Source organism: Sphingomonas sp. JUb134, from assembly GCF_004341505.2.
In the GTDB taxonomy this organism is placed as follows: Bacteria; Pseudomonadota; Alphaproteobacteria; order Sphingomonadales; family Sphingomonadaceae; genus Sphingomonas.
Map to the genome: position 1 here is coordinate 2952719 of NZ_SLYP02000001.1, position 224601 is coordinate 3177319.

At 68.4% G+C, this 224601-nt stretch carries 211 protein-coding genes, 4 tRNA genes, 2 other RNA genes and 7 pseudogenes (1 of these 224 running past the window's edge); 116 read left to right on the forward strand and 108 right to left on the reverse strand.

Annotation, left to right across the window (positions count from 1 at the left end):
- The 6 genes from EDF69_RS13835 to EDF69_RS13855 form a co-directional block, all read right to left on the reverse strand.
- Positions 1-1566 carry the 5' portion of a heme lyase CcmF/NrfE family subunit gene (locus tag EDF69_RS13835; RefSeq protein ID WP_132882150.1) on the reverse strand. 390 nt of this gene lie to the left of the window's left edge, so only the first 1566 of its 1956 coding nucleotides appear in the window; its start codon is at positions 1564-1566; its stop codon lies beyond the left edge, outside the window.
- Positions 1563-1997 carry a cytochrome c maturation protein CcmE gene (gene ccmE, locus EDF69_RS13840; RefSeq protein WP_129340402.1) on the reverse strand — a complete coding sequence of 145 codons (435 nt, stop codon included), beginning with the start codon at positions 1995-1997 and terminating at the stop codon, positions 1563-1565. The genes EDF69_RS13835 and ccmE overlap by 4 nt, the downstream gene beginning before the upstream one ends.
- Positions 1994-2122, reverse strand: a complete 129-nt coding sequence (locus EDF69_RS19825) for a hypothetical protein (protein ID WP_267495222.1) — start codon at positions 2120-2122, stop codon at positions 1994-1996. Before EDF69_RS19825 ends, ccmE begins: the two co-directional genes overlap by 4 nt.
- Positions 2119-2844, reverse strand: a complete 726-nt coding sequence (ccmC, locus tag EDF69_RS13845; RefSeq protein WP_132882149.1) for a heme ABC transporter permease CcmC — start codon at positions 2842-2844, stop codon at positions 2119-2121. Before ccmC ends, EDF69_RS19825 begins: the two co-directional genes overlap by 4 nt.
- Before the next feature lie 232 nt (positions 2845-3076).
- On the reverse strand, positions 3077-4123 hold the full coding sequence (locus EDF69_RS13850; protein ID WP_132882148.1) for a Glu/Leu/Phe/Val dehydrogenase dimerization domain-containing protein: 1047 nt from the start codon (positions 4121-4123) through the stop codon (positions 3077-3079).
- Positions 4124-4154: 31 nt separating this feature from the next.
- Positions 4155-4231: transfer RNA gene (locus EDF69_RS13855), tRNA-His, on the reverse strand.
- 134 nt (positions 4232-4365) lie between these two features.
- On the opposite strand from EDF69_RS13855, the gene EDF69_RS13860 reads away from it, so the two are divergent.
- Positions 4366-5031, forward strand: coding sequence for a prolyl hydroxylase family protein (locus tag EDF69_RS13860; protein ID WP_132882147.1), 666 nt, complete (start codon positions 4366-4368; stop codon positions 5029-5031).
- A 28-nt stretch (positions 5032-5059) separates the two neighbouring features.
- On the opposite strand, the gene EDF69_RS13865 is transcribed toward EDF69_RS13860, so the two are convergent.
- The 4 genes from EDF69_RS13865 to EDF69_RS13880 all read right to left on the reverse strand — a co-directional run bounded on the left by EDF69_RS13865 (position 5060) and on the right by EDF69_RS13880 (position 9928).
- Positions 5060-5230, reverse strand: coding sequence for a hypothetical protein (locus EDF69_RS13865; protein ID WP_165889953.1), 171 nt, complete (start codon positions 5228-5230; stop codon positions 5060-5062).
- On the reverse strand, positions 5220-5387 hold the full coding sequence (locus EDF69_RS13870) for a hypothetical protein (protein WP_164521292.1): 168 nt from the start codon (positions 5385-5387) through the stop codon (positions 5220-5222). Before EDF69_RS13870 ends, EDF69_RS13865 begins: the two co-directional genes overlap by 11 nt.
- Positions 5388-5599: 212 nt before the next feature.
- Positions 5600-8278: a TonB-dependent receptor domain-containing protein gene (locus EDF69_RS13875; protein WP_132882146.1), complete on the reverse strand. Its 2679-nt coding sequence runs from the start codon at positions 8276-8278 to the stop codon at positions 5600-5602.
- Between the two features lie 69 nt (positions 8279-8347).
- Positions 8348-9928, reverse strand: a complete 1581-nt coding sequence (locus EDF69_RS13880) for a hypothetical protein (RefSeq protein ID WP_204991388.1) — start codon at positions 9926-9928, stop codon at positions 8348-8350.
- A gap of 222 nt (positions 9929-10150) precedes the next feature.
- Here EDF69_RS13880 and EDF69_RS13885 point away from each other — a divergent pair, with 222 nt between their 5' ends.
- Positions 10151-10672, forward strand: coding sequence for a c-type cytochrome (locus EDF69_RS13885; protein ID WP_239555499.1), 522 nt, complete (start codon positions 10151-10153; stop codon positions 10670-10672).
- Between the two features lie 305 nt (positions 10673-10977).
- Entirely contained in the window at positions 10978-13758 is a 2781-nt protein-coding gene (locus EDF69_RS13890) for a TonB-dependent receptor (protein WP_132882145.1), read from the forward strand.
- Positions 13759-13807: 49 nt separating this feature from the next.
- On the opposite strand, the gene EDF69_RS13895 is transcribed toward EDF69_RS13890, so the two are convergent.
- The gene (locus EDF69_RS13895) at positions 13808-14203 is read right to left on the reverse strand and encodes a glycine zipper 2TM domain-containing protein (RefSeq protein WP_239555501.1); all 396 of its coding nucleotides are present in this window, start codon (positions 14201-14203) and stop codon (positions 13808-13810) included.
- Positions 14204-14591: 388 nt separating this feature from the next.
- On the opposite strand from EDF69_RS13895, the gene EDF69_RS13900 reads away from it, so the two are divergent.
- Positions 14592-15776 carry a PQQ-dependent sugar dehydrogenase gene (locus tag EDF69_RS13900; protein ID WP_132882144.1) on the forward strand — a complete coding sequence of 395 codons (1185 nt, stop codon included), beginning with the start codon at positions 14592-14594 and terminating at the stop codon, positions 15774-15776.
- 82 nt (positions 15777-15858) lie between these two features.
- On the opposite strand, the gene EDF69_RS13905 is transcribed toward EDF69_RS13900, so the two are convergent.
- From EDF69_RS13905 to lon, 3 genes are all read right to left on the reverse strand, one after another.
- A tRNA-Val gene (locus tag EDF69_RS13905) sits at positions 15859-15933 on the reverse strand.
- Positions 15934-16022: 89 nt separating this feature from the next.
- On the reverse strand, positions 16023-16295 hold the full coding sequence (locus EDF69_RS13910) for an HU family DNA-binding protein (RefSeq protein ID WP_125962450.1): 273 nt from the start codon (positions 16293-16295) through the stop codon (positions 16023-16025).
- 210 nt (positions 16296-16505) lie between these two features.
- Complete coding sequence (gene lon, locus EDF69_RS13915) at positions 16506-18902, reverse strand: endopeptidase La (protein ID WP_132882143.1); 2397 nt, start codon at positions 18900-18902, stop codon at positions 16506-16508.
- Between the two features lie 138 nt (positions 18903-19040).
- Here lon and EDF69_RS13920 point away from each other — a divergent pair, with 138 nt between their 5' ends.
- Positions 19041-20747: a M1 family metallopeptidase gene (locus EDF69_RS13920; protein ID WP_132882142.1), complete on the forward strand. Its 1707-nt coding sequence runs from the start codon at positions 19041-19043 to the stop codon at positions 20745-20747.
- 4 nt (positions 20748-20751) lie between these two features.
- On the opposite strand, the gene EDF69_RS13925 is transcribed toward EDF69_RS13920, so the two are convergent.
- Complete coding sequence (locus tag EDF69_RS13925; protein WP_132882141.1) at positions 20752-22731, reverse strand: EAL domain-containing protein; 1980 nt, start codon at positions 22729-22731, stop codon at positions 20752-20754.
- Between the two features lie 82 nt (positions 22732-22813).
- Here EDF69_RS13925 and moaA point away from each other — a divergent pair, with 82 nt between their 5' ends.
- The 4 genes from moaA to EDF69_RS13945 all read left to right on the forward strand — a co-directional run bounded on the left by moaA (position 22814) and on the right by EDF69_RS13945 (position 25749).
- A complete protein-coding gene (gene moaA, locus EDF69_RS13930) occupies positions 22814-23812 on the forward strand; it encodes a GTP 3',8-cyclase MoaA (RefSeq protein ID WP_132882140.1) in 999 nt (332 codons plus the stop codon).
- Positions 23809-24585: an NAD kinase gene (locus EDF69_RS13935; RefSeq protein ID WP_125962455.1), complete on the forward strand. Its 777-nt coding sequence runs from the start codon at positions 23809-23811 to the stop codon at positions 24583-24585. The genes moaA and EDF69_RS13935 overlap by 4 nt, the downstream gene beginning before the upstream one ends.
- Positions 24586-24708: 123 nt before the next feature.
- Positions 24709-24783, forward strand: a tRNA-Asn gene (locus EDF69_RS13940).
- Positions 24784-25161: 378 nt separating this feature from the next.
- A complete protein-coding gene (locus EDF69_RS13945) occupies positions 25162-25749 on the forward strand; it encodes a CC0125/CC1285 family lipoprotein (protein WP_239555504.1) in 588 nt (195 codons plus the stop codon).
- Positions 25750-25890: 141 nt separating this feature from the next.
- On the opposite strand, the gene secA is transcribed toward EDF69_RS13945, so the two are convergent.
- Both secA and EDF69_RS13955 read right to left on the reverse strand, forming a co-directional pair.
- The gene (gene secA / locus EDF69_RS13950) at positions 25891-28632 is read right to left on the reverse strand and encodes a preprotein translocase subunit SecA (protein WP_132882139.1); all 2742 of its coding nucleotides are present in this window, start codon (positions 28630-28632) and stop codon (positions 25891-25893) included.
- Between the two features lie 117 nt (positions 28633-28749).
- On the reverse strand, positions 28750-29022 hold the full coding sequence (locus EDF69_RS13955) for a hypothetical protein (RefSeq protein WP_132882138.1): 273 nt from the start codon (positions 29020-29022) through the stop codon (positions 28750-28752).
- Positions 29023-29203: 181 nt separating this feature from the next.
- Between EDF69_RS13955 and argJ the strand changes: the two genes are divergently transcribed.
- Positions 29204-30433 carry a bifunctional glutamate N-acetyltransferase/amino-acid acetyltransferase ArgJ gene (gene argJ / locus EDF69_RS13960; RefSeq protein ID WP_132882137.1) on the forward strand — a complete coding sequence of 410 codons (1230 nt, stop codon included), beginning with the start codon at positions 29204-29206 and terminating at the stop codon, positions 30431-30433.
- Positions 30434-30437: 4 nt separating this feature from the next.
- Positions 30438-31235, forward strand: coding sequence for an inositol monophosphatase family protein (locus EDF69_RS13965; RefSeq protein WP_132882136.1), 798 nt, complete (start codon positions 30438-30440; stop codon positions 31233-31235).
- A gap of 33 nt (positions 31236-31268) precedes the next feature.
- Here EDF69_RS13965 and trxA read toward each other — a convergent pair whose 3' ends face one another.
- The 9 genes from trxA to EDF69_RS14010 form a co-directional block, all read right to left on the reverse strand.
- Positions 31269-31589 carry a thioredoxin TrxA gene (gene trxA / locus EDF69_RS13970; RefSeq protein WP_125959739.1) on the reverse strand — a complete coding sequence of 107 codons (321 nt, stop codon included), beginning with the start codon at positions 31587-31589 and terminating at the stop codon, positions 31269-31271.
- Positions 31590-31640: 51 nt separating this feature from the next.
- The gene (gene addA, locus EDF69_RS13975) at positions 31641-35084 is read right to left on the reverse strand and encodes a double-strand break repair helicase AddA (RefSeq protein ID WP_132882135.1); all 3444 of its coding nucleotides are present in this window, start codon (positions 35082-35084) and stop codon (positions 31641-31643) included.
- Complete coding sequence (gene addB, locus EDF69_RS13980) at positions 35071-38040, reverse strand: double-strand break repair protein AddB (RefSeq protein ID WP_132882134.1); 2970 nt, start codon at positions 38038-38040, stop codon at positions 35071-35073. The genes addA and addB overlap by 14 nt, the downstream gene beginning before the upstream one ends.
- Complete coding sequence (locus tag EDF69_RS13985; RefSeq protein ID WP_125959742.1) at positions 38033-38794, reverse strand: nucleotidyltransferase family protein; 762 nt, start codon at positions 38792-38794, stop codon at positions 38033-38035. Before EDF69_RS13985 ends, addB begins: the two co-directional genes overlap by 8 nt.
- Positions 38791-39774 (reverse strand): aminoglycoside phosphotransferase family protein, encoded by a 984-nt coding sequence (locus EDF69_RS13990; protein WP_132882133.1) that lies wholly within the window; start codon positions 39772-39774, stop codon positions 38791-38793. Before EDF69_RS13990 ends, EDF69_RS13985 begins: the two co-directional genes overlap by 4 nt.
- Positions 39759-40211 (reverse strand): tRNA (adenosine(37)-N6)-threonylcarbamoyltransferase complex ATPase subunit type 1 TsaE, encoded by a 453-nt coding sequence (tsaE, locus tag EDF69_RS13995; RefSeq protein ID WP_132882132.1) that lies wholly within the window; start codon positions 40209-40211, stop codon positions 39759-39761. The genes EDF69_RS13990 and tsaE overlap by 16 nt, the downstream gene beginning before the upstream one ends.
- The gene (locus tag EDF69_RS14000; RefSeq protein ID WP_132882131.1) at positions 40208-42553 is read right to left on the reverse strand and encodes a sensor histidine kinase; all 2346 of its coding nucleotides are present in this window, start codon (positions 42551-42553) and stop codon (positions 40208-40210) included. The genes tsaE and EDF69_RS14000 overlap by 4 nt, the downstream gene beginning before the upstream one ends.
- A 182-nt stretch (positions 42554-42735) precedes the next feature.
- Positions 42736-44178 carry an adenosylhomocysteinase gene (ahcY, locus tag EDF69_RS14005; RefSeq protein ID WP_132882291.1) on the reverse strand — a complete coding sequence of 481 codons (1443 nt, stop codon included), beginning with the start codon at positions 44176-44178 and terminating at the stop codon, positions 42736-42738.
- A 104-nt stretch (positions 44179-44282) separates the two neighbouring features.
- Complete coding sequence (locus EDF69_RS14010; protein ID WP_132882130.1) at positions 44283-44843, reverse strand: YqgE/AlgH family protein; 561 nt, start codon at positions 44841-44843, stop codon at positions 44283-44285.
- Between the two features lie 110 nt (positions 44844-44953).
- Here EDF69_RS14010 and EDF69_RS14015 point away from each other — a divergent pair, with 110 nt between their 5' ends.
- The 3 genes from EDF69_RS14015 to EDF69_RS14025 all read left to right on the forward strand — a co-directional run bounded on the left by EDF69_RS14015 (position 44954) and on the right by EDF69_RS14025 (position 47505).
- Positions 44954-45436 carry a peroxiredoxin gene (locus EDF69_RS14015; protein WP_132882129.1) on the forward strand — a complete coding sequence of 161 codons (483 nt, stop codon included), beginning with the start codon at positions 44954-44956 and terminating at the stop codon, positions 45434-45436.
- Positions 45437-45572: 136 nt separating this feature from the next.
- Entirely contained in the window at positions 45573-45947 is a 375-nt protein-coding gene (locus EDF69_RS14020; protein ID WP_132882128.1) for a hypothetical protein, read from the forward strand.
- A 121-nt stretch (positions 45948-46068) separates the two neighbouring features.
- Positions 46069-47505, forward strand: coding sequence for an AMP nucleosidase (locus tag EDF69_RS14025; protein WP_125959749.1), 1437 nt, complete (start codon positions 46069-46071; stop codon positions 47503-47505).
- 71 nt (positions 47506-47576) lie between these two features.
- Here the strand turns inward: EDF69_RS14025 and EDF69_RS14030 are convergent, their stop codons facing one another.
- From EDF69_RS14030 to EDF69_RS14040, 3 genes are read right to left on the reverse strand one after another with little or no spacing between them, the layout of a single operon-like run.
- Positions 47577-49421 carry a M2 family metallopeptidase gene (locus tag EDF69_RS14030; RefSeq protein ID WP_132882127.1) on the reverse strand — a complete coding sequence of 615 codons (1845 nt, stop codon included), beginning with the start codon at positions 49419-49421 and terminating at the stop codon, positions 47577-47579.
- Positions 49422-49477: 56 nt separating this feature from the next.
- Positions 49478-50239: an alpha/beta fold hydrolase gene (locus EDF69_RS14035; RefSeq protein ID WP_132882126.1), complete on the reverse strand. Its 762-nt coding sequence runs from the start codon at positions 50237-50239 to the stop codon at positions 49478-49480.
- On the reverse strand, positions 50220-50663 hold the full coding sequence (locus tag EDF69_RS14040; protein WP_132882125.1) for a GFA family protein: 444 nt from the start codon (positions 50661-50663) through the stop codon (positions 50220-50222). The genes EDF69_RS14035 and EDF69_RS14040 overlap by 20 nt, the downstream gene beginning before the upstream one ends.
- A 120-nt stretch (positions 50664-50783) precedes the next feature.
- Here EDF69_RS14040 and EDF69_RS14045 point away from each other — a divergent pair, with 120 nt between their 5' ends.
- Together EDF69_RS14045 and EDF69_RS14050 are read left to right on the forward strand one after the other, a co-directional pair.
- Positions 50784-52451, forward strand: a complete 1668-nt coding sequence (locus EDF69_RS14045; RefSeq protein WP_132882124.1) for a M28 family metallopeptidase — start codon at positions 50784-50786, stop codon at positions 52449-52451.
- Positions 52452-52598: 147 nt separating this feature from the next.
- A complete protein-coding gene (locus tag EDF69_RS14050; RefSeq protein ID WP_125959754.1) occupies positions 52599-53225 on the forward strand; it encodes a YitT family protein in 627 nt (208 codons plus the stop codon).
- A 42-nt stretch (positions 53226-53267) separates the two neighbouring features.
- Here EDF69_RS14050 and EDF69_RS14055 read toward each other — a convergent pair whose 3' ends face one another.
- The 4 genes from EDF69_RS14055 to trmD all read right to left on the reverse strand — a co-directional run bounded on the left by EDF69_RS14055 (position 53268) and on the right by trmD (position 57938).
- Complete coding sequence (locus EDF69_RS14055) at positions 53268-54296, reverse strand: aspartate-semialdehyde dehydrogenase (protein WP_125959755.1); 1029 nt, start codon at positions 54294-54296, stop codon at positions 53268-53270.
- 64 nt (positions 54297-54360) lie between these two features.
- Positions 54361-56616 (reverse strand): S9 family peptidase, encoded by a 2256-nt coding sequence (locus EDF69_RS14060; RefSeq protein ID WP_425336678.1) that lies wholly within the window; start codon positions 56614-56616, stop codon positions 54361-54363.
- 202 nt (positions 56617-56818) lie between these two features.
- On the reverse strand, positions 56819-57205 hold the full coding sequence (rplS, locus tag EDF69_RS14065) for a 50S ribosomal protein L19 (RefSeq protein ID WP_125959757.1): 387 nt from the start codon (positions 57203-57205) through the stop codon (positions 56819-56821).
- A gap of 1 nt (position 57206) precedes the next feature.
- Complete coding sequence (gene trmD, locus EDF69_RS14070) at positions 57207-57938, reverse strand: tRNA (guanosine(37)-N1)-methyltransferase TrmD (RefSeq protein ID WP_132882122.1); 732 nt, start codon at positions 57936-57938, stop codon at positions 57207-57209.
- 28 nt (positions 57939-57966) lie between these two features.
- On the opposite strand from trmD, the gene EDF69_RS14075 reads away from it, so the two are divergent.
- Entirely contained in the window at positions 57967-58896 is a 930-nt protein-coding gene (locus EDF69_RS14075; protein WP_132882121.1) for an NAD(P)/FAD-dependent oxidoreductase, read from the forward strand.
- Here EDF69_RS14075 and EDF69_RS14080 read toward each other — a convergent pair.
- The 6 genes from EDF69_RS14080 to ffh all read right to left on the reverse strand — a co-directional run bounded on the left by EDF69_RS14080 (position 58893) and on the right by ffh (position 64537).
- On the reverse strand, positions 58893-60155 hold the full coding sequence (locus EDF69_RS14080) for a sulfotransferase family protein (RefSeq protein ID WP_132882120.1): 1263 nt from the start codon (positions 60153-60155) through the stop codon (positions 58893-58895). The genes EDF69_RS14075 and EDF69_RS14080 overlap by 4 nt on opposite strands.
- Positions 60156-60275: 120 nt before the next feature.
- Positions 60276-61766: a phospholipid carrier-dependent glycosyltransferase gene (locus EDF69_RS14085; RefSeq protein ID WP_132882119.1), complete on the reverse strand. Its 1491-nt coding sequence runs from the start codon at positions 61764-61766 to the stop codon at positions 60276-60278.
- An 87-nt stretch (positions 61767-61853) separates the two neighbouring features.
- The gene (gene rimM / locus EDF69_RS14090) at positions 61854-62345 is read right to left on the reverse strand and encodes a ribosome maturation factor RimM (protein ID WP_165889950.1); all 492 of its coding nucleotides are present in this window, start codon (positions 62343-62345) and stop codon (positions 61854-61856) included.
- A 1-nt stretch (position 62346) separates the two neighbouring features.
- Positions 62347-62496, reverse strand: a complete 150-nt coding sequence (locus EDF69_RS14095; RefSeq protein WP_165889952.1) for a hypothetical protein — start codon at positions 62494-62496, stop codon at positions 62347-62349.
- 74 nt (positions 62497-62570) lie between these two features.
- Complete coding sequence (gene rpsP, locus EDF69_RS14100; protein ID WP_204991389.1) at positions 62571-62954, reverse strand: 30S ribosomal protein S16; 384 nt, start codon at positions 62952-62954, stop codon at positions 62571-62573.
- 77 nt (positions 62955-63031) lie between these two features.
- A complete protein-coding gene (ffh, locus tag EDF69_RS14105) occupies positions 63032-64537 on the reverse strand; it encodes a signal recognition particle protein (RefSeq protein ID WP_132882117.1) in 1506 nt (501 codons plus the stop codon).
- 217 nt (positions 64538-64754) lie between these two features.
- Here ffh and EDF69_RS14110 point away from each other — a divergent pair, with 217 nt between their 5' ends.
- Entirely contained in the window at positions 64755-66410 is a 1656-nt protein-coding gene (locus EDF69_RS14110) for a putative bifunctional diguanylate cyclase/phosphodiesterase (protein WP_132882116.1), read from the forward strand.
- Here the strand turns inward: EDF69_RS14110 and EDF69_RS14115 are convergent.
- On the reverse strand, positions 66385-66963 hold the full coding sequence (locus EDF69_RS14115) for a DUF924 family protein (RefSeq protein ID WP_132882115.1): 579 nt from the start codon (positions 66961-66963) through the stop codon (positions 66385-66387). The genes EDF69_RS14110 and EDF69_RS14115 overlap by 26 nt on opposite strands.
- On the opposite strand from EDF69_RS14115, the gene mtaB reads away from it, so the two are divergent.
- The 3 genes from mtaB to EDF69_RS14130 are packed head-to-tail and all read left to right on the forward strand — an operon-like array spanning position 66962 to position 69776.
- A complete protein-coding gene (gene mtaB / locus EDF69_RS14120) occupies positions 66962-68209 on the forward strand; it encodes a tRNA (N(6)-L-threonylcarbamoyladenosine(37)-C(2))-methylthiotransferase MtaB (protein ID WP_132882114.1) in 1248 nt (415 codons plus the stop codon). The genes EDF69_RS14115 and mtaB overlap by 2 nt on opposite strands.
- Entirely contained in the window at positions 68206-69141 is a 936-nt protein-coding gene (ftsY, locus tag EDF69_RS14125) for a signal recognition particle-docking protein FtsY (RefSeq protein WP_125959767.1), read from the forward strand. Before mtaB ends, ftsY begins: the two co-directional genes overlap by 4 nt.
- Entirely contained in the window at positions 69138-69776 is a 639-nt protein-coding gene (locus EDF69_RS14130) for a septation protein A (RefSeq protein WP_132882113.1), read from the forward strand. Before ftsY ends, EDF69_RS14130 begins: the two co-directional genes overlap by 4 nt.
- Positions 69777-69842: 66 nt before the next feature.
- Here EDF69_RS14130 and EDF69_RS14135 read toward each other — a convergent pair whose 3' ends face one another.
- From EDF69_RS14135 to pspF, 5 genes are all read right to left on the reverse strand, one after another.
- Complete coding sequence (locus EDF69_RS14135; protein ID WP_164521197.1) at positions 69843-69980, reverse strand: hypothetical protein; 138 nt, start codon at positions 69978-69980, stop codon at positions 69843-69845.
- 8 nt (positions 69981-69988) lie between these two features.
- On the reverse strand, positions 69989-70177 hold the full coding sequence (locus EDF69_RS14140) for a hypothetical protein (RefSeq protein WP_125959769.1): 189 nt from the start codon (positions 70175-70177) through the stop codon (positions 69989-69991).
- Between the two features lie 61 nt (positions 70178-70238).
- The gene (locus tag EDF69_RS14145) at positions 70239-70451 is read right to left on the reverse strand and encodes a cold-shock protein (protein ID WP_125959770.1); all 213 of its coding nucleotides are present in this window, start codon (positions 70449-70451) and stop codon (positions 70239-70241) included.
- A 241-nt stretch (positions 70452-70692) separates the two neighbouring features.
- Positions 70693-71304 (reverse strand): superoxide dismutase, encoded by a 612-nt coding sequence (locus EDF69_RS14150; protein ID WP_132882112.1) that lies wholly within the window; start codon positions 71302-71304, stop codon positions 70693-70695.
- A 128-nt stretch (positions 71305-71432) separates the two neighbouring features.
- Positions 71433-72470, reverse strand: coding sequence for a phage shock protein operon transcriptional activator (gene pspF, locus EDF69_RS14155; RefSeq protein WP_132882111.1), 1038 nt, complete (start codon positions 72468-72470; stop codon positions 71433-71435).
- A gap of 171 nt (positions 72471-72641) precedes the next feature.
- Between pspF and EDF69_RS14160 the strand changes: the two genes are divergently transcribed.
- From EDF69_RS14160 to EDF69_RS14200, 9 genes are all read left to right on the forward strand, one after another.
- Complete coding sequence (locus EDF69_RS14160) at positions 72642-72788, forward strand: hypothetical protein (RefSeq protein ID WP_165889951.1); 147 nt, start codon at positions 72642-72644, stop codon at positions 72786-72788.
- A gap of 73 nt (positions 72789-72861) precedes the next feature.
- A complete protein-coding gene (gene pspA, locus EDF69_RS14165; protein WP_132882110.1) occupies positions 72862-73527 on the forward strand; it encodes a phage shock protein PspA in 666 nt (221 codons plus the stop codon).
- A gap of 1 nt (position 73528) precedes the next feature.
- On the forward strand, positions 73529-73798 hold the full coding sequence (gene pspB / locus EDF69_RS14170; protein ID WP_132882109.1) for an envelope stress response membrane protein PspB: 270 nt from the start codon (positions 73529-73531) through the stop codon (positions 73796-73798).
- Position 73799: 1 nt separating this feature from the next.
- Positions 73800-74180, forward strand: a complete 381-nt coding sequence (gene pspC / locus EDF69_RS14175) for an envelope stress response membrane protein PspC (RefSeq protein ID WP_132882108.1) — start codon at positions 73800-73802, stop codon at positions 74178-74180.
- Positions 74181-74213: 33 nt separating this feature from the next.
- Positions 74214-74504 carry a hypothetical protein gene (locus tag EDF69_RS14180; protein WP_132882107.1) on the forward strand — a complete coding sequence of 97 codons (291 nt, stop codon included), beginning with the start codon at positions 74214-74216 and terminating at the stop codon, positions 74502-74504.
- A gap of 22 nt (positions 74505-74526) precedes the next feature.
- Positions 74527-74853 (forward strand): hypothetical protein, encoded by a 327-nt coding sequence (locus tag EDF69_RS14185; RefSeq protein WP_132882106.1) that lies wholly within the window; start codon positions 74527-74529, stop codon positions 74851-74853.
- A gap of 10 nt (positions 74854-74863) precedes the next feature.
- The gene (locus EDF69_RS14190; RefSeq protein ID WP_132882105.1) at positions 74864-75130 is read left to right on the forward strand and encodes a hypothetical protein; all 267 of its coding nucleotides are present in this window, start codon (positions 74864-74866) and stop codon (positions 75128-75130) included.
- A 33-nt stretch (positions 75131-75163) separates the two neighbouring features.
- Positions 75164-75403 (forward strand): hypothetical protein, encoded by a 240-nt coding sequence (locus EDF69_RS14195; protein ID WP_125959779.1) that lies wholly within the window; start codon positions 75164-75166, stop codon positions 75401-75403.
- A gap of 52 nt (positions 75404-75455) precedes the next feature.
- Positions 75456-75866 (forward strand): SufE family protein, encoded by a 411-nt coding sequence (locus tag EDF69_RS14200; RefSeq protein ID WP_132882104.1) that lies wholly within the window; start codon positions 75456-75458, stop codon positions 75864-75866.
- A gap of 10 nt (positions 75867-75876) precedes the next feature.
- Here the strand turns inward: EDF69_RS14200 and EDF69_RS14205 are convergent, their stop codons facing one another.
- From EDF69_RS14205 to EDF69_RS14215, 3 genes are all read right to left on the reverse strand, one after another.
- Complete coding sequence (locus EDF69_RS14205) at positions 75877-76974, reverse strand: hypothetical protein (RefSeq protein ID WP_132882103.1); 1098 nt, start codon at positions 76972-76974, stop codon at positions 75877-75879.
- A gap of 80 nt (positions 76975-77054) precedes the next feature.
- On the reverse strand, positions 77055-77384 hold the full coding sequence (locus tag EDF69_RS14210; protein ID WP_125959782.1) for a (2Fe-2S) ferredoxin domain-containing protein: 330 nt from the start codon (positions 77382-77384) through the stop codon (positions 77055-77057).
- Entirely contained in the window at positions 77381-77917 is a 537-nt protein-coding gene (locus tag EDF69_RS14215) for a J domain-containing protein (RefSeq protein ID WP_125959783.1), read from the reverse strand. The genes EDF69_RS14210 and EDF69_RS14215 overlap by 4 nt, the downstream gene beginning before the upstream one ends.
- A 197-nt stretch (positions 77918-78114) precedes the next feature.
- Between EDF69_RS14215 and EDF69_RS14220 the strand changes: the two genes are divergently transcribed.
- Positions 78115-79653, forward strand: coding sequence for a SulP family inorganic anion transporter (locus EDF69_RS14220; RefSeq protein WP_339538543.1), 1539 nt, complete (start codon positions 78115-78117; stop codon positions 79651-79653).
- Complete coding sequence (locus EDF69_RS14225; protein ID WP_132882101.1) at positions 79650-80285, forward strand: carbonic anhydrase; 636 nt, start codon at positions 79650-79652, stop codon at positions 80283-80285. Before EDF69_RS14220 ends, EDF69_RS14225 begins: the two co-directional genes overlap by 4 nt.
- Before the next feature lie 163 nt (positions 80286-80448).
- On the opposite strand, the gene rnpB is transcribed toward EDF69_RS14225, so the two are convergent.
- The 7 genes from rnpB to EDF69_RS14260 all read right to left on the reverse strand — a co-directional run bounded on the left by rnpB (position 80449) and on the right by EDF69_RS14260 (position 86012).
- Positions 80449-80823: RNase P RNA component class A (gene rnpB, locus EDF69_RS14230), an RNA gene on the reverse strand.
- Positions 80824-80864: 41 nt separating this feature from the next.
- On the reverse strand, positions 80865-81554 hold the full coding sequence (locus EDF69_RS14235; RefSeq protein ID WP_132882100.1) for an N-acetylmuramoyl-L-alanine amidase: 690 nt from the start codon (positions 81552-81554) through the stop codon (positions 80865-80867).
- A 107-nt stretch (positions 81555-81661) separates the two neighbouring features.
- A complete protein-coding gene (locus EDF69_RS14240; RefSeq protein ID WP_125959933.1) occupies positions 81662-82027 on the reverse strand; it encodes a response regulator in 366 nt (121 codons plus the stop codon).
- Between the two features lie 50 nt (positions 82028-82077).
- Complete coding sequence (locus EDF69_RS14245) at positions 82078-82506, reverse strand: chemotaxis protein CheW (protein WP_132882099.1); 429 nt, start codon at positions 82504-82506, stop codon at positions 82078-82080.
- Positions 82503-84848, reverse strand: coding sequence for a chemotaxis protein CheA (locus EDF69_RS14250; RefSeq protein WP_132882098.1), 2346 nt, complete (start codon positions 84846-84848; stop codon positions 82503-82505). Before EDF69_RS14250 ends, EDF69_RS14245 begins: the two co-directional genes overlap by 4 nt.
- A 51-nt stretch (positions 84849-84899) precedes the next feature.
- The gene (locus EDF69_RS14255; protein ID WP_132882097.1) at positions 84900-85538 is read right to left on the reverse strand and encodes a histidine phosphotransferase family protein; all 639 of its coding nucleotides are present in this window, start codon (positions 85536-85538) and stop codon (positions 84900-84902) included.
- Positions 85539-85604: 66 nt separating this feature from the next.
- Positions 85605-86012 carry a Mov34/MPN/PAD-1 family protein gene (locus tag EDF69_RS14260; RefSeq protein ID WP_132882096.1) on the reverse strand — a complete coding sequence of 136 codons (408 nt, stop codon included), beginning with the start codon at positions 86010-86012 and terminating at the stop codon, positions 85605-85607.
- Positions 86013-86029: 17 nt separating this feature from the next.
- Between EDF69_RS14260 and EDF69_RS14265 the strand changes: the two genes are divergently transcribed.
- From EDF69_RS14265 to mtgA, 3 genes are all read left to right on the forward strand, one after another.
- Entirely contained in the window at positions 86030-86980 is a 951-nt protein-coding gene (locus EDF69_RS14265; protein WP_125959791.1) for an RluA family pseudouridine synthase, read from the forward strand.
- Between the two features lie 51 nt (positions 86981-87031).
- Positions 87032-87937 (forward strand): RNA polymerase sigma factor RpoH, encoded by a 906-nt coding sequence (gene rpoH, locus EDF69_RS14270; RefSeq protein WP_125959792.1) that lies wholly within the window; start codon positions 87032-87034, stop codon positions 87935-87937.
- Positions 87938-88029: 92 nt separating this feature from the next.
- Entirely contained in the window at positions 88030-88734 is a 705-nt protein-coding gene (mtgA, locus tag EDF69_RS14275) for a monofunctional biosynthetic peptidoglycan transglycosylase (protein ID WP_132882095.1), read from the forward strand.
- Positions 88735-88754: 20 nt separating this feature from the next.
- Here mtgA and EDF69_RS14280 read toward each other — a convergent pair whose 3' ends face one another.
- From EDF69_RS14280 to EDF69_RS14300, 5 genes are all read right to left on the reverse strand, one after another.
- Positions 88755-89027 (reverse strand): hypothetical protein, encoded by a 273-nt coding sequence (locus EDF69_RS14280; protein WP_132882094.1) that lies wholly within the window; start codon positions 89025-89027, stop codon positions 88755-88757.
- 85 nt (positions 89028-89112) lie between these two features.
- A complete protein-coding gene (locus tag EDF69_RS14285) occupies positions 89113-89436 on the reverse strand; it encodes a YbaB/EbfC family nucleoid-associated protein (protein WP_125959795.1) in 324 nt (107 codons plus the stop codon).
- Positions 89433-91115: a DNA polymerase III subunit gamma/tau gene (locus EDF69_RS14290; RefSeq protein WP_132882093.1), complete on the reverse strand. Its 1683-nt coding sequence runs from the start codon at positions 91113-91115 to the stop codon at positions 89433-89435. Before EDF69_RS14290 ends, EDF69_RS14285 begins: the two co-directional genes overlap by 4 nt.
- Positions 91116-91212: 97 nt before the next feature.
- Positions 91213-91310: signal recognition particle sRNA small type (ffs, locus tag EDF69_RS14295), an RNA gene on the reverse strand.
- 62 nt (positions 91311-91372) lie between these two features.
- Positions 91373-91822, reverse strand: a complete 450-nt coding sequence (locus EDF69_RS14300; protein WP_132882092.1) for a hypothetical protein — start codon at positions 91820-91822, stop codon at positions 91373-91375.
- Between the two features lie 197 nt (positions 91823-92019).
- Between EDF69_RS14300 and dcd the strand changes: the two genes are divergently transcribed.
- Positions 92020-92574 (forward strand): dCTP deaminase, encoded by a 555-nt coding sequence (gene dcd / locus EDF69_RS14305; protein WP_129340325.1) that lies wholly within the window; start codon positions 92020-92022, stop codon positions 92572-92574.
- A gap of 600 nt (positions 92575-93174) precedes the next feature.
- On the opposite strand, the gene EDF69_RS14310 is transcribed toward dcd, so the two are convergent.
- The 4 genes from EDF69_RS14310 to EDF69_RS14325 all read right to left on the reverse strand — a co-directional run bounded on the left by EDF69_RS14310 (position 93175) and on the right by EDF69_RS14325 (position 95749).
- On the reverse strand, positions 93175-93600 hold the full coding sequence (locus tag EDF69_RS14310) for an ExbD/TolR family protein (protein WP_132882091.1): 426 nt from the start codon (positions 93598-93600) through the stop codon (positions 93175-93177).
- 28 nt (positions 93601-93628) lie between these two features.
- The gene (locus EDF69_RS14315; RefSeq protein ID WP_125959800.1) at positions 93629-94108 is read right to left on the reverse strand and encodes an ExbD/TolR family protein; all 480 of its coding nucleotides are present in this window, start codon (positions 94106-94108) and stop codon (positions 93629-93631) included.
- 73 nt (positions 94109-94181) lie between these two features.
- Positions 94182-94988, reverse strand: coding sequence for a MotA/TolQ/ExbB proton channel family protein (locus EDF69_RS14320; RefSeq protein ID WP_125959801.1), 807 nt, complete (start codon positions 94986-94988; stop codon positions 94182-94184).
- 77 nt (positions 94989-95065) lie between these two features.
- Positions 95066-95749: an energy transducer TonB gene (locus EDF69_RS14325; RefSeq protein ID WP_125959802.1), complete on the reverse strand. Its 684-nt coding sequence runs from the start codon at positions 95747-95749 to the stop codon at positions 95066-95068.
- A 226-nt stretch (positions 95750-95975) separates the two neighbouring features.
- On the opposite strand from EDF69_RS14325, the gene EDF69_RS14330 reads away from it, so the two are divergent.
- Entirely contained in the window at positions 95976-96842 is an 867-nt protein-coding gene (locus EDF69_RS14330; protein ID WP_239555507.1) for a hypothetical protein, read from the forward strand.
- 21 nt (positions 96843-96863) lie between these two features.
- Here EDF69_RS14330 and EDF69_RS14335 read toward each other — a convergent pair whose 3' ends face one another.
- Together EDF69_RS14335 and EDF69_RS14340 are read right to left on the reverse strand one after the other, a co-directional pair.
- Positions 96864-97652 carry an SDR family oxidoreductase gene (locus EDF69_RS14335; protein WP_132882090.1) on the reverse strand — a complete coding sequence of 263 codons (789 nt, stop codon included), beginning with the start codon at positions 97650-97652 and terminating at the stop codon, positions 96864-96866.
- Positions 97649-98020, reverse strand: a complete 372-nt coding sequence (locus tag EDF69_RS14340; RefSeq protein ID WP_132882089.1) for a dihydroneopterin aldolase — start codon at positions 98018-98020, stop codon at positions 97649-97651. Before EDF69_RS14340 ends, EDF69_RS14335 begins: the two co-directional genes overlap by 4 nt.
- Positions 98021-98191: 171 nt before the next feature.
- Here EDF69_RS14340 and EDF69_RS14345 point away from each other — a divergent pair, with 171 nt between their 5' ends.
- The 4 genes from EDF69_RS14345 to EDF69_RS14360 are packed head-to-tail and all read left to right on the forward strand — an operon-like array spanning position 98192 to position 101115.
- Positions 98192-98707: a GNAT family N-acetyltransferase gene (locus EDF69_RS14345; RefSeq protein WP_132882088.1), complete on the forward strand. Its 516-nt coding sequence runs from the start codon at positions 98192-98194 to the stop codon at positions 98705-98707.
- A 52-nt stretch (positions 98708-98759) separates the two neighbouring features.
- The gene (locus tag EDF69_RS14350; RefSeq protein ID WP_132882087.1) at positions 98760-99329 is read left to right on the forward strand and encodes a DUF1285 domain-containing protein; all 570 of its coding nucleotides are present in this window, start codon (positions 98760-98762) and stop codon (positions 99327-99329) included.
- On the forward strand, positions 99326-99919 hold the full coding sequence (locus tag EDF69_RS14355) for a CoA pyrophosphatase (RefSeq protein WP_132882086.1): 594 nt from the start codon (positions 99326-99328) through the stop codon (positions 99917-99919). The genes EDF69_RS14350 and EDF69_RS14355 overlap by 4 nt, the downstream gene beginning before the upstream one ends.
- Positions 99907-101115 (forward strand): CCA tRNA nucleotidyltransferase, encoded by a 1209-nt coding sequence (locus EDF69_RS14360; protein WP_204991390.1) that lies wholly within the window; start codon positions 99907-99909, stop codon positions 101113-101115. The genes EDF69_RS14355 and EDF69_RS14360 overlap by 13 nt, the downstream gene beginning before the upstream one ends.
- Here the strand turns inward: EDF69_RS14360 and EDF69_RS14365 are convergent.
- Together EDF69_RS14365 and parC are read right to left on the reverse strand one after the other, a co-directional pair.
- Entirely contained in the window at positions 101088-102728 is a 1641-nt protein-coding gene (locus EDF69_RS14365; RefSeq protein ID WP_239555509.1) for a putative bifunctional diguanylate cyclase/phosphodiesterase, read from the reverse strand. The two genes, EDF69_RS14360 and EDF69_RS14365, sit on opposite strands and share 28 nt — an antisense overlap.
- Before the next feature lie 122 nt (positions 102729-102850).
- Positions 102851-105100, reverse strand: a complete 2250-nt coding sequence (gene parC, locus EDF69_RS14370) for a DNA topoisomerase IV subunit A (protein ID WP_132882084.1) — start codon at positions 105098-105100, stop codon at positions 102851-102853.
- A 205-nt stretch (positions 105101-105305) separates the two neighbouring features.
- On the opposite strand from parC, the gene purC reads away from it, so the two are divergent.
- From purC to purQ, 3 genes are all read left to right on the forward strand, one after another.
- Positions 105306-106085, forward strand: coding sequence for a phosphoribosylaminoimidazolesuccinocarboxamide synthase (gene purC, locus EDF69_RS14375; protein WP_132882083.1), 780 nt, complete (start codon positions 105306-105308; stop codon positions 106083-106085).
- Between the two features lie 87 nt (positions 106086-106172).
- Positions 106173-106415 carry a phosphoribosylformylglycinamidine synthase subunit PurS gene (gene purS, locus EDF69_RS14380; RefSeq protein ID WP_132882082.1) on the forward strand — a complete coding sequence of 81 codons (243 nt, stop codon included), beginning with the start codon at positions 106173-106175 and terminating at the stop codon, positions 106413-106415.
- Complete coding sequence (gene purQ, locus EDF69_RS14385; RefSeq protein WP_132882081.1) at positions 106412-107077, forward strand: phosphoribosylformylglycinamidine synthase subunit PurQ; 666 nt, start codon at positions 106412-106414, stop codon at positions 107075-107077. The genes purS and purQ overlap by 4 nt, the downstream gene beginning before the upstream one ends.
- A 16-nt stretch (positions 107078-107093) precedes the next feature.
- Here purQ and EDF69_RS14390 read toward each other — a convergent pair whose 3' ends face one another.
- The gene (locus EDF69_RS14390) at positions 107094-107816 is read right to left on the reverse strand and encodes a queuosine precursor transporter (protein WP_132882080.1); all 723 of its coding nucleotides are present in this window, start codon (positions 107814-107816) and stop codon (positions 107094-107096) included.
- 85 nt (positions 107817-107901) lie between these two features.
- Here EDF69_RS14390 and EDF69_RS14395 point away from each other — a divergent pair.
- Positions 107902-107978: transfer RNA gene (locus EDF69_RS14395), tRNA-Arg, on the forward strand.
- Between the two features lie 11 nt (positions 107979-107989).
- On the opposite strand, the gene EDF69_RS14400 is transcribed toward EDF69_RS14395, so the two are convergent.
- Together EDF69_RS14400 and ada are read right to left on the reverse strand one after the other, a co-directional pair.
- A complete protein-coding gene (locus EDF69_RS14400; RefSeq protein WP_132882079.1) occupies positions 107990-108574 on the reverse strand; it encodes an isochorismatase family protein in 585 nt (194 codons plus the stop codon).
- Between the two features lie 56 nt (positions 108575-108630).
- Positions 108631-109695, reverse strand: coding sequence for a bifunctional DNA-binding transcriptional regulator/O6-methylguanine-DNA methyltransferase Ada (gene ada, locus EDF69_RS14405; protein ID WP_132882078.1), 1065 nt, complete (start codon positions 109693-109695; stop codon positions 108631-108633).
- Positions 109696-109821: 126 nt separating this feature from the next.
- Between ada and EDF69_RS14410 the strand changes: the two genes are divergently transcribed.
- Both EDF69_RS14410 and EDF69_RS14415 read left to right on the forward strand, forming a co-directional pair.
- Complete coding sequence (locus tag EDF69_RS14410; RefSeq protein ID WP_132882077.1) at positions 109822-110856, forward strand: oxidoreductase; 1035 nt, start codon at positions 109822-109824, stop codon at positions 110854-110856.
- A gap of 123 nt (positions 110857-110979) precedes the next feature.
- Positions 110980-111318: pseudogene (locus EDF69_RS14415) on the forward strand (transposase); the annotation flags it as partial.
- Between the two features lie 240 nt (positions 111319-111558).
- Here the strand turns inward: EDF69_RS14415 and EDF69_RS14420 are convergent.
- Positions 111559-112584, reverse strand: coding sequence for an IS110 family transposase (locus EDF69_RS14420; RefSeq protein WP_132884636.1), 1026 nt, complete (start codon positions 112582-112584; stop codon positions 111559-111561).
- A gap of 50 nt (positions 112585-112634) precedes the next feature.
- Between EDF69_RS14420 and EDF69_RS14425 the strand changes: the two are divergent.
- Both EDF69_RS14425 and EDF69_RS14430 read left to right on the forward strand, forming a co-directional pair.
- Positions 112635-113090 (forward strand): annotated as a pseudogene (locus tag EDF69_RS14425) (IS5 family transposase); the annotation flags it as partial.
- A gap of 339 nt (positions 113091-113429) precedes the next feature.
- The gene (locus EDF69_RS14430; protein ID WP_132884256.1) at positions 113430-113942 is read left to right on the forward strand and encodes a MucR family transcriptional regulator; all 513 of its coding nucleotides are present in this window, start codon (positions 113430-113432) and stop codon (positions 113940-113942) included.
- 4 nt (positions 113943-113946) lie between these two features.
- Here EDF69_RS14430 and EDF69_RS14435 read toward each other — a convergent pair whose 3' ends face one another.
- Complete coding sequence (locus EDF69_RS14435) at positions 113947-114543, reverse strand: alpha-ketoglutarate-dependent dioxygenase AlkB (protein WP_132884257.1); 597 nt, start codon at positions 114541-114543, stop codon at positions 113947-113949.
- Between the two features lie 88 nt (positions 114544-114631).
- Here EDF69_RS14435 and EDF69_RS14440 point away from each other — a divergent pair, with 88 nt between their 5' ends.
- The 10 genes from EDF69_RS14440 to EDF69_RS14485 all read left to right on the forward strand — a co-directional run bounded on the left by EDF69_RS14440 (position 114632) and on the right by EDF69_RS14485 (position 128265).
- The gene (locus tag EDF69_RS14440) at positions 114632-115135 is read left to right on the forward strand and encodes a chemotaxis protein CheW (protein ID WP_132884258.1); all 504 of its coding nucleotides are present in this window, start codon (positions 114632-114634) and stop codon (positions 115133-115135) included.
- The gene (locus EDF69_RS14445; protein ID WP_204991391.1) at positions 115132-116568 is read left to right on the forward strand and encodes a CheR family methyltransferase; all 1437 of its coding nucleotides are present in this window, start codon (positions 115132-115134) and stop codon (positions 116566-116568) included. Before EDF69_RS14440 ends, EDF69_RS14445 begins: the two co-directional genes overlap by 4 nt.
- Complete coding sequence (locus EDF69_RS14450; RefSeq protein WP_132884259.1) at positions 116565-117101, forward strand: chemotaxis protein CheW; 537 nt, start codon at positions 116565-116567, stop codon at positions 117099-117101. Before EDF69_RS14445 ends, EDF69_RS14450 begins: the two co-directional genes overlap by 4 nt.
- Before the next feature lie 4 nt (positions 117102-117105).
- Entirely contained in the window at positions 117106-118761 is a 1656-nt protein-coding gene (locus EDF69_RS14455) for a methyl-accepting chemotaxis protein (RefSeq protein WP_132884260.1), read from the forward strand.
- Positions 118762-118771: 10 nt separating this feature from the next.
- Positions 118772-120787: a response regulator gene (locus tag EDF69_RS14460; protein WP_132884261.1), complete on the forward strand. Its 2016-nt coding sequence runs from the start codon at positions 118772-118774 to the stop codon at positions 120785-120787.
- 3 nt (positions 120788-120790) lie between these two features.
- Positions 120791-121834 carry a chemotaxis protein CheB gene (locus EDF69_RS14465; RefSeq protein WP_204991392.1) on the forward strand — a complete coding sequence of 348 codons (1044 nt, stop codon included), beginning with the start codon at positions 120791-120793 and terminating at the stop codon, positions 121832-121834.
- Positions 121831-123495, forward strand: a complete 1665-nt coding sequence (locus tag EDF69_RS14470) for an ATP-binding protein (RefSeq protein WP_132884262.1) — start codon at positions 121831-121833, stop codon at positions 123493-123495. The genes EDF69_RS14465 and EDF69_RS14470 overlap by 4 nt, the downstream gene beginning before the upstream one ends.
- Complete coding sequence (locus EDF69_RS14475; protein ID WP_132884263.1) at positions 123492-125306, forward strand: response regulator; 1815 nt, start codon at positions 123492-123494, stop codon at positions 125304-125306. The genes EDF69_RS14470 and EDF69_RS14475 overlap by 4 nt, the downstream gene beginning before the upstream one ends.
- Positions 125307-125447: 141 nt before the next feature.
- The gene (locus EDF69_RS14480) at positions 125448-126143 is read left to right on the forward strand and encodes a murein L,D-transpeptidase catalytic domain family protein (RefSeq protein WP_132884264.1); all 696 of its coding nucleotides are present in this window, start codon (positions 125448-125450) and stop codon (positions 126141-126143) included.
- A gap of 70 nt (positions 126144-126213) precedes the next feature.
- Complete coding sequence (locus EDF69_RS14485; protein ID WP_132884265.1) at positions 126214-128265, forward strand: NAD(+) synthase; 2052 nt, start codon at positions 126214-126216, stop codon at positions 128263-128265.
- A gap of 130 nt (positions 128266-128395) precedes the next feature.
- On the opposite strand, the gene EDF69_RS14490 is transcribed toward EDF69_RS14485, so the two are convergent.
- On the reverse strand, positions 128396-129253 hold the full coding sequence (locus EDF69_RS14490; protein ID WP_132884266.1) for an oxygenase MpaB family protein: 858 nt from the start codon (positions 129251-129253) through the stop codon (positions 128396-128398).
- Between the two features lie 142 nt (positions 129254-129395).
- Between EDF69_RS14490 and EDF69_RS14495 the strand changes: the two genes are divergently transcribed.
- From EDF69_RS14495 to EDF69_RS14530, 9 genes are all read left to right on the forward strand, one after another.
- Positions 129396-130508 (forward strand): S-(hydroxymethyl)glutathione dehydrogenase/class III alcohol dehydrogenase, encoded by a 1113-nt coding sequence (locus EDF69_RS14495; RefSeq protein ID WP_132884267.1) that lies wholly within the window; start codon positions 129396-129398, stop codon positions 130506-130508.
- A complete protein-coding gene (locus EDF69_RS14500) occupies positions 130508-130891 on the forward strand; it encodes a VOC family protein (protein WP_125959828.1) in 384 nt (127 codons plus the stop codon). The genes EDF69_RS14495 and EDF69_RS14500 overlap by 1 nt, the downstream gene beginning before the upstream one ends.
- 14 nt (positions 130892-130905) lie before the next feature.
- The gene (gene fghA, locus EDF69_RS14505; protein ID WP_132884268.1) at positions 130906-131745 is read left to right on the forward strand and encodes an S-formylglutathione hydrolase; all 840 of its coding nucleotides are present in this window, start codon (positions 130906-130908) and stop codon (positions 131743-131745) included.
- Between the two features lie 146 nt (positions 131746-131891).
- Positions 131892-133856 carry a CocE/NonD family hydrolase gene (locus EDF69_RS14510; RefSeq protein ID WP_132884269.1) on the forward strand — a complete coding sequence of 655 codons (1965 nt, stop codon included), beginning with the start codon at positions 131892-131894 and terminating at the stop codon, positions 133854-133856.
- Between the two features lie 143 nt (positions 133857-133999).
- A complete protein-coding gene (gene coxB / locus EDF69_RS14515; protein ID WP_132884270.1) occupies positions 134000-134980 on the forward strand; it encodes a cytochrome c oxidase subunit II in 981 nt (326 codons plus the stop codon).
- On the forward strand, positions 134977-137502 hold the full coding sequence (gene ctaD, locus EDF69_RS14520) for a cytochrome c oxidase subunit I (RefSeq protein ID WP_132884271.1): 2526 nt from the start codon (positions 134977-134979) through the stop codon (positions 137500-137502). The genes coxB and ctaD overlap by 4 nt, the downstream gene beginning before the upstream one ends.
- Positions 137499-137879, forward strand: coding sequence for a hypothetical protein (locus tag EDF69_RS19675; protein ID WP_239555511.1), 381 nt, complete (start codon positions 137499-137501; stop codon positions 137877-137879). Before ctaD ends, EDF69_RS19675 begins: the two co-directional genes overlap by 4 nt.
- The gene (locus EDF69_RS14525) at positions 137876-138481 is read left to right on the forward strand and encodes a cytochrome c oxidase assembly protein (RefSeq protein WP_339538560.1); all 606 of its coding nucleotides are present in this window, start codon (positions 137876-137878) and stop codon (positions 138479-138481) included. Before EDF69_RS19675 ends, EDF69_RS14525 begins: the two co-directional genes overlap by 4 nt.
- Positions 138478-139539, forward strand: coding sequence for a c-type cytochrome (locus tag EDF69_RS14530; protein ID WP_132884273.1), 1062 nt, complete (start codon positions 138478-138480; stop codon positions 139537-139539). Before EDF69_RS14525 ends, EDF69_RS14530 begins: the two co-directional genes overlap by 4 nt.
- A 30-nt stretch (positions 139540-139569) precedes the next feature.
- Here the strand turns inward: EDF69_RS14530 and ahpF are convergent, their stop codons facing one another.
- The 5 genes from ahpF to EDF69_RS14555 form a co-directional block, all read right to left on the reverse strand.
- Positions 139570-141147, reverse strand: a complete 1578-nt coding sequence (gene ahpF, locus EDF69_RS14535) for an alkyl hydroperoxide reductase subunit F (protein WP_132884274.1) — start codon at positions 141145-141147, stop codon at positions 139570-139572.
- Between the two features lie 170 nt (positions 141148-141317).
- A complete protein-coding gene (gene ahpC / locus EDF69_RS14540) occupies positions 141318-141881 on the reverse strand; it encodes an alkyl hydroperoxide reductase subunit C (RefSeq protein WP_125959837.1) in 564 nt (187 codons plus the stop codon).
- A gap of 136 nt (positions 141882-142017) precedes the next feature.
- Positions 142018-142812, reverse strand: coding sequence for a helix-turn-helix domain-containing protein (locus EDF69_RS14545; protein WP_204991393.1), 795 nt, complete (start codon positions 142810-142812; stop codon positions 142018-142020).
- A 161-nt stretch (positions 142813-142973) separates the two neighbouring features.
- Complete coding sequence (locus EDF69_RS14550) at positions 142974-143870, reverse strand: DUF4336 domain-containing protein (protein ID WP_132884275.1); 897 nt, start codon at positions 143868-143870, stop codon at positions 142974-142976.
- Between the two features lie 85 nt (positions 143871-143955).
- Positions 143956-144666: a FadR/GntR family transcriptional regulator gene (locus tag EDF69_RS14555; protein ID WP_339538567.1), complete on the reverse strand. Its 711-nt coding sequence runs from the start codon at positions 144664-144666 to the stop codon at positions 143956-143958.
- A gap of 176 nt (positions 144667-144842) precedes the next feature.
- Here EDF69_RS14555 and EDF69_RS14560 point away from each other — a divergent pair, with 176 nt between their 5' ends.
- From EDF69_RS14560 to EDF69_RS14595, 8 genes are all read left to right on the forward strand, one after another.
- Positions 144843-146003 carry an aldose epimerase family protein gene (locus EDF69_RS14560; protein ID WP_425336647.1) on the forward strand — a complete coding sequence of 387 codons (1161 nt, stop codon included), beginning with the start codon at positions 144843-144845 and terminating at the stop codon, positions 146001-146003.
- Between the two features lie 18 nt (positions 146004-146021).
- The gene (locus EDF69_RS14565) at positions 146022-147161 is read left to right on the forward strand and encodes a cellulase family glycosylhydrolase (protein ID WP_132884277.1); all 1140 of its coding nucleotides are present in this window, start codon (positions 146022-146024) and stop codon (positions 147159-147161) included.
- Positions 147162-147310: 149 nt separating this feature from the next.
- Complete coding sequence (locus tag EDF69_RS14570) at positions 147311-148036, forward strand: hypothetical protein (RefSeq protein WP_132884278.1); 726 nt, start codon at positions 147311-147313, stop codon at positions 148034-148036.
- A gap of 60 nt (positions 148037-148096) precedes the next feature.
- Positions 148097-148474 carry a fluoride efflux transporter CrcB gene (gene crcB, locus EDF69_RS14575; RefSeq protein WP_132884279.1) on the forward strand — a complete coding sequence of 126 codons (378 nt, stop codon included), beginning with the start codon at positions 148097-148099 and terminating at the stop codon, positions 148472-148474.
- Entirely contained in the window at positions 148471-149562 is a 1092-nt protein-coding gene (locus EDF69_RS14580) for an RluA family pseudouridine synthase (RefSeq protein ID WP_132884280.1), read from the forward strand. Before crcB ends, EDF69_RS14580 begins: the two co-directional genes overlap by 4 nt.
- Positions 149559-150245 carry an HAD-IA family hydrolase gene (locus EDF69_RS14585; protein WP_132884281.1) on the forward strand — a complete coding sequence of 229 codons (687 nt, stop codon included), beginning with the start codon at positions 149559-149561 and terminating at the stop codon, positions 150243-150245. The genes EDF69_RS14580 and EDF69_RS14585 overlap by 4 nt, the downstream gene beginning before the upstream one ends.
- Positions 150215-150457: a hypothetical protein gene (locus EDF69_RS14590; RefSeq protein ID WP_339538571.1), complete on the forward strand. Its 243-nt coding sequence runs from the start codon at positions 150215-150217 to the stop codon at positions 150455-150457. Before EDF69_RS14585 ends, EDF69_RS14590 begins: the two co-directional genes overlap by 31 nt.
- Positions 150454-151146, forward strand: a complete 693-nt coding sequence (locus EDF69_RS14595) for an ATP12 family chaperone protein (RefSeq protein ID WP_132884282.1) — start codon at positions 150454-150456, stop codon at positions 151144-151146. The genes EDF69_RS14590 and EDF69_RS14595 overlap by 4 nt, the downstream gene beginning before the upstream one ends.
- 113 nt (positions 151147-151259) lie before the next feature.
- Here the strand turns inward: EDF69_RS14595 and EDF69_RS14600 are convergent, their stop codons facing one another.
- On the reverse strand, positions 151260-152573 hold the full coding sequence (locus EDF69_RS14600; protein WP_132884283.1) for an MFS transporter: 1314 nt from the start codon (positions 152571-152573) through the stop codon (positions 151260-151262).
- Positions 152574-152655: 82 nt separating this feature from the next.
- Positions 152656-153306 (reverse strand): guanylate kinase, encoded by a 651-nt coding sequence (gene gmk, locus EDF69_RS14605; RefSeq protein WP_132884284.1) that lies wholly within the window; start codon positions 153304-153306, stop codon positions 152656-152658.
- A gap of 38 nt (positions 153307-153344) precedes the next feature.
- On the opposite strand from gmk, the gene EDF69_RS14610 reads away from it, so the two are divergent.
- Positions 153345-153932: a DUF2585 domain-containing protein gene (locus tag EDF69_RS14610; RefSeq protein WP_132884285.1), complete on the forward strand. Its 588-nt coding sequence runs from the start codon at positions 153345-153347 to the stop codon at positions 153930-153932.
- Positions 153933-153949: 17 nt separating this feature from the next.
- Here the strand turns inward: EDF69_RS14610 and EDF69_RS14615 are convergent, their stop codons facing one another.
- From EDF69_RS14615 to EDF69_RS14630, 4 genes are all read right to left on the reverse strand, one after another.
- Positions 153950-154147 (reverse strand): hypothetical protein, encoded by a 198-nt coding sequence (locus EDF69_RS14615; RefSeq protein WP_132884286.1) that lies wholly within the window; start codon positions 154145-154147, stop codon positions 153950-153952.
- On the reverse strand, positions 154144-154359 hold the full coding sequence (locus EDF69_RS14620) for a hypothetical protein (protein ID WP_125959852.1): 216 nt from the start codon (positions 154357-154359) through the stop codon (positions 154144-154146). The genes EDF69_RS14615 and EDF69_RS14620 overlap by 4 nt, the downstream gene beginning before the upstream one ends.
- Positions 154360-154583: 224 nt before the next feature.
- Complete coding sequence (gene fumC, locus EDF69_RS14625; protein WP_132884287.1) at positions 154584-155981, reverse strand: class II fumarate hydratase; 1398 nt, start codon at positions 155979-155981, stop codon at positions 154584-154586.
- 54 nt (positions 155982-156035) lie between these two features.
- Entirely contained in the window at positions 156036-156521 is a 486-nt protein-coding gene (locus EDF69_RS14630; RefSeq protein WP_132884288.1) for an SspB family protein, read from the reverse strand.
- Between the two features lie 80 nt (positions 156522-156601).
- On the opposite strand from EDF69_RS14630, the gene hisB reads away from it, so the two are divergent.
- The 9 genes from hisB to EDF69_RS14675 all read left to right on the forward strand — a co-directional run bounded on the left by hisB (position 156602) and on the right by EDF69_RS14675 (position 162431).
- Positions 156602-157189 (forward strand): imidazoleglycerol-phosphate dehydratase HisB, encoded by a 588-nt coding sequence (hisB, locus tag EDF69_RS14635; RefSeq protein WP_132884289.1) that lies wholly within the window; start codon positions 156602-156604, stop codon positions 157187-157189.
- Entirely contained in the window at positions 157186-157497 is a 312-nt protein-coding gene (locus EDF69_RS14640; protein ID WP_132884290.1) for a YciI family protein, read from the forward strand. Before hisB ends, EDF69_RS14640 begins: the two co-directional genes overlap by 4 nt.
- A complete protein-coding gene (gene hisH / locus EDF69_RS14645) occupies positions 157494-158096 on the forward strand; it encodes an imidazole glycerol phosphate synthase subunit HisH (protein WP_132884291.1) in 603 nt (200 codons plus the stop codon). The genes EDF69_RS14640 and hisH overlap by 4 nt, the downstream gene beginning before the upstream one ends.
- A complete protein-coding gene (gene hisA / locus EDF69_RS14650; RefSeq protein WP_132884292.1) occupies positions 158084-158821 on the forward strand; it encodes a 1-(5-phosphoribosyl)-5-[(5-phosphoribosylamino)methylideneamino]imidazole-4-carboxamide isomerase in 738 nt (245 codons plus the stop codon). The genes hisH and hisA overlap by 13 nt, the downstream gene beginning before the upstream one ends.
- On the forward strand, positions 158818-159585 hold the full coding sequence (gene hisF / locus EDF69_RS14655) for an imidazole glycerol phosphate synthase subunit HisF (RefSeq protein WP_132884293.1): 768 nt from the start codon (positions 158818-158820) through the stop codon (positions 159583-159585). Before hisA ends, hisF begins: the two co-directional genes overlap by 4 nt.
- A 284-nt stretch (positions 159586-159869) precedes the next feature.
- On the forward strand, positions 159870-160022 hold the full coding sequence (locus EDF69_RS14660) for a hypothetical protein (RefSeq protein WP_239434562.1): 153 nt from the start codon (positions 159870-159872) through the stop codon (positions 160020-160022).
- A 31-nt stretch (positions 160023-160053) separates the two neighbouring features.
- Positions 160054-160377, forward strand: a complete 324-nt coding sequence (locus tag EDF69_RS14665) for a phosphoribosyl-ATP diphosphatase (RefSeq protein WP_132884295.1) — start codon at positions 160054-160056, stop codon at positions 160375-160377.
- 17 nt (positions 160378-160394) lie between these two features.
- Positions 160395-160772 carry a histidine triad nucleotide-binding protein gene (locus EDF69_RS14670; RefSeq protein ID WP_132884296.1) on the forward strand — a complete coding sequence of 126 codons (378 nt, stop codon included), beginning with the start codon at positions 160395-160397 and terminating at the stop codon, positions 160770-160772.
- A 105-nt stretch (positions 160773-160877) separates the two neighbouring features.
- Complete coding sequence (locus tag EDF69_RS14675) at positions 160878-162431, forward strand: amino acid permease (RefSeq protein WP_132884297.1); 1554 nt, start codon at positions 160878-160880, stop codon at positions 162429-162431.
- A gap of 74 nt (positions 162432-162505) precedes the next feature.
- Here EDF69_RS14675 and EDF69_RS14680 read toward each other — a convergent pair whose 3' ends face one another.
- Positions 162506-163504, reverse strand: a complete 999-nt coding sequence (locus tag EDF69_RS14680) for an adenosine kinase (protein ID WP_125959863.1) — start codon at positions 163502-163504, stop codon at positions 162506-162508.
- A 103-nt stretch (positions 163505-163607) separates the two neighbouring features.
- Between EDF69_RS14680 and EDF69_RS14685 the strand changes: the two genes are divergently transcribed.
- Together EDF69_RS14685 and EDF69_RS14690 are read left to right on the forward strand one after the other, a co-directional pair.
- Complete coding sequence (locus tag EDF69_RS14685; protein WP_132884298.1) at positions 163608-164291, forward strand: EI24 domain-containing protein; 684 nt, start codon at positions 163608-163610, stop codon at positions 164289-164291.
- Positions 164288-164665 carry a hypothetical protein gene (locus EDF69_RS14690; protein WP_125959864.1) on the forward strand — a complete coding sequence of 126 codons (378 nt, stop codon included), beginning with the start codon at positions 164288-164290 and terminating at the stop codon, positions 164663-164665. Before EDF69_RS14685 ends, EDF69_RS14690 begins: the two co-directional genes overlap by 4 nt.
- Positions 164666-164673: 8 nt before the next feature.
- Here EDF69_RS14690 and queG read toward each other — a convergent pair whose 3' ends face one another.
- Positions 164674-165792 carry a tRNA epoxyqueuosine(34) reductase QueG gene (gene queG, locus EDF69_RS14695; protein ID WP_132884299.1) on the reverse strand — a complete coding sequence of 373 codons (1119 nt, stop codon included), beginning with the start codon at positions 165790-165792 and terminating at the stop codon, positions 164674-164676.
- Between the two features lie 121 nt (positions 165793-165913).
- Between queG and EDF69_RS14700 the strand changes: the two genes are divergently transcribed.
- The 3 genes from EDF69_RS14700 to msrB are packed head-to-tail and all read left to right on the forward strand — an operon-like array spanning position 165914 to position 168621.
- Positions 165914-166855 carry an ABC transporter ATP-binding protein gene (locus EDF69_RS14700; protein WP_132884300.1) on the forward strand — a complete coding sequence of 314 codons (942 nt, stop codon included), beginning with the start codon at positions 165914-165916 and terminating at the stop codon, positions 166853-166855.
- On the forward strand, positions 166852-168081 hold the full coding sequence (locus EDF69_RS14705; RefSeq protein WP_132884301.1) for an ABC transporter permease: 1230 nt from the start codon (positions 166852-166854) through the stop codon (positions 168079-168081). The genes EDF69_RS14700 and EDF69_RS14705 overlap by 4 nt, the downstream gene beginning before the upstream one ends.
- A 51-nt stretch (positions 168082-168132) precedes the next feature.
- Positions 168133-168621, forward strand: a complete 489-nt coding sequence (gene msrB / locus EDF69_RS14710; protein ID WP_132884302.1) for a peptide-methionine (R)-S-oxide reductase MsrB — start codon at positions 168133-168135, stop codon at positions 168619-168621.
- A gap of 83 nt (positions 168622-168704) precedes the next feature.
- On the opposite strand, the gene EDF69_RS14715 is transcribed toward msrB, so the two are convergent.
- Positions 168705-169247 carry a CHAP domain-containing protein gene (locus EDF69_RS14715; RefSeq protein ID WP_132884303.1) on the reverse strand — a complete coding sequence of 181 codons (543 nt, stop codon included), beginning with the start codon at positions 169245-169247 and terminating at the stop codon, positions 168705-168707.
- A gap of 283 nt (positions 169248-169530) precedes the next feature.
- On the opposite strand from EDF69_RS14715, the gene EDF69_RS14720 reads away from it, so the two are divergent.
- Positions 169531-169965, forward strand: a complete 435-nt coding sequence (locus EDF69_RS14720) for a hypothetical protein (protein WP_132884304.1) — start codon at positions 169531-169533, stop codon at positions 169963-169965.
- 148 nt (positions 169966-170113) lie between these two features.
- The gene (locus EDF69_RS14725; RefSeq protein ID WP_132884305.1) at positions 170114-170665 is read left to right on the forward strand and encodes a hypothetical protein; all 552 of its coding nucleotides are present in this window, start codon (positions 170114-170116) and stop codon (positions 170663-170665) included.
- Between the two features lie 9 nt (positions 170666-170674).
- Here the strand turns inward: EDF69_RS14725 and EDF69_RS14730 are convergent, their stop codons facing one another.
- Genes EDF69_RS14730 through EDF69_RS14740 form a run of 3 tightly spaced genes read right to left on the reverse strand, consistent with a single transcriptional unit; the run spans position 170675 to position 173341 of the window.
- Complete coding sequence (locus EDF69_RS14730; protein ID WP_339538579.1) at positions 170675-171832, reverse strand: winged helix-turn-helix domain-containing protein; 1158 nt, start codon at positions 171830-171832, stop codon at positions 170675-170677.
- Between the two features lie 40 nt (positions 171833-171872).
- A complete protein-coding gene (locus EDF69_RS14735) occupies positions 171873-172601 on the reverse strand; it encodes an extensin-like domain-containing protein (protein ID WP_132884307.1) in 729 nt (242 codons plus the stop codon).
- Positions 172598-173341 carry an NUDIX hydrolase gene (locus EDF69_RS14740; protein ID WP_132884315.1) on the reverse strand — a complete coding sequence of 248 codons (744 nt, stop codon included), beginning with the start codon at positions 173339-173341 and terminating at the stop codon, positions 172598-172600. Before EDF69_RS14740 ends, EDF69_RS14735 begins: the two co-directional genes overlap by 4 nt.
- Before the next feature lie 185 nt (positions 173342-173526).
- On the opposite strand from EDF69_RS14740, the gene EDF69_RS14745 reads away from it, so the two are divergent.
- On the forward strand, positions 173527-174528 hold the full coding sequence (locus EDF69_RS14745) for a polysaccharide pyruvyl transferase family protein (RefSeq protein WP_132884308.1): 1002 nt from the start codon (positions 173527-173529) through the stop codon (positions 174526-174528).
- A 36-nt stretch (positions 174529-174564) separates the two neighbouring features.
- Here EDF69_RS14745 and EDF69_RS14750 read toward each other — a convergent pair whose 3' ends face one another.
- On the reverse strand, positions 174565-177249 hold the full coding sequence (locus EDF69_RS14750) for a glycosyl hydrolase 115 family protein (protein WP_239555515.1): 2685 nt from the start codon (positions 177247-177249) through the stop codon (positions 174565-174567).
- A gap of 177 nt (positions 177250-177426) precedes the next feature.
- Between EDF69_RS14750 and EDF69_RS14755 the strand changes: the two genes are divergently transcribed.
- Positions 177427-177687 (forward strand): hypothetical protein, encoded by a 261-nt coding sequence (locus EDF69_RS14755; RefSeq protein WP_132884309.1) that lies wholly within the window; start codon positions 177427-177429, stop codon positions 177685-177687.
- 636 nt (positions 177688-178323) lie between these two features.
- Positions 178324-181359: a TonB-dependent receptor domain-containing protein gene (locus tag EDF69_RS14760; protein WP_204991394.1), complete on the forward strand. Its 3036-nt coding sequence runs from the start codon at positions 178324-178326 to the stop codon at positions 181357-181359.
- A gap of 260 nt (positions 181360-181619) precedes the next feature.
- On the opposite strand, the gene EDF69_RS14765 is transcribed toward EDF69_RS14760, so the two are convergent.
- On the reverse strand, positions 181620-182222 hold the full coding sequence (locus EDF69_RS14765; RefSeq protein ID WP_132884633.1) for a plasmid pRiA4b ORF-3 family protein: 603 nt from the start codon (positions 182220-182222) through the stop codon (positions 181620-181622).
- Positions 182219-183244 (reverse strand): annotated as a pseudogene (tnpC, locus tag EDF69_RS14770) (IS66 family transposase); the annotation flags it as partial. The pseudogene tnpC (EDF69_RS14770) and the gene EDF69_RS14765, both read right to left, overlap by 4 nt.
- Positions 183245-183286: 42 nt before the next feature.
- Between tnpC (EDF69_RS14770) and EDF69_RS14775 the strand changes: the two are divergent.
- The 5 genes and pseudogenes from EDF69_RS14775 to EDF69_RS14795 all read left to right on the forward strand — a co-directional run.
- Positions 183287-183529: a hypothetical protein gene (locus EDF69_RS14775; RefSeq protein ID WP_204991395.1), complete on the forward strand. Its 243-nt coding sequence runs from the start codon at positions 183287-183289 to the stop codon at positions 183527-183529.
- Positions 183530-183755: 226 nt separating this feature from the next.
- Positions 183756-183953, forward strand: a pseudogene (locus EDF69_RS14780) (IS1182 family transposase); the annotation flags it as partial.
- Positions 183954-184062: 109 nt separating this feature from the next.
- A complete protein-coding gene (gene istA, locus EDF69_RS14785; RefSeq protein WP_132884630.1) occupies positions 184063-185550 on the forward strand; it encodes an IS21 family transposase in 1488 nt (495 codons plus the stop codon).
- Positions 185551-185564: 14 nt separating this feature from the next.
- A complete protein-coding gene (gene istB / locus EDF69_RS14790) occupies positions 185565-186398 on the forward strand; it encodes an IS21-like element helper ATPase IstB (RefSeq protein WP_204991410.1) in 834 nt (277 codons plus the stop codon).
- A gap of 131 nt (positions 186399-186529) precedes the next feature.
- A pseudogene (locus tag EDF69_RS14795) lies at positions 186530-187057 on the forward strand (transposase); the annotation flags it as partial.
- Between the two features lie 35 nt (positions 187058-187092).
- Here EDF69_RS14795 and EDF69_RS14800 read toward each other — a convergent pair.
- Positions 187093-188292, reverse strand: coding sequence for an FAD-dependent oxidoreductase (locus tag EDF69_RS14800; protein WP_339538584.1), 1200 nt, complete (start codon positions 188290-188292; stop codon positions 187093-187095).
- Between EDF69_RS14800 and EDF69_RS19680 the strand changes: the two are divergent.
- Positions 188291-188587: pseudogene (locus EDF69_RS19680) on the forward strand (putative quinol monooxygenase); the annotation flags it as partial. The gene EDF69_RS14800 and the pseudogene EDF69_RS19680 sit on opposite strands and share 2 nt — an antisense overlap.
- A 95-nt stretch (positions 188588-188682) precedes the next feature.
- Here the strand turns inward: EDF69_RS19680 and EDF69_RS14810 are convergent.
- Positions 188683-190050, reverse strand: a complete 1368-nt coding sequence (locus EDF69_RS14810; protein WP_132884622.1) for an FAD-containing oxidoreductase — start codon at positions 190048-190050, stop codon at positions 188683-188685.
- A 287-nt stretch (positions 190051-190337) separates the two neighbouring features.
- On the opposite strand from EDF69_RS14810, the pseudogene EDF69_RS14815 reads away from it, so the two are divergent.
- A pseudogene (locus tag EDF69_RS14815) lies at positions 190338-191389 on the forward strand (IS3 family transposase); the annotation flags it as partial.
- A 124-nt stretch (positions 191390-191513) separates the two neighbouring features.
- Here EDF69_RS14815 and EDF69_RS14820 read toward each other — a convergent pair.
- The 7 genes from EDF69_RS14820 to EDF69_RS14850 all read right to left on the reverse strand — a co-directional run bounded on the left by EDF69_RS14820 (position 191514) and on the right by EDF69_RS14850 (position 202386).
- Positions 191514-192877 (reverse strand): IS3 family transposase gene (locus EDF69_RS14820; protein WP_425336651.1). Its coding sequence is split into 2 segments (ribosomal slippage): positions 191514-192527 and positions 192530-192877, totalling 1362 coding nucleotides; the frame shifts between segments, so codons are not numbered across the junction.
- A gap of 44 nt (positions 192878-192921) precedes the next feature.
- On the reverse strand, positions 192922-193458 hold the full coding sequence (locus tag EDF69_RS14825; protein ID WP_204991396.1) for an MFS transporter: 537 nt from the start codon (positions 193456-193458) through the stop codon (positions 192922-192924).
- Complete coding sequence (locus EDF69_RS14830; RefSeq protein ID WP_132884489.1) at positions 193422-196808, reverse strand: glycosyl hydrolase 2 galactose-binding domain-containing protein; 3387 nt, start codon at positions 196806-196808, stop codon at positions 193422-193424. Before EDF69_RS14830 ends, EDF69_RS14825 begins: the two co-directional genes overlap by 37 nt.
- A 62-nt stretch (positions 196809-196870) precedes the next feature.
- A complete protein-coding gene (locus EDF69_RS14835) occupies positions 196871-197830 on the reverse strand; it encodes an ROK family protein (RefSeq protein WP_132884488.1) in 960 nt (319 codons plus the stop codon).
- Between the two features lie 220 nt (positions 197831-198050).
- A complete protein-coding gene (locus EDF69_RS14840; protein WP_339538589.1) occupies positions 198051-198794 on the reverse strand; it encodes a polysaccharide deacetylase family protein in 744 nt (247 codons plus the stop codon).
- A gap of 20 nt (positions 198795-198814) precedes the next feature.
- Positions 198815-199924 carry an SGNH/GDSL hydrolase family protein gene (locus tag EDF69_RS14845; protein ID WP_132884486.1) on the reverse strand — a complete coding sequence of 370 codons (1110 nt, stop codon included), beginning with the start codon at positions 199922-199924 and terminating at the stop codon, positions 198815-198817.
- Complete coding sequence (locus EDF69_RS14850; protein WP_132884485.1) at positions 199921-202386, reverse strand: glycoside hydrolase family 3 protein; 2466 nt, start codon at positions 202384-202386, stop codon at positions 199921-199923. The genes EDF69_RS14845 and EDF69_RS14850 overlap by 4 nt, the downstream gene beginning before the upstream one ends.
- Before the next feature lie 111 nt (positions 202387-202497).
- Here EDF69_RS14850 and EDF69_RS14855 point away from each other — a divergent pair, with 111 nt between their 5' ends.
- From EDF69_RS14855 to EDF69_RS14870, 4 genes are read left to right on the forward strand one after another with little or no spacing between them, the layout of a single operon-like run.
- On the forward strand, positions 202498-203253 hold the full coding sequence (locus EDF69_RS14855; protein ID WP_132884484.1) for an SGNH/GDSL hydrolase family protein: 756 nt from the start codon (positions 202498-202500) through the stop codon (positions 203251-203253).
- Positions 203250-204725, forward strand: a complete 1476-nt coding sequence (locus EDF69_RS14860) for a carboxylesterase/lipase family protein (RefSeq protein ID WP_132884483.1) — start codon at positions 203250-203252, stop codon at positions 204723-204725. Before EDF69_RS14855 ends, EDF69_RS14860 begins: the two co-directional genes overlap by 4 nt.
- A gap of 35 nt (positions 204726-204760) precedes the next feature.
- A complete protein-coding gene (locus tag EDF69_RS14865) occupies positions 204761-205990 on the forward strand; it encodes a glycoside hydrolase family 27 protein (protein ID WP_132884482.1) in 1230 nt (409 codons plus the stop codon).
- Positions 205991-205992: 2 nt separating this feature from the next.
- Complete coding sequence (locus tag EDF69_RS14870) at positions 205993-207795, forward strand: glycoside hydrolase family 9 protein (protein WP_132884481.1); 1803 nt, start codon at positions 205993-205995, stop codon at positions 207793-207795.
- Positions 207796-207820: 25 nt separating this feature from the next.
- On the opposite strand, the gene EDF69_RS14875 is transcribed toward EDF69_RS14870, so the two are convergent.
- Together EDF69_RS14875 and EDF69_RS14880 are read right to left on the reverse strand one after the other, a co-directional pair.
- Positions 207821-208870, reverse strand: a complete 1050-nt coding sequence (locus EDF69_RS14875; RefSeq protein ID WP_339538592.1) for a glycosyl hydrolase — start codon at positions 208868-208870, stop codon at positions 207821-207823.
- A complete protein-coding gene (locus EDF69_RS14880; protein WP_132884480.1) occupies positions 208867-209424 on the reverse strand; it encodes a hypothetical protein in 558 nt (185 codons plus the stop codon). Before EDF69_RS14880 ends, EDF69_RS14875 begins: the two co-directional genes overlap by 4 nt.
- A gap of 123 nt (positions 209425-209547) precedes the next feature.
- On the opposite strand from EDF69_RS14880, the gene EDF69_RS14885 reads away from it, so the two are divergent.
- Positions 209548-210801, forward strand: a complete 1254-nt coding sequence (locus EDF69_RS14885) for an ROK family transcriptional regulator (RefSeq protein WP_132884479.1) — start codon at positions 209548-209550, stop codon at positions 210799-210801.
- 28 nt (positions 210802-210829) lie between these two features.
- A complete protein-coding gene (locus EDF69_RS14890; protein WP_132884478.1) occupies positions 210830-211195 on the forward strand; it encodes a hypothetical protein in 366 nt (121 codons plus the stop codon).
- Positions 211196-211198: 3 nt separating this feature from the next.
- Here EDF69_RS14890 and EDF69_RS14895 read toward each other — a convergent pair whose 3' ends face one another.
- Both EDF69_RS14895 and EDF69_RS14900 read right to left on the reverse strand, forming a co-directional pair.
- Positions 211199-212221, reverse strand: coding sequence for a cupin-like domain-containing protein (locus EDF69_RS14895; protein ID WP_132884477.1), 1023 nt, complete (start codon positions 212219-212221; stop codon positions 211199-211201).
- Between the two features lie 97 nt (positions 212222-212318).
- A complete protein-coding gene (locus EDF69_RS14900) occupies positions 212319-215819 on the reverse strand; it encodes a TonB-dependent receptor (protein ID WP_132884476.1) in 3501 nt (1166 codons plus the stop codon).
- A gap of 131 nt (positions 215820-215950) precedes the next feature.
- Between EDF69_RS14900 and EDF69_RS14905 the strand changes: the two genes are divergently transcribed.
- From EDF69_RS14905 to EDF69_RS14935, 7 genes are all read left to right on the forward strand, one after another.
- Positions 215951-217483, forward strand: a complete 1533-nt coding sequence (locus EDF69_RS14905; protein WP_132884475.1) for a tryptophan halogenase family protein — start codon at positions 215951-215953, stop codon at positions 217481-217483.
- On the forward strand, positions 217480-218922 hold the full coding sequence (locus tag EDF69_RS14910) for a tryptophan 7-halogenase (RefSeq protein ID WP_132884474.1): 1443 nt from the start codon (positions 217480-217482) through the stop codon (positions 218920-218922). The genes EDF69_RS14905 and EDF69_RS14910 overlap by 4 nt, the downstream gene beginning before the upstream one ends.
- Positions 218923-218924: 2 nt before the next feature.
- Positions 218925-220409 carry a tryptophan halogenase family protein gene (locus EDF69_RS14915; protein WP_132884473.1) on the forward strand — a complete coding sequence of 495 codons (1485 nt, stop codon included), beginning with the start codon at positions 218925-218927 and terminating at the stop codon, positions 220407-220409.
- A gap of 240 nt (positions 220410-220649) precedes the next feature.
- Positions 220650-221027, forward strand: a complete 378-nt coding sequence (tnpA, locus tag EDF69_RS14920; protein WP_339537905.1) for an IS66-like element accessory protein TnpA — start codon at positions 220650-220652, stop codon at positions 221025-221027.
- Positions 221024-221371, forward strand: a complete 348-nt coding sequence (gene tnpB, locus EDF69_RS14925; RefSeq protein ID WP_304537245.1) for an IS66 family insertion sequence element accessory protein TnpB — start codon at positions 221024-221026, stop codon at positions 221369-221371. The genes tnpA and tnpB overlap by 4 nt, the downstream gene beginning before the upstream one ends.
- Before the next feature lie 43 nt (positions 221372-221414).
- Positions 221415-222977, forward strand: a complete 1563-nt coding sequence (gene tnpC, locus EDF69_RS14930) for an IS66 family transposase (protein WP_425336666.1) — start codon at positions 221415-221417, stop codon at positions 222975-222977.
- On the forward strand, positions 222974-223576 hold the full coding sequence (locus tag EDF69_RS14935; RefSeq protein ID WP_132884633.1) for a plasmid pRiA4b ORF-3 family protein: 603 nt from the start codon (positions 222974-222976) through the stop codon (positions 223574-223576). Before tnpC (EDF69_RS14930) ends, EDF69_RS14935 begins: the two co-directional genes overlap by 4 nt.
- Before the next feature lie 454 nt (positions 223577-224030).
- Here the strand turns inward: EDF69_RS14935 and EDF69_RS14940 are convergent, their stop codons facing one another.
- Positions 224031-224408 carry a hypothetical protein gene (locus EDF69_RS14940; protein ID WP_132884642.1) on the reverse strand — a complete coding sequence of 126 codons (378 nt, stop codon included), beginning with the start codon at positions 224406-224408 and terminating at the stop codon, positions 224031-224033.
- Positions 224409-224601 lie beyond the last annotated feature (193 nt).

Genomic DNA, 224601 nt, shown 5'->3' on the forward strand with positions numbered 1-224601 from the left:
CTCCCCCACACCAGCGGCCACCAGCACCTCGCGGGTGAAGGCGCTCTCGCTCGCCATGCCGGCTAGGCTGACCGCGACTCCCAGGTGCGCAATCACCATGCCCCAGGTGAACAGCGGCGTGCGGCGCAGGTTGCGACCCCACAGCGGCGCCACACTCGCCACCGCAAGACCGGCGGACAGCGCCAGCCCGAGCAGCGAGAGCACGCCGGTCTCCGGCGCGAGCAGCAGCACCGCCACCAGCACTACCCCGGTCGCCATCGCCGGCACCAGCAGTCGCCGGCCGAGCGCCCGCGCGTCGTCGCGGCGCCAGCGCAGCAGCGGCCCGGCGGCGAGCGCCACCACCAGCAGCAGCGCGATCGGCCCCACGGTCTTGTTGAAGAAGGGCGGCCCGACCGAAAGCTGCACGTCCATCGCCTGCGCGACCAGTGGATAGAGCGTGCCGATCAGCACGATGCCCAGGATCACCGACAGCAGCAGGTTGTTGAGCACCAGCCCCGCCTCGCGGCTGATCGGCTCGAACGTTGCGCCCTGCCGCACCGTGCCGATGCGCAGGCCGAACAGCGTTAGCGCGCCGCCGATGTAGAGCACCAGCAGCGCCAGGATGAAGCTGCCGCGGCTGGGATCGACCGCAAAGGCATGGACGCTGGTGAGGATGCCGGAACGCACCAGGAAGGTGCCGACCATCGACATGGAGAAGGCGACCACCGCCAGCATCACCGTCCAGGCTCGCAGCCCGTCGCGGGTGGCGAGCACCGTCACCGAATGGAGCAGCGCGGTGGCGGCGAGCCACGGCATCAGCGAGGCATTCTCCACCGGGTCCCAGAACCACCAGCCACCCCAGCCGAGCTCATAATAAGCCCAGTAGCTGCCCGCGGTGATGCCGAGCGTCAGGAACACCCAGGCGCCGAGCACCCACGGCCGCATCGCGCGTGCGAACTGCGGGCCCACGTCGCGCGTCACCAGCGCGCCGATCGCAAAGGAGAACGCCACCGACAGGCCGACATAGCCGAAGTAGAGCGTCGGCGGATGGAACGCCAAGCCGGGATCCTGCAGTAGCGGGTTGAGCCCCATGCCTTCCGCCGGCGCGGGATCGAGCCGCGCGAAGGGGTTGGAGGCGATCAGCAGGAAGGCGAAGAAGCCGAGCGCGATCGCCGCCTGGCCGCCCAGCGTCGCCACCAGCGTGCGCGAGTCGAGGCGCTTCTCCAGCAGCGCGATCGCAGCACCCGCAAGCCCGAGCACCGTGACCCACAAGAGCATCGAGCCCTCATGGTTCCCCCAGGCCGCCGCTACCTTGTAGAGCATCGGCTTGGCCGAGTGGCTGTTCTGCGCGACCAGCAACACCGACAGGTCGGTACGGACGAACACCAGCACCAGCGCGCCAAAGGCGAAGGCGGTCAGCAGTCCCTGCACTACCGCAACCGGGCGAACGGCACCGATCAGCTCGGCGCCCCCCGCTCGCGCCGCTTCCGTGCGGGTCATTCGCAGCCCCAGCGTGGCCGCCACCAGCTGCAACAATGCCAGCGCGGCGGCGAGCCACAGCGCCGCGAGCCCGGCTTCGGCGATCATGGCTCCAGCGTCTCGCTCTTGTGCATCTTGCCCGCGACTTCGGGCGGCATGTAGCGCTCGTCGTGCTTGGCCAGCAGGTTGTCCGCGACGAAGCTGCCGTCGGGCCGGAAGCGCCCTTCGGCCACCACGCCGGAGTTCTCCTTGAACAGGTCGGGCGCGATGCCGCTGAACCGCACCGGCACCTGCGCGGCGCCGTCGGTGACGGTGAAGGCGATGGTCACCCCGTCCGGCTGGCGCTGGATCGATCCCGGCGCGACCATGCCGCCCAGCCGCACGGCGCGATCGACGGGCGGCGCGGCCTTGGCGACGTCCGAAGGCGCGTAGAAGAAGGCGGCTTCCCCCTGAAGGGCGGAGAGCGCGAGCCCGCTCGCGCCGAGGACGGCGGCGACGGCAAGCCCCACCAGGGTCAGGCGTTGATGCTTGGGCTTCACTTTTTCCTCTGGCGCTCGGCCTGGGCTTCGGCGCGTCGCATGGCGATCCAGGCAGCCGCGGCCATCGCCGCGGTACCGCCAAGGGTCAGCGCATAGGCGCCAATCACGAACGGCCAGGGGTTCATGCAGCCGCCATCCGGCGCATCCGCGCCTCGACCTTGATGCGCGCGAGATCGGCCCGCATCCGCATCAGCACGATCGCGACGAACAGCAGCGAGAAGCCGGCAAGCGTAAAGCCCAGCGGCCACAGGATCGCATTGTCGACGCTCGACTTGGTGAGCGTGATGCTCGGCCCCTGGTGCAGCGTGCGCCACCAGATGACGGAATAGCGGATGATGGGCAGCAGCGCGGTGCCGGCGATCCCGAACAGCGCCGGGATGCGCCCGTCGCCGTCGCGCTCGGCATCGGCGCGCGAAAGCGCCAGATAGGCGAGGTAGACGAAGAACAGCAGCAGCATCGACGTCAGCCGCCCGTCCCACTGCCACCAGGTGCCCCAGGTCGGGCGCCCCCAGATCGAGCCGGTGGCGAGGCACAGCCCGGCGAACACCGCACCCGGCAGCGCCACCGCCCGCGCGGCGATCGCCGCCAGCGGATGCCGCCAGACCAGATAGACGATGCTGGAGATCGCGATGCCGCTCCACCCGCCCATCCCCAGCCAGGCGGTGGGCACGTGGATGTAGAGGATGCGGACCGTCTCGCCCTGCAGATAGTCGGGCGGCGTCTGCGTCAGCCCCGCCCAGCTGCCGAACAGCAGCAACGCCGCGCCGAGCGCCAGCAGTACCGGCGTCAGCGGACGGGCGATCGACAGGAAGCGCGTCGGATTGGCAAAGGCGTGGAGGGTCGGCACGATCAGCCACAAGGATTAAGCGAAATTGCCCGGGGCGTCACCCCGAGCCTGCGCTTATTCGGCGATGACGCTTTCCACAACATTGCGCCGGGTCAAACTGGTGTGGCGGGAACCGCAGGTCCGCCATTTGCCGTCGTGCTGAGGAAGCTCGGCATCCAAGCGAAATCTCGGCAAAGGCCGCGGTCCGAGCCCGCGATCTCTCCAAGTTTGCCGGAAGACCGGCGGGCCGGCCTCAGCGCCCGATGCGGCGCTGTGCCAGGCGGTCCGCGACCTCGGCGTGCGAGGCGCCGGTGCGCTCCGCTTCGTCCCAGACCTCGACCAGTCGCTCCGGGATCTGGCCGATGCGCGCATCGACCTCGGCGCGGTCGCCCTGCCCCAGATACTCCAGCGCGACGTTGATGATGCCGCCCGCGTTGATGACATAATCGGGCGCATAGAGGATGCCGCGGCCGTGCAGGCGCGCGCCGTCCGCGTGGGTCGCCAACTGGTTGTTGGCGCCGCCTGCAACCGCCTTGCAGCGGAGCGCGTCGATCGTCGCTGCGTCCAGGATCGCACCCAGCGCGTTGGGGCTGACGATGTCGACCTCGCTGGTCAGCACTGCGTCGGGCGCCGCCACGGTCGCGCCATGGGCATCGGCGAAACGCTGCGCACGGGCTGCATCCACATCGGCAACCGTCAGCACGGCGCCATCGGCGGCGAGCATCTCGGCCAGCCGACCACCGACGCTGCCCAGGCCCTGGACCGCGACGCGAACGCCCTTCATGTCGCTGGCACCCAGTGCACGCCGGGCTGCGGCACGGACGCCCAGATACACGCCCCTGGCCGTGTAGGGCCCCGGATCGCCGCCGACGTTCTCGCCCTCGGCCGGAAGGCCGGACACGTAGCGAGTTGCCTTGGCGATCGCGGTCATGTCGGCTTCGGAAATGCCAACGTCCTCAGCCGTGATGTAGCGGCCGCCCAGCGACTCGACCGCGCGGCCGAACGCCTGGAGCATCTCCGGAGTCTTGGTACGTGCCGAATCGGCCAGCACCACGCCCTTGCCACCGCCCAGCGGCAGGCCGGCCATCGCGTTCTTGTAGCTCATGCCGCGCGACAGGCGCAGCGCGTCCGTGATCGCAGCAGCGCTGTCGGCATAGTGCCAAAAGCGCACCCCGCCGGCGGCCGGACCCAGCTTCGTGGAGTGAACCGCGACCACCGCCTGCAGGCCGGTTTCCCGATCCGAGAAGAGATGCACGCCTTCGTGATCGTCGAAATCGGGGAAGCCCCAGTCGGTCTGCACTGGCTGAATATCCGCGTGTCAGGGAAAGGAGTGGGGCGACCGACGGGACTTGAACCCGCAACTTCCGGCATCACAAGCCGGCGCTCTAACCAATTGAACTACGGTCGCCGCGAAGCCGGCCGCTTAGACGGGGTCGGCGAACTTCGTCAAGCGCGTGTCGCACATCAGGTGCAAAGAATGTCCCTGCCCCGTGGTCGCCTGCGGCTGGAAACGCGGCGCCGACTTTGGCAGGAGACACCCTCATGCAGACGCTGGCCTCCCCTTCGCTCGGCTCCGGCTTTCCGGCGGAACCGATCATCGCGCACATTCTCTCGCAATCGGGCGTCCAGCGGGTCCCCAGCCCAAAGCTCACGCTGTTCATGGTCCGCGACTTCCTGCCCCAGGAACTCTGCGCCGCGATGATCGCCCGGATCGACGCTCAGCGCCGGCCCTCCACCATCTCCGACTCCAACGGCGACGCGGCATTCCGCACCAGCGAGACCTGCGACCTCGACCGGTTCGATCCCGAGGTCGCCGAGGTGGAGGCGCGGATCCATCGCTTCTGCGGCATCGATCCGGCGCATGGGGAGCCGCTGCAGGGCCAGCGCTACGCCGTGGGCCAGGAGTTCAAGGCCCACACAGACTATTTCGAGCCGAGCGGCGTCGACTTCCAGCGATACTGCGGGGTGGCGGGAAACCGTACCTGGACGGTCATGCTCTACCTCAACGAGCCGGAGGCAGGCGGCGCGACGCGGTTCAAGGCGATCGACAAGATCGTCCAGCCCGAGACCGGCAAGCTGCTCGCCTGGAACAACAAGCGGCCGGACGGGTCGTGCAATCCGTCGACGATCCACCACGGCATGAAGGTGCGCGCGGGCACCAAATATGTGCTCACCAAATGGTTTCGGGAGCGCCCCTGGGGCTGGTGAGCCGCTTCCGAACCGGAACCGGCCGCCGTCAGTTCCGGAAAATCGGCGACAGCAGGCCGCGCGGCAGCAGCGACCCGGTGCCGCTGCGCCGCCGGAGCTGGTCCGCGTGCTGAGCGATCGCCTGAGCCTCCGCCAGCGACGGGGCGCCGAGCGCCTGGCGCTCCAGCTCTTCCGGGCTCGGGCCCTGCTTAGCGGCCATGGCCGGCGGGAAGCTCGCGGTTGTACACCCGGTCGAGATAATAGCCGGCGAGCAGATAGTGCGCCTTCACCGCGGCCGGATCCACCGCGCTCTGCGCCCGCTCCAGCTCGGTCTCCGCGCGCTTGTAGTAATACTGAAGGTCGTCTTCCCTCTGCATCGTACTCTCCATTGGCGGTGCCGGCGAACCGCACCCACCGCGCGAGTATGTCCCTCCTCAGCTCACGCGACACTCACCTGCGTTATATACTCCAGAAGTGCCCGCGAGTCCCTCTTCCATGCACGCGGTCGGTGGAGATTCGATGACAGCGACTGAGCCGGTTCTTGCCACTCACTTCCGGAGGTCGTTAGCGCTACTTCCGGCCCCGCCGATCAGAAGGTGATGCTCGCACCCAGCGAAAAGATGCGGCCGAGGCGATAGCTGTTGATGTCGACTCGCTGGCCTTCCGAGAAGGTCTGCGACTCGCGATAGCGGGTGCCGGTCAGGTTGCGGGCCTCCGCCTTCACCTCGATGGTCTTGCCAGCGACGACGATGCCCTGCCGGCCCACCACGTCCAGGCGGATGCCGGGACGCTCCACCAGGTCGGGAAGGCGCACGCCGCCGCCGCCGCCCACGGGACCGCGGTTGGTGACGCGATCACTCGCGTAGTTGAACAGCACCGTCAGCTGGGACAGCCGCTCGGTATCCTCGATGCCGAACTGCAGGTTCACCAGATGGTCCGACTGGCCCACCAGCGGCGCACCGTCCTGGAACAGTACGTTGGCCGGGCGGAGCACCGGCTCGGTACCCGACTGGAGCGGGCTTGCGATTAGGCTGTCGTCGGCTTTGATCTTGGAGTCGGTGTAGGTGTAGTTGGCGATCAGCACGAGCCGGCGGGTCGCGAAGAAATCCCCGCCGAGGCTGGCGAGCGGCACGTACTTCTGGAACTCGACCTCGCCGCCGAACAGCCGTGCGGACGGAGCGTTGGCAAAGCCCGTCTGGAGCGTGTCCGTGCCTGCGGGGAAGAACGCCACGGCCTCGATCGGATCGTCGATCTTCTTGTAGAAGCCGGCGAGCGAGAGCCGCTGGTCGCGCGCGAAATACCATTCGAAGCGGGCTTCGCCGTTGTAAAGCTGCGAGTCCTTCAGGAACACGTTGCCGAAGAACAGGCGGTCGCTCTCGAAATCCTGATAGAGCTGGGGCGCGAGTTCGCGGAACTGCGGCCGCGCGAGCGTCTTGGAGGCATGGAGCCGCAGCTGCATGTCCTCGGCGAAGTTCCAGGTGATCGTGGCGGCCGGCAGCCAGTAATCGTTGGCAAGCCGCGTGCCGGCAGCGCCGCCCGACGGCAGCACCTCTTCCACCGCATCCTCGTAGCGGACGCCCAGCGTACCGCGCAGGCCGTCCAGGACCTCCGCTTCGGCCTGTGCATAGCCGGCATGGACGCGCAGGCTCGCGCTATAGGCGGCTGCGCCCTGCCCCGTGGAGGTGTTGCGCAGATAGATGCCGTTGGTGAGCACCGTGTAGTCGGACAGCAGATAGTCCGGCCGTAGCTGCGAGATCACCGGATCGAGCGCGCCGTTGTTGGCGGCCGAATATTGGAAGGTGTAGCGCGTCGAGTCCCGGTCGGTGTCGTTGTACGCATAGCCCGCCGACAGAATGATCTCCCGCGCCGCGGGGACCTTCCAGCTGACGTTCGCCTGGCCGGACCACAGGTCCTCGTCGAGCTCGCTGAAGGCGACGCTGGCCGACTGGAGCCCGGATAGGTTGTTGGTGTAGCGCTCCAGCCCCTCGTTGTACTGGTAGGTGAAGGCGCGCTCGTACGGCGCGTTGCGCTGCGTGTTGGCATAGGCGCCGCGCAGGTCGAGCGAGACGTCGCCCAGCTTGAACTCGCCGACGACCTGGCTGTCGATCAGCTGCCGCTCGAACCAGTTGGTGTTCTGGGTGATGAAGGGATCGATGCCGTTGGGCAGCGTCCCGATGTTCGCGGTCGAGCCGCGCGACAGCCGTCCCTGCTTCAGCGTGTCGTGAACATAGAGGTTGGTGAAGCGGATGCGGTTCTCGCCGAACTCGGCGCCCAGCCCCAGCAACCCGTTCAGGATTGCGCGATTGTCGGTCAGCACGGTGTGGAAGTCGCGCAGCAGGATCGCGTCGGGGCTGTCGGTAACCTGCTGGGTCGCATCGCGGGTACGCCACGTGTTGCTGAAGCCCGCCGCCGCGATCACGCCGATGCGCGTCGCGCCGACGTCCTTGGCCGTGCCGAAGCTCATCTCGGCGGAATAGTTCGCCGGAAGCTGCGCATTCTCCTGAAGCAGCGTCGTCGGTGCGTTCGACATCTGGGTGAGTTGCGCCGGGGTCAGCGAGGTGCCGTCCGCACCTGCGCCGTTGACGAAGCCCGGCACGTCGCGCTCGCCGCTGTCGAAGCCGGTCCAGTCGTAGCGGCCGCCATCATAGACGTAGCCGAGTTCGCTGGTCGTGACCGTGTCGGCGCTGAGCGAGCCGCCGATCTGAAGGAAGGTCTCCTCGGGGACGGCGCGGGTGGTCAGGTTCACCACGCCGCCGCCGAACTCGCCGGGATAGTTCACGGAATAGCTCTTCTGCACCAGCGCAGAGGCGATGACGTTGGTGGGGAAGATGTCGAGCGGCACCACGCGGCGCAGCGGCTCGGGGCTGGGCAGCGGAGACCCGTTGAGCAGCGACGAAGAATAGCGGTCACCCAGACCACGGACATAGACGAAGCCGTTGCCCACGACCGAAAGGCCGGTCACCCGCTGCAGCGCGCCGGCGATGTCGCCTTCCCCGGTCCGCGCGATGTCGGCGGTGGAAAGGACGTTCACGACCTGCGGGGTCGCGCGGACTGCGTCGGGAATGTTGCGGCCGACCACCACGATCTCGCCGCCCATGTCCGCGCCCGGCGTCGACACGTCGACCTCCGGTTCGGCGGGCGCACCCGCGTCCGGGGAGACGGTGGTTCCGGCCGGCGGGGTCGCAGGCGTGGTGGTGGTCTGCGCCTGGACCGGCAGCGCCCAGGCTGTCGAGGCGAGCAGAGTGGTCAGGAACACGGTCTTCTTCATGGCTGCTGCCCCGGCGGTCTGGTCAGGAAATGTGGGGCGGAGGACGCGAACGTCCCCCGCCCATCGGTCTTAGTTGGGAAGCGCGGTGCAGCTGGCGCTGGTCGCGAATGCCGCCCGGTTCGAGCTGCAGGTCCAACCGCGGTACCAAGTGTCGTTCGCACCGTTCACCGCGCCGACGTAGCTGGTCTTCACCAGGAAGCTGGTGCCCGTCGGGTTGAGGGTGGAGGCGTCGAACGGCGTCGCCGAAAGCGCGGCACCGGCCGGGAAGTAGGTGTTGGACAGCAGGCCCGAACCATTCTCCAGGTTGTTCGTGCCGGCCGTGAACACCGCGCGCTGTTCGGCGCTGGTGACGGTGATGTTGTTGACGGTGGTCTCCGCATAGGGGTTCGCACAGCCGAACAGCACCGAGTCGAACATCGGCGGACCCTGATCCTCGAGCGCCGGGTTGGCCGGGCGGATCGTGGTCTTGCCGCTGGCATCGGCGCCCGCGACGATGTTCAGGCAGGCGACCGGGCTGACGACGATGCCGTTGACGAAGCGTGCGTCGGCACCACCGCGGATACGGATCGCCGCGTTCACGCCGCTCGACGTATGCACGAAGGTGAAGTTCGCGAGGTTGTAGCGCTGACGCGGCAGCACGTCCTCGTTGCCGTTGGAGTCGATCTCCGTCGCGTAGGTGTCGCTCTGCGTGTTGTTCGGCTTTTGGATCGCGAGCAGGAACTGGACGAAGCCCTGCCAACCCACATCGGTATCCAGGCCGTCGTCATCGGCGCCGGTCATCACCAGGTAGCGCAGGTTGGTGCGGCCGCCGAAGATCTCGATGCCGTCGTCCGAGCTGTTGTGCACCTGGACGTGGTCGATGGCGGTGCCCGAACCGGTGCCGCCCAGCGTCAGGCCCTGCAGCTCGTTGTTGGGGCTGATGATGGTGCCCGAGTAGCGGATCTGGACGTAGCGGATGGTGCCGCTGTTGTCGGTGGGCGTTGCGCCGCCGTACAGCGCGGTGCTGGTGCCTTCGACGACGTTCTCGCACTGCGCCGTACCCGGCGAGACCGTGGCGTTGCAGTTCGAGATCGGCGCACGGCCGGCGAGAATGATGCCGCCCCACAGGCCCTGCGTCTCGTCGGTCACTTCGCCGGTCAGGTTCTGCTGCGCGGTGAAGATGATCGGCTGGGTCTCGGTGCCCTCGGCAACCAGGCGCGAGCCGCGGTTGACCACCAGGAAGTCGTTGTCGCCGTCGGCCTTTGCATAGACGATCGCGCCCGGCGCGATGGTCAGCGTCGCGCTGACGCCGCCCGGTGCATTGCCTGCACCGCCGATGTCGACGCCCACGTCCACGCGGCCGTTCATCTCATAGGCGACGCCCGCGACCTTCGGCAGCGACAGCGCCGAGGTGATCTGCGACGGCAGGCGGCAGCTGCGATAGTTGCCGATGACGCCGACGTTGCTGGTGCCGGTCGGGCAGTCCGCGGCCGGCGTGCCGGGCGTCGGGGTCGGCGTGGGCTGAGGAGTCGGCGTCGGGGTCGGCGTTCCCGGGATCACTACGGTGCCTTCGCCAGGCGATGCCACACTCGAGGAACCGTCGCAGCCGGCCAGCGCCACCGCGGCGCAGCTCGTCAGCAGGATCAGGCTCATGCGCTTCAGGTCGGCCATGAAATCTCCGTTCCGGGAAAAACCCCGGGGCTTGCAGGACAGGCGCGACCGATCGGAGGACGTTCCCCCATCGGCCTCGGCGGCCCTCCTAGGCAGCGGAGGTGACACGTTGATGCGATTCCGGGGACAGCTCGGTGACAGGAACGTTACAGAAGCGTGACAAGCCGGACGGGCCGCCAGGGATCGCTCGCCACGCGCTTTGCGACTCCCTATGGCTGCGCAATGAGCGGTTCTCGTCGCACCGACAGCGCGCAGAAATGGCACACCGGAGAGCGCGGCCGGCGAGCCGCCGGTCGCCGCATGCTGCCCCGGTGGATCGCGATCGCCGTGCTCGTCGTTCCCGCCGCCTGTGACGGGTCCAGCAGCGATCCGCGCCGGGCGGACGCGCGATCCCGCGCACCTCTTGTCGAACGCCTCGCGCAAGCAGACGTCGCCCAGGGCAAGCGGCTGTTCCGCCAGTGCGCCGCCTGCCACACCGTTGCTCCGGGCGGCGGCGATCGTAACGGACCGAACCTGCACGGAGTCGTGGGGCGCCCGGTCGCCGCCGGCAGTCGCCGCTTCGGCTACACCGCAGCACTGGAGGCGATCGGCGGGACCTGGACGCCCGAGCGACTGGACGCCTGGCTCCAGAACCCACAGCGGTTCGCACCGGGCACTTCGATGATCTATGCAGGGATGCCGAACGGGGTCGACCGCGCCGACGTGATCGCGTTCCTGCGGCAACAGGGTGCGGCCGCGGACTGAGCGGCAGCAACAGCCCGGGCCGAAGAACCTGTTCGGCCGTTCTGCGCCCCCTTCTGATGCTCCCGGCCGACGCGCCTGAATGGGGCGCGCACGCTGCTTATCGCGCCGGCTGCTTCGGTTCTCAGGAAGCATCGCCCCAGACTTCGACGCCGTTCCGACGCTGGTAGACGACCTACCAGCCCGAGCCTGAGATCCCATATATAATAAGACAAGTATGCTTGAACCGGTGGCGGCAGCAGCGTAGTATCCGACAAGAACCGGCGGAGGCCCCTGACCGACACGCCGGGAGTTCAGGAGAGTGTTTCATGCGCAGGATTCCCGCGTTTACCGCGTCCGTGATCGCCCTTGCCATTGCTGGCCAGGCCCATGCCCAGGCGGCGCAGGAAGGGACCACGCCAGCCAACGGCCAGGATGGCGCCGCTGCAGGCACAGCCCAGTCGACGGCCGGCTCGCCCGCCGAGGCGCCGGACCAGGCCGGTGATGCGACTGCCGCCGACGATGGTTCCGAAATCGTCGTCACCGGTATCCGCGCCAGCCTCGCGCGCGCGGCCGAGATCAAGCGGACGGCAGCCCAGGTCGTGGACTCGATCGTCGCCCAGGACATCGGCAAGTTCCCCGATCCCACGACTGCCGCCGCGCTTCAGCGCGTGCCGGGCGTCCAGGTGACGGTGGGCGGCAACAACGAGATCCAGAACCCGCTGATCCGCGGCCTCGGCGACATTCTCACCACGCTCGACGGACGTGAAATCTTCACGTCCGATGGACGCACCTTCGCTTTCCAGGATCTGCCGGCCGAGGCGATCGCGCGGCTGGACGTCTATAAGTCGAACACCGCGAACCTGATCGAGGGTGGTGTCGCCGGCACCATCGACCTGCGCCTCAACAAGCCGTTCAACTATACCGAGCCGACGATCGCGATCAGCGGCAAGCTCAACTATCCGTCCAACGTGGAGAAGCTGGGGCCGCAGGTGAGCTTCCTTGCCACCGACCGCTGGGACACCAGCATCGGCGAGATCGGGGCGCTGCTCAACGTCTCCTGGTACGACATCCCGTTCAACCGCCCGTACAACTATGTGGCGGAGCGGCGCGCCGGCAGCGGCAGCAGCGAAGGCATTCTGCTGCCGATCTCGACGGGCGGCCTCAACGAATACGGCCGCTACCAGCGCCCCCAGGCCAACGGCTCGATCCAGTGGCAGGCGACGCCCAGCCTCGAGATCTACATCGACGGCCTGTATTCGGCCTACCGCAGCAAGTTCTCGACCGGCTTCTACGAATATCGGCTGGGGACGGCGGAGAGCGTCTCCAACATCGTGCGCAGCGACAACTGCTTTACGGCAAACGTCGGGCCGGACGGCTTCAACCCGAACGCCACCACCGACCCCACGCAGATCACGCAGCAGCAGCTGTGCGGCTTCACCTCCGCGACGTTCAACAACCTGGAGGCGTTCAGCTCCACCCAGGCGCACAACAATCGCACCGACACCTGGCTCGCGGCAGGCGGCTTCCGCTTCGACCGCGACCGGCTGAAGGCGAACGTCGACGTCAGCTACGAACGTTCGATCGTCAACAACGAGAACTTCATCGTCGACATCGGCAAGCGGGTGCCGGAGGCGACGCTCGCACTGGTGAATGACGATCAGACCGCGACGATCACCGCCCCGGGCAACCCCATGGCGGATGCACGCGGCCTCACCTTCATCAACGCCCTGTTCCAGGATTATGTGCGCTCCAGCGGCGGCCTGTTCGCGGTCAAGGGTGATGCGACGTACGAGACCGACACGATCCTGAAGACGATCGAGGTCGGCGCCCGCTATGCCGATCGCAGCGCCCGCTTCCAGCAGGTCCAGCTGGGCGTTGCACCGCCGGGCGGCTCGTTCGCGACGCCGATCACGGCGATCGACCTGCCGCTGGAGCGCGCACCGGGCATTCCGCAGATCAACAACGGAGCCCCCTTCCTGCTCCCCTCCCGCGACTATCTGCTGTCGGATTCCGGCCAGGCCACGATCCGGGACTTCTTCGGCGCGCCGGATGGCCAGCCTGCATTCGACCCCACGCGTGAGTTCAACGTCGGGGAGAATAGCTACGCCGGCTATGTCCAGGCAGGGTACGAAGTGCCGTTCGGCAGCGGCCCAGTGGTTCTCGATGGCAAGCTCGGCGTCCGGTACACGCGCACGGACCGGGACATCACCGGCACCGGCGTCGTCAGCGGCTCGCCGGTGACGACCACCAGTTCGAACAGCGACACCGATTGGCTGCCCAACGCCAGCGCGCGACTGCAGCTTGGCGGCGGGCTCCAGCTACGCGCTACCTACGCACGCACCATCGCGCGGCCGAGCTTCGCGTCGCTCAACCCGGGTCTCAACTACATCGTCTCGACCAACCCGAACATCCGCAACAGCGGCTCCGGCGGCAACCCGGACCTGCGCCCGCAGAAGTCGGACAGCTTCGACGCCACGTTCGAATATTATTGGAACGACGGGTATTTCGCGATCGCCGGCTACTACCGCGACATCAGCGATCGCGTCGTCAACGGCGTGACGGCCGAAGAGATCGACGGCATCGTCTACAACATCTCGCGCCCCCGCAATGTCGGCAGCGCCAAGCTGAAGGGCATCGAGGTCAGCGCTCAGACCTTCTTCTCGTTTCTGCCGGGCGACCTTGCCGGCTTCGGCGCCTTCGGCAACTTCACCCTCGCCGATTCCAAGATCGGGGGCGATGATCCGCTGGCAGGCTACACACTGCAGGGCGTGTCGAAGTATAACTTCAACGCCGGCCTGCTGTACGATCGCAACGGCATCTCGGCCCGCGTGGTCTACACCTATCGCTCGAAGTATTTCGACGAGGACCGCTCGGGCGCGGGCGACGTCCGGCCGGTGGGCACGGAGACCTGGCTGAACTACGTCCGGCCGAACGGCCGCCTCGACTTCAGCCTGGGCTACGACATCAACAAGAACGTTACCCTGACGGTCGAGGGCAGCAACATCCTGCGGTCCCGCTATCGCAGCTACATCGACCAGGACTTCCTGTGGCGCGATACGCGCACCGACGACAGCCTCTATGCTGTCGGGGTGCGCACGCGCTTCTGATGAGGGAAACTCCGGCGCGCGAGCCTGTCGCGCGCCGGAAGCCTTTTGCTTAGTCGCACTCGACGCTGTTGCGGTCGATCGCGCGTCCGCCCAGCGCACCCGCGCCCGCACCCAGGATGGTGCCGAGCGTCTTCGAACCGCCCGGGGCGATGATGTTCCCGAGCACGCCGCCCGCCAGGCCACCGATGATGGTCCCTTCGGTGCCGTCGTCACGCTTGCAGTAGTAGCGGCCGTCATTGCCCCGATAGATCCGGTCGTTTTCGGACAGGCGCCGTCGGCGCTCGCCCTCACGGCGGCGATCATCCCCGCGGCGGTAGTCCGACTGGCCATAGCCGTTCTGGCTGTTGTAGCCGGGACGGCCATAGTCGTCCCCCATGCAGGCGCCCAACGGCAATGCGCAGGCCATGCCCACGGCGATCTTCAAGAGGGTGGTGTTCAAGATCATGCTCCCTTTCCTCGGGGAAAATACCCAGGCGCGGCAGGGGATCTTACTCGGTCCGCCACCGCGTCTTCCCTGGCTAACCCCCAGCGCCCGGCTTTGGTTCATCGCGACGCGATGAGCCGAACCGCGGGCGACACCTACCCCTCGATGAACAGTGCCCGGACCTTCCCCGAAACGAACCTGAGCCGAAGATCGGAGGGCGTGCAGGACGCCAACCGCTCGCGCGCATCACCTTTTGCGCAAGAATGGAGCCGGGCAGCGCAGTCCACGGGATAGTCCAGGGCGTGAAATTGTTCGGCAGCAACAAGATACCGGCGAACGCTCATTGCATCGGGGAGCGAGAGGTGCGCTAATCCAGCCAAGCGGGTGATCGCCGATGGGGCAGCACAAGATGCGGGCAAGTTCGTTTCTCTGGGCCTTCTTGGCGGTGAGCCTGGCGGGGTGCGGTGGTGATGATGGCGGAGAGAGCGGTTCGCCACCCCCGGTCGCGACCCCCACCCCTTCGCCGACACCGACTCCCACGCCGACCCCCTCCCCGACTCCCGAGCCGGTCGTCGCCGTCGACCAACGGGTGGTAGCCACCTTCGACAACCCGTGGGCCATGGTGTTTCTTCCGGACGGCCGCATGCTCGTGACGGAAAAGCCCGGGCGCCTGCAACTCGTCACCCAATCCGGCGCCAAGACTGCGGTCGCAAACGTGCCGTCCGTGCGGTTTGCCGGACAGCTGGGCTTGCAGGACGTCGTCCTCGATCCCGGCTACGCCTCGAACCATCGCATCTGGATCACCTATGCGGAGGCAGCTTCGGGCGGGGAACAGCTCGCGGTCGCGCGTGCGACACTCACCCTGTCCGGAACACCGCGCCTGGAGGATGTCGTGGTGATCTGGCGGGCAACCCCAGCGACGACGGGCGGGCAGCTGGGCGGGCGGCTCGCCTTCGCCCCGGACGGCCGATACCTGTTCATCAGCACGGGCGAGCGCCAGCAAGGAGCGCCCGCACAGGACATGACGGGAACCCTCGGCAAGATCGTCCGGATCAATCTCGACGGCACCCCAGCCGCCGGAAACCCCTTCTCATCCACAGCCGATGCCCGCCCCGAGATCTGGAGTCTTGGCCACCGCAACCCCTATGGGCTGGTGTTCGCCGCGGACGGACGGCTGTTCGAATCCGAGATGGGTCCTGCCGGTGGAGACGAGTTCAACCTGATCGCCGCGGGCAAGAACTATGGCTGGCCGCGCGTGTCCGAAGGGGACAATTACGACGGAACCTCGATTCCCCGGCATTCCACGAACAGCGCCTACACAGCGCCGCTGGTCAGCTGGTCGCCGGTGATCGCGCCGGGCGGAATGATCCAGTATCGCGGCTCGGCCTTTGCAGGCTGGACCGGCGACTTCCTGCTTGCCGGCCTGGTGCAGCAGGGCCTGGTGCGCGTCCGTGTGACCGGCGATCGCGCCAGCGAAGTGGCGCGGATCGGCCTTGGCGCGCGCACCCGCGAGGTGGAGGAAGGGCCCGGCGGATCGCTCTGGATCCTGCGCGACGGCGACAATGGCGCGCTGGTCGAGCTCACGCCCCGATAAGCAGGAGACGAGCCACGAAAACCACAACGCCGCCCGGCCTCTTCAGCGGATGCTGGAGCGGCCGGACGGCGCGGGTTCGATATGGTGGGCGCGGCTGGGATTGAACCAGCGACCCCTGCGGTGTGAACACAGTGCTCTACCACTGAGCTACGCGCCCGTGCGCCTTGCGGCGAAACCGGGAAGCGGGCCTTTAGGCGGTGGAAACCGGGCTGTCCAGCCCCCTCGCCTGAAAAACCCGCTGGTCGATCAGTTGACCGAATCCTTCAGGCCCTTGCCTGCCTTGAACTTGGGCTGCGAGGATGCCTTGATCGTCATCGGCTCGCCGGTGCGCGGGTTGCGGCCGGTCGATGCCTTACGCTTGCTGACCGAGAAGGTCCCGAAACCCACCAGACGCACCTCGTCGCCCTTCTTGAGCGCGGCCGAGATCGACTCGAACACCGCCTCGACCGCCTTCGTCGCATCACCGCGGCCCAGTCCCGAAAGATCGGCGACCTGACCAATCAGCTCCTGCTTGTTCATTCGTTCTAACCCCTTTTTGTCGTTGGGGAGCAGGGCACGCGATCGGCCGATCCGCCCCCCCGGCAGCCGGGGCAGTTAATGCGCCTCTCCCCGGCCCTGTCAAAGCAATTCGCCTGCACTTTGCCCCGGACATGCGCCATCCAGCCGCACCGGCCCCGGGCTGCTGCGGACGGTCGCTGCCGCCGCCGCAGCCCGGGTCGAGGCCGGGACCTAGTGGTGGCGCACCTCGCCGATGCCCGGCACCGCGGTCGGCGGCTGCACCGCCAGTTCGTCGGCGTCGGTCCAGTCGATCGCCTCCAGCGGGCCGGTGAGCGCCAGGCGCAGCACCTCGTCGACGTGGCTGATCGGCACGATCTCCAGCCCCTCGCGGATGTTCGCAGGCAGGTCCGCCAGGTCCTTCTCGTTCTCCTGGGGGATCAGCACGGTGGTGATGCCGCCGCGCATCGCCGCGAGCAGCTTTTCCTTCAGGCCACCGATCGGCAGCACGCGGCCGCGCAGCGTCACCTCGCCGGTCATCGCCACCTCGCGCCGCACCGGCACGCCCGTCAGCGTCGACACGATCGAGGTGACTAGGCCGATACCTGCCGACGGACCGTCCTTGGGCACCGCCCCCTCGGGCAGGTGGACGTGGACGTCCTTGCGATGGAACAGGCTCGGCTTGATGCCATAGGTCGGGGCGCGCGCCTTCACGAAGCTCATCGCCGCCTCGACCGACTCCTTCATCACGTCGCCGAGCTTGCCGGTCGTCTTGATCGCACCCTTGCCCGGCACGGTCACGGACTCGATGGTGAGCAGCTCGCCGCCCACCTCGGTCCAGGCGAGGCCGGTGACGGCACCGATCTGGTGCTCCTCCTCGCCCACGCCAAAGCGATACTTCCGCACGCCCGCGAACTCGTGGAGGTTCTCCGGCGTCACGGTCACGCTCTCGGCCTTGCCTTCCAGGATGCGGCGCAGCGCCTTGCGGGCGAGCTTCGCGATCTCACGCTCCAGCGTGCGGACGCCGGCTTCCCGCGTATAGTAGCGGATCAGGTCGCGCAGGCCTTCGTTGGTGAGCGCGAACTCTCCTTCCTTCAGCCCGTGCGCGTCGATCTGCTTGGCGATCAGGTGGCGCTCGGCGATCTCGACCTTCTCGTCCTCGGTATAGCCCTCCAGCCGGATGATCTCCATGCGGTCGAGCAGCGGCTGCGGCAGGTTGAGCGAGTTCGCCGTGCACACGAACATCACGTCCGACAGATCGATATCGATCTCGAGATAATGGTCGCTGAACTTCGCGTTCTGCTCCGGATCGAGCACTTCCAGCAGTGCCGAGGCGGGATCGCCACGGAAATCCTGGCCAAGCTTGTCGATCTCGTCGAGCAGGAACAGCGGATTGCTCGCGCCTGCCTTGCGCAGATTGGTGACGATCTTGCCCGGCAGCGAGCCGATGTAGGTACGCCGGTGGCCGCGGATCTCGGCCTCGTCGCGCACGCCACCCAGCGACTGGCGGATGAACTCGCGCCCCGTCGCCTTGGCGATCGACTTGCCGAGCGAGGTTTTGCCGACGCCGGGCGGGCCGACGAGGCACAGGATCGGCCCCTTGAGCTTGTTGGTGCGCGCCTGGACCGCGAGATACTCGACGATCCGGTCCTTGACCTTCTCCAGCGCATAATGGTCCTGGTCGAGCACGGCCTGTGCGGTCGGCAGGTCCTTCTTGAGCTTGGAGCGCTTGCCCCACGGCAGGCCCAGCAGCACGTCCAAATAGTTGCGCACGACCGTCGCCTCGGCGGACATCGGTGCCATGGTCTTGAGCTTCTTGAGCTCGGCCGTCGCCTTGGTGCGCGCTTCCTTGCTGAGCTTGAGCGTCGCGATCTTCTGGGTCAGCTCGGCGATCTCGTCGCCCTCGCCTTCCTCGCCCTCGTTGCCGAGCTCGCGCTGGATCGCCTTCAACTGCTCGTTGAGGTAATATTCGCGCTGCGTCTTCTCCATCTGCCGCTTCACGCGGCTGCGGATCTTCTTCTCGACCTGCAGCACGCCCAGCTCGCCTTCCATGAAGGCGAACACCATCTCCAGCCGCTTGACCGGATCGCCCTCGACCAGCAGCGACTGCTTGTCCGCGACCTTGACGGCGATGTTGCCCGCGACCGCATCGGCCAGGCGCGACGCGTCCTCCAGCTCGCCGAGCTGGCCCGCGGTTTCCGCTGGCAGCTTGCGGTTGAGCTTGGCGTAGTTCTCGAACTGGTCGACGACCGAGCGCATCAGCGCCTGGACCTCGGCACCCTCTGCGGCGGCACCCTCCACGGGGGCGACATTGGCGGTCAGGAAGCTGCCGCTCTCGTCGAGCGTCTCGAGCGCAGCGCGTTCCTTGCCGGACACCAGCACGCGCACGGTGCCGTCCGGCAGCTTGAGCAGCTGCAGCACCTCGGCGGTGACGCCCATGTCGTAAAGGTCGTCGCGGCTGGGATCGTCCTGCGCGGGATCGAGCTGGGCGACCAGGAAGATCTCCTTGTCGGCCGCCATCGCCGCTTCGAGCGCCGCGACCGACTTGTCGCGGCCGACGAACAGCGGAACGATCATGTGCGGGAAAACCACGATATCGCGCAGCGGCAAGACGGGATAGGACTTGTTCATGCAAACTCCGGCGGCGCCGCACGCCGGCGCCATTGGCCTGTATATGGGGATGTGGCGCGGCGGCATCAATCGCCGGCCGACCGCAACCACGCTCCCCGCCGGCTTGTGAGGCGCAGCCACGTCGCCCATGAAGGGACGATGTTCAAGACCGCCGCGCCGCTGCTGCCGCTTCTGCTCCCGCTTTCCGCATCGGCACAGCCGATCGAAAAGGGCATGCCGCCCATCAGCGCGCAGACCCAGCGGTCGGGGGGCGCGCTAAGTGCCGAGCGCGCCGCCCTGCGGCTGCATTCGGCGGACCTGGCGATCGAGGTGATCCCGGCCCGTCAGCAGCTGTCCGGTGTCGCGACGCTGGAGCTGCGCACCCTCGCCCCCGTCCGGCAGCTGCGGATCGACCTCGACACCAACCTGCCGGTCTCCACGGTGGCCGTCGCCGGGAAGACCCTGCCGCGCGCCGCCTGGAGCCATGCCGACGGCGTGCTGACCGTGACGCCGAACAGCCCCGTCGCCGCCGGCGCAAGCGTAACCCTGCGCATCACCTATGCGGGCACGCCGCATGTGGCGGTCCGCGCGCCCTGGGATGACGGCATCGTCTGGTCGCAGGCGCCGGGCGGGGCCCATTGGGTGGCGACCACCGCACAGGGCTATGGCTGCGACCTGTTGTGGCCGTGCCTGGACTTCCCCCAGGGGGAACCCGCCGTCGTCACGCTCCACATCACTGTTCCCAAGGGGCTGAAGGCGCCCGCGAACGGCGTGCTGCTCGGCGTGGATACGCTTACGGACGGGCGCACGACCTGGAATTGGCGGGCGAAGACGATCAACCCCTACGATATCGCGCTGAACATCGGCCCCTATGCGGAGCTGTCGGGCAGCTACCGCAGCCGCTTCGGCAACAGCGTGCCGGTCCACTACTGGCATCTGCCCGGCAAGGAGGCGCAGGCGAAGCGGCTGTTCGCCGAATTCGCCCCCACGCTCGACTTCTTCGAGACGCTGATCGGACCCTTCCCGTTCGGCGACGAGAAGCTGGGGGTGGTCGAGACGCCGCACATGGGCATGGAGCACCAGACCATCAACGCCTATGGCAACAACTATGCCCAGGCGCCGGAGGGCTTCGACTGGCTGTTCCAGCACGAGCTCAGCCACGAGTGGTTCGGCAACCAGATGACGGCGGCCGATTGGGACGACTTCTGGCTGCACGAAGGCTTCGCCCAGTACATGCAGCCGCTCTACGGCCGTTGGCGCGACGGCGAGGCGCGCTATGCGGCCATGATGGCGGAGCAGCGGCTGCGCATCTTCAACAAGGCACCGCTGGTCTCCGGCACCTCGCGCACCAGCGAGGAGGTGTATGAGGACGGCAAGGGCGGCCCCGGAGGCGACATCTATTTCAAGGGCGCCTGGGTGCTCCACACCCTGCGAAACCTGATCGGCGACGCCGCCTTCTTCGACGCCACCCGCCGCCTGGTCTACGGGCGACCGGACCCGCGCCCTGGCAATTTCGAGCCGCGCTTCGCCACCACGCCCGAGTTCGAAAAGCTGGCGGCGCAGGCGGCCGGGCGCGACCTCCACTGGTTCTTCGACATCTATGTGCACGAGGCGGCCCTGCCCGAGCTGGTCGAGACCCGCGACGGCGACCAGCTGCACCTGCGCTGGAAGGCGCCGAACGCGCGCCCCTTCCCCATGCCGGTGGAGGTGCAGGTGGGCGAGCGACTGGAGACCGTTCCCATGACCGGCAACCAGGGAAGCCTGACCGTGCCTGCCGGCGCGCATGTGGTGATCGACCCGATGGCGCGGATCCTGCGCCGGTCGGAAGCCGTGGAACGGTATCAGGCCCAACGCGCCGCCAAATAGCCCTTCACGCCGCGGCGGGGACCAGGGCCTCCAGCGCCGGCAGCGCCAGCGGCTCGGCGCAGAGATAGCCCTGGAAGAACTGGCAGCCTTCCTTGGCGAGCAGGTCGAGCTGCTCCTCCGTCTCGACCCCCTCCGCGACGACGGCGAGGCCAAGCGACCGCGCCATGTCGATCACGCCGCGCACCACCACCCGGTCGCGCGGCGAACCGGTGATGTCCTGCGTCAGGCTCTTGTCGATCTTGAGATAGTCGAGCGGCAGCGCCTTCAGATAGGCAAGGCTCGAATAGCCCGTGCCGAAATCGTCGATCGCCACGCGGCATCCGCCGGTGCGCAGCTCGGCAAGCAGGCCGGAGGCCTCGCCTAGGTCCTCGATCAGCCCGCTTTCGGTGATCTCCACCGTCAGCCGGTTGCGCGGAAAGCCGCTTGCGTCGACGCGCTCGAGCAACAAGTCGGCGAAGCCGGGGTTCGCCACATCCTCCGCCGTCACGTTGATCGACAGGCGCAGATGGGCGAGGCTCTCCGGCCAGCGCGCCGCGCGGCGCAGCGCGCAACGCTGGACATGCTCGGACAGCACGACGCTGAGCCCGGCACGCTCTGCTGCCCCGAACAGCGCTTCCGCGCCGATCTCACCCAGGGTGGGATGCCGCCAGCGCGCGAGCGCCTCTACGCCCACGATGCGGCCGCCGCCGATCGCCACCTGCGGCTGGAACAGGATCTCCACCTCGTCGCGCTCGATCGCCTGCGGGATATCGAGCGCGAGCCCGTCGAGCTCCTCGCGCCGCCGCCGATCGCCCTCTGCCGCGTCGACCGCGGACCGCGCCCTCTGGAGTAGCTGGGCGGCGGTCTCGCCGCCAGCGCCCGTCACATGACCGGTGCGCGTGGAAAGCCGCGCGACCTGCTCTCCGGTGACGAACGGGCGTGCCAGCGCCTGGCGAACCGCGGCATCCGCGCGCTGCATCTGCGCATCGGCGACACCGAACGCCCCAATCAGGAACTCGGCGCCCTCAGCGCGCGCAATCACCGCCCGCCGACCGAGCGGCTCCCCGACCGCCGTCTCGATCCGCCGCAAGGCGGCGCGCAGCAGCCAGTCGCCTGCCTCGCGCCCAAGGTCCCGGTTGATCGCTTCCACTCCGCTCAGGGCCACCAACGACAGCGAAACCCGATGCCCCGCCCCCAGTCGCCCGTCGATCCAGGCGGTCGCGCCGGCCAGGTCACGGACCTCCGGGCCAGCCGGCGCAGGAACGGCGCCGCTGTCTGCGACCAGAGGCTCCACCAGCGCACGCATGCCGCTTTCGTGCAGATCGCGCTGCAGGTGCACCACCATCCGGCCTTGTCCCGGGACGGTCTGCGCGAAGGCGACCGCCGGGCGCCCTTCGTCCAGGCTGCGGCGGGCGGCGCGCAGGCTCGCGCGCGCGGATTTCGGCAGCGCCCCCAGCAGCGCATGCGTCGTCGGCGCAAGATCGAGGTGAAGCATCGAGGCCAGGGCAGGAGAAAGGCGGTGGCGATCGCTTGCCCGGTCATAGGACCAGGCAAGCGCCCCGGCGCGCCCGTCCAGGTCCCGCCAGCCACCCCCCAGGCGCTCGACGTGGCGGAAGGCGAAGCGCACCGCCTGCGCCAGCTCGATCTCGGTGACGGGGCTCACCAGAAAGTGGGTGGCGCCGGCGGCAAGCACGTCGTCCAGGCGCGCCGCATCTCCCTTCGACAACAAGGCCAGCAGCGCGCCCGGCGCGTCCGATACCGGCGCCGCAAGGTCGGCCAGCGCGGCAAGCCCGTCCTCCAGCGCGCCGCGCGCATCGACGACGGCGACAGGGGCGCCGCTCGTTCGAAACCGCTGTGCAACCCCGTCCCTGCGGCGGGCGGCGATCACCTGCCACCCAGCCTTGGCATAGAGGTTCGACAGTTCGTCGCGCTGCCGAAAGGAGAGAAGGAACAGCATCGGGTTTGCGATGCCCTGGCTCGTGCCGACTGCGCCCATCTGCCCCATGCGCGGACCCTAGCCGCCCGGCACGGGTTCGCCAATCCGCCACGGCCTTGTCTGATCTCGGGCGAAGCCCTAGCTCAAGGGAATGGCAAGCGCCTCCGCCCTGATCGATGCGCATGGCCGCACCATTCGCTACCTGCGCATCTCCGTGACGGATCGATGCGACCTCCGCTGCCGCTATTGCATGTCGGAGACGATGCAGTTCCTGCCGCGCGAACGCCTGATGAGCGTCGACGAGATCGCAACCCTGGCGGAGTGCTTCATCGCACGCGGCGTGCACAAGATCCGCCTCTCGGGCGGCGAGCCGCTGATGCGCGGCGACACGGTGGCCTTGGCGGAGCGGCTGGGAAGCCGGCTGGGCAACGGGCTCGACGAGCTCACCATGACGACCAACGCAACCCGTCTCGCGCGGCATGCCGGGGCGCTTGCGGCGGCGGGGATCCGGCGCATCAACGTCAGCCTCGACAGCCGCGATCCCGACACCTTCCGGCATGTCACCCGGACCGGCGACCTGGCGCGGGTGCTGGAAGGGATCGAGGCGGCGCGCGCCGCCGGCATCGCCATCAAGATCAACATGGTGGCCCTCAAGGGGCTCAACGAGCATGAGATCGCACCGATGCTCGCCTGGTGCGGGGAGCAGGGCTTCGACCTTTCCCTCATCGAAACCATGCCGCTAGGCGTCATCGACGAGGATCGTACCGACCGGTTCCTGCCGCTGCCCCAGGTGTTCGAGGACCTCTCGGCGCGGTTTTCTCTCGTGCGGGATGCCTTCCGCACCGCCGGCCCCGCCCGCTACTGGCAGCTCGCGGGCACCCCCACGCGGCTGGGCCTCATCTCCCCGCTGACCGCCAACTTCTGTGACGGGTGCAATCGCGTGCGACTGACGACCGAAGGATTGCTCTACCTCTGCCTGGGGCAGGATGCGCATGTCGACCTCCGCGCAGCCTTGCGCGACGGCGGCCCGCCCGCAGTCGACGCGGCGATCGAGGCCGCCATGGCGCGCAAGCCCGCCGCACACGACTTCCGGATCGCGCCCGGCGCGGCCCCGGCCGTTGCCCGTCACATGAGCGTCACCGGCGGATGACCACGCCGCTGCGCCGAGCGCTGATCGCCTCCCCGACGCCCGCTGCGCAGGAGGCGGAGCGGGAACTGCGCGAGCAGTATGAATGGGCGTCTCTGGAAGAGGCCGAACTGGTGGTCGCGCTGGGCGGCGACGGCTTCCTGCTTCAGGTGCTGCACCAGTTGCTGGAGTGCCGGTCCAACGTGCCGGTCTTCGGCATGAACCTCGGCACCGTCGGGTTCCTGATGAACGAATGGCGCCTGGGTGGCCTCGACGAGCGGCTGGCCCGCGCGAAACCGTTCAAGGTCTCCCCGCTCGAGATGCTGACGGAGACGATCTCGGGCGAGGTTCGCCGCCTGCCCGCCATCAACGAGGTGTCGCTGCTGCGCGAAACGCGCCAGGCGGCCAAGATCGAGGTCAGCGTGAACGATCGGGTGGTGATGCCCGAGCTGGTCTGCGACGGCATCCTCGCAGCGACCCCGGCGGGCTCCACCGCCTACAACCTGTCCGCGAACGGCCCGATCCTGCCGCTCGGCTCGGCGATGCTGGCGCTGACGCCGATCAGCCCGTTCCGGCCGCGTCGCTGGCGGGGCGCGATCCTGCCCGATCGCGCGCGTATCTCGCTTCGCATCCTGGAGGCTGAGAAGCGCCCCGTGAGCGCCGTCGCCGACCAGCGCGAGGTGCGGGATGTCGCACGCGTGGAGGTGGAGATCGACCGCATGCGCGACCTGACGCTGATGTTCGATCCGGAGCATGCGCTCGACGATCGAATCACGATGGAACAGTTCATCGCCTGAGGCGCCGCGGATTTTGAGTTATTTCCAGCCCGGATCAGGCACTTAGTGGAAATCCGGAAAAAAGCCGCGTGGGGTGCTTGCCAGATCCGAAAACCCGCTGCTATAGGCGCGCCTCCGAAGCGTTCCCCGGTAGCTCAGCGGTAGAGCAATCGACTGTTAATCGATCGGTCGCCTGTTCGAATCAGGCCCGGGGAGCCACTCTTCCAGACATCGCCGACTGCTTGCAGAGCCGAGGGCTGCTCCCTCCGTCTGCCGTGGAAAAGCACTGGCCGCGCAGCGCCGAAGCGGCCCCTGTCGTGTGCGCCCTCGGGAGGGCCGCTTCAGCACAATCCACACGCCAGCATTTTCGAAAGAGACGCGCGCCGGCGCGCCTGTTCGGACTCGGACCGATGCGGAAGCCTGTAAGCCCCTCTACCACAACGTCTTTTCGGGCCCGGTCACATACCGTTCAGGAACGGCTAAGCTGCGAAGTTGCACAACTCATCGTACCGGGTCAAAGAACCCAAACGCCCCGACGTTCGTTCTGAGGTTGTGCCGCCCTTCGTCGGCGAAAATATGCGGCAGTGGAGAAACTCGATGCAGTCATCCAGGTTCGATCGCAAGCGTCTCGCCGGTATCGGCACTGCGATCGTGGGAGCGCTGGTGCTCGCCGCCTGCGCTACCCCAACCCCCTACCGGCCGGCGACCGGCAGCGGCTTTGCCCGGACGGGGTATTCCGACGAGCAGATCGAAGCCAATCGCTTCCAGGTCACCTTCGCCGGCAACACGCTCACGTCGCGTGAAACGGTCGAGCGCTACCTGCTGTTTCGCGCTGCACAGCTGACGGTTGAGCGTGGCTTCGACTATTTCGTCCTCGTCGACCGCGACACCGAACGCCGCACGCGCACCTATGCGACGCCCGATCCCTATTGGGGCGGCTACGGCGGCTTCGGCGCGTGGAGCCCCTACTGGCGCTTCCACGGTCCGGCCTATGGCTGGCGCGGCTGGGGACCCTATGGCGACCCGTTCTACAACACGGATATTCGCACGGTCGACAAGTACGAGGCGTCGGCGGAGATCATCGTGGGTCGTGGGCCGAAGCCGACGGACAATGTGCGCGCGTTCGATGCGCGGGCGGTGATCGAGAACCTCGGTCCGCGCGTGCAGATGCCGCAGCCGAACTGATCCCCCTTCCCCTCCAGCAAATAGGGGTCGCTGCCCATCGGCAGCGACCCCTTTTTTGTGCTTCGGCAACGCCCCGCGGGGAGTCCGGGCCGCAACGGCTGCCAACCCCAGCGTGCCGGCAGCCGCGGCGCCCCGATCCCCTTACAGCTGGCCGTGGCAGTGCTTGTACTTGAGGCCGGAGCCGCACGGGCACGGCGCGTTGCGGCTGACGCGGCCGACCCACTCGGCCGGATCCTCGCCCAGCGCCTGCGCGTCGGGCTGGGGCATCTGCATCGGCGGCATGCGGGTGGTCAGGTAGCCGCTGCCGGCGTCCTGGTCCCAGGTGTCGTCGTCGCCGGTAAGCGGGTCGAAGTGACTGGTCAGGAAGTCCGGCAGCTCGGGAAGCGGCGGCGGCGTGAAGTTGAAGTTGAAGTTCGCCACCGCGAGCGTGCGGGTCACATCCTCGCGAATGCTGCCCAGCATGCGCTCGAACAGCGCGAACGCCTCCTGCTTATACTCGTTGATCGGCGTCTTCTGCGCATAGGCGCGCAGGTGGATCACCGCGCGCAACGCGTCGAGCATCGCCAGATGCTCCTTCCAGTGGTGGTCCAGGTTCTGGAGCAGGATCGACTTCTCGATCTGCGTCCAGGCGGTCGGCTCCAGTTCGGCTGCCTTCGCCTCGACCACCTGGTCCGCAAGCGTGCGGATACGCTCTTCCAGCGTTTCCGCCTCCAGCCCGTCTTCCTCCGCGATCCACTGCGCGACCGGCGCCTCGACGCCCAGCACCTCGGCCGCACGCTCGGTCAGGCCTGCGACGTCCCACTGCTCCGGATAGGAGTTGGGCGGCACTGCCTCGCCGACGATCGCGTTCACCGTCTCGGCACGCATGTCGGCCACCACGTCGCCGACGGTGTCGGCATCCATGATGTCGGCGCGCTGCTCGTACACGACCTTGCGCTGATCGTTCATGACGTTGTCGTATTCGACGACCTGCTTGCGGATGTCGTAGTTGCGCGCCTCGACCTTCTTCTGCGCGGTCTCGATCGCCTTCGACAGCCACTTGGAGCCGATCGCCTCGCCATCGGCGATGTTGGAGCGCATCATCTTGGCGAACAGCGTGTCCGGCCCGAAGATTCGCAGCAGGTCGTCGTCCAGGCTCAGGTAGAAGCGCGACAGGCCCGGATCGCCCTGGCGACCCGAACGGCCGCGCAGCTGGTTGTCGATGCGCCGGCTCTCATGGCGCTCGGTGCCGAGCACGAACAGGCCGCCCGCGGCGAGCACCGCCTGCTTCTCGGCCGTGATCTCCGCGCGGATCTTCTCGGCCGCCGCTTCATATTCCGGCGTGCCTGCCTCCAGTTCCGGATGCTCGTCGAGCATCCGGAACTCCAGGTTGCCGCCCAGCTGAATGTCCGTGCCGCGACCCGCCATGTTGGTGGCGATGGTCACCGCCCCCAGTCGGCCCGCCTGGGCGACGATGTGCGCTTCCATCTCGTGGTAGCGCGCGTTCAGCACCTTGTGCGGCACCTTCTCCTGGGTCAGGAATTCGGACAGCAGCTCCGACTTCTCGATCGAGACGGTGCCGACCAGCACCGGCTGGCCACGCTCGGCATGCTCGCGGATCTTGCGCGCGATCGCCAGGAACTTGTCCTGGGTCGTCTTGTAGAACTCGTCCTCCTCGTCGACGCGCTGCACCGGCACGTTGGTGGGGATCGACACGACATTCATCTTGTAGATGTCGAAGAACTCGGCCGCTTCGGTCGCCGCGGTGCCCGTCATGCCCGACAGCTTGGGATACATGCGGAAATAGTTCTGGAAGGTGATCGAGGCGAGCGTCTGGTTCTCCGGCTCGATCGTCACGCCTTCCTTGGCCTCGGTCGCCTGGTGCAGGCCATCCGACCAGCGGCGGCCGTCCATCATGCGGCCGGTGAACTCGTCGATGATGACGACCTTGCCGTCCTTCACCAGGTAATCGACGTCGCGGCGGAACATCATGTTCGCGCGCAGCGCCTGGTTCAGGTGGTGGACGACCTGGGTGTTCTCGAAGTCGTAGAGGTTCGCCCCCTGGAGCAGCCCGGCGGCCTCGAGCAGGCGCTCGGCCTTTTCGGTGCCGTCTTCCGTCAGGATGACGCTCTTCTGCTTCTCGTCCTTCTCGTAGTCCGATTCTTCGAGCTGCTTCACGATCGCGTCGACGGACAGGTACAGGTCGGACTTGTCGTCCGTCGGCCCGGAGATGATCAGCGGCGTGCGCGCCTCGTCGATCAAAATCGAGTCCACCTCGTCGACGATCGCGAAGGCGAAGGGACGCTGCACCATCGACTCGCGATCATACTTCATGTTGTCGCGGAGGTAGTCGAAGCCGAACTCGTTGTTCGTGCCGTAGGTGATGTCCGCGGCATAGGCCTGGCGGCGCTCGCCGTCGGAGACGTTGGGGACGATCACGCCCGTGGTGAGCCCCAGGAAGCCGTAGATCCGCCCCATCTGCTCGGCGTCACGCCGCGCAAGGTAATCGTTCACGGTGATGACGTGCACGCCCTCGCCCGGCAGCGCGTTGAGGTAGGTGGCGAGCGTCGCCACCAGCGTCTTGCCCTCGCCCGTGCGCATCTCGGCGATCTCGCCGCGGTGGAGCACGATGCCGCCGATCATCTGCACGTCGAAGTGGCGCATGCCCAGCACGCGCTTCGATGCCTCGCGAACGGTCGCGAACGCCTCCGGCAGCAGGGAGTCGAGCTTTTCGCCATTGGCGAGGCGCTCGCGGAAACGCGCCGTCTGCTGCGCGAGCGTCTCGTCGTCCATCGCTTGGATCTGGGCTTCGAAGCCGTTGATCTTGTTGACGATCGAACCCAGCGACTTGACGTAACGATCGTTGGAAGAACCGAAGAGGGACTTGGCAAGGCCGCCGAACATGGCTGTTCCTTCATGATGGGGAGCGGAGCCGCGCCCGGTGCGCGGCATCCCGAGAGGCGCGCCTGTCAGGCGCGGCGAAACTGGGGTGGAGGACGCCCGCACGCGCGGGCGGCACGCTCACTCGAGCGCGCTGTCGACCCTGGAGCGGACATCGACGGGAGGTACGGCATAGGGCGCCGGCACCGGCGAAAGGCGCGCGCCGTCCAGTGCGCTGCTGGCGCGAACGACCAGCGGCGCGTGATCGGCAACATCGGTCGCCACTTCCGCCGCGATCCTGCCCGCAACCTGCTCGACCTGCCGCGCCTCTACCGGAGTCGCGCCGACCAGGGCCCCGGTGAGGCCGGTCAGCAGCGCGGAGAGGAACAACAGGAGACGCAAGCGACGATCCATCGGCGAAGAGCTAGCCCGTGCCGCAATGGCGCCGGGCAGCGGTGGAGATAATGGGCGCACGGCGATCCGTCCACCCGAAAGCCGGGCAGACGCGGGCCGGCCGCCGGGCGGCGGGCTCTGAGCACCTTTCCATCGCAAAATCACTCGACGGATCGGGCGCACGGACGCATGGACCGGAGCCATGGCCAACACCCGCTCCCCCCTCGCCCCCGCCGCCTTCCCCGTCCTGCCGCCGATCGCGGGTGTGACCCCGCGCGTCGCCCGCGCGCGCTACAAGGCATGGGATCGCTGCGACCTCACCTTCGTCACGCTGGAAGCCGGCACCTCCGTCGCCGGTGTGCTGACGCAGAGCCGCTGCCCGTCGCCCGAGGTCGAGTGGTGCCGCAAGGCGCTGGTGCTGGGCCAGGCACGCGCGCTGGTGGTGAATGCGGGCAACTCCAACGCCTTCACCGGACATCGTGGCCGTGAGGCGGTGGAGGCCGTCGCCGCCCGCGCCGCCGCGCACCTCGGCTGCCAGCCCTCGGACGTGTTCGTCGCCTCCACCGGCGTGATCGGCGTGCCGCTGCCGATCGACAAGGCCGAGGCCGGGCTCGACGCCGCCTTCGTGGCCGAACCGTGCAGCTGGGAAGCCGCGGCCGAGACGATCATGACCACCGACACCTTTGCCAAGGCCGCGACCGCCACCGCGATCGTCGGCGGCCGCACGGTGACGCTGGTCGGCATCGTCAAGGGTTCGGGCATGATCGCGCCGGACATGGCGACCATGCTGGGCTTCGTCTTCACCGACGCGGCGGTCGATCCGGCCTTCCTCCAGTCGGCGCTTTCGGCGGCCAACACCAAGAGCTTCTCGTGCATCACGGTCGATGGCGACACCTCGACCAGCGACACGGTGCTGGCGTTCGCGACCGGCCAGGCCGGCAACACGCCGCTGGTGGATGCCGACAGCGACGGCGCCGATGCATTCGCCGCCGCCCTCTTCGACGTCTGCCTGAGCCTCGCGCAGCAGGTCGTGCGCGACGGTGAGGGCGCGTCGAAGTTCATTCAGGTCGATGTGGAGGGCGCCGAGAGCGACCGCAGCGCCCATCGCATTGCGATGAGCATCGCCAACTCGCCGCTGGTGAAGACCGCGATCGCCGGCGAGGACGCGAACTGGGGCCGCGTCGTCATGGCGGTCGGCAAGGCTGGCGAGCCGGCCGAGCGTGACAGGCTCTCGATCCGCTTCGGCACCACGCAGGTGGCGCGCGATGGCCTTGCCGTCACCGGCTACGACGAGGCGCCGGTCGCCGAGCACCTGAAGGGGCAGACGGTCGAGATCGGCGTCGACCTGGGCCTCGGCGAGGGCCGGGCGACGGTTTGGACCTGCGACCTCACCCACGGCTATATCTCGATCAACGCCGACTATCGGAGCTGACCCCATGACCGACGCCCGCCACACCGCCGTCTGCACATTGCTGCGCGAGGTGGCGGCGGCGGTCGTCCTGCCGCGCTTCCGCCACCTCGACGCCGCCGACATCGAGGAAAAGGCAAAGGACGACCTGGTCACCATCGCCGATCGCGAGGCGGAGGTGGAGCTTGCCCGCGGGCTCGCCGGAATCGATCCGGAAGCGCGGATCGTGGGCGAAGAGGCGTGCGCGGCAGACCCGACGCTGCTCGACACGGTGGGCAGCGGCCGCGTGTGGCTGATCGACCCCGTCGACGGCACCAACAATTTCGCGGCCGGCAAGACGCCGTTCGGGATGATGATCGCGCTGGTGGAAGACGGCGTCCCGCAGGCCGGCTGGCTCTACGATCCGGTGGCGGACCGCATGTGCCATGCGGTTCGCGGTGGCGGCGCCTTCATCGACGGAGAACCGGTGACCGCGCGAGCGACGGGTGCGGCCGAGCCGGTCGCGGCGCTGGCGACCTACTTCATGTCGGACGAGGATCGCGCCGCGCTGGCCGATCGCGTCGCCGGCAAGCTCACGCTGGTCGAGATCCCGCGCTGTGCCGCCGAGCAATATCCGCGATTGGTGCTCGGCGAGAACGACCTGGCCCTGTTCCAGCGCACCCTGCCCTGGGACCACGCGGCGGGCGTCCTCTTCCTGGAGGAAGCCGGCGGGCGCGTCGCGCGCGCAGATGGCTCACCGTATCGCGTCGGCGACAATCGCCGGGGCATGCTCAGCGCCGCCTCGCCGGAGCTATGGGAACAGGCCGCGCCGCTGATATTCGGATAAAAGAAGGGCCGGCGTATGCCGGCCCTTCGCTGCTTAGAGCTCGCCCTGAAGCCAGCCCTTGATCTGGCCCTTGGGCGCCGCGCCGACCTTGGTGGCGGTGGGCTGGCCGTTCTTGAACAGGATCATCGTCGGGATGCCGCGCACGCCGTACTTGCCCGGCGCGTCGGGATTCTCGTCGATGTTGAGCTTGGCGATGGTCACTTCCTCGCCGAGTTCCTCGGAGATTTCCTCCAGCGACGGGCCGATCATCTTGCACGGGCCGCACCATTCTGCCCAGAAGTCCACCAGCACCGGCTTGCCCGCATCGAGGACGTCGGCCTGGAAGCTGCTATCGGTGATCGCCTTGGTCGCCATTGTCGTAATCTCCTTTGTCGCTGCGTTACCTAGGTTCGGGCGGGCGCGGTCTCAACCGTCCGAGCCCAAGCTTTGCTCCCGAGCGGCCAAGCGCGGCTTGTGCTGGTCGAGCAGTTCGTCCGGCAGTTCGAGCAGCCGCGGCACCGCCGTATAGAGCAGCGCCGCCTCGATCCTGCGGCCGGGAAAGATCACCGCCAGCGCCGCCGCATAGGCCGCCATCTGCCGCAGGTGATAGGTCGGCGCCTCGGCCGCCGTCTCCGGCGCACGCCGGCCGGTCTTGAAGTCGACCACCAGCACGCGGTTCTCCTCGATCAGCAGCCGGTCGACCGTGCCCGACACCACCATGCCCCCGATCGTCGCTGCAATCGGCGCCTCGGCAAGCGCGTCCGGCCCGAACAGCGGGGCGAACCGCGGCACTTCCAGGATCGCCAGCGCATCCCGCACGATCCGCCGGCGCTCGGCCGCATCCTCGACCTGCGCCGCGCCCGCCAGCCAGCGGCCGCCGGCGGCGGCGCGCTCGGCAGGCGGCAGGCTCGGGAGCCGTTCGAACATCTGGTGGAGCAAGCGCCCGCGTTGTGCGGCGGCGCGCATCGCCGGGGTCGGTGGCGGATCGGCGACCTCGTCCTCGCCCAGCGACGATGGCGCCAACGGCCTCGGCGGACGCGCCTCCTCGGGCGCAGGCGCGCGCAACCATGCGGGGTCCGGCTCGCCCGTCGCGCCCACCGTCTTCGCGCCACCGCTGCGTTGCAGGATCGGCCTGGCCGGAGTTCGACCCCGGAACACGCGCGTGCCGTCCTCCTCGGTACCCACCTCCAGCGCGTCCAACGCAGCCGCGGCGGCGGCATGCCAGCTGAGCGGCGGCGCCACGCCTTGCGCACGCGATCCCGGCGCCCCCGCGATCACCAGCCGTTCCTCGGCGCGCGTGGCGGCGACGTAGAATAGCCGCCAATGCTCGGCGAGTTCCTTGGCATCCGCCTCGGCCAGCGCTGCATCGAGGGGACCGTCCCGCTCGCCCGCACGCGGGCGGAACACCGGGAAGGCCGGCCCGTCATACCCCTCGGGCGTCCACAGCAGCGTCTCGCGCCGGTTCTGGCTCGGATCGATGCAGGCGTCGGCCAGGATCACCAGCGGCGCCTGCAATCCCTTGGCGCCATGCGCGGTCATCACCCGCACTGCGCCGCCGCCTTGCGAGGGGTCGCGCTTGATCTCCACGTCGCCGCGATCGAACCAGTCGAGGAAGCGTTGCAGCGACGGCGTCGAGACCTGCTCGAAGCTAAGCGCGGCGTTCAGCAGTTCCTCGATCGGGTCGCGCGCTTCCTCGCCCAGCCGCAGCACCAGCTTGCGGCGTCCCTCCAACGGGCCGGACAGAAGTTCTTCCAGGAAGCGGTACGGCGTCGCCACATCGGCGCGGCGCAGGATCTGCTGGAGCGGCGCCAGCGCCTCGTCGGGCTGGGTCAGCCGCAGGTGGCGCCACAGGCTCCCGCGCTCGCGCAACGCTGCCGCCATCAGCTGATCCTGGCTCCAGCCGATCAGCGGAGAAACCAGCAGGTTGGCGAGCGACAGGTCGTCGTCCGGCTGGAGCGCGAAGCGGATCGCGGACAGCAGGTCCTGCACGGCGAGCGGCGCGTTCAGCCGCAGCCGGTCGATGCCCGCGACCGGCACCCCTTCCGCATAAAGCCGCGCGACGATCAGCGAGGCGAGTTCGCCACGGCGCTTGACCAGCACCATGACGTCGCCGGCACCCAGGGTCCGTCCCTTGCTCTCCAGCGGCAGCGCCCCGATCCATTCGCGGATCTGGCGCGCGATCCTGCCCGCGAGGGTGCGGGTGGCATCCGCGATCCACTGTTCCTCGCCCTCTTCCCCCTCGCCCGCTTCCTCGACCGTCGGCGCCCACAGGGTGACGGTGCCAGGCCCGGCCACGCGGCTGGCGTGCTGGAGCCTTTCCTCCATGTCGCCCATGCCGGGCTGCGGAAAGGCGTCGATCGCCGCGTCCACGAACTCCAGTACGGGTGCTGTCGAGCGGAAGCTTTCGGTCAGCGATAGCGTGTCGAGCGGCTGCGCCTCCGTGTCGAACTCCGGCGCGACCGCGGCACGCTGGTCGAACAGCTGGTGTGCCGCCTTGAAATAGACGGGATCGGTGCCCTGGAAGCCGAAGATCGCCTGCTTGTAGTCGCCGACCACGAACAGCGTGCGCAAGCCCGCCACCCGCGCGCCTTCGCCGGCGAAGAACTCGTCCACCAGCGCGCGGACGATCGCCCATTGCTCGGGATTGGTGTCCTGCGCCTCGTCGATCAGGACGTGCTCGGTCGCGAGGTCGAGCTTGAAGCGCACCCACTCCCCGATGCCCGGCTGCGCGAACAGCGCCAGGGTGCGCGCGATCAGGTCGTTGAAGTCGACCGCGCCCGCCCGCCGCTTCGCCTCGGCATAGGCGGCGGCATAGCGGCGCCCCGCCTCCAGTGCTGCGGCGAGCAGGTCGGCATAGGCGGCGCGGCGGCGCATCGCGACCAGCTCGGCACAGCGGCTGCCGATCGCCTCCGCCGCCAGGTCATAGTCGGGCATCGCTGCCAGCACCTTGGCCGACGCCTTTTTGAGCGTGTCCTTCTGCGTGAAGAACTGGCCGTAGAGCGTGTCCAGCGCCTCGGCACGGGCGGCGGGATCGCCGGCCAGCCAGGTCTCGATCGCGGCCGCCACCTTCAGGCCGGTGGCGGTGCCCCAGGCGCGGTTCGCCTCCATCAGGTCGCGAAGGGCATCGACGTCGAACGCGTCGTCGCAGCAGCCGTCGCAGATCGCGCTGTCGAGGTCGCCGTGCGGCAGGTCGAACGCATCGCGCAGGAAGTCGGCGAGATCGGCGGGCAACGCCGCCATCGCGTTCGGCCGGCGCGCGCATTCGGCCAGGAACGCCTCCGCCCGCCCCTCACCCAGCCGCAGGCTGAGCGCCGCGATCGCATCGCCCAGCGTCACCCGCCCCTGCCGCTGCTCCTCCACCAGCATGGCGGCGAGCGCCTCGCGCGCCATCGCAGCCTCCTCGCGTGCTTCCAGCGGGCGGAAGCCGGGGACCAGCCCCGCTTCGACCGGAAAGGCCGACAGCAGCGTCTGGCAGAAGCTGTGGATCGTCTGGATGCGGATGCCGCCGCCCGGCGCATCGAGCACCCGCGCGAACAGTGTCCGGGCGCGGGCGATCAGCGCTTCGTCGTTCGGGTCTTCGCCCAGCGCGAACAGGTCCTTCCTCAGGTCCTGCTCCGGCAGCCGCACCCAGCGTGCTAGCCGCGCATTGACGCGCTCGGCCATCTCGGCCGCGCCCGCCTTGGTAAAGGTCAGGCACAGGATCGCCGACGGCTCGACGCCGCGCAGCAGCAGGCGGAACACGCGCGCGGTCAGTACCTGCGTCTTGCCGGTGCCAGCGGAGGCGGACAGCCAGACGTGGCGGCTAGGATCGCTCGCGCGCGCCTGGTTGCCGCGCAGTTCGGGAAGCAGGCCGGCGCTACTCACGGCCATACCATTCGTCGCGGCGCATCAGCTGGTCATACTCGGCAAAGGGGGCGTACTCGGGCTTGAGCTTGGCGGTGAACGGCGCCTCGCCGGTCAGCCAGTTGGCGGCAGCCTCGGTAAAATGATGGAGCGCGAGCGCCACGAAGCGGTCGGTGGGCACGCGGTTATACTTGCCCGCCGGATCGACCGGCGTCGCGACATAGCCGAACGCGTCCCCCTTCTTGGCGAGCGACCAATATTCGAAGGCGGTGGCGGTGCCGGCGATGTTCTCGAACGCGCCGCGCTCGGCCATGATGCCGAGCAGCCCCAGCTGGAGGCTGAAGCCGTCGCGCACCGCGCGAGTCGAGGGCGGCTGGCCCGTCTTGTAGTCGACCACCGCGAGGTCGCCGTTCTCCAGCCGGTCGATCCGGTCGAACTTGCCGCGCAGCTCGACCCCGGCGAGGTCGATCTTCCCCTCGCCCTCTACGCCCAGAATACTGCGGCCGCCGGCCATCTGCGCTGCGACCTGGCTCGCGATCCAGTCGACCGCCTCGCGCAGGCGCGGGACCCACAGTGCCCGGAGCAGCGGGTGGGTTCGCGGATCGGCCGCCAGCGTCTCCACCCGACCAGCAAGTTTTGCGGGGTCGAAGCCGTCCTGCCGCGCCCAATCCTCCAGCACGCCGTGCACCGCCGTCCCGCGCCACGCAGCGCTGGGATCGGCATCGACCGGATCAAGCGCCGCCAGCCGCAGCATCCGCCGCGCGTAAAAGGCAAAAGGATCCGCCTTCAAGCGGTCGACCTCGGTCACCGAGATCTGCCGCGGTCGCAGCGCGACCGGCGGGCACGGCGCGGGGCGTGACGCTGGCGCATAACCGCCGGGATCGTCGATCGCATGGGTCCAGCGGGCGAGCTCCTCCGCTCGGTCGAGACCCTTCACCGACAGCGCCTCCAGCCGCAGCCAGAAGCGCGAGGCCACCGTCGGTCCGCTCGCGTCCCGGTGGGCACGGGTCAGCAGCACCTCCTTCGCGCCCAGGCTGTTGGCGAGGTCGTGCGCGGCCAGGCCGATGCGGCGTTCGAGGCCTGGCAGGCCAAGCTCCGCCCGGATGCGCGGCGCCAGCCACGGATCGGGCGCGGGCAGCCCCGGCCACACGCCCTCGTTGAGCCCGCCCAGGATCGTGAGGTCGGACGTCTGGAGTTGCGCCTCGAGCAGGCCGTAGATGGCAAGCCGCGGGTGCCCGCCATGCGGCGGTCGCACCGCAACCTCATCCATCAGCGTGCGGAGCATCGGGCCGATCGACTCCGGCTCCACCATCGCGGGGCCGTGCACCGCCTCTTGCTCCAGCGTGTCGAGCAGCTCGCCGGCAGCCCGGCCTTCGGGACGCGACCAGAGCGCGTCGCCACCAAGCGCCGTCGCCGTCGCCCGCAATGCTCCAAGCAGTTCCGGTAGCGGGCGTGCGCCCCCCGCATAGCTCTCGGCGAGCGGCGCCAACAGCGGCCGGGTCTTCTCCCACCATGGTGCCGCCGCGCGGCGCAGCGCGCCGTCGCGCCCCTCCGCATCGGCGAGGAAGGCGTCGACTCCCGCAAGTCCCGGCGCCGGTCGCGGCCCCCGCAGCGCGCGGTCGAGCCGCCGCACGCCTTCCAGCCATTCCAGCCGGCCCTCCTCCGCACAAGCGAGCGGATGCTTGAGCAAGGCGAGCAGCGGCAGCGGCGCGAAGTCCTGCGCCGCCACATCGGCGAGCGCGAGCAGCATCGTACCCGGCGGCAGCACCGACAGCGGCTGGCCGGCGGTGTCGTCGACGGTGATCCCCCAGCGCGCGCAATGCGCCGACACGCGACGCGCCAGCGCACGATCGGGCGTCACCAGCGCCGCGGTCTTGCCTTCGGTCTCCAACGCCTGGCGCATGGCGATGGCGATCGCCTGCGCTTCCTCGGCCGGGGTCGGCACGTCCAGCGCCTGCACGCCTGCCAGGCTGCGACGTTCGGCCGGCAGGTCGATCCAGTCGTGGGTGCGCTCGGCCGGCGCCAGCGCGCTCTCGATCGTGCGACTGCGCGCAGGCCGCGCGTCATGCTCGCTGCCGGCCCGCCACGTCTCGGACTCGCGCCGGCCGACGCCCATCCGATCGAGCAGCAGCTTCAGCTGGAATTGCGGGTGGGTCTCGAGCGAGCGCCGACGACGGCCGGTGACCGGGTCCGGCTCGTGCGGCCCGAGCAGATCCCACTCGGCATCGTCCATGTCGATGGCGAGGCCGGAGAGCACGACGCTCCCCTGCGGAAGCTCGGCGATGGCGCGCAACAGTCGGGCGATCACCGGCGAGGCGCTGGCGATGCCGGCGGCGCAAACGAAGCTCGGCGGCGGGGTTGCCCGCCAGCGCGCGATCAGCCGGTCGAGCAGCCGCCTGCGGCGCACCGCCAGGTCGATGCGGCCGAGCGCCGCCAGTTCCTTGGGCCAGCGCACCAGCACCGTCTCGAACATGGCGAGCGAACGCTCCCAATGGGTCTGGAGCGGCTCGTCGAACGAGATCGTCTTGAGCGCGTCGGGCTCGACTTCCTCCACCAGCAGCTGGTCGAGCGTGCGGGCGAGATCGCCCGCGAGACGCACGGCCTCTGCGGCATCCACCGGACGGCCGGCGCGCGCCCGCTCCTCCGCCACCAGCCGCGACAGGATCATGCGGCGCGCGAGCGGCGCAACTGCCGGCGGGATCGGATCGAGATCGTCGGCGGGGTCCGCAAACGGCCCCACCGCCTCGTCGATCTCCGGGTCGCCGACCGCCACCAGCCGCGGCATCAGCAGACCGCCGTTGCTCGCGCGCACGAAGGCGTCGGTGATCGCGCGCTTGGCCCGGTTGTTGGGCAGCAGCACGAAGCCGCGCGCCAGCGCCATCGGGTCGCGCCCGTACTGGCGCAGCAGACCGTTCGCGAGCGCGTCGGCGAACGCCCGGTGCGGCGGAATGGAGAAAAGCCGAAGCCGCGGGGCCTCAGCCATCGGCGAGCGCCGCCTCGGTCTCCTTGATCGCTCCCGGCGTGCCGACGTCGAACCACAGCCCCTCATGGACCAGGCCCCACAGGCGGCCAGCCTCCAGCGCGCGCTCCCAGAAAAGGTTCGTGGAGAACGGCCCTTCCGGCCAGTCGGCGATCACCCGCGGCGACAGGATCTGCACGCCGGTGAAGACGAACGGCGCAAGCCGCCCCGGCTGGCGGCGGCGGGTGATACGTCCGGTCGGATCGAGGTGGAAGTCGCCATGACCGCTGTGGCTTGCCGCACGGGCAAGCGGCACCAGCAGCAGCAGCGCGTCCATCCGCGCATCGTCCCACGCCTCCGCCAGCAGCCGGATCGCGTCCACCGGCCCGTCGACCCACAAATTGTCGCTGTTCACGCAGACGAATGGCTTGTCGCCGATCAGTTCGCGCGCCTGGACCAGGCCGCCGCCGGTTTCCATCAGCTGGGCACGCTCGTCGGAAACGAGCACCTCCATGTCCTTCACCCGCGCGCGCAGGTGCGCCTCCAGCACGTCGGCCAGATAGTGGACGTTGACCACCGCGCGCTTGACGCCGGCGGCGCGCAGCCGATCGAAGACGTGGTCGATCAGCGGCTTGCCTGCAACGGACACGAGCGGCTTCGGGCGGGTGGCCGTGAGCGGGCGCATGCGCTTGCCAAGGCCGGCCGCCATCACCATCGCCGTTTCCGGCACCGCCACGTCGGGGTTCGGACGCAGCGACAGGGTCATGGCCTTGCTCATGCGCGCACCTGCATCGGATCGCCCCGCAGTTCGGCGGGGATGTTGGCGTCGAACCACGCGGCGACCGGCGCCAGCACCGGCTGGGCGAGATCCCGCTCCAGATAGCGCCAGACGCGCGGGCAGAGCGCGGCGTAACGCGGCTTCCCATCGCGCTGCCACAGCCGCGCGAAAATGCCGACGATCTTGGCGTTCCGCTGGGCGCCCAGCACGTGATAGGCGTCGAGGAAGTCCTCGCCCACGCCGGTGGTGCGGCGGTAGCGGTCCAGCATCGCCTCCTCCAGCGCGGCCGAAACGTCGCGCCGCGCGTCCTGGAGCAGCGAGACGAGGTCGTACGCCGGGTGCCCCGCGAGCGCGTCCTGGAAGTCGAGCAGCCCCAGCGTCTCCGCCTCGCCCTCGATCAGCATCAGGTTCTCGGCGTGGTAGTCGCGCAGCACCGTCACCGCCTCGCCGGCGTCAACGGTGTCGAGCACGGCCTCCCAGGCGGCACGATAGCCCGGCACGTCGACCTCCAGGCCGATCGCCGGACAATACCATTCCGGCAGCAGCATCACTTCGCGCAGATAAACGCTGCGGTCATAAGCCGGCACCGGCGCCGCCGGGTGGTCGCGCAGGCGGATCAGCACGTCGACCGCGTCCCCGTAGAGCCGCAGCTCGCTTTCGGGAGCGGCGTCCGCGGTCTCGCGCAGCCGCGCGTCGCCGAAGTCCTCCAGCAGCACCAGCCCCTCGGCCGGGTCCTCGGCCAGGATCGCCGGCGCGCGAAAGCCGCGCTCCGTCAGCCAACGGGCAAGCTCCACGAACGGACGTTGGTCCTCCAGCTTCGGCGGCGAGTCCATCAGCACGGCGCTGCGGCCGGCGTCGAGTGCGCGGAAATAGCGGCGAAAGGACGCGTCACCGGCGAGCGGGACCACCTCGGCCCCTCCCCATCCATGTGCTGCGAGAAAGGCGGGCGCCGCGGCGGGCGGGTTCATGTCAGCGGCCATCGTGCTTTCCATGACGGCGGCACCTTCGCTGTCAAGCGGCGGGTGCCATCGGCTTCGGGAGTAAGGGTGAGCCAGAGCGCGTCTTCCCAGGCGCTGTCCGGCAGCCGCTCGGGCCATTCGACCACCAGCAGCGCGTCGAGCCGCGCCTCGTCCAGGCCAAGCTCCTCGGCCTCATCCGCATGTTCGATGCGGTAGAGGTCGACGTGGAGCACGGGAAAGCGCGTCTCCGGCGGCTCATAGGGCTGGACGATCGCGAAGCTGGGTGACGGCGCTTCCTCCATCAGCCCCAGCGCCGCAAGCAGCCCGCGTGCGATGCTGGTCTTGCCGGCTCCCAGCGGCCCGGACAGCGCAATCGCGTCGCCGGGGTTGGCGACCCGCGCGAGCGCGGCGCCGAACGCATGGGCTTCTTCGGGGCTATGCAGCAGCAGGTCGTTCATCCTCGCGGCACCTCGATCGTGACCAGCGTGCCCGCACCCTGTTCCGATACCAGCGCGATGGTGCCGCCGTGCGCCTCGACGATGCGCCGTGCGAGCGGCAGGCCCAGCCCCAGTGCGCGTTCCCCTCGCCGGAGGGCACCGCCGGGCGCGAACCGGTCGAGCGCATGCGCCGCCGTGTTGGCGTCCATGCCGGGGCCGTCATCCGACACGATGATGCGGGCCGCCTCGGCATCGCCGTCCGCGTGCAGCAGCACCCGTCCCCGATCGCGGGTGCCGGCGATCGCGTGGTCGAGCAGGTGGGCGATCGCCTGGCCGATGCGCCGGGCATCGCCGACGATGCTCCCGACGGACGGGTCCACCTCCACCACCAGCTCGATCCGCTTGGCGGCGGCGGCGGGCAGCATGTCCGCGGCCATCGCCCTGGCAAGCGGGGCGAGGTCGACCTCCGCGCGTTGCAGCGGCGCGCCTTCGCTTGCGGTCAAGTCGAGCACGTCGTCGATCAGTTCACCGAGCCGGTCGACGGATTCCAGGATCGCGCCGGTATAGCGCGCACCGTCTTCGCTGAGCGCACCGGCATAGCCGCCGTGCAGCATCTCGGTGAAGCCCTTGATCGACGTGAGCGGCGTGCGCAGCTCGTAGCTCATCGCCGCCAGGAACGCCGTCTTGGTGCGGTCCCCCGCTTCCAGCGCCTCGTTGCGATCGCGCAAGGCCTGCTCGATGCGGCGGCTGTCGGAGATGTCGAGCATCGTCAGCAGCGCGTTGCCGTCGGGCAGCGGTACGGCGCCGAACTGATAGTGCCGCCCGTCCGCCATCGCGAAATGACCGCTGCGCTGGATGCGCTGGACGGTGGCAAACCGGATCAGTTCGGGGATCAGCACCGCGCGCGACGGGTTCGCCAGCATCGGCGCCGCCTGCTCCGCCAGCACGTCCACGCGCGGATGGTCGTTGAGGAACGCCTCCTCCAGCCCCCACAGCTGGCGGAACTTGCTGTTCCACAGCTGCAGGCGGCCGTCGGCCGAGAAGACGCCGAGCGCCTCGAACAGATTGTCGAATGTGGCGGTACGCACCCGCAGCAGCGTGTCGCGCGCGCTTGCCAGCTGCACCTGCTCCGTGCGATCCTCGAAGATCAGCAGCAGGCCGCCTTCCGGCATCGGCTGGGCGACGACCCGCAGATAGGTGCCGCCCGGCAGGTGCCAGGGTTCCTCCACCGCCTCGGCCGCGCGGAACCACGCACGCCGCTCCTGCTTCCAGCCGGGGAAGTCGCGTACTTCCGGCAAGCGCTTCGCCTCGCGCATGCGTTCGAGCACGCGGTCGAACTCGGGGCGGTCGGCGAGCCACTCGCCGCGCATCCCGAAGATGCGGCGGAACGGCTGGTTGCAGAACTCCAGCGACCGGTCGGCGGAGAATTGCACCACGCCTGCCGAGAGCCGGTCGAGCACCGCGCGCTGCGCGAGGCGGAAGCGCTTCATCCCCGCGCGCATTTCCTCGACGTCATGGATGTCGACCGCGAAGCCCGCGATGCCCCCCTCTGGCAGCGGCACGTCGTGAACGCGCAGCATGCGGCGCGCGCCGCCGATCGTCGCCGGCATCACGCTTGCCTGGGGCTGGCCCGTGTCGCGCGCGATCAACGCACTGCCGAGCGGCCCGCCCATGCCGTCGCCGTCGACCAGTTCCGCCTGACGGGCCAGCACTTCGCGGGCGTCGAACGCGTCCACCGCGCGCACATAGGCGCTGTTGACCATCGCCAGCCGGAGATCGCCGTCGCGATACCACATCGGCATCGGCGCCGCCTCGATCAGCCCCGACAGCGCATCGAAGCCGCTGCGATATTCCTCGATCTCGCGCGACAGCGTGCCGATCTCGGTCTGGAACTCGGACGCGTCGAAGAACCAGACGAGCGCGCCGCCATGCGGCTCCAGCGAGGCGGGTGCGCGCTCGCCGCTCGCGGTCAGCGTCCGGGCGGCACCGCGCGCGCGGACCTCGATCCGGAACGGCCGCGCGGCGCGTTGCGCACCGCCGATCTCGCGCAACAGCGCCTCGGCACTGGCGGGATCGAGCCCCTCGTCCATCCCCGTCAGGTCGGCAAGCGTCTGCGGCATCGCCGACAGCCCCAGCCACTGGGCGAGCTGCGGCGGCATCTCCACGCGACCGTCGGCGCGCACCAGCATCGCCTGCGCGGGCGAGGCCTGCACCAGCGTCGCATCTATGCCCGCGGCGGCAATTCCCGCACGCGCGTGCCTGCGCAGCCACAGCCCGGCCGCGAGCGCCCAAACCGCCCCCACCAGCACCAACGCCAGGACCGCCCCGGCCAGGATCGCCGAGACGGGGTTCAGAATGATCATCGCCGCGTTCGTCCCCGCGGCCGTGCGAATGCCCTCATCGCCCGCGGTTTAGGCGATCTCACTGCACAGCGCCATGCACGCCGCAGCACTGGAGCGTCGCTTTGTCGCCCGGAAAAGAGAAAGGGCGAGGCGCCTATCGGCACCCCGCCCCTTCCATGCCTTCCGCAGTGCGGCGGCGTCGCTTAGTAGCGGTAGTGGTCCGGCTTGAACGGGCCTTCGACCGGCACGCCGATGTAATCCGCCTGCTTCTGGCTCAGCTTGGACAGCTTCACGCCCAGCTTCTCCAGGTGCAGCGCCGCAACCTTTTCGTCGAGGTGCTTGGGCAGGACGTACACTTCGTTCTTGTACTTATCGGCGCCCGTCCACAGCTCGATCTGCGCCAGCACCTGGTTGGTGAAGGACGAGGACATCACGAACGACGGGTGGCCGGTCGCGCAGCCCAGGTTCACCAGGCGGCCCTTGGCGAGGACGATGATCTTCTTGCCGTCGGCGAACTCGACCTCGTCGACCTGCGGCTTGATCTCGGTCCACTTCAGGTTGTTGAGGCCCGCGATCTGGATCTCGCTGTCGAAGTGGCCGATGTTGCACACGATCGCCATGTTCTTCATCGCGCGCATGTGGTCGAGCGTGATGACGTCGGCGTTGCCGGTGGCGGTCACGAAGATGTCGGCGCGCGTTGCAGCGTCCTCCATCGTCACGACCTCATAGCCCTCCATCGCCGCCTGCAGCGCGCAGATCGGATCGACTTCGGTCACCAGCACGCGGGCGCCGCCGTTGCGCAGCGAGGCCGCCGAACCCTTGCCCACGTCACCGAAGCCGGCGACGCAAGCGACCTTGCCGGCGAGCATGACGTCGGTGGCGCGACGGATCGCGTCGACCAGCGATTCCTTGCAGCCGTAGAGGTTGTCGAACTTCGACTTGGTGACCGAGTCGTTGACGTTGATCGCCGGGAACGGGAGCTTGCCCTGCTTGGCGAGCTCATAGAGGCGGTGGACGCCGGTGGTGGTCTCTTCCGACACGCCCTTGATGTTCTGGACGGTCTTGGTGAGGTAGCCCGGACGCTCCTTGAGGAAGCGCTGCAGCGTGGCGACGAAGATCTCTTCCTCTTCGTTGGACGGCGTGAACAGCGTCTCGCCCGCCTCGACACGCGCACCCCACAGCGCGAACATGGTCGCGTCGCCGCCGTCGTCCAGGATCATGTTGCAGGTGGTGTCCTGCCCCCAGTCGAAGATGCGGACGACATAGTCCCAATATTCCTCCAGCGTCTCGCCCTTCACGGCGAACACCGGGATGCCCGACGCGGCGATCGCGGCGGCGGCATGGTCCTGGGTCGAGAAGATGTTGCACGACGCCCAGCGCAGCTCGGCGCCGAGCTTCGCCAGCGTCTCGATCAGCACGGCCGTCTGGATCGTCATGTGCAGCGAGCCGGTGATGCGCGCGCCCTTCAGCGGCTGCGACGCGCCGAATTCCTCGACGAGCGACATGAGGCCGGGCATCTCGGTCTCGGCGATCTCGATTTCCTTGCGGCCGAAGCCAGCGAGGCTGATGTCCTTGATGACATAATCCTGGGTGTCGAGCACGGTGGCCACGAAGTATCTCCTGTCGAACCGGTGCGCGCCCAACATGGCGCGCGGCATGCCGCGCCAGTAGCCGAGGCCCCGCGCGGGCGCAATCAGCTATATAAAGAGTTCTTTATATGTCGCATCCGAAGCGGTGCCGAACCCGGCGCTCAGGCGGTGCCGGTCGCCGACACCAGCAGGCGGGGATCGATGCCGGCGGCGATGAAGCAGCGCTCCCACCGTTCCCCCGCCGGCACATCGTACAGGAGGTCAGTTTCCGACGGCGTGTTGAACCAGCCATGGCGCGACAGCTCGCCTTCCAACTGCCCCGACTCCCAGCCGGCGAAGCCCAACGCGACCAGGAATTGCTGCGGCCCCGTGCCTTCGGAGATCGCGCGCAGCACGTCGATCGTGCCGGAGAGCGACCAACGCCCCGCGACGTCGATCGTGTCTTGCCCGCCCCAATCCTTGCTGTGGAGCACGAAGCCGCGGCGGGGCTCCACGGGGCCGCCGACATGAACCGGCAGGTCCGCCACCAGGTCCGTCCGCAACTCGAACTGGCGCAGCAGATCGTGCAGCCCCAGCCCGTCCACGGCTTCGCCGACGCCGACCCCCATCGCGCCTTTCTCATCATGGGCGCAGATCGCAATCACCGCATGCTCGAACCGCGGGTCGCCGATGCCGGGCATCGCCAACAGGAACTGACCGACCAGAAATGCTGCTTTATCCATGAGTTGGAACATAGCGCCGGGTCCGCCCTTCCGCCACCGCTTGAAAAGCCGCTTCACCGCACCCTAGCTACGCGCGCGCACCCGGCCGGGGGCGCAACAGGGAGAAATTCATGACCATCCAAGTGGGCGACCGCCTGCCCGACGCCACGTTTGCCAAGGTAACGGCCGACGGCCCCGAACAGGTCGATACCGCAAGCTTTTTCCAGGGCCGTCGTGTCGCCCTGTTCTCGGTGCCCGGCGCCTTCACCCCCACCTGCTCCGCGCGCCACCTGCCGGGCTTCGTCGAGAAGGCGGCCGAGATCCGCGCCAAAGGCATCGACGAGATCGCCTGCACCGCCGTCAACGACGCCTTCGTGATGAAGGCCTGGGGCGACGCCAACGGGGTGGGCGACAAGGTCACGATGCTCGCCGACGGCAACGGCGCCTTCGCCCGCGCGGTCGGGCTGGAGCTCGACGGGTCGAAGTTCGGCATGGGCACGCGCGCGCAGCGCTATGCCATGGTGATCAACGACGGCGTGGTCGAGGCGCTCCACGTCGAGCAACCCGGCGAGTTCCGGGTAAGCTCGGCCGAGCATTTGCTGGAGACGCTGTGAGGCGGACCCTGCTCCGCTGACGCGTGCCAGGGGAACGGCGGAGCAGCCGTTCCCGCACCTCCCCACCGGAACCGCCGCAAGGGCCACGAGTTGGTTTCTCGTTACGCGACCACATTGACCGATGGGAGGCACCCCGATGAACGCAACCACGTCGACCAACACGAACGGCACCACCGAGGCCGAGAAGACCAGCTTCGCCGACAAGGCGCACGTGCAGCTCGACAAAGGCAAGGAAGCGATCGCCGATGCCGCCGGTCGCAGCAAGGAAGCGATCAGCGGCGCTGCCAAGAGCACCACGGCCGCGGTCAAGAAGAAGCCCGGCACCACCGCTGCGATCGTCGCAGGTGCGGCCGCCGCCATTGCCGGCGCAGCGTTCGGCGCGTCCAAGCTGATCGACAAGAAGAAGACCGGCGCAAAGACGAAGTCGGCGAGCGGCACCGGCAGCAGCTCGAGCGGCAAGTCGACTTCCAGCAAGAGCGGCAGCACCGCCAGCAAGTCCAACAGCAAGTAAGCCCGCGAGCGGCGAAGCCGCGTCCCGCGCGCCGCCGGTGCCTGCGAGGGCACCGGCGGTCTTTGCCTCCCTCCTTGCGCCCGGGCTTGCGCGCTGGCGCCGAACGCTTTAGCGGCAGAGGATGACGCAAGCTTCAGACATCGTCGATCGCCTGGATCGACTCTACAATGCTTCCGTGGATCGGCTGCGGAGCGCCCTCGACACCTATCTTCGCGATCGTACGCCGCCGCCGAGCTCCTCCCGGCTGGACGGCACCTTCGCCTATCCCGAACTTCGGCTGAGCTATCGCGGCGGCGGCGACCTGCCGACGCCGATGCGGTCGTTCGCCCGCCTGAACGTGCCCGGCGAGTACCGCATCACGGTGACCAAGCCGGCGATGTTCTCCGACTATCTCCAGGAACAGCTGTCGCTGATCATGGAGAGCCACGACGTCGAGGTGAGCGTCGCGCAAAGCCGGCAGGAAATCCCCTTCGCCTATGTGCTCGACGCCGGCCACGCGCTGAGCCTCGACCAGGTGACCGCCGCCGAACTCGCGCGGCACTTCCCGGCGACCGAGCTCGCGCATATCGGCGACGAGATCGCCGACGGCCTGTGGATCCACGAGGACGGCAACCGCCCGCTCGCGCTGTTCGACGCGCTGCGCACCGACTTCTCGCTCGCGCGGCTACGCCACTATACCGGCACCCCGCCCGAGCACATCCAGCGCTACGTGCTGTTCACCAACTATCACCGCTATGTCGACGAGTTCGTCCGCTGGGCCTGCTCTCAGCTCGGTGAAGGCAGCCGCTACACCGGCGTCTCGGGCGCTGGCGGGCTGATGATGTCCGCGGGCGATGACGTCGACAAGCTGGTGACCGACAGCGCCTGGCGGCGGCACCAGATGCCGGCCTATCACCTGATGGCGCCGGATCGCAGCGGCATCACGCTGGTCAACATCGGCGTCGGCCCGTCCAACGCAAAGACGATCTGCGATCACCTGGCCGTGATGCGGCCGGAGGCATGGCTGATGATCGGCCATTGCGGCGGCCTGCGCCCCAGCCAGCGGATCGGCGACTATGTGCTCGCCCACGCCTATCTGCGCGACGACCACATCCTGGACGACGTGCTGCCGCCCGAAATCCCGGTCCCGGCCATCGCCGAAGTGCAGCAGGCGCTCGCCCGCGCCGCGGAGACGGTGTCCGGCCAGTCGGGCGACGAGCTCAAGCGGCGGCTGCGCACCGGCACCATCGTCACCACCGACGACCGCAACTGGGAGCTGCAATTCTCCCGCTCGGCGCTGCGCTTCTCGCTGAGCCGCGCGGTCGGCATCGACATGGAGTCGGCCACCATCGCGGCGCAGGGCTATCGCTTCCGCGTCCCCTACGGCACGCTGCTCTGCGTCTCCGACAAGCCGCTCCACGGCGAGCTGAAGCTGCCCGGCCAGGCCAACCGCTTCTACGAGCGCGCGATCAACGAGCACATGCGGATCGGCATCGAGACCTGCGAGGAACTGCGGCGCGAGGGCAACCGCCTCCACAGCCGCAAGCTGCGCGCGTTCAACGAACCGCCGTTCCGCTGAGCCGAACCTGGCGGTAGTCAGGGTAGTCTCAAGGGGCTTGCACGGTGGGCGCCGTGCAAGCCCCTTGTCGTTTACCACCCCTGGGGCTTGCCCTTGTTCTGCTGGTCCAGCCACTTCTTGAGCGGCGCGAAATAGTCGACCAGCGCCTTGCCGCTCATCTCGCGGGTGCCGGTGAACGCCTGCAGCGCCTCCGGCCAGGGCTTGGAGGCACCCATCTCCAGCATCTTGTTCAGCCGAGCGCCGACCTCCTTGTTGCCGAAGAAGGAGCAGCGGTGCAGCGGGCCCTTCCAGCCGGCCTGATCGCACGCCGCCTTGTAGAACTGGAACTGCAGGATGCGCGCCAGGAAGTAGCGGGCGTACGGGGTGTTGCCGGGAATGTGGTACTTGCCGCCCGGATCGAAGCGGCTTTCGTCACGCGCCACCGGCGGCACGATGCCCTGGTACTGGAGGCGCAGCGCGTCCCAGCCCTTCTGATACTCGCCGGTCGGGATCTGGCCGGAGAAGACGCCCCAGCGCCACTTGTCCATCAGCAGGCCGAACGGCAGGAACGCAACCTTGTCCATCGCCTGGCGGAGCAGGAGGCCGATGTCCTTCTCGGCGCCCGGCACCTGCGCGCGATCGAGCAGGTTGATGTTCACCAGATAGTCCGGCGTGATCGACAGCGCGACGAAGTCGCCGATCGCCTCGTGGAAGCCGTCGTTGGCGCCGTTCATGTAGAGGAACGGCTGCCGGTTGTAGGCGCGCTGGTAGTAGTTGTGCCCAAGCTCATGGTGGATCGTGACGAAGTCGTCCGAGTTCACCTTGGTGCACATCTTGATGCGGATGTCGTCCTTGCTGTCGATGTCCCAGGCGGAGGCGTGGCAGATCACCTCGCGGTCGGCCGGCTTCACGATCTGCGAACGCTGCCAGAAGGTCTCGGGCAACGGTGCAAAACCGAGCGAGGAGTAGAAGCCCTCGCCCGCCTTCACCATCTTCACCGGATCGTAGTTCTTGGCCTTCAGCAGGTCGCCGATGTCGTAGCCGAGGTCACCCGTGCCCGCGGGGGCGACCACGTCATAGATGTTGCCCCATTCCTGCGCCCACATGTTGCCCAGCAGGTCGGCACGGATCGGGCCGGTCTTCGCCTGGACGGCGTCGCCATACTTCTCGTTCAGCTTCCAGCGGACATAGGTGTGGAGCGACAGGTAGAGCGGCTCGACCTCCTTCCACAGCTTGTCGGCCATCTGCGCGAACTGCTCGGGCGGCATGTCGTAGCCCGAGCGCCACATCGCGCCGACGTCGGAGAAGCCGAGCTCCTTCGCGCCCTCATTGGCGATGCCCACCATCTGGGCATAGTCCTTGCGCATCGGTGCGCCGACATTGTCGTGCCAGCTGACCCACATCTCCTTGAGCTCATTGGGGTCGCGGCTGCTGCCCATCGCCGCCTCGATGTCCGATCCGTTGATCGGCTGGCCACCCTTGGTGCCCCGGCCCTTGCCATAGGAGGATGCCATGCGGGTGCTGATGTCGGACAGCTGCTGGGCGGCCCCCGGCCGGGTCGGGGCGGGCAGCGTGAGGCCGTTCTTCAGGATGTCGAGCTTGCGGCGGGTGTCGTAGGACAGGCCCTTCACGCCGTCGAACTTCGCCGCCTCGAGTGCGTAGCGCACGCCCATCTCGGTGCCGATCGCGCCGGACTTTGCGGCCAGCGCATCGGTGTCGTCGGTGATGTAGGTCGCGTTCACCCACGCGATGCGCGAGGCGTCGAGCGAATAGTCGGCAAACTCCTTCTCGGCGCGCGCGACCAGCGCGTCGGCATCGGCGGCCGTCGGAGCGGCGGTGCTGGCGGCGGGTGCAGCAGGTGCGGTCTGCGCAAACGCCGGTGCAGCAGCGGCAAGCGAGAGGGCGACGGCAAGCGTCGAGGCAGCGGTACGGAACATGGAACCCCCGGGTACGGAACGAATGCGCGCAACCTGCGCGCCCGCCCCGCCCGCGGTCAAGCGCCCAGGAAGTCCGCGATCGCCTGGCCCAGCTCCGGCTTGGTCACCGCGCTCATGTGCCCGCCCGGGACTTCGCGCAGCGTGGCGTTCGGCAGCAAGTCCGCGAGCGCGGCATGGCTGCCGTTGTCGCTGTCCTCCTCGCCCGCGACCACCAGCGTCGGCTGTTGGATCGCGGCGATCGCCTCGCGAGACGTATCCACGAAGGTGTCGAGGATGCCGAGCAGCGCGATCGGATCGCCCTTGGTGGTCTTCAGGAAAGCCTCGGCGAGCCACTCCGGTGTCCCACGTTCGTGCTTGCCGAGATTGGTGAGGATGTTGCGGAAGTGATCGGCCCGGCCGCTGGTGCCGGTCAGCCCCTCAAGTCCCATGCCCGCGACCACCAGCTTGGCCGGTGCAGCACCACGCGCGACCATCCGCACCGCGGTGCGCCCGCCCAGTGAATAGCCGGCGAGGTCATAGTCGTCGAGGCCAAGGTGCCGGACCAGCGCCTCGCCGTCCTGCGCAAGCGCGTCCGCGGGATAGGCGGCAGCGTCGTGCGGACGGGCGCTGTGCCCATGCGCACGCAGGTCCTGCATGATGACCCGATAACCCTTGGCCGCGATCTTGGCGGCGTGGCCGTAGCGGATCCAGTTGGTGTACGCGTCGCTGAAATAGCCGTGGATCAGCAGCAGCGGCCGGCCGCTGCCGCCCTCATGCCAGGCGATCTCGGTGCCGTCGAAGCTTTCGAAGCGGTGCGTCTCAGTCGGGAAGTCTGCCAACGATTTTCATCCACCTGTCGCGCGTGGCTGGGTTCTCGTCGCCGCGATATTCGGGGAGGCCGCGCGTGTCGAGCCATTGCGGGTGCCAGCTCTCCACCCCGAAATGATGGCGCGGCTGGAAGCGGCCCGGAGAATCGAAGCTGCCGATCGTCAAGTCCATGTTCTCGCTGTCCGGGAATTCGAAGGTCAGCGGCGTGCCGCATTCCCGACAGAAGCCGCGACTGGCGATCGGGGACGAAGCGTAGCGATCGGGCTCCTGCTCCCACACCACCTCCGCCTTGCGGACGTTCTTGAACGCGATCGAGACGCCGCCGGTCGCGCGCTGGCACATGCGGCAGTGGCACAGATAGGCATCGTCGTCGTGGATGGTCACGCGATAGCGCACCCGCCCGCACTGGCACCCGCCGGAAACCGTCTCGCGCATCGCGCTTCTCCTGCACCCGTTTGCTGGACCACCTCGACATTGTGCGCCGCTTGGGCATCATTGTCGAAGGGGCGTCCGCCCCGCCCGCGATCCGTCGCTTCGTCAGGAGTCGTTCCGCCCATGCCCTTCCGTTCCACGCGCCCTTCTCTGCGTCTCCTTGCACTCGCCGCGCTTGTCGGCACGTCCACCGCAGCGATCGCCGCACCCGCCAAGAAGCCCAGCTTCGACGTCGCGCGCGTCTCCAACGACATCAAGACGCTGTCGAGCGACGAATATGAGGGTCGCGGTCCCGCCACCCGCGCCGAGACCAAGACGATCGAGTACATCGCCGCGCAGTTCAAGGCAGCGGGACTGAAGCCGGCCGGCGACAAGGGCAGCTGGTACCAGGACGTGCCGCTGCTGCGCTCCGACATCGTCGGCACGCCCAGCCTGGCGATGGCGATCGGCGGCGCGAACAAGCCGCTCACCCAGGGCAGCGAGATCGCGGTGCGCGCCGCCTCGACCGGCCAGACCTCGGTCCAGCTGAACGCGGCACCGCTGGTGTTCGTCGGCTATGGCGTGAAGGCGCCCGAGCGCAACTGGGACGACTTCAAGGGCGTCGACCTCAAGGGCAAGATCATGGTCGTGCTCGTCAACGACCCCGATTTCGAGGGCGGCGAAGGCGACTTCGGCGGCCGGCTGATGACGTATTACGGGCGCTGGACCTACAAGTACGAGGAAGCCGCGCGCCAGGGCGCGGCCGGCGTGCTGGTGATCCACGAGAGCGAGCCCGCCTCCTACGGCTGGGCGACGGTCAAGAACTCGAACACCAACACCATGTTCGACATCGTCCGAGCGAACCCCGCAGCCGCGCACACGCCGATGGAAGGCTGGATCCAGAAGGACCTCGCCGCCGAATTGTTCAAGGCGTCGGGCACCGACTTCGAGGCGGCAAAGGCCGCGGCGCGCAAGGCGAACTTCCGGCCCATGCCGCTCAAGGCGACGATGACCGCCAGCTACCAGGTGAAGCCGGAGATCATCACCTCGCACAACGTAGCCGGCATCCTGCGCGGCAGCCGCCACCCGGACGAGACCGTGATCTATTCGGCACACTGGGATCACCTGGGCATCGGCGCACCGGATGCGACGGGCGACACCATCTACAACGGCGCGCTCGACAATGCGTCGGGGACCGCCGCGCTGATGGAACTCGCCCGCGTTTATGGGAAGGGACCCAAGCCCGACCGGTCGATCCTGTTCCTGGCGGTGACGGCGGAGGAAAAGGGGCTGCTCGGCTCCGAATATTACGCCGACAACCCGCTCCGGCCGCTCGCGACCACGGTGGGCGCGATCAACATGGACGGGCCGTTCGCGGTCGAGAAGACCACCGACTTCAGCATTTCGGGCGCGGCCAAGCTCGACCTGCTCACCATGCTGACCGAGGAAGCCGCGAAGTTCGGTCGCCACTACACGCCCGAGGCCCGCCCGGAAGCGGGGAGCTTCTATCGCTCCGACCATTTCCCCTTCGCCAAGCGCGGCGTGCCAGCCATTTCCTATGACGCGGGCCAGGAGCTGGTGAACGGCGGTGCCGCACGCGGGAAGGAGTTGAGCGACCTCTACACCCGCGACCGGTACCACCAGCCCGCCGACGAATATGATGCCGGCTGGAACACCAGCAGCTGGGAAGGCGACCTGACGCTGCTCTACAATCTGGGCGATCGCCTGGCGAACGGCCGCGTCTGGCCGAACTGGTCCGCCGACAGCGAATTCCGCGCCACCCGTGAGGAGACCGCGTCGCAGCGCAAGTAAGGCCGTGATCGGGAGCGGCTGGGCGCCGCTCCCGCCGGCTCGGTGGCACGTCCCATGGACGCAGCGCCAAGCCGGCGATAGGAGCCCGTCAAAACAAGCGCATCAGGAGAGGCATGTCCTGCCGAGGCCCCCTTTTCGGAGCCCTTGATGACGTCTGCCCGCCGCCCTTCCCCTTCCGACGGCATTCCGCACAGCAGTGCGGAGGATCTCTATGCGATGTTCGTCGGCTGCACGCTTCTGGTGCTGGGGCTGGTGTTCCTGAAAGCGGCGGGACTGGTAACGGGCGGCATCGCCGGCATCGCGCTGCTCGTCTCCTACCTCGTGCCGCTTCCGCCGGGCGTGCTCTTCACGATCATCAACCTGCCCTTCTTCGCCTTTGCCTGGAAGGTGATGGGCGCGCGCTTCACGCTGCGCTCGATCGCGGTGAACGCGGGCATCGCGCTGTTCTCGGCGATCCGTCCCTACGCCTTCGAAGTCGGCACCGTGCATCCGTTGTTCGCGGCGCTGGTCGGCGGAACCGTGATCGGCATGGGGATCCTGTCGCTCGCGCGCCATGACGCCGCCGTGGGCGGGACCGGTGTGCTGACGCTCTGGCTGCAACGCGAACGCGGCTGGAACGCCGGGCGCACCCAGATTGCCCTCGACGTGGTGATCCTCGCGCTGGCGATCCCGGTGGTGTCGGCCCAGCAACTCGGCTGGTCGATCCTCAGCGCCGCGGCAATCAGCGGCATCCTGATCGCCTGGCATCGGCCGGGCCGCTACACCGGCTATTGAGCGACGTGGCCGCCCCGGCGCGGCGCCGGGGCAGCCAGAGTATCAGGCAGCCTTTTTGAGGTGCCGGCGGCCGAGCAGCTCGGCGATCTGCACCGCGTTCAGCGCCGCGCCCTTGCGCAGGTTGTCGCTGACGCACCACAGCACCAGGCCGTTCTCGACAGTCGAGTCCTCGCGGACCCGGCTGATGTAGGTCGCGAACTCGCCGACGCACTCGATCGGCGTGATGTAGCCGCCGTCCTCGCGCTTATCGACCAGCATGACGCCGGGCGCCTCGCGCAGGATGTTCTGCGCTTCCTCGGCCGAGATCTCATTCTCGAACTCGATGTTGATCGCTTCCGAATGGCCGACGAACACCGGCACGCGCACGCAGGTGGCGACCACCTTGACCTTGGGGTCCAGGATCTTCTTGGTCTCGACCACCATCTTCCACTCTTCCTTGGTCGAGCCGTCGTCCAGGAAGCTGTCGATGTGCGGGATCACGTTGAAGGCGATCTGCTTGGTAAACTTCTTCGCCTCGGCCGGGTCGCCGACGAAGATGTTGCGGCTCTGCTCGAAGAGCTCGTCCATGCCCGCCTTGCCCGCGCCGGACACCGACTGGTAGGTCGCGACGACCACGCGCTTGATCTTGGCGGCGTCGTGCAGCGGCTTCAACGCCACCACCATCTGCGCCGTCGAGCAGTTCGGGTTCGCGATGATGTTCTTCGCGCGATAGCCGTCGATCGCCTCGGGGTTCACCTCCGGCACGATCAACGGCACGTCGGGGTCCATGCGGTAGAGCGACGAATTGTCGATCACCGTGCAGCCGGCGGCGGCGAATTTGGGCGCGTAGACCTTGGTGGCTTCGGAGCCGATCGCGAACAGCGCCATATCCCAGCCGGTGGGATCGAAATGCTCGATGTTCTGGATCTTGTACTGCTTGCCGGTCTCGCCAAAGTCGACCGTGTCGCCGACCGACCGCGACGAGGCGAGCACCGCCAGTTCGTCGATCGGAAACTCACGCTCCGCCAGGATGTTGAGCATCTCCCGCCCGACATTCCCGGTCGCGCCTGCGACCACCACCCGATAGCCCATCACTCACTCCACTCGCATTGCCGCCGCGGCGCTAGACCTTCTCCAGCGCCGCGGCAACCAAGCGTTACTTTGCTGCCGCGTTCTGCGGCTTTGGCGCAACAACATTGCGGTCCAGGAACGACAGGATTGTCTTCCACAGGTGCTCGCTGACCCCCGGCCCGCCGACCCGATGGGTGTTGCCGGGATAGAACATCATCTCGAACGGCGTCGCCGTCCGCTGCATCTCGGCTGCGAACAGCGTCGAGTTGTCCAGGAACACGTTGTCGTCCGCCATGCCGTGGATCAGCAGCAGCGGATCACGAATCTTCGACGCCTCCGTCACCACACCCGAGGAGGCATAGCTCTGCGGATCGGTGCGCGGATCGCCCAGGTACCGCTCCGTGTAGTGCGTGTCGTAAAGCGCCCAGTCGGTGACCGGCGCGCCCGCGACGGCCGCGGCATAGACCCCCGGCGTCTTCTCCAGCATCTTCAGCGACAGATAGCCGCCATAGGACCAGCCATAGGTCGCGATCTTCGCCGCATCCACGAACGGCAGCGTCTTGAGGTAGTTGGCGCCTGCCAGCTGGTCCTCGACCTCAACCGTACCCATCGCGTGATAGAGCTGGTTCTCGAACGCCGTGCCGCGATTGTACGAGCCGCGATTGTCGATCTGGAAGAAGATCCAGCCCTGGTCGACCAGATACTGCGGCAGCGCGCCCTGCCAGCCGCGAGTCACCTGCTGGCCGGTGCCGGGGCCGCCATAATGCTGGAAGAACACGGGATATTTCTTGCCCGGCTCCAGCGGCGGCGTGATCATCTCCCAATGCAGCGTCGAGCCGTCCGCGGCCTTGATCGTCCCGAACTGCGTCTGGCGATGGCTGGCGGCGAACGGATAATAGGGGTGGTCCGGCCCGATCGCGTTCTCGTTGATCCAGGCGATCCGCTTGCCCGTGACGTCCGCCAGATAGACCTGCGCCGGCTGGCTTGGGCTGGAGCGCGTGATCAGGAAGCGGCTCGCCGCCCCGTCCATGGTGGCGCCGTTCCACCAGCCCTTTTCGGTGAGCCGGGTGACGTTGCCCGGCCGCTTGAGATCGAGCGCATAGAGATGCTGCTCGAGCACGTCGTCCTTGTTGCCGGTGAAGAACAGCCGGCCCTTGGCCTCGTCGAAGCCGACCAGCGACTGGACCACCCAGGGCCCCTTGGTCAGCTGAGTCCACTTGCCCGCCTTCCAGCGGTAGAGATGGCCGAAGCCGTCGCGCTCGGAACGCCAGATGAGGCTCCCGTCCTTCATCACGCGATAGGCGTCGGACAGGTTGATCCAGCTGCGCTCGCCGGCCGTCTCGGTGAACAGCACGGTCGACTTGCCGGTGGCAGGGTCCACCCGCAGCATGTCGAGCCGCTTCTGGTCGCGGGTCTGGCGCTGGACCAGCATCGCCGAGCCATCCGGCAGCCAGTCGACGCGCGCGAGATAGATGTCGGGGTCGCTGCCCAGGTCGACCTTCACCTTGCCTGAGCCGTCCGGCTTCATGACATAGAGGTCGACCAATGCGTTGGGCGTGCCTGCCGCAGGGTAGCGCTGGTCATAGACCTTGGTGCCGGTGGCGCCGATGGCGGCGCGGCTGAACACCTTCACCGGCGCCTCGTCGAAGCGCTCGACGGCGATGTAGCGTTCGTCGGGCGACCACCAATAGCCGGTGGTGCGATGCATTTCCTCCTGCGCCACGAACTCGGCCTCGCCGAAGTGGACGGTGCCCGCGCCCTCGGTCGTCACCCCCTGCGCCGCACCGCCGGCGAGCGGCTGCACGAACAGGTTCTGGTCGCGCACGAAGCTGACGAAGCGGCCCTTCGGGCTCACCAGCGGGTTGAGCTCGCCCGCCTGGGTCTCGGTGAGGCGGCGGACCTGGCCGTCGAGGGTTGCCAGGAACAGGTCGCCGTCCAGCGGCACCAAGATCGACTGTCCGTCGGGCGCGAAGTCATAGGCAACGATGCCGCGCGATCCCGCAATGCGCGCACGCTCGCGCTGCATCTTCTCGGCCTCGGACAGTTCCGCGCCCGATCCCACCTTCTTGGAATCGACCAGCATCCGCCATTCGCCGGTGGTCGCATCCATCGCCCACAGGTCGAAGCGCTCCTTCTCTTCGGGCCGGTTGCGCAGCACCGTCACATAGCGGCCGTCGGGCGAGATCTGCAGGTTGCGCGGCGCGGTGCCGTTGAGGTCGGGGCTGCCGAACACACGCGCGAGCGTCAGCGTCTGCTGCGCGTCCTGCGCTGCCTGCGTCACCGCCGCCGGCTGTGGCGATCGGGCCAGATCAGCAGCCATGGCAGCGGTTCCGCTCGTCATCATGGCAACGCCCAACACCCATCTCAACATCCCGTCGCGTCTCCGTGGAACACGCCTGCGGACGCAGGCGCCGGCCGCGTTATCGCGGCGCCGGAGCCCCGGGTAAAGCGCTGGTTCGTACTGAGGACGGCGCGCACGCAAAAGGGGCGCGGAAGGCTGTCGCCCTCCACGCCCCCAAAGCGGACCCGATGGGTGCCGGCCGTTACTCGGCGGCAGCAGCCGTCGGGCGCGGGTCGCGACGCTCGGCGATACGCGCCGACTTGCCGGTGCGGCCACGCAGGTAATAGAGCTTCGCACGACGCACCACGCCGCGGCGAACCACCTCGACCGAGTCGATGTTCGGCGAGTACAGCGGGAAGACGCGCTCGACGCCCTCACCAAAGCTGATCTTGCGGACCGTGAACGACGAGCCCATGCCCTTGTTCGAGCGCGCGATGCACACCCCCTCGTAATTCTGGACGCGGGTGCGCTCGCCTTCCACGACCTTCACGCCGACGCGCAGCGTGTCGCCCGCGCGGAATTCCGGAATCTTCTTCGCCTCGTTGAACTTGGCGATCTGCTCGGCTTCGAGCGTCTGGATGAGGTTCATGTCAATCTTCCTCGTCATGTCGCCGCGCGCCAGAGGGAGGTCGGACCCGAGCGCCCTCATGGCGCTCCCACAGATCCGGCCTCCGTAGCCGTGTATCGACCTCGGCCCTGTGCTTTCGCCAGGCCGCGATCTTCGCATGATCCCCCGATCGCAGCACTTCGGGGATCGTGCGCCCTTCCCATGTCACTGGTCGGGTATATTGCGGGTACTCGAGCAGCCCCGTTTCGAAGCTCTCGTCATCCCCGCTGGAAGCGGCGCCCATTACGCCGGGAAGCAGCCGAATGCAAGCATCCAGCAGCACCAGCGCCCCCATCTCGCCGCCCGACAGCACATAGTCGCCGATCGACACCAGCTCGATGTCGCGCGCCTCGAACAGGCGTTCGTCATAGCCCTCGAACCGGCCGCACAGCACGGTGACGCCAGGTCCTTGCGCCAGAGCGCGCACCCGCTGCTGGTCGAGCGGGCGTCCGCGCGGGCTCATCGCGATCACTGGGCGATCGTCGGCAACGCTGTCGAGTGCGGCGGCAAGGACGTCGGCGCGCATCACCATCCCCGCCCCGCCGCCGGCCGGCGTGTCGTCGACCGAGCGATGCTTGTCGGTCGCAAAGTCGCGGATCTGCACCGTCTCGAGCGACCAGCGGCCCTCGCGCAGCGCCCGGCCGGCAAGCGAAGTGCCGAGCGGGCCGGGAAACATTTCCGGGTAAAGCGTTAGGACGGTAGCGGTGAAAGACATGCCCGCCCCATTGACCGATGGAGACAGGATGACAAGTTCCGAGACGCGGCCCGACGACTGCATCATCATCGGCGCTGGCCCCGCCGGCCTCACCGCCGCCATCTATCTGGCGCGCTTCCACCTTTCGATACGGCTGTTCGACTGCGGCTCCAGCCGCGCGGCGATGATCCCCTGCACGCGCAACCACGCCGGCTATCCCGAAGGAATCAAGGGCACCGATCTGCTCCGGCTGATGTATGCCCAGGCCAAGCGCTACGGGGCCCACCGGGAGCTTGCGGAGGTCACCGGCCTCTCCCGCGAGGAGGACGGGTTCGCCGTCCGGATCGGCGATCGGATCGCGCGCGCCCGCACCGTGCTGCTGGCGACCGGCGTGGTGAACCACCGGCCCAAGAGCCTCCCGAACGACGTTCACGATGCCGCGCTCGCCCGCGGACTGCTGCGCTACTGCCCGATCTGCGACGGCTATGAGGTGACCGACAAGCGCGTGGGCGTGATCGGTACCGGCGATCACGGCATGCGCGAGGCGCTGTTCCTGCGCGGCTATACCCGCGACGTGACGCTGATCGCGCCGGAAGCCGAGCATGGGCTGGACGACGCCTGCGCGGCGAAGCTGGATGCCGCCGGCATCCAGCGGGTGGATGGGCCCTGCGGCGGCTTCGCGATCGAGGGGGATCAACTGGCGCTCGATACCGCTGGCGGGCGGATGGCGTTCGACAGCGTCTATCCCGCGCTCGGCTCCCGCATCCGCTCGCACCTGGCGGTGGAGGCAGGCGCGCGGGCAAGCGAGGATGGCTGCCTGGAGGTCGACGACCACCAGCGCACCTCCATCCCGGGCCTGTTCGCGGCGGGTGACGTGGTGAAGGGCCTGGACCAGATCAGCCATGCCATGGGCGAAGCCGGCGTCGCGGCCACCACGATCCGCAACACGCTCAGCGAGCAGTCGCCGCTCTGGCGTTAGCCCAGGGCGTGCAGCTTCTCCGGCGCGGTGCCCTCCGCACCGCGCACCGCCCGTTCGACTTCGGCCTCGCTCAGGCCGAAGTCGCCGAGTGCATAGCGGTGGCCCGCCAGCCGGCGGTGCCGCCGCTGGTCCAGGTAGCGCTGCATCCGGCTCCGCACGGCGTCTGTCAGCGGCAGGTCGAGCATGCGATAGACCCGCTGCATCTCCCGCTCCCAATCTTCGCCGATCGCCTCGAAGCCCACGTCCACCTGCGGGACGTCCGCCACCGCGCGCGCGGCCCGCATCCGCCGCTCCCGCAACGCCACCTTGCGCACCCACTCCGCCCCGATCCAGTGGCGGTCGACGTGGTCCGACTGCACGCGCATCTGGCTGTGCACCAGCGATGCCGAGGACGCGACCACGGCCGATGCCGGCCGGTCGAGGCAGACGAGCCGCGCGTCCGGGAAGGCCTCCAGCAGCGAGTCCAGATCCTGCGCGAACTGGGGGAGCTTGAGCACCCACGGTCGGTGCTCCCGGTCCTCTCGCCCCTTCCGGAGCCACGCCACCGTCTGCAACAGCCGCTTGAACTCGGCATAAACGGGGCGCGTGTCCATCGCCTCGCTAGCGGCCGCGAAGCTCGGGATGCGCCACTGCGCCTCGAACGCCGCGCCGAAGATCGACACATTGTGCAGCCCGATCTCCTCGTCCGCCGCTTGCAGGGCGGTGGGATGGATGGTGCGGAACTCCGGGTTCAGCCATTCCGCACAGCGCAGGCCGATCCACGCCCGCACCCGCCGGTCGTCGAGCCAGCGGCGCCGCGCGATCGGCACCGGATTCCAGCTTTCGAAGAAGCGGGTGTGCGCCAGCCGGGGATCACAGGCGAGCAGCCGCTGCATGCGCGTACTTCCCGAACGCATCTGCCCCAGCACGATGATCGGCCGGGGAATAGGTTGATCGAGGACTTCCGGATGCCGCCGCCAGAGCGCATGGACGCGCGCCCGATCGGCCAGGGCTGCGACCAGTTGGCCATAGGCGATCACGGTTCCGAGCGGCGACAGCGCCGCCTCTTCCTGCAGCGCCTGGGTGAGTCGCTCCAGCCGCTCCTCCCACCCGCTGCCGCTTCCCAGCTCCTGGAGGCCGGTTCGCGCGCGGGCGGCGGCGATCAGGTGATCCGGCTCCAGAACGGGTCGCGAAAGCCAGCCGCGACTCCATGCCTTTTCCAGCAGCCCGCTCACGCGGGCGTTGCGGCGGTGCTGCGCGGAAGGGGCGACGAGTTCCAAGCGAGAGATCTCCGGCAGCCAAGATCGAGGGCCCTCGCTGGCAAGCAGAAAGAACCCGCCCGCCAGCGCCGAGTGCCACCCGCCGTTTTTAAGGGCTGGGTCGCCCGTGGATAGCCCGCGTTATCCGCGCCGTTGCGCGTGCCGCGTGCGCAGGTAGAGCGACAGGATACCGGAGGGCGACTGCATGCGGCGGTAGGCATTGCGTTCCGCCCAGCCGCGAAGCGGAGCGTCCAGCCCGCCGGGCGCCGCGGGGGTCGAGCGCACCTCGCCGCCGGTCACGATCGCCGGCGGCGGCGCGCTGCTCAGCACCCGGTCCAGGCTCTCGCGCGTGACCATGTGCATCCGCTGCTCCTCGGCCGGCGTCGCCAGCCCGCGCATGCGGAACAGGAACGGCCCCATGGCGAAGCGCGGGTCGATGTCGAGCTTGCCGCCCGCAAACCGCTCCGGCGACAGGCTGACCGCCTTGCCCGGCATGCCGCTGTCGTCCAGATGCTCCCCCAGCCAGTCGCCGTCCGCCACCGCGAACAGGATCGGCGAGCCGCCCCGCAGCGCCGCGATCGACTCGCTGGTCGTCCGCCAAAGCCCCAGAACCAGGGTTAAGGCCAGCACCAGCCGCAGGCTCCTGCGCGGAGCGATCGGCCCATGGATCGCGCCGAACCGGACGAACAGCGGCGGCAGGATCGGAATGACGTATTGGCGGAAGCTCGGCTGCGGCAGCATCGCGGCGATGCAGCCGGCGATGATCAGCCAGTCGAGTGCGACGCCATGGCGGTCCCCGCCGTGGCGGAACCGCCGCCAGAGCACCAGCGCGAGCACCACCAGCGCAGGCCCCTGGACCAGGAACCAGGCGAGCCGGCCGAGCGTCGTCGGGAACTCCAGCATGTGCGCCTGCTCGTTGAGCATCCGCCATTGCTGCGGCGCGACCAGCGAATATTCGAAGACGCCGAACAGGAAGCTCTCCGGCGCGATCGCCAGCAGCACCAGCGTCGGCACCACGCCGACCGCGCCGCCCAGCGCATAGGCCGTGGCGCTGCGGAAGCGGTCGCGACGCCCCTCGTACAGCATCACCGCGAACAGCACGCCCGCCGGCACGATGTAGCTGATCTTGACCGACACGGCCGCACCGAACGCGAGCCCGGCCAGGAAGACGCGCCGGTTCGGGCGGATCCGCAGGTGCGTGTCGACCAGCAGCCAGATGCCCAGCGCCTCGAAGAACACCGGCAGCGCGTCGTTGCGTGCGACGCCGCCGGCAAAGATCATCGCGTCGCACAATGCCAGCATGACGGCGGCGGCAAGGGCCCGCTGCGGCGTTCCCCCCGCCGCCTTTGCCGCCAGGTAGACGAACACGATCGCCCCGGCGGCGGCCGCCGCATTGGCGAGCCGCAGCGCAAGAAATAGCCAGCCTTCCTCGACAAAGGCGAACGGCGCGAGAAGAAAGGGCTGCAGCGGCGTCTGCAGGTACATGAAGTCCCGGAACGGCAGCCCGTACCGCATCAGTTCCACGGCCGCGACATATTGGCTCTCGTCGCGGTTCAGCGGCAGTACCAGTGCGGCGAGTACGAACAGCGTCAGGGCTGCGAGGAGCAGCAACGGAGCAGGCTTGCGAAACATCGCGGGCGGCCTAGCCAGCGGCCGCAGGGGCGGCAAGCGACGAATTATGACAATCTTGCAACAGCTTGCCGGGTCGTCACGCGTGTCTCAGACCTCGATGAAGGCCGTCGTGATCACCAGTCGGTCGCCATTCCATTCCGGAACCGCGTCGGCCCGCATCGGGACCATGAAGCGCTTGCCCGTCGGACGCTCGATCTCGAGCACGTCGCCCGCGCCGAAATTCTCGACGGCGACCACGGTGCCGAGCGGTTCGTCCGTATCGGAGACCGCGGCGAGCCCGATCAGGTCCGCGTGATAATATTCGCCTTCCTCCAGCGGAGGCAGGCTGTCGCGCGGCACCCACAGCTGGGTACCGCGCAACGCCTCGGCCCCGTCGCGCGAGGAGACCTCGGCAAAGCGGGCGATGGCGCCATTGTTACCCGGACGCACCGACCGGAGCGTCAGGGCGCCGCCGTTCAGCACGGTGTGCGCGCCCAGGTCTTCGGCGAAGACCTTGAGCCGCACCTCGCCCGCGATGCCGTGCGCGCCGATCGCGACGGCGAGCACCACCCGGCGCTCGCCGTCTGCGTCCGGCTCCACCTCAGGCGTCGGGAGATCCGTCGCCGCCGCCGGGGGCGTCGTCGGCACCCTCCGCGGGATCGGGCGTCGAGACGCCGGTGTTCGCACCGGTGTCCGGGGACGACGAGTCGTCATGGTCGTTGGCGCCGTGCTGTTCGGGATCGATGGTCATCGTGCCGCTCCTTCTGCCGGCCCGCCCCTTGCAGGCGGGTTCGGCAGAAGAAACGCACGAATGCCCGTTTGGGCTCAGGCCTCGGCGGTCTCGGCCGGTGCCTCGGCAGCGGCAGCCGCCTCGGCCGCCTTGGCCGCACGCTCTTCAGCGCGCTCGGTAGCCTTTTCGCCCGGCTTGCCCTTGTTCGGGTTGTTGCGCGCGGTGCGCTCCTTGACGCCGGCTGCATCCAGGAAGCGGAGGACGCGGTCGGTCGGCTGCGCGCCGACGCTCAGCCAGTGCTTCGCACGCTCGGTGTCGAGCACGACGCGCTTTGCGTCGTCCTTGGCGAGCAGCGGGTTGTAGGTGCCGACCTTCTCGATGAACTTGCCGTCACGCGGGCTGCGCGCGTCGGCGACCACGATCCGGTAGTAGGGGCGCTTCTTCGAGCCACCGCGCGACAGACGCATGCTGATTGCCATGGGATTTCCTTCTTCTTTCTACTCGTGGCCGCGGCAATCGCCGGACCGTTGGTTGCTGATTGCTCCTTTCGGAGCGCTCACTTCTTCTTGATCAGATTCTCGAAGCCGGGGGGCAGCTGCATGCCGCCCTTGCCGCCCCCGGGAAGCCCGGGCAGGCCGCCGCTACCGCCGGCCTTGCTCATCATGTCGCCAAGCTCGGCGCCGCCCAGCGCATTGCCCAGGCCGGCCATGCCGCCGCCCGGACCGCCCTTGCCAAGCATCGCCATCATGCCCTTCAGACCGCCCATCTTCTTGAGCTTCTTCATGGCCGTGGACATTTCCTGATGCATCTTCAGGAGCTTGTTCACGTCCTGCACCGTGGTGCCGGACCCCTTGGCGACGCGGATCTTGCGCTTGGCGTTGAGCAGTTCGGGCTTCGCGCGTTCCTTGGGCGTCATCGACGTGATCATCGCGTCCATGCGCAGCAGGATCTTTTCGTCGACCGCACCGGAGGCCATCGCAGCCTGCGCCTTCTTCATGCCCGGGATCATGCCGGCCAGCGCACCCAGCCCGCCCATGCGGCGCATCTGCTGGAGCTGCGCGCGCAGGTCGTTCATGTCGAACTGACCCTTGGCCATCCGGTTGGCGATGCGCTCGGCATCCTCCGCCTGGATGCTCTCGGCCGCACGTTCGACCAGCGACACCACGTCGCCCATGCCCAGAATGCGGCCGGCGACGCGCTTCGGGTGGAACGGCTCGATCGCGTCGAGCTTTTCGCCGACGCCCGCAAACTTGATCGGCTTGCCGGTGACCGCGCGCATCGACAGCGCCGCACCACCGCGCGCATCGCCGTCCATGCGGGTCAGCACGACGCCCGTCAGCGGCACCTGTTCGGAGAAGCTGGTCGCGACGTTGACCGCGTCCTGGCCGGTGAGCGAATCGACCACCAGCAGCGTCTCGTTCGGACGGGCGATGTCGGACACCGCCTTCATCTCGTCCATCAGCGCCTGGTCGACGTGCAGGCGGCCCGCAGTGTCGAGCATCAGCACGTCGAAGCCCTGGAGCTTCGCCGCCTGCAGCGCACGCCGTGCAATGTCGACCGGCTGCTGGCCCGCCACGATCGGCAGCGTCGCCACCTCGACCTGCTGGCCCAGCACCGCCAGCTGCTCCTGCGCGGCCGGACGGTTGACGTCGAGCGACGCCATCAGGACCTTCTTGCGCTCGCGGCCCGACAGAAGCTTTGCGAGCTTGGCCGTCGTGGTGGTCTTGCCCGAGCCCTGGAGACCCACCAGCATCACCACCGCCGGCGGCGTGACCGCGATGTCGAGCTCGGCCGTGTCTGGCCCCAGCATGTCGACCAGCGTGTCATGGACGATCTTGACGACCTGCTGCCCCGGCGTGACCGAGCGCAGCACGTCCTGGCCGATCGCAGCCTCGGTCGCCTTGTCGACGAAGGAGCGCGCGACCGGAAGCGCGACGTCGGCCTCCAGCAGCGCCACGCGCACTTCGCGCATGGCGGTACGCACGTCGGCTTCGGTCAGCGCACCACGGCCCCGCAGGCGATCGAAGACGCCTCCCAGCCGGTCGCTCAAGCTATCGAACACGTACCTGCTCCACTTCCATGTCCTCCGTCCGGCGCCCAAGCAAAACACGCCGGCGGACGAAACCTCGTCGGCCGGCGTCGCCCGTGGGCGTTCGCATGGATGCCGTCCCATTGAGGAACGACGGTGGCCCGATAGCGGATTGCGCCGAACTGGGCAAGTCGTGCGCGGAACCGGCAGGATTTAACCCGATCTACATACCTGTGGCGGACAAGGAGTCATGCGCTCGCGGCTTCCTCTCGGCACGATCTTCGCCACCGATCGTTCAGGCAGGTTGCGTCCTTCCTCGGACGCGCTGCTGCTGGGGATCGGCATCGCCTCGCTGCTGCTCCTGGTCGGGATCGGCAGCACGCTTCTCGCCAGCACGCTCGGGGTTTGGCTTGGGGGCGGACCGCCGCCACAGCGGCTGCTCGTCGTGGCGCTGCTGCTCAACCTCGCGCTTATGCTGCTCGGGTGGAATCGCCACCAGGCGCAACGCGCGGCCGCGCAGGCGCAGGAGGCCGCCGAAGAACACGCCCGCGCGCTGGCAGCCCCCGACCCGCTGGCGATCCTGCTCGATCGCAAGGATTTCGCCTCCGAGGGCGCCGCCCTGATCGAGCGCGTCGGCCGGACGCGCGGCGCGGTTGCGCTGCTGCTGGTCGACCTCGATCATTTCAAGGCGATCAACGACATGCACGGCCAGCCGGCCGGCGACGTCGTGCTTCGGCACGCGGCGACCGCGCTGATCGAGACGATGCCGCCCGGCAGCCGCATCGCGCGCATGGGGGGCGACTCCTTTGCCTGTGCGCTGTCGATCGCCCCTGCCCAGCCGGCGCAGGTCCAGCGGCTCGCCGAACGCCTGCTGGCCCGGCTCTCGCAGCCGGTCGACGTCGGGGGCGTGCGCTGCCAGGTCACCGCCTCTGTCGGGGTTGCTTGCTCGGGCGCGGACTGCCCGTCGATCAAGGCGCTGATGCGCGCAGCCGACATCGCGCTCTATACGGCCAAGCGGAACGGCCGCGATCGCTTCGCCTGGTTCGACCGTTCCATGGAGCGCGAGCTGCACAGTCGAAACGACCTGGAAGAGGCGCTGCGCATCGCCATTCCGCAGGGGCAAATCCTCCCCTTCTTCGAACAGCAGATGGACCTCGTGACCGGCGACCTCGACGGGTTCGAGGTATTGCCCCGCTGGCAGCACCCGGCACGCGGCCTGCTGGAAGGGGAATCCTTCTTGCCGCTCGCGGAGGATACCGGCCTCGTCGCCGACCTGTCCTTGTCGCTGATGCGCCAAGCATTCGACGCCGCCCGCGACTGGGACCCGTCGCTCTGCCTCTCGGTCAATCTCTCGCGCTGCCAGCTCCGGGACGCCTGGCTCGCACAGAAGATCCTGAAGCTCCTCACCGAAACCGGCTTCCCTGCGCATCGGCTCCAGGTGGAAATCACCGAGAGCGCGCTGTTCGACAACCTGCCGCTGGCGCAATCGATCATCGGCAGCCTGAAGAACCAGGGCGTGCGGGTCGCGCTGGACGATTTCGGCACCGGCTATTCCAGCCTGGCCCATTTGCGCGCGCTGCCGCTCGACCGGATCAAGATCGATGCCAGCCTCGTCCAGTCCATGGCCGGCAGTGCGGACGCGACGGCCATCGTCAACGCGATCGCGCGGCTGGGAGAGAGCCTGAACCTGCCCGTGACTGCGCAGGGCGTGCCGAACGAAGCCGTCGAGACGCGTCTGCGCGGGATCGGCTGCGCCAAGGCACAGGGGCTGCGCTACGGCCCGCCGCTTTCCACCGCGGGCGTTCGCCGGATGCTGGCCGAGCGTCGCCAGCTCGTCGCGCGCCCTGCCCCGGACGCGCCCGTTCCACTCCCGCTCGACGTTACCAACCAGCGCCTGGTTGGCTGAGATAAGCCAGTTCCTCCGCGGTCGAGTCGCGGCCCAGCGCGGCGTTGCGCGACGGAAAGCGACCGAAGCGCTCGATCACCTCCGCATGGGCCTGTGCGAACGCCAGGTTCGTCTCCAGCCCCGTTTCGGAAAAGCAGCGCAGGGCGAAGCGCTGCACGCCCCGATCCTCCGAATGCATCAGCGGCATGTAGAGAAAGGCCCGGCGCGGCGGCTCGAACTTCGGCGCATAGCCCGCTGCGATGCCCGACAGCGCCAGTTCCAGCCCGAGCGGATCGGCCGCGAACGCCGCTGCCGACCCGCGGTATAGGTTGCGCGAGAACTGGTCGACCAGCAGGATTGCCGCCAGCAACCGCTCGGGCGTGTCGCGCCATCCTTCGGCGTCCGTCGCGACCACCGCATCCCGCAAGGCGCCGAACCGCTCGCGGATGGCCGCATCCAGCGCCTCATCCTTGGCGAAATGCTGCTCCGGCGAGAGCTCGTCGAACCAGAAGTGCAGCACGGCATCCGCCGCGCGTTGGACTTCGCTTGGGTCCGCCCCTAGATCAGCCGCCATGCCGCCCCCTTCTTCCGTGTTACCCGAGGTGATTTCCCTCGGCTGCCGGCTCAACATCGCCGAAAGCGAAACGATCCGCACGCTGCTAGGGTGCCGGGATGCGGTGGTTGTCAACAGCTGCGCCGTGACCAACGAGGCCGTGGCCGGCACCCGGCGCGCGATCCGCCGCGCGCGCCGCGATCGGCCGGACGCGGAACTGATCGTCACCGGTTGCGCAGCGCAGATCGATCCGCAGGGCTTCGCCGCCATGCCGGAGGTCGATCGCGTGATCGGCAACGCCGACAAGCTGCTGCCCGAGGCATGGGCCGGCCAGGAACCGGTGCGCGTGTCGGACTGGGACGCCGTGCGCAGCAATGCGCCGCACCTCGCCCCCGCCTTCGCCGCCCACGTCCGGGCGTTCGTGGAGGTGCAGAACGGCTGCGACCATCGCTGCACCTTTTGCGCCATCCCCTTCGGCCGCGGCCCTGCCCGCTCCGCACCGGCCGGTGCGGTGGTGGCGCGAGTCGCCGAGGTCGTCGCCGCCGGACACCGCGAGGTGGTGCTGACCGGCGTGGATCTCACCAGCTACGGTCACGACCTGCCCGGCCAGCCGAGCCTGGGCCAATTGGTCGAGCGCATCCTCACCCATGTGCCCACACTCGAGCGGCTGCGGCTGTCGTCGCTCGATTCGATCGAGATCGACGACCGGCTGATGGCGCTGCTCACCGGCGAGCCGCGGGTGCTGCCGCACGTCCACCTCTCGCTCCAGGCCGGCAATGACCTGATCCTCAAGCGGATGAAGCGCCGCCATCTGCGCGCCGACGCCGTAGCGATGGTCGCACGGTTGAAGGCCGCGCGCCCGGAGATCGCGATCGGGGCGGACCTGATCGCCGGCTTCCCGACGGAGGATGACGCGATGTTCGCGGATACGCTGGCGCTGCTCGACGATTGCGACATCGTCCATGCGCACATCTTTCCGTTTTCGCCGCGTGCAGGAACGCCGGCTGCGCGCATGCCACAGGTGAACCCAGGCGTGGCGCGGGAGCGCGCGGCCACGCTGCGCGCCCGTGCGGCCGAGCGCCGTACGGAATGGCTGCGCCGGCACGTCGGCACGCGGCAACGTGTTCTGGTGGAACGACCCGGCGACCGCGGACATGCGGAAGCCTTTGCGGAAGTAGGATTGGATCGAACAATGCAGGCAGGGACCATCGCCGACGTGGCAATCATCGCCGTCGAGCAGAACCGGCTGGTGGGAGTGGCGGCATGAGCGCATCGTGGCACGAACGGCTGCTCGGGGGCTTTCGCAAGACCTCTGACCGGCTGATGGGAAACCTCGCCGGCCTCTCGGCCGCGCGACTGGACGAAGAGACGCTCGACGAGATCGAGGAGGCGCTGATCGCCTCCGATCTTGGGCCGGAGACCGCCGCGCGCGTCCGTGCCCGGCTCGCCGAGGGCCAGTATGAGCGCAACATGGAGGAGCTTGGCATCCGCCTGGTGGTGGCCGAGGAGGTCGAGCGCTCGCTCGCCAAGGTCGCGAAGCCCCTGGAGATCGAGGCGTTTCCGCGCCCGCAGGTCATCCTGGTGATCGGCGTCAACGGTTCGGGCAAGACCACCACCATCGCCAAGCTCGCCAAGACCCTGGTCGACCAGGACTATGGCGTGATGCTCGCCGCCGGCGACACCTTCCGCGCCGCCGCGATCGGCCAATTGCGCACCTGGGCCGAGCGGATCGGCGTGCCGATCGTCTCGGGCGCCGAGGGCGGCGACGCCGCCGGTATCGTCTATGAGGCGGTGAAGCAGGCAACGGCTACCGGCATCGACGTGCTGATCGTCGACACCGCCGGGCGCCTCCAGAACAAGCGCGAGCTGATGGACGAGCTCGCCAAGATCCGCCGCGTGCTCGGCCGCCTCAACCCGGAGGCGCCGCACGATGTGGTGCTCGTGCTCGATGCCACGACCGGCCAGAACGCACTCAACCAGATCGAGGTGTTCAAGGAGACCGCCGGCGTCACCGGCCTCGTCATGACCAAGCTCGACGGCACGGCGCGGGGCGGCGTGCTGGTCGCGGCGGCCGAGCGCTACGGCCTGCCGATCCACGCGATCGGCGTCGGCGAGACCGCTGACGACCTGCGCGGCTTCGACGCCAATGAAGTGGCCCGCATCATCGCCGGCGTCGACCAGGGAAGGAACCTGCGATGAGCACGACCGCGCCGCCGAAGGAGGCGAGCCCCGGGCTGCGCATGGCGCTCGACTACGGGCCGCTGGCCGTGTTCTTCGCTACCAACCTGCTTGCCGGCAAGCTGCACCTGCCCAACATGGTTGACAGCCTGGCGCGCGTGCTGATCGCGACGGCCGCCTTCATGGTGGCGACCTTCGTCGCCATCCTGGTGTCGCACATCAAGACCGGTCGCATCTCGCCGATGCTGTGGATCACCGGCGGGCTCGTCCTCGTGTTCGGGGGGCTCACGCTCTGGTTCCGCGACGACACCTTCATCAAGGTGAAGCCGACGATCGTCTATGCGATGTTCTCGGCCATCCTGGGCTTCGGTCTCGCCACCGGTCGGCCGCTGCTTCAGTCGCTGCTGGAGGGCGCCTACCCGGGCCTCTCAGCCGAGGGCTGGCGCAAGCTGACGATCAACTGGACCGGCTTCTTCGCCGCCATGGCGGTGCTCAACGAACTGGTCTGGCGCAACACCAGCTGGGACTTCTGGGTCGGCTTCAAGCTGTGGGGTGCGGTGCCGCTGACGCTGTTGTTTGCGATCGCCAACGTGCCGATGCTGCTGCGCCACGGCCTGACGACGGAAAAGGAAGCGCCGGTTCCGCCCGAGGGCTGAGCCGCGGCACTGCCCGCTTCCTCCGGAAACACAAAAGGCGCGCCAGCAATGGCGCGCCTTTTTGGTTCATCCGAGCACTTCGCGAACCGCAGCACGGGCGATCGCCTGCATCTGGCGATCCGCGGCCGACTGTCGGCGGGCCGTTGGAACGGCGGCTTCGGGAATGGGGAAACTGGAGGTGTTCTGCGTGGTAAAAAACTTCACTCGGTATCCTAAAGGACGGGGACCGGCCCGGCACCTTCGCGTTCGGCGCGAAGCTTGTCGACGCGCTCCTGGCGCTCCGCCATCGCCACCCAGGCCGCTTCGGCCCGGAGACAACGATCGCGCACCATGTCCAGCGTCGCCGCCTCTGCATCGGCATGGGCCTGTGCGGCGTGCTCACGATAGCTTAGCTGTGCCATGGACGGGTCTCCCGTAAAGAGCTCGGCGGCGCCGGATGGCGCCGCCGGGTCGCCGTCCGACTTAGTCGGCCGGCTGAAGGTTCACCGCTGCCATCTTGCCGCGGCGATCCTGCTCCAGCTCGTACGAAACGCGCTGGTTCTGGTTGAGGGTGATCATGCCGGCCCGCTCGACTGCCGTGATGTGGACGAAAGCGTCGTCGCCGCCCGTATCCGGCGCGATGAAGCCATAGCCCTTGTCGGCATTGAAGAACTTGACGGTGCCGAGAATGCTCATGGGGTATTCCTTCTTATCGGCGCGCCCGCGTGTCGGGAGCGCTTGCGCTCAAACACAGGGAAAGAAGGAAGCGGGAGCCGCAAAGCGCCGAAAACCGTCAATATGCGACTGTAGCAGCGCTTATATGGCAGCGCAGGGCAAAATTAACAAGGATGTCCGACCAAATATTTTCGACCGCCATCAGGATTTTCCACCGCGTCGTAAAAACAAAGGGCGGGAAGTTTCCTTCCCGCCCCGTCGTTCATGCCTTGGCCGCTTCGTAGCGCTGGTTTGCCACGTCCCAGTCGACGACATTCCACCAGGCCTTCAGATATTCGGGCCGGGCGTTGCGATAGGTGATGTAATAGGCGTGTTCCCAGACGTCATTGCCCAGGATCGGCGTGCCCTTCACCGGCGCCACGTCCATCAGCGGATTGTCCTGATTCGGGGTTGAGGTGATGGCGAGTTCGCCGTCCTCGCCCACGATCAGCCAGGCCCAGCCGGAACCGAACTGGTTCGCACCGGCGGTGTTGAACTGCTCCTTGAAGGCCTCGACCGAGCCGAACTTGGCGTCGATCGCGTCCTTGAGCGCGCCGGTCGGCTGCGAGCCGCCGCCCTTCATCGTCTTCCAGAAGAAGTCGTGGTTCCAATAGCCGCCGCCGTTGTTGCGCAGCTTGGCCGGCGCGCCCGACATGTTGGCCAGGATCTGCTCAATCGTCTTGCCCTCAAGGGTCGGGTCCTCGCCGATCGCCTCGTTCAGCTTGTCCGTATAGGCCTTGTGATGCTTGTCGTGGTGGAGCGTCATCGTCTCCTTGTCGATGGTCGGCTCCAGCGCGTCATAGGCGTAGGGCAGCGGGGGAAGTTCGAAAGCCATGACGGTTCCTCCTTGATGGATTTTGCGATGTCGAACGCGGGCGCGACCGGATGGCTCCGGTCGTTACGGTCGCGTTCTAGGTAAGCTGCGGTGCGCCGTGCGCAACCTCCGATCGGCGCATGCGCAGGTCATCCGCCGCCCTGCCCCAGCAGATTGTGCCGGCGCAGCGCGTGGCGCAGCTGGTCGTAGCTCAGCCCCAGCGCCTCCGCCGTGGTGCGCTGGTTGAAGCGGTTCTCGGCAAGCGCGCGCGACAGCAGCTCGCGTTCGAAGCGGTTGACCCGCGTCTTGAAGTCGGCCGGCTCGAAGTCGTGCTCCACCGGCACCTCGGCCGTCGTTGGCGGCCCCGGCTCGGCCACGGCGGGCGCCACCGATGCGGGTGCCTGGCCGCGCGGACGATAGGGCGATGCGAAGGGGTCGATCTCGATGCCGTCGATCGGCCCCGGACGTTCCCAGCGATAGACGGCGCGCTCCACCACATTGCGCAGCTCGCGCACGTTTCCGGGCCAGGGATGGCTGGTGAGCGCGTCGAGCGCGGCGGGGCCGAAACCCGGCCACACCTCGCGCCCGATCTCCGCCGCCATGCGGCGCCCGAAGAACTCGGCGAGCACTGGGATGTCGCCGGCGCGCGCACGCAGCGGCGGCAGCGTCACCACTTCGAACGACAGCCGGTCGAGCAGGTCGGCACGGAAGGTCCCCGCCGCCACACGATCGGGCAGATGCTCGTTGGTCGCCGCCACGATGCGGACGTCGACGTGGAGCGGCCGCGAGGATCCGATCCGCGTCACCTCGCCATATTCCACCGCGCGCAGCAACCGGTCCTGCGCCGCCATCGACAACGTACCCAGCTCGTCCAGGAACAAGGTACCGCGATCGGCCTCCTCGAACCGTCCTGCCCGCGCCTTGGTGGCCCCGGTGAAGGCGCCCGCCTCGTGCCCGAACAGCTCTGCCTCGATCAGCGTCTCCGGGAGGGCCGCGCAGTTCATCACCACCAGCGGCTGGTCCCAGCGGGGCGACAGGCGGTGCAGACGCTCGGCCACCAGTTCCTTGCCGGTCCCGCGCTCGCCGATCACCAGCACCGGGCGGTCCAGCGCCGCGGCGCGGCTGGCCCGTTCCAGCGTGTCGAGGAAGGCCGTCGACTGGCCGATGACTTGGGTCGTGCGCTCCATGCCGGAAGCTTGGCGCAGTTTCCCAACTGTTAGCAACGGCTTTGTTGCGGCACGACGACGACACTCCCGAGCACGGCGGATTTCTGCCATTTCTGAAAACTGGCACGGCTCCTGCAATGCAAGGGACAAGCTCAGCAATCGGGCAGCACAACAGGTTCAGGGAGCACCACGATGACGACCTACAACGCTACGAGCCTCAGCCGGACCCTCGCCAGCCTGATCGGCGCCTTGGTCCTCAGCACGGTGACGCTGGCGGCAACGACCAGCACCGGCCCGGCTCCGGCCTTCGCAGTATCCGCCGGCCACGCGATCGCGTGACCGACGGCGGGCCGGGGCGGGATGTTGCCCCCTCGCCCCGGCCCAACCGGAACACACACAGGAGTTTGAATCGATGGGTATCTTTTCCCGCACCCGAGACATCATCGCCGCCAACGTCACCGATCTGCTCGACAAGGCGGAAGATCCCTCCAAGATGATCCGCATGATCATCCTTGAGATGGAGGAGACGCTGGTCGAGGTTCGGGCATCCGCCGCGCGCACCATCGCCGATCAGAAGGAGATGCGTCGCCACATCGCCAAGCTGCAGGGTCTGCAGGAAAGCTGGACCGAAAAGGCCGAGCTCGCCCTGTCGAAGAACCGCGAGGATTTGGCCAAGGCGGCGCTGATCGAGCGCAAGAAGGCCGCCGACATGGTCGAGCAGCTTTCCGGCGAGATCCGCGTCCTCGACGACTCGCTGCGCAGCTCGGAAGAGGACATCGCCAAGCTGCAGAACAAGCTGCGCGAGGCGCGTACCCGCCAGAACGCGATCATGACCCGGCTGGAAAGCGCCAACAACCGCAGCCGCCTGCGCGAGATGTATGCCGGCTCCAAGACCAACGAGGCGTTCAGCCGCTTCGAGGTGCTGGAACGCCGCGCCGATCTGGCCGAGGGTCGCGCCGACGCGCTGGGCATGGGTCAGGTCAAGACGCTGGAGGAAGAGATCGCCGAGCTCCAGTCGGCCGAAAAGATCGACGCCGAGCTCGCCGCCCTGAAGGCGCGCATGAACAAGGAGGGCTGAGATGGACGACTTCCTCTCCGTCGCGGTGCCGATCGTCACGCTGTTCATCGGACTGCCGTGGCTGATCCTGCACTACATCACGCGGTGGAAGCAGGCGCCGACCCTGACCGGTGAGGACGAGAAGCTGCTCGACGAGATGCACTTCACGGCCCGCCGGCTGGAAGAACGCCTCCAGACGATCGAACGCATCGTCGCTGCCGACAACCCGGATTTCCGTCCTTCCGCGCCGGACGCTGCGGACCGTGAAATCGACTTTTCCCGGAGGAACTGAGATGACCGCGCAACGCACCAAATTCTACCTCGACAAGCAGAATGCGAAGTGGTCGGGCGTGTGCTCCGGCATCGCGGACTACACCGGTGTCGAGACGATGTGGATCCGCATCGGCGCCGTCCTGCTGACGTTGGCCGGCGGCTTCCCCTGGACCCTCATCGCCTATGCGATGATCGCCTGGATGGCGCCCAAGAAGCCGGTCGGCCTCTACGACAGCGAGGAGGATGCGAAGTTCTGGCAGGGCGTGCGCTCCAACCCGAAGCGCTCGACCGCGGAGATCCGCTCCACCTTCCGCGACATCGACCGCCGGCTGGCCGACATCGAGATGTTCTACACCAGCCGCAACACGCGCCTGGCCGACGAGATCGACAGCCTGCGCTGAGCGATTCCCGGGGGGCAAACAGGAGGAAGTATCATGAGCTGGAGTGGACCGGGTTTCGTCATCGCCCTGATCGCGATCTCGACCTTCGGATTGGTGCTCAACAACTGGATCCCTGCCCGCCACGGCTATCCGGTGGAGAACGAGTGGTCGGGCCTCAGCCGCAAGGAGGACCCCGAAGCCGAGCGCAAGATCGCGCTGCTTTCGAGCGAGAACGAGCGCCTGACCGGCAAGATCGGCCGGCTGGAAGAGCGGATCGCCGTGCTCGAGCGCATCGCCACCGATCCCGCCGCCCGCACGGCGCGCGAAATCGACGCGCTGCGCTGAGCCCGACGAGAGGAGATCTGAGATGAGCCCAGAAAAATACGCGCTGCTCCAAGGCCTCTTCCCCCTGATCGTGACCATCGTCGCGGTTGCGGTCACCGGATGGGTCATCACCACCTGGATGCGCATCAAGCATGGCTATCCGCTCGATGGCGCCTGGGGGCAGGCCGTCTATCCGCAGAAGAGCGAGGAAACGATCGAGCGGGTTCGCCTGCTGAGCCAGGAGAACGCCCAGCTCCGTGCCGAACTCGGATCGGTCAAGGACCGGCTCGCGACGGTGGAGCGCATCGTCACCGACAGCGGCGCCCTGCTCTCCCGCGAAATCGACCAGCTGCGCGACCGCGCGAACTGAAGGACCGACCATGAGCCCTATTCTGATCCCGATCCTTGCGCTGATGATCCCGATCGTCGCGATCATCGGCAAGACCTTCGTGAAGCCCTGGCTCGATCATCGTGAGCGGGCGCTGGAGCTCGAAGCCAACAAGCTCGCGGAAAAAGCGGCGCAATATGCGGCGCAGACGGAGCGGCTGGAGCAGCGGGTGCGCGTGCTGGAACGCATCGTCACCGACCGCGGCCTGGATCTTTCCGACGAGATCGAGCGGCTGCGCGACCAGCCGCCGCTCAACTGACCACCCACGTCCACGCCCCATCGGAGCAGCGACATGACGGACCCGAATCTCACCCTCGTCCTCGCCACCAGCGGCCTCGCCGCCGTGGCTATGGTCACCGCCGCAATGCTTGCGGGCTGGCGCGGCTGGCTGGCGCTCAAGCGGCAGGAACTCGCCCGGGTCGAAAGCGGCGAAGCGCCCAGCTTCGGCCACGCCGGCACCCGCATCGAACTCGCCGACCTCAAGGAGCGCATCCGCAAGCTGGAAGCCATTGCCGCCGGGGTCGACCTCTGATGCCGGCGCGGCGGCCTTTTGCCGGCCGCCGCCAGCTGCTACCGGGCTGCGCATGCAGTCCCTCGACGACATCCTCGATGAATATGGCTTCCTCGATCCGGACGACCGCTATCGCCTGCTGATCGATCTGGGCCGCGCGCTGGAGCCCATGCCCGACGCGCTGAAGACCGATGCTACGCTGGTGCGGGGCTGCTCTGCTTCGGTGTGGGTCTACCCCACCCGGCGCGAGGACGGGACGCTCCACTTCCTGGCCGACAGCAACGCCGCCATCACCAAGGGAATCATCGCGCTGGTCCTCTCGGCGGTGCAGGACCAGAGCCCGGCGGCAATCCTCGCGACCGACGTTCCCGCGGCCCTCGCCCCCTTCGACTTGTCGAAGCAGCTGAGCTCCAACCGGACCCAGGGCATTCCCAACATGATCGCCCTGATCCGCCACGAGGCCGAACGCTACGCCGCCGGCTGAGGCGGCCGCCTCAGCCGGCTCTCTTTCCCTCCGGCTTCACCGGCAGCGCCGACCACGGCAGCACCGCCCAGTCGGGGCCGTCGCAGGCGCGCATCACGCGGGCAAAGCTCGCGCCAAGCCACAGCCCCTCCGGCGTCAGCCGCCAGGCCGGGAAGTTCCACACGTCCGGATCCGTATAGTCGCATTCCTCCCCATCCGAGTCGACGGGCTGCATCTCCTGTGGATGGTAGCGCTGGAGAAGCTTCACCACCGCGGGGGCAAAGGTCTGCGCGCGATAGCCATACCAGCGGTCGCTATCCTCGGGCGGGGTCGGTGCCGGACCGAACCGCAGCACCGCGTCCAGCTTCAGCTCCCGGCCGGTGTGCGCGTCGAAGCTGTGCCCAGCGGTCCCGAAGTCCGGATGGGCGGCACCCGCGCACGACCAGCTCGTCTGCCAACCATAGCTGACATAGTCGCGTCCCAGCCACGGCTTGCCCTCGACCCCGCCGTCCACCCCCGGTTCGCCGCCGATGTCGGTGCAGCTGAGCCAGCGGCTGACCTCGCGCCATTGGTCTTGCGCAAGGAGCACGTTCATCGCCGCCATCGGTTGCGCGGCATAGCCGCTCTCCAGGCGGAAAAGACGGACGCCGCTCTTCGGCTCGCGGTGCCAGCGGATAGGCTTGCCGTCGACCTGCTCGACGGCCTCGGGCTCCAGCGTCAGCCCGGACAGTTGCAGCCGCTCGTGCAGCGAAAGCTCCGGCGGCAGATCGGCAGGAAGGTCCTTCGCAGTGGTGACGCGCGCGAGCCGAACCGAGAAGCGGCGCTTGGCCGCGGTGGTCAGCGTGCCGACAAGGCCGCCGCCTTCCTCACGCAGTTCCAGGCGATCCTGCGTTGCCCGCGCCTCCAGCGTCAGTGCGTTGCCGCGGCGCTCTCCCTGCAGGGCCAAGTCCAGCCGGCTCGACAGGTAGAAATAGCTGCCCCAGGCGTCCTCCCCCTTGCCGTCCTCCTCCAGGGTGAGAACGACCCTGCTGCGCCCCACCGTCCCCTCGAAACTCCGCGCAGGTTCGCTTTGCGCCGCAGCCGGAGAGACGGCCACGACCAGTGCCGTAAGGGTCAGGAGAATACGCAAGGGCAGATCCGCAAGAGAGGGCACGACCGAGCCGCAGATACTGCCCAGGCGGATTGCACCGTCAAGCGAGCAAGCGGCCGCTAATCGGCGTCGGCGGTATGAGTCTTCTGCTCCGACAGCCCCAGTTCCTGCGCCAGCCCGTCGAGGTCGGCGCCCGGGCTCACCAGCAGCCACTCGCCCGGCCTCGCCCCATCGATCACCGTCACGGCACGCTTGGGACAGACGCCCAAGCAGCGCGTCTCGACGATACCTGCCCGCGCCTTCGGCCCCTTCTTCAGCCCCAGCCGCTTGCGCAGCGCCTTGGTCAGCGGCTGGTCGCCGTCCGGTCCGAAGCCGCCATCGAGCTTGCGCGAGCATTTGCCGCACACCAGCACCGCCCGCGACCAGCGCGCGCGGACCGCGGGCTTCATGCGGGCTTCCACTGCCGCCGTTCCTCGGCGACCCGCAGCACCTCATAGGCCGCCTGGATCGCCTGGAAGCGAACCGCGGCTTCTTTGTCGCCGGGGCGCACGTCGGGGTGGCTGGACTTGGCGAGGCGGCGCCAGGCACTCCGCACGGCCTCGAAGTCGGCATCGACCTCCAGCCCCAGCACTTCTAGCGCGCGCATCTCGTCGCGGGAACGGGTACCGTCCCCGGAGCCACCCCAGGCGTAATGCGAGGCATTGGCATAGCCGTCGGCGGTGCGCTGCTCGCTCGCCTCCCGCCGCTTCGCCTCTTCCTCGTCCAGCCCTTCGAAGTAGTTCCAGTTCCGGTTGTACTCGGCTGCGTGCGTCTCGCAGAAGTACCACCGGTCGGGGTTGTTGGGCGACTTGGGCGCAGGCCGGTCGCCGGGGGCTTCACAGCCGTGCCGGTCGCAAAGGCGCACGCGCGTAGCCTGGCGCTCGGCTTCGTAACCGCGCCAGCGGGGAAATCCCCAATCGTTGGATCGACTTGAGCGGACCATCGCCTTCCAGATAGCCCCCCTGCCGCGCCGCACAACCCAGCTCCATGGGAAACAAAACGTAATTATTTCCCGCTGCCGCCCCAGCCCGGTGGTGTTTTATATGCTGTGCCGCATGCGTCCCAGACGCTTTTACCCGATCAAGAGAAGGTACCGCGGTGTCCTTGGCCTCTAAATTTGCGACAAGCTGGCGGCAGGACGTGCCGGCCTCGATCGTGGTGGCGCTCGTCGCGCTGCCCCTCTGCCTGGGGGTCGCACTGGCGTCCGGCGCGCCCCTGTTCTCAGGCCTGATCTCGGGCATCGTGGGCGGCATCGTCATCGGCATGCTCAGCAAGTCGCCCCTGTCGGTCAGCGGCCCGGCAGCCGGCCTGACGGTGATCGTGCTCGACGCGATCCAGCGCCTGCCGAGCTATGAGGCGTTCCTGCTGGCCGTGGTGCTGGCAGGCTGCATCCAGCTCCTCTTCTCGGTTTCGCGCGGCGGCATTCTCAGCGAGTTCGTCCCCTCGTCCGTCATCACCGGCATGCTCGCCGCGATCGGCCTGATCCTGATCCTCAAGCAGTTCCCGCACGCGATCGGCTATGACGCCGATCCGGAAGGCAGCTTCTCGTTCTGGCAAGGCGATGGCGAGAACACCTTCTCCGCGATCGGCCGCGTGCTGCGCGAGCAGATCGTGTGGGGCGCGGCAATCATCGCCGCAATCTCCCTCGCCTTCCTGTTCTGGTGGGATCATGCCAAGCCCAAGGAAGGCCCGCTGCGCTTCCTTCCCGGTCCGCTGGTCGTGGTCGTCGGCGCGGTGCTGATCAACGCCCTGTTCGGGATGGTCGCGCCGAACCTTCAGGTCCAGCCGTCGCACCTGGTCAGCGTGCCCGTGGCCGCAGGCCTCGGCGAGTTCATCGGCCTGTTCACGACCCCGGACTTCGGCCAGATCAGCAATGCGGCGGTGTGGAGCACCGCCGTCACGCTCGCGATCGTGGCCAGCCTCGAATCGCTGCTGTCGGTGAAGGCGATCGACGAGATCGACCCCAAGCGCCGCACCACCGACAAGAACCGCGAGCTGTTCGCGCAGGGCAGCGGCAACATCGTGGCCGGCCTGATCGGCGGCCTGCCGGTCACCTCGGTGATCGTCCGCAGCTCGGCCAACGTCGACGCCAACGCCAACAGCCAGCTCTCCACCATCCTGCACGGCTGCTGGCTGCTGCTGAGCGTGCTGCTGATCCCCGCGATCCTGAACCTGATCCCGCTGTCGGCACTCGCCGCGGTGCTGATCGCCACCGGCTACAAGCTCACCAAGCCGTCGCTGTTCACCAAGCGCTTCAAGCAGGGCTGGACCCAGTTCGTGCCGTTCGTCGTGACGGTCGGCGCGATACTGTTCACCGATCTGCTGGAAGGCATCGTGATCGGCCTGGTCGTCGGCTTCATCTTCGTGATCGGCCGCAACTTCCGTCCGGCGATCATCTTCGTCCAGGACGGCGACAGCTGCATGATCCGCGCCCGCCGCAACCTCTACTTCATCCACAAGTACGAGCTGCAGAAGGAACTCGCGAAGGTTCCGGACAACACTCACGTCCTGATCGACCTGTCGGCCACCAGCTACGTCGATATCGACAACATCGACATCATCAACGCGTTCGTCCGCAACGCGCAGTTCCGCAACATCGGCGTGATCGTCCGTGGCGACGTCGGCGAGCAGACGGCGTCCAAGATCCAGGCGCCGCGCAAGGAGGTCGTCTTCGCATGAGAGAGTACAAGCACCTGCTCCTCGCCAACAAGGCATGGGCAGCCGAGCGGCTGGAAGAGCGCCCCGACTATTTCGAGCGTCAGATCGCCGGCCAGCAGCCGGAGTTCCTGTGGATCGGCTGTTCCGACAGCCGGGTCGCAGCGGGGCAGCTGACCAACACGCCGCCGGGCGGCATGTTCATCCACCGCAACGTCGCCAATCTGGTGAACGAGGACGACATCAACCTGATGTCCGTGCTCGAATATGCGGTCACCGTGCTCAAGGTCCGGCACATCATCATCTGCGGCCATCACGGCTGCGGCGGCATCAACGCAGCATTGGAAGGCGGCGCCACCGGGTTCCTCGGCAAGTGGCTGCGCAATGCCGAACAGGTCTATCGCGACCATCAGGACGAAATCGATTCGCTGCCGGAAGGCCAGCGGGCGAACCGCCTGGTCGAGCTGAACGTCCGCGACCAGCTGGTGCGGCTAGCGCGCACCTCGATCGTGCAGGACGCGTTCGCCGCGGGGCAGACGCTCTACCTCCACGGCTGGGTCTATGACCTGCGCGACGGCCTCATCAAGCCGATGATGGAGATCGATTCGACGACGCCGCTCGGCGAAGTGCCGCGGCCCCAGCCGGTCCTCGTCTGACCCACTCCAACCCCCTCCCGGGTGCAACCCCTCCTGCACCCGGCGCGTCGGTCCGTCCTGCCTATCGTCCCTGGGTATCGTGGCGGACCGGCGCAACCCATCTCGCCCGATCGGGTGCCGCCTTCGCGCACCGTCACGGCGAAGACGCAGCGCCCGGCGGGAACGCGTCAGAGGGTCTGTAAGCCGGGTTCTGTCCACCCGCGCGAGGCGGGATAGGCGACCATTCCTCTAGGACGACGCTCGCGCGCCGCCTCCAGCAACCAACCCGGACGACGGGCCGGAACGAGGCCCATGTGCCGTCCCTATTCGGTCTTGCTCCCGGTGGGGTTTGCCATGCCGTTCCTGTTACCAGGCCCGCGGTGCGCTTTTACCGCACCCTTTCACCGTGACGTGGCCGAAGCCGTCGCCGTCTGCTCTCTGTGGCACTTTCCCTGGGGTCGCCCCCGCCGGGCGTTACCCGGCACCGTCGTTTCCGTGGAGCCCGGACTTTCCTCGCCCCCGTTCTTACAAACGGGGCCGCGGCCGCCCGACCCTCTGACCGGGCCCGCCTAGCGCAGCTTCGCCGCCGGGGAAAGCCGCTCAGTCGTCGCCCTGCGGCTTGGGCAGCAGGAGGGCCAGCAGCAGCGAGCGGCACTCGCCGTCGATGACCCCGTCCACCATCTCCGGCCGGAAGCGGCGCTGGAAAGCGGTGACCGCCGCGACCGGATCCTCGACGTCATAGCCGAACCGTTCGAGCGCGAGCAGGAAGCCGGCGTCGCTCCAGTGCGGGTCCATCAGGTTCTGGGTGGGCCGCGGCAGGGCCAGCCGCAGCCGTGCGAGCTTGCCCCACGGAAAGAGCTCGCCGGGGTCCTGCTTGCGCGCCGGTGCGATGTCCGAGTGGCCGACCACGTTCCCGCGGGTGATGGCGTAGCGCTGCTTGATGTCGGCGACCAACCGGATCACCGCGTCGATCTGCTCGTCGGGAAACGGGACATAACCCCATTCATGACCCGGATTGACGATCTCGATGCCGACGGAGGCCGAATTGATGTCGGTCACCCCCCGCCAGTGCGAGCGGCCGGCGTGCCAGGCCCGCCTTGCCTCGTCCACCATGCGGACGGCGGTGCCGTCCTCGGCGACGAGATAGTGGCACGACACCTTCGCCTCTGGATCGGCCAGCCGGGCGATGGCGGAGGCGGCGTCCTGCATGCCGGTATAATGCAGCACCACCATCGTGACCGGCAGCGAACGATCGTCGAAGTTCGGCGAAGGCCTGTCGATAAACTGCATGCACCCGTTCCCAAGCTACGCCGAAGCGATGCGTCGCCCGCCGGGCAAAGGCAAGCCGGGGGCCTGGCGGCGCTACGCGCGGCCGCCGGAGCGTGGCGACCGGGCGATCAGGCGAGCCCGATGATCTGGAACTTGCTCTCCAGCGTCTCGCGGTCGAACGGCTTCATCACATATTCGTCGGCGCCCGCCTCGATCGCGGCGCGGATATGCGCCATGTCGCCCTCGGTGGTGCAGAACACCACCTTGGGCCGCTGCGGCAGCCCGGCGTCCTTCAACGCGCGCAGGAAATCCATGCCGCTCATCACCGGCATGTTCCAATCGAGCAGGATGGCATCCGGAGGCGTTGCGATGCAGCTGGCGAGTGCCTCACGCCCATCGCCCGCTTCGCGAACCTCGAACCGGAGCGCTTCCAGAATGTGGCGTGCGACCTTGCGGATGACCTTCGAATCGTCAACGACCAGACAGCTTTTCATCATTTCCCCCTGAAACCCTGATCGCACGCCCGGCCCGATCTTGCGAGGGCTCACGCAGGCTGAACAATCGAGTCCAGGAGCGTGGCGGGATCGAGCACCAGGATGCGTTCCCCGGCGCGCACGGCGGCTGCCCGCACCACCCGGCGCCAGGCCACCGGCAGGTCTCCGCCCCCGTCGAGCGGTTCGGGCCGGAGCGCGACCGCATCGTGCAGAGCATCGACCAGCAAGGCATAATCATGCCCCTCGACCGTCGCCATCACCGCCTGGTTCGAGGCCATGCTGCTGCGGGCGAGGCCGATCGCACGCGGCGTGTCGATCACCGTCACCACCCAGCTGCGCAGCGCCGCCAGGCCCAGCACCGCGCGGGGAGCCCGTGGGACGGGAGTAATCTCCTTGAGTTCGACGGCGTTGCCGGGCCGGTCGGAGGCGATGGCGACCACCTGGTCGGCGATCCGCGCAACCAGGTAGAGCCCCTTCATTGCAGCGCGCCCGCAGTTCGGGTGCAGCTTGCGACCGCGGCGAGCAGCGCGTCCGAATCATAGCGGTAGATGCTGGTGTCGCCGGGTCCTGCCGGATCGGGCAGGTTGCGCAGGCGGATGACCGGGGGACTGCCCGGGCGCTCGGAAACCAGGGTCGCGCGCGCAGCCGCTTCGGTCATCAGGACGACGGCGGGCGGCTCCCACGATGCGCGACCGAGCGCGACGCGATAGCCGTGCTGTTCCAGCAGCGGCCCGATAAACGCCGCCAGGGGCCCATAGGCCGGTGCGGCGAGCAGGCAGAGCGGCCCGCCGGCCAGCCCGGATGGCGTGGCGGGTTCCAGCTGCGCAAGCAGCCAGTCTACGTCGATCAGCTCGATGCGCTGCTTGTCGAGCACCACCGTGCCCGCAATCCGCCCTGCCGTGCCTGCGGCCTCCACCACCTCGGGCAGGTACACGAGATCCGTGGCGTGCCGCGCGGCATAGGCGAGCTCCTGTCGGCCGTTGCTGAGGCGCAGCACGGTCATCTCTGCACCATCGTCGACCGGGGCCACTGCCTCGGCCGCCAGCCACTTTCCGTCCAGCAAGAGCCGCAGGCGCCCGTCCGCGACGTGGACGGCTTCGGATCGGGCCAGCTGGATCCGGTCCACCGCCGCGAGCGGCACCACCCGGCGAGCGCCGTCGAGATCGACGAACACCAGCCCTGGCGGACCGTCCCCGTTCGCTGCCGCTTCCTCGGGAGGCTTGTCTTCCAGGCTTTCGCTCGGCGGCGGGGGAAATCGGACGCCGGCTGCGCTGGCGATCCCGGCGCAATCGAGCAACAGCATCGGCTTGCCGCTGTCCGGCAACGTCGTTCCGGCGTAGATGCCCGTGGCCATCACCGGCGGGGACGCGGGCTTCACGACCAGTTCCTGGTGGTCGAGCACCGCGTCGACGGCAAGGGCAAAGCAGCCATTCGGCGCGTTGACCACGATCAGCGTCTGCGGCTCTGTACGCGGGGCGGCCAGCTCCAGCAGCGTGGCCAGGTCCACCACCGGTATCCGGCGTGTTCGCACCTCCACAAGCTCGGTCCCGTCCTCCTCCCGGATACGCGCGCGCGGACCGGCAACGATCTCCTCCACGACTTGGCGCGGAAGGGCGAAGCGCTGCTCGCCGACTGCCACCAGGACCGCGGGGATGATCGACAGCATCAACGGCGCCTGGATCTGGATCCGCAGGCCTTCGCCTGGCCGGTTCTCGAGTTCGATCCGGCCGCCGATCTGCTCGACTGCCGACCGTACCACGTCCATGCCGACGCCCCGCCCGGAGATCGGCGTCGCCGCGTCCCGCACGGACAGACCGGGTTCGAAGATCAATTCGGCACCTGCGGCCGGATCGAGCGCGCGGAGCTCCGCTTCGCGGCGGCTGCCGGAGGCGGCAAGCTTTTCGATCAGGCGGTCGACGTCGATCCCGCGTCCGTCGTCGATGACCTCCAGCACGATCTGGTTGCCGGCCTGGCGAGCGGCGATCGTCAACTGCCCCGCCTCGGGCTTGCCGGCGCCATGCCGCTCGGCTGCGCTCTCGATGCCGTGGTCGATCGCGTTGCGGACCATGTGCACCAGCGGATCGCGCATGACCTCGACCATGTCGCGATCGATCTCGATGTCGCTTCCCTCCAGCTTCAGCGACACCGTCTTGCCGAGCTCTGCCGCGGTATCGCGGACCAGGCGGGGAACCGCTGCGAACAGCGTCTCGATCTTCTGCATGCGGGTGCGCGTCACCGCATCGCGCATCTCGGCGATGGAAAGCGACAGCCGCGCCAGCGCCGCCTCGACGCCAGGATCGACGCTTCCCCGCCGCAGCAGACGTGCCAGTTCGTTGCGGGCGAGCACCATGTCGGACATGCCGGCCATCATCCGGTCGAGCAGGCCCACCCCCAGCCGCACGCTGCGGGCGCCGGTGCGCGGCACGGCCGCAGGAAGCGGCGCGACGTCGGGGCCGCCCGGCCCCAGCGCGGCGATCAGCGCCGCCTCATCGTCTTCCGGCACGGCAGCGCCCCCATCGAGCGCTTCGACGAGCGCCCCGATGCGATCGACCACCGCCAGCACGGCGTTGACCAGTGCACGATCCGGCGCGCGCGTACCCGCCCGCACGTCCGCCAGCACGTCCTCGGCAGCGTGGCTCAGCCGCAGAAGCCGCGGCAGCCCCAGGAAGCCGCAGCTCCCCTTTACGGTGTGGACGAAGCGGAAAATGGCATCGAGCCGTGCGCGGTCGCCCGGCGATGCCTCCCAAGCCACGATTTCGCCGGACAACGCCTCCAGCGTCTCGCGCGTCTCTGCGATGAACTCCCGGAGAAGATCGTCCATAAAGTCCCTGTTTCCCCGGATAGACATGCCTGCCCCCGGGTTAAGAGGGGGTTAGCTCCGCGGGAAGGAGGCGCCGAACAGCAGCACGTCCGCCTCCGGAGGCGAGACCTGGAGCGTGCCGCCGCTCTGCTTCACCAGCGCGTGGGCCAGGAAGGCCGCCGCCGCGCGCGGCGCCAACAGGTCCCCCTCCCCCGACAGCGCGTCGCGCAGTTCGGGGTCCAGCACGATCCGCGGCCCATCCGCACGCACGACGATCTCGACGCCACTCGCGTTCGTCTCGGCGCCGATGTCGAGCTGGCCGCCGCGGACCAGTGCGTCGCCGCCGATCAGCGCCAGGTTCAGCAGCGCCTTGATCGCGGGCTTGGGGAGCGTCGGCTCGGCGACCATCCACCCGAGCTTCACCCGGTGGTTCTCCGAGAAAAGCCCCTCGATCGCCGCGCGTGCCTCACGCGTGTCGACCACGTCGCCGAAGCCGCCGGCGGCGCCAAAGGCCAGGCGGAAGAACTTCAGCTTGTTGGCGGAAGCGCGCGCGCTCTCTGCCAGCAGTTCCAGGCAGCGCGCCCGCATCGCCGGGTCCTGCTCGTCGGCCAGCAACTCAAGCCCGTTGTTGAGCGCGCCGACCGGGCTGAGAAGATCGTGGCACAGCCGGGAGCACAAGAGGCTCGCGAAGTCGGTGGCGCTGATCTGCATGGCGGAAATCCGATCGAAATGGGTGTTCGGCGCACCTTCTGACGCTGCCGGACGGTCTCCGCAACCTCAGCCGACAAAGCGTAGCGGGACCGGGACGAACCGCCCGGCGACGGGTCCTTCCGCCACCGCGCGCCAGCAGCCGAGCGTCTCGGCATTGGCGATGATCCACAAGGCGCCGTCGGCGTACGACGCGGCCGCATCGGCGCTGGAAGGACGCACCGGCCCCCTGGGATGCGAGTGATAGTGGCCCAGCACCGCAGGCCCGCCTCCGCGCGCGGCGCGGTGGGCCGTGAGCAGCGCGGACGGATCGATCTCGAAGGTGGTCGTCGGGTCCGCGGCGACATTGGCGGCCGGCATCAGCGCCGTGACCCGGCCGGGCTCGCCCAGAAGCAGCCCGCACACCTCCCGGTCGGGCGAAGCCGCCGCGGCATCGCGGATCGCCTGCGCGATCCCGGTTGCAATCTCCAGCGTCATTCCCATCTAGCTAGAACATGATCCGGGGGGATTCCATCATTGCGGCGCAGGTCGCCGAGGCAGCCGACGGGTGGCGTCTGGACCGTGCACTCGCGCACGCGCTGCCGGACCTGTCGCGTGAGCGGCTGAAGGCGCTGATGACGTCCGGCAAGGTGCTGGCGAGCGACGGCACCGCTGCCTCCGATCCCTCGCGCAAGGCGCGCGCCGGCGACCGGTTCGATATCCACGTCCCCGCGCCCGAGCCGGCGGACAATGTGGCGCAGGACATCGCGCTCACCGTCGTGTTCGAGGACGAGCATCTGATCGTCGTCGACAAGCCCGCCGGGCTGGTCGTCCATCCGGCCGCGGGCAATCCGGACGGAACCCTGGTCAATGCGCTGCTCCACCATTGCGCCGGGCAGCTGTCCGGCATCGGCGGCGTCGCGCGGCCCGGCATCGTCCACCGTATCGACAAGGACACCTCGGGGCTCCTGGTCGCGGCCAAGCACGACCAAGCGCACGAGGGACTGGCACGCCAGTTCAAGGCGCACTCGATCGATCGTCGCTACCAGGCGATCGTGTCCGGGCGCCCGAAGACCGGCAGCGGCACCATCGACGCGCCGCTCGCGCGCTCGTCCACCAATCGCAAGAAGATCGCCATTGTCCAGGGCGGCAAGCGCGCGGTGACCCATTGGTCGCTGGTGCGTCCCCTGCGCGAGGCGGCGCTGGTGGAGTGCCGGCTGGAGACGGGACGCACCCATCAGGTGCGCGTCCACATGGCCTCGATCGGCCACCCCCTGGTAGGCGATCCGGTGTACGGCCGGGCGCGTCCGCAGCACCGCGAAGCCCTGGAAACCCTGGGTTTCCGGCGTCAGGCACTGCACGCGGCACATCTAGGGTTCATCCACCCTGTACTAAGGCACGCTTTAGCGTTCCATAGCGAAGTTCCGGCAGACATGCAGGAACTGTTGCACCATCTTCACGTATAAGCTGGCGCGCGCTTTTCGAGGAAAGCCTGCGCAAATAAGGGAGAAGCGATCATGGCTAGCGGCAGCAACGTCCCCGCGACGATTCCCGCATTGGGCGGCGAAGCGAGCCTCAACCGCTACCTGTCGGAGATCCGGAAGTTTCCGATCTTGGCGCCCGAGCAGGAATATATGCTTGCCAAGCGGTTCCAGGAGCATGGCGACACCGAGGCTGCGGCGCAGCTGGTGACCAGCCACCTGCGGCTCGTGGCCAAGATCGCGATGGGCTATCGCGGCTACGGCCTGCCCGTGTCCGAGCTCATCTCGGAGGGCAACATCGGCCTGATGCAGGGCGTGAAGAAGTTCGAGCCGGACCGGGGCTTCCGCCTCGCGACTTATGCGATGTGGTGGATTCGCGCCTCGATCCAGGAGTTCATCCTGCGCTCGTGGAGCCTCGTGAAGATGGGCACCACCGCGGCGCAGAAGAAGCTGTTCTTCAACCTGCGGCGCATGAAGTCCAAGCTCGATGCGTTCGAGGACGGCGACCTCAGCCCCGAGCATCTCGCCAAGATCGCGACCGATCTGGGCGTGACGGAGGAAGAGGTCACCTCCATGAACCGCCGCATGGCGATGGGCGGCGACACGTCGCTCAACGTCCCCATGCGCGAGGATGGCGAGAGCCAGTGGCAGGATTGGCTGGCCGATGAGGGCCCGCTGCAGGACGAGCGCGTTGCCGATGCGCAGGAAGCCGATGTCCGCCACGGCATGCTGGTCGAGGCGATGGACGACCTCAACGACCGCGAGAAGCACATCCTGACCGAGCGGCGCCTGACGGACGACCCCAAGACGCTGGAGGAACTCTCCCAGGTCTATGGCGTCAGCCGCGAGCGTGTCCGCCAGATCGAGGTGCGCGCGTTCGAGAAACTGCAAAAGGCGATGATGCGCCTGGCCGGCGACAAGCGCCTGCTCGCCACCGCCTGATCTTCCGGGGCGCGCCATCGGGTGCGTCCCGGCCCGCACCTAGGGGCGTACGGGCGGTTCCAATCCGTCACGCTTCGCTATAGCGGTCGGCCATGGTCGCCGCAGTCCGAACCCGATCGCCCGTCCGCCGCCTGCTCGGGTGGCTCGTCAAGCTCGCGCTGGGCTTCGTGGCTCTCTCCGTGGCCATGACAGTGGTCTACCGCTTCGTGCCCGTTCCCATCACCTGGACGATGCTGGGCGACGTCTTCACGGGGCATGGGGTCACCAAGTCCTGGCGCTCGCTTTCCCGCATCGATCCGGACATGGCGCGCGCGGTCATCGCGGGCGAAGATTCCGGCTTCTGCTCGCACAGCGGCTTCGACTTCGACGCCATTGCCGACGCCGCCAAGCGCAACGCGCGCGGCGGGCGCATCCGCGGCGGCTCCACGATCAGCCAGCAGACGGCGAAGAACGTGTTCCTGTGGCAGGGCGGAGGTTATGTCCGCAAGGCTCTGGAAGCGTGGTTCACGCTGCTGATCGAGAACATCTGGGGCAAGCGGCGGATCATGGAGGTGTACCTCAACGTCGCCGAAACCGGCATCGGCACCTATGGTGTCGAGGCGGGCGCGCGCCGCTACTTCAAGCATGGCGCCGATACGCTTTCACCGTCGGAGGCGGCACGGATCGCCGCGGTGCTGCCATTGCCCAAGAAGCGGGCTGCGATCGCGCCGCACGGCTTCACGCGCCGGCACGGCAACACCATCGCCGCTCGGGTGGGCGTAGTGCGCCGGCAGGAACTGGACGCCTGCCTCCGCTGAGATCAGGCGCCCGTCCGAACTTACTTGGTCTCGCCGTCCGCGGCGTCGCTCACCGCGCTGCCGGCCTTGTCGGCGGCATCGCCGACGCTCTTGGCCGCGCCCGCGATCGCCTCGGTCTGGATCGTGTCGTTGTTGCTGGCGCGCAGCAGGAAATAGCCGCCGATCAGCACTGCGATCAGCAGCACGATGGCGAGAAGCGCAGTGCCGCCGCCGCCGCTGCGGCGTTCCACGACCGTGGTGTGCGGTGCAGCGCCCGTGGTGGTGGTAGTCGTATCCACGCGATCGTCGGACATGGCATTCACTCCCTTCCGTTTCGAATGCGGATCAACTCCGCCTTCGAAACGAAAGTTCCCGATCGGCCGACGATGACCCGCCCCATCAGAACGGCAGCTTGAAGCCCGGCGGGAGCGGCAGGCCGCTGGTGAGCTTGGACATTTCGCCCTGGCTGGCGGCGTCCGCCTTGGCGCGCGCATCGTTGAGCGCCGCTGCGATCAGGTCTTCCAGCATCTGCTTTTCGCTAGGCTGAAGCAGCGAGTCATCGATGTCGACGCCGAGGATCCGGCCCTTTGCCGACGCGCGGATCTTCACCAGCCCGCCGCCGGACTGGCCCTCGACCTCGATCGTGTCGAGGCTGGCCTGCGCCTTTTCGAGTTCGGCCTGCACGTTCTGCGCCATGGCCATGATGTCGTTGAGGTCCTTCATCGAGCGATGCTCCCGTCCTTGCGTTTCCAGTGATCGAGTTCGGCGCCCGGAAAGGCCGCCATGGCCGCCACTACCAGCGGCGACGCCAGTATCTCCGCGCGCTCCGCCTCGGCCTGTGCCGCCAGCGTTTCGCGCAGCGTCGGGTTCCCCGCCCCCTCGCCGATCAGGATGCTCCACGTCTGGCCGGTGATCTCCCGAAGCGCCAGGCCCAGGTCACGGGTGAAGTCGGTCGGCAGCGGCCGCGCGCCCGACATTTCGAGCTCCGGCGGCTCCAGGCGGATCGGGCGGACATGGTTGCGGACCTGCACCTGCAGGGTGTGGCGGCCGTGCTTTTCCAGCAGGTCGGCGATCGCCTCGACGCTGTCGGGCAGCGCCGGCGTTGTCGGCTCCGGCTCGGCGACGGCGACCGGCGCCGGGGCAGGCGCGGGTGCGCTGCTGCCTTGGAGCGGAACCCCGCCGGGGAGCACCGGTCCGCGCCCTTCCGCCAGCGCACGGGCAAGCTCGCCCGGGTCGGGTAGGCTCGACGCGTGGATCACACGCAGCAGCGCCATCTCGCAGGCTTCGATCGGCAGCGCCGCGCGCGCGACCTCGTCATGCCCCTTCAGCAGCAGCTGCCACAGCCGGTGGACCATGGGGAAGGACAGCGACTCCGCCCAGTGGGCGAGCGCCTCGCGCTCCTCGGCCGACTGCCCGGCCGGCGCCGTCGCCCCCACCTTGGCCAGCGTCACGCCGTGCACCGTCTCCAGCAGCGTGCGAAGCACCGCCTGCGGATCGACGCCCAGGTCGTACTGGCCGCGCAGCGCCGCGAGCGCGGGCGCCGCCTCCCCCGCGAGCAACAGCCGGAAGAGTTCGCGAATCGCCCCCCGATCGGACAGGCCCAGCATCGCCCGGACGGCATCGGCGCGCACGCCCTCGCCTTCCATGCCGGCATGGGCGATCGCCTGGTCGAGGATCGATAGGCCGTCGCGTGCCGAACCTTCCGCCGCCCGCGCGATCAGCGCCAGCGCCTCGGGCTCTGCCTCGAAGCCCTCGGCCGCCACCACATGCGCGAAATGCTCGGCGAGCAGCTCGGCCGGAATCCGGCGCAGGTCGAACCGCTGACAGCGCGACAGCACCGTCACCGGCACCTTGTTCACCTCGGTCGTGGCGAACAGGAACTTCACATGGCCCGGCGGCTCCTCCAGCGTCTTGAGCAGCCCGTTGAAGGCCGCCTTCGACAGCATGTGAACTTCGTCGATGATGTAGATCTTGTAGCGCGCCGACACCGCGGCGTAGCGCGACGCCTCGATGATCTCGCGGATGTCGTCGATGCCGGTGTGGCTGGCGGCGTCCATCTCGATCACGTCGATGTGGCGCCCCTCGGCAATCGCGCGGCATGGCTCGCACACCCCGCACGGGTCGATCGTCGGGCCACCCTGCCCGTCCGGGCCGATGCAGTTGAGCGCCTTGGCGATCAGGCGCGCGGTGGAGGTCTTGCCGACCCCGCGCACCCCGGTGAGCAGGAAGGCATGCGCCAGCCGGTCGCGCTTGATCGCGTTCCCCAGCGTGGTGACCATCGCATCCTGGCCGATCAGCTGGGAAAAGGTCTGGGGCCGGTATTTGCGTGCCAGCACGCGATAGGCGTCCGCCTTGGCGGCGGGCTGCGGCGTCTCGCCCAGGTCTAGGAAGGAATCGGACATGTCGGCCGATCCTTAGCGGCTCGCGCAGCGGCTGTCGAAGCCGCCGGCTGCAAAGAGGCGGCTCGCAACGCCTGCGAACGACGAACCAGCGATGGGTTGAGGTGGGAGCCGGAACGACCCGGTACGGAATCGTTGCGGCTGCTTCCTTCCGGACCTGACCGGGTTGGCGACGGCACCGTCCGCCCGACTCCCGCGCGCCATATGGACAAGGGGCGACCGCATGGCAAGCCCGGCGTCACTCCTGCGGGTGGCGGTGCTCAGACGCCCCGCGGCGGGTCCGTTCCGGCCACCGGCGCGGGAGGCGGCGGAAGCGACACCTCCTGCGCCATCGCAGCGACATCGGCGATGTGGCGCTGCAGCCGCTCCACCATCCGGACGGCCGCGGGGTGGTATTCCTCCCAGCGTTCCACGGCATCTTCCGCAATCCAATGCCGCTGGAATGCGCGGAAGCTCTCGGTCAGCTCGATGCAATCGATCTTCATCGCCCGGGCGAGCGCCGCGTTCCGGGCATTGCCGCACGCGATGACCGGATCGAAGATCTCGCGGTGGACGAACTGATGATAGGAGGTCAACAGCCGCCCCATCGCGTTCCGGCGCGTCGCCAGAAAGGCCGCGGATGGGCGCAGCTGCGGATCGTGGAGAGGCGGCTCGCCCTCTTTGAGCAGCGCCAGCATCCAGCCGTGATGATCCTGCAACCGCTGCAGCATGCTCGCTCCCCTCGTGCACAATGGCGACGAAGCCCCGCGGAACCTGTACTTTTTCTCTCACTTCCCGCTCATCGGCGCAACCAGTCTGGCGGAGGACAGCGCGTTGCGTCAGGCGTGCCCGCTGGCTTGGCCGGCAATGTGGGGTTGCCGACGAAGCCAAAGCGGGCAAAGGCTCCCCGCCAAAGCAGGGGGACACCATGGCGATTCTTTCCGACCGCTGGATCCGGGAACAGGCGGTCGAGCACCGCATGATCGAGCCCTTCGTCGAGGCCCAGCGCCGCGAGGGCTGCATCAGCTACGGCCTGTCCTCCTACGGCTATGACGCGCGGGTGGCGGACGAGTTCAAGATCTTCACCAACGTCGATTCGGCGACGGTGGACCCCAAGGATTTCGCGTCCAACAGCTTCGTCGACCGGCAGACCGACGTGTGCATCATCCCGCCCAACAGCTTCGCGCTGGCCCGCACGGTGGAATATTTCCGCGTGCCCCGCGACGTGCTGGTGATCTGCCTGGGCAAATCGACCTATGCGCGCTGCGGCATCATCGTGAACGTGACCCCGCTCGAGCCCGAGTGGGAGGGCCATGTCACGCTGGAATTTTCCAACACGACCCCCCTCCCGGCCAAGATCTACGCCAACGAGGGTGCCTGCCAGTTCCTGTTCCTGAAGGGCAACGAGCCCTGCGAGACCAGCTACGCCGACCGCGCTGGCAAATATATGGGCCAGCGTGGGGTCACGCTGCCCCGGCTGTAGGGGCGCCTTCCCTCCCGCTTCCCGCTTAGGCCGGTTAGCCGGTCTTGCTCCGAGCACCGGACCGGCCTCGAGCGGAGTTCCCGCTCCATGGACGGCCGACCGGCAGTGAAGCGCAGGACGGCTGAGGCCAGCGAACCCCTGGGGCCCCGTTGGATGCCCATGCTGTGCCGGGCTGCGGCGTCATGAACGTCACCTCTCTGCCCGTCGCCACGGCCGTGTAGCCTGCGGACTGATGCTGGTCCCCTGGTGGCCAGCTCGGCGTGCATGGGCGACGAGTCGGAGCTTGGCCGGGTCAATTCCGGATCGTGAAAGAACGCTCGGTAGAGGGCCCCCCGTGGTGCCGGCGCCTCGCTGGCGGTCAGGCCACGCTCACGATCGGCTGGCGCAGCAGAGGGCCGTCGCCCGTCCCGAGGAAGACCCGAGTTTCCGTAGAGCGCCGCTGGGCCCTTCAGGCGCGGCTCCGCGCCCCGGCGATCAACGCCGCCTCCCTTCCCGATACGAAACCGGCCCCGCCTTTTCAGCGGCGCCCCAGACAGCAAAACGCCCGCGCGGAGATCCGCGCGGGCGCTTTTCGATCGCTTGCTGGTCCGGCGAACCGGATCAGAAGTCGTTGCGGTACTGCTCGTTGCCGACGAACCCAAGCTTGGTCACGTTGGACCGCTTGATGATCGACAAGATGCCGTCCACGACCTCGTAGCGGGCGTTCGCGTCGGGCTGGAAGTGGAGTTCCGGCTCCGGCGACATCGCCGCGGTCTGGTCGAGGTACTGACGCAGCGTCACTTCGTCGACCGTCGCACCGTTCCAGGTGACGACGCCGTCCGCCGTGATCGCAATCTTGTTCTTTTGCGGGTCCACCGTCACGACGTTCCGGTCGTCGGGCTGGGGCAGATCCACCTTCACCGCATGCGTCTGGATCGGGATAGTGATGATGAACATGATGAGGAGCACGAGCAGGACGTCGATCAACGGCGTCGTGTTCATTTCCATCATCGGCTCGCCGTCATCGCGGCCGCCACTCATTGCCATGTGAGACTACTCCTCGAAAACGCCGGCATCAGAGACGGGGCGTGCCGCCCGGCTCGGGCTCCGAGATGAAGCCGACCTTGGCGAAGCCGGCCGACTGCATCGTGTAGATGGTGCCGCCGATGCAGCGGTACGGGGTGTTCACGTCACCGCGGATGTGGACCTCGGGAAGCTCAACGCCCGGAGCGTTCGGGCCGCCCTGACGTGCGACCTCGTCCTCGAGCTTCTTGACCGCGCGCTCGCGAAGTTCGCCGCTGCTGACCGGCGTGAGGTTCCAATACACCTCACAGCTGTTGCCGGAGCCGCGTACGGAGAGCGACACGTTTTCAGGCTTGGTCGTCGTCGGCTCGAACTCCACCTTCGGAAGCTGCAGTTCCACCGACTGGACCACCACCGGCACTGCGATCAGGAAGATGATCAGAAGCACCAGCATCACGTCCACGAGCGGCGTGGTATTGATGTCCGAAAGCGGCTTTTCTTCGGAGCCGTCGCCGCCAACACTCATCGCCATAAGGCTATCCTATTCTCGTTTTCGTCACGTCGTCCGCCGGGCCGTGAAGCCCGGCGGCGAGGTAGGTATCCGCTTACGGACGGGTCGGCACGCCACCGGTCTGGCCGGCGGTCGTGGTGCCGGTCACCGGCTTCGCAGCGGTCGCGGCCGGCTTGGCAGCAACGGTCGACTTCGAAGCGAGCGTCGGGCGAACCGCACCGTTCGAGGCCAGGAAGCCCAGCACGTCGTTCGAGAAGGCCGACAGGTCTTCCGCGATCGACTTGTTGCGGCGCTGCAGCCAGTTGTAGGCGAGCACGGCGGGAACCGCGACGACCAGACCGATGGCGGTCATGATCAGCGCTTCACCGACCGGGCCGGCGACGTCGCCGATGGCGGCCTGGCCAGCGGCACCGATCTTCACCAGCGCGCGGTAGATGCCGACCACGGTACCGAACAGACCGACGAACGGCGAGGTCGCGCCGACGGTCGCGAGGAACGCGAGGCCCGCACCGAGCTTCGAGTTGATCGCGGCTTCCGAACGCGCCAGCGAGCCGTGCAGCCAGTCATGCGCCTCGACCGGGTCGGTCAGCTTAGCGTGCTGCTCCTGAGCGGCGAGGCCGTCGTCGACGATCTGGCGATAGGCCGAGTTCTTGTCGAGCTTGGCAGCGCCTTCGCGCAACGAGTTCGACTGCCAGAAGGTCGCGCGGACGCGCTTCGCCTGGTTGATGATCTTCTGCTGCTCGAACAGCTTGGTGAACAGGATGTAGAACGAGCCGACCGACATGATCACCAGGATGGCGAGCACGGTCCAGGCGATCGCACCGCCCTGCTGCAGAGCTTCCCAGAAGCCGAAGTTCGGAGCGCCGGCGGGAGCCCCGGCAGCAAAGATGTTGGTGAGCATTGTGAGATGTATCCCTTACAGAAGCATGCGCGAATGGTTCTAAGGTGCCCGGCGCCGCGGCGCCGGGCCTTGTACGATTATTGGTCTTCGAGCTTCCAGGTCACGCTGAGCGGATAGGTCGAGGCGACCGGATTGCCCGCTGCGTCCTGTGCCGGCGTGAACCGCACGCGGCTCTTGGAGATCCGGCACGTCGTCTGGTCCAGCGCGGAGTTGCCGCTCGAGGAAGTGACGACGCAATCGGTCACCCGACCATCGGTGCCCACGGTCAGCTTTGCGCTGACGCGACCTTCGGCGCCCTCGCGAACCGCCGACGGCGGATACGCATCACGGCCGAAGAACTGGCCCGGATTACCCTTCAGACCCGCCTTCTTGCTGATCGCAGGCGGGGCCGGCGGAGCGGGCGGCGCAGGAGGTGCCGGCGGCGCGGCGACCGGAACCGGATTGTACGTCGGCGGCGGCGTCGTCACCGACTGGATGACCACCGGCGGCGGCGTCTGCACGCGCACGATCGGCGGCGGCGTCACCACCGGCGGCGGCGACTGCGGCGGCTGATCCGGCGGCGGCGGCGGCGGCGGCGGAACTTCCTCAGGCGGGGGCGGCGGCTCGACGATGTCGAACGTGTCCAGGTCCTCCACCTGCTTCTTCACGTACTTGTACGCGAGACCAGATATAAATGCGTACCCAATGAGCACGTGCAGCAACGCCACGACGGCGATTGCGACGATGCGCCCAGGACCCGCTTTTTGATCAGCATAGGCCATTCAGCAACAAAACTCCTTAAGCCTCACACCGAGTGGTACGGAGCGCGTTCGCAGCCCGCGACCTTGCATCCGCACCATCGCCGTAGCGCTGCTGGGAACACCGCCGATTCTCTATCGTGGCACTTTCCGCGACGCAAACGCTTTGTCAGACGCAACAAAAGTGCAATCGTCGGTACGAACGCCCGCATCTTGAATCGGCCTAGGTCGATGCTGCAAGATCGCGTAGATGCTGGCAACCATGTTTCGACTTTATCCTGCATCCGCATCGGCGGCACTGCTGCTTTTCGCCCCCCTTTCGCCCGCGGCAGCGGCACAGCAAAGCGCGCCCGTCGAGCAGCCCGCCGTCGGCTATGCGGAGATCGCAGACCTAGTACTCGCGGCGCCGCTGGTGATCGACGCGACGATCACCAGCGCGACCCGCATCAAGGGTGCCGAGGCCGCGGGCGTCGCTGTCAATGCGGCCCGCTTCTACGTCGAGGCGCAGGTGGGAGCATTGATCCGCGGCTCGGGCGCGATGCCGGCGCGAATCGGCTATCTCGTTGACGTTCCGCTGGATTTCCGGGGACGCGCGCCCAACCTGAAGAAGACGCGGGTGCTGATCTTCGCCCGCCCGGTCGCCGGCCGGCCCGACCAGGTACAGCTCGTGCAACTCGATGCGCAGCGGAGTTGGAGCCCGGCGCTCGACGCGCGCGCACGCGGTGTCGTCCGGGAGATCCTGGATCGCAACGCGCCCCCGGCGATCACCGGCATCGGCAACGCCTTTCACGTCGTGGGCACGCTGCCGGGCGAGGGAGAGACGCAGATCTTCCTGAAGACGGAGACCGGCGACCCGGTGTCGCTGCTCGTGCTGCGCCGCCCGAATCAGCCGCCGCGCTGGGCCGTTTCGTTCGGGGACATCGTCAATGAGGGCGCCGGTCCGCCGCAGCGGGACACGCTGGGTTGGTACCGACTCGCCTGCGGGCTCCCCCGCAGCCTGCCCGCATCCGCCCTGGAGACGCAGGACGAACAGGGCGCGCGAATCGCCGCCGAGGACTATCAGTTCGTGCTGCGCTCGCTCGGCCCCTGCCACGCCGGGCCCGCCGCCGGCGCCTGATCTTGCACGAAAGCGAGGGCGTCAGTCGCCCTCGCCGTCGCGGGCGAGATGGACGAAGTCCCGTTCGAACCGGCGTAGATTGGCGCCTCCGTCCACGAACAGCACCTGCCCGGTCGTCGCCCGCGCACCGGCCAGGAACAGCACCGCATCGGCGATGTCGTCGGGTTCCGGCAAGCGCGCGAGCGGCATGAGGCCGGCGAGTCGCGCCACCTGTTCGGGCGTGTAATCCGCGGTCGGCATCGTCAGCCCTGGCGCCACACCGTTCACGCGGACGCCCGGCTTCAGCGCATAGGCAAGCGTGCGGGTGACCTCCGCCAGCGCCTGCTTAGAAATCGTGTAGGCGAGCTGGTCGGCAGGCGGCTGGACGATGCGCTCGTCCAGCATGTTGATGACACAGGTTCCTTCCGGCGGTGCCTGCGCCGCAACCGCGGCTGCGAGCGCGAACGGTGCCGCCGCGTTCACCGCGAAGTGCCGCACCAGCGCGTCCATGCCGGGCACCGCAGCGTCCTCGGCGCGGAAGCAGGAGGCGTTGTTGACCAGAAGCGTCACCGGCTGCCCGAAATGCGCCGCTACGCTCGGCACGAGTCCCGCCACCGCCTTCGCATCGGAAAGCTCCGCTGCGAAGCATCGGTGCGGCGCGCCCGCAGCCTCGAGGCGGGCGAGGAGATCCGCGTCCGGTTCACCTTCGCTACTTGCGTGCAACGCCAGCGCATAGCCCGCCTCCCCCAGCCGCGCCGCGATATGCGCGCCGAGCCGTCGGTAGCTTCCGGTGACCAGCGCCAGCGGGCGGGCAGCGGCAGGCGATGTCACGGGCGGTGACGCACCAGCCGGATTCCGATCGATTCGCTCGCTTCGGCGATCGCAAGCTTCACGATCGACACCTCCACCCGCTGCACGCGCGGATCGGAGATGAACAAGGTGCGTGCGATATGGTCCGCAACCCCTTCGATCAGCGTGAAATGTACGCCCTGCGGCAACGCCTCGCTCGCCGCGTGCTTCAGGTCGAGATAGCTCTTGGAGGCCGACAGCGGCGTGTCGGGCGCGAAATGTTCGGGGCAGTCGAGGTCCACCGTCATCGAAATGCGCAGCGGCTGCGGCAGGTGCGTCTCCTCGGAATAGACGCCGGTCAGAACCTGCACTTCGAAGTCGTGTACCTGGAGTTGGAGAAGATCGCGCACCGTTGGCTGTCCCTTATGGTTCGATTCGTCCCCTAGCAGATGGGAAGGCCTCGGGAAGCTGCCCTTCCGGAGAGCACGACGGCCGCCCGTGATTCAGCTTTGCGTCCGCCCGCACGGGGGCTAAACGCGCGCGCCCTCGGCAATCCCGCCGGGGAGGAGTCGTCTGCTTCCGTGATCCACCTCGTCCCGCTTGCCCAGATCGCCCCGCACCAGGTCGAAGCGTTGCTCGACCGCGCATTCGGGCCGGGTCGCCATGAGCGCACCGCCTATCGCGTGCGTGCCGGGACTCGCGCGATCCCGGAGCTCAGCTTTGCAGCGGTGGCGGAAGACGGCGCGCTGCTCGGCACCATTCAGTGCTGGCCGGTCGCCCTCGCCTGCGACGACGGCGAGCGCGTGGCGATGGTGATGGTGGGGCCGGTGGCGGTGGAGCCGGCCGCGCAGCAGGGTGGCATCGGGCGCATGCTGATGCGCCACATGCTCGACGCCGCGGACGCGATGCGCGATCCGCTGCCGCTGATGCTGATCGGCGATCCGGAATATTACGGCCGCTTCTTCGGCTTCGACGCAGCGCACACGAGCCGCTGGCGCCTTCCTGGGCTCTTCGAAGCGCGCCGCCTGCTGGCCCGCGGTACGGGAGTTCCGGAGTGCGCGGGCGAGCTTCAGCCACGCCGGGTCGTGCCGGACTGAGGGTTGTGCGGGGTTGCGCCCGCGCGCCCGGGTCGCCATCGAAGGTCGGGTCATGCCCATGCGCCCCCTCCCCGATCTCGCCTCGCTCTCCCTCGCAGAGATTGCCCAGCTGATGGAGGAAGACCGGCTGCCGCCGGTCGAGCGCTGGAATCCGACGCATTGCGGGGACAGCGGCATGACGATCCTGCGGGACGGCCGCTGGCTTCACGAGGGGGCGCCGATCACCCGCGAATCGATGGTGCGGCTTTTCTCCACCATCCTGCGCCGCGAGCCCGACGGCAGCTACGTGCTGGTAACCCCCGTGGAAAAGCTCTCCATCGCGGTGGAAGATGCGCCGTTCGTGGCAAGCGAGCTTCGCGCCGAGGGCGAGGGCACCGAAAGCCGGCTGATCTTTCGCCTGAACACGGGCGACCTGGTGCTGGCGGACGCGGGCCATCCCCTGCGCTTCGAACAGGGCGCGGGCGGCCCCCTGCCCTATCTGCAGGTTCGCGGCGGGATGGACGCGCGCATCGCGCGGCCGGTCTATTACGAGCTCGTCGAGCGCGCGCTGGCGCGTGAGGGACAGGATCCCGTCCCCGGCCTGTGGAGCGCGGGCAGCTTCTTCCCGCTCGACGCGGCATGACGCTTGCCGAACGGCTGCGTGCCGGCCTCGCGCAGCCGGCGCAGATGCCGCTGCTGACCGGGGATTTCGACGAGGATGAAGTGGCGGCCGTCCGCTGGCGCGAGGCGGCGGTACTGGTCGCGGTCACCGACCGGGAGGAGCCGGGCATCCTGCTGACCCAGCGGACCGCGACGCTGCGCAACCATGCCGGCCAGATCGCCTTTCCCGGCGGCCGCATCGATCCGGAAGACCCCGATCCCGTCGCCGCCGCACTGCGCGAGGCAGAGGAGGAAGTGGCGCTGCCGCGCGAGGCCGTCGACGTGGTGGCCAGCCTCGACCGCTATCGCACCGCCACCGGCTTCACCGTCACGCCCGTGGTGGGCGTGGTGGCGCCCGACCTGCCGCTCGCCCCCAACCCGCACGAGGTGGCCGCGGTGTTCGAGGTGCCGCTGGCTTTTCTCCTCGACACGGCCAACCACGCCAAGGGGCACGCAAGCTGGCGCGGCCGGGAACGGCATTATTACGAGATCTGGTTCGAAGGCTGGAGAATATGGGGTGCTACGGCAGCGATGCTGGTGAACTTGTCGCGGAGGCTCGCGTGGACGGCCTGACGCTGCCTGCCGCCGATTGGCAGGACCGGCCCGGGCTCGCCGCCCTTGCGGACGCGTTGGGCGGCGATCGCGGCGAAGCCCGCTTCGTGGGCGGCGTCGTCCGCGACACGCTGCTCGGCATCGCCGCCGCAGACCTGGACGTTGCCACCGCCCATGATCCGCAAACGGTTCTGGCGCGCCTGAAGGCCGCCGGCATTCGCGCCGTTCCCACCGGCCTTCAGCACGGCACCATCACCGCGGTGCTGGAAAGCGGCGCGGTGGAGGTCACCACCCTTCGCCGCGACGTGGCGACCGACGGACGACACGCCACCGTCGCCTTCACGGACGACTGGCGCGAGGACGCGGCGCGGCGGGATTTCACCATGAACGCGCTCTATGCGGACATGCTCACCGGCCGGATCACCGACTATTTCGACGGCGTTGCCGATCTGCGCGCCGGCCGTGTGCGCTTCATCGGCGATCCGCTCCGCCGCATCGCCGAGGATCACCTGCGGATCCTGCGCTTCTTCCGCTTTCTCGCGCGCTTCGGCGACACGCCCGACCCGGAGGGTCTCGCCGCCTGTGTCGCGCGCGCGAACGACTTGATGGCGCTGTCTCGCGAGCGGGTCGCCGACGAGCTGCTCAAGCTGCTGGTGGCGCGCTCGGCCGTGGAGGTCGTCGGATTGATGCAGGCACACGGCATCTTCGTGCCCGTCCTGCCGGAGATCGAATCGGCCAGCGTCGCCCGGCTCGCCCGCCTGGCGGCCCGGGAGCAGGCCTGTGGCGTCGCCCCAGACGCGATTCGCCGGCTGGTCGCGCTGATCCCTGCGGAGGCGCTCGAGTCCGTCGGCGCCCGGCTCAAGCTTTCCAACGCGCAGCGCAAGCGGCTGGCGCTGGCGGCAAGTGCCGAGGGGATGAGCTCCCCGCGCGCGCTCGCCTATCGCATCGGAACCGAAGGGGCGATCGACCGCCTGCTGCTGTCGGACGATCCGGAAGCGGCGGGCGCCGTCGCCGACCTCCTCGACTGGGTCCGCCCGCAGTTTCCGTTGACCGGCGGCGCGCTGGTCGCGCGCGGCATCGGCAAGGGCCCGGACGTCGCCCGCGCCCTGCGGCGCATCGAGGATCAATGGATTGCGGAAGGCTTCCCGGACGCGGCGCGCGTCGAGGCGCTAACCGTGGCGGAACTCGATCATCGGTTGCGCTCCAGCAGCAGTTGATAGGCACGCTCGGCATCGACCGGGCGGGCATAGAGATAGCCCTGCCCATAGTCGCAGCCGAGCGCGCCCAGCGTCTGCTCCAGCGCCTCGGTCTCGATCCCCTCGGCGGTGGTGCGCATGCCCAGCGTCTGCGCGAGGCTGAGCACCGCGCGTACGATCGCCACCTTGTCGCGGTTCGCGAGCATCCCCGACACGAAGCTGCGATCGATCTTGAGCAGGTCGATCGGCAGGCTCTGGAGATAGCCCAGGTTCGAATAGCCGGTGCCGAAATCGTCCATGGCGATCGTGGTGCCGAGCGCCTTGAGCGCCCGAAGCGTCTCGGCGGTGGGGTCCCGGTCGCTGACGATCGCACTTTCGGTCAGCTCGATCGTCAGCCGCCGCGGCGCCAAATTGTGCGCCGCAAGCGTGCGCTCCACCAGGGCGACCACATTGTCCCGCCGCAGCTGGACGGCGGAGAGGTTGACGGCGACCGTCAGTCCACAGCTCGCCCCGCTCACCCGGTCCCAGCCGGCGAGGGTGCGCATCGCCTCGTCCAGCGCCCACCGGCCCATGGGCACGATCAGTCCGGCTTCCTCGGCCACGGGAATGAACCGGGCGGGCGGGATCTCTTCCCCCGCCTCCGTCCGCCAGCGCGCCAGGGCTTCGAACGAGACGATCCTGCCCGTCGCAAGGTCGCAGATCGGCTGGTAGTGGAGGTGCAGATTGCCGGAGTCGATCGCCCGGCGCAGCTCGGTCTCGATCGAGAATTCGGCACGCATCACGTCCAGCGCCTCGGACCGGTACACCTCCGGAAGCCCCGTGCGCTTGGCACGCTTCGCTGCGAACTGCGCGTGGCGGACCATGTCCTCGTGATCCGCGGCCAGGCTCGCGCCCAGGGCGATCCCGATCGAGCAGCCGATGCGAACCTCGAAATCCGAAAGAGTGAACGGGATCGCCAGGGCGCCCCGAATCCGCTCCGCCACCTCGGTGGCGTCATCGCTGCGACTGACGCCCGACAGGAGGATCGCGAACTCGTCCCCGCCGGTCCGCGCCAGCACGTCCGGCTGGCGCAACGCCCCTTTCAGGCGGCGAGCGACCGAGATGAGCAGTTCGTCTCCGACGATGCCGCCCAGGCAGGCGTTGATGCGGCTGAACCGGTCGAGGTTGAGTGCGAGGACCGCGTATTGTTCGCGCCCGCCCTTCGCCAGCACCTCCTCCAGCCGATCCTCGAAGCCCGCGCGGTTGGGAAGTCCGGTGAGCGCGTCGATCGCCATCTCGCGCCGCAGGCTGTGCTCCGTCCGCTCCTCGGGCGTGCGGTCGATCAGCGACAGCAGGCAACGACGGGCACGCGCCCCGCTGCGCCGGGTGAGCACTACCCGATAGTAGCGCGCATCAACCGCTTGCCCGAGCGTCCATTCGAACACGTCCCGAAGCGCATCTCCCTCCAGGAACCGGTGGATGCGCGCCCGCATGTCGCTGCAGTCGAGCGCGCCCTTCGGCCCCGCCTCGGCATCGATCTGTCGGAAGCCGCTGTTGATCCGGGACAGGGTGACCTTGCCATCGCGAAGCGTCGCCACCGCCGCGGGCATCGGCAGAACGTCCAGGAACGGCTCGGTCGCCAGGGATCGGCTCATGTCCTCTCCGGAAGGACCCGGGTTTCCGGCATCCTCGTGTGCGCTAGATCGCCGTTGCGAAAGCAGTACCATCCACTTCGGATTAGGTCCGGTGCGTTAATGCTGCGTTTCGAACGATCGTCTCAGTCGAAGCGGTTGTCGCGCGGGAATCCGGTCGGCGGCATGCGCCCCGCAGCACCGCGCGCGGCGCGCCACGGGCTCAGGTCCGCCTCGGTGCGCACCCGGCCGGTCTCGCCACCCATCGTCCAGCTGAGCCCGTCCGCGAAGCGCAAGGTGCGCACGTCGGACAGGCCTCCGTCGCGGAAGCGCTGGAGTTGCACGCCCTGCCCGCGCGCGAGTTCGGCCACTTCCGCAAGCGGGAACACCACCAGCTTCCGATTGTCGCCGATCGCCGCGACATAATCGTCCTCGGGCGCAATCGGTCGGATGACGCGCAAGCGCGCACCCGGGCGGGGCGTCATCACCTGCTTCCCCTTGCGGGTTTCGGCGATCACGTCGGCGATCCGGACGATGAAACCGCGCCCGTCGCTCGCCGCCAGCAGCAACCGATCCGACTGCGCCGCCCGCAGGAAGCCCGCGATCTCGGCATCGCCGTCCATGTCCACCATCGCGCGCACCGGCTCGCCGAAACCGCGCCCGCCCGGCAGCTTGTCGGCGCCGAGCGTGTAGAAGCGGCCCGCATCGGTCGCGAGCAGCAGCTTGTCCGTGGTGTGCGCGTGGAACGCGAACAGAGGGCCGTCGCCTTCCTTGAACTTCAGCGTCTCGGCCGCCGCCAGGTCGTTGTGCCCCTTGAGCGCGCGGATCCAGCCGCGCCGCGACAGCACGACGGTGATCGGCTCGCGCTCGATCATCGCCTCTAGCGGGATTTCGCGCGCGGGCGCCGCCTCTTCCACGCTGGTGCGGCGCTTGCCGAGCGCGGTCTCCGGGCCATAGCGATCGCGCAGCTTCGCCATGTCGCGCTTCAGCCGCGTGCGCTGGCGCGCCTCGGAGCCGAGCAGCAGCGTCAGCTCCGCCTTTTCCTTCTCCAGCTCGCCGCGTTCGCGCCGAAGCTCCATCTCCTCGAGCCGGCGCAGCGAGCGCAGCCGCATGTTCAGGATCGCCTCGGCCTGGCGGTCGGTGAGCTGGAACTCGGCCATCATCACCGCCTTCGGCTCGTCCTCGGTGCGGATGATCTCGATCACCCGGTCAAGGTTGAGGAAGGCGATGATATATCCGTCGAGCAGTTCCAGCCGGTCGGCGATCTTGGCCAGGCGATGTTCGGAGCGGCGGCGCAGCACCACGAACTGGTGGTCGACCCACGCCCGGAGCACCTCGCGCAAGCTCATCACCCGCGGCGTGCGCGTCGCGTCGAGCACGTTGAGGTTCAGCGGCACGCGCGTTTCCAGGTCGGTGAGCCGGAACAGCCCGTCCATCAGCGTCGCGGGGTCCACCGTGCGGCTGCGCGGCTCCAGCACGATGCGGATCTCGGCGTCCGACTCGTCGCGGATGTCACTGAGGATCGGCAGCTTCTTGTCGTTGATGAGGGTCGCGACCTGCTCGATCAGCTTGCCTTTGGCGACGCCGTACGGGACCTCGGTCACGACGATGCGGAAGCCACCGCCCTTCTCGCGCTCCACGTCCCAGCGCGCGCGCACGCGAAAGCCGCCGCGGCCGGTCGCATAGGCCTCGGCAATGGCGGCAGGGGGATCGACGACGATGCCGCCGGTCGGGAAGTCCGGTCCCTTCACATGCGCCAGCACCGCCGCGTCGTCCGCCTCCGGCTGGTCGATCAGCATGGCGGCCGCGTCGAACAGCTCGGCGGCGTTGTGCGGCGGGATGGACGTCGCCATGCCGACCGCAATGCCGGCAGCGCCATTGGCGAGCAGGTTCGGGAACAGCCCGGGGAACAGCTCCGGCTCCTGCTCCTCGCCATTATAGGTGGGGCGGAAATCGACCGCGTCCTCGTCCAGGCCCGCCATGAGGTCGATCGCGACCTGGGTCAGCCGCGCCTCGGTATAGCGATAGGCAGCGGCATTATCGCCGTCGATGTTGCCGAAGTTGCCCTGCCCGTCGACCAGCGGATAGCGGAGCGCGAAGTCCTGCGCGAGGCGGACCATCGCGTCATAGACCGACTGGTCGCCGTGCGGGTGGTATTTGCCGATGACGTCGCCAACGACGCGCGCGCACTTCTTGTACCCCGCCGCCGGGTCCAGCCGCAGAAGCCGCATCGCCCACAGCAGCCGGCGGTGCACCGGCTTCAGCCCGTCGCGGAGATCGGGCAGCGAGCGCGCGGTGATGGTGGAGAGCGCATAGACGAGGTAGCGCTCGGACAGGGCACTGTCGAACGGTGCATCGACGATCGCGTCGAACGGGTCCTTGAAGTCGGTCGCCATCGCCACCGCGGATAGCAGGCGCGCCCCTTGTTCCACAACCGTTCCGTGTGCCCGCCCCCGCTTTCGGCAGACCGCGCTCGTCCGCGTCGAGACGCACGCCTGATTGCGACGCCCGGCCCTCTTCGCTATAGGCGCCGCCATCCCGCCCCGGCAGCACGCAAGCGCGCGCGCTTCCGGGGCCGATCGTTTTGGAAGGGTTCCGCACATGGCTCGCCGCCGCCAGATCTACGAGGGCAAGGCCAAGATCCTGTACGAGGGCCCCGAGCCCGGCACGTTGATCCAGTATTTCAAGGACGACGCGACCGCGTTCAACGCCCAGAAGAAGGGCACGATCAACGGCAAGGGCGTGCTCAACAACCGCATCTCCGAGCACATCTTCACGCTGCTCGGCCAGATCGGGGTGCCCACGCACTTCATCCGCCGCCTCAACATGCGCGAGCAGCTGATCCGCCAGGTCGAGATCGTTCCGATCGAGGTCGTGGTGCGCAATGTGGTCGCCGGCTCGCTGTCGAAGCGCCTGGGCATCGAGGAGGGGCAGCAGCTGCCCCGCACGATCGTCGAATATTACTACAAGGACGATGCGCTCGGCGACCCGATGGTCACCGACGAGCATATCCTGGCGTTCGGCTGGGCCGCGCAGGACGAGCTGCACGACATGGCCGACATGGCGATTCGCGTGAACGACTTCCTGGCTGGCCTGTTTGCGGGCATCGGCATCCGCCTGGTCGACTTCAAGCTCGAGTTCGGCCGGATCTGGGAAAACGACTTCAGCCGCATCATCCTGGCCGACGAGATCAGCCCCGATGGCTGCCGCCTCTGGGACATGGCCACCAACGAGAAGCTCGACAAGGATCGCTTCCGCCGCGACCTGGGCGGAGAGGTCGAGGCCTATCAGGAAGTGGCCCGCCGGCTGGGCCTGCTGCCCGAGGGCGGCGACACCGCCGTGCTCGACATGGAAACCCATCGCAAGAAGCGCGGCCGCTAAGCCGTTCCGGCTCCGGCAGCGCTTGCCTGGCAGGCGCACCGGGGCCATAGCCGCCGCCATTACCTTCCACGCACTGCCCGAGGTCCCATGAAACTCCGCATCGTCGTGACGCTCAAGAACGGGGTGCTCGACCCGCAGGGCAAGGCCATCCAGCACGCGCTGGGGTCGCTCGGCTTCCAAGGCGTCGCCGACGCCCGCGTCGGCAAGCTGATCGAGCTCGACGTCGCCGACGACACCAGCGACGAGGCGATCGACCAGATGTGCCGCAAGCTGCTCGCCAACACGGTGATCGAGAACTACCGCATCGAGCGCCAGGACAGCGTCGCGTGAAGACCGCAGTCGTCGTCTTCCCGGGCTCGAACTGCGATCGCGACATCGCGGTGGCGCTCGAACAGGTGACCGGCCAGGCGCCGGTGATGGTGTGGCACGGCGACACCGATCTGCCGGACGGCATCGGTCTGGTCGCGGTCCCCGGCGGCTTCTCCTACGGCGATTACCTGCGCTCGGGCGCGATCGCCGCGCGCTCGCCGGTGATGCGCGCGGTGGTTGCAGCCGCGGGCCGCGGCCTGCCGGTGCTGGGCATCTGCAACGGTTTCCAGATCCTCACCGAAACCGGCCTGCTGCCGGGCGCGCTGATGCGGAACGCGCGGCTGAACTTCGTCTGCCGCGATGCGCCGCTGACGGTGGCCAACGCCACCTCGCGCTTCACCCGCGGCTATAGCGAAGGCGAAACGGTGACGATCCCGGTCGCCCACCACGACGGCAACTATTTCGCCGACGACGAGACGCTCGATCGCCTGGAGGGCGAAGGCCAGGTCGCGTTCCGCTATGCGGGCGTCGTCAACGGCTCGGCCCGCGATATCGCCGGCGTGCTCAACGCGCAGGGCAACGTGCTCGGCATGATGCCGCACCCCGAGCGCCGCATCGAAGCCGCGCACGGCGGCACCGATGGCCGTCGCCTGTTCGAGGGACTGGTCGAAGCGCTCGCCTGAGCGGGCGCTTCTCCCCTCACGCCTTCAGCCGGAACGGCGAGAAGTCCGTGCCCCGGTCGAACACGTCCACGCCCTCTGCGCGCTTGAGCCGGTTCACCACCGCATAGGTGACCGGCGTCAGCACCACTTCCCAGCCGACCTTGAGCGCCCAGTTGGTCGCCATCACCGTCAGCACCTGCGACGTCGGCCACACGCCCAGGAACGCGGCCGGATAGAAGATCAGGCTATCCGCCCCTTCCCCCACGATCGTCGATCCGATGGTGCGCGCCCACAGCATCCGCCCCTCGGTCAGCAGCTTCATCTTCGCCATCACATAGGCGTTGACCAGTTCGCCGACCCAGAAGGCCGCGACCGAGGCGAAGACGATGCGCGGCACCTGGCCGAACACCGCCTCATAGGCGCGCTGCCCCTCCCAGCCGGGCGCCGGCGGCAGCGCCACCACCACCGCCGACATCAGCGCCATGAACAGCACCGCGGCAAAGCCCGCCCACACGCACCGGCGTGCCCGCGCAAAGCCATAGACCTCGGTCAGCACGTCGCCGAGCACGTAGGAAATCGGGAAGAACAGGATGCCCGCGCCGAACACGAAGCCGCCGAGCGGCCCTTCCCCGCCGATCGTCGCGACCTTGCCCGCCCCCAGCACGTTCGAGAGCAGCAGGATGGCGACAAAGGCGGCCATCGCGAAGTCGTAAAAGCGGAAACCGGACACGCTGCGCGCGTCCGCGGGTGCCGGCGTCATGCTCCCCCTCTCTCCAGAAACGGGATGGCGCGGTTATGAGGATGGTTCCGCTTCGGCGCAATGCGCGCTAACGGAACGCGTGCGTGCGCCCGTAGCTCAGTTGGATAGAGCACGAGCCTTCTAAGCTTGGGGCCGCTGGTTCGAATCCAGCCGGGCGCACCAACGACTCCCCCTCAGCGCAGCGCGACGGCCTGGCCGGCGAAATCCTCGGCCAGCACCTGTTCGATCGGGCGCGCGATCCCGCGGGTCAGCGCCTGCGGCACGGTCACGCGAAAGCCGCGCTCCACCAGTCCGTCAATCGCCCAGCGCACGCAATAGTCGGCAGCCACCCCGATCACCACCGCGTCCTCCACGCCCCGCGCCCGCAGGTCCCGGAAGAACGCGTCCCGGTCCGCGGACACGCCCTCGCGCACCGGCTCCACGCGAAGACCCGGCTCCTCCCACATGGCGAACACGCCCTTTTCCAGCCGGTAGGTCGGGATCGCCGGATCCACCACCTCGGGATCGAGCACATTCTGCCAGCCCGGCGTCTCGCGCACGCAGTGGATCGGGAACTGCTGCGCCTCGGGCAAGCCCGGATAGGTGTCGGCGAAGTGGGTATCGAAGGTGAAGAGCACCGCAGCGGTCTCCTCGGGCGCAAGCGAGGCCAGCCACTCGGCCATGGGTGCCGCCAAGGCATCTGCGCCCGCAACGGCCAGGGCGCCGTCCGGGTTCATGAAATCCGCCTGGGTGTCGACCACCACCACGACTTTCTTCACGGCCTTCTCCTCACGCGTGGGTGTCGCGCACGCCCTCGTCCGGCAGCGTCGGCGGGTCAATCCCCGCGCGCCGCGGCTTCGCGGTCGAGCAGCACGCGCTTGCGGTCCGTGCCCCAGCGATAGCCCGACAGGGCGCCGTCGCTGCGAAGCACACGATGGCACGGGATCGCCAACGCGTGCGCGTTGGCGGCACAGGCACCCGCGACCGCGCGCACCGCCTCGGGTGCGCCGATCCGCTTCGCGATCTCCGAATAGCTCGCGGTCGCCCCCGCCGGGATCGCGCGCAGTTCCTCCCACACCCGCCGTCGAAAAGCGGTGCCGCGGATGTCGAGCGGCAGATCCAGCGTGGCGGCAGGAGCCTCCACGAACGCCACCACCTGCGACACCATCGCGGCAAAATCGTCGCCGCCCGGCTCCAGTTGCGCGTTGGCGAAGCGACGGCGAAGGTCTGCCACCAGCGCATCGGCATCGTCGCCCAGGAGCAGCGCCGCGATTCCTGCGGCGCTCGCGGCGACCAACAGATGGCCGAGGCTCGTCGGCGCGACGGCGAAGCGCAGGGTCTCGGCCGCGCCACCCTGGCGATAAACACCGGGCTTCATCCCCAGCACCGCGTCCGCCTCGGCATAGAAGCGGCCGCTCGAACCATAGCCGGCGGCGTGGATCGCCTCGGTGACACCGGCGCCCGCTTCCAGCGCCGCCCGTACCCGCCCGGCACGGTGCTCCGCGGCATAGGCGCGGGGCGTGACGCCCGTCACCGCCTTGAAGCGGCGCTGGAAGTGGCTCGGGCTCATCTCGGCTGCGGCGGCGAGTGCCTCAAGCGTCGGCATGGTCTCGGCCATCTCAATCCTGCGGCACGCCGCTGCGATCTGGTCGAGGCCGGCCGTGCGCATGCCGTCCGCATCGGGCCGGCACCGCAGGCAGGCCCGAGCGCCCGTCCGGCGCGCGTCCGCGAGCGTCGCGTGGATCGTCACATTCTCAGGATTGGCGGTGCGCGAGGGGCAGGACGGCCGGCAGTACACGCCCGTCGTCGCCACCGAGTACCAGAACTGCCCGTCCGCGGCCGCGTCGCGGGCAACGATCCGGGCCCAGCGCGGGTCTTGTGCAACATGCTGCTGTGTCATCGCGACCTCCTGCCCCACGCCTGCCTCATGCCGCAGCGCGACACACTCCGTTCCTTGCGCTTCAATCCAAGATAGTGGCACCGACCAGGAGCACCAACACGCATCGCCGCGAAAGGAACATCCACCATGCTGAACGTCGGGCTGATCGGTTTCGGGCTTGCGGGGCGCGCGTTTCATGCGCCGCTGATCGCCGCCACCCCCGCCCTCCGCCTCGCCGCAGTCGTCACGTCGCGTGCGCAGGAAGTGGCAGCGCTGTATCCGGAGGCTCGTGCCGTGGCCTCCGTCGACGCCCTGCTCGCGGACCCTGCGATCGATCTGGTGGTGGTGGCGACGCCGAATGACACTCATGCGCCGCTCGCCCGCGCCGCGCTGGAGGCCGGCAAGCATGTCGTCGTGGACAAGCCCTTTGCCCTCAGCGTCGAGGATGCGCGCGAACTTGCCGTGCTTGCCGTGACGCACGCGCGGATGCTCACCGTCTTCCACAACCGGCGCTGGGACACGGACTTCCGCACGGTCGAGCATCTGCTGCGCGACGGCACGCTCGGCGAGGTGCACCTCGCAGAACTGCGCTGGGACCGTTTCCGTCCCGCCATCAAGCAAGGCTGGCGCGAGACCCCGCACGCCGGCGCAGGATTGTTGGCCGACCTCGGCCCGCACCTCATCGACCAGGCGATCCGCCTGTTCGGCGTGCCGGAGGCGGTGTCGGCGGACATCGCGATCCAGCGGGAGGCGGCGCAGGTGGACGACTATTTCGAGCTGACGCTCCACTATGGAAGCCGCCGGGTGATCCTGGGCGCCGCCTCTCTGGTCGCGGCCCCCCGCCCCCGCTTTGCGTTGCACGGAACGCTCGGCAGCTTCGTGAAATACGGCATCGATCCGCAGGAGCCGGTGCTGCGCGCGGGCGGAACCCCGTCCGACCCCGGCTATGGAGTCGAGCCGGAATCCGCCTGGGGAACGCTTTTCGACGGCGAGGCCGGGGAGCGTCGCCTGCGCAGTGCTGCCGGGATTTGGCCGCGCTTCTATGAACAGGCCGCGGCCGCCATCGTCGAGGGCAGCGCTCCGCCCGTCGAGCCGGAGGATGCCATCGCGGGTCTCGAATTGCTCGAACTCGCCCGGCAATCCGCATGCGAAGGACGTCGACTTCGCTTCCCCAGGCGCTGATCCGAATATTTTTATCGCGGCATCCGCAACGTCCCCGATGTCTTGCCACCATTGCAGTTGCTAGGGTCAGGACCCATTGATGTGATCGTCGCGATCTGATTCAGGCTCCGCGAGGAGACCGGAATGAGTGACCTGTTTTGGCTGACGGATGAGCAGATTGAGCGGCTGCGGCCGTTCTTTCCCAAGAGCCACGGCCGGCCGCGGGTGGATGACCGACGGGTTCTGAGCGGCATCGTCTTCGTCAACCGCAATGGGCTGCGCTGGCGAGATGCGCCCAGCGCCTATGGGCCACACAAGACGCTCTACAACCGATGGAAGCGCTGGGGTGAGGCAGGCGTGTTCACGCGGATGATGGAAGGGTTGGCGGCGGCAGGCGCCGAGCCGAAGACGGTTATGATCGACGCCACCTACCTGAAGGCGCACCGCACGGCATCGAGCCTGCGGGTAAAACGTATGGCTCGCCCCGTCGGCAAGCGGTTTGTGTCTGATGTTCTGAGCAGTCTGCGAAAACGTATCCGGCCTTCCAACACGAGGTTGTTGGCCAAGATGGAGATCCGCGCGTCCTGGTCCTCATAAAGGGGCCGGCATCGAGTGCCATTTTTAGCCATAGGGTTCCGGGACACCGGTCGACTGTCAGGCCATCTTTCACTCACCTCCCGCAGACATCATTTAGCTGGCGCAAGGCGCGCCGGCCGAGCTTGTTCAGGCTGCTTGTGCAACCGGATCGTAGGTGCGCTCGTGTCGCAGCAGCGCCCACACGATACGCGCCATCTTGGCGGCCAATGCCACCACGACGGTGTTGTGATGAGAACGTGAGAGGAGACCGCGCAGCCAGGCGCCAAGTCGCGTATCGCTCTTGCTCATGACCGGCAGGGACGCACGCGCACCTTGGATCAGGTTCTTGCGCAGGTAACGGCTCCCACGTTTGGTGATACCGAGCAACCGCGGCTTGCCTCCGGTCGTTGCCTGCCGCGGCACCAAGCCCAGCCATGCGGCAAGGTCGCGCCCGCGCCCGAAGGTCCGGGCATCCCCGATCGCTGCCACCAGCGCAGTGGCATTAAGCGCACCGATGCCGGGAATGGTCAGCAATCGCCGTGTCCGTTCATCCGCCCGAGCCGCATCGGTGAACTCGGCATCGAGATCTGCGATCCGTTCGTCGAGCGCGCTCCAGCGCAGGCGCATGTCGCTCACCAGCCGGTGAATGCGGGAGCCGAGTACCGGTTCGTCACCATCCAGCATCTCACCCAGCCGAAGGGCAAGCTTTGCACGCCCCTGTGGGACGATGTAACCGCGTTCGAGGAGGAGGCTCCTGATCTGGTTCATCAGGGAGGTGCGGTCTCCGACAAGCTGGTCACGGATACGATGGAGCGTCTGCATGTCGAGTTGCTCCTCGGTCTTTAGCTCGACAAACCGCATAGTCGGCCGTGTCGCCGCCTCGGCGATCGCCTCGGCATCACGATCATCGTTTTTCTGCGCCTTGACGTAAGGGCGGACGTATTCCGGCGACATCAATCGTACCGCATGGCCTTGTCGCGCCAAGGCACGTCCCATGTGATGCGCACCGCAGCAGGCCTCCATCGCCACAACGCAGGCCGGCAAGGTCGCCGCGTAGGTGATGACTGTCTCGCGCCGCATTCGTCGGCGGACGACAACCTTGCCAATTGCGTCCAGCCCAACCACGCTGCAGCTGTTCTTGCCAAGATCGATCCCGAGCACAGAAATGTCCATGACCTTCGCTCCTTCCGCAAACGACCCGCTGTCGTGAAGCAACAACGGTTCAGATAAGGGGCGAGCCATCCATAAAGGGGGGCCTTGGCCGCCTGATCGGACGCACCAAGGGCGGCATGAACACCAAGCTCCATGCCGTAGCCGATGCGAACGGACGCCCCTTGAGCTTCTTTATGACCGCCGGGCAGGTCAGCGATTACACCGGGGCGGCCGCGTTGCTGGACGACCTGCCGAAGGCTCAGTGGCTGCTAGGTGACCGCGGCTACGACGCCGACTGGTTCAGGGATGCGCTCCAGGCCAAGGGCATCCAACCCTGCATCCCAGGGCGGCGGTCCCGCAACGAGCCGGTCAGGTACGACAAGCGCCGCTATCGACGCCGCAGCCGCATCGAGATCATGTTCGGCCGCCTCAAGGACTGGCGACGCGTCGCAACCCGCTACGACCGCTGCCCGACCGCCTTCTTCTCCGCCATCGCCCTCGCTGCCACCGTCATCTTCTGGCTGTAATCAACGAGTCCTGACCCTAGCAACCGGGCAAGCAGCAGCCTCACTACCGAGGCTCAAAGTGACTTTATCGGCCATGCACGTCCGTTCGGATGCTTGGCCGCCCTCTATTACCCAATACGGTAACTTACGTTTCGCGGAGGAAGTGCGACTCGCCACTGTTAATCACGAATAAATCCTTGCTTTGTATGGATCCGGAGGTGCTTCGCCCGACTCGGCACACACGCGATGCTGATCCGGTACTTTGGCTCCGAAGCCGCAAGGTGTGGCTGGCAACACCCTGGAAAGTTGACGCGCTGCACGGAAAGTCCCAAGTGCGCGCCGATGAACGGAGGAATGAAGATGGCCGAAGACGTTTCCGAGTTGAATGCGGTGGAACTCGCAACCGAGCTCACCATCGCCTGGCTCAACAATGCGAACAACCGCGTGTCGGCCGAAGATGTGCCGACCTTCCTGCAGACGATGCACGCGACCGTGGTTGGGCTGAGCGGCGGCGCATCTTCGGAACCGGTCGAGACGGCCCCGACGGAAGATTACACGCCCGCCGTCTCGGTGCGGAAGTCGCTCGCGTCGAAGGACCACATCATTTCGATGATCGACGGCAAGCCGTACAAGACCCTGCGCCGCCATCTGGCAGGGCACGGACTGACCCCGGAACAGTATCGCGAGCGCTACAATCTGAAGTCCGACTATCCGATGGTCGCGGAGAATTATTCGCAGAGCCGCCGCGACATGGCCAAGCGCATCGGGCTCGGCCGCAAGCCGCGCACCGGTGGCGACGATGCGACCGCCGCAGAGGCGCCTGCCGCCCCGAAGCGCCGTGGCCGCAAGCCCAAGGACGCGACCGCCGAGTGATCCTTCAACCCTGGGCCAGCGCCGCCGCGCGCCGGCCCAGGGCCGACAGGCTGCGGAAGGTGACCGACCAGCGCGTGCGCTCCATCGCCGCGATGCCGTGCTCCCACGCGTGCCGCGCCTCGCCGGAAAGATGGTAGATCGATCGCGGTGCAAGCGTCAGGCTGCGGCGCTCGAAGCCGGTGTCGGTGCGCCGCCGCAGGCGCAGGACGGCCGGCTCTCCCAGCGAAATGCCCACGACATGCTCGAACATCGGCCGGTCGCGGTGCCAGCCGATCCCCGCCCCCGGGTCGTAGCGGATGAGCAGCGCCTGCTCGAGCTCGGCCGCCGGCATCCCCGCGAACGCCGCCGCGCGCTCCCGCAAAGGCCCCCGGAACGCCGGGATCTCCACCCCCGGCGCGATCCGTCCCCGATCGAAGTCATAGCTCCAGCCGAACGACGTGGTCAGCCGCTTGCCCGTCCACCCCTGGAAGCGGAACGGCGTCAGCTCGCACGCGTCGATCGCCGCCACGAGCGCTGCCTCCTCAGGCGCATCGAGCACCTCTTCGCCATAGGAGAGGCCCGGCAGCAGCGGGGTTCCGAACAGGTCTAGCTGGGCGGCCATGTCGTTCCAGATAGGAAGCGGGCACCTCCCCCGAAAGACGCGCGTGGCGGGGAGACGGGCCGGAAAGCCCGCGTTATAGAAGCCCGCGATGCCCAATCGTGCCCCCGATCCGCTGCTGCTGTTTCGTGCCGGTGACCACCGGCTCGCGCTCCCGGCGCGGGACGTGCGCGAGGTGCTGCCGCTGCTTCCGATCGCGCGGCCGCCGACCCTGCCCCGCCCCCTCGCCGGCTTCGTCGACGTCCGGGGCGAGACGCTGCCCGTCCTGGCACCCGCACTTCTGTTCGACGGCGGCATTGCCTTGGGCACCTTGGACCTGTTCTCCCATCTGATCCGGCCGCACGGGCCTGCTGCCACCATGCCGTGCCTGCTGGTCGATCGCGTCGAGGACATGGTCACCCCCGATGCCGACGCCATCCGCCCGGTGGAGGCCGAGGCGAGCCACAATGGCGCGATCCTGGCCGAGGTGACGCTGCCCGACGGCCCCGCACACCTGTTGTCGCTCGCCCGGCTGCTCAGCGAAGCGGAACGCGAGCGGCTGGCGGCCCTAGCAGCGCAGGCGGAGGCGCGCGCCGCCGATTGGGCGATCGGGTGAGCCTGGCCGCGCAGCGCCACGCGCTGCCGTCTGCGCCGGTCGACGATCCCGCCTTTGCCGGCATCAAGGCGCGGATCGTCGAGCGCACCGGCCACCATTACTACGTCGACAAGGACGACCAGCTGTTCGAGCACATCGCGCGCCGCATGGCCGCGAACGGCATCGACGCGCTGGCGGACTATGCCGCCCGGCTGGCGGACCCGATCGCGGCGGCCGCGGAATGGCGCGCGCTCGAAAGCGCGATCACGATCAACGAGACCTTCTTCTTCCGCTTCGCCGAACAGTTCGACGTGCTGCGCCGCTGCGTGCTGCCGAAGCTGCTGCGGGAACGGCGGGCGAAGCGCCAGCTGCGCGTGTGGAGCGTCGGCTGCTCGACCGGGGCAGAGGCCCACTCGGTATCGATCCTGCTGCGCGACCTGCTTGGAGACGCAGTCTCCGACTGGAAGATCGGCATCACCGGCACCGACATCGACGATGCCGCGATCGCCGCCGCGCGCGAGGCGCGCTACACGTCGTGGGCATTGCGTACCCTGGGAGAGGCGGAACGCGAGCGGCTGTTCGATCGCGAAGGCGACCGCTGGCGGCTGAAGGCGCGCTATCGCGGTCTCGCCCGCTTCGAACACGCCAACATGATGGCGCTGCTGGACGATGACGCGCCGCTGCAGTTCAGCGAGTTCGACATCATCCTGTGCCGCAACGTCCTGATCTATTTCCGCAGCGACGTCGCCAAGCAGCTGGTCGGCGCGCTGGTGCGCCGGCTCGCGCCCACCGGGCTGCTGTTCATCGGCCATGCCGAGCCGAACCCGGAGTTCGCGGACGTCGCACGTCCGGTGCTGGTCGATGGTGTCCTTGCATATGCGCGGCTCGACGCGCCTGCGGAGCTCCCCGTCGCTGCGCCCGCACCGCCGCCCTCTCCGCCGGCATCCCCTGCCCCGCCGCGCGTCGCGCCGTCCAGGCCGGCCGCCCCGCCCAGGGCCGCGCCCGCCGCAACCCCGGCTCCACCGCCTGCCGCGCCCCCGCCCGCACCGCCAGCGCCAAAGCCCGCCGCCGCCGGAGAAGTGCGCACCGCGCTGTCCCGCGGCGACGCGAGCCAGGCACTCGAACTGGCGGAGCAGGAGGCGCTCGCCACGCCGCGCGACCCGGTCGCCCACTACCTCGCAGCGCTCGGCGCCCTCGCGCTTGGAGACGGGGTTCGTGCAGAGCGGGGATTTCGCAGCGCGCTATATCTCGATAACGGGTTCGCGATGGCGCATTATCTGCTTGGCCGACATCTCCTGGCGCATGGGCGCGACGCCGAGGGCAACCGCGCGCTCCGCAATGCCGCGCGCGCAGCCGCCGGGATGGCGAACGACGCCGAGTTGCCGGAGGGCGACGGCATGACCGCAGGTAGCCTCGTCGCCGCCGTCCGCGCCACCCTCGGGGGCGCCGCATGAGCATGCCGGGAGACGTCCGGGTCGCAGCGCCCTTCCTCGATGCAGAGGCCGTCGCAGCCGTGCTCGCGGAGCGCCAGCGCGCGCTCGCCCCGCCCGAGGCAGCCGACCAGCGCAGCCGCATCCGCGTCCTCACCTGGACCCTGGGCGAGGAAACCTATGCGACCCCGCTCGCGGACCTCTTCGAGGTGGCGGCGATCCCGCGCGTCACCGCGGTTCCGGGCGCGCCTGCCGCCCTGGTGGGGCTGATCGCGTGGCGGGGCGCCGTCCTCAACCTCTTCGATCCGGCCGTGGCGTTCCGCCTGGCCGCCCCCGAGGAGCCCGGCCGCGCGATGCTGGTGCTGCGCCATGCGGCGCCGCGCATCGCCCTCCAGGTCTCCGCCATCACCGCCGCCGCCGCCGTCGTCGATCCCGGCGCCACGGGCGGCGAGGCATTGACGCGCTTCGTCGAAGCGGACGGTGGCCAGCGTCTGGCCGTCGTGAACACTGCGCTGCTGATCCAGCGGCTCCTCGCCCGTCCCCTGCAGGAAGGATAAAGCCTTGTCGGTTTCCACTCGGATCGTTGCCGGGTTCGGCATCATCACGGCCATTCTGGTCGCGTTGGGCCTCTACTCGCTCCAGCAGGTGGGCGTGGTCCGCTCGAACGTCGATCGGATCGTCCAGCGCGATTATGCCGCGATTCTCGATGTCGACTCCATCGCCCGTGCCGAGGCACGGATGCGCGAGGCGCGGCTGATGGCGGTGATGCACGCGATGCGCAGCGGCCGCGGCATTCCGGGTGACATCACCGACTGGCAGTCGCGCGCCAACGAAACGGCAGCCGCGCTCGCGAAGCTGACCGCAACCGCGGAGAAGAACCGCGAGACCGCGGTCAACCAGGGCCGCATCGAACAATGGCGCCAGCTGTCCGAGGGCGCGCAGGCGGTGCAGGCGTCGTTCGATCGCCTGCGCCCCGCGAGCGCACGCCAGCTGGAGATGCTGGAGAACGGCAATATCGAGGGTGCGATCGAGGCGGGCGAAGAGATTGATCGCCACCATGCCGCGCTCGCGCAGAGCCTCGGCCAGGTCCGCACGATCGTCAGCAACACGATCGAGGTCGGGCGGCGCGCGACCCAGGACGTCTATGAAAGCACGCGCACGTCGATCCTGATCGGGCTGCTGATCGCGATCGCGGTCAGCGTCGTGGTCGCCTTCACGATCCGTCGCTCGATCACCGGGCCGCTGAGCGACTTCATGAGTTTCGCCGGCCGCATCGGCGAAGGCGACCTGTCGGGCGAGACGCGCATCACCGGCAGCGACGAACTCGGCCAGCTGGGTGCCACCCTCAACACGATGGTGGTGGGCCTCCGCGAGATCGCCCGTCAGAGCCGCGCCGCCACCGAGGACCTGAACGCCGCCGCCACCGAGATCCGCGCTTCCACCCAGGAGCAGGCCGCCTCGGTCGAGGAACAGCTCGCCGCCGTGCAGGAAACCGCCGCTACCGTCGACGAGATCACCCATTCGGGCGCCCAGATCACGTTGCGAGCACAGGAAGTGATCGCCGCGGCGCAGGCGACCGCCCAGACCAGCGACACCGGCCGCACCGCCGTTCACGACACCGCCCGCGCGATGGACGCGATCCGCGAACAGGCGGAGGCGGTCGCCGGCAACATCGTCGCGCTGTCGGAAAAGACGCAGACCATCGGCGACATCATCGCGACCGTGAACGACGTGTCCGAACGCTCCCACCTCCTCGCCCTCAACGCCTCGATCGAGGCGGCGGCGGCCGGCGAGCAGGGCCGCAGCTTCGCGATCGTCGCGTCGGAGATGAAGACGCTGGCCGACCAGGCGAAGTCCGCCACCCGCAACGTTCGCTCGATCCTGGGCGACATCCAGCGCGGCATCAACGCCTCGGTGATGCTGACGGAGGAAGCCGTGAAGCGCGTTGCATCGGGCAAGGAGCGCACCGACGCCAGCCAGTCGGCGATCAACGAGCTGGCGACACGCGTGCAGGAGAACGTCCACACCTTCCAGCAGATCGTCGCTTCCACCAACCAGCAGCAGATCGGCATCGAGCAGGTGACCATCGCGCTGCAGAACATCCGCCAGGCAAGCCAGCAGACCGCGGCCAGCACCCGCCAGCTCGACCAGGCGGCGGGCGACCTCACCCAGCTGTCGCGAACGCTGGTGGGCCTGACCGAACGCTATCGCGTCTGAGGACGGACGGGTGGACGAACTCCGCGCAGAACTGCTCGCGGCCTTCGCCGCCGAGCTTGCCGAGCACATGGCCGGCATCCGCGAGGCGCTTGCGGATGCCGCCGCCGGTCGCCCCGTCGATCTGCGCGAGTTCAGCCGCCGCACCCACAGCCTGAAGGGGGCGGCGCGTGCGGTCGACCTGCCGGCGACCGAAGCGGCTGCCCATGCCGCCGAGACCATCCTGCTCGCCGCAGAGCGCGGGGAACGCGCGCTCGATACCGCGACCTTGGCCGAGCTGCGCACCCTGGCCGACGCGATCGAGGACGGCGCCCGCAGCGACACCAAGCAAGAGGACGCGCCGGAGGCGACCGCCGCGGCATCCTCGACACCGACGGATCGCGTGCACGTCGCCGGCCGCCACGTCGAGCGGCTCGCACGCTCGGTCCACGACCTTGCCAACCACATCTCCGAGCAGGACCGGATCCTGGAGATGGTCGAGGTGCTCGGGGCCGAGCTGGCCGACATGCCTGCCACGCAGGACGGCGAGCTTGCCCGCCGGATCGCCCGCCTGGTCGGCAGCACGGAACGACTGCGCCGCGAAGTCGGCCGCCAGCGCTGGGCGCTGGACCGCGCCGCCGCCAACATCGAGCGGGACGCGGAACGCATCCTGCTGCTGCCGGTGGCCACCCTCTTCGAGGGGCATGAGCGGATGGTCCGTGACCTTGCCACCAGCCAGGGCAAGTTCGCCGAGCTTACCATGGAGCCGATCGAGGCGGAGGCGGATCGCCGCGTGCTCCAGGCGCTGCGTGAGCCGTTGCTCCACCTGCTGCGCAACGCGGTCAGCCACGGGATCGAACCGCCGGCGGTGCGCGCCCGGGCTGGCAAGCCGGAGGGTGGCACGATCAGCGTCCTCCCCACCACCGATCGCGGCCGCCTCAACATCGTGATCCGCGACGATGGCGCCGGGCTCGACCCGAAGGCGATCGAGGCGCGCGCGCGGGAGGCGGGACTGATCGCCGCCGGCGCGCCCACCCCATCCCGCCGCGCCCTTTACGCGCTGCTGTTCGAGCAGGGCTTTTCGACCAGCCGGACGGTGGACGAGGTTTCGGGCCGCGGCATCGGCCTTTCCGTCGTGGCAGAGACCGTGCGCCGGCTGCACGGCCGCGTCCGCATCCTGCCTGGCCGTCCGATGGGTACCGAGATCCGCTTGTCGGTGCCGCTCGCCCTCGCCCGCCAGGCGTTGTTGCTGGTGGAGGCCGGCGGTGGCCGGCATGCCCTTCCCGCGGCCAGTGTCGATCGCGTGCTGCGCCTCACCCCGGACGCGTTCGACCGTACCGAGGGGGGTGCGGTGCTGATGCTGGAGGAGGAGGCGGTGCCCGTCGCAGAGCTGGCCGACCTCCTCGGCCTGCCGGCGTCCGAAGCGCCCGACGGCGCCCGGCCTGCGGTGGTGATCGAAGGATCGGACCAGCGGCGCGTGCTGCTGGTGGATGCACTCGACGACGTCCGCTCGCTGGTGGTGGGCGATCCGACGGCGGTTGCCGCCGACGTGCCGCTGATCTGGGGCACGGTGCTGCTGGAGGACGGCATCGCGCTCGTGCTGGAGCCGGAGGCGCTGCTCGCCGCCGACGCGTCCGGCCCCCGCCGCCGTCCGCGCATCGCGCCTGCGACCCGGCCGGTGCAGCGCACGGTCCTCGTCGTCGACGACTCGATCACCACCCGCACCCTCGAAAAGAGCATCCTGGAGGCGCAGGGCTACCGCGTCCTGATCGCGGTCGACGGCCTTGCCGGGCTGGAGCAGCTGCGCGCCGGGATCGAGCCGATCGACCTCGTGGTGGCAGACGTCGAAATGCCGCGCATGGACGGTTTCGGATTGCTGACGGCAATACGGAACGATCCGGCCCTGCAAGCGCTTCCCGTCGTCATGATGACATCGCGCAACAGCCCGGACGATATCGAGCGTGGACTCCAGCTGGGTGCGAATGCCTATGTGACGAAGCAGGAGTTCGACCAGGGGACGCTGATCTCCGTCGTACAGCAGCTGGTCTGAGCCATGGCAACGCGCCCGATCCGCGTCATGATCGTCGAGGACTCGCTCGTCGTTCGCACCCTGCTCACGCACATCATCGCGGGCGACCCCCGGCTTGAGGTGGTGGCCGCCGTCGCGAGTGCCGAGGAGGCGCTGGCGCAACTGGCGGCGATCCGCCCCGACGTGATCTCGATGGACATTCGCCTCCCCGGCATGGACGGGCTCGAGGCGACGCGCCAGATCATGGCCGATCAACCGACGCCGATCGTCGTCATCTCCGCCAGCTTCGATCGCACCCAGCTCAATCCCACCATGGATGCGCTGCGTGCCGGCGCACTTGCCGCCGTGGAGAAGCCGGTCGGCATCGCCGATCCCGAATACCGCACCATCGCCGCCGAGATCCGCACCCAGCTCGTCATCATGAGCCAGGTGGCCGTGGTCCGCCGGCGCATGCGCACGCCGCTTGCCGGCACGCCGACCGCCGGGCGGCCGCGCATCGCGCCCCGAATGCTGTTGTGCGCCGCCTCCACCGGCGGCCCTCAGGCGCTGGCCAAGCTGTTCAACAGCCTTCCCGCCGACCTGTCGCTGCCGGTGCTGCTCGTCCAGCACATGGGCGGCGCCTTCATGGACGGGTTCGCCAGCTGGCTGGACAGCGTCGTGCCGCAGCGGGTCGAACTCGCCCGCGCCACCGTCCTGCCCCAACCGGGTACCATCTATGTGGCGCCGGGCGACCGGCACCTGACCCTGATGCCTTCGGGCAAGCTGGGGCTGTCCGAAGCCAGCCCGGTTGCCGGCCAGCGGCCGGCCGCGACCGTGTTGTTCACCAGCGCCGCGGCTGCGCTCGACGGTGCCGCGCTCGCCGTCGTCCTGACCGGCATGGGAGAGGACGGGGCTGCGGGCGTCCGCCAGCTGGTCGACGCCGGGGGTGCCGCGATCGCGGAGCATGAGAGCACGGCGGTCGTGAACGGCATGCCGGCCGCCGCGGTGCGCCAGGGCGCACTGGCGTTGCCGCTCGATCTGATCGGTCCCCATGTGAAGCGGATCCTGGCGCGCGAGGTCGTGCAGTGAGCGAAGACGCGTCGCCGCACCTGTTGCTGGTCGAGGATTCGGACACCCAGGCGCTGGTCTTCCGGCGGACGCTGGAGGGCTTCGGCTTCACCGTCGACCGGACCCGCACGGCCGAGGACGCACTGGTCAGCCTCAACGAGGCGCTGCCCGATCTGCTGGTGGTCGATTATCGGCTGCCCGGCATGAACGGGGACGAGCTGGTGCGGATCCTGCGCCAGACCGGGCACACCCGCACGCTGCCGATCATCATGCTCACCAGCGACGAGGCGAGCGAGGTGGAGCGCCAGGGGCTCGACAGCGGCGCCAACGCCTATGTGCCCAAGGCGAGCGGCCCGCAGCTTCTGGTATCGCGCATGCGGTCGCTGTTGCGCCAGCGACGCTCCGTGCCGGGCAATGGCACGGCGGGCGGCTTCCGCCAGGCACGGCTGCTGGTCGCAGTGGCGGACCCGATCTACCGAGACTGGCTGCGCGGGCTGCTGACGGGCGACGGTCATGCGGTCAGCGTCGCCGGAGACGAGCAGGCGATGCTCTCCGCGGTCGCGCAGGAGGAGTTCGACGGCGTTCTCGTCGGCCCGGCCCCCGAAGGCGAGGACCCGTTCGCCTGGGTCCGCGCACTCGATCGCCAGCGGCAGGCGGACAGCGCCGGGTTCGAGATCGCCGCGCTGTCCGAGGTCGCCGACCCCGCACAGACGCTTGCCGGCCTCGGCGCCGGTGCCGACGACGTGCTGCCCAGCCGGGACGAGCGCGACATGCTGCTCGTGCGGGTGCGATCGATCCTCCGCCGCAAGCTCGCCCGCGACGACGAGGCGGCGGGCGCCGCCCGCGAGCGGGAACGCGAGCTCGCGCTTGCCCATGCGCGCGCCCAGGCGGAGGCGAGCGACGCCCTCGCCGCCGCCAACCGCGAGCTGGAGGCGGCGAACGCGCAGCTGCGCGAGACGCAGGCGCAGCTGGTCCAGTCCGCCAAGATGGCGTCGCTGGGTGAGCTCGTCGCCGGCATCGCGCACGAGATCAACAACCCGCTCGCCTTCATCCTCGCCCACCACGCCACCGTGGAGCGGGCGGTGCAGGACGCAACGACGGCCGAGGACGACACCCGCACCAAGCGGCTCGCCAAGGCTGCGGAACGCCTGGGTTCGATCCGCACCGGGCTGGTGCGCATCCAGGACCTGGTGGTGAAACTGCGCCGCTTCTCGCGTCTCGATGATGGCGAATGGTCGCTCGTCGACATTCCGGAGGCGATCGACTCGGTGCTGACGCTGCTCCAGCCGAAGATCCCCGCGACCGTCACGATCGAGCGGCGCTACGGCCCTGTCCGCACCCTCGAAAGCTCGCCGGCGCTGGTCAACCAGGTGGTCATGAACATCATCTCGAACGCGGTCGACGCGGTCGATCCCGCCACCGGCCGCATCGTCATCGAGACCTCGACCCGCGACGATCGGTTCTTCATCGCGATCACCGACAACGGCCCCGGCATCCCACCCGAGGTCCGCGAGCGGGTGTTCGAACCCTTCTTCACCACCAAGGACGTGGGCTCCGGCACGGGGCTGGGCCTGGCGATCGCCTATGGCGTCGTTCGGTCACACGGTGGCGAGATCACGATCGAATCGGGCGACGAAGGTGGCGCCCGCTTCCTCTTGGCGGTACCTCTGCATCGACAATGACCGATTTCAACGATTCCGAATTGCCCAAGGTTCTGGTCGTCGACGACGAGCAGGAGATCCTCGTCGCGCTGGAAGACCTGCTGGAGGACCGCTACCGGCTGCTCTCCTCCACCTCCCCCGTGGCGGCGCTCGAGATCGTCAAGGCGAACCCGGACCTGGCGGTGATCATCTCCGACCAGCGGATGCCGGAGATGCCGGGCAACGTGTTCCTCGCCCGCGCGCGCCCCTATAGCGACGCCGACGCGATCCTGCTGACCGGCTATGCGGACCTGTCGGCGGTCGTCTCCGCCGTCAACGAAGGTGCCATCAGCGGCTATGCCGCCAAGCCGTGGGAGCCGGAGGCGCTGCGGGCGATGGTCGCCGCCGCCGCCGAGCGGCAGAAGCTGCGCGCCGCGCTCCGCTTCGAACAATCCGCCTTCCTCGGCCTGATGCAGGCGTCAGCCGACCAGATCTCGGTGCTCGATCGCCACCATCGCCTGATCCGCGGCAATCACGACCGCGTCGAGAACGCGACCGCGAGCGACGTGCGCGACAAGGATGAGGCGGCGCTCGCCAGCGGCAGTTATTCCGAAGAGGATCTGCAGAGCGGGGGCGAAGATGAGGACGAGCGCTGGACCCGGGTCCGCCGGATCCCCTTCGGCGCCAGCGACAGCGACCGCCACCTGCTCAAGATCGAGTCGGACGAGACCGACCGCCGCCTCGCCGCCCGCCGGCTCCACCAGGCCGAAAAGCTCCAGGCGCTCGGGACGCTTGCAGGCGGCATCGCACATGATTTCAACAACCTGCTCGCTGCCATTCTCGGCAACCTCGAACTCGCCGAACGCTCGCTGGACAAGCCGGATCGGCTCACCCGCTTCCTCGCCAACGCCCGCTCGGCAGCCGGCCGCGGCTCGGCGATCACGCGCCGCCTCCTGAGCTTCAGCCGCCAGCGCGACCTTGCCGCCGAGACCTTCCGCCCGGACGAGGCGATCCGCGATCTGGAGGAACTCGTCGCCCGCACCATGGCCGGTCGCGTCTCCCTGACGCTCGACCTCCAGGCGGACGGCGCGATCCACGCCGATCCCGGCCAGTTCGAGCTCGCCATCGTCAACCTGTGCATCAACGCGCGCGATGCCATGGCCAACGGCGGGGAGATCGTCATCTCCAGCGCCCGCGCCCCCGCGCCGCCGGAGCTGGCGCATGCAGGCGACTGCATCCGCATCGCGGTGCGCGACAATGGTGCCGGCATTCCCGAGCACCTGCGCGACCGCGTGTTCGAACCCTTCTTCACCACCAAGCCGCATGGCGAAGGCACGGGCCTGGGCCTGCCGATGGTCCGCGCCATGGCGGAAGCGTCCGGCGGCACCGTCACGATCGACAGCCGCGTCGGCGAAGGTACGACCGTGACCCTGTGGTTCCCGCGTCTGGAGCCGGTCGAGGCTGCCGCGGCCGTTGCCGCGCAGGCGGCGGAAACGCCCTCGCTGCGGGTGCTGGCGGTGGAGGACGACGCCGAAGTCCGGGCCGTGCTCGTCGCGCATCTGACCGGTGCCGGGCACCAGGTGATCGAGGCGGACGGCGCCCAGGCGGCGTTGCACGCGCTCGAGAGCGACACCGCAATCGATCTGCTCGTCACCGACTATGCCATGCCGGACATCTCCGGCCTCGATCTCTACCGGGTGGCGAGCGAGCGGCGTCCCGGCCTGCCTGCGATCCTCGTGACCGGTTTCGCCGATGTCGAGGACGGCAGCGTTCCCCTCCCGGTCCTCACCAAGCCCTTCACCGGCGACCAGCTGAAGGCGACCATCGCGCGGGTCCTGACCCCGGCCGACTGAGCCGCAAAGGGTTCCGAACGCGACGGCCCGGGCAATCCCCGGGGCGGTTGAACTTGCATAAAATGGCACCAAATTAGATACTTGAGAGCGCACGACGGCCTTGAGGGGCCGCTGTCCTCACCATCTTCTCTTGGAGGCAGGATGCAGTTTGACGACACCGTTCGCTCGCGCCGCGCAATGCTGGGTTCGATCGCCGCGCTGGGCGCCTTCGCCGTGACGCGCAGCACGCTGGGTGGCACCGATCGCCCCGCGCCCCGCGCCGTGCCGACCCCGGTCCGCCAGCGCATTTTTGCCGAGCCGAAGTCCGCCAGCGTCTCCGCGCCCCGCGGCGTGCAGCCCGAACTGTTCGACCGCGCGATTGCGGCGCTCGACGCGCATGGCGACACCATCCGCCGTCGTGACCGCATCGCGATCGCCGATTTCGACGCGCCGTCCAGCGAGCATCGCTTCCAGTTCATCGACCTGGAGGGCGGAAGGGTCACGCGCCTGCTCGTCTCGCACGGCAGCGGCTCGGACCCGTCGCACTCGGGCAAGCTCCAGCGCTTCTCCAACCAGCCGAACTCGAACGCGACCTGCGAAGGCGCTTTCGTCACCGCCGACTATTATGTCGGCAAGCACGGTCGCTCGCAGCGCGTGATCGGCCTCGATCCGACCAACGACAACGCCCGCGACCGTGCGATCGTGATCCACGGCGCCTGGTACGCCAACCCGGACATGCTCAAGACCCACGGCATGCTCGGCCGCAGCCAGGGCTGCTTCGCGGTCGGCGAGCAGGACCTGCCGCAGGTGTTCGCGATGCTGGGCGAAGGCCGGATGATCTACGCCGGCAAGGCATGATCCGAGGCGAAGCCGCAACGCGCGAAAACCGGTGACGTAGCTTCTGGCGGTCTCGCGCGTTACGCTTCGCATGATGACGCAACACCGCTTCTACTCGATCCACCGCCACGGCCTGATCCGCGTCGGTGCCTGCACCCCGCTCGCCACCGCCGGGGACCCGGCCGCCAATGCCGAGGCGACGATCGCGCTCGCCCGGCAAGGTCATGAGGCCGCCGCCGACCTGCTGGTCTTTCCGGAGCTCAACCTCTCGTCCTACGCCATCGACGACCTGCACCTGCAGGACGCGCTGTGCGATGCGGCCGAAGCGGCACTGGCGCAGGTGGTGGAGGCGAGCACGGACCTGCGCCCGGTGCTGCTGGTCGGCGCGGCGCTCCGCCGCAACGGCCGGCTCTACAATTGCGCGGTCGCGGTTTCTCGCGGCCGCATCCTGGGCGTCGTTCCCAAGAGCTTCCTTCCCAACTATCGTGAATATTACGAGAAGCGCTGGTTCGCCGAGGGCGCCGGCCTGACCGGGCTGGAGATCACCGTCGCCGGCCAGCGCGCGCCGTTCGGCACCGACCTGATCTTTGCGGCCGAGGACCTGCCCGACTTCGTCTTCCATGCGGAAATCTGCGAGGATTTCTGGGCGCCCACCCCGCCGTCCACCGCGGGCGCGCTCGCCGGTGCGCTGATCCTGTGCAATCTCTCCGCATCCAACATCGTCGTCGGCAAGGCGCGCGATCGCGAGATGCTGTGCGCCGCCCAGTCCGCGCGCGCGGTCGGCGCCTATGTCTATTCCGCCGCAGGCCCAGGCGAGAGCACGACGGATCTGTCCTGGGACGGCCAGGGTCTGGTCTATGAACTGGGCGAGCAGCTCGCCGCCTCGCACCGCTTCGCAAGTGCCGATGCGACCATCTATGCCGATGTCGACGCCGGCCGCATCCGGCTGGAGCGGATGCGCATGGGCACGTTCAACGACGCCGCCGCCGCCTCAGGCCACCCGGAGACCCGCTTCCGCCGCATCGGCTTCGCGCACCAGCCGGACTTCGCCGACGTCGGCCTCAAGCGCCAGGTCCGCCGCTTCCCCTTCGTGCCCAGCAACCCCGTTTCGCTGGACGAGGATTGCTACGAGGCGTTCAACATCCAGGTGGAGGCGCTGCACAAGCGCATCACCGCGACCGGTGCCAAGCGGCTCATCATCGGCGTGTCAGGAGGGCTCGACTCCACCCACGCCCTGATCGTCGCGGCCAAGGCGTTCGATCGCCTCGACAAGCCCCGCTCCGACATCCTCGGCTTCACCATGCCGGGCTTCGCGACCAGCGAGGGCACCAAGGCGAACGCCTGGACGCTGATGAACGCGCTCGGCATCACCGGCGACGAGATCGACATCCGCCCGGCCGCGCGCCAGATGCTCGCCGACATGGACCACCCCTTCGGGCGCGGCGAGCCGGTCTACGACATCGCATTCGAGAATGTGCAGGCGGGGCTTCGCACCGACTATCTGTTCCGCCTGGCCAACCAGCGCGAGGGCTTCGTGCTCGGCACCGGCGACCTGTCGGAGTTGGCGCTCGGCTGGTGCACCTATGGCGTCGGCGACCAGATGAGCCATTATGCGGTCAACGCCGGCGTGCCCAAGACGCTGATCCAGTATCTCATCCGCTGGGCGATCCAGACCGACCAGTTCGATGCACCCACCAACGAAGTGCTCGACGCCATTCTTGCCACCGAGATCTCGCCAGAGCTCGTGCCGGCCGGCGACGATGGCCAGCTGCAGAGCACCGAAAGCAAGGTCGGCCCCTACGAGCTGCACGACTTCTTCCTGCACCACATCGTGCGGCAGGGGCTGTCCCCCTCCAAGGTCGCGTTCCTCGCCTGGCACGCGTGGAACGACAGCGAAGGCGGCGCTTGGCCGATCGACTTCCCGCAGGCCAAGCGCAATGCCTACGACCTGGAGACGATCGCCCGCTGGCTCGAATCCTTCCTGTGGCGGTTCTTCCAGACCAGCCAGTTCAAGCGCTCGGCGATCCCCAACGGCCCGAAGGTGTCCGGCGGCGGTGCGCTCAGCCCGCGCGGCGACTGGCGCGCGCCATCCGATGGCGTGGCGAAGCCGTGGGTCGAGGAACTGCGCGCGGCGCTGCCGTAAGGCCCCTCCAACTTGTGCTCCCGCGAAGGCGGGAGCCCAGGGTTCCGACGCCACCGATCGTTGTTCTGCCTGGCCCTGTATCCCTGCCTCCGCAGGGATACGGTGGGAGTTGGGGAAGCGAGCCCCCCCCTCACCCCCGCCGCGCCTGCGCCTCCGCGTTGCGGCCGTTGAGCGCCCAGCGCAGCATCACCCCCACGCCGCGCGCGCCTGCCCGCACCAGCGGCCCCTCGGCGGGCCGCTCGCGCAGCTGGAGCATCGCGCGTGCCCAGGGCGGCAGCAGGTCGATCGCCGCCCGCATGGTGAGGTCGCCGAACGGCCGCATCGCCAGGTTCGGCGCCGGCTGTGACAGAAGCGCCTGCAGCACCGTGTGCGTGCGCTCGTCGAAGCGCAGCTGCGGCCGTACGTCCATCAGATAGGCATCGATCTCGCGCCGGCTCGTCGGCACGTCCTCGGCCCCCAGCCGCCGCGCGACCTCGGCATATTCGGCGAAATACCGGTCCTGCTCGGCGGCCGACAGCGGAGCGCGGTAGCGCAGGTATCCGGACAGGAACATCCGCACCTCCGCGACATGGATCCAGGTCAGCAGTTCGGGATCGTTGGCGTCATAGGGCGTTCCGTCCGGCAGCGTGCCGTGCACCCGATCATGGATCGCCCGGACCCGGCCGATCAGCCGCTCCGCCTCGGCGGTCGCGCCATAGGTGGTGCCGGCGATGAACTGCGCCGTCCGCTTCAGCCGTCCCAGCATGTCGCGCTGGAAGTTCGAATGATCCCACACGCCGGCCAGCGCCAGCGGGTGGAGCATCTGCAACATCAGCGCGGCCGTTCCCCCGATCATCATCGAGGTGAAGTCACCGTGGACGCGCCAGCACACGGAAGCAGGCCCGAACAGCCCGTCGTCCCCGGGCGGGCGGCTGAGGTCGATCGCCCCGTCCCCCGCGCCTGTCAGCGCCCGCACCTGCTTCGCGATCGTCTGGCGTACCGTGTCCATGTCCTTCCCAACGCGCCAGCCAATGCCGCGTGCCCGTCTAGATAGGGTGTCCCCGGCAGTTCCGCAGCCCGGACCGGTTGCGCCGTCCTGCGGTTTCGCTATCCCCGCTCCATCCCCCGTTTCCAATCGCGAGAAAACCCCCATGAAGACACGCGCCGCCGTCGCTTTCGAAGCGAAGAAGCCGCTGGAGATCGTCGAGCTCGATCTCGAAGGTCCGAAGCCCGGCGAAGTGCTGGTCGAGATCATGGCGACCGGCATCTGCCACACCGACGCCTACACCCTCGACGGCTTCGACTCCGAGGGCATCTTCCCGTCCGTGCTCGGCCATGAAGGCGCGGGCATCGTGCGCGAGGTCGGCGCCGGCGTCACCAGCGTGAAGCCGGGTGACCACGTCATCCCGCTCTACACGCCCGAATGCCGCCAGTGTAAGTCGTGCCTGTCGGGCAAAACCAACCTGTGCACCGCGATCCGCGCGACCCAGGGCAAGGGGCTGATGCCGGACGGCACCACGCGCTTCTCCTACAAGGGCCAGCCGATCTTCCACTACATGGGCTGCTCGACCTTCTCGAACTTCACCGTGCTGCCCGAGATCGCGGTCGCGAAGATCCGCGAGGACGCGCCCTTCCAGACGAGCTGCTACATCGGCTGCGGCGTCACCACGGGTGTGGGCGCGGTGGTCAACACCGCCAAGGTGCAGGTCGGCGACAACATCGTCGTCTTCGGCCTGGGCGGCATCGGCCTCAACGTGCTCCAGGGTGCCAAGCTCGCCGGCGCCAACAAGATCATCGGCGTCGACATCAACCCGGACCGTGAGGAATGGGGCCGCCGCTTCGGCATGACCGACTTCATCAACAGCCGCGGCAAGAGCCGCGAGGACGTGATCGCCGAGATCCTGGCGCTCACCGACGGCGGTGCGGACTATACCTTCGACTGCACCGGCAACACCGAGGTGATGCGCACTGCGCTGGAGGCGTGCCACCGCGGCTGGGGTACCTCGATCATCATCGGCGTGGCGGAAGCCGGCAAGGAAATCAGCACCCGTCCGTTCCAGCTGGTGACCGGCCGCAACTGGCGCGGCACCGCGTTCGGCGGCGCCAAGGGCCGCACCGACGTTCCGAAGATCGTCGATTGGTACATGGACGGCAAGATCGCGATCGACCCGATGATCACCCACGTGCTGACGCTGGAGGAGATCAACAAGGGCTTCGACCTGATGCACGCCGGCGAGAGCATCCGCAGCGTGGTGGTGTACTGATGTTCAGCCACGTCATGGTGGGCGCCGACGACATCGCGGCGTCCAAGGCGTTCTACGACGCCGCCCTCGGCGCCCTCGGCATCCCGGCCGGCGTGGTCGATGAATGGGGGCGCGTCGTCTATATGCATGGCGGCGGCCGCTTCCTGGTGACGCGGCCGATCAATGGCGAGCCCGCCAGCCCGGCCAACGGCAGCACGATCGGCTTCGCCGCCGCGTCGCCCGAGGCAGCGGACGCCTGGCACGCGGCCGGCCTCGCGAACGGCGGCACCGCCATCGAGAACCCGCCCGGCATCCGCCACGGGACCGCGGGCCGGACTCTCTACCTCGCCTATCTGCGCGACCCGGCCGGCAACAAGCTCTGCGCGTCGCACCGCATCGCGTGATCGAAAGGCGCACCATGGCTCTCGAAACCGTCTCCACCAGCACCTCGCACGGCGGCACCCAGGGCGTGTATCGCCACGCCTCCGCCGCAACGGGCACGCCGATGACCTTCTCCGTGTTCGTGCCCGCGCACGCCCCCGGCGAGCGGCTGCCGGTGCTCTGGTATCTTTCCGGCCTCACCTGCACCCACGCCAATGTCACCGAAAAGGGCGAGTTCCGCGCCGCCTGCGCCGAGCACCGCGTAATCTTCATCGCGCCGGACACCTCGCCCCGCGGCGAAGGCGTGCCGGATGCGGAGGGCTATGACTTCGGCCAAGGGGCGGGCTTCTACCTCGACGCGACGCAGGCGCCCTGGTCGATGCACTTCCACATGCGCTCCTACATCGAGGACGAGCTGCCCGCGTTGATCGCGGCCGAGTTCCCGATGGCCGACATGGCGCGCCAGTCGATCACCGGCCATTCGATGGGCGGCCACGGCGCGCTCACCATCGGCTTGCGCAACCCGGACCGCTTCCGCAGCGTCTCGGCCTTTGCGCCGATCGCCTCGGCGATGCACTGCTCCTGGGGCGAAAAGGCGCTGACCGGCTATCTCGGCACCAACCTGGCCGCGTGGCGGGTCCACGATGCCTGCGCGCTCATCGCCGATGGCGCGCGCCTGCCCGAGCTGCTGGTCGACCAGGGCGATGCCGACGGGTTCCTGGACCAGCTCAAGCCGGAGCTGCTGCGCGACGCCTGCGCCGCGGCCGGCATCCCGCTCACGCTGCGCATGCAGCCGGGCTACGATCACAGCTACTATTTCATCTCCACCTTCATGCCCGAGCATGTCGCCTGGCACGCGAAGCGCCTGCACGGCTGATCGCCTCTCCCTGACCAGTGCTCCTGCGAAAGCAGGAGCACTAAGACGCCCGGCATCGCGCCAAGCCGCTTTACTCGGCGGCTCCGCACCGCAACAATGCGCGCAGCGCCCCTCGTTCCTCGGGCGCCGCACCCAAGGATCTGCCGATGCGCCTGCGCCCTGCCCTGCTTGCTGCCCCGATGTTGTTCGCCGCCCTCACTGCGCAGGTGGCGCCGCCCGCCCCCAAGGACGTCGACACCCGGACCGAGGCGAGCACCGGCGACATTCCCGCCAACTTCACCATGCCGAAGACCGCGTACAATTATGATCGTCGCGAGATCATGGTGCCGATGCGCGACGGGACGAAGCTGCACACGGTCATCATCGTGCCCAAGGGCGCGACCAATGCGCCGATCCTGCTGACGCGCACGCCCTACAACGCCTCCGGCCGCGCCTCGCGCACCGACAGCCCCAACATGCTGTCTGCATTGCCGCAGGGCGATGAGGTGTTCGTCAACGACGGCTACATCCGCGTCTTTCAAGACATCCGCGGCAAGTTTGGCTCCGAAGGCGACTATGTCGTCACCCGCCCGGTGATCGGCCCGCTCAACCGCACCAAGGTCGACCACGTCACCGACGCCTACGACACCATCGACTGGCTGGTAAACAAGACGAACCTGCCGGAGTCCAACGGCCGCGTCGGCATGCTCGGCTCCTCCTACGAGGGCTTCACGGTGGTGATGGCGCTGCTCGGGCCGCACCCGGCGTTGAAGGTCGCAGCACCGCAGAGCCCGATGATCGACGGCTGGATGGGCGACGACTGGTTCCACTATGGCGCCTTCCGCCAGGCGAACATCGGCTGGATCGGATCGCAGAGCGGTTTCAAGGGCGCGGGCCAGCAGCCGCCCTCGACCGGCCTCGACGATTACGAGACCTTCCGCCGCATCGGCTCGGCCGGCGCCTGGGCCAAACAGTCGGGCTTTGACCAGTTGCCTTTCTGGCGCCGCATGTCGGAGCACCCGGCGTATGACGCCGAATGGCAGGGCCAGGCGCTCGACAAGATGGTCGCCGCGAACCCGTCCAACGTGCCGACGCTGTGGATCCAGGGCCTGTGGGACCAGGAGGACATGTACGGCGCGGTCATGACCTGGGAAGCGCTGAAGGCAGTGGGCAAGGCCGGCAACAACCACCTCGTCATGGGCCCGTGGCGGCACAGCCAGGTCAACTACGACGGCTCCTCGCTCGGCCCGCTCAAGTGGGACGGCGACACCGCGCTCCAGTTCCGCCGCGACGTGCTGCTGCCCTTCTTCAACCGCTACCTGCGCGACAACGCGCCTGCGTACGAAGCGCCGCCGGTGCTGATCTACAACACCGGTGCGAACCACTGGGACCGGCTCGCCACCTGGCCGCTCGCCTGTGAAAAGGACTGCGCGCGTCCGCTGACCCCCCTGTACCTCCAGGGCAACTACAGCCTGTCCTTCGGCAAGCCCGCGGGCGGCGCCGACAGCTATGTCTCCGATCCGGCCAAGCCCGTGCCCTATCTCGCACGGCCGGTATCGTTCGCAGACTCCGCGCGCTGGAAGGAGTGGCTGGTGAGCGACCAGCGTTCGGTTGACGGCCGCCCGGACGTGCTGACCTACCAGACCGAGGTGCTGACCGCACCGACGCGCGTCTCCGGCGCGCCGATCGCGGACCTGTTCGCCCGCACCACCGGCACGGACGGCGATTTCGTGGTCAAGCTGATCGACGTCTATCCGGACGAGGTCGCCTCCGACCCGAAGATGGGCGGCTATCAGCTGCCGATCGCGCTCGACATCTTCCGCGGCCGCTATCGCGACAGCTTCGAAAAGCCGACGCCGATCCCGGCCAACAAGGTCCAGCGCTATCGCTTCCGCCTGCCGACCGTGAACCATGTGTTCCAGCCGGGGCACCGCATCATGGTGCAGATCCAGTCGACGCTGTTCCCGCTCTACGACCGCAACCCGCAGAAGTACGTGCCCAACATCTTCTTCGCCAAGCCCGCCGACTATCAGAAGGCGACGGTGACGATCGAGCATACTACGGGCTCGCCCACCGCCGTGTGGCTGCCGGTGGTGCCGGTCGACCAGCCGCAGGTACAGGCGGCGCGCTGATCGACCAGGGCAGCGCCGCGGTGCCGCCCCGCCCGTTCCTTACGTTTTGTGTCTGTCGGATCGAAGCGCCCGCGCGGGCGTTGCGGTCGTGCACAAGTATAAGGTCGGGGGCGCGCCGCGTGCGGCGCTGTGAAAAGGGTGGCATGCGGCGCGCACGGCGGGGGAAGATCTTTGGCGCGACGGCAGCAACCCTGCTGATCGCGGGCTGCAATCGCCACCAGTCCGCCCTGGCGCCGTTCGGGGCCGAAGCCGAGCAGGTCCGCCACCTCACGCTGGTGCTGGTGATCGGGGCGGTCGTCATCCTGGTGGCCCTTGCCGGCCTCTGGCTGGCCGCGGTGCGCGCACCTGAAGGGCGCCTGAGCCACAAGGGCGGCATGCGGCTGGTGCTGGTGCTCGGTGCGCTGGTGCCGACACTCGTCCTGTTCGCCCTGCTGCTCTACGCCCTGCCGATGATGCGCCCGCGGCCGGTTGCCCCTGCCGACCTGCGCATCACCGTCACCGGGGAGCAATTCTGGTGGCGCGTCGCCTACCAACCGCCCGGGGCCGAACCGGTCACCGCCGCCAACGAGGTGCGCATCCCGGTCGGCCGAACCGTCGCCTTCCAGCTGAAGGCGTCCGACGTGATCCACAGCTTCTGGATTCCGGGCCTCGCCGGCAAGATGGACATGATCCCCGGCCGCACCAACGAACTGGTGGTACGCGCCGATGCGCCGGGCCGCTACCGCGGCGCCTGCACCGAATTCTGCGGCCTCTCCCACGCCCGCATGGCGTTCGACGTCGTGGCGATGGAGCCGGCAGCCTTCGATCGCTGGCTTGCGCTCCAGCGCAGACCCGCCGGCGCTCCTGCTGACATGCGCGGCCAGGCGCTGTTCGCCGACAATGGCTGCGCAGGCTGCCACGCCATCCGCGGCACCGGCGCGCTCGGCACGATCGGCCCCGATCTCACCCACTTCGGCAGCCGCCTGCGCGTCGCGGCCGGCACGCTCCCGATGGAGACCGAGGCGATCGCCCGCTTCATCCGCAAGCCCGACGAGGCAAAACCCGGCGCGCGCATGCCCGCCTTTCCCCACCTGCCGCCCGACGACGCCCGGCAGATCGCCGCCTACCTGCAGGGCCTGCAATGACCGCCGACGCACAGAACGATCCCGCGGTCCGCCGCGCCCAGGAGGAACGGCTGCGCGCCGTGTGGGAACCGCCCAAGGGCTGGTTCTTCCGCTGGACCGACTGCAACAACAACCGCGTCGGCAACTGGTACGTGCTCACCGCCTTTGCCTTCATGCTGTTCGCGGGCGTGCTGGCGCTCATCATGCGCACGCAGCTGGCAGCGCCCGACAACGACCTGGTCTCCGCCTCGACCTTCAACCAGCTGTTCACGCTGCACGGGTCGATGATGATGTTCCTGTTCGCCGTGCCGATGTTCGAGGCGGTCTCGATCATCCTCTTGCCCAGCCTGCTCGGCGCGCGCGACCTGCCGTTTCCGCGGCTTTCGGCATTCGGCTATTGGAGCTTCCTGATCGGCGGCGTGTTCGTCAGCGGCTCGATCTTCTTCAACGCGGCACCCGACGGCGGCTGGTTCATGTACCCGCCGCTCACCACCCGGAAGGACCTGTCCGGCCTCGGCGCGGACATCTGGATGCTGGGCCTGTCGTTCATCGAGGTGTCGTCCGTCGCCGCGGCCGTCGAGCTCATCGTCGGCGTGCTCAAATGCCGCCCGCCGGGCATGCGCCTCAACCTGATGCCGCTCTACGCCTGGTACATCCTGGTCGTGGCGGTGATGATCCTGTTCGCCTTCCCGCCGCTGATCGCCGGCGACGTGCTGTTCGAAATGGAGCGGCTGCTCGACTGGCCGTTCTTCGATACGGCCCGCGGCGGCGATCCGCTGCTCTGGCAGCACCTGTTCTGGATCTTCGGCCATCCGGAGGTCTACATCATCTTCCTGCCGTCGATCGCGCTGTTCGCGATGCTGGTGCCGACCTTCGCGCGCCGGCACCTGCTGGGCTATCCGTGGATCGTGCTGGCGGCGGTGGGCACCGCGTTCCTCAGCTTCGGCCTGTGGGTGCACCACATGTTCGCGACCGGGCTGCCCAAGATCAGCCTCGCCTTCTTCTCTGCCGCCTCACAGGCCGTCGTGATCCCGACCGGGGTCCAGATCTTCTGCTTCCTGGCAACCCTGTGGGCCGGCCGCGTCATGTGGTCGACGCCGCTCCTCTACGCCACCGGCAGCCTCGCCATCTTCGTGATCGGCGGCCTCACCGGCGTGATGGTCGCGGTGGTACCGTTCGACTGGCAGGCGCACGACACCTATTTCGTCGTCGCGCATCTCCATTATGTGCTGATCGGCGGCACGCTGCTGCCGCTGTTCGCCGGGCTCTACTATTATTGGCCGCTGGTGACCGGAAAGAAGCTGTCGGACCGGCTCGGGCGCACCGCCTTCTGGATCATGTTCGTCGGCGCCAACCTTACCTTCTTCCCGATGCACTTTTCCGGCCTGATGGGCATGCCGCGCCGCGTGTTCACCTATCCGGCCGAGCTCGGCATCGGCGGCCTCAACCTCGCCTCGACAGCCGGCGCCTATCTGTTCGCCGCTGGCGTGGCGTTGGTGGTGATCGACCTTGCCCTCTCCCCAACCCGGCCCAAGGCACGGCGCAACCCTTGGGACGCGGGCACACTCGAGTGGCTGACGCTGCCCGAAAGCGAGAACTGGGGCGTGCGTTCGATCCCGTTGATCGAAAGCCGCTACCCCATCTGGGACCAGCCAGGCTTCGTGCGAAACGTGGACGAAGGCCGCTACTTCCTGCCCGATGCCGAGGAGGGACGCCGCGAGACGATCGTCACCACCGTCCTCGACGCGCGCCCGCTCCAGGTCGTTCGCCTCGGCACGCCCAGCGTCAAGCCGATGCTCACGGCAGTGGCGCTCGGCGGCGTGTTCATCCTCACCACCTACCATCTCTACTGGCTGGCGCTCCTCTCCGGCCTCGCGACCCTGGCGCTGGTGCTCGCCTGGCTGTGGACCGGCACCGCGGAGATCCCGGAGAAGCCGTGCAAGCCCATCGGCCACGGTCTCGAGCTGCCGCTCTACATCTCCGGGCCCTCCTCCTCCGGCTGGTGGGCCATGTTCATCACCATGATGGCCGATGCGACCGCCTTTTCGGGGCTGGTGTTCGGCTATTATTTCTACTGGACCGTGCATCCGGCGTTCCCGCCGTCCGGCGCCGGCCTCGACGGGCCGGGCATCGCCTGGCCGATGGCGGCACTAGGACTGACGCTGGCGAGCTGGGCTGCGACCGTCGCCGCGCGCGAGATCCATGCCCGCGGCCGGATCGCGCTCACCCGGCTGCTGCTGGTCGCCGCACCGCTCGCCTCGCTCGGCGGGCTGGCCGCAGGACTAGCCGGTCCTTGGGTTACCGGCCTCGATCCGACGCTCCACGTCTACCCGGCGATCGTCTGGACGCTGGCCATCTGGACCACGGCCCATAACGGCATCGGCGCGATCATGCAGGTCTACACGCTGGCGCGCAGCCTCGCAGGCAAGATGACGCCCACCCATGATGCGGACCTGCGCAACATCACCGTCTTCCAGCACTTCCTCGCGCTCACCGCGATCGTCACCTATCTGACGATCGCCTGGTTTCCGGAGGTCGCATGAAGCGAGGGCTGCGCGATCGCGTCCGGGCGCTGCGGGTCACGCTATGGACGCTGATCATCCCGCCGACCCTGTGGGCGGCGCACTTCCTCTTCTCCTATCTCTGGGCGGCAGTGCGCTGCGCGAAGCTCGGCAGCTTCGCCGACTCGCCCGCCGCCTTTGCGATCGGAACCATCCTCGCGCTGGTGCTGATCGCACTCGCCGGCATCCTCGCCCACATCCAGTCCCGCATCCCCGGAGACCCGCCGCCGCATGAATCGGGAACCGACGTCGATCGCGTCCGCTTCCTTGCCAAGGCGACCCTGCTGCTGTCCGGCCTGAGCTTTGCCGGCGTGGTGTTCACCGCCATGCCCGTGCTCTTCCTCCAGGATTGCCGGTGAAGCGCGGCAGCCTCGTCGCCGGTGTGGCGCTGCTGGCGCTCGGCTGGCTGGTGTCGGCGCTCGGGCTCGGCATGGTCGGGCACATGGCCGGGCATATGATCGCCGTTGCGATCGCCGCGCCCCTGCTCGCCTGGGGCATGATCGGCACCCGCTATGACCTCGCCCTCCGCGCGCCGCAGCTGGTCCATCCGCTCGCCATGTCGCTGGTCGAGCTGGCCGTCGTGTGGGGCTGGCACCTGCCGGCGATGCGGGCGCTTGCCGACACGCAACTGGCCTGGCTGGCGGTCGAGCAGCTGAGCTTCCTCGCCGCCGGCGTCCTGCTATGGGCCGCGGTGCTCGGCGCCGGCGGCGATCGGCGCGTCGGCGGCATCGGGGCGCTGCTGCTCACCTCGATGCACATGACGCTGCTGGGCGCATTGATCGGCCTGGCGCCCCGCCCGCTTTACCCGATGATGGCGATGCATGGTGGCTTCGCTGGTCTCGGCCCGGTCGAGGACCAGCAGCTCGGCGGCGTCGTGATGCTGGTGATCGGCGGCGCCAGCTACCTGCTGGGCGCGCTGGCGATGCTCGGCGGACTGATCCGGCAGGAGGCACGGGCATGACCCTTCGCATCACCTGGCGCCGTGCAATCGTGGCGCTCCTGGGCTTGGCGGCGGCAGGGATGCTCTTCGCCTGGTCCGGCGTGTTCAACGTCGCCGCGTCGAGCGGTCATTGGGCGATCACCGACTGGTTCCTGCACTGGACCATGCGCAATTCGGTGCGCAGCCACGCCGCGTTCGCCGGTGAGAAGGCACCACGCGACGACCTCGGCCTCGTCAGCGCCGCGGGGCACTTCAAGAACAGCTGCGCAGTCTGCCACGGGGCACCCGGCGTGCCGCCGTCGCCCGTGATGCGGGCAGCCACCCCGCATGCGCCCGACCTCTCGATCAACGCGCGCGAATGGGACGACCGCCAGCTGTTCTGGATCGTCCAGCACGGCGTCAAGTTCACGGGCATGCCGGCCTGGGCCGCCAAGGACCGCCCGGACGAGATCCGCCGCATGGTCGCCTTCGTCCGCCGTCTGCCGCGGATGACGCCGGCACAATACCGATCGCTGACGGAGGAAGCGCCCGCCGCGCCGCTGGCCGGAGTCTCCGATGCGACGCTCCGCACCTGCACTGGCTGCCACGGCGCCGACGGGCGCGGGCGCGGCGCCGACGACGTTCCGGTCCTGGGCGGGCAGCAGCCCGACTATCTGCTCGCGGCCCTGCGCGGCTATGCAAGCGGGGATCGCCAGAGCGCGGTGATGCGGCAAGTCGCGGTCATGCTCTCGGATGCCGAGATGCAGGCCCTGGCGCGCCACTTCGCCGCCATGCCGGGCTTGCGTCCCCTCTCCGCTGGCCAGGGCACCGCCGCACGCCTGGTCTCCCAGGGACTCCCTGAAAAGGAGCTTCCGGCCTGCCGTTCCTGTCACAAGCCAGGAGGACGCGCACCGGTGATCGAAGGCCAGAAGGCAGGATATATCGCCGACCGCCTGCGCCACTGGCAGGGCGAGGAAGTCGAGGTCGACGCCCGTCAGTCGCAGGCGACGATGCCGGTGATCGCGCGCCGCATCCCCAAGGAGATGATCGAGCCGCTCGCCGCCTATCTCGAACAGGGCGCCGCTTCGCCGCCCAAGTAGGCGGCGCCCCGGAAGAGCGCCGCCCAGCCGTTACGCCGCCTCGGCAAGATCCGCCGGGTTCAGGCGGATGAGGTAGTCGAACGCGGACAGTGCCGCCTTCGAACCCTCGCCCATCGCGATCACGATCTGCTTGTACGGCACCGTGGTCGCATCGCCCGCCGCGAAGATGCCGGCCTGCGTGGTCTCGCCGCGATGGTCGATCTCGATCTCGCCGCGCGGGGTCAGCCCCACCGCACCCTTCAGCCACTCGGTGTTCGGCACCAGACCGATCTGCACGAAGATGCCTTCCAGCGCGATCTCGTGGGTCGTGCCGTGGTTGCGGTCCTTGTACGTCAGGCCGACGACCTTCTCGCCGTCACCCTTCACTTCGGTCGTGAGGGCAGAGGTGATGATCTTCACGTTCGGCAGGCTGGCGAGCTTGCGCTGCAGCACCGCGTCGGCGCGAAGGTCCGAGTCATATTCGATCAGGGTCACGTGCGCGACGATGCCGGCGAGGTCGATCGCCGCCTCGACGCCGGAGTTGCCGCCGCCGATCACCGCCACGCGCTTGCCTTTGAACAGCGGGCCGTCGCAGTGCGGGCAATAGGCCACGCCCTTGTTCTTGTACGCGTCCTCGCCGGGCACGTTCATCTGGCGCCAGCGAGCGCCGGTCGAAAGGATCACGGTGCGCGCCTTCAGCGACGCGCCATTCTCCAGCCGCACCTCGTGCAGGCCGCCAGCCTGAGCCGCAGGGATCAGCTTGTCGGCACGCTGCAGGTTCATGACGTCGACGTCATATTCCTTGACGTGCTGCTCCAGGTGCGCGGCGAGCTTCGGCCCCTCGGTATGCGGCACCGAGATGAAGTTCTCGATCGCCATGGTGTCGAGCACCTGCCCGCCGAAGCGCTCGGCCAGCACGCCGGTGCGGATGCCCTTGCGCGCGGCGTAGATGGCCGCCGCTGCACCGGCCGGGCCGCCGCCCACCACCAGCACGTCGAACGCATCCTTGGCCTTGATCTTCTCGGCCGCGCGCGCGGAGGCGCCGCTGTCGATCTTGGCGACGATCTGCTCCAGCTCCATGCGGCCCTGGCCGAACACCTCGCCGTTCAGATAGACGGTCGGCACCGCCATCACCTTACGGGCCTCGACTTCATCCTTGAACAGCGATCCGTCGATCGAGACGTTGCTGATCCGTGGGTTGAGCACGCTCATCAGGTTCAGCGCCTGCACCACGTCCGGGCAGTTCTGGCACGACAGCGAGAAGTAGGTTTCGAAGGCGAAGTCGCCGTCCAGGTTCTGGACCTGCTCGATCAGGTCCTGCGAAGCCTTGGACGGGTGCCCGCCGACCTGCAGCAGCGCCAGCACCAGCGAGGTGAACTCATGGCCCATAGGAATGCCGGCAAAGCGGACGCCGATGTCGGTACCGGTGCGGCGGATCTGGAAGCTGGGCTTGCGCGCGTCGTCACCGTCGACGACGGCGATCTTGTCGGAAAGAGCAGCGATTTCGTTCAGCAGCTCACCCAGCTCGCGCGACTTTGCGTCGGTCCCGAGCGAAGCGACGAGCTCGATCGGCTCGCGAATGTTGACCAGATAGGCCTTGAGCTGCTGCGTCAGATTGGCGTCGAGCATGGGGAAACTCCGGAAATTCGATACAAAACGGCCCGGGGCGAACGGATTCACCCCGGGCCGCCTGGTTACCCAAGGGAGTGGTCCGCCTCTTTGAGTGTGAGATGCTCCCAGCATCTCACAGGTCATGCCGGGGGCATGACCGCGCTCAAAGAGGCGCGACCACTGGTAATTTAGATCTTGCCGACCAGGTCCAGCGACGGGGCGAGCGTGGTTTCACCCTCTTCCCACTTCGCCGGGCAGACTTCGCCCGGGTGCGCTGCGACATACTGCGCGGCCTTGATCTTGCGCAGAAGCTCGACGGCGTTGCGGCCGACGCCTTCCGAGGTGATCTCGACGAACTGGATCACACCCTCCGGATCGACCACGAAGGTCGCACGGTCGGCGAGGCCTGCACCGTCGCGCATCACGCCGAAGTTGTTGGTGATCACGCCGGCCGGGTCACCCAGCATGGTGAAGTCGATCTTGCCGATCGCCGGCGAGGTGTCGTGCCATGCCTTGTGGCTGAAGTGGGTGTCGGTCGAGACGCTGTAGATCTCGACGCCCAGCTTCTGGAACTCGGCATAGTTGTCGGCCAGGTCTTCCAGCTCGGTCGGGCAGACAAAGGTGAAGTCGGCCGGATAGAAGAAGAACACCGCCCACTTGCCCGCTACGTCGCGGTCGCTGACCTCCAGGAACTTGCCCTGCTTGTAGGCCTGCGTCGTGAACGGCTTCAGCGAGCTACCAATGATTCCCATTCCAAAAACTCCATGCTGCGGATGCGAATGAAATAGGGAGCCACGGCGCACGAGGGAAGTGATGAAATCCTATGGAGTTGATCGATTTCGTCGATGACGCATGATCGGGCTAGAGGGGTGCTCCCTCCCCTCACGCTCACCGCTCCGCGTGATCCGCAGCGCCCGCACCAGCCATGCCATGGCTCTGCCGCGCCTCAAGCTGTGCGCGGTGCAGATAGTCCGGCGCGAACAGCGACGCTTCCTGCAGCGCGGCGAAGTTGGGGATGCGCAGCACGCGGCCAGACAGGCTGATCAGTCCCGACGCACGCAACTGCTGGAGCGTCCGGTTGATGTGGACCGAGGTCAATCCGGTCGCATCGGCGAGATCGGTCTGCGTGAGGGGCAGGTCATAGCATTCGCCGTTCGAAAGGCCGACGTCGCGCAGCCGCAGCGCCAGCTCGCACAACAGGCTGCCCAGGCGTTCCATGGCATTGCGCTGGCCAAGGTTGGTGGTCCATTCGCGCTGCACCGAAAGATGGACCAGCATCTGCCACCACAGGGCCTTGCCGATGCGGGGATGGTCGCGCGTCAGGCGTTGGATCGCCCCGCCCGGGATCTCCATGTAGCGGACGTCGGTCAACGCGCCGATGGAGTGATCCATCCGCCTCAGCACCAGGTTGTTGAGATCGCAGCTGTCGCCCGGAAGCAGGAAGCCCACGATCTGTCGGCGCCCGTCCTCCAGCGTCTTGAACTGGCACGCCCAGCCGGAGACGATCAGGAACACCGCCCGCGGCACTGCCCCCTCGGCGATGATGTCCCGCCGGGCGTGTGCCAGTCGGATCGGCAGCGCGAGCATCTGCTGGAGTGCCGCTTCGTCTTCGGGCGTCAGGCGTGCATAGTTGCCGAGGCGGCGGATCAACATCATTCCACCGCTGTGATGTCCGTCGTGCACCCATGCTCCCCTTGCTGCGGGGAAGCGGCTTACCGGCGGTCCGTGAAGCGGTAACTCATCTATGTTATTCGTCTTGGCGGAGTTGCGGAACCGCACGGCTCCGCTGCCGCGCCCGCCGACCTGCGCCCCTGCTTGCGGGTGCTTCAGCAAAGCCTGCGGGGCTATCGGGCCTGATCCCCCAGAAGCCAGGCGAAGGCATGGCGGAGGTGCTGGGCACCGTGCCCCGCAAACACCGCCCCATGGGCAACGACCACCCGCTCCGGATCGAGGTCGATGAGCCCGCGGATCTTTGTCGCCGCCTCGTCCCCGTTCCAGCGGATCAGCACGCGCAGATAGCGTGCGGTGGTCCCGTCGGTCGCACCCGCTGCCGCCATCGCCGCGCGGGTGAAGGGCGGCAGCTTCTCGGGCTGAAGGTTCTCGATCAGGTCGACCAGCAACAGCGTGCGGCTGGCCTTGTGGAAGAAATAGGCTTCGCGGAAACCCGCTGCGCCCGGCACGATCCCCTGCTCCAGCTCGGCAGACCACAGTTCCTCCGCCGCGTCCTGCAGGTCCCGGTCGATCCGCACGCCCGAATTGCGCACCTGGCGCCGGTCCCGAAGCCCCGGCACGCCCCAGGTCGTCGCGTCCGGATAGGCTTCCTGCCACGACTTCAGGAACGTCCAGTGCGCGATGTTCGGCGCGACCAGGTGCCGGATCGGCCCGATCGCCTCCAGCGCCTTGGCGAGTGCCGGCGTGTAGCGGATCGGGGAGTGGAGCCAAAGGTCACCGTTCCCCAGCCGCACCACCGTCATGCGCACCGGCAGGGTGATGCCCATGGGCGCGATCGGCGCCCCGTCGACGACCCAGATGTCTTTCGCGAGCGGCTTGGGCGTGTCGAGCGGCGGATAGGCGACCTCGCGGTCCCCATGCTCGTGCGCCGAGAGGCGGCGATAGGCGAGCCCGACGGCAGCAGCGCCCAAAGCGACGCCCGCCCCGATCTTCCAGGCGCGTCCGGATCGGCCGGCCGCAGCGGCCCCGCTCGCATCGGCGGCGGCATGGGTAGTGCGTTCAGCGTTCATCTGCCTGTCTCCCGGCTCGTCGGCGGTTCAGCGCGACGGCGCCCGGGAAGTTCCGCCGCCGGCCGCAATGCGGCCAGCGGACGGTTCAGGCGGCGGCCGCCTCTTCCCCGACCCCTTCGATCAGCACCAGCACGTCGTCGATCAGCTTGGCCATGGCCAGCTGCGCCCGGTCCGCATCCCCCGCGACGATCGCCTCGTAGACGGCGGCATGGTCCGCAATGCTGGCGGAACGGCCCGCGATCCGGTTGGTGAAGCGGATCGACGTCCGCAGCGCCGTCGCCACCACGTCCCGGAACTGGATGTAGAAGGGATTCTCGGAAGCCCGCAGCACCGCCACGTGGAAGGCGATGTCGGCGTCCAGCGTCTCGTCGCGTCCCTGTTCGGCAGCGCGCATCCGCTCGAGCCCCGCGAGGATCGCGGCATGCTGTTCCGGCCCCGCACGCCGGGCCGCAAGCGCCGCCGCTGCCGGCTCGACCGCGACGCGCAGTTCGTTGAAGTGGCGCAGGAGGTTGATCGAGAGCTTGCGCTCCAGCAGCCAGCGCAGCACGTCCGTGTCGAACAGGTTCCAGGATTCCTGCGGCAGCACGAACGTGCCCTGCTTGGGGCGGGCGCCCAGCAGCCCCTTGGCCGCCAGCATCTTCACCGCCTCACGTGTCACCGAGCGGCTGACGCCATGCTCCCTGACGATATCCGCTTCATTCGGAAACGGCCGGTCGTTGTAGTAGCCGACGACGATCGCCCGTCCCAGCACCTCCTGAAGACCATAGGTAAGATTACGCCCTAACTCCTGCTGCACGTCGGCACACCCCTCCGGTGTTTGCAGGCGTTTTCCGCCCGCTTGCTTGTTGCGTACGCCTGCCCCTCGAACCCTTCAAGCCAATTATCGTACAATTGGCTTGCAGTGCCTCCCTCAGGCGCTACACATGCGGGGATGCCATTCGGAGAAGGTGGCCGCAAGATGAGGAGAGAGCGATGCGCCATGCGTGGATGTTGCTTGCGGCGGTGGCCGTGGCAGGCTTGACGGCCCATACAGCCCAGGCGGGCGAGGCAAAGCGCTCGACCTTCGGCCGGACAAGCGACGGCAAGCCGGTCCCGGCGGTCACGCTCACCAACAGCCACGGCGTCTCGGCGACGGTGATTGCCTGGGGCGCCAGCCTTCAGTCGCTCAAGATGCCGGACCGCGACGGCCGCATCGACGACGTCACGCTCGGCTATCCGGACATGGCCGGGTATCTCAAGCAGCCCGAGTTCTTCGGCGCCACGGTCGGCCGCGTCGCCAACCGCATCGCGCAGGGCCGCTTCACGCTCGATGGGAAGACCTATCAGACGCCGGTCAACGACGGCCCGAATGCATTGCACGGCGGCACGCGCGGGTTCGACAAGGTCGTGTGGGACGTGGTCTCGGTGAAGTCGGGCACGACGCCTTCGGTCACGCTGCGCTACGTCAGCCGCGACGGCGACCAGGGCTATCCCGGCACCCTCACCGTCGATGCGACCTATTCGCTCGACGACACCAACGCCCTCACCATCGACTATCGCGCCACCACCGATCGGCCGACCGTCGTGAACCTCTCCAACCACGCCTATTGGAATCTCTCGGGCGAGGGTTCGAGCGCGGGGGCGATGAACCACATCCTGGAGATCCCTGCCCAGCGCTTCACGCCGGTGGACGAGACGCTGATCCCGACCGGCGAGCTGCGCCCGGTCGCAGGCACCGTGTTCGACTTCCGCACGCCGCACCAGATCGGCGAGCGGGTGCGCGACGCCCGCGACATCCAGATGGTCTACGGCCGCGGCTACGACCATAATTGGGTGATCGGCGACCGCGTCACCCCGGACCAGCACCTGATGGCGCGCGTCCACGATCCTCTGTCGGGTCGCGGGTTCGAACTCTGGTCCAACCAGCCGGGCCTGCAATTCTATTCCGGCAACTTCATCAACGGCACCGTCACGGGCAAGGCGCAGCGCATCTACCGCGGCGGCGACGCGCTCGTGCTGGAGCCGCAGCTGTTTCCGGACACGGTGAACCAGCCTGCGTTCGGGTCCGCACGGCTCGACCCGGGCCAAACCTATCGCAACACCATGACCTATCGCTTCTCCACGGGGCAGGTCACCCCGCCCCAGCAGCGCTAATCCTCAGGAGCCCCGAACATGACTCGTTTCCTGCTGCTCGCCGGCGCCGCCTTTGCCACGATCACCGCTTCGCTACCGGCCGACGCACGCGACCTCTGGACCCCGACCCAGGCCAAGAGCTGGTACGGCAAGCAGCCGTGGATGGTGGGCGCCAACTACACCAACCGCGGCGCGATCAACCAGTTCGAGATGTGGCAGCCAGAGACCTTCAACCCGCAGCAGATCGACCAGGAACTCGGCTGGGCCCAGGACATGGGCATGAACGTCATGCGCGTCTACCTCCACAACATGCTGTGGGAGAATGACGCGGCGGGCCTCAAGCAGCGGATGGACCAGTTCCTGCAGATCGCGGACAAGCACAAGATCCGCGTCCTGTTCGTGCTGTTCGACAGCTGCTGGGATCCCAACCCGGTGGCAGGGCCGCAGCGCCCGCCGATCCCCGGCGTCCACAACTCCGGCTGGATGCAGGCGCCGGGCGCCGCGCGGCTCGCGGACGCCAGCCAGTACGACAAGCTTGAAGGCTATGTGAAGGATGTCGTCGGCACCTTCGCAAACGACAAGCGCGTGCTCGGCTGGGACGTGTGGAACGAGCCCAACAACGAAGGCGGCGGCGGCGGCTCCTACAAGCCTACCCCGAACAAGACCGCGCTGGTCGCGGGGCTGCTGGGCCGCGTGTTCGACTGGGCGCGCAGCGTCGACCCCACCCAGCCGCTCACCAGCGGCGTCTGGATCGGCGAACATTGGGACAAGGCCGAGACGCTGGACGCGGTCGAGCGCATCCAGCTCAGCCAGTCCGACATCAACAGCTTCCACGACTATAACTGGCCGGAACAGTGGGAAACCCGCGCAAAGCAGGTGTTGAGCTATGGCCGCCCCGTCTTCTGCACCGAATATATGGCGCGCGGGAACGGATCGACGTTCGACGGGTCGCTGCCGCTCGGCAAGAAGTACGACATCGCGATGTTCAACTGGGGCTTCGTCGACGGCAAGACCCAGACCCGCATGCCGTGGGACAGCTGGAAGAAGCCCTACACCTATGAGGAGCCGACCGTCTGGTTCCACGAGGTGCTGCGCGCGGACGGCACTCCGTATCGCAAGGCGGAGGTCGACCTGATCAAGCGCCTCACCACCGAAGCGAACGGCACCCGCCGCCGCTGACTCTCGAAGGGCCGGGTCCGCACACGCGGCCCGGCCTTTTCGTTATTCCTCTCGCCCGGCCTCCATTCCTGCACCGCATCGGGACTCCCCGCCTGATTGACCGCAGAACATGGTTTACACCAGCTTCGTCTTGTTTGACCCTCTCGCCAATGTCCGTCGTGTGGGAGAGCCCGATGCGCCGACTGCCGTCCTTCGCCGCTGCCCTTTCGCTGCTCGCGCTCGCAGGCTGTGACCGGACCGATCCCGGCGCCGACAACGTCGCTGCGCTGGACGCGGAACTGACTGGGGACGACCAGGCGGCCGCCGCACTCGGCAATCGCATCCTCGTGGATCCCAGGCGGCTCTCTGGCACGAACCAGGGAAGCGCAAAGGCGGGGGCCGGGCCCCGCCCCGGTACGTCGGCGAACCCCGCCACGGAGCGGTTGCTGGCAGCGCCCCCAGCCAAGCGTGCCGGCTCCTGCCCCGAGTGCGACGCCGCGCGCCGCGCCGTCACCCTCGCTGCATCGTCCCGGCGCGAGAGGACGGCGCCGGTCGAGTGCACGCGCAGCCTCACCTACGCGACCGACTGGGCAAAGCGGCTGCCGCCCGACCTGCCGCTCCACCCGCAAGCGACGCTCACCGAGGCAGCGGGCAGCCAGGTGTCCGGCTGCCAGTTCCGCGTGGTCAGCTTCACGGTCGAGGCGCCGCTCGGGCAGCTCGTCGACTGGTACTACACCCGCGCCACCCGCGCCGGCTATGCGAGCGGCCACCAGCTCGACGGCAACGAGCATGTGCTCGCCGGCAGCCGCGGGCGCGACGGCGGCGTCTATGTGCTGTTCCTCGCCCCCGACGGCCCCCGCACCAACATCGACATGGTGCTGAACAAGGGCGTTTGAAGCGTTCCCAGCACCACGCGCCTGTTCAGCCGCGCGCCGATGCGCTAGGCGCAGCCGATCATGGGCAATCTTTTAATCGTCATGCTCGGCGGCGCAGTCGGCGCCGGGCTGCGCCATCTGTTCGGGCGCGCCGCGCTCGTCCTCTTCGGCCCCGGCTGGCCGTGGGGGACGCTCGGCGTCAACCTGATCGGCGGTTTCGCCATGGGCCTGCTGGTCGCGGTGCTCGCGCGCGGCGCGCTGGGCGGTGAGACCGGGCGGCTTCTGCTCGGCGTCGGCGTGCTCGGCGGCTTCACCACCTTTTCGGCCTTTTCGCTCGATGCGGCGCTGATGATCGAGCGCGGCGAACTCGCCTCGGCGCTCGCCTATGTCGCCGCCTCGGTCGCCGGCGCGATCCTCGCGCTGTTCGCCGGCCTCTCGCTTGGAAGGATCGCCGCATGAGCGACACGCCCAACGCCGTCCGCCAGTTCACCGTCGGTGCCGACGACGACGGCGTCCGCCTCGATCGCTGGTTCAAGCGGCACCTGCCCGACGTCAGCTTCAACACCGTGTCGCGCTGGGCGCGGACCGGCCAGCTGCGCGTCGACGGCGCCCGCGCGACGCCCGGCGACCGGGTGGCCGAGGGCCAGCAGATCCGCGTCCCCCCGCCCGAGCCGGAAAAGGCCCCGCGTTCAAAGGCCCAGCGCCCGCCGCTCGCGCCGGAGCAGGTCGAACTCGCCCAGTCGATGGTCATCCACCGCGACGCGCAGGCGATCGTGCTCAACAAGCCGCCCGGCCTCGCGACGCAAGGCGGCACCAAGACGCACGACCATGTCGACGGATTGCTCGACGCGCTTCAGTTCGACGCGGAAGGCCGGCCCAAGCTCGTCCACCGCCTCGACAAGGACACGTCGGGCGCGCTGCTGCTTGCCCGCACGTCGCGTGCCGCCGCCTTCTTCTCGAAGCATTTCTCCGGCCGCTCGGCGCGCAAGACCTATTGGGCGCTGGTGATCGGCGTGCCCGACATCGACGACGGCATGATCGACCTGCCGCTTGCCAAGCAGCCCGGCAGCGGCGGCGAGAAGATGCACGTGGACGAGGAAGCGGGCCAGCCCGCCCGCTCGCGCTACCGCGTGATCGAGCGCGTCGGCAATCGCGCCGCCTGGGTGGAGCTGCAGCCCTATACCGGCCGTACCCACCAGCTGCGCGTCCACATGAGCGCGATCGGCCACCCGATCGTCGGCGACGGCAAGTACGGCGGCGCAGCGGCGTTCCTGACCGGGGGCGTCAGCCGCAAGATGCACCTCCACGCCCGCCGCATCCGCATCGATCATCCCGATGGCGGCAAGATCGACGTGACGGCCGAACTGCCGCAGCACTTCGCCGAGAGCATCGAGCTGCTGGGCTTCGACATGGCGCTCGGCAATGCGCTGGCGGAGGAAACGCCCCCGCCCCCCAGCCGCGCGGTGGAAAAGGCCAAGGCCAAGGCGCATGCCAAGACCGTCCGCAAGGAGCGCCGCGGCGAGCGTCGCAGCCGGGGACGCGGATGACGCGACTCGCGGTATTCGACTGCGACGGCACGCTGGTCGACAGCCAGGCGAACATCTGCCGCGCGATGGAGCTGGCCTTCGGTTCCGCGCAGCTGCCGCTGCCGGACCGCGCCGCGATCCGCCGCATCGTCGGCCTGAGCCTGGTCGAGGCCGTCGCCCGACTCGCCCCAGACGTGGAACCGGCGCTGCACGCGTCCGTCGCGGAGGACTATAAGCGCCATTTCCGCGCGATGCGGACCGACGGCGGCCTCGCCGACGAGCCGCTGTTCGACGGCGTCCGTGTGGCGATCGAACGGCTCCTCGCAGACGGCTGGCTGCTGGGCGTCGCCACCGGAAAGTCCGATCGCGGGCTCGCACTGATCCTCGAGCATCATGGCTTTTCCGACCATTTCGTCACGCTCCAGACGGCCGACCGCCACCCGTCCAAGCCGCATCCTTCCATGCTGGAGCTGGCGATGACGGAGGCGGGTGCCGATCCGGAGAACACCGTGATGATCGGCGACACCAGCTTCGACATCGCCATGGCCGCCGCCGCCGGGGTGCACCCGATCGGCGTCGCCTGGGGCTATCACACGGTCGCCGAGCTCACCGCCGCCGGCGCGCGCCACGTCCTCGACCATGCCTCGGCACTTCCGGCGCTGGCCGACACGCTGTGCCCCCTGCCCGTCGCGATGCGCGCATGAGCGCCGATCCCGCCCGCAATCGCTGGCTGGTGCTCGTGCTGGTCCGCATCGTCGCCTCGGCCGGCGCGGTGCTGGGGCTCATGCTGCTGACGCGCGCGGCCGAATGGCCGCCCAAGCTGCTGGGTGTCGCGATCGTGCTGTGCGCGCTGTACGTGATGGCGGTGGTGCCCCGCGCCCTGGCACACCGCTGGAGGACCCCGCCCAAGCCATGAAGCGCTTCTGGAAAACCGTCACGATCGAGCCCACCGACGCCGGCCTCGGCATTGCCCTCGACGGGCGCCCCGTCCGCACGCCCGGTCGCGTCCCGCTGGCGCTCCCGACGCCCGCGCTTGCTCAGGCGGTGGCGGACGAATGGAGCGCGGTCGCGGACCGGCTCGATCCGCGCGCGATGCCGCTCACCGGCCTCGCCAACGCCGCGATCGACCGGATCGCCCCCGATCCCGCCGCTTTCGCGGCCGGCCTGGCCGCCTATGGCGAGAGCGACCTGCTCTGCTACCGCGCCGAGGATCCCGAGCCGCTGGTCGCGCGCCAGCAAGCCGCCTGGGACCCCGTGCTCGCCTGGGCCCGCCAGCGCTACGACGTGACCTTCGCGATCACCGCCGGCGTGATGCACGTCGTCCAGCCCCCCGCCACCGTCGCGCGACTCGCCGAGGCTACGGCCGCTCGCGACGCCTTCGCGCTCGCCGGCCTCTCGCCGATCGTCACCGTCACCGGCTCGCTGGTGCTGGCACTTGCGCTCTCCGAACGCGCCTTCGATGCCGAGACGGTGTGGAACGCCGCCCATGTCGACGAGGACTGGCAGGTCGAACGCTGGGGCGAGGATCCGCTCGCGACCGAAGCGCGCCTGATCCGCCGCCGCGACTATGACGCCGCCGTTCAGTTCCTGGACGCGCTTCGGTAGGACCACCGCCCCGCCGTATCCCCGCGCAGGCGGGGATCCGGGGTGCATCAGAACAACGGTCGGCAGCTCCCGGAACCCTGAGCTCCCGCATGCGCGGGAGCACGGAAGGCCCCTCAATCCTCCTGGATCAGGCTCCGGTGGCGCGTGTCCCGCATGCGCAGGTACACGATCAGCGACACCCCGATCATCGCCGTCACATACCAGTAGAAGCCGCGCTCCCACCCGGCATCCTTGAAGCTCAGCGCGACATATTCCGCCGTCCCGCCGAACAGCGTGTTGGCGAGCGCATAGGGCAGCGCCACGCCCAGCGCGCGGATGTGCGAGGGAAACAGCTCCGCCTTCACCACCGCGTTGATCGAGGTGTAGCCGGTGACGATGATCAGCGCCGCCATCACCAGCAGCCCCGCAGTGAACACGTCCTTGGTCTGCTCCAGCGCGCTGAAAATCGGGTAGGTGAACAACACACCCGCCACGCCGAACGCGACCATCAGCGGCTTGCGCCCGATCCGGTCCGAAAGCGCGCCGGCGATCGGCTGCAGGCACATGAACACGAACAATGTGACGCCGTTGATCTGGCTCGCCGCCTCCTTCGAGAAGCCGGACGTGTTCACCAGGAACTTCTGCATGTAGATCGAATAGGCGTAGAAGGCGAGCGTACCGCCGGCGGTCAGCAGCATCACCAGCGCCGTCTCACGCGGGTGATGGCGCACCAGCTGGAGGAAGCCGGACTTGGGCGCGCCGGTCGCCTTGGCGTTCTTGTAGCTCTCCGTCTCGGCCAGGCCCCGGCGCAGGCGGAACACCACCAGCGCCAGCATCGCCCCGATCACGAACGGGATGCGCCATCCCCATTGCTCCAGGTCGCGCGTATCCATCACCGCCTGGAGGACCAGCAGCACCAGGATCGCGAGCAGCTGGCCCGAGATCAGCGTGACATATTGGAAGCTGGAGAAGAACCCGCGCCGGTCCTGCCCGGCCATTTCCGAGAGATAGGTGGCGCTCGCGCCATATTCGCCGCCCACCGACAGGCCCTGCATCAGCCGGGCCAGCACCAGCAGCGCCGGCGCCGCGATCCCGATCGTCTCATATCCGGGCGTGCAGGCGATGATGAGGGAGCCCAGGCACATCAGCGTGACCGACAGTGTCAGCCCCGCCTTGCGCCCCTGCCGGTCGGCATAGATGCCCATCACCCAGGCGCCGATCGGCCGCATCACGAAGCCGACCGCGAACACCGCCGCCGCGCTCAGCAGCTGCGCCGTCTGGTCCTCGCTCGGGAAGAAGTGCGGCGCGAAATAGAGGGTGAAGGCCGAATAGACGTACCAGTCGAACCACTCGACCATGTTGCCGGTCGATCCGCCGATGATCGACTTGAGGCGCGATCCGACACCGGAGCCGGCGGAGGCCGGCGCAGGCGAGCTTGCGGAGGACATAGGCTGTGGCTTCCGTGGTCTGATGGCAGGCATCGTCCGCGAGGACGCCACCAGAACGCCGGCACCGAAGCGGACGTTCCGCTCAGGCCATCAGCTTGCGGATGAACCCGATCACGCCCGTCTGGCGGGAACGCTTCAGGCGCTCGGCCGCCAGGATCGTCTGCACCTTGCGGAAGCAGGCCTCGACGTCGTCGTTGACCAGGACATAGTCATAGCCGTCCCAGTGGCTCACCTCGGCCGCGGCGCGTGCCATGCGGGCGTCGATGATCTCGATCGCGTCGGTGTTGCGGTTGAGCAGGCGCTGGCGCAGCTCGGCCATCGACGGGGGCAGGATGAACACGCGCACCACGTCGCCGCCGGCAATCTGGAACAGCTGCTGTGCGCCCTGCCAGTCGATGTCGAACAGCACGTCCTTGCCGGCCGCAAGCATCGCCTCGACCGGCGCGCGTGGCGTGCCATAGCGCTGGCCGAACACATGCGCCCATTCCAGGAACTCATGCTCGGTCGCCATGCGCCGGAATTCTTCCAGGTCGACGAAGTGATAGTCCTTGCCCTCGACCTCGCCCGGCCGCGACGCGCGGGTTGTGGCCGACACCGACATCGACAATCCCGGCTCGTCGGCGAGCAGCTTGCGCGCGATGGTGGACTTTCCCGCCCCGGAGGGCGAGGAGAGGACAAACAACACGCCACGGCGCTTGAAGCCGTGCGGATCGGACTCTGGCGGCAGTTCCATGCGCGCTAGTGGCGCGAGGAGGAGCGATACGTCAAGGCATGGCGACCACCTTCCCTACCCGTACTCCGTCCCATTCTGCCCGCTGGTGGTGGGCGACGCTGGCCATCGTCTCGCTCGCAGCGCTGGTGCTGCTGGCGATGGGTCGCACCCCGATCTGCACCTGCGGTACGGTGAAGCTCTGGCACGGCACCGTCCAATCGGCGGAAAACAGCCAGCACCTTGCCGACTGGTACAGCCTCAGCCACGTCGTGCACGGGCTGATCTTCTATGGTCTCGGCTGGCTGGTCCTGCGCCGCCAGCCGTGGCAGCTGCGCCTGGCGTTCGCGACCCTTGTCGAGGCGGCGTGGGAAATATTGGAGAACTCACCGATCATCATCGATCGCTATCGCGCGGTGACGATCGCGCTCGGCTATGAAGGCGACAGCGTCGTCAATTCGGTCGCCGACATCGGCTGGATGGTGGTGGGACTCGCCGTTGCGCGTCGGCTGCCGCCCTGGGCGACCATTGCTCTGGGGATCGCGCTGGAGCTCGTCGCCCTCGCCGCGATCCGCGACAACCTGACGCTCAACGTCTGGATGCTGCTCGCGCCCAACGACGCGGTCCGCAGCTGGCAGGCGGGGGCCTGAACCCCCGCCGCGGCCTCTTAGTAGCCCCGACGCGCCTTGCGCCGGTCGTACGCCTTCTTGGCGGCATAGCCACCGCCCAGCACCAGGCCAAGCGGCCCCATCCGCCGCAGCGCGCCGCCAACCATATAGCCGAACGCCGCGCCCTTGACGCCGCCGCTGCCGTCGCGCCGGTCGAGCTCGCGCCCGACCAGCATCCCTACGATCCGTCCGATCACGCCGTCTTCTCCCGCTGGAACAGTTGTTCGCGCAGTTGCTCGGCGCCGCGCAGCACCGCCCAACCCACCGCATAGGTGACCACCACCGGCACCACCAGCTTCAGCACATTCGCCGTTACCGCACCGATGATCGCGCCGTCCGCGGCGCCATCGTCACCGCTCATGCTGTCGATCGCGCCGCCGATCAGCGCGCCTACCGTCGTCGTACCCATGCAAACCTCGCTTTCGTGTCGGGAGGTAAGCGCGGGAACGGCGCGAGGGTTCCGGAGGCGGCCTACTGCTCGCCCCCTCCCCGTTCGTCTCGAGTAGGGATCGAGCTTGTCGAGAGCCCGTATCGAGAGAGCCGCGCGCGCTGCCCTCTCGATACGCCGTCTCGACAAGCTCGACGGCTACTCGAGGCAAACGGAGTAGAGAAAATGCAGGTCCTACCCGGCCCTTACCGCCCGACCATCGTCTCCGGCTTCACATACTGGTCGAACGTCGCCTCATCGACCAGCCCCAGCGCCAGCCCGCTTTCCTTGAGCGTCAGCCCCTTCTCGTGCGCGTTCTTGGCGATCTTGGCCGCGTTGTCGTACCCGATCACCGGTGCCAGCGCGGTCACCAGCATCAGCGAGCGGCCGACTAGGTCGGCGATCTGCTGCTCGTTCGCCACCGTCCCGTCGACGCACCGCTCGGCGAAACTCGTCATGCCGGTGGCGAGCAGGTGGATCGATCGCAGCACGTTCGCGCCGATCAGCGGCATGAACACGTTCAGCTCGAAATGCCCCTGCATGCCGCCGACGGTCACCGCCTGGTGATTGCCGATCACCTGCGCCGCTACCATCGTCAGCGACTCGGCCTGGGTCGGGTTGACCTTGCCCGGCATGATCGAGCTGCCCGGCTCGTTGGCCGGCAGCGACAGCTCGCCCAGCCCCGAACGCGGGCCAGAGCCCAGGAAGCGGATGTCGTTGGCGATCTTGTTGAGCGCCACCGCCAGCGTGTTGAGCGCGCCCGAGAAGAAGACGAGTCCGTCCTTGGCCGCCAGCTGCTCGAACTTGTTGGGCGCGCTTTCGAACTGCGTGCCGGCGATGTCGCTGATCGCCGCCGTCATGTCCTCGGCCCAGCCCTCGGGCGCGTTCAATCCGGTGCCGACGGCAGTGCCGCCGATCGCGAGCTTGCGGATGTTGCCGTTGAGCGCACCCTCGATCCGCGCCTTGCAGCTCACCAGCTGCGCGGCATAGCCCGAGAACTCCTGCCCCAGCGTCAGCGGCGTCGCGTCCTGGGTGTGGGTGCGGCCGATCTTGACGATATGGTCCCAGGCCTCGGCCTTGGCGGCGAGCGAGGCGGTCAGCTGGTCGAGTGCCGGCAGCAGCGCATCGCGCGTGGCGATCGCGGTGGCAACGTGCAGCGCGGTCGGGAAGCTGTCGTTGGACGACTGGCTCATGTTGACGTGGTCGTTCGGGTGGACCGGCGACTTGCCGCCGCGGGTGCCGCTCAGCACCTCGTTGGCGCGGCCGGCGATCACCTCGTTCACGTTCATGTTGGTCTGGGTGCCGCTGCCGGTCTGCCAGATCACCAACGGGAACTGGTCGTCGAGCTTGCCCGCGACGATCTCCTGCGCCGCCGCCTCGATCGCGTCGACGATCTTCGCGTCCAGGCCGTGCTTGCGGTTCACCCGCGCTGCCGCCTGCTTCACGATCGCCTGGGCATGGACGATGCCGATCGGCATGCGCTCCGTCGATCCGAACGGGAAGTTCTCGATCGATCGCTGGGTCTGGGCGCCCCAATAGGCGGTTGCGGGGACCTCGATCGCGCCGATCGAGTCGGTTTCGGTGCGCGTGCTGTCGGTGCTCATGGTCCGACAACGCTGGGAGCGGCCGGCTTGTTGCACCGGCCGCGCACCGACGGCTTACTTCTTGCGCTTGAAGTCCACGGCGACGACGTTCGACCCGTCCTCGACCGGCTTTGCCTGCGGGCCGTCGTTCTCGGCCGGATCGTGCGGCTCGGGGCCGCCGTCCGGGCCTTCGGCCGCCTGGAAGCGCAGCTCGAAATTGACCGCCGGGTCGTGGAAACCGGTGATCGCCGAGAAGGGGATGATCAGCGTCGACGGGATCTGGTTGAAGCTCAGCCCGACCGAGAATCGCGATGCATCCACCGTCAGGTCCCAGAAGCGGTGCTGGATGACGATCGTCATCTCGTCCGGGAAGCGCTCGACCAGCCGCTTGGGGATATCGACGCCGGCGGCCTGGGTCTTGAAGGTGATGTAGAAATGGTGCTCGCCCGGCAGGCCGCCGTTGGAGGCGACTTGCCCCAGCACGCGGCCGACGACGGCGCGCAGGGCATCCTGCACGATCTCGTCATAAGGGATCAGGCTGTCGGGCACTTGAGCGTTCATGCGCCTTGGGTAGCGGGGTTTCGGGTGCGGTCAAGATTCGTTGCGTTGCTTGCGCGACGGGCGGCGCTATGGGGACGATCATGCGCACTGGCACCATCACCCGCTCGACCAGCGAAACCTCGATCGAGGTGACCGTCAACCTGGACGGGACCGGCGTCTATCACGTCCAGACCGGGGTCGGCTTCTTCGACCACATGCTGGAGCAGCTGTCGCGGCATTCGCTGATCGACCTGACCGTCCGAACGAAGGGCGATCTGCACATCGATGCGCACCACACGGTCGAGGATACCGGCATTGCCATCGGCCAGGCGTTCGCCCAGGCGCTCGGCGACAAGCGCGGCATCCGCCGCTACGGCGAGGCGCTGTCGCCGATGGACGAGACGCTGACCCGAGTCGCGCTCGACATCTCCGGCCGCCCCTGGCTGGTGTGGAAGTCGCGCTTCACCCAGGCGCAGCTCGGCACGATGGATACCGAGATGTTCGAGCATTTCTGCCACAGCTTCGCGCAGGCGGCCGGCATCACGCTCCACGTCGAGACGCTCTACGGCACCAACAACCACCACATCGCCGAAAGCATCTTCAAGGGGCTCGCGCGCGCGCTTCGCACCGCGACCGAGATCGACCCGCGCAAGGCCGATGCCGTGCCGTCGACCAAGGGTGTCCTGTGAGCGTCGCCCGCCCCAACCAGCCGCTCAGCCTCGCGCTGCTCACCTATGTAAAGCCGATCGCGGAGATCGACGCGCTGCGCCCGCGCCACCTGGAGTGGATCAGCGCGCGTATCGACGCGGGCGAGGTGCTGCTTGCCGGCCGCCGCGCGTCGGCGACGGGCGGCGTGATGCTGTACCGGGGTGAGGCGGAGGCCGTGGAGGCGATCGCCCGCACCGATCCCTACATCACCGAGGGTGCCGCCACGCTGGAAGTCGTCGGCTTCACCGCCGCCATCGCGAGCGCCGAGATCGGCGCGCTGCTCGCATGACGCTGGCGCTGATCGACTATGGCGCGGGCAACCTCCACTCGGTCGCCAATGCGCTCAAAGCCGCCGGCGTCGCCGACATGGCGATCACCGCCGATGCGGAGGTGGTGCGCCGCGCCGACCGCATCGTCCTGCCGGGCGTCGGCGCCTTTCGCGCCTGCATCGACGGGCTCGCCGCCTTACCGGGCATGATCGAGGCGATGGAGGAGCGCGCGCTGCACGGCGGTGTGCCGTTCCTGGGCGTGTGCGTCGGCATGCAGCTGATGGCGAGCGAGGGCGAGGAGTTCGGCACCCACGCCGGCCTCGGCTGGCTCCCCGGCACCGTCCGCAAGCTGGAAGCGTCGCCGGAAGCACGCGTCCCGCACATGGGCTGGAACGACGTGGTGCCTCTGGGCGAGCACCCGATCGTCCATCCCGGCGAGGCCTATTTCCTGCACAGCTATGCCTTCGAGGGCGACGGCGTCCTCGCCACCACCACCCATGGGCAGCCGGTGACCGCGGCGATCGGCCGCGACAATCTGCTCGGCGTCCAGTTCCACCCCGAAAAGAGCCAGCGCTACGGCATCGCGCTGCTGGAGAGATTCCTCGCATGGCAACCGTGACCGACCGGCTGATCGTCTTCCCCGCGATCGATCTCAAGGGCGGCCAGGTCGTCCGGCTAGCCGAAGGCGACATGGACCGCGCCACCGTCTACGGCGACGATCCCGCCGCGCAGGCCCGCGCCTTTGCCGATGCCGGCGCCGACCATCTCCACGTCGTCGACCTGGACGGCGCCTTTGCCGGTGACTCGGTCAACGGCGATGCGGTCGCGAGCGTCGTGCGCGCCTTCCCCGGCCGCGTGCAGCTGGGCGGCGGCATCCGCACCCGCGCCGCGATCGACCGCTGGCTGGACCTCGGCGTCGCCCGCGTCGTCATCGGCACCGCCGCGCTGGAGAACCCGGATCTCGTCCGAGGCGCCGCCCGCGACCTCCCCGGCCGTATTGTCGTGGCAGTGGATGCGCGGGACGGACTCGTCGCGACCCGCGGCTGGGCCGACGTGTCGACCGTCACCGTCGCCGACCTCGCCCGCCGCTTCGAGGACGCCGGTGTCGCCGCGCTGCTCTTCACCGACGTCGGTCGCGACGGGCTGCTCAAGGGCTGCAACGTCGCCGCCACCGCCGCGCTCGCGGCCGAAGCCGGCATCCCGGTGATCGCCAGCGGCGGCGTTGCCGGCATCGACGATATTCACCAGCTGCGCGGCAAGCCCGGCATCGAGGGCGTCATCACCGGCCGCGCGCTTTACGACGGCCGCCTCGACCTCGCCGAGGCGCTGCGGGTCGCCGCATGAGCGTCCGCGTCCGCATCATCCCCTGCCTCGACGTCCACGCCGGGCGGGTGGTCAAGGGCGTCAACTTCGTCGACCTGCGCGACGCCGGCGACCCGGTCGAACAGGCCCGCGCCTATGACCTCGCCGGTGCCGACGAGCTCTGCTTCCTCGACATCGGCGCCAGCCACGAGGGCCGCGACACCATCGTCGAAGTGGTCCGCCGCACCGCCGAGGTGTGCTTCATGCCGCTGACGGTGGGCGGCGGCGTTCGCTCGGCCGCCGACGCCCGCGCGCTGCTGCTCGCCGGCGCGGACAAGGTCGCGGTCAATTCCGCCGCCGTCGCCCGGCCGGAAGTGGTGGCCGAGATCGCCGACCGGTTCGGCAGCCAGTGCGTCACCGCCTCGATCGACGCGCGCCAGGTCGAGCCCGGCCGCTGGGAAGTCTTCACCCACGGCGGCCGTCGCGCAACCGGCATCGACGCGCTGGAGCACGCCGCCCGCCTGGCCGATCTCGGTGCGGGCGAGCTGCTGGTGACCTCGATGGACCGCGACGGCACCCGCGACGGCTACGACCTCGCCCTCACCCGCGCGATCGCGGACGCGAGCGACGTGCCGGTGGTGGCGTCCGGCGGCGTCGGCAAGCTGGACGACCTGGTCGCCGGCGTGGTCGAAGGCCATGCGAGCGCCGTGCTCGCCGCCTCGATCTTCCACTTCGGCGAAGCCAGCATCGCCGGCGCGCGGGCGGCCCTTGCCGCTGCCGGCGTTGCCGTGCGCGGGACGCACTAGTCCCGCTTCGAGCGCGCATACCCCGATGCGGGCGCCCGCGAGTCCCGCAACGTGCCCCACATCCGTATCCCCGCGCAGGCGGGGATCCAGGGTCCAGCAGAGCAACGGCTGTCAGCGCGTGGCACCCTGGGCTCCTGCCTTCGCAGGAGCACGGCAGATGTGCCGCGAACGGTACATCGTACCCGGGCGAAGGTCGGGGTACGGGAAAGAAGTCGGAGGCCCTTCAGCTCCGCCCCACCCTCCTCTAGAACGCAACCATGCGCTTCACCCCGCTCCTCCTCCTCATGCCCCTGCCCGCCCTCGCTGCCCACACCGGCGTCGCGGCAGAGCGCACCGGCTTCGCGCCATCCGACGTGGCGCTGTTCCTGGTCGCCGCCGCCGGCCTCTGGATCGCGCGCCGCGCCCTGCGCGCGCGTCGCAGGCCGCCGCGGGATTGACTTGGGCGCGGCGCACGGGAAAGCGGGCGCGATGGCAGACACCGACCCGCTCGACCAGCTCCAGGCCGTGATCCGCACCCGTCTGGGCGGCGATCCTGCGACCTCCTATGTCGCCAAGCTCCACAGCCGCGGCCGCGCCAAGATCGCCCAGAAGGTTGGCGAGGAGGCGGTGGAGACGGTGATCGCGGCCATCGCCGACGATCGCGAGGGACTGGTGTCCGAGTCCGCCGACCTCCTCTTCCACCTGCTGGTGCTGCTCGCCGAGGCCGGCCTGTCGCTCGACGACGTGCGCGCCGAACTCCACCGGCGCGAAGGGCTGTCGGGCATTGCCGAAAAGGCCGCCCGCCCCCGCTGACGCGCAAAGGACCTTCCATGCCGATCGACGCCACGCTTCCCTACGACGACAGCAACATCTTCGCGCGGATCCTGCGCGGCGAGATCCCGGCCAAGCGCGTCTACGAGGACGACTACGCCCTCGCCTTCCACGACATCGCGCCGCAGGCGCCCACCCATGTGCTGGTGATCCCCAAGGGCGCCTATGTCTCGTGGGACGATTTCAGTGCCCGCGCACCCGATGCCGAGATCGCCGGCTTCGTCCGCGCGGTCGGCCATGTCGCGCGCGAGCACGGGCTGGTGGCGCCTGGCTACCGCCTGCTCGCCAACGTCGGCGGCCACGGCGGGCAGGAAGTGCCGCACCTCCACGTTCATCTGTTCGGCGGCCAGCCGCTCGGGCCGATGCTGGCGCGTTGAGCAAGCCCCTGCGCCACCACAGGGATTCGCCTTGCGCGCACTGGATTTAGCTTTACGCTCCACACTTTCGCGGCTGCGAAACGAACCGGTTCAGGGGAAAACCGCATGATCTTCGGGCGCGTCAAACCACTCGACGCCATTCTAGCGACTGCCGAGAAAAAGTCGCTCCATCGCTCGCTCGGCGCGCTGCAGCTCACGCTGCTCGGCGTCGGCGCCATCATCGGCACGGGTATCTTCGTGCTCACCGCAGAGGCCGCGCAGAAGGCCGGGCCCGGCATGATGATCTCCTTCGTCATCGCCGGCGCGGTCTGCGCCGTCGCCGCACTCTGCTATTCCGAGCTCGCCTCGATGGTGCCGGTCTCCGGCTCCGCCTACACCTACACCTATGCCGTGATGGGCGAATTGCTCGCCTGGATGGTCGGCTGGGCGCTGATCCTCGAATATGCGGTGGCGGCCTCGGCCGTGTCGGTCGGCTGGTCCGGCTATTTCGTCGGCCAGCTGGGGGGCTGGTTCGGCATCACCCTGCCGCAAGAGATCATCGCCGGCCCCTATGCTGGCGGCATCATCAACCTGCCCGCGGTCGTGATCGCGCTGCTGATCACCGGCCTCCTGGTCGTCGGCACCAGCGAGAGCGCAAAGGTCAATGCGGTGCTGGTCGCGATCAAGGTGACGGCGCTCACCGCCTTCATCATCCTCTCGCTTCCCGTCATGCAGATGGAGAACTTCGAGCCGTTCATGCCGCAGGGCTGGGGCGATGGCTCGGGCGCAGGCGTGATCGGCGCCGCCGCCTCGATCTTCTTCGCCTATGTGGGCTTCGACGCGGTTTCCACCGCGGCCGAGGAGACCAAGAACCCGCAGCGCAACGTGCCGATCGGCCTGATCGGCAGCCTCGCGATCTGCACCGTCTTCTACATGCTGGTGGCCGCCGGCGCGATCGGCTCGCCGATCGGTTCGCAGCCGGTGACCGGCGCCGACGGCAGCTGGCTGGCTCCGGGCTCGACCGAGCTTGCCCAGCGCTGCGCCGCGATCAGCGCGGCTGCTGCCGAGCCGCTGTCCTGCTCCAAGGAAGCGCTCGCCCACGTCCTGCGCCAGATCGGCTACCTCAACGTCGGCAACCTGATCGGCCTCGCCGCCTTCCTGGCACTGCCGTCGGTGATCCTGGTCATGATCTATGGCCAGACGCGCATGTTCTTCGTGATGGCCCGCGACGGCCTCCTTCCGGAGAAGCTGTCGACGATCCACCCGAAGTGGAAGACGCCGCACGTCATCACCATCATCACCGGCCTGGGCGTCACCTTCGCAGCCGCCTTCCTGCCGGTCGGCAAGCTCGCCGACATCGCCAATGCCGGCACGCTGTTCGCCTTCTTCATGGTGGCGATCGCGGTGATGCGCCTGCGCAAGACGGAGCCGACCCGCCGCCGCCCGTTCCGGGCTCCGCTGCTCTTCGTGGTGGCGCCGCTCACCATGATCGGCTGCGTGGTGCTCTACTGGTTCCTGCCGCCGGATGCGAAGCTGGTGCTGCCGGGCTGGGGCGCGATCGGCCTGGTGCTCTACTTCGCCTATGGCTTCCGCAAGAGCCATCTGGGCCGCGGGTTGGTCGATGTGCCCGAGCACACCGCCTATGAGGAGGTCGACCCTCCCGTCCCCGGCACCCGCTGAGGCCAGAAACAAGAAGGGCCGGAGGATCGCTCCTCCGGCCCTTTCTTTTTGCCTCTGCGACGGGAGCCGCTGGATCAGCCGAGCTTGTCGGCGATCAGCTTCTTCAGGTCCACGTTCGGGCGCGCGCCATAGTGGGAGATGATCTCCGCCGCGCAGATCGCGCCCATGCGGAGCGAGTCCGTGACGCTGCGGCCCTGTGCCTGGCCATGGAGGAAGCCCGCGGCGAACAGGTCGCCCGCACCGGTCGTGTCGACCACCGCCGCAACCGGCTCGGCCGGCACCGCGACCCGCTCGCCGTCCACGATCGCGATCGCGCCGCGCTCGCTGCGCGTCACCACCAGGGTCGGCACCTGCGGCGCGACCTTGGCGACGGCATTCTCGAAGTCGTCGCCCTGGGCAAGCGCCAGCAGTTCGTTCTCGTTCGCGAACAGGATGTCGATCATGCCCTCGGCCAGCAGCGTGCGGAAATCGTCGCCGTGGCGCGAGATGCAGAACACGTCCGACAGGGTGAAGGCGACCTTGCGGCCGGCCCCACGCGCAACCTCGATCGCGGCGCGCATCGCCTGGCGCGGCTCCTCCGGATCCCAGAGATAGCCCTCCAGGTACAGGATCGCCGCATCCGCGATCATCTGCCGGTCGAGCGCCGCCTCGGGCAGGAACTGCGAGGCGCCCAGGAAGGTGTTCATCGTGCGCTGGCCGTCCGGCGTCACGAAGATCAGGCAGCGCGCCGTGGTCGGGTCGCCCGCCCGCGCCGCGGTGTCGAAGCGGATGCCGACCGCCTGCACGTCGTGCGCGAACACCTTGCCGAGCTGGTCGTCGGCGACCTGGCCGATGAAGCCGCACTTGCCGCCCAGCGCCGCGATGCCCGCGACGGTGTTTGCCGCCGATCCGCCCGAAACCTCGCGGCCCGGCCCCATCTTGGCATAAAGCGCATCGGCCTCGGCCGGCGAAAACACCAGCTGCATCGAGCCTTTGTTCATGCCTTCTGCTTCCAGGAACGAATCTTCGGCCTGGGCGAGAATGTCGACGATCGCGTTGCCGATCGCGACAACGTCGTAGGTGGGTTCGGTCAAGTGAGTCTCCAATGCGGGATCCGCAAACGCCCTCGCGGTAAAGAGCGGCGTGCGTGCGTGCAACCGCGTTGACGCCGGCGCACGCGCCCCCCATTCCCGCGCCATGATCCGCGCCCTCCTCCTCTCCGTCGCCCAGCTCGGCGACCGGCGCATCCTGGCGGTGCTGGCGAAGTCGCTCGCGGTGACGCTGCTGCTGTTCCTGGTCGTGGCGGCGCTGTTCGCATTCGGCGCCCGCGCGCTGGTGCGGGACGGCCTCCACTGGGGAACCGGCGTCGGCGACCTCGCGGCCGCAGCGGCGGCGATCGCGACCATTGGTCTGGGCTGGCTGCTGTTCCGCGCCGTCGCCATCGCCGTGACCGGCATCTTTGCGGACGACGTCGTCGCCGCAGTCGAGGCACGCCACTATCCCGCCGCGCTCGCAAGTGCCCGGCCGGTGCCGTTCGCGCGCGGCGCCGCGATGGGGATAGGATCGGCCGGACGGGTGATCGGCGTGAACCTGCTGCTCGCGCCGCTCTATCTCCTGCTACTGGCGACCGGCGTGGGCACGGCCGTCGCCTTCTTCCTGGTCAACGGCTGGCTGCTCGGCCGCGACCTGGGGGACATGGTCGCCGCCCGGCACCTCCCCGCGCCGTCGATGCGGCAATGGCGGCGTACCACTGCCGGCGGGCGCCTGCTGCTGGGGTTCGCCGGCACCGGGCTGCTCCTGATCCCGTTCGTCAACTTCGTCGCGCCAGTGCTCGGCGCGGCCATGGCGACCCACTGGTTCCACGAAAGGCGAGGCAAATGAAGCGTTGGGCAGGACTGGCAGTGCTGGGCATGGGGCTGGGCGGCTGCGCGACGGGACCCAGCGTCGGGCCCGGCAACCTACCCCCGCCCCCGCCGAGCGCCAGCTACAGCGCCGTGGGACTGGAGCGGATCCTGGGTCAGCCGGCCAACGCGCTCACCAAGCTGTTCGGAAAGCCCGATGCCGAACTGACGGAGGGGGCCGGCCGCAAGATGCAGTTCGGCTCCGACATCTGCGTGCTCGACGCCTATCTCTACGCCCCAAAGGGCGGCGGCACGCCCGTCGTCACCTATGTCGACGCCCGCCAGCGTAACGGCGCCCCGATCGACCGAGCCAGCTGCGTCGCAGCCCTCGTCCGCCGCGAAGGCGGGCGCTAAGCGTCCGCTCAGCCGCCCCACTCCGCCCGGACATCCGCGTCCGCTTCCCCGGCCAGCCGCGCACCACGCTCGCCGGCAAAGCGCTCCGGATCCAGCCGCCCCAGCGCCCAGACCGCCGCCCCCCGCACCACCGGCGCCGGATCGTCCAGCAGCCGCGCGACGGGCGCCGCCAATCCCGGGTCGCCGCTGTTCCCCGCCGCCACCAGCACGTTGCGCACCATCCGGTCGCGCCCGATCCGCTTGATCGGCGATCCCGCGAACACCTGCCGGAAGCTCGGGTCGTCCAGCGCCATCAGCTCCGCGAGCCGCGGCGCCGCCAGTTCGGCGCGGGGCACGAACGCCTTGTTGGCCGCCGACGTCGCCGCAAACTTGTTCCACGGGCACACCGCCAGGCAGTCGTCGCAGCCATAGATGCGGTTGCCGATGCCGGGCCGCAGCGCCGCCGGGATCGGCCCCGCATGCTCGATCGTCAGATAGCTCACACACCGCCGCGCATCGAGCTGGTAGGGCGCGGGGAAGGCGTCGGTCGGGCACGCCCGCTGGCACGCGTCGCACGATCCGCAGCTTCCCCCCGGACGTGCGTCGGGTGCCAGCTCCAGCGTGGTATAGATCGCCCCCAGGAACAGCCAGCTGCCGTGCTCCCGGCTCAGGAGGTTGGTGTGCTTGCCCTGCCATCCGAGCCCCGCCGCCTCGGCGAGCGGTTTCTCCATGACCGGCGCGGTATCGACGAACACCTTGAGGTCGCATCCCGCTTCGTTCGCGAGCCAGCGGCCGAGCGCCTTCAGCGCCTTTTTCACCACGTCGTGGTAGTCGGCGCCCTGCGCATAGACCGAGATCCGCCCGCGATCTCCGACCTCCGCCAGCGCCAGCGGGTCCCGCGCCGGCGCATAGCTCATGCCGAGCGCGATCACCGATCGCACCTCCGGCCACAATCCCTGAGGCGAGCCGCGGTGGTGGGCGCGCTCCTCCATCCAGATCATGCTGCCGTGCCGGCCCGCCTCCAGCCACTCCCGCAGCCGGGCGGCCGTCTGCGGCGTGGCATCCGCGCGCGCAAAGCCGCAGGCCGCGAAACCGAGCTCCGCCGCCTTCTCTTGGATGCGCGATTCCAGGGACTTGTGCTGGTCCACGCCGCCCCGCTACCACGATGACGCGGCGCGCAGCACCCCTTGCGTGCGCCACGCGTTACGTCAGTGTGCAACAAGGGCAGCGCGTGGGGGGAATGACCTCGCCCGGCCGTACGGAGGTTGGATGGAGTCGAACGCTGCTGCCACGGGCCTGGCGCTGACTGCGAGTGGATTGGTCAAGCGGTTCGGCGGACGCCGCGTCGTCGACGGCATCGATCTTCAGGTACCGACCGGCGCCGTCTATGGCGTGCTCGGCCCCAATGGTGCTGGCAAGACGACGACGCTGCGCATGCTGCTCGGCATCATCGAGCCCGATGCCGGCCAACGTTGCCTGCTTGGGCACGACGCGCCGCGCGATGCCTCCGACCGGGTCGGCTATCTGCCCGAGGAGCGCGGGCTCTACCCGGGCATGAAGGCGCGCGAGGCGATCGCCTTCATGGGGGCGTTGCGCGGGCTCGACTGGGCGACGGGTCGCAAGCGTGCCGCCGTGATGATGGAGCGCGCGGGCCTGGGCGACTCGATCGACAGCAAGATCCGCAAGCTGTCCAAGGGCATGGCTCAGTTCGTGCAGCTGCTCGGCTCCGTCGTGCACGAGCCCGAGTTCCTGGTCCTCGACGAGCCCTTCTCCGGCCTCGACCCGGTCAACCAGGAGCGGCTCGAGGGGCTCGTCATGGCCGAGCGCGACCGCGGCGCCACCATTCTCTTTTCCACCCACGTCATGGCCCATGCCGAGCGGCTGTGCGACCGCCTTGCGATCATCGCCGGGGGCAAGCGCCGGTTCGAAGGCACCGTGGCGGAGGCGCGCGGCACGCTCCCGATGCGCGCCCATTATGTGCCCCATCACCCGGGCGACGGCATCGCTACGCTGCTGCCGCCGGATGCACAACGCGATCGCCAGGGCGACGGCTGGACCTTCTCGGTGCCCGACGAGGGCGTAGAGCAGACGCTCAGCCGCCTCATCGCCGGCGGCTTCGGCATCGCCGGCCTCTCGATCGAACGCCCGGGGCTCCACGACGCGTTCGTGCGCATCGTCGGCAAGGCTGCGGCCGAAGGAACTCCCGCATGAGCAATCTTGCCCGCATGCTGCGCCAGACGCTGACGGTCGCCCGCCGCGACTTCATCGCGACCGTGCTGACTCCCACCTTCCTGATCTTTCTGCTCGCACCCATGCTGTTCGCCAGCTTCGGCGCGCTCGGCAGCCTCGGCGCACGCGCAGTCGGCGAAAGCGGCGAGGACCGCGAGCGGCTCTACGCCATCGCCGCCCCGGCCGATGGCGCCCGCTTCCTGGCCGCCGATCGCCTCGCCCGCGGCTTTCTCTCGCAGGAGACGCTGCCGCCCGTGCTGGAGGTGGTGACCCCGGATGCCGACCCTGCGGCGCAGGCGCGCAAGCTCCTCGCCCAGCAGGACCGCGACGTGCCGGCGGTGCTCTATGGCGCGCCGGAGCAACCGCACATCGTCCACGGCAATGCCGTCTCGCGCGGTTCCAAATATCTCGCCATGCTGTCCGAACAGGTCGCGCGCGATGGCCGCGCCGGCCTCACCGGCCCCATCAGCCAGCCGCGCTTCGAGCAGGTGGCGCGCGAGACCAGCACCATCGGCGGCAAGAACACCGCGGCCGGCTTTGCCGTGATCGCGCTGTTCGCCGTCACGCTGATCCTCGCCAGCCAGGCGGTCGGCACCATGGCGGAGGAACGCTCCAACAAGGTGATCGAGGTGCTCGCCGCCGCCGTGCCGCTGGAGGCGGTGTTCCTCGGCAAGCTGATCGGTATGTTCGGGGTCGCGGTGTTGTTCGTGCTGTTCTGGGGCACGTTGATCGGCAATGTCGGCGCCCTCCTGCCGAGCAGCGAGGCGGCAACGCTTGCGGGTCTCGCGCCGGCGGTCGGGCTGCCGACGTTCGCGCTGCTGTTCGCCGTCTATTTCGCCGCCGCCTTTCTGCTGCTCGGCGCGGTGTTCCTCGGCATCGGTGCCCAGGCGTCCACGCCGCGCGAAATTCAGATGCTGTCGCTGCCGCTGACGCTGTTCCAGATGGGCATGTTCGCGCTGTCGCTCACCGCCGCCGGCAAGCCGCACAGCTGGATCGCCACCTTTGCGGAAGTCTTCCCCTTCAGTTCGCCCTTCGCGATGGCCGCGCGCGCGGCGAACCGCCCGGAGCTCTGGCCCCATCTGCTCGCGATCGGCTGGCAGGTCCTCTGGGTGGCGCTGACGATCACGATCGGCGCACGGCTGTTCCGCCGCGGCGTGCTGCAATCCGCCGGTCCCAAGTTCCGCTGGGCCACGCTCCTCCGCCGCTAAGTGATTGGGGCGGGTGGAAACCGGGTACGCGCCGCCCCATCTTTCCCGCTGATGACACAGCCCCTTCTCGATCGCCGCCGCCTGCTCGGTCTGGTCGGCCTCGGCGGTACCGCGCTCGCGATCGGCGTTTCCGCTGAGGCGGCGCCGCCTGCGCCCTTCAAGCTCAGCGACGCCCAGTGGCGCGCCCGCCTCACCCCCGCGCAATATCATGTGCTGCGCGAGGAAGGCACCGAGCGCGCCTACACGAGCCCGCTCAACAAGGAGGAGCGCCCCGGCGTCTTCGCCTGCGCCGGCTGCGGCCAGCCGCTCTTCACCTCGGCCACCAAGTTCGAGAGCGGCACCGGCTGGCCCAGCTTCTGGGCGCCGATACGGGGCGCCGTGATGACGCGGTCGGACCGGTCGCTGTGGATGGCACGCACCGAGGTGCGCTGCGCCCGTTGCGCCGGTCACCTCGGCCATGTGTTCGACGACGGCCCCAAGCCCACGGGCAAGCGCTACTGCATGAACGGCGTCGCCATGGTGTTCCGCCCGAAGGCGTGACGCCGCCGCGCTAGGCTGGAATCAGAAGCGGCCCGTTTCCAGCGAAGGAAACGGGCCGCTTCTGTTTGGGGGTAGGCAGGCGATCAATCGACCAGCGCGGTGATGCCCTTGCCGATGTTGTTGCCGCCGCCGCTGGCGATCTCGACGGTACCGAGCGTTTCGGTCTGCGGCGCCCGGCCCGAATAGATGAAGCCTTTGGTCACGTAGGACGAGGTTCCGAGGCCGCCGACCGGGCCGAACCACACCCGCACTTCGCTCCAGTCGCCGGCGGGCGAAACATCCACTGCGCGCACGTCGCGCTCGATGCCGCCGCGGCGCGACCAGTTGGCGTGGGTCAGCAGGACCTCGCGGTCGCTCACCACCTTGGAGACCATCGCGACATGGCCCATCCGCATGCGGCGGCTGGCTTCGAACGACAGGACCGCGCCTTCCTTGGGGGTGTTGCCGCGCTCGTACTTGCCGGCGGCCTGGTTCCACCAGGTGTTGGCGTTGCCGTGGATGTCGATGCCGGAAATCTCGCGGGCATAGGGGGCGCACTGCCAGAAGCGTGCCTGTGCCGGAACCGTGGTCAGCAGGCAAAACGATACCGCCAGCGCGCAACGCGCTGCAAAAGCCCGGAAATTCATGGACCCCCCAAAGGTCGTTGAAGCTCGTGTCAGCGTGTGAAGCAGGATTTTTTCACGGGCGAAAGATCATGCGGCTCGTCGACGGAACCTTTTCCGACGAAGCGTGTTTAGGCGTCGGTGGTTGCCCGGCGGAAGGTCCGTCGCAGCCCCGACTGTCCTGCGCGATGGCTGATTTCGCGGCCTTTTTCTGCGTGCCTGCCGCATCGACATCGTCGGCGCAGGTCCTTTCGGTGCGGCGAATCGCCGTCGTTACCCCTGCGCCGATTCCGTCTAGAAGAGGCCGATGCGACCCTGGTTCTTCGCCGCGCTGCTGCTCGCCGGCTGCAACAACAGCCCCCTTCCCGAGGAGGATCTCCGCCCCGCAGGCGAGGAGACGAGCGCAGCGCTCTCGCCCGGCACCACGCCCGTCCGGATCGGCGAACAGGGACCGAGCTTCGCCGCTTGCGGCATCGGCGGCGACGTGATCGCGCCCTCCATCCCGGTCCGCGCAGCGCCGTTCGAGGAGGCATCGGTCACCGACGCACTGGAGCAGGGCCGGCCACTGTTCGTCTGCACCCGCTCGATCGACCAGCGCTGGCTGGGCGTGGTCGTGCCGCCGGCCGCGGCGCCCCAGGAAGGGTGTGGCGTCACCAGCCCCGTCGGCGGCCGCCGCCCCTATGAAGGCGCCTGCCTCTCCGGCTGGGTTCCTGCCGCCGCAGTTCGCGCCCGGGCCCGCTAAGGCCCCTCCCCTCGGTTCGTCGCAACCTTTGTTGCGCTGCAACAGATTTCATGGTCCGTTCGTTGGCACGCGCCGGATCGGTTCAGCATGCTGTTAACCGCCGCCCGGCAGAATGACGGGTGATGGAGCACGTTCGGGAGCGAGATCGATGGGCGCAAGGATGAAGCCGGCCGAAGGCGCGATGACCCTGGCCGAGATGAAAGAGTTCGCAGGCTTCAGCGCCGCGACCCAGCGCTACATCCGCCGCTCGCTCGATATCGGCCTCGACCGTCAGGACGCGATGGAGCGCTGGTCGCGCGACGTCGTCGAGGCGGCCAGCATCCGCGCCCAGGCCCGGCTCTACGATCGCCTGCCCGAAATTCGCGCGCTGGTTCCGGACGACAGCGGCCTGGAAGCCGTCGAACCCTTCATGGCCCCGCTCCTGGTCGTAACCGCGTTCGATCTCGGCCAAGGCCGCCTCACCTCCTTCTCCGCCTATCGCTTCCTCTATGAGCGCCTGCTCGGTGCAGAGGCGCGGCCGTGGCTCCCGTCCGCCTTCTGCGCATCGGCGGCATTGCCCCACCTCCACCCAGAGCTGCGGCGCAAGCTGCTCCAGTCGATCAGCGAAGCCGCCGCCACCGCCTCGGGCTGGTCGCTGCGCCAGCCGGCCTTCTTTCCGGCCTGGGTGGAAAAGGTCGATCAGCGCTCGCTGCCGAACTGAGCGACCGGCTCACAGCACGGGAAGGTCGGAGACCCTGAGGCCCAACCATCCCGCCAGCCGCTCCAGTTCGCCGCCCAGCGCCTCCGGCGTAGCGGCCGGTGCGTTCGGCTCGATGCTGGCCTGCTGCACGATCAGCGTCCCGCTCCTGCGGTCCGCCTTCAGGTCGACGCGCGCGACCAGCGCACCGTCGAGCAGGAACGGCAGAACGTAATAGCCATGCTCGCCCTTGTGCGCGGGCGTGTAGATTTCGAGGCGATAGCGAAAGTCGAACAGGCGCTCGGTCCGATCGCGGTTCCAAACGAGCGGATCGAACGGAGACAGCAGCGCCGGCCCGTTCGCCCGCCGGCCGGCCATGGCGTCGCGATGGAGATAGGCCTGCTGGCGCCAGCCACGCACCCGCACCGGCACGATCGTCCCCTCCTCGACGAGTTCGGCGATCGGCTGCGGGGCATCCGCAGCGGGGATCCGGTAGTAATCGCGCAGATCCCCTGCGGTCGCGATACCGAGCGCCCGTGCCGATCGCGCCAGCAGTTCGCGCCGGGCCTCCGCTCCGGTTGGTGTAGGCTGGTCGAGAATGGCACGCGGCAGCACGCGCTCCGGCAGATCGTAGACGCGCTCGAAATTGCCGCGCCGATGAGTCGCTGCGACCAGGCCCGCCCAGAACAGCCATTCAAGGGCGTGCTTGCCCTCGCTCCACACCCACATGCCCTTGGTCCGCGCGTTGCCGGCCAGGTCGGAGGCCGCGAGCGGTCCTTCGCTGGCGATGCGGGCGAGCAGGGCCTCGGCCTCGGCCCGCCGCGGGCCGGCGAACGGCTCCAGTTGGCGCCATACGCCCCTGCCGGCGCGCGCCCGCGCCATCCGCCAGCGCAGTAGCGGGTGGCAGTCGATCGGCAGCAGCGATGCCTCGTGCCCCCAATATTCGAAGAAGCGCTTGGGGCGCTCCGCCATGATTCCGTCGAGCAGTGCCCGATCATAGGCGCCCAGCCGCGAGAACAGGGGCAGATAGTGCGCGCGGGCTAGGACGCTGACGCTGTCGATCTGAAGCAGGCCGAGCTTCGCGATCGTCCGGCGCACCCGTGCCGCGCCGATGTCGCCGTCCCGTTCGCGCGCGTTGAGCCCCTGCGCGGTGAGCGCGATCCGCCGCGCTTCTGCAACCGAGAGCTCCACCGTCAGAACCGTCCTCCCGCCTTCGTCAGGGGCCTAGGCTTTACCGGCACGCCCGCCACCCCATCGCCCCCCGCCGCGCCTGGTCCAGGTGGAGGTGGTCGCGGTGCGCGGCGTTGTAGTCGGGCGACAGCACGGTCGAGAACAGGCCGCAGGCGCCATCCCGCACCTCGCGCAGGAACGCGGCGCGCTCTCCCTCGCCCTTCCAGTCCCCGACCACCGTAACCCGCTTGCCGTTCGCAAGCACGAAGCCGGCGACGTCCAGCGCATTGGCCGCGGCATGCTCGCTCCAGTCCCCGCTCGATCGGCCGTACATGCGCCGGCAGTTGTAGCTTCCGAAATGCTCGATGCGCACGACCGCGCTGTCGAAGTGCCGGCGCGCGGCCGGCTGCACCACCTGCCACTCCCACATCGCAAGCGCGGCCGCGACCGGGCAGGACGTGCCCACGTCGCGGGGCGCAAAGCGGATCGCGCGCGCGCCTCCCGCGGTCAGCCGCACGCCGTCGGCATAGCCGCACTGGCCCGACACCAGCGGCGCGAGCGGCAGATAGTGCACGCCCGCCTGCTCCAGCAGCTGCCGGCACTTGGGGAAATCGTCCGCAAGCCCGGCCAGCTTGCGCCCGGTGAACATCCCGACCGGCTCGCTCAGGTCGAGCGGCCGCCACGGCAGGTCCTGGGGGCGGCTGCGGACCAGCGCATAGATCGCAAAGCCGATCGCGAGCAGCACCAGCCCCCACAGGATTACCCGCGTCGCCTGCCGCACGCGGTTCATCGGCGGTGCGCTTTGGCCAGCGGCTCGGCGGTGACGGGATAGCCGAGATCGTCGGGGATGCAGAGCTGGTCGATGCCGTCGCGCCGCTCGATCCAGGGGGTGATGGTGCGCACCGGATAAGCGGCCGCATGCGCCGCCGCCGCCGCGAAGCTCCCAAGCGTCGCCAGCCGCTCGAGCACCCGCCGCGTCGGGAAGATCAGGTGCGCGCGTCCAGCCTCCGCATCGGCCAGGACCTGCGCCGCGCCCGCCCAGAAGGCGCGCGCCGTCTCGGTCCCGTCTTCCACGGGTGTCGGCGCATCCTCGGGCGCCGCTGCCAGGAAGAAGTGCGTGTCGAACAGGCGCGCGACCAGCCGCTCCGGCTGCCAACGCGCAAAGGGCACCAACCGCTCCGGCGCGATGCGATGGCGTCCCAGCACCGCCGACAGCGGCTCGCCCGCATGCAGCCGCGCCCGCATCGCCTGGAGGTCGCCCGTGTCCGGCTGCGGATCGAGCCCCACCGCCAGCCCGACTTCCTCGATCGTCTCGCGGATCGCCGCCGCCTTCGCCGCCACCGCTGCATCGCCAAGCTCGGTCGCGAAGGCGACGTCGCCGGGATCAATCCGGCCACCGGGGAATACCAGCGCACCGCCTGCGAACGCCATCTGCGCCGACCGCTCGACCATCAGCAACTCGGGCGCGCCCGGCGCGTCGCGCATCACGATCAGCGTCGCGGCGGGGATCGGCTGGGGCAGGTCGGGCATGATGGGCAGCGTCTTCTTGAGGGCGCCGGCGCGGCCGCTCCGCCTATCCACGGGAGCGATGGGCGAGGCAAGCACCTCCGGGATGGAAGCAATCCGCACGTCCTCACAGAGGGCCTGCGCAGGGACCGGACCATAACGGTGCGGCCATCTTGCCTGTTCCGGCCAGCCTGCGACCACCTGCGGCCATGGATGCGATGTTCGAGCGGGTGGAGGAATTGGCAGAGCGGGTGCGGCACACCGTCACCCCGCTCGCCGATCTGTCGGGTGGCTACGCGCTGCTGGACTTTCCGGATTATTCCAACGTGGGCGACAGCCTCATCTGGCTGGGGGAACTCGCCTTCTTCGATCGCGCGGCCGCGCAGCCGCCCGGCTATGTGAGCACCATCCACGGCTTCGATCTCGACGCGCTGCTTCGACGTGTGCCGGACGGGCCGGTGTTCCTGAGCGGCGGCGGCAACTTCGGGGATCTCTGGCCCCGCTTCCAGCAGTTCCGCCGCATGCTCCTGGCCGCCCTGCCCGGCCGGCCGATCGTCCAGCTACCGCAGACGATCCACTTCGTCGACCCCGAACAGGTACGCCTCACGCGGGAGGCGATCGCCGCCCACGGCAACTTCACCCTCCTGGTACGCGATCGCGCCAGCCTCGCCTTCGCGGAGGCCGAACTCGGCTGCCCTGCCGAGCTCTGCCCGGACATGGCCTTTTGCCTGGGCAGCCTCTCGCGCCCGGCGCTTCCGGTCCACGACATCGTCTACTTGCTGCGTACCGACCAGGAGCGCAGCGCCGGGCGCGGCGTGCCGGAACTGCCGCGCGACACGCTGCTCGTCGACTGGATCCACGGCACGCGCGCACCCAGCCGCTGGGATCGTGCCGTCGCGCGGCTCGGCCGTACCGCACGGATGCTTGCTGGTGGGGAGTCCGACTATCGCCGCTTCCGCGCCCGCGCGCGCTTGGAGCTGGAGCGCGGCCGCGCGCTGCTCGGCTCGGGCGACGCGGTCGTCACCGATCGGCTGCACGGCCACATCCTCAGCGTACTGATGGGCATCCCCCACGCGGTCCTCGACAACAGCTATGGCAAGGTTCGCGGCTTCGCCGAGCTATGGACCGCCGACCTGCCCGGCGTCGCGGTGTGCGAGACGCTGGACGACGCCACCGCCCACGCGCTCGCGACCCTGCGGGAGATCGCCTGACGCCGGGCGGTTCCGCACCGCCCCGTCCCACCCCGTTTACGCGGGGCGGCGCCGTCGCCCTGCCGATGCCGGCAGGCTGCCGTTTCCGCCACCGCCATGCGCCTGCGCCGGAACAGGCCCCAGATAGCTCGGTGGCACCGGCACGGTGCTCAGCACCAGCTTCTGGAGCACGACATTGTCGCCGATCCGCCAGACCCGCACGACGTGCCGGCCCGGAGCGATCGTCCCCAGGTCCGCGGACAGCCGAACCGCATTGTCGCGCACGGCCTGCGCCCAGCGCTCCTTGCCCGGCGTATCCTCCGGACCGCCAGTCGCCTCCAGCCGCGCCTGCAGCACCTGCACGGCCCCGCCATCCAGCGACACGCCGATGCGGACACCACTGCCGCCGCTCGTGTCGAGCGTGGGCGCGAGATAGAGCGTCACCTGCGCCGGCCCGCCCTTCTCCACCGTCACGTCATATTCCAGGCTGATGCCATCCTCAGGCGTGGTCGCTGGCAGACCCTGGGGCAACGCGATCACGGCACCGGCCGTACGCCCCAAATTCGGGATCACCGTCCACCGCATCGCCTTCCCGTCCCGCGCACGGCTGAACGCCGGCGCCTCGATCCCGATCACGCCTTCGGGAGCTCCCTTCGGTGCCACGAAGCGCGGCTGCGGCCGGCGCCGGTCGTTGGGCGTATCCGCAGCGACCCGCGTGATGCTGGGCATGGTCTGCTGCGTGGGATCGTTCCAGATCACATAGCTCATGTGGATCTGGGCCATCATGCCATCCCACTTGCCACCGTTGATGCTGTGGTAGCGCTGGGTCAGCGCACCGTCGCGGCGGAAGGTCGCCTCGACCTGATCGGCGAAGTAATTGGCGCGCGCGTCGTTCTTCGACGCCAGCAGCTTGTTCCACGCCGCGGCGTAATAGAGGCGATAGAGGTTCGCCATCGCCGCGATCGGGAACTCGACGATCTGGTAATAGGCGTCCAGCTGCTCCGCGCCCAGTTGCGAGCGCGTGTCGAGCATGCGCGCTTCCAGCGCATCCCACTCCGCGACGATCGTGCCGAACTCGCCGCCGTCCAGCCCTTGCGGGGTGATGCCGCCCAGCGGGAAGCTGTCCGGATCGATCAGCTCGGGTTTCCGCCGCGCGGCATATTTGCTGTAGCGGGTGAGCAGGTTGCCGATCGCCGGCCCATGCGTGGCGCCGAACGTCGCCGTCGCCCAGTCCTCCGGATAGGCAGCGAGCGCCGCGGGCGTCATCGCCTCCGGGTCCCACGCCATGTCCAGGAAGAAGCTCAGCGGATATTCCATCGGCTTGATGTCGCCGACGTTGACGATCCACATCGTCCGCACGTCGCGCCGATAGGCGAGATCCATCTGCTGCCAGACCTTTTCGATCTGGCTAGTGTTGATCCACTTGTAGTTCCGCGGACCGCCTACATAGTCGTAGTGGTAATAGATGCCGTAGCCACCGCGCCGCCGCGCTGCGCCCGCATCGGGAAGCCGGCGGATCTGCCCCCAATTGTCGTCGGAGAACAGCAGGGTGACGTCGTCCGGCACCTTCATGCCGTGGTCGTAGTAATCCTGCACCTCCTTGTAGAGCGCCCACACCTGCGGCGTTTCGCTGGCGGGCTTGCCCGTCACCTCGGCGATGATCGCCCGCTGGTCCGTCACGACCCGCTCCAGCAGCGGGATGGCCGTCCCCTCGCCCATCGCCTCGTCGCCGTCGCCGCGCATGCCGACCGTCACGACCGACTCATAGCCGCGGCCGCCGCCCTTGGACATCATCCGCTCGATGCCGCCCCGCCAGAAGCGACGCAGGTTCTCGGTATTCTTGGTATAGTCCCAGGCGCCGCCGGTGACGCCCTCTTCCTTGTTGCGGTGCCATTCGTCATGGGCGCGCAGCATCGGCTCGTGGTGGGAGTTGCCCATCACCACGCCCATTGCATCGGCCAGCACCATGTTCTGGGGATCATCGGCCGCAAACGCCCGCGGCGCCCACATGGCGGGCCACAGGTAATTGCCCTTCATGCGCAGCAGCAGCTCGAAGACGTGCGCGTACATCTTCGAATTGACGCCGCCGAACTTCTTCGCCGCCCAGCCGCTGAGTGCCGGCGCCTCGTCGTTGATGAAGAAGCCGCGATAGCGCACCTTGGGCTGGTCGCGCCGCGATCCCGCCGGGATCGAGACTTCGCGCCGCCGCTGTACCGGCACGTCGGCAAACCAGTGCCAGGGCGACACGCCGATGCGCTCGCACAGATCATAGGTCCCGAACGCCGCCCCGCGCCGGTCGGAGCCGATGACGACCAGCGCGCGCGGAACGCCCGGCAGCGGATCGTCGACCACGATCTGGCGAAACGCCTCCCACTGGCCGCGCAGGTCCGCCGCGTCGATCTTGCCCGCGGCCGCAAGCGCGTCGAGCATCGCGCTCTGGCCAAGCACCCCGATCAGCACCGCCGGGCCGCGCAGGCCAGCCATGTCGCCTTCGATCAGCCGCGCGCGATTGCCGCTCACCCGCTCCAGGTCGGCAGCGAAGCTTCGGGCGGCGTGGCCGACGGCGGAGTCCGCTTTGGCGTCGATCACCACCGCAGCAGGCACCCCGCCCGCGATCAGCGGAAACGCACCCCTCCCCGCGGGGGCGCTCTGCGCCTCGGCCTGCTCCGCTGCGGGCAGCGAGCCCAATGCCAGGGCCCCGACGCAGGCGGCGCCGCCCATCAGGCTTCGCCGAGTCACCATCATCCCTGCACGCACCACAGCATCTTCTCCCTCAAGCCACGGCACGACCTTCTCACCGGCGTCGCATCCGCATTTGGTATCGCTATCATGCCGCTTGTTCGAAGAGAAGCCGGTCGTGCTCCCCCCTGTGGCCTGCTGTGGCTTGGGGCGGAGCGAAGCTTCGGCTAAGGCTCGACCATGGACTTCGACCAGCTCCTCATCCGCTTCTTCGGCTCGGCCGACATCGCCGCCCTCTCGCCGGGTCAGATCGCCGACGGCGCCGATCGGCTGCGGCTCGAATTCGGGCTGGAAAAAGACAGCGGCCGCCGCTTCGCTTTGTGGTGCCTGATGTACATGCTGGGAATCGCGCCCGACCTCGACGCCTTCGAGGACGAGGCCGACCGCGAAGCCGCACGCGACTTCATGGACGCGGTCGACCAGGAAGCCGACGACAACTAAGCTTCCGCGTCTGGCGAAAGGCCGACTTCCGTCCGCCGCACAGACGCCTGCTGACAGCAAGCTCCAGTCCCTTCGACGCCTGTTCTTGGCTTCGAAGCGCCGCCATTTCGCTTTCGGCAGATGACGCGCCGCTTCGCCGTGGAAGTTCATGCCGCTGGTATTACAGCGCTGCGCTCCGACTGCCGGGAAGTCGGACCACAGCTTCCCAATCGGCCCTCTTTGGTCTCGCCGCCGCTCTCATTTCTCCAGAAACCTTGTCCAGTACATGTAGGACCGCTTCGGCGTTTTGCGTCCGCAAGCGGTGATCGTCCGCGCCTCTCCCGCCATCCCTTTCTGCCCCAGCAGGAGGAGCCTCCCGTTTCTCAAGCACCGGGCCCGTAAAAGAACTGCCTAGTCCAATAATACCAATCGGCACGATCGGTATTGTCTAGATGAAACCTTTGTGACAGCATCGTAACACTGGTGCTCGGGGGCACGATTCACAGCCGGCAGGACGCGGCGCGCGAAACGCGTGTCGGGGAACTGATCGCGCGTGCGGCATGCACGTGCGGCCGACGACCAGGACTGAAACGGGGGAAGACAATGCTGTTAAAGGGATTGCTGGCCACAAGTTGCTGCGTGGCCGCGCTGGTTTCCATGCCTGCTTCCGCGCAGGTCCTTGCCGACACCACCGACGCCGCGACGCAGGACGCGCCGGTCTCGATCGGCGACCCGGTCGCCTCCGCCAAGCTGGCCGCGGACAGTGCCCGCGACGACACTGCCAGCAGTGACGAGAGCGGCAACGTGATCGTCACCGGCACGCGCATCCAGCGCCCGAACAACCGTTCGGCAGCCCCGATCGTCACCACCACTGCGGCCGAGATCGCAGCCCAAGGTGCGACCACGATCGAGGAAGTGCTCAACCGCCTGCCGCAGGTGCAGGTGAACTCCGAGCAGAACTTCAGCGACTCCGAAGGGCGCCAGCGCATCAAGCTGCGCAGCCTCGGCTATGAGCGCACCCTGACCCTGATCGACGGCATGCGTGTCGGCCTCGCCAACACGATCGACGTCGGCATCATCCCGACCGCGCTGGTCGAGCGCATCGACGTGCTCACCGGCGGCGCCTCGTCGGTCTACGGCTCGGACGCGGTGTCGGGCGTCGTCAACTTCATCCTCAAGAAGAACTTCGAAGGCGTCCGCCTCGACGCCAACTACAGCTTCTTCAACCACCACAATCGCGCAAATGCCGTCACCGAGGCCGCGAGCCGGATCGGCGTCAACTCGGCAACCGGCATGACCAACGATGGCGGTCGCGCGGACATCAGCCTTTCCGCCGGCACCAACCTGTTTGACGACCGGGTGAACATCAGCGGTTTCGTCAACTATCGCCAATCGGACTTGGTCCGCCTGCGCGATCGTTCGGGCGCGGTCTGCGAGGTCGTGCAGTCCAGCAACACCGCACCGCTGGCCTGTTCGCGCGCAAGCTACACGCCCGCCGGCACCATCATCCCGCAGGCAGGGTCTCTTTCTGGAAGGCAGCTGGTCAACAACCCGAACGGCAACGGCACCTTCATCCCGATCAACAGCGGCCCTGCGGCGGCCCAGGCCAATCCGTACGACGACTGGTCGTTTCAGCGTCCGTTCGACCGCATCAACGCCGGCGGCTTCATCACCGCGCAGATCAACGACCACATCGAGTTCTACGGCAACGGACTGTACTACCGCGACAAGTCGTACAACACCCAGCTCAATCGCACCTTGTCCTTTTCCGTCTATGGCAGCGATCCCTTCCGGGTGAACTGCGACAACCCGTTGCTGTCGGCGTCGCAGGCACAGGTGCTGTGCGGTGCCAACGCCGGGATCGCAGGACAATATGCGCCGCTCGACGTCCGCTACCGCTTCGACGGATTGCCGCTGGTGGAGCAGAAGTTCACCAACGAAGGCTATCGCATCGTCGCCGGTTTGCGCGGCCGCGTGCTCGACGACGTCTGGTCCTATGACGTCGCCGGCATGATCTCGCGTGCGCGACTCGACAACATCGACACGCCCCGAGCGCGGTTCGCAAGCGTCAACCGCTCGCTCGACGTGGTCAACGTGGGCGGCACCCCGACCTGCCGCTCGGTAGTCGACGGCTCTGATCCGGCCTGCGTGCCCTTCAACGCCTTTGCACCGTTCAATCAGGACGCGGCGCTCAACAACTATCTTTACGGCGGCGAAACCGGCGGCATCTACACGCGCGTCCCGCGTCTCCTCCAGTTCGTCGGGACGGTCAGCGGCGATCTCGGCAAGTACGGCATCATCTCGCCGCTTGCGGGGCAGGGCGTGGCGATCGCCATCGGTGCCGAATATCGCGAGGAGATGGAGCGCTCCACCGTCAACGAGATCTTTCGGGCGAACAACAGCTACGGCGAGAACCAGCGCGTCACCCAGAACATCCTCGAGGGCAACATCGAGGTGCAGGCGCCACTCGTCGAGGATCAGCCCTGGACCCAGCTGCTCCAGCTTAATGCCGGCTATCGCCAGTCGAAGTACAACCGTCTCGATGGCAGCTTCGGCACCTGGAAGGTCGAGGGCATCTGGGCCCCGATCGACGACATCACCTTCCGCGCATCCTACAACAAGTCGCAGGCGGCGCCGGGTGTCGGCGCTGCAGCGGGTGCGGTGAACGTCTTCTGGAATCAGGGCTTCTACGCCGACCCGTGCGCACCGCAAATCGATACAGCCAATCCCAACGGTCCGCGCAAAGGACCAAGCGCGAGCCTGGAAAAGTGCCGCAACACCGGCCTCGCCGACAACCTCTACGGTAGTGAGACGCTGATCTGCCCCGACGATCGCTGCACGGTGCGCGAGAACGGCTTCGGCCTCACCCCGGAAACCGCGTTCACCAAGACGTTCGGCGTAGTGCTGCGGCCGCGGTTCCTGCCGGGTCTGACCGTGTCGATCGACCGCTGGCTGATCGATCTGGAAGACCAGCTCACCTTCCTCAACCCGTCGGATTGGATCACCGAGTGCCTCAACACCGGCAACGACTATTTCTGCCGCGGCATCGTGCGCAATCCGGACGGCACGCTGTCCAGCTCGCCGGCCAGTAGCCCTTCGACGGGCTGGGTGTCACGTGGCTCCATCAACGGCTACAAGTCGCAGTCGCACGGCTGGGATTTCCAGGGGCAGTATAACCTGGGCTTGGGCAGCGTCGGCTTCCTCGACATGAGCTTTAACGGCACGCTGATGACACTCGTGGGGACGCAAGGTGACCCAACCGTCGAGGCGCGCGACTGCACTGGCTATTGGGGTAGCGGCTGCGGCGAGAGCATGCCCACTTGGGCCCACCAGTTCCGCACGACCTGGACCTCTCCGGACCGGATTGCCAGCGTGTCGCTGAACTGGCGCCACCGCAGCGCCATGCCATTGACCTTCTATTCACCGGAGGACACCGGCATTCCCCGGCAGGACGAGAGCGCCCGGCGCGACCAGTATGCGGGCATTAAGGCCTATGACTGGTTCGACCTCGCGTTCAGCTTCGACATCAGCAAGCAGATGACGTTCCGCCTCGCGGCAAACAACATCTTCGACAAGGACCCGCCGATCATCCCGGACAGCCGTGCCCAGATCGGCCTGCTGCGCGGCAACACGATCATGGGCTACGACCTGCTCGGTCGCCAGCTCGTCGCCGGTGTGTCCGTGCGGATGTAACCCAGACGACGGCCGCCCCCCGGAAGATGGCTTCCGGGGGGCGTACGCCCAGGATCGCGCTTCGCCGCACGACGCGGCCTCTCTCCCTCGATCGCACGGCAGCAGCGCTTCGCCCGGAAACCGCAGCGCCAGTCCGCCAGTTGCGAAATCCGCCCGACAATAGATGGCCTTCTTCGGAACCACCTGAGCCGGTTCGACGCATGGCCGCCAACCGTTCTCGCGACGAGAAACCCAGTAAGCGTGGCCGGTAGGCCGCCTTGTTATTGCGGCCGGCTCTTCTGGTAGGCGAGCTTGCCAGCATGGCGGCGGATGGCGATGGCGGCGACGGCGCGCCGGGTGAAGCGTTCGTCGATGTCGTCAGGGTTGTAAGGGCCGCCATACCAGTTGCGCAGTCGGTCGTGTTCCTCGTGAGTGGGGTCGCCCATGGCGTCGAGGAACATCTCGTATCCGGGCAAGCCACCGACATCCTCGGGTGGACAGCGCCGTTCGCCGGCGACGAAGCGCGGGTATTTGACGTCAGGCTCGCCGGGGCCGACCGTTTCCACGGTGATGGTGTGCCGCCAGTCGTCGCCCATGTCGTAGGTGTAGACGAGTTCTTTCATGCCCCGGTCGAGGAGGGCGGCGAGCTTCACGTTCTTGGCGGCCGCCATGCCGCTTTCCGACCACATCGGGTCCGGCACGCCGTAGCGGTGGTCGCCGGCCTCGAAGTGCCAGAGATGACAGTTCTCCCAGCCCATCGCAGCCTGGACGACATCGTGGAGCATCTTGAGGCTGGCGGTGACCGGCACGTCGACCCGGCGCCAGATGGCGGGTTCGATGTTGTCCAGGACGAGGTGCAGGCGGGCAACGGTTTCGGCGCTCATGCCGCCAGCCTGGCAGGTTCGCGAGCCCAGTTCCACGGCATGAGCTCGTCCCAGCGGCTGGCGGGCCAGTCGTCGGCGACCCTGGCGATGACGTCGGCGATGTACGCCTGCGGGTCAACGCTGTTGGCCTTGCAGGTCTGGATGACGGTGTAGATCGCGGCGGCACGCTCGCCGCCCGCCCTGGAGCCGGCGAACAGCCAGTTGCGGCGACCAACGGCGACGCCGCGCAGGGCACGCTCGGCGATGTTGTTGTCGATCTCCAGGCGGCCGTCGTCGAGGAAGCGGCACAGTGCCGGCCAGCGTTTGGTGCCATAGGCGATGGCCTTGGCCATATCGGACTTGGGCGACAGGCGACGAAGGGCAGCGTCGAGCACCTCGCGCAAGGCGCCGACCAACGGCTTGGTTCGGTCCTGTCGCACTCGGTGCCGGACATCCGGTGGCTGGTCGCGCACCTCGGCTTCGACGGCATAGAGCGCGCCGAAGCGCTGGAGGATGTCGGTGGTCAGCGGCGTGGGGATGCGCTCGTGCAGGTCGAACACCTTGCGCCGGTAATGCGCCCAGCACGCTACCTCGGTGACACCGCTGCGGTACAGCCCGTCATAACCGGCATAGGCATCGGCCTGGAGGAAGCCGCGGAAGCCGGCGAGATGCGTCTGCGGGTGCGCGGCGGTCCGGTCGGGTGTGAAGCGATACCAGGTCGCGGGCGGCGCCGTGCTGCCGGACGCGCGGTCATCGGCCGCGTATACCCACAGCCGCCCGGTCGCGGTCTTGCCTCGGCCCGGGTCGAGCACCGGCACCGGCGTGTCGTCCGCATGGATCTTGTCTGCGGTCAAGACAGCATCACGGATACGGCTGACGACCGGGTCGAGCAGGACTGCGGCCTGCCCGGTCCAGCCGGCAAGGGTGGAGCGGTCGATGTCGAGGCCCTGCGCCGCCATCATCTCGGCCTGACGATAGAGCGGCAGATGGTGGTCGAACTTGGAAACGACGACATGCGCCAGCGTGGCGAAGGTCGCCTTGCCTGGGACAGCTTCTTCCATCTCTCGCCAGAAGACCAACGCAGCATGTTCGCGCGCTTTCAGGCGCACGCCGCACCCGGCGCGGCGCTGATGTTCACCAGCGGCGACGTCGAGGGCGTCGCGATCGGCGAACTTCAGGGCGATCCGCTCTATCATGGCAGCCTAAACGAGGCGGAATACCGGGCGCTGCTGGAGACGCATGGGTTCGATGTGGCCGCGCATGTGGCCCAGGACCCAACCTGTGGCTACCGCACGGTGTGGTTGGCCCGGCAGCGGGACACACCGTAACCGATACGGGATCGGCTCCGGCCTCAACATTCTGGCCCGGCCTGAAGGCTGACCTATCAGTGAACGCTCCTGTCGCTCGGCTCGCCTCACCATCGCCTCTTCAGCTTGCCACGATCCCCGGAACATCATGCTCAACCACAAACCGGTGGAGGCTGTTGAAAAACAGGTGCTTGCGACCGTGACGAGGGCGTGATTCACTCCTGCAAGGCGGCAGGGGATCACGGACATGATGGGTCGGCAGGTGGCACAGGGCGCGCTGTTCTACGGCTTCCGGCTCGATGAGCATGTGCCGGTCGACCACCTGCTCCGACGCATCGACGGCGTGTTGGACTTCGGCTTTGTGCGCGAGGCGCTGGCAGCCAGCTACAGCACGAGCGGGCGGCCCTCGATCGATCCGGAATTGATGCTCAGGATGCTGTTGATTGTGTGAAGGGCGGTGACAAACCAGGCCACAGGACCGCCGGCGCAGTGCCGTCGGGGGCGGAGTAAAATCCGGCCAGTTGGTAAGCTGCTCCCTTTGCGGAGCGGCGGGGATGTTTGTCGTGGAGAGCTACGCAGCGGTCAGACGGTTTGTATTTGTCGAGGGGCATAGTCGCCGGGAAGCGGCGGAGGTGTTCGGGCTGAACCGGGATACGGTACGCAAGATGTGCCTGTATTCGGCGCCTCCTGGATACCGCCGGACGAAACCTCCGACCAAGCCGAAGCTCGGGACGCTGCTACCGGTTATCGACGCAATCCTGGCAGCCGACCGCGAGGCGCCGGGCAAGCAGCAGCACACGGCCAAGCGGATCTTTGAGCGGCTGCGCGACGAGCATGGCTATACGGGCGGCTACACGATGGTGAAGGACCATGTGCGGCTGTGCAGGGCCCGCGGGCGCGAGACCTTCGTGCCGCTGGCGCACCCGCCGGGGCATGCACAGGTCGACTTTGGCGAGGCGGTCGCGGTCGTCGGCGGGGAGCGGATGAAGATCCACTATTTCTGCATGTCGCTGCCGCAGTCGGATGCCTGCTTCTTCAAGGCGTATCCGCGCGAGACGACCGAGGCGTTTCTTGACGGGCACGTGTCGGCATTCGCGTTCTTCGGGGGCGTGCCGCTGTCCATCCTCTACGACAACACAACCATCGCCGTGGCAAAGATCTGCGGCGATGGAACGCGCGAGCGCACACGCGCCTTCACCGAGTTGGTCAGCCACTACCTGTTTCAGGACCGTTTTGCGCGTCCAGCGCGAGGCAACGACAAAGGCAAGGTCGAGGGGCTGGTGAAGTTTGCGCGCAACAACTTCATGGTGCCCGTGCCGGTCGCTGCCAATTTCGATGTCCTGAACGCCAGGTTCGAGGAGTCCTGCCGTACGCGCCAGGGCGAGCATGCCGGTCAGCACGCGCAGACCATTGCCGAGCGGCTGGCGGCAGACGTATCGGCATTGCGCACGCTGCCGTCCGTACCACTGGAGCCATGCGAGAAACGCGCGGCGCGCGTGTCGTCGACCGCGATGGTGCGCTACCGGACCAACGACTATTCGGTGCCGACCGCGTACGGCTACCGCGACGTGATGGTGAAGGGGTTCGTCGACGAGGTCGTCATCATATGCGCGGGCGAAGAGATTGCCCGGCACGCGCGTTGCTACGACGAAGGCGTATTCGTCTCCAACCCACTGCACTATCTCGCGCTCATCGAGACCAAGCCCGGTGCGCTCGACCAGGCGGCAGCCCTTCAGGACTGGAACCTGCCGGACATCTTCCAGCATCTGCGCCACCTGCTCGAGGCCCGGATGGGCAACAAGGGTAAACGCGAGTTCATCCAGGTGCTGCGGCTGCTCGAGGCGATGCCGCTTCCCATCGTCACGGATGCCGTGACCGAGGCAGTCCAGTTGGGCGCACCTGGTTTTGACGCGGTAAAACTCATCGCGCTGGCGCGTATCGAGCGCCGTCCGCCGCGCCTGGATTTAGCGGCGTATCCGCACGTGCCCAAGATGGACGTCAAAACGACGTGCGCGGCCGACTATGCGGTGCTGGCAGCATGACGGACAAGGACGCCATGCCGGTGGGCACGACCGCAGGTACGCCACAGGTGCTGCTCGCCCATCATCTCAAACAACTCAAACTGCCAACCGTTCTGCGCGAGTACGAAAAGGTCGCGCGCGAATGCGCGCAAGGCGGGGTCGACCACACGCGCTACCTGTTGCGGCTTATCGAGTTGGAGCTCATCGACCGCGAGCGCCGGACCATCGAACGACGGATCCGCGCAGCCCGTTTCCCGGCTGTGAAGAGCTTCGACACCTTCGAGTTCACCGCCATCCCCAGCCTGAACAAGATGATGGTGGTCGAGCTCGCACGGTGCGAATATATCCTGCGCCGCGAGAACGTCATTGCGCTCGGCAACAGCGGGACAGGCAAGACGCATGTAGCCCTCGCGCTCGGCCTGGCGGCTTGCCAGAAGGGCTTCACAGTCGCCTTCACTACCGCGGCCTCGCTGGTGAACCAGTTGATGGAGGCGCGAGACGAGCGACGGCTGCTCAAGCTCCAACGCGAGATGGCGGCCGTGAAGCTGCTCGTCGTCGATGAACTCGGCTACGTCCCGTTGTCCCCGACCGGCGCCGAACTGCTCTTCGAGGTGCTGTCGCAGCGCTACGAGCGCGGCTCGACCATCATCACCTCCAACCTGCCGTTCGAGGACTGGACGCAGGTGCTCGCCTCCGAGCGGCTGACCGGCGCACTGCTCGACCGGCTCACCCACCATGCCACCATCCTGACCATGAACGGCGACAGCTATCGCCTCAAGCAGTCCACCGGACGCAAACGTCGCGGGGCGGAGCAAAACCAGGCCAGTGCCCTGTCCGACCCGGACACCGGTGAGATATTATCTTCCTGACCATCAGGCCGAGGACGGCAACGATATGAAAAGGGCCCCGATCGGGGCCCTTTTCATATCGTCAGCGCGCGCCTCAAGTGGCCTGCTTTTACTCCGCCCCGCTGGCCTGGTTTTGCTCCGCCGTTGACAGGTGGGGCTGGATGTATCTGTCGACCGTGCTCGACGACTTCTCGCGCTACATCATCGCCTGGAAGCTGTGCACCAACATGCGAGCCGAGGACGTCACCGACACGCTGGACCTCGCCCTGGCGGCTTCTGGTTGCGACAGCGCCACGGTGCTGCACAAACCCCGGCTACTCAGCGATAATGGCCCCAGCTACATCGCGGGTGAGCTGGCGGAATACATCGAGGCCCGGAAGATGAGCCATGTCCGCGGCGCCCCGTGTCATCCCCAAACCCAGGGCAAGATCGAGCGCTGGCACCAGACCCTGAAAAACCGCATCTTGCTGGAAAACTACTTCCTGCCCGGCGACCTCGAAGCCCACATCGAGGCCTTCGTCGAGCACTACAATCACCAGCGATACCACGAGAGCCTGGCCAACGTGACGCCTGCCGACGCCTACTTCGGCAGGGCTCCGGCAATCATCAAACTGCGCGAAAGGATCAAGCGACAGACCATCGAACATCGGCGCTTGCAGCACCGCAAGTTCGCCGCCTAACATCAACCCCCTGACGAGGTCCGCACTCCGCTAATCTACGCCGCGAGTTGTGCCGAATGTTCTGACGACGGACAGGGTCGGCGATAGCTTGCCCCCGAGGCGATCACGATCGCCTTGGAGATCACGCGGGTGCCCCCCGCGATTTCGAGCGTCAGTTCCTTGCCCGAGCAGTCGAGCCGGTCGACATGCATCGGGACGGCGATCTCCGCGCCAAACTTGATCGCCTGATTGAAGGCGCGGCCAACCAGCGCACGACCGGAAATCCCAGTCGGGAAGCCCAGATAATTCTCGATCCGCGACGAGGCCCCGGCTTGGCCCCCTGTGTTGCGCCCGTCAAAGACGACTACCGAGAGCCCCTCCGACGCGGCATAGACGGCCGCCGCCAGCCCGGCCGGACCGGCACCGACGATCGCGACATCGAACCGCGCGCCATCCTTGATCGACGGCGTAATGCCGAGGCAGGTCGCGAGCTCGAGTTCGGTCGGATCGCGCAGGAAAGTGCCGTCAGGGCAGACGATCAGCGGCAGTTCGGCCGCTGATATACCAAGCCGCTCGATCAGCGCCTTGCCTTCTGCGTCGGTCGTCGCGTCCAGCACGAGGTTGGGATAGCCGGCACGGGTGAGGAACACCTGCAGCCGAACAACTTTCGGGTTCGAGGGAGCTCCCACCAGGATAGTCCCGGCCTCCGCGTCCTCGATGAGCTCGACCCGGCGCAGGATGAGCGCGCGCATGACGATTTCGCCGAGATCGGCTGTCCCGATCATCAACGCACGAAGGTGCGGTGCGTCGAACGGGATGGCGATGCAGCCATCAGACCCCGCGCGCCCTGCCGAGATGGAAGGACGGCCGGCCAGGGCGTTCACCTCGCCGCTAAACTGGCCGACACCGTAACTCGTGACGGATGTCTCGCCGCTAAGGCCGCGTCGCCGGGTCAGCTCGATCTCACCTTCGATCACGAGCCATGAGGGAGTGCCGACGGCCCCGATCGAAAAGACAGCCTCGCCGGGCGCGAAGCGTTGCTCCGGACCGCTCGCGAACCTGCGCGCGCTGTCGACCTGGTGGGCGGTCAGCGTCGGGAAGATCTGGTCTTTGCGGGTTTCCAAAATGCCCATGGGAACGCTAATCCTCGACGAGTTCGTGTTGTCAGATGCTGCGGGGCGCCGGCTCGCTCCCGCAAGCTTCGCTCTGCGCGATGATTTGGCAAGGGCGCGGACTGTGCCTCCGCGCACAAGCATGTTTCACTCTCTCCGGTTGCCCTGCGCTGCGGGGAGTGTGAGCGTGCCGACGAACCCGCTGAGAAAGGACCGCCAATTGTCCTCCCATGTGAAGATCGTTGCTGTGCTCGGCGCCAAGCCTGGCAAGGCTGATGCGCTCGAGGCGCTGCTGCGTGGAATGTTGGCGCCAAGCCGGGCCGAAACCGGCAACCTGCGATATGATCTCTGGCAGGAGCCTGCACCGTCTGGTCGGATCGTGCTCGACGAGCTCTATACCGATCAGGCGGCGATCGACGCCCACCGGGCGACCCCGCACTTCCAGAGCTATCTGGGACAGATCGAGGGGCTCGCCGAACGGCTGGCGGTCGTTGTCCATCCCCTCGACATAGGCCGAACGAAGCTCCTCGCCGTTCATTCGAGACTGCCTGCAATTGTCGGTAGAAGTTCGGAGACGGTCGGATGGATATGCACGGTCTGCCGCAGGCGATCAGCGGTGGCGTCGTTCGCCATCATATCGAGGATGCAATGGATCGCCTCGTCGCCAGAGGTGCCTAATATCGTTCCGCCCAAAATCCGGTCCGTCTCCGCGTCGACCACGATTTCCATGAACCCTGCCGTCTCATCTTTCTCCACCGCACGCCCTACCCTCGACATGGGGCGGCGGCCGACCTTTACGCTGCGCCCTGACGATCGCGCCTTATCCGCGCTGATTCCGACCCGGCCGAGAGGCGGGTCGGTGTAGAGCGCGTAGCAGGCGATCCGGTCGGTGACCTTGCGATCCGCGCCGTCCAGGAGGTTCTCTGCGACGATCTCGAAATCATTGTAGCTCGTGTGGGTGAAGGCGCCGCGGCCGTTGCAGTCACCGAGCGCCCAGACACCGGGCGCGGTCGTCTCGAGCCGATCATTCACGCGGATATAGCCCCGCTCGTCGATCTCGATGCCGGCGGCCTCGAGGCCCAGATCGCCCGTGTTGGGGATGCGGCCAACGGCCATCAGGACATGGCTCGCGATAATTGCCGGCGCGCCGTGCGCGCACGTCAGGCCTACCTCGATCTTGTCCCCGTGAGGCGCGAAGCGGATACACTCGGCGTGCGTCCGGATTGCGATCCCTTCGTCCGCAAAAATGCGCTGCAATTCGGCCGAGACCCGCTCGTCCTCCCGGCCCACCAGGCGCTCGCCCTTTTCGACGACGGTCACTTCGGCACCGAAGCGGTGGAACGCCTGGGCGAATTCCAGGCCGACATAGCTTCCGCCGATCACGACCAGATGCGCCGGCACGGTGGAAAGCTTCAGGATGGAGCTGTTGGTGAGAAGCGGAACATCGGCGACGCCCGGCATGTCGGGAATGAAGGCCCGGCCGCCGACGTTGATGAAAATCTTGGCGGCGGTCAGAAGGTCGTCACCAACCCGAACCGATCTGCCGCCCTCGAACCGCGCGTGACCGAAGATGAGGGTGCAGTTTTCCAGGCCGCGCAGCCATTCCTCATCGCGTCCCTGCGCATCCGAAGACACCCTGCTGGTGCGCGCATGGACGCGCCCCATGTCGATGCTGATCGGACCCGTGACGACGCCGTACTCGGCACCGCGGCGCGCGAGATGCGCGGCGTAGGCTGAGGCCACCATCGTCTTGGTCGGCATGCAGCCGGTATTGACGCATGTGCCGCCCACCAGATGGCGCTCGACGATCGCGACCCTTTGTCCTGCGGTGGAAAGGCGGGCGGCGAGGGCGGGGCCAGCCTGGCCGGCACCGATGATGATCGCGTCGAAATGCTTCTCCATAGGGCTCCGCCTCCCTGCTCGTGCTGGGTGACGAGCGCGTTCGGAACATCCGAGCCTATCGTTCTGACCGGCATCGCGTCGAGGGCTACCGCGCGCCTTCCCGCAATATTCATAACGTTTAACCGGGATTTACATGGCGGCCGTCGTGCGCGGATGAGATGAAGGGAGAGTCGATTGTTAGGAGCGGCCTGATGCCGGGCAAACTGAATGGATGAAGATCAAATGGCAGAACGGATTGAGGCGGCGCTCCGAAGCGTTACAGCGCCGAATTTAAGGCCAAGGTCGCGCTGGAAGCGATCCGGGGCGATCTGACGCTGGCGGAGCTGGCAGCCAAGCATGGTGCGCACCACACGATGATCGCGTCGTGGAAGCGGCAGGCCATCGACGGCATGGCAGGCACGTTCTCCGGGGCTGGCGATGTGGCCAAGGCCGTCAGCGAGAGCGAGGTGGAAAAGCTGCATGCCAAGATCGGGCAATTGGTCGTCGAGCGGGATTTTTTAGCGAAAGCCTTCGGTCGATGAGCGTGGACCGGAGGCGGACGATGGTCGAATCTGCTCACCACTGCTTGTCGATCGCGGCGCAGTGCCGCCTGCTGCGCATCAGCCGCTCGTCGTATTACTACGCACCGATGCCGGAAACGGACGAGACGCTGGCGCTGATGACGGTGATCGACGCGACGTTCCTGGACTGCCCGTGGTACGGTAGCCGCCAGATGGCGCGGCACCTGCGGCGTGCCGGGCACGAGGTCGGTCGCCATCGGGTGCGTCGCCTGATGGCGAAGATGGGGCTGACGCCGATCTACCAGCGGCCCCGCACGAGCGATCAGCACCCGCAGCACCGGGTCTATCCGTATCTACTGCGCAAGCTGGCGATCGAACGGCCCAATCACGTGTGGTGCGCCGACGTGACGTACATCCCGATGCGCCGTGGCTTCCTCTATCTGGTGGCGATCATGGACTGGGCGACCCGCAAGGTGCTCGCCTGGCGGCTGTCGAACACGATGGGCGCCGGCTTCTGTGTCGCGGCGCTGGAAGAGGCGTTGGCCCGGTTCGGCAAGCCGGAAATCTTCAACACGGACCAGGGCAGCCAGTTCACCAGCTACGCCTTCATCAGCGTGCTGCGTGACGCCGAGGTCCGCATCAGCATGGATGGCCGGGGCCGGTGGATGGACAACGTCTTCATCGAACGCCTCTGGCGATCCCTGAAGTACGAGTGCGTCTATCTCCACGCCTTCGAGACCGGCTCGGAGCTGCGGGCTGGCCTTGGCCGGTGGATCACCTATTACAACACCCAGCGTCCGCACTCGGGACTGGCCGGGAGAACCCCGGTCGAGGCCTATCGGCGGATCGGACAATCAGGTCATGGGGGGCATGCCCCCCATGACCTGATTGTCCGTCGTCAGAACATTCGGCACAACTCGCGGCGTAGATTAGCGGAGTGCGGACCTCGTCAGGGGGTTGATGTTAGGCGGCGAACTTGCGGTGCTGCAAGCGCCGATGTTCGATGGTCTGTCGCTTGATCCTTTCGCGCAGTTTGATGATTGCCGGAGCCCTGCCGAAGTAGGCGTCGGCAGGCGTCACGTTGGCCAGGCTCTCGTGGTATCGCTGGTGATTGTAGTGCTCGACGAAGGCCTCGATGTGGGCTTCGAGGTCGCCGGGCAGGAAGTAGTTTTCCAGCAAGATGCGGTTTTTCAGGGTCTGGTGCCAGCGCTCGATCTTGCCCTGGGTTTGGGGATGACACGGGGCGCAGCGGACATGGCTCATCTTCCGGGCCTCGATGTATTCCGCCAGCTCACCCGCGATGTAGCTGGGGCCATTATCGCTGAGTAGCCGGGGTTTGTGCAGCACCGTGGCGCTGTCGCAACCAGAAGCCGCCAGGGCGAGGTCCAGCGTGTCGGTGACGTCCTCGGCTCGCATGTTGGTGCACAGCTTCCAGGCGATGATGTAGCGCGAGAAGTCGTCGAGCACGGTCGACAGATACATCCAGCCCCACCCGATGATCTTGAAGTAGGTGAAGTCGGTCTGCCACATCTCGTTCGGCCGCGTGGTTTTCGTGTGGAACTGATCGGCAGCCTTGATCACGACATAGGCCGGGCTGGTGATCAGGTCGTGGGCCTTCAACAGGCGGTAAACCGTGGATTCCGACACGAAGTAGCGCTGCCCATCGGTGAAGCGCACGGCCAGTTCCCGGGGGCTCAGCTCAGACTGTTCCAGCGCCAGCTCGATGATCTGGTCGTGGATGCCCGCCGGGATGCGGTTCCACACCCGGCTCGGCGCCGATGGCCGATCTTCCAACGCCTCCGGCCCGCCTTCGAGGTAGCGATCATACCAGCGGTAGAATGTCCGACGAGGGATGCCGAGTTGGTCCAGCGTGCGCTTGGCCGACAGGTGCGACTGCTCGACGGTTCTGATGATCTCGAGCTTCTCGGATGCGGGATATCTCATTCGTCGTTGCCCCCATCCGCGACCATGCTTTTTTTGAGCAGACGGTTTTCCAGTGTCAGATCGGCCACGCATTCCTTCAGGGCCCGGGCTTCGCGGCGCAGGTCCTGGACCTCTCCGGTGGTCGCGGCACGGGCGGTGTCGCCGGCCAGGCGGCGCTTGCCAGCTTCCATGAACTCCTTCGACCAGGTGTAATACAGGCTCTGGGCAATGCCTTCCTTGCGGCATAGCTCGGCGATGCTGTCTTCCCCGCGCAGGCCATCCAGCACGATGCGGATCTTGTCCTCGGCCGAAAAGTGGCGCCGGGTCTGTCGGCGGATGTCCTTCACTACCCGCTCTGCTGGGGCCTTGGCGGGCGATTTTACATTGGAGGATCTGGGCTTCATCTTCGTTCCTTCGTCACTACGACGAAGCCCAGATCCTCCTTAAATCACAACCTCAAATCTGTGCCATTGGTGCTGACGGCGGACAGTCGAAGCCGAACTGGCCGAGCACCGCCAGCGCCTCGCGGTCGCGTTCCTTGGTAGCGTACCACCGCGGGCTGTCGGGCAGCAGCAGGGTGACGAGCAGGAACACCGCGGACGGAAGCGCGACGATCCCGAGCATCCAGCGCCGCGCCGAGCGACGACACGACGTAGGCGACCGCGATGACGAGCAGCATCGGCTTGCGCCCGAACCGGTCGGCGGGCGCGCCCGCGACGAGCGAGCCGATGACCGTCCCGATCAGCGCGGAGGCGACGGTGAAGCCGAGGCTAGCGTCCGAGAGCGCGAAACGCGCCTGCAACGCGGTCGTGGTGCCCGATATCACCGCGGTGTCGAACCCGAACAGCAGTCCGCCGAGCGCGGCGCCCAGCGCGCTGAGCACGATCGCGCCGGTGACCCGTCCTTCCGAACCCGCCGCGTCCCCGGCATCGGCGATGCTGCCGGCGCTCATCGCGCGGCGATCGTCGCTGCGGTGACGTTCCATCCGGCGAGCCTCACGCTCGGCTGCGCGGCCACGCCAGCGGGATAGCGGATCGCGATGTCGCGACGCTCGCCCGGCAGCAGCGAGATGTAATTGTCGTCGTAGAAGGCGGGTAGGATGCGCTTTCCGTCGGCATCCACCAGCGTCAGCTTGGCATTGAGCGCGGGGACGGCGGTATCGTTGGAGAGCGTGACCCGCATCACGCGGTCGGCGCCGTCGACCTGGGGCGCGCCGGCACTCGCCGTCAGCGCGACCGGGGCGAGCGTGTTGAGCGCGCGGTACGCCGCCTCGTCGCGGCCGCGCCAGTAGAAGTTCTCCGACAGCGAGCGCCCGTCACGGCCGAGCAGCGACAGCTTGACCAGAACCATCGGCGTCTGCGCGAACAGGTCGGTCAGCGGCACCGCGGCGAGCGGGGTCGCGCGATTGGCCAGCGCATCCAGCTTCGTGTCGCGGGCGTACAGTTCGCGGTTGTCGAGCCCGACGACGCGCACCCGCGCGGTCAGCCCCCGCGCGTCGTCTCGCGTGGTGTTCAGCACCACCAGCTCGTTGCCGGGCAGGTTGAGCTGTACGTGGAGCGGCTCGACCGCCTTCTTCGCGCCGTAATAGGCGGCGTGGGTGTCATAGTCCCACGAGTAGATCTGCCACGCGTTCGACGGCCATGCCGGGTGCGTCATCCACAGCAGTCGGCCGGAGTTCTTGGTCCACAGATGGCCCTGATAGCCCTCGTACATCGCCTTGTGCGTTTCGAGGTTCATCATCTGCGCCTTGCGCTCGAAATCGGCGAAGCTGGTGCCCGCGCCGTACATGCGGTCGAGCGCGGCCATGAACGTCTTGGTGTCGCCGTTTCCGGCGAAATGCCAGTCGTGATAGGCGAGCACGTCGCCGAGCGGCCAGCGGTCACCCGCGGGCACGTAGCTCGCGATCGACTCCGCGGTCGACAGCGACGGCGTGCCGGTCTCGACCGAGAAGCCGGTGGCGAGGTCGGTGAAGTAACCGACTGGCGGACGGTAATTGTAGGGGCCCGACCCCTGCAGGTTGACGACGTTCGAGCTGCCGGTGAACCAGCGCGTGCCGTCGAGATCGAACACCGCCTTCGCCAGCCCCTCGTTGAGCGTTGGGTAGGGCACGCCCTCGTTCCGGCCGAACCACAGGATGATCGAGGGATGGTTGCGATAGCGCGCGATCGTGTCGCGCGCGTTGGCGAGGAACAGCGACGCGTCGTCGGGCTCAACCTGAAAATTCTGCGTCGACTGCCAGAAATCGTTCAGGATCATCATGCCGTTCTCGTCGGCGAGATCGTAGAACTCCTCCTCGTTGTTGTTGCCCATCCAGTTGCGGATGATGTTCATGTGCGCCTCGCGCTGGAGGCGGAAATACGGCGCGAGCCGGTCGTAGCTGACGCGCTTCATCGCGTCGTCCATGCCCCAGTTGCCGCCGCGCGCGGCGATGCGCACGCCGTTGACGCGGATCGTCAGGTGCGGCTCGGGCAACGTCTCGGTGATCGCGGTGACGGCGCGCGAGCGTTCGCCCGCTGGCGTGAGCGACTCCGCCCAGCCGGTCGGCGTCTGCTTGATCGCGGCGTGGCGCACGTCGATCAGCGACGTGTGCGCGAGCGCGCCGTCGGTGGTCTGCACGTTGACGCGGCGCAAGCTGCCGGCCGCGTCGAACAGCGACAGGTCGTAGCTGACCTCGCGGATGCCGAAGCGGTCGCGGCGCGTGTCGGACACGCCGTCTGCCCCCGCCACTTCGTAGGTCACGTCGTAGAGGTGCGGCGCGCCGTAGCCGTTCGGCCACCACAGCTTCGGGTTCGCGACCTTCAACTGGCGGAACTCGGCCGGAGTGAAGGAGACCTCGCTGTGGCCCGCGGGCGCGATCACCTGCTTCTCGACGGTCACGCCCTCGAACGCGACGCGCACCGTGACGCTCGTCGCCGCGCCCGCATTGTCGATCGGCACGGTGACGTAGACGTCGGCGCTGTCGGTGCGCGGCAGCGGCAGGTCGGTGACGACGTGCGGGTCGCCGATCCTGACGGGGCCGGTCGCGACCAGCTCGACCGGGCGCCACAGCCCGGTGTTGCGGTCGCGAATGCCGGGGATCCAGTCCCAGCCCTCGGTCGCGACGAAGGTCGGCCCGTCGATCGCGAGCTGTCCGCCGTTCTCACCCACGCCAGCCTTCACCGACTGCTCGTGCGGGATGCCGGGATGCGGCGGCGGCGATACCTTGACCGCGATCACGTTCTCGCCCGCGACCGGCGTGTAGGCGAACTGCCCGCGCACGAACGCACCACGCGTCTCGCCCAATCGCGTCCCGTTGGCCCAGATCTCCGACGCGTAGTTGATGCCGCCGAACACCAGCGTCAGCCGCTTGCCCGCGGCTTGCGCCGGTACGGTGAAGCTGGTGCGGTACCAGTAATCCTGCCGTGCCAGGCGCTCGGGGATCCTCAGGTTGTTGAGCCCGTAGTAGGGGTCGGGATAGACGCCGCGATCGACCAGCGTCTGGAGCACCGTGCCCGGCACGGTGGCGGCGCGCCACGTGCCCTTGGGCGCGCCCGCGCGCGACAGCGTCGCGCCGTCGCCCGCCACGTCGGGCGCAGCGGCCAGCGTCCAGCCATTGACCTGCCAGTGTCCGGGCGCGGTCGGCTGCATCACCGGCGCGGTCGACACCGGCTTGGCGACGGGCACGGAATAAGCGTTGTCGCGCGATTGCGGCAGCGTCCAGGCATCCTGCTGCGTGGTGAGGCCGATGTTGGCCTGCTTCTGGAGTGGCCAGCCGACGCCGACCTCCGTCATTTGCACCAGCGCGAAATCGGGTCGCGCGCGCGCGATCCCGGCGATTGCGGCGGCACCCAGCGCGCGACCGTCGACGCGCGCGTCCACCAGATCGCCGCCGAAGTGCGGCGTGCTGGCGACGGCCGGCGCGATCGCGAGACGCGGCGCCACCGCGGTCGATCGCGCGCTGCCGCGCGCCACCGCGCGACCGTCGAGGTACAGCGTGACCCGCGATCCGTCCGACACCGCGGCGACGTGGTGCCAGCTACCCGCCGGCACCGCGCCGCCGCGGACCAGGGTCCCACCGTCGCGCAGTCCGATCCGGCCGTCCGCGAGCACCAACGCGCGGTTCGCTGCAGCGTCTCCCAGCTGCACCAGCACCACCTCGCCGCGCAGCCCCGCGTCGGGGCGCACCCAGGTCGCGATCGTGTAGGGCGCGCCCGCGGCGACCAGCGCGTCAGCCTGCTCAAGCGGTCGCTCGATCCCGATACCGCCGTTCAGCACGTGCGCGTTGTACGGGCCGCCGTTACCCGGCACCTGCGCGGCTGCGGGTAGCTGGGCTAGCGTGACGCTTGCTAGCAGCAACGAGGTCGTCTTTACCACTCTACACACAATTTCTCTCCCGGATCGCTGATGCTCGTGCTTTCTCACGAGTCGATGAGGTCGGTTGTCCGCGCTTCGATCGAAGGCGTCTGCGCCGGATGGCGTCCGGCACTCGACAGCGCGAGCGCGATAGGCCCGAGCGGCCCGGCCGCGTCGCCGAGGCCCGGCAGCGACACGTACGGATCGGCCACGTTGCGCGCCGGCAGCGGCAGATAATTGCCAACAAGGCTGCGTAGCCGATCTTCGATCCGTACGATCAGATCGGGTCGCTTGCCTAGGACCCCGCCACCGACCAAGAAGCGCCGCGGTCCAGTCGCGGCGGCGAGCGCCTGCAGCATCTGCGCGACCGCGTCTACGACCGTCTCCCATGCGGCATGGTCATGAGGCAGCGTCTCGCCCGGCAAGCCGGTTCGCGCGGCAAGCGCTGGCCCCGCCACCAGTCCTTCTACGCAATCGCCGTGATAAGGGCACGCACCGGCCCAGTCGTCGCCCGCAACTCGCGCCACGCGCATGTGCCCGGCCTCACAATGTCCTATCCCACGCGTCGGGAAGCCGTTGACGATGAGGCCGACTCCAACTCCCGTTCCCACGGTGACGTAGGCGTAGTCGCGCAATCCCCTCGCAGCACCCCACCGGCCTTCCGCCATCGCCGCACCGTTGACGTCGGTGTCGAACGCGACCGGCACGTCGAAGTGGCCGGTCAGGGTGGACAGCACCGGCGTATCGCGCCAGCCCTGCTTCGCCGTGGTCGTTATGGTCCCGAACCCCGACGACGACGCATCGAGGTCCAGAGGCCCGAAGGACGCGACACCAACACGTTCGAAGCCTTCCTGCTCCCACCATCGATCGAGCTGATCGACGATGGCGCGCAAGGTATCGACCGGCGCTCGGGTCGGAATTGTACGATGAGCGACGATGGAGCCGTCGTCGGTCGCAAGGACCGCAATGCACTTGGTTCCGCCCAGCTCCACGCCGGCGATCCGCCGCCTGACTGCTTCCTGCATACCCTCCTGGTTCCTTTATGAGCCCGCCCGCACGCAGGAGACGCCTGGCAGGAGCGGGCGCGATCCTCACGCGGCGGCGACGTCTACGATCCAGTCCCGCCTTCGCCACGCAAGGTCCGATCCGCCGCCGGTCCGCCAGCGTGGAACGTCGGCGACAACCAAGCCTAAAGCCCCCACAAAATAAAGAAAACGGCTTTATTTATCTCGCCCCGTTGAAGCGTCACTTCTTCCCCCTTCCAAGAGCCTCGCGCAGGGTCGTCACATCAAGGGTGCGGCGGTGCTGCCTCAGCCACGCTAGAAATGCGCGATGCGTCGCCGGGTCGACGCTGAGCTGGTCGCCGCCGATGCCGTGGAACAGGAATACCGCCCAGCCGCCGCTCGCCTCCGCGGCGTGCGCGAATGCGACGAGCTGATCGAGCGTCGTACCTTGGGCGAACCCGCGCGCGGGCACATGCATCTCGTCGACGCTCGCAGAGCCGGCGCGCACTTCCGCATCGCTCATGCTCACTCCGCGTGCGTAGTCGACGATGTGCGCGGCGCGCAACGGCTCAAGATAATCCTCCCCGCCGACCAGATGTTCGCCGCAAGGCGTCGCGAAGCCGTGGCGTACGCGACCGTCGAGCGCGCGCGGCAGCGTGTTCTGCTGCGCGATCTCGCGGATCATGGTGGAGGGGGTATAGGCCTCGCTCGTGAAGCGCGGATCGGCGGGGAATTTGGCGGCGGCGCAGGGGTGGAAAATCGTGTGATTGGCCAGTTCGTGCCCACGTCGCGCCACTGCCTGCCAGCGTGGCACGTCGGCCTCGCGCACCGCCGACAGGAAGAACGTCGCCTTCAACCCCGCGGCGTCGAGCGCGGGGACCGCGTGGTCGAGCTGCGACGGCAGCGCGTCGTCGTAGGTCAGCACCACGGTGCCGCGCGCCTGTGCGATACCGGGCAGCATGGCTAGCACGGCCGCCGCCGCCACGATTGCGCGTATCCGCTCCGTCATCGCGACATGCCCGCGTTCCAGACACCGCGTAGCGCGTCGATCTGCGCGGCCACTGCGCCTGCGATCCTGGCGTCGTCGGCAAGGTCGGGGTGGCCGTTGCAGCCACCAAAGCCGAGCCCATCGACCGCGACGAACGCGATGCGGCGCTCGCCCGCCTGCATCAACCGCGCCACCGTCGCGCGCGCCTCCGCGATCACCTCGCCCTGCGCGATCGGGGTCGCCCAGACGACGATCAGCGCATGCGGGTTCCGACTGCGAAGCTTCGACAGAAAACGCGCGTAGCTGCGCTCGAAGTCCTCGTGCAGTGCGGCGCGCGTCTTCCAGCGCTCGCCGGCGTGAAGCGCGGTCGAGAAATCGTTGGTGCCGAGCGCGACCACGATCACCTGCGGATGCCAGCCCGCATCGGCTGCGCGCCTTGCCTTGTCGAACAATGTGAACGGATAGGCGGCGGGCAGCGTGTCGGACGGGTAGCCGTCGTAATTGCGCACGACGCCCCGGCCCGAGATCGCGTTGACCCGATAATCGGCGTGATAGCGTTCGCCCAACAGGCCGGGGAGCCCACGCGCGGTGTCGGTCGTGTCCCACACCTCCTGCGTGCTGCACGCGGTCTTGGTCGAGCGAACGCCGTAGCCGACCGTGTGCGAATCGCCGACGAACTCGATCTGGCGGGCGGGTATGGCCGCCGGCAGCGCGCGCGTGCCCGCAGCGGCGCGAAAGCCGCCGAAGACGGTCGGCCCCGCCTGGCTCTCGCTGATCGCCTGCACGCGCAGGACGTGCGCGCCCGGTGCGAGCGGACCGACGCGGTAGAGTCCGGGCACCGGTCGGACGAGCGCGATCGGTGCACCCTCGTCGACGGTGACGCGAAGCGACACCTCCCCGGCTCCGACTCGGAACAGCGCGACGCGACCACGGAAGCGTGTCTCGACGTAGGTGCCTGGCCATTGCCGCCGGATCATCCCCTGTTCCGCCGCCTCGGCGCGCCCGACGACGCGCATCGGCAGCGCGGTCGTGCCCGCGGGCTCCGCGGCGAGCCGCTCGACCCGCGGCGGCGGACCGGCGGCGATCGCCGACGCACCCAGCACCGCGAGCAGCGCCCGCAGCATCATCGCTGACCGCAGCTTACCGGACCGGGCGGCGCGCTGGCGATGCGGATGCCCGACACGTCGATGCCCGCCGCGCCGGTCGCGGCAATCACTGCGGGGCGCGTCACCTTGGCCATTTCGACGCCTTGGTCGGCGAAGCAGCGGAGGGGCACCGCCAGTTCGGTCCAGTCGCTGCCCGCGGCGCGCAGCGCGCCGGTGATCGGCACGCTCGCGCTGCGTCCGCCCGCCGCCGCCATGCCGAGCGTGACGGTGCCCGCTGCCGCGCGCGTGACGCGGTAGTCGAGGATCAGGCTCAACTGCCCGTTCGCTTCGCGCGACAGGTCGATCGGCTGCGCCTGCGCGACCGCGAATTCGCCCGCGCCGGTGAAGGTCAGGCGCACGCTGTCCTCCTGCGCCTGCCGGTCAATGCGCGCCTGCGTCACCGCGCCGCTGGTCTTGAGCGACGCGCCAGGGGCGAGCCGCCCGCGCACGAACAGCGCGTTCTGGTCACCGCCCGCGTTCGCCGGCCGCGCCTCGTTTAGCGTCGGCACCTGCCCGCCCTTGGCGTAGGACAGGCCGTAGCCGAACGGGAACAGCGGATCGTAGTTCGGATCGCGCCGATTGAGCACATATTGGTCGAGCCGCTTGGGCCACGAGAACGACAACGTGCCGCGGAAATCGGCCTTGGGCTTGCCGTCGCGACCCGCGACCACCACGTCGGCGACGCCGCCGCCCTCGGTGCCGGGCAACCAGGCGGCGACAAAGGCGTCGGACGCGTTCAGCTCCGGGTTGACCCACAAGGGGCGGCCCGAGAGGAACACCGACACGGTCGGCACGCCCGCCTTCTTCAACCGGCGCAACAGCTCCAGGTTCGATTTGTCGTCGGGGCTGTATTCCAGCGTCGGGCGGTCACCCGTGAATTCGGCATAGGGCGTTTCGCCGAAGACGACGATCGCGACATCGGGCTTGGTTGTGAAGCTGCCCTGCGCCGACAGCGTCGCGGTGCCTCCGCTCGCGCGCACCGCCTCGGACAGTCCGCCCCAGATCGACTGCGCGTTGGGGAAGTTGGCGTTGGTGACGCCCGTTCCCTGCCAGGTGATCGACCAGCCGCCCGCCTGCTGACCAATATTGTCCGCGCCCGCCCCTGCAACCAGTACGTTCGCGCCCGGTTTGATCGGCAGCACGCCATTGTTCTTGAGCAGCACGAGCGACTCGCGCACCGCCGCTCGCGCGAGCGCGCGGTGTTCGGGGCTGCCGAGCAGGTTGAACTTGCCCGCGAACGGGCGCGACGACGGGCGGCCGGCGTCGAACGTGCCCGCCAGCACCTTGACGCGCAGGATGCGGCGCACCGCATCGTCCAATCGCGCCGCCGGGATCGTACCCGCCTTCGCCTCGCGCAGCGTGTTGGCGTAGAGTTCCTTCCACTTGGGGCCCGAGTACATGAACATGTCGAGCCCGGCGTTGATCGCGGCCGCGCAATCCTCGTTGGTGCAGCCCGGCACCTGCCCGTGCGCGTTCCAGTCGCCGACCGCGAAGCCGTCGAAGCCCCAGCGTTCCTTCAGCACACCCGTCAGCAGCGACTTGTTGCCGGTCAGCTTGGTGCCGTTCCAGCTCGAGAAGCTGGGCATCACGGTCAGCGCGCCCGCGGGCAGCGCGGTCATGTAGCCGGCGGCGTGGACGTCGCGCAGCGTCGCTTCGCTGACGCGCGTGTCACCCTGGTCGCGCCCGCCGGTGCCACCGTCGCCAAGGAAGTGCTTGACCGAGGAGATGACGTGGCCGGGGCGCATGAAATCACCGCCGACACGGCCCTGGATGCCCTCCACCATCGCGCCGGCGTAGGACGCTACGACCGCGGGCTCCTCCGAATAGCTCTCGTAAGTGCGGCCCCAGCGATCATCCTGCACGACGGCGACGGTCGGCGCGAAGCTCCAGTCGATGCCGGTCGCCGCCGTCTCCGCCGCGGTTGCCGCGCCGATGCGGCGGACGAGGTCGGGGTCGCGCGCGGCGCCGAGCGCGATGTTGTGCGGAAACAGCGTCGCGCCAACGATGTTGTTGGCGCCGTGCACCGCGTCGGTGCCCCAGATGACGGGCACGACCGGGCGACCGTCGCTGCGCTTCACCGACGCGTCGTAGAAGGCATCGAACAGTTTCAGCCACTCGGGTGCGGGCGCGAACTCGTCATTGTTGGGGGCAGAGTTGCCGCCATTCAGGATCGAGCCGAGCTTGTACGTCTCCAGATCCTCCGGCGTGATCGAGGCGATGTCGACCTGGATCAGCTGCCCGACCTTGTCCTCGATGCTCATCCGGCGGAGCATCGCGTCGACGCGCGCCTCGACCTTGGGATCGCGCTGGCGCTTCATCGCCAGCGCGGGCCACTCACCCGGATGTGCCACCGCGGAAGGACCAACCTTACCGGCATTCTGCGCCGACAGCGTCGCACCACTGGCAAGCAAACCCGCAATCACAGCCAGCTTCATCGTCCTCATTCATTCCTCCCCGACGCGCCAAACTGCGACGCTCTATTATTCTTTCAAATTAACTAAATCGCGCTCTATGTTGCAACCAAACCGGTTTCAAGGTCGCAGAGAGGATCACGCATGTTGAGGTTCGCCGCCATGTTGCTGCCGCTGGCCGCAGCCATCGCGCCATCGTCGGCGGTCGCACGGGGTGCCGCGCCGCAGGGGAGCGCGGCCGAGCAGGAGGCCGAGCACCGGCTACACACCGACTGGGCTTGGCTCGGTCGCTACCAGGGCGACAATGCGGCGCTCCGCCCGACGGGCGGGGCCCGCATCGTCTTCATCGGCGATTCGATCACCCAAGGCTGGATCGACAAGGTGCCTGGCTTCTTCAGAGAGGGCCGGATCGACCGCGGGATCGGTGGGCAGACCACGCCGCAGATGCTGCTGCGCTTCCGCCAGGACGTGATCGACCTTCACCCGGCGGCGGTGCAGATCATGGGCGGCACCAACGACATCGCGGGCAATACCGGCCCGATGACGCCCGAGCAGACCAAGGCCAACATCATGTCGATGGCCGAGCTGGCACGTGCGAACGGCATCCGCGTGATCCTCGCCTCGATCCCGCCCGCCGCCAACTTCCCGTGGCGCCCGGGGCTCAGCACCGCACCCAGGATCGCGGCGATTAACGCCTGGTTGAAGGACTACGCCGCGCGCACGGGCGCGACCTACGCCGATTACTGGACTGCGCTGCACGACGGCGACGCGTTGCGAAGCGCACTGACCTACGACGGGGTCCACCCCAACGAAGCGGGCTACGCGGCGATGGCGCCGGTCGCCGAACGCGCGATCCGCGACGCGCTGTCGCGTCCGACCCCGCGTCAGCCGGCGCGATGATCGCGCTCGCGCTGGCGCTCGCCGCCGCTGGGTCTGTCGTCGCCGGACCCGTCGTCCCGACCAGCCACGGCCCCGTACGCGGCGAACCCCTGCCGGGCGGCGGCGGCGTGTTCCGCGGCATCCGCTTCGCCGCGCCGCCAGTCGGGGCGCTGCGCTGGCGCGCGCCGGTCGCGCCGCAGCGATGGCGCGCGCCCGCACCCGCCGTCGCCGCGCACGCGGCCTGCCCGCAACCGAGCTACGGCGCGTGGAACAGCGCCGCGGCGGCCTCGTCGAGCGAGGACTGCCTGTTCCTCGACGTACGTTCGCCGCGACTTGGCGCGCGCGCGCGGCTGCCGGTGATGGTGTGGGTGCACGGCGGCGGCAACCGCGGCGGCGCGGGCGGCGGCACCGTTGAGTCGCGCATCACCGATCGCGGCATCGTGCTCGTCAGCGTGCAATATCGCCTGGGCGCGCTCGGATTCATGTCGCACCCGGCGCTGAGTGCCGAACAGGGCGGCGCGTCGGGCAATTACGGGCTGATGGACCAGCAGGCGGCGCTGCGCTGGGTCCGCGACAACATCGCGCGCTTCGGCGGCGATCCGGCGCGGGTGACGATCGCGGGCGAATCGGCGGGCGCGCAGGATGTCGGCCTGCAGATGCTATCCCCCGCCGCGCGCGGGCTGTTCGCGGGCGCGATCGCGCAGAGCGGTACGCCCGGCTTCGGCGTGGCGCCGCGCACGCTGGCACAGAACGAGCGACTGGGCATGGCGATCGCCGCGCGCGCGGGTGCTGCGCGCGAGGCGAGCGCCGCGGCGCTGCGCGATCTTCCCGTGGCCGCCATCGTCGCGGCGCAGGAACGGGTCGACGTGCCCGACCTGGAGGACGACAGCTTCATCTGGTTGCAGGCGGTGGTCGACGGGCGGGTGCTGCGCAAGACGCCCGCGGGCGCGCTCGCTGCCGGGCGGGTCGCGCGCGTGCCGCTGCTGATCGGCGTCAACGCGCAGGAGTTCACCGGCTATAACGGACGCGATCCTCGCCCGGTGATCGCGCGCGAGTTTCCGCGCAACGCGCAGGCGGTGCGACGCGCCTACGGGCTGGACGGCGCGCCCGCGCCCGACCCGCGGCTGGGCGACGTGGCGATGCGGCTCGGCACCGATCTGGTGTTCACCTGCCCGACCGTAGCGGTGTCGCGCGCGGTGGCCGCGGGGGGCGCGCCCGTGTGGCAGTATCAGTTCGACTACGCGCCCCCCGGCAAGACCGTCAGCCACGGCAGCGAGATCGGGCTGATCTTCGACACGCCGCCCACGGGCGCACCGGCGTTGCAGGATTACTGGACCGCGTTCGTCCAGCGCGGCGATCCGAACCGCTCCGGACTGCCGCACTGGTCGCGCTACGACGCGCGAGCGCGCGCTTACCTCGCGTTCGGACAAACGCGGACGGCCGCACGGTCCGGGCTGCACGACGCCGTCTGCCTGCCGCGCACCACGCCGTAACCCGTGCGACACATCATCTGATCAAAGGGCTGAACATGATACGCGACCTAACCTCGGCCATCGCGGCAGCCATCGCGGCGCTCGCCATCGCGGGCAGCGCCGCGGCGCAGGACCAGTTGCTCGATCCCAACACGCTGCGCCCTTCGCTTGATCCCGCGCGCACCGTCAACGGGCTCGCGCAGACGCCGCCGATGGGGTGGAACAGCTGGAACAAGTTCGGGTGCAACGTCAACGAACAGGTCGTACGCGACACGGTGGACGCGATCGCGAGCGGCGGCATGAAGGATGCCGGCTACCAATATGTCGTCATCGACGATTGCTGGCACGGAACGCGCGACGCCGACGGCTTCATCGGCGAGGATAGGGCCAAGTTCCCCTCGGGCATGAAGGCGCTCGCCGATTACGTTCACGCGCACGGGTTGAAATTCGGCATCTACTCGGACGCGGGCGCCAAGACTTGCGGCGGGCGTCCCGGCAGCCAGGGGCACGAATATCAGGACGCCATCACCTACGCGCGCTGGGGCGTCGATTACCTGAAGTACGATTGGTGCTCGACCGGCATACGCAACGCGGAGGAAGCCTATGCCCTGATGGCGGACGCGCTGCGCGCCACCGGCCGGCCGGTCCTGTTGTCAATCTGCGAATGGGGCAACAATCGCCCGTGGGAATGGGCCAGCAAGATCGGCAACATGTGGCGCACCACCGGCGACATCCGCGATGCCTGGGCCGGACGCGTCACCTACTCGCTCGGCGTGATGGACATCGTCGATCGCAACGAACCGCTCTACCCTTACGCGGGGCCGGGGCATTGGAATGATCCCGACATGCTGGAGGTCGGCAACGGCGGGCTGAGCGACACCGAAGCCCGCGCGCATTTCAGCCTGTGGGCGATGATGGCGGCCCCGTTGATCGCGGGCAACGACGTCGCGCGCATGAGCGAGGCGACCCGGGCGATCCTGCTCAACAAGGAAGTGATCGCGGTCGACCAGGATCCGCTCGGCCGCCAAGGGCGCCGGGTTCGGGACGACGGCGATCAGGAGATATGGTCCAAACCTCTCGCCGATGGCAGCCGCGCGGTGTTGCTGCTCAACCGCGGCGCCGCGCCCGCGCGCGTGACAATGAACTGGCCGGAGATCGGCTACACCGCGACCACCCGCGCCGCGGTGCGCGACCTGTGGGCGCACCGTGACGTCGGCCGGGTCCGCGCGCGCTACGCGGCGGTCGTGCCGGCCCATGGCGCGACCATGCTGACGGTGCGACCGTGACGATGAGGTGGCTCGTCCTCGCCGCGCTACCGGCGTCAACGGGCGCGGCCGCTCCACCGGTCGCCCTGCACCTCAATCAGGTGGGATTCCTGCCGAACGCCGCCAAGCACGTGATCGTGGCGACCACCGCGACCGCACCCGTAGCGTGGAGCTTGCGCGATGCGCGTGGCACGACGGTGGCGCGCGGGACGGCGGCGCCGTTCGTCCCGGACGCGGCCTCGGGCGACCGCGTCTTCGACCTCGACCTGAGTGGCGTCCGCGCGCCGGGCCGCTACCGGCTGAGCGTCGAAGGCGCCACTGCGCGGCTGGTGGAGGTCGGCGCGCGTGTTTACCAGCCGCTGGCGAAGGCCGCGCTCAACTTCTTCTACCAGCAGCGCGCCGGTACCCCGATCCTGGCGACCCACGCGGGCGGCGTCCGGTGGGCGCGCCCGGCGGGCCACGAGAACGAAATCGTCGGCTGCTTCGCCGGCGTCGACGAGCGCGGCACCGCTTGGCCCGGCTGCGCGCTGCGGCTCGACGTGACCGGTGGCTGGTACGACGCGGGAGACCACGGCAAATATGTCGTGAACGGCGGCATCGCGGCATGGACGCTCGTCAACGCGTGGGAAGCCGCCGCCGCGCCGCACCCGTTTCCAGATGGAAGCGCCGCCCTGCCCGAAGCCGGCAACGGTGTCAGCGACCTGCTGGACGAGGCGCGCTGGGAGCTGATGTTCCTGCTGAGGATGCAGGTGCCCGACGGGACGATCGTCGCACTGCCGCGAGGCAACGCGGGCGGCGGACCATTGTCGCTCTCGCGGCTCGACGCCGGTGGCATGGCGTTCCACAAGGTCGCCGACCGGCACTGGACCGCGCTGCCGACCGCGCCCGCCGATGACGCGGAGGAGCGACTGCTCTACCCGCCCAGCACCGCGGCGACGCTGAACCTGGCCGCGACGGCGGCGCAGTGCGCGCGCGTCTGGCGCAGGATCGACGCGGCCTTCGCGAAACGCTGCCTGCACGCTGCCGAGCGCGCCTATGCCGCGGCGCAGCGGCTGCCCGACGTCCATGCCGCGCAAGGCTTCACCGGCTCCGGCGGCTACGGCGACGAAGACCTGTCCGACGAATTCTACTGGGCCACAGCCGAGCTGTACGCCGCCACGCGGGATCCCGCGCTCCTGCGCGAACTGACGCGCCGTACCGCCGCGCTGTCACCCGCCAACGCCGAACGCGCACCCAATTGGAGCGCGACGGCGATGCTCGGCACGATCACGCTCGCGACAGTTGACGGCGTGCCCGCCGACGTGCGCGCGGCCGCGCGGGACCGGGTGGTCGCGCTCGCGCGGCGCTTCGCCGCGGAGACGGATCAAACGGGATATCGCATCCCGTTCGCCGGCACGGCCTACGCCTGGGGCTCCAACGGCGCGCTGCTAAACCGCGGCATCGTCCTCGCGCTCGGGGCGCGGTTCACGAACGCGCCGGCGCTGCGCGACGCGGCGATCGCCACGCTCGACTACGTGCTCGGACGCAACCCGCTCGACCAGAGCTACGTCAGCGGGTTCGGGGCGAAGCCGATGATGAACCCGCATCACCGCTACTGGGCGCATCAGCTCGACGCGCGCTACCCCGGGCCGCCTCCCGGCGCGCTGAGCGGCGGCGCGAACAACACCGTGATGGCCGATCCCGTCGCCGCGCAGCTGAAGGGACGCTGCGCGCCTCAACGCTGCTGGATCGACGACGCGCGCGCCTATGCCGTGAACGAGGTGGCGATCAACTGGAACGCTCCGCTGGTCTGGTTGGCGGCCTGGGCGGACGGAGGCGCACGCTAGCCCTCCGCCCCCGTTTCGCGCCCGCTCATTCCTTCAGCGTTTCGGGCAGTTCGTCCTTGGTCACGTAGCGCTCGCTGGCGAAGTAAGCGCGTAGCTGCTCGGGGGTGTTCTGCGCCGGATCGGTCAGCCAGCGCGTGTGCCACGTCATGAACCACAGCCAGTCCGCCTTCGGCCCCAGCCGCGCGGGATCCGGCACCGGGCCGTTCTCGTGCAGACAGATCGGCACGGTGTCGCGGACGATCGCCTTGACCCGCCCGAACATCGCAGCCAGCGGACCGTGGTCGTCGACGTAGATGTCCGCACCGGCGACGTCGACGTAGCGGCGGCCGGGATAGTAGCGCGCGTCGACGTTCTGCCCCGCCCAGCCCAGCACCCAGATCAGATGGTCGAGCCCGCGGCTGCGGGTGAAGTACTCGTACATCAGGCGCCACAGCGCCTTGAACGCCTCCGGTCCGTGCTTGCCCCACCAGAACCAGTCGCCGCTGAACTCGTGGAACGGGCGCCACAGCACCGGCACGCCGGCGTCACGCAATTGCGTCAGCAGGTCGCCGACATGCGCCATCTGCCGCCCCATTGCGGCGTTCTGCGGCGTACCCGGCGTCAGCGCACGCGCCACGTCGAAATCCTTTTTCGAATTCTCGTACCCCGTCCCGATGTCCGGGGCGCCCCAATGCCAGCACAAGGTGACGATCCCGCCCGAGCGATGCCAGGCGATCGCGCGCTCGTTCACCGCCGCCTGATCGCTCGGCTCGATATAGTCGAGCCCCAGGATCGCAGGCAGCTTGCCCGTGACGCGTTCGAGATAGTCCAGCTCCTGCCGCGCACCGGCCGGGGTGAAGTTCTGCTCCTGCTGCCCGGTCAGCGTACGTTTGCCGTATTGCGACCACAGGTACGCGTACAGCGTTCGCGCGCCCGCCGACGCCTGCGCGTTGCTGAGCTGCCCGCGTGCCGGATCGGCGTCGACCGCGGAGGCTTTCGCCACTGTGGTACCTGCGGTAAGCGAGCACAACGCCGTCGCGCCGATCAGCGCATCGCGCCTGGTCCAGCGCCCGTCACCCTCGGTTCGGCCGCTCACGACGCCTTCTGCCCTAGGTCGAGCACGAACACCGGTCCGAGATCGATGACGCCCTTCTGCGCGCCGAGATGAAGGGTGACCGTCGCCTGTCCGGCCTGATAGTCCTGCGACGCGGTGCCGCGCACGCTGCGCAGCGACCATGCCGCTTCCGCCTTCGCCTCGCCCGCGACGATCTGCTCGTAGCCGGGAGCGGGGCCGATCAGCCCGACGAACGGCAGCGACAGCGACTCTCCCGCGGCGACCTTGGGCGCGCGCATCCACACCGCGACGACGAGCGCGTCGCCCTTCCTGATCGGCTTGGTCACCGACGCGGTCGCGCCGATGTCGTAGGCATGCGCCGCCGGCTGCGCCACCGTGACCCGAAGCGCCTGCCCGCCGACCACCGTTCCGTCCTTTACGACCTTCGCGGCATAGCCGGTGCCGTAGAGGCCGTAGCCGATGCTGGGCGCGTTGATGGCGCGGGACATGATGTCCAGCTGCTGCGGCGCGGCACCGCCGCTTGCAGCGAGTGTCGCACACGCGAGCGCCCCCATGGTCGTGACGAGCCGCATCATCCCATCTCCTGATCGCGCCAGCATCTATGCCCGGCTGTGTCGAACATCGCTCACCGGATTACCAAACTCAATTGTTTTATTGTTTCGTTGTGCAGGTCGTTACGGATGAGCTAGTCGACCGCCATGGCGGTCACGAAACCAAGAGTGACGAGCAACGGCGTTCACGGGGCGGTGTCGGACAACCGCTCGAGCGACGGACGCGATACCCGTCTGTCCTCGAGCCTATCGGGCACGAACCTCGTGCGCGCGGGCGACTACAACACGCGCACGGTGCTGCAGGCGATCCGCATCTCGCCGGGCACCACCCGCATCGCGGTGGCGGAGCGCACCGGCCTGACCGCGGCGACCATCGCGAACATAACCGCGCGACTGACCGAGACCGGCCTGATCCGCGTCGTCGGGCGACGGCTGGGTGGACGCGGGCAGCCGCCGCTCCAACTCGAGGTCGATCCCGACGGGGCCTACGCGGTCGGCGTCAACATCGATCGCGATCATCTCAGCATCGTGATCCTGGATTTGGCAGGAGAGGTCCGCAGCCGTATCACCCGCGAAGTCCTGTTCGCGCTGCCGGACGCGGTGCGCACGTTCGTGCACGACGAACTCGACGGGTTGATCGCACGCGGGGAGGTCGACCGGGAGAAGATCCTGGGCATCGGCGTCGCCATTCCCGACGAACTCGGCACCATCGCGCTTCCAGGCCAGCCGGCCGAATACAGCGCATGGAGCGACGTGGCGGTGGAGGAACTCTTCGCCGACCTGCCTTGGCCGGTGCACTGCGACAACGACGCCGCCGCGGCGGCGCTCGGCGAAGCCGAATTCGGCAGCGGCTTCGCCAATCCCAGCTTCTTCTACCTGCTCATAAGCGCCGGCCTCGGCGGCGGCCTCGTCATCGACCGCAAGTTCCACCGCGGCGCGACCCGCCGGTCAGGTGAGATCGGGCTCTTGCCCGACGCTACCGCGCAGCGCGCCGGGGCGACCGTGCAGGACACCGTCTCCCTGTCCGAACTGCAACGCCGGCTTACGGCCGCCGGCCACCGAGGCTTGGTCACGAAGCTGGACGTCACGGGCGACGGCGTCGCCGATGTCGTGGCGGATTGGGTGTCCGACGCGGTGCGCACGCTCGCCGCGCCATTAATGTCGGTCAACTGCCTGCTCAATCCCGATGCTGTCCTGATCGGAGGCAGGCTGCCGCTCGCGTTGATCGAGCGGTTGGCCACGGCGCTCAACGAGGCGCTGTCGCGAACCGTCCTGCCCGCGCATGCGCCCATACTGCCTGCGGCCATGGCGCGCGACGCCTCGGCGACCGGTGCGGCGATCCTGCCGTTCATGGATCATCTGCTACCCTCCGACGCCATCCTGATCCAGGCCGGCCGCTGATGCCCGCGACAGAAGCGGCGGCACCGCGATGACGACTTGGCGACGACCGCTGGCCGTGCTGCTGCCGTGGGTCGCGCTGACAGCGAGCGCCGTACCGTCGTCGCAGCGTCGGACCTGCATCGACACCGGGGAGATTGCGACGCGCGAGCCGCTCGGGCTGCAGTCTCTCGCCTTCACGCTGGTGGGTGGCCGGCGGGTGACGCTGCTCACGCAGGGCGCGTGCGCTCACCTCGACGAGATCGGCCGCCGGTACCTGCTGGAGTTCGAGCATCGCGAAGGACGCAAGCTGTGCGCCGGCGACCGGCTTCGCGCGGTCGATCCGCTGCTGCTCGGCACCGGCGGGGCTGTAGGCACGCCGTTCTGCCGCGTCGCGACGATCACGCCGGCATCCTGATCGTCAGTCCAGCGCCGCCAGCATGCGCTGGAGATACTGGCGAATCGAGCGGTCGCGCGCGGGCCCGGGCGGACCGAGCGCCCCACGTGCGGCAGGCGGCAGGTGATCGGCCGCGTGCGTCGCGTCGGGTGCGAACACCAGATGGTCGAACCAGGAGCGCATCGCGGCTCGCTGTCCTTCCGGCAGATCGCGGATCGCCAGCACCGCGTGCATCAGCGCCGCGAAGGGCGACCCGCCCCGTCCCTGCCCCCACCAGTAGTTGACCAGTACGTTGAAGGGGCCGCTGGCAGCGACGTCGTGCCACCACAGGGAAGGAATGAAGATCGCATCTCCAGGCTGCAGATGCGCCACCTGCATCGTCCGCGCGGCCGCCGCGAAACGCGGGAATCGCGCTGGATCGGGCCGTTCGACGTCGACCATGCTGGTCGGCTGCCCGGCGATCGTGTTCTCGATGGGGCCGACGTACAGATCGGGCGCGGCCTCCGGCGGAAACAGGACGAAGCGCCGTCGGCCTGACACGACCACCGCCACATTGTCGGACATGTCGTAGTGCGTCGAGGCGCGGCTCGCGTTGCCCAGCCACAGCCGCGGCTTGGCGCCCGGCGTCGGGAGCGGGAGCACGTTCTCCCGCTGCCAGCCCGGATAGGCTTCGGCGGTGGCTGCCGAGCCGGCGTACATGGCGACGGGATCGGGGTCGTCCGCCGCCGCCAGCAGTCCGTCCAGCATGACCGGCAAGGTGACCTGCGCCGATCGAAAGTTGAAGCTGCGTGCATCGTCGCCGTAGAAGAAGCGGCCGCGCGCTTCCGGAGGCGCGACGAACATGCCCAGCGGCCGTCCACCGGTGAAGCGTCGTAGATAAGTCGCCATCGACCGTGGACCACCCGCGGCCGCCGCCACCCCCGGCCAGTCGGCTGCCACCCCGCGCATCACGACTGGTCGATGATGGCCCGCGATCTCGGCGGCGAACCGTTCCGCCGTGACGTCGGCGACCTCCGCCACGCGGGGCGCTTCGTCCAGCATCGTCATCCGTCGTCACTCCTACCCAGCCGACGACCGGGAGGCATGGGCCGCGTGAAGACGATGGCGCGAACGCCGGTCCTGGTCACGCAGCCCGCCGACCCTCTCAATACGTCAGGCGCACGCTCAGCTGGTACTGCCGATCGCTCTTGAAGAACGTCCTCGGCGCAGTCAGCCCGTCCTGGTTGAGCAGGAACCGCGTCTGGGTCGTCGTGTCCAGCAGGTTGTTGACCTGCACGCCGATCTTGAAGTTGCGGTTGAGCGTGTAGAAAAGCGAGGCGTCCGCCTGTCCGGTCGCATCGCTGTACACCGGCAGGAACGGGAACAGCTCGTCGCGGTTGTTCAACAGGTAGGACGACCGCCAGCTGTAGGCCAGCCGCGCATAGATGCCGTACTTGTCGTAGAAGCCCGCCACGTTGAAGTTGTGCTTGGACAGCAACGGCAACGGCAGGTTCGTGTACAACCCCGTGATGTCGATCGGCGGCTGGTTGCCGTCGCCCTCGTTCGGGGTTGGGTCCGTAGAGGCGGCGAAGCGCGGCGGCGTGGTCTGGATACGGCCAGCGTCGATGTAGGTGTAGGTCGCCTGCAGCCCGAAGCCGCTGAGCGCTCCCGGCAGGAAGTCGAACGTCTGCTGGTACGACACCTCAGCGCCCTTGATGTCGCTCTTGCCCTCCGCGTTGGTCGGGCCGGTCAGCGCCAGCGAATAGTTCGACCCGTTGTTGCTGAAATCGCGCACGAAGCCGCTGTTGTTGACGATGACGTCGCTCAGCCGCTTGTAGAACAGCGTACCCGTCAGCTGGCCTACCTTCGCGAAATACCATTCGGCAGTCAGGTCGAGCTGGTCCGCCTTGATCGGGCGCAGGAACGGGTTTTCCGAACGAGCCTCGAACACGCCGTTGGCGCCGTTGAAGGTCAGCGACACGAAATTCCGCAGATTGCTGAAGCTCGGACGCGAGATCGCCTTGGACGCGGCGAAGCGCATCAGGAACTTGGGCGACAGGTCGAGCCGCAGGTTGACGCTCGGCAACCAGTTGCCGAACTTGTTGACCGCATCCTGCGGCACCGACGCCCCGTTCGCGAACGCGAGCGCCGTCGCGCGCTGCGCGTCGGTCACGCCGGGGCGGCATAGAGCGGCGACGTTCGACGGGTTCGGCGTACTGCCGTCCGGCTGCACCTGGGTCTGCTGCGCGCAATAGGCCGCGAAGTTGGAGAAGCCGCCGATCACCTGCTGCGCACCGGGGAAGTTGATCGCGCCGCTGGAGATGTCGGTGGTGTGGACGTAGCGTACGCCCAGGTTGCCCGTCACCCGCATGCCGTTGGCGAAGTCGGTCCCGAAGTCGGCGCGCGCGTATCCCGCGATCGTCTCCTCGGAGTTGTCGTAGATCTCGTTGTCGAAGAAGTAGCCGTTGAGCAGGTCCGGGTTGACCGTCGTGCGGCCGTTGACCACCGCTCCGCCGCGGTCCTCGATCGGGGTGTAGCTGAATCCGTTCTGCGGATCGCGGACGCTGCGCAGCAGGTCCATCAGCGCGCCGTGGTCCTTCAGCACGGCGTCGGTCAGGTACAGCGCGGTCGGCGCCGGGTTCTGCCCGCGGAAGAAGTCGACGTAGTTGTACGTCTTCGCCGCATCCGGGGTGCTGCCGAGGAACGACGGCCCTTCGTCGGTCCACGTCGCCGACAGCGATCCCCAGTTGTTGTAGTCGTTGGTGCGGACCGTCTGGTCGCGCTTCGCCCAGCGACCGCCCACCTTCACCGACTTGAGGAAGCTGTCGTCGGCGAAGTCGTACTGCACGTCGCCCCGGAAGGCGAACTCGTCCCCGTCGTTGATCGCGCGGTTGTTGTACGCGTCGTTGTAGAAGACGTTGTTGCTCTGCGTGAAGTAGGTCGCCCGGTCGAAGCCGGGCGTCAGGAACTCCACTTTGGGACGCTTGCCCGTCAGGTCGATCGCGACGTTCGCGAAGCTGTAGGCATCTACGATGTCGTCGATGCTGCGCGACGAGGCGGTCGTATACTGCCCGTCCAGGTTGATGTGCAGCCGGTCGGTCGGCGAGAACTTCAGGTTGAGCGCAGCGTCGGTGGTGCGCGTCTTGGTGTAGTTGTAGCGGTTGGTCAGGAAGGTGTTGAGCCCGTTCGGGTTCACGAACTGCGGATAGTCGCAATAGGTCGACTCGTAGGGGAAGCCGCCGTTCGGGATGATGCAGGGCGTGGTGACGTTGTGCGCCTGGCGGTTGTTGCGACGGCCGATCGTGCCGCTCGTGAACACGCCATCGTCGTTGAAGGTGTAGGCCGAGCCACCGACGCCCGTGAGCGAGCCGAGCGGGAACGTCTGCCCGATGTCGTTGTAGTAGACCGACGTCTCCATGGACCGGTCGGTCCAGCCGATCTTGTTCTCCGCTCGCAGGAACTGTCCGGTGACCAGAAGCCGGCGATCGGGCGATTCATACTGCGCCGACGCGGTGATGCTGTTGCGCTGCGTGTTGAACGACTGCTGGCGAACGCCCGCGCCGCTCGGCGCATAGACGGTGTTGAAGCCGTTGGGCGTCACGAAGCTGTCGCAGACGCGGATCGCGTAGGGCTGGCCCGCATTGATGATGCGGCCCTCGTTCGGGTTGTTGCCGTCGCAGGTGCCGCCGTCGAACTGGGATCCCTGGAAGTTGCCGTTGACCGCGTAACCGTCGACCCCGTCGTCCGGCGCGTTGAAGCGTGGCAGGAAGCCGGACGTGAACACCGAATCGGCGCGGCTGTTCTGCTCGAAATAGCTGCCGCCGACGAGCAGGCCGAAGCGACCATGCTCGGTGTCCCACTGCTTGCTGAACAGGCCGACGAACGACGGCGCCGAACGCTCGGCCAGATCGCCGTAGCTGATCCCGCCCGACGCGTAGACGATCGTGTCCTTGCTGTCGAAGGGCTTGCGGGTGTTGATGCTGACCGTGCCGGCGATGCCGCCCTCGATCAGGTCGGCGGTCAGGTTCTTGAAGACCTCGATCGAACCCGCCAGCTCGGCAGGGACGTCGTTGTAGCCGATCTCGCGTCCGCCCGCGACCGAGAAGGCGTCGCGGCCGTTGAACTCGCCGCGCGAGTAGGTGAGGCCGCGGATCTGCACGCCCGAGCCCTCGACCGAGAAGTGCTGCGCATCGGCCGCGGAGGCGAAGCGGGTGATCGCGACGCCGGGAACGCGCTGCAACGCCTCGTTGATCGAACGGTCGGGCAGCGCGCCGATGTCCTCCGCCGTGATCGCGTCGACGACCGTGTCGGCGTTGCGCTTCAGCGCCTGCGCGCTGGCGAGAGACTGGCGGATACCGGTCACGACGATGTCGCCACCAGCCTCGGCGGCCGGAGTCGCGATGTCCTCGGCGGTGACGGGCGACTGGTCGGTCTGCGCCTGCGCCTCGATGCTCGTGGACCCCGACAGCGGCTTCTTCAGTCCGCTGCCCGCGGCCGACTGGTCGCCGCCTTGCTGAGGCTGGGCAGGATCGATCTCCTGCGTGCCCGGCCGATCCGTTACCTGCGCGAAGGCGGCCGACGCGCCTACCGCCAGCGCGATCGCGGACACGGCGCTGCCTAGACGAAGCGCCAACCTCGCCGATCCAGCGACAACAGAATGAGACATCCCCTGCACTCCTCTCCTTCGCCTTGGAACCTCAAGGCGCCCCGCACTGTGACCGTGCTCGCGTTCTGATGACGGTTCGCCGTGTGAAACGCAACATTTCTCAAGTTGATTTTTTTAATCAGTTCGCGGAGATGTCACGCGTGCAACAGTGCGCCGATAGCCCGCTGAGGGTCGTCATCGTCGGGGGAGGGACAGCGGGCTTGATGACGGCCGCGGCGCTGACCGCCCTTGCCGGACGAACTTGTGCGGTCACCCTCATAGAAGCAGCCGACATCCCGATCATCGGAGTCGGCGAGGCGACGCTGCCGCACCTGCGCGCCTTCGTCGCCCGCCTCGGGATCGACGAGACCGCGTTCATGGCGGCGACCTCCGCGACCTTCAAGCTGGGAATACGGTTCAGCGGCTTCGGCGCGCGCGACAGCGACTACTTCCACCCGTTCGGCGACTACGGTCCGGATTTCGGCCGCGCCGAGTTCCACCACTACTGGCTCCGCCGTCATGCCGCGGGCGATGCCGCACCGCTCGGCGACTACGGGATCGCGGACATGGCTGCGGCCGCGAACCGATTCGCGCGGCCGGAGGACATGCAGTGGTCGGGGGAACACGATACCGCCGGCCTCCCATACGGCTACGCCTACCAGTTCGACGCGACGCGCTTCGCGCCGTTCCTGCGCGACTGGACGTGCGCGCGCGGCGCGCAGCGACGCGAGGCTCAGGTCACCCGTGTCGTCCGTTCGTCCGAGAACGGCCGGGTCCTGGCGCTGGAGATCGCGGACGGGCAGCGCGTGAGCGGAGACCTGTTCATCGACTGCTCGGGCTTCCGCGCGATCCTGAGGGACGAGGACCTGTGGGAGGATTGGTCGCACTGGCTGCCCTGCGACCGGGCGGTCGCCGTGCCGTGCACGGCCGCCGGCGCGACGATCGAGCCCTACACCCGGGCGAAGGCGATGGACGCGGGCGGCTGGCGCTGGCGCATCCCGCTCCAGCACCGGGTCGGCAACGGCTACGTCTATCCCAGCGCCTTCGTCGGAGACGATCATGCCCAGGACACGCTGCTGGCCGCGCTGGAGGGAGCCCCGCTCGCCGATCCACGCGTGCTGCGCTTCCGCGCCGGGCGGCAACGGCGCGCGTGGGCCCACAACGTGGTGGCGATCGGCCTCGCAGCCGGCTTCCTGGAGCCGCTGGAGTCCACCAGCATCCATCTCGTGCAGGCCGCGATCACGCACCTGATCGAGCATTTTCCCGACGCGCAGGGCTGCGACGCCGATCGCGACGGCTTCAACCGCGCGATGGACGCCGAGCACGACCGCATCCGCGACTTCCTGATCCTCCACTATCACGCGACGATCCGCGACGACGCGCCGTTCTGGACCCACGTGCGCACGATGGCCGTGCCCGACACGCTGGCCGCGACGCTGGAACTCTGGCGGGAGACGGCGCAGGTCGCGCGCTACGGCTTCGGCCTGTTCAAGCCGCCGAGCTGGGTGGCGGTACTGATCGGGCAGGGCATGATCCCGCGGCGCTGGGACCAGCGTGCCGATGCCGCCCCTGCCGACATGCTGGCGCGCGAGCTGGCCGGCCTGCGCGCGTCGATCGCCGACCGGGTCGCCGCGCTTCCAAACCACAGCGCGACCCTCGCCCGTGTCGCCGCGTCGTCGGCATGACGGCGACCGGCGTGAACCGCGCGCCCGCGCTGCGGTCGGTCGTGGTGGTCGGCCACGGCGTGGTGGCGCGGACGGCGGCGCTGGCGCTCGCCCGCGGGACGCCCGGTGCGAGCGTGACGCTGGTTCCCGCCCCGATCGCGCCGGGCGCGTTGGCGGACTGGTTCCCCACCCTGCTCGCCTCCGGCCGCGACGCACCGCAACTCTGGGGAACGACGGGCGACGCGCTGCTGCGCGCGGGCGTGGCCACGCCTCGGCTGGCGGCCGCCTTCGACGCGTGGCCGCGCAACGGACGCTGGCTCCATCCCGAGGGGTCGCCGACGCGGATGGCGGGTCCGGGTGCGACGCATGCGCGCTGGATGAACGCCGAGCCGCACGCCGACGTGCCGACGTTCGAGGCGATGTTCCCCGCGACGGCGATGCTCGACGCCGGGACCTTCGCGATCGAACCATCCGCGCCGCTCGCGGAGGCCGATCACGCGCTCTGCCTCGATCCGCGGCGGCTGGTCGAATGGCTGTCGCCGAGACTGCGCGCGGCCGGCGTCGTCACCGCGTCCGCCCCCTTCGCTCGCGTCACGCTCGACGGACGTGGCCGCGTTGACGCCATCCAGCTGCACGACGGCTGTGCGATAACGGGGGACCTGATCGTCGACGCGAGCGGTCCCCCCGCCCTGATCGCAGGCGCTTCGCGGACCGACTGGCTCGACTGGAGCGATCCGCTGCCCGAGGACCGGATGCTGATCGCCGCCGCGACCGACCAGACGCCGTCCATGGTGGATCGCTACCGCCTGCTGCCCTTCGGCTGGGATGCGAGCTGGCCCTTCCCCGTGCGCCCGCTCCGCGCGGTCGCGTACCGCGGCGGATCCTGCACGGACGACGACGCACGCGCCGCTCTGGGTGCCGATCTCGACAGTGGCGCGATCCCCATCGCGCCGGGGCGACGCGCCGAGGCGTGGCGCGGCAACTGCGTCGCGATCGGAGAGGCGTCGGTGCAGCCCGGCCCGCTGAGGCTCGCGGGCTTCACCCTCGCGCAGGCGCAGCTGTCGCTGCTGCTCGACCTGCTGCCCGCGCGCGACATGCCACGCTCGATCGTGACGGCTTACAACGTGCGCGCCGCCGCCCGCGCCGATCGACTGCGCGACTGGCTGGCGGCGCATCGCTGCGAAGGTGCGGGTGCCACGCCGAACGACCTGCCCGCGCTCGCCGCCACCCTGACGCGCTTCCGCCGCAACGGCGGTCTGCCGCACTTCGACGAGGAGACGGCGTCCGAAGCGGCATGGCATGCGGTGCTGATCGGTCAGGGCGTACGCGCCGCCCGCGCCGTTCCGCCGGTGATCGGCGACGATACACGCCTCTTCGCCATGGCGGCACGCGCCGCGGCAGCGCGGATGGTCGAAGCCGCCGGCGCCCTGCCGTCCCTGTCCGAGCTACGGAACCGATGACCATGGACGCACAAGGGGACGCCGCGGCCGCCATCGAGCACGTGGTGATCGTCGGCGGCGGAACCGCGGGCTGGATGGCGGCCGCGGCGGCGGCGCGGTTCCTGAACGACGGACGCCGCCGAATAACGCTTGTCGAGTCGAACGCCATCGGGACCGTCGGCGTCGGAGAGGCGACCATTCCTCCGATCCTCACGTTCAACCGTCGGCTCGGCATCGACGAGGCCGAGTTCCTGCGCGAGACCGGCGGCACCTTCAAGCTGGGGATCGAGTTCGTCGGCTGGCGGGACGGCAAGGACCGCTACTTCCATCCGTTCGGCACCCATGGTCGGCCGATCGAGGGACTGGCGTTCCATCAGATCTGGCTGAAGTTCCGCGACGCCGCGGGCGTGGGACGTCTCGACGACTATTCGCTGCCCACGCTGGCGGCCGCGGCGGAGCGTTTCGCGCATCCGGTAGCGGACGAACGCTCGCCCCTGTCCGGGCTCGCCTACGCCTACCACTTCGACGCCGGGCGCTACGCCGCCTTGCTGCGCCGGCATGCCGAAGCCGGCGGCGTTCACCGGATCGAAGGACGGATCACCCGGGTCGAGCGCGATCCGTCCGGAAGCGCGGTCGCGGCGGTGGTACTGAGCGACAGTCGCCGCGTCGCCGGTGACCTCTTCATCGACTGCTCGGGATTTCGCAGCCTGCTGCTGGGAGATGCGATGGAGACTCCGTTCGAGAGCTGGGCCCACTGGCTGCCGTGCGACCGGGCGATCGCCGTACCCGGCGGCGCGCTGAGGCCGCGCCCGCTCGCGACCCGTGCGACCGCCCATGACGCAGGGTGGCGGTGGCGCATCCCGCTACAGCACCGTACTGGAAACGGCATCGTCTATGCTAGCGCGTTCCTGTCGGACGATGCCGCCGAGCGGCAGTTGATAGACGCGCTCGATACGTCGGCGATGGGCGAGCCGCGCCCGTTGCGCTTCACGGCGGGGCGGCGGGTACAGCAGTGGACAGGCAACGTTGTCGCGCTCGGTCTGGCCGGCGGCTTCCTGGAACCGCTCGAGTCGACAAGCATCCACCTCATCCAGGAAGGTATATCGAAGCTGTTCGCGCTATTCCCCGACCGTGGCGACTGCTCTGTCGAGCGCGTGACCTTCAACCGCTTCATGGCGGCGAGCTACGAAGCGGTGCGCGACTTCATCATCCTCCATTACCATGCCAACGCGCGAACGGGCGAGTTCTGGCGTCATCTGCGCGAGATGCCGGTGCCGGACACCCTGGCGGAGAAGATCGCCCTCTTCCGCCGCAAGGGTCGCGTGTTCCGGTACGACGACGAGCTGTTCGCCGTTCCAAGCTGGGTCTCGGTTATGCTCGGCCAGGGCATCGTTCCCGTCGGCTACGATCCGCTGGTCGATGCGCTGGATGAGCGCCGCACAACTGACGCCCTGGTCATGATGCGACAGGTCAATGAAGCCGCCGTCGCGCAGATGAGGGTCGCCTAATCTAGTTCACTGATTAAGCGCCTGCGCTCAGTCGCTGCTGTCCACGGGAATGGGCATAAGACCTTGCCTGCCCGCACGGCGCTAATCACCGAGGTCATGTGCATTTCGCGTAACACTAAGAGCCTTGCGCCTCATACATCTGAGACATGGAGGGTCTATGCGGGTAAGCGTGGCCTGCGGGCCGCCTTGCCCGTTTTGCCGTAGCTGGGATGTTTGTCGCCTTTGACGAGGGCGATAGCGGTGCGGGAAGTTTTCGGGTCCGTGGAGGTGGTCGGCCGGGTGTCGGGCCGGCGGAGTTGGTCGGACGAGGAGAAGCTGGAGATCCTGGCCGAGGCGTTCCGGCCTGGCGTCCGGGTTCGCGATGTTCTTGAGCGGCGCGAGATATCGAGCGGGCTGGTGTATACGTGGCGCAAGCAGGCGCGGCTGGGCAAGCTGGGCGGCATAGCGCCCGCGCTGCCAACATTCGCCGAGGTGTGTGTGGCTGAGGTTCCTGCACCACAGCCGGCGACATCCACGCCCGGCCTCATCTGCATCGAATTGGCGGGTGGCGTGCGGGTGAGCGTGGACGGCTCGGTGGACGCCGGCGCGCTGGCGCGGGTGCTGTCGGTGCTGAGGTGAGTCCGACGCCGTTGCCGACGCGAGTGTTCCTGGCCTGCGGCGTGACCGACATGCGCAAGGGCTTCGATGGGCTGGCGGTGCTGGTCCAGCAGGTGCTGCGCGAGGATCCGCATTCCGGCGCGCTGTTCGCGTTCCGGGGCAAACGCGGTCATCTGGTCAAGCTGCTGTGGTTCGATGGCCAGGGGCTGTGCCTGTTCTCGAAGCGGCTGGACCGGGGCCGCTTCGTCTGGCCGGTGACCGCGACCGGCGCGGTGACGCTGACGCCGGCGCAGCTGTCGATGCTGCTGGAGGGCATCGACTGGCGCCGGCCCGAGCGCACGTTCGTGCCGACACTGGCGGGCTGAAAACGGCGGTTTCGCGTGGCTTTTGCTCGCCCGTCGGCATGCGATCTGCTATGCAATCCTGGTGTCGGAAGCGCCCGTTTCCTCAGCTGATGTCATCGCGCGGATCGCCGCGCTGGAGGCTTCGCTCGCCCGGGCCAATGCCGCGCTCGTCGCCCGCGACCTGCTCATCGACACCCTGCGCGGGCAGATTGCCTGGCTGCGGCGGATGCAGTTCGGCGCCTCATCCGAGAAGCTGGGCCGCGAGGTCGAGCAGCTCGAACTGGCACTGGAAGAGCTGGAAACCGAGCGCGATGTTTCCGCAGTCGAGACTGCGGCACCCGAAGTAGCGCCGCGACCGGCACCGGTCCGCAGCCTGCCGGACCACTTGCCGCGCGAGGAAGTAGTCCATGAGCCGGCATCTGGTGCCTGCACCTGCCCGGACTGTGGCGGCATGTTGCGTCGCTTGGGCGTGGATACGCACGAGATGCTCGACGTCATGCCGGTCCACTGGCGGGTCGTGCGCAACGTTCGCCCCAAATATAGCTGCCGGGCTTGCGAGAAAATCGTGCAGGCACCCGCGCCGGTCAGCGCCGTGGCGCGGGGCAAGGCGACCTTCGCCACGCTGGCGCATGTCGTCGTTTCCAAGTTCGACCACCATCTGCCGCTCTATCGTCAGGCCGAGATGATGGCGGCGCAGGGCCTCGACATCGACCGCTCCACCCTTGCCGGCTGGACCGGGCAGGCCGCAGTCCTGCTCGACCCGGTCGTCAGCCGTATCCGTGATGCTGTCTTGACCGCAGACAAGATCCATGCGGACGACACGCCGGTGCCGGTGCTCGACCCGGGCCGAGGCAAGACCGCGACCGGGCGGCTGTGGGTATACGCGGCCGATGACCGCGCGTCCGGCAGCACGGCGCCGCCCGCGACCTGGTATCGCTTCACACCCGACCGGACCGCCGCGCACCCGCAGACGCATCTCGCCGGCTTCCGCGGCTTCCTCCAGGCCGATGCCTATGCCGGTTATGACGGGCTGTACCGCAGCGGTGTCACCGAGGTAGCGTGCTGGGCGCATTACCGGCGCAAGGTGTTCGACCTGCACGAGCGCATCCCCACGCCGCTGACCACCGACATCCTCCAGCGCTTCGGCGCGCTCTATGCCGTCGAAGCCGAGGTGCGCGACCAGCCACCGGATGTCCGGCACCGAGTGCGACAGGACCGAACCAAGCCGTTGGTCGGCGCCTTGCGCGAGGTGCTCGACGCTGCCCTTCGTCGCCTGTCGCCCAAGTCCGATATGGCCAAGGCCATCGCCTATGGCACCAAACGCTGGCCGGCACTGTGCCGCTTCCTCGACGACGGCCGCCTGGAGATCGACAACAACATCGCCGAGCGTGCCCTGCGCGGCGTCGCCGTTGGTCGCCGCAACTGGCTGTTCGCCGGCTCCAGGGCGGGCGGCGAGCGTGCCGCCGCGATCTACACCGTCATCCAGACCTGCAAGGCCAACAGCGTTGACCCGCAGGCGTACATCGCCGACGTCATCGCCAGGGTCGCCGACGACTGGCCCGCCAGCCGCTGGGACGAGCTCATGCCGTGGAACTGGGCTCGCGAACCTGCCAGGCTGGCGGCATGAGCGCCGAAACCGTTGCCCGCCTGCACCTCGTCCTGGACAACATCGAACCCGCCATCTGGCGCCGGGTCGACGTGCCGGTCACCGCCAGCCTCAAGATGCTCCACGATGTCGTCCAGGCTGCGATGGGCTGGGAGAACTGTCATCTCTGGCACTTCGAGGCCGGCGACCACCGCTACGGCGTGCCGGACCCGATGTGGTCGGAAAGCGGCATGGCGGCCGCCAAGAACGTGAAGCTCGCCGCCCTCCTCGACCGGGGCATGAAAGAACTCGTCTACACCTACGACATGGGCGACGACTGGCGGCACACCATCACCGTGGAAACGGTCGGCCCCGGCGAGCCTGACGTCAAATACCCGCGCTTCGTCGCCGGCGAACGGCGCTGTCCACCCGAGGATGTCGGTGGCTTGCCCGGATACGAGATGTTCCTCGACGCCATGGGCGACCCCACTCACGAGGAACACGACCGACTGCGCAACTGGTATGGCGGCCCTTACAACCCTGACGACATCGACGAACGCTTCACCCGGCGCGCCGTCGCCGCCATCGCCATCCGCCGCCATGCTGGCAAGCTCGCCTACCAGAAGAGCCGGCCGCAATAACAAGGCGGCCTACCGGCCACGCTTACTGATGACAAACCGGTTAGACCGGGGATCGAACAAGCCCAGGGGAGCAGAGCGCTTCGAGCGCGATGACGTGATTAGGGATCCGATCCGCGGACTTCATCAGGGCCAGCAGCCATGCGGTGCTGCACGAACAGGCCGAACACATGGATGCACCCGACCGGTGCTCATCGCCGCACGAAAGCTCTTGCACCGCAGGGGTCGTCCACACATGGCTCAACGGCCACATCATTGCACAGCTACGCTGGTGCAGGGGCCGTCCAACCCATCACGTCAAACGCCGCAAAGTTCCTGCACGCGCAGAGCCATGATCATCGGTTGATTTCTGACCTGAATCAACGTTCGGATCCTCTTTCCAGCATGTCGGATACTTATCTATTTGCTCAACGTGATCTTCGACCACACACTCGTGGGTGGACCCTTTTCGGGCAGGCTAGAATGAGGCCGCGAACAGGTCGGGATCTTGGTCCGGCCTGAGGCTCAGCGCGACGCTTCTGGGGCCGAGGGTGGTCAGCACCTCTAAAGTCTCGGTTCGCGTGATCCGGGACATCAGCCAGCGGCGGCGCCACGCCGCCGCGATTGTCCCGGCGGGGGCGGGCTCCGCGATTGGCGCCTCCAGCCCGAGCAAGCTGCTGCGGGAGCCATAACCAAGCTCGCAGGCGTAGAAGAGCCGGGGCATGTTGTGGTGCAGGACGCTGTCGCTGTCGATGCCGAGCGCATCCAACCCTTCCCTGATTTGCCTAAGCCTCGGGCTCGTGCCCTCCCCAAAACGGTTGTTAACGCGCCTGGAAGTATGGACCGTCTCGGCCATGCGCTGGAGCGCTTGGGCCGTGTCTTGGCCGAGATGAAGGGTGCCGAAGCCGCCGGTCCTACTTCGGCCAACCGAGTCCCAGCTTAGGTCGTCCGCAAGACCCTCATGCTCGGTCGCCTTTAATTTGAGGCGGTTGTATTGGCTCGAGCCCGCTCCGTAGAGTGTCAACGGCGGAGCAAAACCAGGCCAGCGG

Bases quoted from the DNA above. Each gene is read 5' to 3' on its own strand.
- EDF69_RS19825 (WP_267495222.1), bottom strand. From the start codon at position 2,122: ATGAACCCCTGGCCGTTCGTGATTGGCGCCTATGCGCTGACCCTTGGC.
- EDF69_RS13860 (WP_132882147.1), top strand. From the start codon at position 4,366: ATGCAGACGCTGGCCTCCCCTTCGCTCGGCTCCGGCTTTCCGGCGGAA.
- EDF69_RS13865 (WP_165889953.1), bottom strand. From the start codon at position 5,230: ATGGCCGCTAAGCAGGGCCCGAGCCCGGAAGAGCTGGAGCGCCAGGCG.
- EDF69_RS13870 (WP_164521292.1), bottom strand. From the start codon at position 5,387: ATGCAGAGGGAAGACGACCTTCAGTATTACTACAAGCGCGCGGAGACC.
- EDF69_RS13875 (WP_132882146.1), bottom strand. From the start codon at position 8,278: ATGAAGAAGACCGTGTTCCTGACCACTCTGCTCGCCTCGACAGCCTGG.
- EDF69_RS13880 (WP_204991388.1), bottom strand. From the start codon at position 9,928: ATGGCCGACCTGAAGCGCATGAGCCTGATCCTGCTGACGAGCTGCGCC.
- EDF69_RS13885 (WP_239555499.1), top strand. From the start codon at position 10,151: ATGAGCGGTTCTCGTCGCACCGACAGCGCGCAGAAATGGCACACCGGA.
- EDF69_RS13890 (WP_132882145.1), top strand. From the start codon at position 10,978: ATGCGCAGGATTCCCGCGTTTACCGCGTCCGTGATCGCCCTTGCCATT.
- EDF69_RS13895 (WP_239555501.1), bottom strand. From the start codon at position 14,203: ATGATCTTGAACACCACCCTCTTGAAGATCGCCGTGGGCATGGCCTGC.
- EDF69_RS13900 (WP_132882144.1), top strand. From the start codon at position 14,592: ATGCGGGCAAGTTCGTTTCTCTGGGCCTTCTTGGCGGTGAGCCTGGCG.
- EDF69_RS13910 (WP_125962450.1), bottom strand. From the start codon at position 16,295: ATGAACAAGCAGGAGCTGATTGGTCAGGTCGCCGATCTTTCGGGACTG.
- lon (WP_132882143.1), bottom strand. From the start codon at position 18,902: ATGAACAAGTCCTATCCCGTCTTGCCGCTGCGCGATATCGTGGTTTTC.
- EDF69_RS13920 (WP_132882142.1), top strand. From the start codon at position 19,041: ATGTTCAAGACCGCCGCGCCGCTGCTGCCGCTTCTGCTCCCGCTTTCC.
- EDF69_RS13925 (WP_132882141.1), bottom strand. From the start codon at position 22,731: ATGGGGCAGATGGGCGCAGTCGGCACGAGCCAGGGCATCGCAAACCCG.
- moaA (WP_132882140.1), top strand. From the start codon at position 22,814: ATGGCAAGCGCCTCCGCCCTGATCGATGCGCATGGCCGCACCATTCGC.
- EDF69_RS13935 (WP_125962455.1), top strand. From the start codon at position 23,809: ATGACCACGCCGCTGCGCCGAGCGCTGATCGCCTCCCCGACGCCCGCT.
- EDF69_RS13945 (WP_239555504.1), top strand. From the start codon at position 25,162: ATGCAGTCATCCAGGTTCGATCGCAAGCGTCTCGCCGGTATCGGCACT.
- secA (WP_132882139.1), bottom strand. From the start codon at position 28,632: ATGTTCGGCGGCCTTGCCAAGTCCCTCTTCGGTTCTTCCAACGATCGT.
- EDF69_RS13955 (WP_132882138.1), bottom strand. From the start codon at position 29,022: ATGGATCGTCGCTTGCGTCTCCTGTTGTTCCTCTCCGCGCTGCTGACC.
- argJ (WP_132882137.1), top strand. From the start codon at position 29,204: ATGGCCAACACCCGCTCCCCCCTCGCCCCCGCCGCCTTCCCCGTCCTG.
- EDF69_RS13965 (WP_132882136.1), top strand. From the start codon at position 30,438: ATGACCGACGCCCGCCACACCGCCGTCTGCACATTGCTGCGCGAGGTG.
- trxA (WP_125959739.1), bottom strand. From the start codon at position 31,589: ATGGCGACCAAGGCGATCACCGATAGCAGCTTCCAGGCCGACGTCCTC.
- addA (WP_132882135.1), bottom strand. From the start codon at position 35,084: ATGGCCGTGAGTAGCGCCGGCCTGCTTCCCGAACTGCGCGGCAACCAG.
- addB (WP_132882134.1), bottom strand. From the start codon at position 38,040: ATGGCTGAGGCCCCGCGGCTTCGGCTTTTCTCCATTCCGCCGCACCGG.
- EDF69_RS13985 (WP_125959742.1), bottom strand. From the start codon at position 38,794: ATGAGCAAGGCCATGACCCTGTCGCTGCGTCCGAACCCCGACGTGGCG.
- EDF69_RS13990 (WP_132882133.1), bottom strand. From the start codon at position 39,774: ATGGCCGCTGACATGAACCCGCCCGCCGCGGCGCCCGCCTTTCTCGCA.
- tsaE (WP_132882132.1), bottom strand. From the start codon at position 40,211: ATGAACGACCTGCTGCTGCATAGCCCCGAAGAAGCCCATGCGTTCGGC.
- EDF69_RS14000 (WP_132882131.1), bottom strand. From the start codon at position 42,553: ATGATCATTCTGAACCCCGTCTCGGCGATCCTGGCCGGGGCGGTCCTG.
- ahcY (WP_132882291.1), bottom strand. From the start codon at position 44,178: ATGTTGGGCGCGCACCGGTTCGACAGGAGATACTTCGTGGCCACCGTG.
- EDF69_RS14010 (WP_132882130.1), bottom strand. From the start codon at position 44,843: ATGGATAAAGCAGCATTTCTGGTCGGTCAGTTCCTGTTGGCGATGCCC.
- EDF69_RS14015 (WP_132882129.1), top strand. From the start codon at position 44,954: ATGACCATCCAAGTGGGCGACCGCCTGCCCGACGCCACGTTTGCCAAG.
- EDF69_RS14020 (WP_132882128.1), top strand. From the start codon at position 45,573: ATGAACGCAACCACGTCGACCAACACGAACGGCACCACCGAGGCCGAG.
- EDF69_RS14025 (WP_125959749.1), top strand. From the start codon at position 46,069: ATGACGCAAGCTTCAGACATCGTCGATCGCCTGGATCGACTCTACAAT.
- EDF69_RS14030 (WP_132882127.1), bottom strand. From the start codon at position 49,421: ATGTTCCGTACCGCTGCCTCGACGCTTGCCGTCGCCCTCTCGCTTGCC.
- EDF69_RS14040 (WP_132882125.1), bottom strand. From the start codon at position 50,663: ATGCGCGAGACGGTTTCCGGCGGGTGCCAGTGCGGGCGGGTGCGCTAT.
- EDF69_RS14045 (WP_132882124.1), top strand. From the start codon at position 50,784: ATGCCCTTCCGTTCCACGCGCCCTTCTCTGCGTCTCCTTGCACTCGCC.
- EDF69_RS14050 (WP_125959754.1), top strand. From the start codon at position 52,599: ATGACGTCTGCCCGCCGCCCTTCCCCTTCCGACGGCATTCCGCACAGC.
- EDF69_RS14055 (WP_125959755.1), bottom strand. From the start codon at position 54,296: ATGGGCTATCGGGTGGTGGTCGCAGGCGCGACCGGGAATGTCGGGCGG.
- EDF69_RS14060 (WP_425336678.1), bottom strand. From the start codon at position 56,616: ATGACGAGCGGAACCGCTGCCATGGCTGCTGATCTGGCCCGATCGCCA.
- rplS (WP_125959757.1), bottom strand. From the start codon at position 57,205: ATGAACCTCATCCAGACGCTCGAAGCCGAGCAGATCGCCAAGTTCAAC.
- trmD (WP_132882122.1), bottom strand. From the start codon at position 57,938: ATGTCTTTCACCGCTACCGTCCTAACGCTTTACCCGGAAATGTTTCCC.
- EDF69_RS14075 (WP_132882121.1), top strand. From the start codon at position 57,967: ATGACAAGTTCCGAGACGCGGCCCGACGACTGCATCATCATCGGCGCT.
- EDF69_RS14085 (WP_132882119.1), bottom strand. From the start codon at position 61,766: ATGTTTCGCAAGCCTGCTCCGTTGCTGCTCCTCGCAGCCCTGACGCTG.
- EDF69_RS14095 (WP_165889952.1), bottom strand. From the start codon at position 62,496: ATGACCATCGATCCCGAACAGCACGGCGCCAACGACCATGACGACTCG.
- rpsP (WP_204991389.1), bottom strand. From the start codon at position 62,954: ATGGCAATCAGCATGCGTCTGTCGCGCGGTGGCTCGAAGAAGCGCCCC.
- EDF69_RS14110 (WP_132882116.1), top strand. From the start codon at position 64,755: ATGCGCTCGCGGCTTCCTCTCGGCACGATCTTCGCCACCGATCGTTCA.
- mtaB (WP_132882114.1), top strand. From the start codon at position 66,962: ATGCCGCCCCCTTCTTCCGTGTTACCCGAGGTGATTTCCCTCGGCTGC.
- EDF69_RS14115 (WP_132882115.1), bottom strand. From the start codon at position 66,963: ATGGCGGCTGATCTAGGGGCGGACCCAAGCGAAGTCCAACGCGCGGCG.
- ftsY (WP_125959767.1), top strand. From the start codon at position 68,206: ATGAGCGCATCGTGGCACGAACGGCTGCTCGGGGGCTTTCGCAAGACC.
- EDF69_RS14130 (WP_132882113.1), top strand. From the start codon at position 69,138: ATGAGCACGACCGCGCCGCCGAAGGAGGCGAGCCCCGGGCTGCGCATG.
- EDF69_RS14140 (WP_125959769.1), bottom strand. From the start codon at position 70,177: ATGGCACAGCTAAGCTATCGTGAGCACGCCGCACAGGCCCATGCCGAT.
- EDF69_RS14145 (WP_125959770.1), bottom strand. From the start codon at position 70,451: ATGAGCATTCTCGGCACCGTCAAGTTCTTCAATGCCGACAAGGGCTAT.
- EDF69_RS14150 (WP_132882112.1), bottom strand. From the start codon at position 71,304: ATGGCTTTCGAACTTCCCCCGCTGCCCTACGCCTATGACGCGCTGGAG.
- pspF (WP_132882111.1), bottom strand. From the start codon at position 72,470: ATGGAGCGCACGACCCAAGTCATCGGCCAGTCGACGGCCTTCCTCGAC.
- EDF69_RS14160 (WP_165889951.1), top strand. From the start codon at position 72,642: ATGACGACCTACAACGCTACGAGCCTCAGCCGGACCCTCGCCAGCCTG.
- pspA (WP_132882110.1), top strand. From the start codon at position 72,862: ATGGGTATCTTTTCCCGCACCCGAGACATCATCGCCGCCAACGTCACC.
- pspB (WP_132882109.1), top strand. From the start codon at position 73,529: ATGGACGACTTCCTCTCCGTCGCGGTGCCGATCGTCACGCTGTTCATC.
- pspC (WP_132882108.1), top strand. From the start codon at position 73,800: ATGACCGCGCAACGCACCAAATTCTACCTCGACAAGCAGAATGCGAAG.
- EDF69_RS14180 (WP_132882107.1), top strand. From the start codon at position 74,214: ATGAGCTGGAGTGGACCGGGTTTCGTCATCGCCCTGATCGCGATCTCG.
- EDF69_RS14185 (WP_132882106.1), top strand. From the start codon at position 74,527: ATGAGCCCAGAAAAATACGCGCTGCTCCAAGGCCTCTTCCCCCTGATC.
- EDF69_RS14190 (WP_132882105.1), top strand. From the start codon at position 74,864: ATGAGCCCTATTCTGATCCCGATCCTTGCGCTGATGATCCCGATCGTC.
- EDF69_RS14195 (WP_125959779.1), top strand. From the start codon at position 75,164: ATGACGGACCCGAATCTCACCCTCGTCCTCGCCACCAGCGGCCTCGCC.
- EDF69_RS14200 (WP_132882104.1), top strand. From the start codon at position 75,456: ATGCAGTCCCTCGACGACATCCTCGATGAATATGGCTTCCTCGATCCG.
- EDF69_RS14210 (WP_125959782.1), bottom strand. From the start codon at position 77,384: ATGAAGCCCGCGGTCCGCGCGCGCTGGTCGCGGGCGGTGCTGGTGTGC.
- EDF69_RS14215 (WP_125959783.1), bottom strand. From the start codon at position 77,917: ATGGTCCGCTCAAGTCGATCCAACGATTGGGGATTTCCCCGCTGGCGC.
- EDF69_RS14225 (WP_132882101.1), top strand. From the start codon at position 79,650: ATGAGAGAGTACAAGCACCTGCTCCTCGCCAACAAGGCATGGGCAGCC.
- EDF69_RS14235 (WP_132882100.1), bottom strand. From the start codon at position 81,554: ATGCAGTTTATCGACAGGCCTTCGCCGAACTTCGACGATCGTTCGCTG.
- EDF69_RS14240 (WP_125959933.1), bottom strand. From the start codon at position 82,027: ATGAAAAGCTGTCTGGTCGTTGACGATTCGAAGGTCATCCGCAAGGTC.
- EDF69_RS14245 (WP_132882099.1), bottom strand. From the start codon at position 82,506: ATGAAGGGGCTCTACCTGGTTGCGCGGATCGCCGACCAGGTGGTCGCC.
- EDF69_RS14250 (WP_132882098.1), bottom strand. From the start codon at position 84,848: ATGGACGATCTTCTCCGGGAGTTCATCGCAGAGACGCGCGAGACGCTG.
- EDF69_RS14255 (WP_132882097.1), bottom strand. From the start codon at position 85,538: ATGCAGATCAGCGCCACCGACTTCGCGAGCCTCTTGTGCTCCCGGCTG.
- EDF69_RS14260 (WP_132882096.1), bottom strand. From the start codon at position 86,012: ATGACGCTGGAGATTGCAACCGGGATCGCGCAGGCGATCCGCGATGCC.
- EDF69_RS14265 (WP_125959791.1), top strand. From the start codon at position 86,030: ATGATCCGGGGGGATTCCATCATTGCGGCGCAGGTCGCCGAGGCAGCC.
- rpoH (WP_125959792.1), top strand. From the start codon at position 87,032: ATGGCTAGCGGCAGCAACGTCCCCGCGACGATTCCCGCATTGGGCGGC.
- mtgA (WP_132882095.1), top strand. From the start codon at position 88,030: ATGGTCGCCGCAGTCCGAACCCGATCGCCCGTCCGCCGCCTGCTCGGG.
- EDF69_RS14280 (WP_132882094.1), bottom strand. From the start codon at position 89,027: ATGTCCGACGATCGCGTGGATACGACTACCACCACCACGGGCGCTGCA.
- EDF69_RS14285 (WP_125959795.1), bottom strand. From the start codon at position 89,436: ATGAAGGACCTCAACGACATCATGGCCATGGCGCAGAACGTGCAGGCC.
- EDF69_RS14290 (WP_132882093.1), bottom strand. From the start codon at position 91,115: ATGTCCGATTCCTTCCTAGACCTGGGCGAGACGCCGCAGCCCGCCGCC.
- EDF69_RS14300 (WP_132882092.1), bottom strand. From the start codon at position 91,822: ATGCTGCAGCGGTTGCAGGATCATCACGGCTGGATGCTGGCGCTGCTC.
- dcd (WP_129340325.1), top strand. From the start codon at position 92,020: ATGGCGATTCTTTCCGACCGCTGGATCCGGGAACAGGCGGTCGAGCAC.
- EDF69_RS14310 (WP_132882091.1), bottom strand. From the start codon at position 93,600: ATGGCAATGAGTGGCGGCCGCGATGACGGCGAGCCGATGATGGAAATG.
- EDF69_RS14315 (WP_125959800.1), bottom strand. From the start codon at position 94,108: ATGGCGATGAGTGTTGGCGGCGACGGCTCCGAAGAAAAGCCGCTTTCG.
- EDF69_RS14320 (WP_125959801.1), bottom strand. From the start codon at position 94,988: ATGCTCACCAACATCTTTGCTGCCGGGGCTCCCGCCGGCGCTCCGAAC.
- EDF69_RS14325 (WP_125959802.1), bottom strand. From the start codon at position 95,749: ATGGCCTATGCTGATCAAAAAGCGGGTCCTGGGCGCATCGTCGCAATC.
- EDF69_RS14330 (WP_239555507.1), top strand. From the start codon at position 95,976: ATGCTGGCAACCATGTTTCGACTTTATCCTGCATCCGCATCGGCGGCA.
- EDF69_RS14350 (WP_132882087.1), top strand. From the start codon at position 98,760: ATGCCCATGCGCCCCCTCCCCGATCTCGCCTCGCTCTCCCTCGCAGAG.
- EDF69_RS14355 (WP_132882086.1), top strand. From the start codon at position 99,326: ATGACGCTTGCCGAACGGCTGCGTGCCGGCCTCGCGCAGCCGGCGCAG.
- EDF69_RS14365 (WP_239555509.1), bottom strand. From the start codon at position 102,728: ATGAGCCGATCCCTGGCGACCGAGCCGTTCCTGGACGTTCTGCCGATG.
- parC (WP_132882084.1), bottom strand. From the start codon at position 105,100: ATGGCGACCGACTTCAAGGACCCGTTCGACGCGATCGTCGATGCACCG.
- purC (WP_132882083.1), top strand. From the start codon at position 105,306: ATGGCTCGCCGCCGCCAGATCTACGAGGGCAAGGCCAAGATCCTGTAC.
- purS (WP_132882082.1), top strand. From the start codon at position 106,173: ATGAAACTCCGCATCGTCGTGACGCTCAAGAACGGGGTGCTCGACCCG.
- EDF69_RS14390 (WP_132882080.1), bottom strand. From the start codon at position 107,816: ATGACGCCGGCACCCGCGGACGCGCGCAGCGTGTCCGGTTTCCGCTTT.
- ada (WP_132882078.1), bottom strand. From the start codon at position 109,695: ATGACACAGCAGCATGTTGCACAAGACCCGCGCTGGGCCCGGATCGTT.
- EDF69_RS14410 (WP_132882077.1), top strand. From the start codon at position 109,822: ATGCTGAACGTCGGGCTGATCGGTTTCGGGCTTGCGGGGCGCGCGTTT.
- EDF69_RS14420 (WP_132884636.1), bottom strand. From the start codon at position 112,584: ATGGACATTTCTGTGCTCGGGATCGATCTTGGCAAGAACAGCTGCAGC.
- EDF69_RS14430 (WP_132884256.1), top strand. From the start codon at position 113,430: ATGGCCGAAGACGTTTCCGAGTTGAATGCGGTGGAACTCGCAACCGAG.
- EDF69_RS14435 (WP_132884257.1), bottom strand. From the start codon at position 114,543: ATGGCCGCCCAGCTAGACCTGTTCGGAACCCCGCTGCTGCCGGGCCTC.
- EDF69_RS14440 (WP_132884258.1), top strand. From the start codon at position 114,632: ATGCCCAATCGTGCCCCCGATCCGCTGCTGCTGTTTCGTGCCGGTGAC.
- EDF69_RS14450 (WP_132884259.1), top strand. From the start codon at position 116,565: ATGAGCATGCCGGGAGACGTCCGGGTCGCAGCGCCCTTCCTCGATGCA.
- EDF69_RS14465 (WP_204991392.1), top strand. From the start codon at position 120,791: ATGGCAACGCGCCCGATCCGCGTCATGATCGTCGAGGACTCGCTCGTC.
- EDF69_RS14475 (WP_132884263.1), top strand. From the start codon at position 123,492: ATGACCGATTTCAACGATTCCGAATTGCCCAAGGTTCTGGTCGTCGAC.
- EDF69_RS14480 (WP_132884264.1), top strand. From the start codon at position 125,448: ATGCAGTTTGACGACACCGTTCGCTCGCGCCGCGCAATGCTGGGTTCG.
- EDF69_RS14485 (WP_132884265.1), top strand. From the start codon at position 126,214: ATGATGACGCAACACCGCTTCTACTCGATCCACCGCCACGGCCTGATC.
- EDF69_RS14490 (WP_132884266.1), bottom strand. From the start codon at position 129,253: ATGGACACGGTACGCCAGACGATCGCGAAGCAGGTGCGGGCGCTGACA.
- EDF69_RS14495 (WP_132884267.1), top strand. From the start codon at position 129,396: ATGAAGACACGCGCCGCCGTCGCTTTCGAAGCGAAGAAGCCGCTGGAG.
- EDF69_RS14500 (WP_125959828.1), top strand. From the start codon at position 130,508: ATGTTCAGCCACGTCATGGTGGGCGCCGACGACATCGCGGCGTCCAAG.
- fghA (WP_132884268.1), top strand. From the start codon at position 130,906: ATGGCTCTCGAAACCGTCTCCACCAGCACCTCGCACGGCGGCACCCAG.
- EDF69_RS14510 (WP_132884269.1), top strand. From the start codon at position 131,892: ATGCGCCTGCGCCCTGCCCTGCTTGCTGCCCCGATGTTGTTCGCCGCC.
- coxB (WP_132884270.1), top strand. From the start codon at position 134,000: ATGCGGCGCGCACGGCGGGGGAAGATCTTTGGCGCGACGGCAGCAACC.
- ctaD (WP_132884271.1), top strand. From the start codon at position 134,977: ATGACCGCCGACGCACAGAACGATCCCGCGGTCCGCCGCGCCCAGGAG.
- EDF69_RS19675 (WP_239555511.1), top strand. From the start codon at position 137,499: ATGAAGCGAGGGCTGCGCGATCGCGTCCGGGCGCTGCGGGTCACGCTA.
- EDF69_RS14530 (WP_132884273.1), top strand. From the start codon at position 138,478: ATGACCCTTCGCATCACCTGGCGCCGTGCAATCGTGGCGCTCCTGGGC.
- ahpF (WP_132884274.1), bottom strand. From the start codon at position 141,147: ATGCTCGACGCCAATCTGACGCAGCAGCTCAAGGCCTATCTGGTCAAC.
- ahpC (WP_125959837.1), bottom strand. From the start codon at position 141,881: ATGGGAATCATTGGTAGCTCGCTGAAGCCGTTCACGACGCAGGCCTAC.
- EDF69_RS14550 (WP_132884275.1), bottom strand. From the start codon at position 143,870: ATGAACGCTGAACGCACTACCCATGCCGCCGCCGATGCGAGCGGGGCC.
- EDF69_RS14560 (WP_425336647.1), top strand. From the start codon at position 144,843: ATGCGCCATGCGTGGATGTTGCTTGCGGCGGTGGCCGTGGCAGGCTTG.
- EDF69_RS14565 (WP_132884277.1), top strand. From the start codon at position 146,022: ATGACTCGTTTCCTGCTGCTCGCCGGCGCCGCCTTTGCCACGATCACC.
- EDF69_RS14570 (WP_132884278.1), top strand. From the start codon at position 147,311: ATGTCCGTCGTGTGGGAGAGCCCGATGCGCCGACTGCCGTCCTTCGCC.
- crcB (WP_132884279.1), top strand. From the start codon at position 148,097: ATGGGCAATCTTTTAATCGTCATGCTCGGCGGCGCAGTCGGCGCCGGG.
- EDF69_RS14580 (WP_132884280.1), top strand. From the start codon at position 148,471: ATGAGCGACACGCCCAACGCCGTCCGCCAGTTCACCGTCGGTGCCGAC.
- EDF69_RS14585 (WP_132884281.1), top strand. From the start codon at position 149,559: ATGACGCGACTCGCGGTATTCGACTGCGACGGCACGCTGGTCGACAGC.
- EDF69_RS14595 (WP_132884282.1), top strand. From the start codon at position 150,454: ATGAAGCGCTTCTGGAAAACCGTCACGATCGAGCCCACCGACGCCGGC.
- EDF69_RS14600 (WP_132884283.1), bottom strand. From the start codon at position 152,573: ATGTCCTCCGCAAGCTCGCCTGCGCCGGCCTCCGCCGGCTCCGGTGTC.
- gmk (WP_132884284.1), bottom strand. From the start codon at position 153,306: ATGGAACTGCCGCCAGAGTCCGATCCGCACGGCTTCAAGCGCCGTGGC.
- EDF69_RS14610 (WP_132884285.1), top strand. From the start codon at position 153,345: ATGGCGACCACCTTCCCTACCCGTACTCCGTCCCATTCTGCCCGCTGG.
- EDF69_RS14620 (WP_125959852.1), bottom strand. From the start codon at position 154,359: ATGGGTACGACGACGGTAGGCGCGCTGATCGGCGGCGCGATCGACAGC.
- fumC (WP_132884287.1), bottom strand. From the start codon at position 155,981: ATGAGCACCGACAGCACGCGCACCGAAACCGACTCGATCGGCGCGATC.
- EDF69_RS14630 (WP_132884288.1), bottom strand. From the start codon at position 156,521: ATGAACGCTCAAGTGCCCGACAGCCTGATCCCTTATGACGAGATCGTG.
- hisB (WP_132884289.1), top strand. From the start codon at position 156,602: ATGCGCACTGGCACCATCACCCGCTCGACCAGCGAAACCTCGATCGAG.
- hisH (WP_132884291.1), top strand. From the start codon at position 157,494: ATGACGCTGGCGCTGATCGACTATGGCGCGGGCAACCTCCACTCGGTC.
- hisA (WP_132884292.1), top strand. From the start codon at position 158,084: ATGGCAACCGTGACCGACCGGCTGATCGTCTTCCCCGCGATCGATCTC.
- hisF (WP_132884293.1), top strand. From the start codon at position 158,818: ATGAGCGTCCGCGTCCGCATCATCCCCTGCCTCGACGTCCACGCCGGG.
- EDF69_RS14660 (WP_239434562.1), top strand. From the start codon at position 159,870: ATGCCCCTGCCCGCCCTCGCTGCCCACACCGGCGTCGCGGCAGAGCGC.
- EDF69_RS14665 (WP_132884295.1), top strand. From the start codon at position 160,054: ATGGCAGACACCGACCCGCTCGACCAGCTCCAGGCCGTGATCCGCACC.
- EDF69_RS14670 (WP_132884296.1), top strand. From the start codon at position 160,395: ATGCCGATCGACGCCACGCTTCCCTACGACGACAGCAACATCTTCGCG.
- EDF69_RS14675 (WP_132884297.1), top strand. From the start codon at position 160,878: ATGATCTTCGGGCGCGTCAAACCACTCGACGCCATTCTAGCGACTGCC.
- EDF69_RS14685 (WP_132884298.1), top strand. From the start codon at position 163,608: ATGATCCGCGCCCTCCTCCTCTCCGTCGCCCAGCTCGGCGACCGGCGC.
- EDF69_RS14690 (WP_125959864.1), top strand. From the start codon at position 164,288: ATGAAGCGTTGGGCAGGACTGGCAGTGCTGGGCATGGGGCTGGGCGGC.
- EDF69_RS14700 (WP_132884300.1), top strand. From the start codon at position 165,914: ATGGAGTCGAACGCTGCTGCCACGGGCCTGGCGCTGACTGCGAGTGGA.
- EDF69_RS14705 (WP_132884301.1), top strand. From the start codon at position 166,852: ATGAGCAATCTTGCCCGCATGCTGCGCCAGACGCTGACGGTCGCCCGC.
- msrB (WP_132884302.1), top strand. From the start codon at position 168,133: ATGACACAGCCCCTTCTCGATCGCCGCCGCCTGCTCGGTCTGGTCGGC.
- EDF69_RS14715 (WP_132884303.1), bottom strand. From the start codon at position 169,247: ATGAATTTCCGGGCTTTTGCAGCGCGTTGCGCGCTGGCGGTATCGTTT.
- EDF69_RS14720 (WP_132884304.1), top strand. From the start codon at position 169,531: ATGCGACCCTGGTTCTTCGCCGCGCTGCTGCTCGCCGGCTGCAACAAC.
- EDF69_RS14725 (WP_132884305.1), top strand. From the start codon at position 170,114: ATGGGCGCAAGGATGAAGCCGGCCGAAGGCGCGATGACCCTGGCCGAG.
- EDF69_RS14735 (WP_132884307.1), bottom strand. From the start codon at position 172,601: ATGAACCGCGTGCGGCAGGCGACGCGGGTAATCCTGTGGGGGCTGGTG.
- EDF69_RS14740 (WP_132884315.1), bottom strand. From the start codon at position 173,341: ATGCCCGACCTGCCCCAGCCGATCCCCGCCGCGACGCTGATCGTGATG.
- EDF69_RS14745 (WP_132884308.1), top strand. From the start codon at position 173,527: ATGGATGCGATGTTCGAGCGGGTGGAGGAATTGGCAGAGCGGGTGCGG.
- EDF69_RS14750 (WP_239555515.1), bottom strand. From the start codon at position 177,249: ATGGTGACTCGGCGAAGCCTGATGGGCGGCGCCGCCTGCGTCGGGGCC.
- EDF69_RS14755 (WP_132884309.1), top strand. From the start codon at position 177,427: ATGGACTTCGACCAGCTCCTCATCCGCTTCTTCGGCTCGGCCGACATC.
- EDF69_RS14760 (WP_204991394.1), top strand. From the start codon at position 178,324: ATGCCTGCTTCCGCGCAGGTCCTTGCCGACACCACCGACGCCGCGACG.
- EDF69_RS14765 (WP_132884633.1), bottom strand. From the start codon at position 182,222: ATGAGCGCCGAAACCGTTGCCCGCCTGCACCTCGTCCTGGACAACATC.
- EDF69_RS14775 (WP_204991395.1), top strand. From the start codon at position 183,287: ATGTTCGCGCGCTTTCAGGCGCACGCCGCACCCGGCGCGGCGCTGATG.
- istA (WP_132884630.1), top strand. From the start codon at position 184,063: ATGTTTGTCGTGGAGAGCTACGCAGCGGTCAGACGGTTTGTATTTGTC.
- istB (WP_204991410.1), top strand. From the start codon at position 185,565: ATGCCGGTGGGCACGACCGCAGGTACGCCACAGGTGCTGCTCGCCCAT.
- EDF69_RS14800 (WP_339538584.1), bottom strand. From the start codon at position 188,292: ATGCTTGTGCGCGGAGGCACAGTCCGCGCCCTTGCCAAATCATCGCGC.
- EDF69_RS14810 (WP_132884622.1), bottom strand. From the start codon at position 190,050: ATGGAGAAGCATTTCGACGCGATCATCATCGGTGCCGGCCAGGCTGGC.
- EDF69_RS14825 (WP_204991396.1), bottom strand. From the start codon at position 193,458: ATGGAACGTCACCGCAGCGACGATCGCCGCGCGATGAGCGCCGGCAGC.
- EDF69_RS14835 (WP_132884488.1), bottom strand. From the start codon at position 197,830: ATGCAGGAAGCAGTCAGGCGGCGGATCGCCGGCGTGGAGCTGGGCGGA.
- EDF69_RS14845 (WP_132884486.1), bottom strand. From the start codon at position 199,924: ATGATGCTGCGGGCGCTGCTCGCGGTGCTGGGTGCGTCGGCGATCGCC.
- EDF69_RS14850 (WP_132884485.1), bottom strand. From the start codon at position 202,386: ATGAGGACGATGAAGCTGGCTGTGATTGCGGGTTTGCTTGCCAGTGGT.
- EDF69_RS14855 (WP_132884484.1), top strand. From the start codon at position 202,498: ATGTTGAGGTTCGCCGCCATGTTGCTGCCGCTGGCCGCAGCCATCGCG.
- EDF69_RS14860 (WP_132884483.1), top strand. From the start codon at position 203,250: ATGATCGCGCTCGCGCTGGCGCTCGCCGCCGCTGGGTCTGTCGTCGCC.
- EDF69_RS14865 (WP_132884482.1), top strand. From the start codon at position 204,761: ATGATACGCGACCTAACCTCGGCCATCGCGGCAGCCATCGCGGCGCTC.
- EDF69_RS14870 (WP_132884481.1), top strand. From the start codon at position 205,993: ATGAGGTGGCTCGTCCTCGCCGCGCTACCGGCGTCAACGGGCGCGGCC.
- EDF69_RS14880 (WP_132884480.1), bottom strand. From the start codon at position 209,424: ATGATGCGGCTCGTCACGACCATGGGGGCGCTCGCGTGTGCGACACTC.
- EDF69_RS14885 (WP_132884479.1), top strand. From the start codon at position 209,548: ATGGCGGTCACGAAACCAAGAGTGACGAGCAACGGCGTTCACGGGGCG.
- EDF69_RS14890 (WP_132884478.1), top strand. From the start codon at position 210,830: ATGACGACTTGGCGACGACCGCTGGCCGTGCTGCTGCCGTGGGTCGCG.
- EDF69_RS14895 (WP_132884477.1), bottom strand. From the start codon at position 212,221: ATGACGATGCTGGACGAAGCGCCCCGCGTGGCGGAGGTCGCCGACGTC.
- EDF69_RS14900 (WP_132884476.1), bottom strand. From the start codon at position 215,819: ATGTCTCATTCTGTTGTCGCTGGATCGGCGAGGTTGGCGCTTCGTCTA.
- EDF69_RS14905 (WP_132884475.1), top strand. From the start codon at position 215,951: ATGTCACGCGTGCAACAGTGCGCCGATAGCCCGCTGAGGGTCGTCATC.
- EDF69_RS14910 (WP_132884474.1), top strand. From the start codon at position 217,480: ATGACGGCGACCGGCGTGAACCGCGCGCCCGCGCTGCGGTCGGTCGTG.
- EDF69_RS14915 (WP_132884473.1), top strand. From the start codon at position 218,925: ATGGACGCACAAGGGGACGCCGCGGCCGCCATCGAGCACGTGGTGATC.
- EDF69_RS14935 (WP_132884633.1), top strand. From the start codon at position 222,974: ATGAGCGCCGAAACCGTTGCCCGCCTGCACCTCGTCCTGGACAACATC.
- EDF69_RS14940 (WP_132884642.1), bottom strand. From the start codon at position 224,408: ATGGCCGAGACGGTCCATACTTCCAGGCGCGTTAACAACCGTTTTGGG.